The organism is Arthrobacter sp. NPDC058097, from assembly GCF_042884885.1.
Classification (GTDB): domain Bacteria; phylum Actinomycetota; class Actinomycetes; order Actinomycetales; family Micrococcaceae; genus Arthrobacter.
The window spans coordinates 113501-342136 of sequence record NZ_JBHVSZ010000002.1 but is presented as its reverse complement, the minus strand read 5'-3'; the positions used below and the strand labels follow the sequence as shown (position 1 = coordinate 342136).

204 protein-coding genes, 3 tRNA genes, 1 other RNA gene, 1 pseudogene and 1 riboswitch (2 of these 210 only partly in view) are annotated in these 228636 nt (G+C 67.1%); of the genes and pseudogenes, 75 read left to right on the top strand and 134 right to left on the bottom strand.

The genetic code is table 11. From position 1 onward, the window contains the following. Positions 1-910: the 5' portion of an MFS transporter gene (locus tag ACFVTE_RS05470; protein WP_387097930.1), read on the bottom strand. It extends 479 nt beyond the left edge of the window; the window shows 910 of its 1389 coding nt (coding positions 1-910); its start codon is at positions 908-910; its stop codon lies beyond the left edge, outside the window. A gap of 22 nt (positions 911-932) precedes the next feature. Here ACFVTE_RS05470 and ACFVTE_RS05465 point away from each other — a divergent pair, with 22 nt between their 5' ends. Continuing rightward, entirely contained in the window at positions 933-1295 is a 363-nt protein-coding gene (locus ACFVTE_RS05465) for a hypothetical protein (RefSeq protein WP_387098338.1), read from the top strand. A gap of 82 nt (positions 1296-1377) precedes the next feature. Beyond that, complete coding sequence (locus tag ACFVTE_RS05460; RefSeq protein ID WP_258006495.1) at positions 1378-1512, top strand: hypothetical protein; 135 nt, start codon at positions 1378-1380, stop codon at positions 1510-1512. A 60-nt stretch (positions 1513-1572) separates the two neighbouring features. On the opposite strand, the gene ACFVTE_RS05455 is transcribed toward ACFVTE_RS05460, so the two are convergent. From ACFVTE_RS05455 to galE, 15 genes are all read right to left on the bottom strand, one after another. Then, positions 1573-2556, bottom strand: coding sequence for a S1C family serine protease (locus tag ACFVTE_RS05455; protein ID WP_387097927.1), 984 nt, complete (start codon positions 2554-2556; stop codon positions 1573-1575). Positions 2557-2728: 172 nt separating this feature from the next. Then, positions 2729-3097: a transfer-messenger RNA gene (ssrA, locus tag ACFVTE_RS05450) on the bottom strand. A gap of 123 nt (positions 3098-3220) precedes the next feature. Then, positions 3221-3691, bottom strand: a complete 471-nt coding sequence (gene smpB, locus ACFVTE_RS05445; RefSeq protein WP_387097924.1) for an SsrA-binding protein SmpB — start codon at positions 3689-3691, stop codon at positions 3221-3223. A gap of 116 nt (positions 3692-3807) precedes the next feature. After that, positions 3808-5175 carry a peptidoglycan DD-metalloendopeptidase family protein gene (locus tag ACFVTE_RS05440; protein WP_387098336.1) on the bottom strand — a complete coding sequence of 456 codons (1368 nt, stop codon included), beginning with the start codon at positions 5173-5175 and terminating at the stop codon, positions 3808-3810. Positions 5176-5220: 45 nt separating this feature from the next. Then, on the bottom strand, positions 5221-6135 hold the full coding sequence (gene ftsX / locus ACFVTE_RS05435; protein ID WP_387097921.1) for a permease-like cell division protein FtsX: 915 nt from the start codon (positions 6133-6135) through the stop codon (positions 5221-5223). Continuing rightward, positions 6132-6911: a cell division ATP-binding protein FtsE gene (ftsE, locus tag ACFVTE_RS05430; RefSeq protein WP_387097918.1), complete on the bottom strand. Its 780-nt coding sequence runs from the start codon at positions 6909-6911 to the stop codon at positions 6132-6134. Before ftsE ends, ftsX begins: the two co-directional genes overlap by 4 nt. Positions 6912-7081: 170 nt before the next feature. After that, positions 7082-8197, bottom strand: coding sequence for a peptide chain release factor 2 (gene prfB, locus ACFVTE_RS05425; RefSeq protein ID WP_387097915.1), 1116 nt, complete (start codon positions 8195-8197; stop codon positions 7082-7084). Between the two features lie 80 nt (positions 8198-8277). Continuing rightward, on the bottom strand, positions 8278-8691 hold the full coding sequence (locus ACFVTE_RS05420; protein WP_387097912.1) for a pilus assembly protein TadG-related protein: 414 nt from the start codon (positions 8689-8691) through the stop codon (positions 8278-8280). Between the two features lie 65 nt (positions 8692-8756). Continuing rightward, positions 8757-9362 carry a hypothetical protein gene (locus tag ACFVTE_RS05415; RefSeq protein WP_387097909.1) on the bottom strand — a complete coding sequence of 202 codons (606 nt, stop codon included), beginning with the start codon at positions 9360-9362 and terminating at the stop codon, positions 8757-8759. Then, positions 9343-9738 carry a TadE family protein gene (locus ACFVTE_RS05410; protein WP_387097906.1) on the bottom strand — a complete coding sequence of 132 codons (396 nt, stop codon included), beginning with the start codon at positions 9736-9738 and terminating at the stop codon, positions 9343-9345. Before ACFVTE_RS05410 ends, ACFVTE_RS05415 begins: the two co-directional genes overlap by 20 nt. 3 nt (positions 9739-9741) lie before the next feature. Then, complete coding sequence (locus ACFVTE_RS05405; protein WP_387098334.1) at positions 9742-9948, bottom strand: hypothetical protein; 207 nt, start codon at positions 9946-9948, stop codon at positions 9742-9744. Between the two features lie 112 nt (positions 9949-10060). Further along, a complete protein-coding gene (locus ACFVTE_RS05400) occupies positions 10061-11002 on the bottom strand; it encodes a type II secretion system F family protein (RefSeq protein ID WP_387097903.1) in 942 nt (313 codons plus the stop codon). Beyond that, the gene (locus ACFVTE_RS05395) at positions 10999-11853 is read right to left on the bottom strand and encodes a type II secretion system F family protein (RefSeq protein WP_387097900.1); all 855 of its coding nucleotides are present in this window, start codon (positions 11851-11853) and stop codon (positions 10999-11001) included. The genes ACFVTE_RS05400 and ACFVTE_RS05395 overlap by 4 nt, the downstream gene beginning before the upstream one ends. After that, entirely contained in the window at positions 11853-13076 is a 1224-nt protein-coding gene (locus ACFVTE_RS05390) for a CpaF family protein (protein ID WP_387097897.1), read from the bottom strand. Before ACFVTE_RS05390 ends, ACFVTE_RS05395 begins: the two co-directional genes overlap by 1 nt. Before the next feature lie 337 nt (positions 13077-13413). Beyond that, positions 13414-14433, bottom strand: a complete 1020-nt coding sequence (gene galE, locus ACFVTE_RS05385) for a UDP-glucose 4-epimerase GalE (protein ID WP_387097895.1) — start codon at positions 14431-14433, stop codon at positions 13414-13416. A gap of 317 nt (positions 14434-14750) precedes the next feature. Here galE and ACFVTE_RS05380 point away from each other — a divergent pair, with 317 nt between their 5' ends. Next, the gene (locus ACFVTE_RS05380) at positions 14751-17996 is read left to right on the top strand and encodes a GH25 family lysozyme (RefSeq protein WP_387097892.1); all 3246 of its coding nucleotides are present in this window, start codon (positions 14751-14753) and stop codon (positions 17994-17996) included. A 91-nt stretch (positions 17997-18087) separates the two neighbouring features. Here the strand turns inward: ACFVTE_RS05380 and ACFVTE_RS05375 are convergent, their stop codons facing one another. The 7 genes from ACFVTE_RS05375 to ACFVTE_RS05345 all read right to left on the bottom strand — a co-directional run bounded on the left by ACFVTE_RS05375 (position 18088) and on the right by ACFVTE_RS05345 (position 24356). Next, positions 18088-19230, bottom strand: coding sequence for a glycosyltransferase (locus ACFVTE_RS05375; RefSeq protein WP_387097889.1), 1143 nt, complete (start codon positions 19228-19230; stop codon positions 18088-18090). Positions 19231-19320: 90 nt separating this feature from the next. Continuing rightward, the gene (locus ACFVTE_RS05370; RefSeq protein WP_387097886.1) at positions 19321-20418 is read right to left on the bottom strand and encodes an acyltransferase; all 1098 of its coding nucleotides are present in this window, start codon (positions 20416-20418) and stop codon (positions 19321-19323) included. Further along, complete coding sequence (locus tag ACFVTE_RS05365; RefSeq protein WP_387097883.1) at positions 20418-20828, bottom strand: DUF2304 domain-containing protein; 411 nt, start codon at positions 20826-20828, stop codon at positions 20418-20420. Before ACFVTE_RS05365 ends, ACFVTE_RS05370 begins: the two co-directional genes overlap by 1 nt. Before the next feature lie 4 nt (positions 20829-20832). Next, the gene (locus ACFVTE_RS05360; protein ID WP_387097880.1) at positions 20833-21471 is read right to left on the bottom strand and encodes a glycosyltransferase family 2 protein; all 639 of its coding nucleotides are present in this window, start codon (positions 21469-21471) and stop codon (positions 20833-20835) included. 85 nt (positions 21472-21556) lie between these two features. After that, positions 21557-22051 (bottom strand): hypothetical protein, encoded by a 495-nt coding sequence (locus ACFVTE_RS05355; protein WP_387097877.1) that lies wholly within the window; start codon positions 22049-22051, stop codon positions 21557-21559. Next, complete coding sequence (locus ACFVTE_RS05350) at positions 22048-23391, bottom strand: glycosyltransferase (protein WP_387097874.1); 1344 nt, start codon at positions 23389-23391, stop codon at positions 22048-22050. The genes ACFVTE_RS05355 and ACFVTE_RS05350 overlap by 4 nt, the downstream gene beginning before the upstream one ends. Further along, positions 23388-24356, bottom strand: a complete 969-nt coding sequence (locus ACFVTE_RS05345) for a hypothetical protein (RefSeq protein WP_387097871.1) — start codon at positions 24354-24356, stop codon at positions 23388-23390. The genes ACFVTE_RS05350 and ACFVTE_RS05345 overlap by 4 nt, the downstream gene beginning before the upstream one ends. A 144-nt stretch (positions 24357-24500) precedes the next feature. On the opposite strand from ACFVTE_RS05345, the gene ACFVTE_RS05340 reads away from it, so the two are divergent. Then, positions 24501-26309, top strand: a complete 1809-nt coding sequence (locus tag ACFVTE_RS05340; RefSeq protein WP_387097868.1) for an ABC transporter ATP-binding protein — start codon at positions 24501-24503, stop codon at positions 26307-26309. A gap of 15 nt (positions 26310-26324) precedes the next feature. Here ACFVTE_RS05340 and ACFVTE_RS05335 read toward each other — a convergent pair whose 3' ends face one another. The 3 genes from ACFVTE_RS05335 to ACFVTE_RS05325 are packed head-to-tail and all read right to left on the bottom strand — an operon-like array spanning position 26325 to position 29637. Further along, a complete protein-coding gene (locus tag ACFVTE_RS05335; RefSeq protein WP_387097866.1) occupies positions 26325-27329 on the bottom strand; it encodes a hypothetical protein in 1005 nt (334 codons plus the stop codon). Between the two features lie 36 nt (positions 27330-27365). Further along, a complete protein-coding gene (locus ACFVTE_RS05330) occupies positions 27366-28487 on the bottom strand; it encodes a glycosyltransferase (protein ID WP_387097863.1) in 1122 nt (373 codons plus the stop codon). 43 nt (positions 28488-28530) lie between these two features. Beyond that, on the bottom strand, positions 28531-29637 hold the full coding sequence (locus tag ACFVTE_RS05325) for a glycosyltransferase (protein WP_387097860.1): 1107 nt from the start codon (positions 29635-29637) through the stop codon (positions 28531-28533). Between the two features lie 54 nt (positions 29638-29691). Here ACFVTE_RS05325 and ACFVTE_RS05320 point away from each other — a divergent pair, with 54 nt between their 5' ends. Beyond that, entirely contained in the window at positions 29692-30831 is a 1140-nt protein-coding gene (locus ACFVTE_RS05320) for a hypothetical protein (RefSeq protein WP_387097857.1), read from the top strand. Positions 30832-30888: 57 nt separating this feature from the next. Then, the gene (wecB, locus tag ACFVTE_RS05315; protein WP_387097854.1) at positions 30889-31953 is read left to right on the top strand and encodes a non-hydrolyzing UDP-N-acetylglucosamine 2-epimerase; all 1065 of its coding nucleotides are present in this window, start codon (positions 30889-30891) and stop codon (positions 31951-31953) included. 82 nt (positions 31954-32035) lie between these two features. On the opposite strand, the gene ACFVTE_RS05310 is transcribed toward wecB, so the two are convergent. From ACFVTE_RS05310 to ACFVTE_RS05265, 10 genes are all read right to left on the bottom strand, one after another. Then, a complete protein-coding gene (locus ACFVTE_RS05310) occupies positions 32036-34030 on the bottom strand; it encodes a DUF6541 family protein (RefSeq protein ID WP_387097851.1) in 1995 nt (664 codons plus the stop codon). Positions 34031-34138: 108 nt separating this feature from the next. Next, entirely contained in the window at positions 34139-34867 is a 729-nt protein-coding gene (locus ACFVTE_RS05305) for an ABC transporter ATP-binding protein (protein WP_387097848.1), read from the bottom strand. Between the two features lie 3 nt (positions 34868-34870). Next, a complete protein-coding gene (locus ACFVTE_RS05300) occupies positions 34871-35776 on the bottom strand; it encodes an ABC transporter permease (protein ID WP_387097845.1) in 906 nt (301 codons plus the stop codon). Further along, on the bottom strand, positions 35773-37800 hold the full coding sequence (locus ACFVTE_RS05295; RefSeq protein WP_387097842.1) for a glycosyltransferase: 2028 nt from the start codon (positions 37798-37800) through the stop codon (positions 35773-35775). The genes ACFVTE_RS05300 and ACFVTE_RS05295 overlap by 4 nt, the downstream gene beginning before the upstream one ends. After that, complete coding sequence (gene glf / locus ACFVTE_RS05290) at positions 37797-38981, bottom strand: UDP-galactopyranose mutase (RefSeq protein WP_387097838.1); 1185 nt, start codon at positions 38979-38981, stop codon at positions 37797-37799. The genes ACFVTE_RS05295 and glf overlap by 4 nt, the downstream gene beginning before the upstream one ends. A gap of 111 nt (positions 38982-39092) precedes the next feature. Beyond that, a complete protein-coding gene (locus tag ACFVTE_RS05285) occupies positions 39093-40271 on the bottom strand; it encodes a glycosyltransferase family 4 protein (protein WP_387097835.1) in 1179 nt (392 codons plus the stop codon). After that, entirely contained in the window at positions 40268-41263 is a 996-nt protein-coding gene (locus ACFVTE_RS05280) for a Gfo/Idh/MocA family oxidoreductase (protein ID WP_387097832.1), read from the bottom strand. The genes ACFVTE_RS05285 and ACFVTE_RS05280 overlap by 4 nt, the downstream gene beginning before the upstream one ends. Next, positions 41263-42354: a DegT/DnrJ/EryC1/StrS family aminotransferase gene (locus ACFVTE_RS05275; RefSeq protein ID WP_331575918.1), complete on the bottom strand. Its 1092-nt coding sequence runs from the start codon at positions 42352-42354 to the stop codon at positions 41263-41265. Before ACFVTE_RS05275 ends, ACFVTE_RS05280 begins: the two co-directional genes overlap by 1 nt. Next, the gene (locus ACFVTE_RS05270; RefSeq protein WP_387097828.1) at positions 42351-42950 is read right to left on the bottom strand and encodes an acyltransferase; all 600 of its coding nucleotides are present in this window, start codon (positions 42948-42950) and stop codon (positions 42351-42353) included. Before ACFVTE_RS05270 ends, ACFVTE_RS05275 begins: the two co-directional genes overlap by 4 nt. 67 nt (positions 42951-43017) lie before the next feature. Continuing rightward, the gene (locus ACFVTE_RS05265) at positions 43018-44307 is read right to left on the bottom strand and encodes a nucleotide sugar dehydrogenase (protein WP_387097825.1); all 1290 of its coding nucleotides are present in this window, start codon (positions 44305-44307) and stop codon (positions 43018-43020) included. 238 nt (positions 44308-44545) lie between these two features. Here ACFVTE_RS05265 and ACFVTE_RS05260 point away from each other — a divergent pair, with 238 nt between their 5' ends. Further along, entirely contained in the window at positions 44546-48709 is a 4164-nt protein-coding gene (locus tag ACFVTE_RS05260) for an FtsK/SpoIIIE domain-containing protein (RefSeq protein WP_387097822.1), read from the top strand. Here the strand turns inward: ACFVTE_RS05260 and ACFVTE_RS05255 are convergent. Further along, positions 48706-49203, bottom strand: coding sequence for a hypothetical protein (locus ACFVTE_RS05255; protein ID WP_387097819.1), 498 nt, complete (start codon positions 49201-49203; stop codon positions 48706-48708). The two genes, ACFVTE_RS05260 and ACFVTE_RS05255, sit on opposite strands and share 4 nt — an antisense overlap. Positions 49204-49436: 233 nt before the next feature. Between ACFVTE_RS05255 and ACFVTE_RS05250 the strand changes: the two genes are divergently transcribed. After that, entirely contained in the window at positions 49437-49685 is a 249-nt protein-coding gene (locus tag ACFVTE_RS05250; protein WP_003804966.1) for a WhiB family transcriptional regulator, read from the top strand. Between the two features lie 85 nt (positions 49686-49770). Here the strand turns inward: ACFVTE_RS05250 and ACFVTE_RS05245 are convergent, their stop codons facing one another. The 4 genes from ACFVTE_RS05245 to ACFVTE_RS05230 are packed head-to-tail and all read right to left on the bottom strand — an operon-like array spanning position 49771 to position 58176. Continuing rightward, positions 49771-51240, bottom strand: coding sequence for a sensor histidine kinase (locus tag ACFVTE_RS05245; RefSeq protein WP_387097812.1), 1470 nt, complete (start codon positions 51238-51240; stop codon positions 49771-49773). A gap of 36 nt (positions 51241-51276) precedes the next feature. Continuing rightward, positions 51277-56130 carry an NAD-glutamate dehydrogenase gene (locus tag ACFVTE_RS05240; protein WP_387098332.1) on the bottom strand — a complete coding sequence of 1618 codons (4854 nt, stop codon included), beginning with the start codon at positions 56128-56130 and terminating at the stop codon, positions 51277-51279. Positions 56131-56188: 58 nt separating this feature from the next. Continuing rightward, positions 56189-57535, bottom strand: a complete 1347-nt coding sequence (locus ACFVTE_RS05235) for a CpaE family protein (RefSeq protein WP_387097809.1) — start codon at positions 57533-57535, stop codon at positions 56189-56191. Further along, positions 57532-58176, bottom strand: a complete 645-nt coding sequence (locus ACFVTE_RS05230) for an SAF domain-containing protein (RefSeq protein ID WP_387097806.1) — start codon at positions 58174-58176, stop codon at positions 57532-57534. Before ACFVTE_RS05230 ends, ACFVTE_RS05235 begins: the two co-directional genes overlap by 4 nt. A 152-nt stretch (positions 58177-58328) precedes the next feature. On the opposite strand from ACFVTE_RS05230, the gene ACFVTE_RS05225 reads away from it, so the two are divergent. Then, positions 58329-58544: a helix-turn-helix domain-containing protein gene (locus tag ACFVTE_RS05225; RefSeq protein ID WP_043419585.1), complete on the top strand. Its 216-nt coding sequence runs from the start codon at positions 58329-58331 to the stop codon at positions 58542-58544. Positions 58545-58558: 14 nt separating this feature from the next. On the opposite strand, the gene ACFVTE_RS05220 is transcribed toward ACFVTE_RS05225, so the two are convergent. After that, a complete protein-coding gene (locus ACFVTE_RS05220; protein ID WP_387097802.1) occupies positions 58559-59128 on the bottom strand; it encodes a hypothetical protein in 570 nt (189 codons plus the stop codon). A 156-nt stretch (positions 59129-59284) separates the two neighbouring features. Between ACFVTE_RS05220 and ACFVTE_RS05215 the strand changes: the two genes are divergently transcribed. Next, positions 59285-60082 (top strand): LysM peptidoglycan-binding domain-containing protein, encoded by a 798-nt coding sequence (locus ACFVTE_RS05215; protein WP_387097799.1) that lies wholly within the window; start codon positions 59285-59287, stop codon positions 60080-60082. Between the two features lie 104 nt (positions 60083-60186). Next, positions 60187-60714 carry an Rv3235 family protein gene (locus tag ACFVTE_RS05210; protein ID WP_387097796.1) on the top strand — a complete coding sequence of 176 codons (528 nt, stop codon included), beginning with the start codon at positions 60187-60189 and terminating at the stop codon, positions 60712-60714. A 60-nt stretch (positions 60715-60774) separates the two neighbouring features. On the opposite strand, the gene secA is transcribed toward ACFVTE_RS05210, so the two are convergent. The 7 genes from secA to mtrA all read right to left on the bottom strand — a co-directional run bounded on the left by secA (position 60775) and on the right by mtrA (position 71185). Further along, positions 60775-63504, bottom strand: coding sequence for a preprotein translocase subunit SecA (gene secA, locus ACFVTE_RS05205; RefSeq protein WP_387097793.1), 2730 nt, complete (start codon positions 63502-63504; stop codon positions 60775-60777). Positions 63505-63589: 85 nt separating this feature from the next. Beyond that, positions 63590-64804, bottom strand: a complete 1215-nt coding sequence (locus tag ACFVTE_RS05200) for a winged helix-turn-helix domain-containing protein (protein ID WP_387097790.1) — start codon at positions 64802-64804, stop codon at positions 63590-63592. A gap of 29 nt (positions 64805-64833) precedes the next feature. Next, complete coding sequence (hpf, locus tag ACFVTE_RS05195; protein WP_387097787.1) at positions 64834-65559, bottom strand: ribosome hibernation-promoting factor, HPF/YfiA family; 726 nt, start codon at positions 65557-65559, stop codon at positions 64834-64836. Between the two features lie 143 nt (positions 65560-65702). Continuing rightward, positions 65703-66641, bottom strand: a complete 939-nt coding sequence (locus ACFVTE_RS05190) for a ComF family protein (RefSeq protein ID WP_387097784.1) — start codon at positions 66639-66641, stop codon at positions 65703-65705. Between the two features lie 83 nt (positions 66642-66724). Beyond that, positions 66725-68434, bottom strand: a complete 1710-nt coding sequence (locus ACFVTE_RS05185) for an LpqB family beta-propeller domain-containing protein (RefSeq protein ID WP_387098330.1) — start codon at positions 68432-68434, stop codon at positions 66725-66727. A gap of 5 nt (positions 68435-68439) precedes the next feature. Beyond that, on the bottom strand, positions 68440-70539 hold the full coding sequence (gene mtrB, locus ACFVTE_RS05180) for an MtrAB system histidine kinase MtrB (protein ID WP_387097781.1): 2100 nt from the start codon (positions 70537-70539) through the stop codon (positions 68440-68442). Continuing rightward, positions 70511-71185 carry an MtrAB system response regulator MtrA gene (gene mtrA / locus ACFVTE_RS05175; RefSeq protein ID WP_387097776.1) on the bottom strand — a complete coding sequence of 225 codons (675 nt, stop codon included), beginning with the start codon at positions 71183-71185 and terminating at the stop codon, positions 70511-70513. The genes mtrB and mtrA overlap by 29 nt, the downstream gene beginning before the upstream one ends. Positions 71186-71381: 196 nt before the next feature. Between mtrA and ACFVTE_RS05170 the strand changes: the two genes are divergently transcribed. From ACFVTE_RS05170 to ACFVTE_RS05145, 6 genes are all read left to right on the top strand, one after another. Beyond that, positions 71382-72800: a hypothetical protein gene (locus ACFVTE_RS05170; protein WP_387097773.1), complete on the top strand. Its 1419-nt coding sequence runs from the start codon at positions 71382-71384 to the stop codon at positions 72798-72800. Further along, a complete protein-coding gene (locus ACFVTE_RS05165) occupies positions 72797-73504 on the top strand; it encodes a DUF4129 domain-containing protein (protein ID WP_387097770.1) in 708 nt (235 codons plus the stop codon). The genes ACFVTE_RS05170 and ACFVTE_RS05165 overlap by 4 nt, the downstream gene beginning before the upstream one ends. A 122-nt stretch (positions 73505-73626) precedes the next feature. Further along, entirely contained in the window at positions 73627-74730 is a 1104-nt protein-coding gene (locus ACFVTE_RS05160) for a DUF4350 domain-containing protein (RefSeq protein ID WP_387097767.1), read from the top strand. Positions 74731-74786: 56 nt separating this feature from the next. Then, positions 74787-75767, top strand: a complete 981-nt coding sequence (locus tag ACFVTE_RS05155) for an AAA family ATPase (RefSeq protein ID WP_387098328.1) — start codon at positions 74787-74789, stop codon at positions 75765-75767. Between the two features lie 4 nt (positions 75768-75771). Then, positions 75772-77064: a DUF58 domain-containing protein gene (locus ACFVTE_RS05150; protein WP_387097764.1), complete on the top strand. Its 1293-nt coding sequence runs from the start codon at positions 75772-75774 to the stop codon at positions 77062-77064. Beyond that, positions 77064-77798: a DUF4166 domain-containing protein gene (locus ACFVTE_RS05145; RefSeq protein WP_387097761.1), complete on the top strand. Its 735-nt coding sequence runs from the start codon at positions 77064-77066 to the stop codon at positions 77796-77798. Before ACFVTE_RS05150 ends, ACFVTE_RS05145 begins: the two co-directional genes overlap by 1 nt. Positions 77799-77807: 9 nt before the next feature. Here the strand turns inward: ACFVTE_RS05145 and ACFVTE_RS05140 are convergent, their stop codons facing one another. Continuing rightward, positions 77808-78848, bottom strand: coding sequence for a hypothetical protein (locus tag ACFVTE_RS05140; RefSeq protein ID WP_387097758.1), 1041 nt, complete (start codon positions 78846-78848; stop codon positions 77808-77810). 3 nt (positions 78849-78851) lie between these two features. Next, complete coding sequence (locus tag ACFVTE_RS05135) at positions 78852-79274, bottom strand: chorismate mutase (RefSeq protein ID WP_387097755.1); 423 nt, start codon at positions 79272-79274, stop codon at positions 78852-78854. Positions 79275-79370: 96 nt separating this feature from the next. Between ACFVTE_RS05135 and ACFVTE_RS05130 the strand changes: the two genes are divergently transcribed. Then, positions 79371-80027, top strand: a complete 657-nt coding sequence (locus tag ACFVTE_RS05130) for an NADPH-dependent F420 reductase (RefSeq protein ID WP_387097752.1) — start codon at positions 79371-79373, stop codon at positions 80025-80027. 75 nt (positions 80028-80102) lie between these two features. Here ACFVTE_RS05130 and ACFVTE_RS05125 read toward each other — a convergent pair whose 3' ends face one another. From ACFVTE_RS05125 to mnmA, 5 genes are all read right to left on the bottom strand, one after another. Beyond that, positions 80103-81818, bottom strand: a complete 1716-nt coding sequence (locus ACFVTE_RS05125; RefSeq protein WP_387097749.1) for an ABC transporter ATP-binding protein — start codon at positions 81816-81818, stop codon at positions 80103-80105. After that, complete coding sequence (locus tag ACFVTE_RS05120) at positions 81815-82837, bottom strand: ABC transporter permease (protein ID WP_387097746.1); 1023 nt, start codon at positions 82835-82837, stop codon at positions 81815-81817. Before ACFVTE_RS05120 ends, ACFVTE_RS05125 begins: the two co-directional genes overlap by 4 nt. Position 82838: 1 nt before the next feature. Then, positions 82839-83930 carry an ABC transporter permease gene (locus tag ACFVTE_RS05115; protein WP_387097743.1) on the bottom strand — a complete coding sequence of 364 codons (1092 nt, stop codon included), beginning with the start codon at positions 83928-83930 and terminating at the stop codon, positions 82839-82841. A 126-nt stretch (positions 83931-84056) separates the two neighbouring features. Then, positions 84057-85691, bottom strand: coding sequence for an ABC transporter substrate-binding protein (locus ACFVTE_RS05110; protein ID WP_387097740.1), 1635 nt, complete (start codon positions 85689-85691; stop codon positions 84057-84059). Positions 85692-85940: 249 nt separating this feature from the next. Next, complete coding sequence (mnmA, locus tag ACFVTE_RS05105; protein ID WP_387097737.1) at positions 85941-87080, bottom strand: tRNA 2-thiouridine(34) synthase MnmA; 1140 nt, start codon at positions 87078-87080, stop codon at positions 85941-85943. A 170-nt stretch (positions 87081-87250) separates the two neighbouring features. Between mnmA and ACFVTE_RS05100 the strand changes: the two genes are divergently transcribed. Then, entirely contained in the window at positions 87251-88504 is a 1254-nt protein-coding gene (locus ACFVTE_RS05100) for an NAD(P)/FAD-dependent oxidoreductase (protein ID WP_387097734.1), read from the top strand. Here ACFVTE_RS05100 and ACFVTE_RS05095 read toward each other — a convergent pair. Together ACFVTE_RS05095 and ACFVTE_RS05090 are read right to left on the bottom strand one after the other, a co-directional pair. Continuing rightward, entirely contained in the window at positions 88483-89712 is a 1230-nt protein-coding gene (locus tag ACFVTE_RS05095; protein ID WP_387097731.1) for a cysteine desulfurase family protein, read from the bottom strand. The genes ACFVTE_RS05100 and ACFVTE_RS05095 overlap by 22 nt on opposite strands. A gap of 47 nt (positions 89713-89759) precedes the next feature. Next, positions 89760-90449 carry a helix-turn-helix transcriptional regulator gene (locus ACFVTE_RS05090; RefSeq protein WP_387097728.1) on the bottom strand — a complete coding sequence of 230 codons (690 nt, stop codon included), beginning with the start codon at positions 90447-90449 and terminating at the stop codon, positions 89760-89762. 92 nt (positions 90450-90541) lie between these two features. On the opposite strand from ACFVTE_RS05090, the gene ACFVTE_RS05085 reads away from it, so the two are divergent. Beyond that, a complete protein-coding gene (locus ACFVTE_RS05085) occupies positions 90542-90988 on the top strand; it encodes a hypothetical protein (protein ID WP_387097725.1) in 447 nt (148 codons plus the stop codon). On the opposite strand, the gene ACFVTE_RS05080 is transcribed toward ACFVTE_RS05085, so the two are convergent. Beyond that, entirely contained in the window at positions 90958-91653 is a 696-nt protein-coding gene (locus ACFVTE_RS05080) for a hypothetical protein (protein ID WP_387097722.1), read from the bottom strand. The two genes, ACFVTE_RS05085 and ACFVTE_RS05080, sit on opposite strands and share 31 nt — an antisense overlap. 149 nt (positions 91654-91802) lie before the next feature. Here ACFVTE_RS05080 and ACFVTE_RS05075 point away from each other — a divergent pair, with 149 nt between their 5' ends. The 5 genes from ACFVTE_RS05075 (at position 91803) to ACFVTE_RS05055 (ending at position 95749) form a co-directional block, all read left to right on the top strand. Further along, complete coding sequence (locus ACFVTE_RS05075) at positions 91803-92747, top strand: J domain-containing protein (RefSeq protein WP_387097719.1); 945 nt, start codon at positions 91803-91805, stop codon at positions 92745-92747. Positions 92748-92779: 32 nt separating this feature from the next. Next, entirely contained in the window at positions 92780-93247 is a 468-nt protein-coding gene (locus ACFVTE_RS05070; RefSeq protein ID WP_387097716.1) for a tRNA (cytidine(34)-2'-O)-methyltransferase, read from the top strand. Between the two features lie 214 nt (positions 93248-93461). Further along, positions 93462-94067: a sigma-70 family RNA polymerase sigma factor gene (locus tag ACFVTE_RS05065; RefSeq protein ID WP_387097713.1), complete on the top strand. Its 606-nt coding sequence runs from the start codon at positions 93462-93464 to the stop codon at positions 94065-94067. Positions 94068-94069: 2 nt separating this feature from the next. Next, positions 94070-94921 carry an anti-sigma factor domain-containing protein gene (locus ACFVTE_RS05060; protein ID WP_387097710.1) on the top strand — a complete coding sequence of 284 codons (852 nt, stop codon included), beginning with the start codon at positions 94070-94072 and terminating at the stop codon, positions 94919-94921. A 54-nt stretch (positions 94922-94975) separates the two neighbouring features. Further along, positions 94976-95749 (top strand): MerR family transcriptional regulator, encoded by a 774-nt coding sequence (locus ACFVTE_RS05055; protein WP_387097707.1) that lies wholly within the window; start codon positions 94976-94978, stop codon positions 95747-95749. 15 nt (positions 95750-95764) lie between these two features. Here the strand turns inward: ACFVTE_RS05055 and ACFVTE_RS05050 are convergent, their stop codons facing one another. The 4 genes from ACFVTE_RS05050 to ACFVTE_RS05035 all read right to left on the bottom strand — a co-directional run bounded on the left by ACFVTE_RS05050 (position 95765) and on the right by ACFVTE_RS05035 (position 100215). After that, positions 95765-96541 (bottom strand): PIG-L deacetylase family protein, encoded by a 777-nt coding sequence (locus ACFVTE_RS05050; RefSeq protein ID WP_387097704.1) that lies wholly within the window; start codon positions 96539-96541, stop codon positions 95765-95767. Between the two features lie 4 nt (positions 96542-96545). Next, positions 96546-97499: an electron transfer flavoprotein subunit alpha/FixB family protein gene (locus ACFVTE_RS05045; protein ID WP_387097701.1), complete on the bottom strand. Its 954-nt coding sequence runs from the start codon at positions 97497-97499 to the stop codon at positions 96546-96548. Between the two features lie 14 nt (positions 97500-97513). Next, on the bottom strand, positions 97514-98314 hold the full coding sequence (locus ACFVTE_RS05040) for an electron transfer flavoprotein subunit beta/FixA family protein (RefSeq protein WP_387098326.1): 801 nt from the start codon (positions 98312-98314) through the stop codon (positions 97514-97516). Between the two features lie 233 nt (positions 98315-98547). Beyond that, positions 98548-100215 carry a trypsin-like peptidase domain-containing protein gene (locus ACFVTE_RS05035; RefSeq protein WP_387097698.1) on the bottom strand — a complete coding sequence of 556 codons (1668 nt, stop codon included), beginning with the start codon at positions 100213-100215 and terminating at the stop codon, positions 98548-98550. Positions 100216-100522: 307 nt separating this feature from the next. Between ACFVTE_RS05035 and ACFVTE_RS05030 the strand changes: the two genes are divergently transcribed. From ACFVTE_RS05030 to ACFVTE_RS05020, 3 genes are all read left to right on the top strand, one after another. Then, positions 100523-102595: a TPM domain-containing protein gene (locus ACFVTE_RS05030; RefSeq protein WP_387097695.1), complete on the top strand. Its 2073-nt coding sequence runs from the start codon at positions 100523-100525 to the stop codon at positions 102593-102595. A 109-nt stretch (positions 102596-102704) separates the two neighbouring features. Beyond that, positions 102705-103499 (top strand): PspA/IM30 family protein, encoded by a 795-nt coding sequence (locus ACFVTE_RS05025; protein WP_387097692.1) that lies wholly within the window; start codon positions 102705-102707, stop codon positions 103497-103499. Between the two features lie 99 nt (positions 103500-103598). Next, positions 103599-105023 (top strand): cryptochrome/photolyase family protein, encoded by a 1425-nt coding sequence (locus tag ACFVTE_RS05020; RefSeq protein ID WP_387097689.1) that lies wholly within the window; start codon positions 103599-103601, stop codon positions 105021-105023. A 4-nt stretch (positions 105024-105027) separates the two neighbouring features. Here ACFVTE_RS05020 and ACFVTE_RS05015 read toward each other — a convergent pair whose 3' ends face one another. The 5 genes from ACFVTE_RS05015 to ACFVTE_RS04995 all read right to left on the bottom strand — a co-directional run bounded on the left by ACFVTE_RS05015 (position 105028) and on the right by ACFVTE_RS04995 (position 110831). Beyond that, positions 105028-105963 (bottom strand): cytochrome b/b6 domain-containing protein, encoded by a 936-nt coding sequence (locus ACFVTE_RS05015; RefSeq protein WP_387097687.1) that lies wholly within the window; start codon positions 105961-105963, stop codon positions 105028-105030. A gap of 163 nt (positions 105964-106126) precedes the next feature. Next, positions 106127-106203: transfer RNA gene (locus ACFVTE_RS05010), tRNA-Met, on the bottom strand. Positions 106204-106329: 126 nt separating this feature from the next. Further along, positions 106330-106403, bottom strand: a tRNA-Met gene (locus tag ACFVTE_RS05005). Positions 106404-106550: 147 nt separating this feature from the next. Then, positions 106551-109541 (bottom strand): UPF0182 family protein, encoded by a 2991-nt coding sequence (locus tag ACFVTE_RS05000; protein WP_387097684.1) that lies wholly within the window; start codon positions 109539-109541, stop codon positions 106551-106553. A 129-nt stretch (positions 109542-109670) separates the two neighbouring features. Beyond that, positions 109671-110831: a PDZ domain-containing protein gene (locus tag ACFVTE_RS04995; protein ID WP_387097681.1), complete on the bottom strand. Its 1161-nt coding sequence runs from the start codon at positions 110829-110831 to the stop codon at positions 109671-109673. Positions 110832-111053: 222 nt separating this feature from the next. Here ACFVTE_RS04995 and ACFVTE_RS04990 point away from each other — a divergent pair, with 222 nt between their 5' ends. Beyond that, complete coding sequence (locus ACFVTE_RS04990; RefSeq protein WP_387097678.1) at positions 111054-112505, top strand: zinc-dependent metalloprotease; 1452 nt, start codon at positions 111054-111056, stop codon at positions 112503-112505. 10 nt (positions 112506-112515) lie between these two features. Here the strand turns inward: ACFVTE_RS04990 and ACFVTE_RS04985 are convergent, their stop codons facing one another. From ACFVTE_RS04985 to nudC, 3 genes are all read right to left on the bottom strand, one after another. Further along, positions 112516-113106: a M48 family metallopeptidase gene (locus tag ACFVTE_RS04985; protein WP_387097675.1), complete on the bottom strand. Its 591-nt coding sequence runs from the start codon at positions 113104-113106 to the stop codon at positions 112516-112518. Beyond that, complete coding sequence (locus tag ACFVTE_RS04980; RefSeq protein ID WP_387097672.1) at positions 113106-115238, bottom strand: ATP-dependent DNA helicase UvrD2; 2133 nt, start codon at positions 115236-115238, stop codon at positions 113106-113108. The genes ACFVTE_RS04985 and ACFVTE_RS04980 overlap by 1 nt, the downstream gene beginning before the upstream one ends. 88 nt (positions 115239-115326) lie before the next feature. Continuing rightward, a complete protein-coding gene (nudC, locus tag ACFVTE_RS04975; protein WP_387097669.1) occupies positions 115327-116379 on the bottom strand; it encodes an NAD(+) diphosphatase in 1053 nt (350 codons plus the stop codon). Positions 116380-116542: 163 nt separating this feature from the next. Between nudC and ACFVTE_RS04970 the strand changes: the two genes are divergently transcribed. After that, positions 116543-117877: a phosphotransferase gene (locus ACFVTE_RS04970; RefSeq protein WP_387097666.1), complete on the top strand. Its 1335-nt coding sequence runs from the start codon at positions 116543-116545 to the stop codon at positions 117875-117877. Here the strand turns inward: ACFVTE_RS04970 and ACFVTE_RS04965 are convergent. From ACFVTE_RS04965 to ACFVTE_RS04955, 3 genes are read right to left on the bottom strand one after another with little or no spacing between them, the layout of a single operon-like run. After that, entirely contained in the window at positions 117874-121380 is a 3507-nt protein-coding gene (locus ACFVTE_RS04965; protein ID WP_387097663.1) for an ATP-dependent helicase, read from the bottom strand. The genes ACFVTE_RS04970 and ACFVTE_RS04965 overlap by 4 nt on opposite strands. Beyond that, the gene (locus tag ACFVTE_RS04960) at positions 121377-124796 is read right to left on the bottom strand and encodes an ATP-dependent helicase (RefSeq protein ID WP_387097660.1); all 3420 of its coding nucleotides are present in this window, start codon (positions 124794-124796) and stop codon (positions 121377-121379) included. Before ACFVTE_RS04960 ends, ACFVTE_RS04965 begins: the two co-directional genes overlap by 4 nt. Then, positions 124793-125209, bottom strand: coding sequence for an MGMT family protein (locus ACFVTE_RS04955; RefSeq protein WP_387097657.1), 417 nt, complete (start codon positions 125207-125209; stop codon positions 124793-124795). Before ACFVTE_RS04955 ends, ACFVTE_RS04960 begins: the two co-directional genes overlap by 4 nt. A 144-nt stretch (positions 125210-125353) precedes the next feature. Between ACFVTE_RS04955 and ACFVTE_RS04950 the strand changes: the two genes are divergently transcribed. The 4 genes from ACFVTE_RS04950 (at position 125354) to ACFVTE_RS04935 (ending at position 128834) form a co-directional block, all read left to right on the top strand. Further along, positions 125354-126064, top strand: coding sequence for a 3'-5' exonuclease (locus tag ACFVTE_RS04950; protein ID WP_387097654.1), 711 nt, complete (start codon positions 125354-125356; stop codon positions 126062-126064). Positions 126065-126366: 302 nt separating this feature from the next. Further along, positions 126367-127317: an ABC transporter substrate-binding protein gene (locus ACFVTE_RS04945; protein ID WP_387097651.1), complete on the top strand. Its 951-nt coding sequence runs from the start codon at positions 126367-126369 to the stop codon at positions 127315-127317. Between the two features lie 18 nt (positions 127318-127335). Then, positions 127336-128100: an amino acid ABC transporter permease gene (locus ACFVTE_RS04940; protein WP_331575781.1), complete on the top strand. Its 765-nt coding sequence runs from the start codon at positions 127336-127338 to the stop codon at positions 128098-128100. Then, positions 128097-128834, top strand: coding sequence for an amino acid ABC transporter ATP-binding protein (locus ACFVTE_RS04935; protein ID WP_387097647.1), 738 nt, complete (start codon positions 128097-128099; stop codon positions 128832-128834). The genes ACFVTE_RS04940 and ACFVTE_RS04935 overlap by 4 nt, the downstream gene beginning before the upstream one ends. A 102-nt stretch (positions 128835-128936) precedes the next feature. Here the strand turns inward: ACFVTE_RS04935 and hemL are convergent, their stop codons facing one another. From hemL to ACFVTE_RS04895, 8 genes are all read right to left on the bottom strand, one after another. Continuing rightward, complete coding sequence (gene hemL / locus ACFVTE_RS04930; RefSeq protein ID WP_387097644.1) at positions 128937-130268, bottom strand: glutamate-1-semialdehyde 2,1-aminomutase; 1332 nt, start codon at positions 130266-130268, stop codon at positions 128937-128939. Between the two features lie 13 nt (positions 130269-130281). After that, the gene (locus ACFVTE_RS04925; protein WP_387097641.1) at positions 130282-131406 is read right to left on the bottom strand and encodes an LLM class flavin-dependent oxidoreductase; all 1125 of its coding nucleotides are present in this window, start codon (positions 131404-131406) and stop codon (positions 130282-130284) included. After that, positions 131406-132386, bottom strand: a complete 981-nt coding sequence (gene hemB, locus ACFVTE_RS04920) for a porphobilinogen synthase (RefSeq protein ID WP_387097638.1) — start codon at positions 132384-132386, stop codon at positions 131406-131408. Before hemB ends, ACFVTE_RS04925 begins: the two co-directional genes overlap by 1 nt. 42 nt (positions 132387-132428) lie before the next feature. Next, on the bottom strand, positions 132429-133286 hold the full coding sequence (locus ACFVTE_RS04915; protein ID WP_387097635.1) for a uroporphyrinogen-III synthase: 858 nt from the start codon (positions 133284-133286) through the stop codon (positions 132429-132431). Positions 133287-133300: 14 nt separating this feature from the next. Continuing rightward, a complete protein-coding gene (gene hemC, locus ACFVTE_RS04910; RefSeq protein ID WP_387097632.1) occupies positions 133301-134299 on the bottom strand; it encodes a hydroxymethylbilane synthase in 999 nt (332 codons plus the stop codon). After that, the gene (locus ACFVTE_RS04905) at positions 134296-135528 is read right to left on the bottom strand and encodes a ferrochelatase (RefSeq protein WP_387097630.1); all 1233 of its coding nucleotides are present in this window, start codon (positions 135526-135528) and stop codon (positions 134296-134298) included. The genes hemC and ACFVTE_RS04905 overlap by 4 nt, the downstream gene beginning before the upstream one ends. Further along, entirely contained in the window at positions 135525-136226 is a 702-nt protein-coding gene (hemQ, locus tag ACFVTE_RS04900; RefSeq protein ID WP_387097627.1) for a hydrogen peroxide-dependent heme synthase, read from the bottom strand. The genes ACFVTE_RS04905 and hemQ overlap by 4 nt, the downstream gene beginning before the upstream one ends. Positions 136227-136300: 74 nt before the next feature. Continuing rightward, positions 136301-136465 (bottom strand): hypothetical protein, encoded by a 165-nt coding sequence (locus tag ACFVTE_RS04895; protein WP_387097624.1) that lies wholly within the window; start codon positions 136463-136465, stop codon positions 136301-136303. A gap of 136 nt (positions 136466-136601) precedes the next feature. Here ACFVTE_RS04895 and ACFVTE_RS04890 point away from each other — a divergent pair, with 136 nt between their 5' ends. After that, the gene (locus tag ACFVTE_RS04890; protein WP_387097621.1) at positions 136602-137402 is read left to right on the top strand and encodes a hypothetical protein; all 801 of its coding nucleotides are present in this window, start codon (positions 136602-136604) and stop codon (positions 137400-137402) included. Positions 137403-137528: 126 nt separating this feature from the next. On the opposite strand, the gene hemG is transcribed toward ACFVTE_RS04890, so the two are convergent. After that, positions 137529-139028 (bottom strand): protoporphyrinogen oxidase, encoded by a 1500-nt coding sequence (hemG, locus tag ACFVTE_RS04885; RefSeq protein ID WP_387097618.1) that lies wholly within the window; start codon positions 139026-139028, stop codon positions 137529-137531. A gap of 6 nt (positions 139029-139034) precedes the next feature. Further along, positions 139035-140129, bottom strand: a complete 1095-nt coding sequence (gene hemE, locus ACFVTE_RS04880; protein ID WP_387097615.1) for a uroporphyrinogen decarboxylase — start codon at positions 140127-140129, stop codon at positions 139035-139037. A 158-nt stretch (positions 140130-140287) separates the two neighbouring features. Here hemE and ACFVTE_RS04875 point away from each other — a divergent pair, with 158 nt between their 5' ends. The 3 genes from ACFVTE_RS04875 to ACFVTE_RS04865 all read left to right on the top strand — a co-directional run bounded on the left by ACFVTE_RS04875 (position 140288) and on the right by ACFVTE_RS04865 (position 144768). Further along, complete coding sequence (locus tag ACFVTE_RS04875) at positions 140288-141640, top strand: glutamyl-tRNA reductase (RefSeq protein ID WP_387097612.1); 1353 nt, start codon at positions 140288-140290, stop codon at positions 141638-141640. A 96-nt stretch (positions 141641-141736) separates the two neighbouring features. After that, the gene (locus ACFVTE_RS04870) at positions 141737-142423 is read left to right on the top strand and encodes a hypothetical protein (protein WP_387097609.1); all 687 of its coding nucleotides are present in this window, start codon (positions 141737-141739) and stop codon (positions 142421-142423) included. Next, entirely contained in the window at positions 142420-144768 is a 2349-nt protein-coding gene (locus ACFVTE_RS04865; protein WP_387097606.1) for a multicopper oxidase domain-containing protein, read from the top strand. Before ACFVTE_RS04870 ends, ACFVTE_RS04865 begins: the two co-directional genes overlap by 4 nt. 17 nt (positions 144769-144785) lie before the next feature. Here the strand turns inward: ACFVTE_RS04865 and moeB are convergent, their stop codons facing one another. After that, a complete protein-coding gene (gene moeB, locus ACFVTE_RS04860; RefSeq protein WP_387097603.1) occupies positions 144786-145985 on the bottom strand; it encodes a molybdopterin-synthase adenylyltransferase MoeB in 1200 nt (399 codons plus the stop codon). An 84-nt stretch (positions 145986-146069) separates the two neighbouring features. Between moeB and ACFVTE_RS04855 the strand changes: the two genes are divergently transcribed. From ACFVTE_RS04855 to ACFVTE_RS04845, 3 genes are read left to right on the top strand one after another with little or no spacing between them, the layout of a single operon-like run. Next, positions 146070-146738, top strand: coding sequence for a TetR/AcrR family transcriptional regulator (locus ACFVTE_RS04855; RefSeq protein ID WP_387097600.1), 669 nt, complete (start codon positions 146070-146072; stop codon positions 146736-146738). Positions 146739-146794: 56 nt separating this feature from the next. Continuing rightward, the gene (locus ACFVTE_RS04850) at positions 146795-147019 is read left to right on the top strand and encodes a DUF3107 domain-containing protein (protein ID WP_003805104.1); all 225 of its coding nucleotides are present in this window, start codon (positions 146795-146797) and stop codon (positions 147017-147019) included. An 8-nt stretch (positions 147020-147027) separates the two neighbouring features. Then, the gene (locus ACFVTE_RS04845) at positions 147028-147330 is read left to right on the top strand and encodes a hypothetical protein (protein WP_387097596.1); all 303 of its coding nucleotides are present in this window, start codon (positions 147028-147030) and stop codon (positions 147328-147330) included. A gap of 21 nt (positions 147331-147351) precedes the next feature. Here ACFVTE_RS04845 and ACFVTE_RS04840 read toward each other — a convergent pair whose 3' ends face one another. The 4 genes from ACFVTE_RS04840 to thiO form a co-directional block, all read right to left on the bottom strand. Beyond that, positions 147352-148026 (bottom strand): 4a-hydroxytetrahydrobiopterin dehydratase, encoded by a 675-nt coding sequence (locus ACFVTE_RS04840; protein WP_387097593.1) that lies wholly within the window; start codon positions 148024-148026, stop codon positions 147352-147354. Positions 148027-148088: 62 nt separating this feature from the next. Beyond that, positions 148089-148883 carry a thiazole synthase gene (locus ACFVTE_RS04835; RefSeq protein ID WP_387097590.1) on the bottom strand — a complete coding sequence of 265 codons (795 nt, stop codon included), beginning with the start codon at positions 148881-148883 and terminating at the stop codon, positions 148089-148091. 5 nt (positions 148884-148888) lie between these two features. Beyond that, positions 148889-149125 (bottom strand): sulfur carrier protein ThiS, encoded by a 237-nt coding sequence (thiS, locus tag ACFVTE_RS04830; RefSeq protein WP_003805112.1) that lies wholly within the window; start codon positions 149123-149125, stop codon positions 148889-148891. 60 nt (positions 149126-149185) lie between these two features. After that, positions 149186-150475 carry a glycine oxidase ThiO gene (gene thiO, locus ACFVTE_RS04825; RefSeq protein WP_387097587.1) on the bottom strand — a complete coding sequence of 430 codons (1290 nt, stop codon included), beginning with the start codon at positions 150473-150475 and terminating at the stop codon, positions 149186-149188. Beyond that, a riboswitch (TPP riboswitch) is annotated at positions 150468-150588 on the bottom strand. It overlaps the preceding gene by 8 nt. Positions 150589-150615: 27 nt before the next feature. Here thiO and thiE point away from each other — a divergent pair. After that, positions 150616-151317, top strand: a complete 702-nt coding sequence (gene thiE, locus ACFVTE_RS04820) for a thiamine phosphate synthase (protein WP_387097584.1) — start codon at positions 150616-150618, stop codon at positions 151315-151317. Between the two features lie 11 nt (positions 151318-151328). On the opposite strand, the pseudogene ACFVTE_RS04815 reads toward thiE, so the two are convergent. Continuing rightward, a pseudogene (locus ACFVTE_RS04815) lies at positions 151329-152002 on the bottom strand (ferritin-like fold-containing protein). 41 nt (positions 152003-152043) lie between these two features. On the opposite strand from ACFVTE_RS04815, the gene ACFVTE_RS04810 reads away from it, so the two are divergent. The 3 genes from ACFVTE_RS04810 (at position 152044) to ACFVTE_RS04800 (ending at position 156430) form a co-directional block, all read left to right on the top strand. Further along, on the top strand, positions 152044-153555 hold the full coding sequence (locus ACFVTE_RS04810; RefSeq protein WP_387097581.1) for an RNB domain-containing ribonuclease: 1512 nt from the start codon (positions 152044-152046) through the stop codon (positions 153553-153555). Positions 153556-153857: 302 nt separating this feature from the next. Beyond that, on the top strand, positions 153858-155552 hold the full coding sequence (locus ACFVTE_RS04805; protein ID WP_387097578.1) for a DEAD/DEAH box helicase: 1695 nt from the start codon (positions 153858-153860) through the stop codon (positions 155550-155552). A 5-nt stretch (positions 155553-155557) separates the two neighbouring features. After that, positions 155558-156430 (top strand): DNA-methyltransferase, encoded by an 873-nt coding sequence (locus ACFVTE_RS04800; RefSeq protein WP_387097575.1) that lies wholly within the window; start codon positions 155558-155560, stop codon positions 156428-156430. A gap of 57 nt (positions 156431-156487) precedes the next feature. Here the strand turns inward: ACFVTE_RS04800 and ACFVTE_RS04795 are convergent, their stop codons facing one another. Then, the gene (locus ACFVTE_RS04795) at positions 156488-157333 is read right to left on the bottom strand and encodes a PHP domain-containing protein (RefSeq protein WP_387097572.1); all 846 of its coding nucleotides are present in this window, start codon (positions 157331-157333) and stop codon (positions 156488-156490) included. A gap of 94 nt (positions 157334-157427) precedes the next feature. Here ACFVTE_RS04795 and ACFVTE_RS04790 point away from each other — a divergent pair, with 94 nt between their 5' ends. Continuing rightward, entirely contained in the window at positions 157428-159017 is a 1590-nt protein-coding gene (locus tag ACFVTE_RS04790; protein ID WP_387097570.1) for an aminopeptidase P family protein, read from the top strand. An 84-nt stretch (positions 159018-159101) separates the two neighbouring features. Here the strand turns inward: ACFVTE_RS04790 and ACFVTE_RS04785 are convergent, their stop codons facing one another. Then, positions 159102-160124 carry a general stress protein gene (locus ACFVTE_RS04785; protein WP_387097567.1) on the bottom strand — a complete coding sequence of 341 codons (1023 nt, stop codon included), beginning with the start codon at positions 160122-160124 and terminating at the stop codon, positions 159102-159104. A 77-nt stretch (positions 160125-160201) separates the two neighbouring features. Between ACFVTE_RS04785 and ACFVTE_RS04780 the strand changes: the two genes are divergently transcribed. The 3 genes from ACFVTE_RS04780 to ACFVTE_RS04770 are packed head-to-tail and all read left to right on the top strand — an operon-like array spanning position 160202 to position 163326. Beyond that, positions 160202-161485 (top strand): magnesium transporter MgtE N-terminal domain-containing protein, encoded by a 1284-nt coding sequence (locus tag ACFVTE_RS04780; RefSeq protein ID WP_307104086.1) that lies wholly within the window; start codon positions 160202-160204, stop codon positions 161483-161485. Next, positions 161469-162188, top strand: a complete 720-nt coding sequence (locus ACFVTE_RS04775) for a DUF1003 domain-containing protein (protein ID WP_387097564.1) — start codon at positions 161469-161471, stop codon at positions 162186-162188. Before ACFVTE_RS04780 ends, ACFVTE_RS04775 begins: the two co-directional genes overlap by 17 nt. A 10-nt stretch (positions 162189-162198) precedes the next feature. After that, positions 162199-163326, top strand: a complete 1128-nt coding sequence (locus ACFVTE_RS04770; RefSeq protein ID WP_387097561.1) for an Mrp/NBP35 family ATP-binding protein — start codon at positions 162199-162201, stop codon at positions 163324-163326. 49 nt (positions 163327-163375) lie between these two features. Here ACFVTE_RS04770 and ACFVTE_RS04765 read toward each other — a convergent pair whose 3' ends face one another. The 3 genes from ACFVTE_RS04765 to sigE all read right to left on the bottom strand — a co-directional run bounded on the left by ACFVTE_RS04765 (position 163376) and on the right by sigE (position 165426). Continuing rightward, on the bottom strand, positions 163376-163771 hold the full coding sequence (locus ACFVTE_RS04765; protein ID WP_387097558.1) for a twin-arginine translocase TatA/TatE family subunit: 396 nt from the start codon (positions 163769-163771) through the stop codon (positions 163376-163378). A gap of 90 nt (positions 163772-163861) precedes the next feature. Beyond that, on the bottom strand, positions 163862-164800 hold the full coding sequence (locus ACFVTE_RS04760; protein ID WP_387097555.1) for an anti-sigma factor: 939 nt from the start codon (positions 164798-164800) through the stop codon (positions 163862-163864). An 8-nt stretch (positions 164801-164808) separates the two neighbouring features. Next, entirely contained in the window at positions 164809-165426 is a 618-nt protein-coding gene (sigE, locus tag ACFVTE_RS04755; protein WP_387097552.1) for an RNA polymerase sigma factor SigE, read from the bottom strand. Between the two features lie 319 nt (positions 165427-165745). Here sigE and ACFVTE_RS04750 point away from each other — a divergent pair, with 319 nt between their 5' ends. Then, entirely contained in the window at positions 165746-166378 is a 633-nt protein-coding gene (locus ACFVTE_RS04750; protein ID WP_387097549.1) for an O-methyltransferase, read from the top strand. A gap of 77 nt (positions 166379-166455) precedes the next feature. Here the strand turns inward: ACFVTE_RS04750 and ACFVTE_RS04745 are convergent, their stop codons facing one another. The 4 genes from ACFVTE_RS04745 to ACFVTE_RS04730 all read right to left on the bottom strand — a co-directional run bounded on the left by ACFVTE_RS04745 (position 166456) and on the right by ACFVTE_RS04730 (position 169479). After that, on the bottom strand, positions 166456-166623 hold the full coding sequence (locus ACFVTE_RS04745) for a DUF3117 domain-containing protein (protein WP_003805139.1): 168 nt from the start codon (positions 166621-166623) through the stop codon (positions 166456-166458). Between the two features lie 256 nt (positions 166624-166879). Then, positions 166880-168211, bottom strand: a complete 1332-nt coding sequence (locus ACFVTE_RS04740) for a hypothetical protein (protein WP_387097544.1) — start codon at positions 168209-168211, stop codon at positions 166880-166882. Then, positions 168208-168642, bottom strand: coding sequence for a DivIVA domain-containing protein (locus ACFVTE_RS04735; protein WP_387097541.1), 435 nt, complete (start codon positions 168640-168642; stop codon positions 168208-168210). Before ACFVTE_RS04735 ends, ACFVTE_RS04740 begins: the two co-directional genes overlap by 4 nt. A gap of 51 nt (positions 168643-168693) precedes the next feature. Then, the gene (locus ACFVTE_RS04730; protein WP_306924647.1) at positions 168694-169479 is read right to left on the bottom strand and encodes a TIGR00730 family Rossman fold protein; all 786 of its coding nucleotides are present in this window, start codon (positions 169477-169479) and stop codon (positions 168694-168696) included. Between the two features lie 106 nt (positions 169480-169585). Between ACFVTE_RS04730 and ACFVTE_RS04725 the strand changes: the two genes are divergently transcribed. The 4 genes from ACFVTE_RS04725 to ACFVTE_RS04710 all read left to right on the top strand — a co-directional run bounded on the left by ACFVTE_RS04725 (position 169586) and on the right by ACFVTE_RS04710 (position 172897). After that, the gene (locus tag ACFVTE_RS04725; RefSeq protein WP_387097537.1) at positions 169586-170341 is read left to right on the top strand and encodes an amino acid ABC transporter ATP-binding protein; all 756 of its coding nucleotides are present in this window, start codon (positions 169586-169588) and stop codon (positions 170339-170341) included. An 81-nt stretch (positions 170342-170422) separates the two neighbouring features. Then, the gene (locus ACFVTE_RS04720) at positions 170423-171310 is read left to right on the top strand and encodes a glutamate ABC transporter substrate-binding protein (RefSeq protein WP_387097534.1); all 888 of its coding nucleotides are present in this window, start codon (positions 170423-170425) and stop codon (positions 171308-171310) included. Between the two features lie 100 nt (positions 171311-171410). Continuing rightward, positions 171411-172061 carry an amino acid ABC transporter permease gene (locus tag ACFVTE_RS04715; protein WP_387097531.1) on the top strand — a complete coding sequence of 217 codons (651 nt, stop codon included), beginning with the start codon at positions 171411-171413 and terminating at the stop codon, positions 172059-172061. Then, a complete protein-coding gene (locus ACFVTE_RS04710; protein WP_387097528.1) occupies positions 172058-172897 on the top strand; it encodes an amino acid ABC transporter permease in 840 nt (279 codons plus the stop codon). The genes ACFVTE_RS04715 and ACFVTE_RS04710 overlap by 4 nt, the downstream gene beginning before the upstream one ends. Positions 172898-172986: 89 nt before the next feature. Here ACFVTE_RS04710 and dapE read toward each other — a convergent pair whose 3' ends face one another. Next, the gene (dapE, locus tag ACFVTE_RS04705; protein ID WP_387097525.1) at positions 172987-174108 is read right to left on the bottom strand and encodes a succinyl-diaminopimelate desuccinylase; all 1122 of its coding nucleotides are present in this window, start codon (positions 174106-174108) and stop codon (positions 172987-172989) included. A gap of 173 nt (positions 174109-174281) precedes the next feature. Between dapE and dapD the strand changes: the two genes are divergently transcribed. After that, complete coding sequence (gene dapD / locus ACFVTE_RS04700) at positions 174282-175310, top strand: 2,3,4,5-tetrahydropyridine-2,6-dicarboxylate N-succinyltransferase (RefSeq protein ID WP_387097523.1); 1029 nt, start codon at positions 174282-174284, stop codon at positions 175308-175310. Positions 175311-175403: 93 nt separating this feature from the next. Beyond that, positions 175404-176255, top strand: a complete 852-nt coding sequence (locus tag ACFVTE_RS04695; RefSeq protein WP_387097521.1) for a hypothetical protein — start codon at positions 175404-175406, stop codon at positions 176253-176255. A 51-nt stretch (positions 176256-176306) separates the two neighbouring features. Here ACFVTE_RS04695 and ACFVTE_RS04690 read toward each other — a convergent pair whose 3' ends face one another. The 5 genes from ACFVTE_RS04690 to fdxA all read right to left on the bottom strand — a co-directional run bounded on the left by ACFVTE_RS04690 (position 176307) and on the right by fdxA (position 180866). Next, on the bottom strand, positions 176307-176918 hold the full coding sequence (locus ACFVTE_RS04690) for a hypothetical protein (RefSeq protein WP_387097518.1): 612 nt from the start codon (positions 176916-176918) through the stop codon (positions 176307-176309). A gap of 67 nt (positions 176919-176985) precedes the next feature. Further along, positions 176986-177645, bottom strand: coding sequence for a TetR/AcrR family transcriptional regulator (locus ACFVTE_RS04685; protein WP_387097515.1), 660 nt, complete (start codon positions 177643-177645; stop codon positions 176986-176988). A gap of 114 nt (positions 177646-177759) precedes the next feature. Next, positions 177760-179061 (bottom strand): citrate synthase, encoded by a 1302-nt coding sequence (locus ACFVTE_RS04680; protein WP_377949634.1) that lies wholly within the window; start codon positions 179059-179061, stop codon positions 177760-177762. Positions 179062-179388: 327 nt separating this feature from the next. Continuing rightward, positions 179389-180528, bottom strand: coding sequence for a succinyldiaminopimelate transaminase (gene dapC, locus ACFVTE_RS04675; protein WP_387097512.1), 1140 nt, complete (start codon positions 180526-180528; stop codon positions 179389-179391). Between the two features lie 11 nt (positions 180529-180539). After that, positions 180540-180866 (bottom strand): ferredoxin, encoded by a 327-nt coding sequence (fdxA, locus tag ACFVTE_RS04670; RefSeq protein WP_026265673.1) that lies wholly within the window; start codon positions 180864-180866, stop codon positions 180540-180542. A gap of 154 nt (positions 180867-181020) precedes the next feature. On the opposite strand from fdxA, the gene ACFVTE_RS04665 reads away from it, so the two are divergent. After that, on the top strand, positions 181021-181263 hold the full coding sequence (locus ACFVTE_RS04665) for a hypothetical protein (protein WP_387097508.1): 243 nt from the start codon (positions 181021-181023) through the stop codon (positions 181261-181263). Here the strand turns inward: ACFVTE_RS04665 and ACFVTE_RS04660 are convergent. Next, complete coding sequence (locus tag ACFVTE_RS04660; RefSeq protein WP_387097505.1) at positions 181260-182642, bottom strand: MFS transporter; 1383 nt, start codon at positions 182640-182642, stop codon at positions 181260-181262. The genes ACFVTE_RS04665 and ACFVTE_RS04660 overlap by 4 nt on opposite strands. A 63-nt stretch (positions 182643-182705) precedes the next feature. Here ACFVTE_RS04660 and ACFVTE_RS04655 point away from each other — a divergent pair, with 63 nt between their 5' ends. After that, a complete protein-coding gene (locus ACFVTE_RS04655; protein ID WP_387097502.1) occupies positions 182706-183215 on the top strand; it encodes a helix-turn-helix domain-containing protein in 510 nt (169 codons plus the stop codon). Positions 183216-183234: 19 nt separating this feature from the next. Here the strand turns inward: ACFVTE_RS04655 and ACFVTE_RS04650 are convergent, their stop codons facing one another. Continuing rightward, complete coding sequence (locus ACFVTE_RS04650) at positions 183235-183603, bottom strand: hypothetical protein (RefSeq protein WP_387097499.1); 369 nt, start codon at positions 183601-183603, stop codon at positions 183235-183237. Between the two features lie 28 nt (positions 183604-183631). After that, complete coding sequence (gene typA, locus ACFVTE_RS04645) at positions 183632-185560, bottom strand: translational GTPase TypA (protein ID WP_003805173.1); 1929 nt, start codon at positions 185558-185560, stop codon at positions 183632-183634. Between the two features lie 271 nt (positions 185561-185831). On the opposite strand from typA, the gene ACFVTE_RS04640 reads away from it, so the two are divergent. After that, entirely contained in the window at positions 185832-186677 is an 846-nt protein-coding gene (locus ACFVTE_RS04640) for an SGNH/GDSL hydrolase family protein (protein WP_387097497.1), read from the top strand. A 97-nt stretch (positions 186678-186774) separates the two neighbouring features. Here the strand turns inward: ACFVTE_RS04640 and ACFVTE_RS04635 are convergent, their stop codons facing one another. Beyond that, entirely contained in the window at positions 186775-188649 is a 1875-nt protein-coding gene (locus tag ACFVTE_RS04635; RefSeq protein ID WP_387097495.1) for an ABC transporter ATP-binding protein, read from the bottom strand. Positions 188650-188728: 79 nt separating this feature from the next. Here ACFVTE_RS04635 and ACFVTE_RS04630 point away from each other — a divergent pair, with 79 nt between their 5' ends. After that, positions 188729-189358, top strand: a complete 630-nt coding sequence (locus ACFVTE_RS04630) for a PH domain-containing protein (RefSeq protein WP_387097493.1) — start codon at positions 188729-188731, stop codon at positions 189356-189358. Positions 189359-189401: 43 nt separating this feature from the next. Here the strand turns inward: ACFVTE_RS04630 and ACFVTE_RS04625 are convergent, their stop codons facing one another. The 4 genes from ACFVTE_RS04625 to ychF all read right to left on the bottom strand — a co-directional run bounded on the left by ACFVTE_RS04625 (position 189402) and on the right by ychF (position 195442). Beyond that, positions 189402-190535: an ABC transporter permease gene (locus ACFVTE_RS04625; protein ID WP_387097490.1), complete on the bottom strand. Its 1134-nt coding sequence runs from the start codon at positions 190533-190535 to the stop codon at positions 189402-189404. Next, the gene (locus tag ACFVTE_RS04620) at positions 190532-192073 is read right to left on the bottom strand and encodes an ABC transporter permease (protein WP_387097488.1); all 1542 of its coding nucleotides are present in this window, start codon (positions 192071-192073) and stop codon (positions 190532-190534) included. The genes ACFVTE_RS04625 and ACFVTE_RS04620 overlap by 4 nt, the downstream gene beginning before the upstream one ends. A 178-nt stretch (positions 192074-192251) precedes the next feature. Then, on the bottom strand, positions 192252-194030 hold the full coding sequence (locus ACFVTE_RS04615; RefSeq protein WP_387097485.1) for an ABC transporter family substrate-binding protein: 1779 nt from the start codon (positions 194028-194030) through the stop codon (positions 192252-192254). A 326-nt stretch (positions 194031-194356) separates the two neighbouring features. Further along, on the bottom strand, positions 194357-195442 hold the full coding sequence (ychF, locus tag ACFVTE_RS04610; RefSeq protein WP_387097482.1) for a redox-regulated ATPase YchF: 1086 nt from the start codon (positions 195440-195442) through the stop codon (positions 194357-194359). Between the two features lie 91 nt (positions 195443-195533). Here ychF and ACFVTE_RS04605 point away from each other — a divergent pair, with 91 nt between their 5' ends. Then, on the top strand, positions 195534-196769 hold the full coding sequence (locus tag ACFVTE_RS04605; RefSeq protein ID WP_387097479.1) for a DNA recombination protein RmuC: 1236 nt from the start codon (positions 195534-195536) through the stop codon (positions 196767-196769). A gap of 37 nt (positions 196770-196806) precedes the next feature. On the opposite strand, the gene ACFVTE_RS04600 is transcribed toward ACFVTE_RS04605, so the two are convergent. Together ACFVTE_RS04600 and ACFVTE_RS04595 are read right to left on the bottom strand one after the other, a co-directional pair. Beyond that, a complete protein-coding gene (locus ACFVTE_RS04600; RefSeq protein ID WP_387097476.1) occupies positions 196807-197883 on the bottom strand; it encodes a 4-hydroxy-3-methylbut-2-enyl diphosphate reductase in 1077 nt (358 codons plus the stop codon). Between the two features lie 58 nt (positions 197884-197941). Continuing rightward, positions 197942-198790 carry a hypothetical protein gene (locus ACFVTE_RS04595; protein ID WP_387097473.1) on the bottom strand — a complete coding sequence of 283 codons (849 nt, stop codon included), beginning with the start codon at positions 198788-198790 and terminating at the stop codon, positions 197942-197944. Between the two features lie 276 nt (positions 198791-199066). On the opposite strand from ACFVTE_RS04595, the gene xseA reads away from it, so the two are divergent. Both xseA and ACFVTE_RS04585 read left to right on the top strand, forming a co-directional pair. Next, complete coding sequence (gene xseA, locus ACFVTE_RS04590; RefSeq protein ID WP_387097470.1) at positions 199067-200362, top strand: exodeoxyribonuclease VII large subunit; 1296 nt, start codon at positions 199067-199069, stop codon at positions 200360-200362. A gap of 169 nt (positions 200363-200531) precedes the next feature. Further along, positions 200532-200720, top strand: a complete 189-nt coding sequence (locus ACFVTE_RS04585; RefSeq protein ID WP_076803786.1) for an exodeoxyribonuclease VII small subunit — start codon at positions 200532-200534, stop codon at positions 200718-200720. 48 nt (positions 200721-200768) lie between these two features. Here the strand turns inward: ACFVTE_RS04585 and ACFVTE_RS04580 are convergent, their stop codons facing one another. The 9 genes from ACFVTE_RS04580 to ACFVTE_RS04540 all read right to left on the bottom strand — a co-directional run bounded on the left by ACFVTE_RS04580 (position 200769) and on the right by ACFVTE_RS04540 (position 209931). Then, a complete protein-coding gene (locus ACFVTE_RS04580; protein ID WP_387097467.1) occupies positions 200769-201623 on the bottom strand; it encodes a PPK2 family polyphosphate kinase in 855 nt (284 codons plus the stop codon). Positions 201624-201658: 35 nt separating this feature from the next. Continuing rightward, positions 201659-202879, bottom strand: coding sequence for a pyridoxal phosphate-dependent aminotransferase (locus ACFVTE_RS04575; RefSeq protein WP_387097464.1), 1221 nt, complete (start codon positions 202877-202879; stop codon positions 201659-201661). A 263-nt stretch (positions 202880-203142) separates the two neighbouring features. Next, on the bottom strand, positions 203143-204102 hold the full coding sequence (locus tag ACFVTE_RS04570) for an ABC transporter substrate-binding protein (protein ID WP_387097461.1): 960 nt from the start codon (positions 204100-204102) through the stop codon (positions 203143-203145). Continuing rightward, complete coding sequence (locus ACFVTE_RS04565; protein WP_387097459.1) at positions 204099-204842, bottom strand: ABC transporter permease; 744 nt, start codon at positions 204840-204842, stop codon at positions 204099-204101. The genes ACFVTE_RS04570 and ACFVTE_RS04565 overlap by 4 nt, the downstream gene beginning before the upstream one ends. After that, positions 204839-205552, bottom strand: a complete 714-nt coding sequence (locus tag ACFVTE_RS04560; RefSeq protein ID WP_387097456.1) for an ABC transporter permease — start codon at positions 205550-205552, stop codon at positions 204839-204841. The genes ACFVTE_RS04565 and ACFVTE_RS04560 overlap by 4 nt, the downstream gene beginning before the upstream one ends. Further along, positions 205552-206676, bottom strand: a complete 1125-nt coding sequence (locus ACFVTE_RS04555; protein ID WP_387097453.1) for an ATP-binding cassette domain-containing protein — start codon at positions 206674-206676, stop codon at positions 205552-205554. The genes ACFVTE_RS04560 and ACFVTE_RS04555 overlap by 1 nt, the downstream gene beginning before the upstream one ends. A gap of 268 nt (positions 206677-206944) precedes the next feature. Further along, positions 206945-208018 (bottom strand): ribosome small subunit-dependent GTPase A, encoded by a 1074-nt coding sequence (gene rsgA / locus ACFVTE_RS04550; RefSeq protein WP_387097450.1) that lies wholly within the window; start codon positions 208016-208018, stop codon positions 206945-206947. A 327-nt stretch (positions 208019-208345) separates the two neighbouring features. Further along, the gene (locus ACFVTE_RS04545) at positions 208346-208810 is read right to left on the bottom strand and encodes an NUDIX hydrolase (protein WP_387097448.1); all 465 of its coding nucleotides are present in this window, start codon (positions 208808-208810) and stop codon (positions 208346-208348) included. A gap of 149 nt (positions 208811-208959) precedes the next feature. Then, a complete protein-coding gene (locus ACFVTE_RS04540; protein ID WP_387097445.1) occupies positions 208960-209931 on the bottom strand; it encodes an N-acetylglucosamine kinase in 972 nt (323 codons plus the stop codon). A 36-nt stretch (positions 209932-209967) separates the two neighbouring features. Here ACFVTE_RS04540 and ACFVTE_RS04535 point away from each other — a divergent pair, with 36 nt between their 5' ends. Next, positions 209968-210999: a nitronate monooxygenase gene (locus ACFVTE_RS04535; protein WP_387097442.1), complete on the top strand. Its 1032-nt coding sequence runs from the start codon at positions 209968-209970 to the stop codon at positions 210997-210999. A 51-nt stretch (positions 211000-211050) separates the two neighbouring features. Here ACFVTE_RS04535 and ACFVTE_RS04530 read toward each other — a convergent pair whose 3' ends face one another. Then, positions 211051-212037 (bottom strand): LysR substrate-binding domain-containing protein, encoded by a 987-nt coding sequence (locus ACFVTE_RS04530; protein WP_387097439.1) that lies wholly within the window; start codon positions 212035-212037, stop codon positions 211051-211053. 89 nt (positions 212038-212126) lie between these two features. Between ACFVTE_RS04530 and ACFVTE_RS04525 the strand changes: the two genes are divergently transcribed. Then, entirely contained in the window at positions 212127-213428 is a 1302-nt protein-coding gene (locus tag ACFVTE_RS04525) for an MFS transporter (RefSeq protein ID WP_387097436.1), read from the top strand. A gap of 118 nt (positions 213429-213546) precedes the next feature. Next, positions 213547-214056, top strand: coding sequence for an Lrp/AsnC family transcriptional regulator (locus ACFVTE_RS04520; RefSeq protein ID WP_387097433.1), 510 nt, complete (start codon positions 213547-213549; stop codon positions 214054-214056). Between the two features lie 60 nt (positions 214057-214116). Here the strand turns inward: ACFVTE_RS04520 and ACFVTE_RS04515 are convergent, their stop codons facing one another. The 3 genes from ACFVTE_RS04515 to ACFVTE_RS04505 all read right to left on the bottom strand — a co-directional run bounded on the left by ACFVTE_RS04515 (position 214117) and on the right by ACFVTE_RS04505 (position 216459). After that, positions 214117-214353, bottom strand: a complete 237-nt coding sequence (locus tag ACFVTE_RS04515; RefSeq protein ID WP_387097430.1) for a 2-nitropropane dioxygenase — start codon at positions 214351-214353, stop codon at positions 214117-214119. Further along, positions 214350-215063 (bottom strand): ArsR/SmtB family transcription factor, encoded by a 714-nt coding sequence (locus ACFVTE_RS04510; protein WP_387097427.1) that lies wholly within the window; start codon positions 215061-215063, stop codon positions 214350-214352. Before ACFVTE_RS04510 ends, ACFVTE_RS04515 begins: the two co-directional genes overlap by 4 nt. Positions 215064-215223: 160 nt before the next feature. Further along, positions 215224-216459 (bottom strand): MFS transporter, encoded by a 1236-nt coding sequence (locus ACFVTE_RS04505; RefSeq protein ID WP_387097424.1) that lies wholly within the window; start codon positions 216457-216459, stop codon positions 215224-215226. Positions 216460-216615: 156 nt separating this feature from the next. Here ACFVTE_RS04505 and ACFVTE_RS04500 point away from each other — a divergent pair, with 156 nt between their 5' ends. From ACFVTE_RS04500 to ACFVTE_RS04475, 6 genes are all read left to right on the top strand, one after another. Further along, positions 216616-217164 (top strand): Lrp/AsnC family transcriptional regulator, encoded by a 549-nt coding sequence (locus ACFVTE_RS04500; RefSeq protein WP_387097421.1) that lies wholly within the window; start codon positions 216616-216618, stop codon positions 217162-217164. Positions 217165-217173: 9 nt separating this feature from the next. Then, entirely contained in the window at positions 217174-217599 is a 426-nt protein-coding gene (locus tag ACFVTE_RS04495; protein WP_387097418.1) for a DUF1761 domain-containing protein, read from the top strand. 79 nt (positions 217600-217678) lie between these two features. Next, positions 217679-218674, top strand: a complete 996-nt coding sequence (corA, locus tag ACFVTE_RS04490; protein WP_387097415.1) for a magnesium/cobalt transporter CorA — start codon at positions 217679-217681, stop codon at positions 218672-218674. Further along, positions 218674-219177, top strand: a complete 504-nt coding sequence (zapE, locus tag ACFVTE_RS04485; protein WP_387097412.1) for an AFG1/ZapE family ATPase — start codon at positions 218674-218676, stop codon at positions 219175-219177. The genes corA and zapE overlap by 1 nt, the downstream gene beginning before the upstream one ends. A gap of 75 nt (positions 219178-219252) precedes the next feature. Beyond that, the gene (locus tag ACFVTE_RS04480) at positions 219253-219594 is read left to right on the top strand and encodes a hypothetical protein (RefSeq protein WP_387097410.1); all 342 of its coding nucleotides are present in this window, start codon (positions 219253-219255) and stop codon (positions 219592-219594) included. 484 nt (positions 219595-220078) lie between these two features. Further along, entirely contained in the window at positions 220079-220480 is a 402-nt protein-coding gene (locus ACFVTE_RS04475; protein WP_387097408.1) for an Hpt domain-containing protein, read from the top strand. A gap of 59 nt (positions 220481-220539) precedes the next feature. On the opposite strand, the gene ACFVTE_RS04470 is transcribed toward ACFVTE_RS04475, so the two are convergent. The 4 genes from ACFVTE_RS04470 to galU form a co-directional block, all read right to left on the bottom strand. Continuing rightward, a tRNA-Ala gene (locus ACFVTE_RS04470) sits at positions 220540-220612 on the bottom strand. A gap of 169 nt (positions 220613-220781) precedes the next feature. Further along, positions 220782-221759, bottom strand: coding sequence for a hypothetical protein (locus ACFVTE_RS04465; RefSeq protein WP_387097406.1), 978 nt, complete (start codon positions 221757-221759; stop codon positions 220782-220784). 126 nt (positions 221760-221885) lie between these two features. Then, positions 221886-222506, bottom strand: a complete 621-nt coding sequence (locus ACFVTE_RS04460) for a GNAT family N-acetyltransferase (protein ID WP_387097403.1) — start codon at positions 222504-222506, stop codon at positions 221886-221888. Between the two features lie 6 nt (positions 222507-222512). Beyond that, on the bottom strand, positions 222513-223418 hold the full coding sequence (gene galU / locus ACFVTE_RS04455) for a UTP--glucose-1-phosphate uridylyltransferase GalU (protein ID WP_387097401.1): 906 nt from the start codon (positions 223416-223418) through the stop codon (positions 222513-222515). 88 nt (positions 223419-223506) lie between these two features. On the opposite strand from galU, the gene ACFVTE_RS04450 reads away from it, so the two are divergent. From ACFVTE_RS04450 to cpaB, 3 genes are all read left to right on the top strand, one after another. Next, positions 223507-224118 (top strand): 5-formyltetrahydrofolate cyclo-ligase, encoded by a 612-nt coding sequence (locus tag ACFVTE_RS04450; RefSeq protein WP_387097399.1) that lies wholly within the window; start codon positions 223507-223509, stop codon positions 224116-224118. 147 nt (positions 224119-224265) lie between these two features. Then, positions 224266-224553 carry an FmdB family zinc ribbon protein gene (locus tag ACFVTE_RS04445; protein ID WP_387097396.1) on the top strand — a complete coding sequence of 96 codons (288 nt, stop codon included), beginning with the start codon at positions 224266-224268 and terminating at the stop codon, positions 224551-224553. Between the two features lie 285 nt (positions 224554-224838). Next, on the top strand, positions 224839-225585 hold the full coding sequence (cpaB, locus tag ACFVTE_RS04440) for a Flp pilus assembly protein CpaB (protein WP_387097393.1): 747 nt from the start codon (positions 224839-224841) through the stop codon (positions 225583-225585). A gap of 57 nt (positions 225586-225642) precedes the next feature. Here the strand turns inward: cpaB and ACFVTE_RS04435 are convergent, their stop codons facing one another. Beyond that, entirely contained in the window at positions 225643-225912 is a 270-nt protein-coding gene (locus ACFVTE_RS04435) for a hypothetical protein (RefSeq protein WP_387097390.1), read from the bottom strand. Further along, a protein-coding gene (locus tag ACFVTE_RS04430) for an AAA family ATPase (protein WP_387097388.1) crosses the window boundary here: on the bottom strand, positions 225909-228636 show its 3' portion. The gene runs 1448 nt beyond the window's last position; the window shows 2728 of its 4176 coding nt (coding positions 1449-4176); the start codon falls outside the window, past its right edge; the stop codon is at positions 225909-225911. Before ACFVTE_RS04430 ends, ACFVTE_RS04435 begins: the two co-directional genes overlap by 4 nt.

Genomic DNA, 228636 nt, shown 5'->3' with positions numbered 1-228636 from the left:
CCTTCATGCCGCCGACCTGCTGGATATAGATGCCCAGTGCAAAAAACCCGAGCGAAAATCCACCGTAGATCGCGGCGGTGGCGATGTTCCCCCAGCCGAAGTTCCGCACCGTGAACATGCCCAGGGGCAGGAGCGGCGCGGCTGTCCGCGATTCATGGATGAGGAAAAGCACCGTTGCCAGGATGCCGGCGGCCAGCGGCAGCCAGACCTGCGGGCTGCCCCAGCCTGCAGTCCCCTGTTCGATCAGCGCGTAGACCGGACCGCCCAGCGCGACGACGGCAAGGAGAGCCCCCGCGATGTCGATGCGGCCCGCAGCGCCAGCGTCGCCGTCGGACTTCCGCAGCCTGGCCAGCACGGGCCAGATGGCCGCCGCCGGCAGGACGTTGACGAAGAAGATGACCCGCCACGAGAGCAGGTCCACCGATACACCGCCGATCAAGGGGGCCACGATGGCGGCCGCGCTGGTCCACGCCGACCATTTGCCGATGGCCGCCCCTTGGCTGCCGCCGTCAAAGTGGCTGACAATCAGCGCCAGCGAGCTGGGCACCAGGAGCGCTCCGGCCACTCCCTGCAGCCCCCGGCTGACCACCAGTACTTCGGCCGTCCAGGCTGCCCCGCAGAGAACCGAGGTGAGGGCAAATCCCCCCAGCCCCCACTGCAGCACCCGCACCCGTCCGAAGTGGTCCGAAAGCGAGCCGGCCGCCAGGATGAGTGCGCCAAGCGTCAGAAGGTAGGCGTCCACCACCCATTGCTGGATGCGGAGGCCGCCGCCGAGTTCCCGGCCGATGGCGGGCAGCGCCAGGCTGACGACGAAGCTGTCCAGGATTGCCATGAAGGACGCCACGATCGCAACGGTCAATACCTGTCGCTGGAGTCGCGTGGGCGCAGTGGTCTGGCTGGCATCGCTCATGACTTACCGTATCGTGGACTGGATGATCAGCAGACGTGATGCGGCAATTGCCCTGGATGTACCACTGGAAATGGCCCAGCGCCACGGCATTCCGAAGCTTCTGACCGAAGCCGAGCTGGGCGAGCTGCTGGATAATCCCCCCGCCTGGCTCGTCCAGTCCCGCGCCAACCGGACAGGGAAAAGGCCGGTCTGGGTGCACCTCGTCTGCGCGGTCTGCGGTTACGAGGAGGCGGCACGGCCCAAGAAGTGGTGGCCCGAGTTCACGTACGTCGTGTGCGACCACCACCGCCCCTCGGAGGTTCCGCCGCCGGCACCCGGATCTGTAAGGAGCGAGTTCGACGGCGTGGGCACCAGGTTCGTGGGTATCGCCGACGTCGCGGGCTGACAGGGCAGTTACATCTGAACCGAAACAGGCGTAATTTACGTAGGGAGGGGCACCTCCTGCCCCTCGGACGAGGGAGCACGCCATGCCGGACAAGTCGCCACACCAGCAACAGCAGAAAAAAGCGGGCAAGACCATCAAGCAGAAACGCGCGGACAAGAAAGCCAAGGCACCGCACGAGGGAGCCGCGGATCCTGTGGCGCATCTGAAGAAACGCTGATTGTCTTGTAATACGCGATCGGGGTGGCCAGGGATTTCCCGGCCACCCCGTAGTTTGTGTCTATCCCCAGTCCGCCATCTCGCCGGGCACAGCCGCGATGTCGGCGACGTGTCCGTCGCGCAGGACGGCTATGTTCATCGGGACGCCGATGGCCTCGGCGAAGAGCAGTTTCTGCAGGCTCTCGGCATTGCTGACAGGGCGGGAGCCTGCCCGCAGCAGCACATCGCCGGTCCGGAGCCCGGCCTGCTCCGCCGGGGAACCGGACAGCACCTCCACCACGCGCAGCCCCTCCCGCTGGCCCGTGCGGACCACATCGCTGGCACCCAGGCGGATGGGTGTGCTGACCACGCCGAGGTAGGCGCGCCGCACCCGGCCGTCCGACAGGAGGGCGGAGATGATCCGGCGCGAGGTCCTGTTGATGGGCACGGCCAGGCCCAGTCCGGCACCGGCCACTGCGGTGTTGATGCCGACAATCCGGCTTCGTGAGTCGGCAAGTGCCCCGCCCGAACTGCCGGCGTTCAGGGCGGCATCGGTCTGGATGACGTCCTCAATGACCCGGCGGTTGCGTCCGGCCCAGACAGGAATGGCGCGGCCCAGCCCGCTGACCACACCTGCCGTCACCGAGCCCGAGAGTCCCAGCGGGTTCCCGACGGCGATCACCAGCTGCCCCACCTGCAGGGACTCGGCATCACCGAACTCCGCTGGCGCGACGTGCGGGGCACGCCCCCGGACCACAGCCAGATCGGACAACGGGTCCGCGCCGACCACCTCAAGATCGGTACCGGACCCGTCAGCGAAGACAGCGCGGCCCTTCTGGGTCCCGGCCACCACATGGGCATTGGTCAGAAGGTAGCCGTCCTCGGTGAACAGGACCGCGGATCCCGCGCCAACCCGGAACCTTCCGCTGCGCCGGTTGCCCGTCATCTCGATGGCGGCCACATGGGGCGTGACGGTTCTGGCCACCCTGATGACCGTCTCCGAATAGGAGTCAAGGGCCGCGCCGTCGTCGACGGGACCCGGTTCGTTTGCAGCCGCCGTGGACATGGCGCGCCTCCCTACCGCTGATTTCGAATCTCGGGATTCGTGATACCTCTCACAACCCCGCCGGCAGGGCGGGTAGTCCCGGGCGCGCTACGCCGTCGGTGAACAGCACGGAGCCGGCTTAAACAAGGAACGCCCGGACCGAAGTCCGGGCGTTCGTCGTCAAAATGACGGGATGTGGAGATGGGGGGAATTGAACCCCCGTCCGATGTCGTGTTGTCAGGGCTTCTCCGGGCGCAGTTTGCGTCGGATTTTCTCGGCCCCAGCCGTCCTGCAAACAGGCGGCTGATCCGGGCCCAGTCATCTAAAAGTCCCGTTTACTCCGATGACGGGAGCAAACAGCAGTGGCTATCTAAATGACGCCAGGATCCGGGGCGATAGCATCCCCGGGCTGACGGACTGAACTACTGCTTAGGCAGCGAGTTCGAAGTCAGTGCGCTTAGATTCGGCACTTATTGGTTTGCAGACAGCGTTTACGAGATAATTCTGCATCCTCGGCCCGCTTCACCTGTCGCGACTAACATCGTCGAAACCGATCATCCCCGTATTTTGTTACCAAACCGGCAAGGCCCAGGTTTCTGGACCAGATCCCTGCCGGACTACCAAGCATAACGCATCTGAGCGGCCAATCATTCCAGCCGCTGCGCCGCGCGTCGCCCTTTCGGTCCTAGCGCCGGTTGCGTTCCCGCATGACGCGCTGGGCCTCGCGCTTGTCCTGCTGCTCGCGAAGGGTCTGCCGCTTGTCGTAGTCCTTCTTACCGCGTGCGATGCCGATCTCCACCTTGGCGCGGCCCTCCACGAAGTACAGCTGCAGGGGCACAATGGTGAAGCCCGATTCGCGGATCTTGTGCGAGATCTTGATGAGCTCCTCGCGGTGCAGCAGGAGCTTCCGCCGCCGGCGCGCCGCATGGTTGGTCCAGCTACCCTGGTTGTACTCGGGGATGTGGATGCCTTCCATCCAGAGCTCGTCGTTGTAGAACGTGCAGAAGCCATCAACCATGGATGCGTGGCCCTCGCGGAGGGACTTCACTTCCGTCCCCATGAGTGCGATGCCCGCCTCGTAGGTGTCCAGGACGTGGTAGTCGTGCCGGGCCTTCCGGTTGGTGGCCACGACTTTACGGCCACTTTCTTTGGGCACGGTTCAACTCCTCAGTTCTCGGTACTGGCTGTTCCGGCGGCACCGGAACAAAGTCTTACTATTCTACGGCAGGTGCGCCGGCGGGCCTGCGTCGCCAGGCGGCCGGCACCCCTTTGTCAGAGCAGGCGCATCGGATCAACCGCTTCGCCGTTCAGCCAGGTCTCAAAGTGCGAGTGGCAGCCGGTGGAGTTGCCGGTGGTACCCGAGTAGGCGATGAGCTGGCCCTGGCTGACCTGCTGCCCCACCGAGACCACCACACTGGTGTTGTGGTAGTAGATCGTAGTCAGCGAGTTGCCCTGCACCACGCCGTGGGAGATCTTCACGTTGTTTCCGCCGCCGTCGTCCGCCCAGCCTGCCGAGAAGACCGTGCCGGCTGCGGCCGCGTACACCGGGGTGCCGCAGGCGGCACCGAAGTCAATGCCCGTGTGCATGTAGCCGCCGGTGCCGTAGAAGTCGATGGTGCCGGGCGGCGTCGCACGCCATCCAAAACCGGAGGTGATGGGAACGCTGTCGGGGAACGGGTGGCGGAGGCCAAAGGCCGACGGCGGCCCAGCCACGGGCGGCACGTACGGCGGGGGCTGCTCACCCTTGGCCTTCGCCGCCGCGGCGGCAGCGGCTGCGATCCGCCGCTGTTCGGCAAGCCACGCCTCACGCAGCTTGCGGTCACGCTCTTTGATTTCGGCGGCGACGGCGTCCTGGCGGGCTTTGACGCCAGCCAGCTTCTTCTGGATTCCGGGCCTGGCCGCCTCGAGTTCGTTGTTCAGGCGAGTGGTGTCAGCGATGAGCTTGTCCACCTTGGCCTTCTTTGCGGCGGCTTCGTCGCGTGCTGCCTTCTCTTTGACAAGCGCCGCGTCGGCCTTGGCCTTGAGGTCTTTGATCTCGGCTTCGACCGCCTGCAGCCGGGCCTCCGAGTTCACGTTCGTGGCGTTCTGCTGCGTGAGCTTGTCCATAGCGGAGTTCTGGCTGCGCAGCGCCTGGTCCGCCATGTCCATAGTGTCGGTGAGGCTGCCGGTGTTGTTGGAACCAAAGAAGAGGGTGAGATCTGAGGGAACGCCGCCGGACTTGTAGGCCTGGGTGGCGATCTGGCCAATCAGCTTCTTCGTGCTGGCGATCTTCTGCCTGTCCGCATCCAGCTGCTGGGTGATCTTGGCCTTGTTCTGCTGTGCGAGATCCACCCTGGCCGCGAGGGCTTCCACTTCCTTCACGGCACTCGCCACGCGGCCCTGGGCCTCGAGCAGTGCCTGCTGCGCGGCCGGAAGCTGTCCCCGGTAAATCACGAGGTCCCCGGCTGCCTTGGAAATTTTTGCATCGACGAATTCGAGCGACTGCTGGACCCTGGCGGCTTCGGCCTTCAGTGCAGCCTGCTGGTCCTCAAGGTCGCCTGCGTAGGCGGCAGGAGCGGACGCCCCCAGGCTCGCGGCCAGCACCAGCGCCACTGCGGCACTGAGAATCCTGCGCTGGCGCCCGCCCGCGCCGGTTCGCATGGGCCTGCCGGAACTCATCATGGGCATTCCTTCGGTGAGCATGGCCTACACCCTCAAGTATCGGCGGAGCGTGAGCAGAGATGAAGTGCCTGCCAGAACAACACCAAGCCCGACGAGGGCCGGGGCAAGGAGGAGGGTCTGCGCCGGCGAGATGAACGCTGTGTCCGGATACTGCTTGGACAGGTATTCGCCGAGGAAGAAGTGGGCCACGGCCCACAGCGTTCCGGACGCGAGGGCCGCCCCAATGACAGCGGCGATCACGCCCTCGAGGATGAAAGGCAGCTGGATCACTGTCTTGGACGCGCCCACGAGCCGCATGATGCCGGTTTCCCGACGCCGGCTGAACGCAGAGAGCCGGATGGTGGTTGCGATGAGCAGGATGGCGCACACCGTCATGACGCCGGCGATGATCACAGCGACGAGGGACGCCGCGTTCATGACGGAGAACAGCCGCTCCAGGACCTGCCGCTGGTCGATGACAGTTTCCACGCCCGGCTGGGAGGAAAAGGTCTCGCTGATGATCTGGTACTTCTCCGGATCCTTCATGTTGATCCGGAATGAAGCGGGAAGCTGGTCCGGCGTGACCGAATCGACGATGGGAGAGTTCGAGAACTGCTCCTTGAAGTGCTTGTAGGCGTCGTCCTTGGACTCGAACTGGAAGTCGTTGATGTACTGGGCCACCGCTGGCGACTTCAGCAGATTCCGCACGTTGTCCTGCTGCTCGGCCGTCACCGGTCCCGAAGCGCAGCCCGCCGCCGTCGACCCTTCACCGCACAGGAAGATGGCCACCTGGACCTTGTCGTACCAGTAACCCTTCATCTGGTTGATCTGCAGCTGGAGCATTCCGGCCGCGCCCACGAAGGTCAGGGACACGAACGTCACCAGGATGACGGAAACCACCATCGACAGGTTGCGCCGCAGGCCGCCGCCGATCTCGCCGAGGATGAACTGAAGCCTCACAGCCGGCCCTCCCCTGCCTGGTCGCCGGCGTCCGCAGCGTCATCGCGGCCGCTGGCGTCCTTGAGCCTTCGGGACTGGCCGACCACGGGCATCATCGATGTGTAGAGGGCCCGGGCTTCGTCGCGGATGACTTTGCCGTTCTTGAGCTCCACAACGCGCTTGCGCATCTCGTTGACGATGTCGTCGTCGTGCGTGGCCATGACCACGGTGGTGCCGTTCTGGTTGATCTTGTCCAGCACGCCCATGATGCCCATGGACGTGGTGGGGTCCAGGTTGCCGGTGGGCTCGTCAGCCAGCAGGATGCCGGGGCGGTTGACCACGGCGCGGGCGATGGCCACGCGCTGCTGCTCACCGCCGGAGAGCTCGTGGGGCATGCGCTTCTCTTTGCCCTCGAGGCCCACCGTCTTGAGCACCTCCGGCACGGTGTCGCGGATGACGCTGCGGCTCTTGCCGATGACCTGCATGGCGAAGGCGACGTTGGCGAAGACGTTTTTCTGCGGCAGCAGGCGGAAGTCCTGGAAGACCACGCCGATTCCGCGGCGCAGGCGGGGCACGCGCCAGCTGGAGATGTTGGCTACGTTCTGGCCGGCGACGTAGACAGTGCCGGACGTGGCGCGGTCTTCCTTGAGCACCAGGCGCAGGAACGTGGACTTGCCTGATCCTGACGCGCCGACGAGGAAGGCGAATTCACCACGGTCAATTTCAAGGCTGACAGAATCCAGGGCGGGCCTGGCTTTCTGGTCGTAGACCTTGGTGACATTTTCGAAACGGATCATGACCCTAAAACCCTGCAGGACACGGCTTTAAGGGCATGGTCTGCAACCGGTGCGGGGGCTTTCGCTAGGGGGAAGTAGAGCTCCGGCCTCTCGACTATACGCACGGGCTGCCATGCTCAGGCGGGAGTCAGAGGGGCGTGTCGCGGGATTGGGCCCGATGCCGCTGCCGGCTAGCGTTCGGCGTTGCGGTTGTCAGTGCGCCAGCGGATGCCGGCTTCGATGAAGTCGTCAATGGCGCCGTCCAGCACGGCGGTGGTGTTTCCCACCTCGTGCTCGGTCCGGAGGTCCTTGACCATCTGGTACGGGTTCAGGACGTAGGAGCGCATCTGGTCGCCCCAGGACGCCTTGACGTCGCCGGCCAGGGCCTTCTTCTCCGCGTCTTCCTGTTCCTTCTTGAGCAGCAGGAGCCTCGACTGGAGCACCCGCATCGCGGCGGCGCGGTTCTGCAGCTGCGACTTCTCGTTCTGCATGGACACCACTGTGCCGGTGGGGATGTGCGTCAGGCGGACGGCGGAGTCGGTGGTGTTGACCGACTGGCCGCCGGGGCCGGACGAGCGGAAGACGTCCACACGGATTTCGTTGTCCGGGATGTCAATGGAGTCGGTCTGCTCGATGAGCGGAATGACTTCCACGGCGGCGAAGGACGTCTGCCGGCGCCCCTGGTTGTCGAACGGGCTGATCCTGACCAGCCGGTGTGTTCCGGCTTCCACGCTGAGCGTGCCGAAAGCGTACGGCGCATTGACCTCGAAGGTGGCGGACTTGAGGCCCGCCTCCTCCGCGTAGGAGGTGTCCATGACGGTGGTGGGGTAACCATGGCGCTCCGCCCACCGCAGGTACATGCGCAGCAGCATCTCGGCGAAGTCCGCGGCATCGACGCCGCCGGCGCCGGAGCGGATGGTGACCACGGCCTCGCGCTCGTCGTACTCGCCGGAGAGCAGGGTGACGACCTCAAGGTCCTTCAGCGACTTGCGGATGGACTCCAGCTCGGTCTCCGCCTCCCCCATGGAGTCGGCGTCGTCCTCGTCCTGGCCCAGTTCCACCAGCACCTCAAGGTCATCGATGCGGGCAGCCAGGGTGTTCAGGCGCTCCAGCTCGGACTGGCGGTGCGACAGCCGCGAAGTGATGACCTGCGCAGCCGCAGGGTCATCCCAGAGGTTCGGCTCGCCGGCACGCTCGCTCAGTTCTGCGATCTCTTCCTTGAGCGCCTCGACATCGGTGACCTTTTCGATGGAGGTATAGGTGCCGCGCAGTGCGCGGATTTCTGCAGCAAAATCAATTTGAGCCATGGTTGTTTAAGCGTACGCTATCCGCCCTGAACGGCCGGACTGTGGCTGGGCGCCGGGTGTCGGCGGGACCGGCGTCCGGCTTAACGGGTCAGCCGCGAGCGTGCGGTGGACGAGGCTGCGATGGTGATGCCGTTCGGGATGAGGAAGTTGACCACCGGCGGGTGCACGGTGGCACTGAGAACGACGACAGCGGTGGAGCCGTCGGGAGTCCCCGTCCCGCCCGCGACAGCCAGCCCGTCGACCCGGCCAAAGGCGCCGTTGCGGCTGAGATAGTCGGCGGCGACGTTCCGGACCCTGTCACCGTTCAGCAGCGCCGATGGAGTGCCGCCGGCCGTTTCGACCTGGCCGAGGGTGTAGGAGTCGGCGGCGGCCACGGAGGCGCCGTCCGCGAGCGACAGGAGTTTCTTGTGCTCGATGTACACGCTGGACGCGGCCATGACCACGGTACTGACCAGGAGGGCCAGCATGACGAATCCGATGATGAGGACCGTCATTTGCCCGTCCTCATCACGGCCCGTCCGCTCGGATCCGGCGGGGGTGCGGCCTGCAGGAGGTGGGGTCAACGGAACCTGCCCACAACCTGGGTGGCCGAAGCGCTCAGCTGGCTGGCGTTGAGCCGAAGCGCTTCCCCGAAGGGCACGAAAGGCAGAGGCACGGTGAGCCGTACGGTGACGGTGACCGCGGAGCCCGCCGCCATGCAGTCGCCGGAGTCACAGCTGATTTCGACGCTGGCGTTCCCCGTGGGATGGCCATAATCGGCCAGGGCAACCATGGTGGCCTGCTCTGCTGCCGCCCGGCCCGACGATGCATCGGCCTGGGTTACGAAGACCTTGGCCGCCTGGTCCGCGGCTCCCACCACCGCGAAGGAGCCACCCTGGATCTGGCCAACCGTGATGATGAAGTAGACCACGGGGACCATGAGGAGCAGCCCAAGGAACGTGAACTCCACGACCGCACTCCCCCGCTGCCCGTCGCCGCTCCCTGTCTCAGGGGGGCAGGCTGTCTCAGGGACGCAGGCGCCGTGCGTGCCGCGGGCACCGAGGGGGCCGCGGGCACCGAGGGGGCCGCGGCTCCCCTCGCTGTCGAGGCACAGCGCCTCGCAGAGCCTGCCCGCAACGCTGCTGGTGAGGCACCGCGGATTGCGGTCAGCCGGTGATCGCGGCATGTCCGGTGACCTCCAGCCCTTCGCGCGGACCGATCAGACCGATGACCGGCAAGGGCGCCCTGACCGTCACTTCCAGCGTCCGCAGCCCTTGGAACGTGACTTCGCGCGTTTCGATGTCGCGGGCAAAGTCGGCGCTGAGCGCCGTGCCGATGAGTTCGCCGGTGCGGCGCCGGGCGTCGTCGGCACTGCGGTCAGCCAGGGTCCCGTACCGGGCGCCGGACGCCGCGGCGTCGATGAGTGTGTTCCTGACGTGCAGGATGAGGGCGAGCTGAATGATGGACACAAAAAAGATGGTCAGCAAAGCGCCCACGAGCACGAAGTCGACCACAGCAGCACCGCGCTCGCGCCCGGAGGTGTCCGCGCCGGTCCCGTCCACGGGCTACTTTCCGACCGTGTCCATAGCTTGGTTGAACATGGCTTCGAGGGCAGGACCGGCCAGGGCCAGCAGCGCGGCAACAAGCACCGCCGACATGAGGGTGATCATGACCCATCCGGGCACATCTCCGCGCTCAGGATCGTCCTCGAATGCCGCAGTCTTCCGGGGGCGCGGGACCGCAGCCAAGTAGTGGCCGATCAGCGCCGCCATTGCGGCGACAAGTGCAAGTCCGTGCCTGGCCATGAATGTCATGTGCTTCCCTTTTCTCCGAGTTGTTTATTTTGTTTGTTGGGGCCCTGCCGGCGGTGCCGGAACAGCGGCGTCAAAAATTGAGGCTAAGTGCCGCTATTCCGGGGAACACGGCGAACACCACTGTCAGGGGCAGCACGCCGAAGACAAGCGGCACCATCATTGCGATTTCCTTCTTGCCGGCGGACTCCATCAGCTCGCGCTTGGCCGTATCGCGGACGTCCTGGGCCTGGGCCCTCAGGACTTCGGCCAGCGGCGTTCCACGCTCCACCGCCACGATGATGCCATCGACAAAGCGGATGAGCGGTCCCAGATCCGTGCGGGCGGAAAACTCCTGCAGCGCCTCCACCAGGGGCTTTCCCGCCCGGGTTTCTGCCAGGACCCGGCTGAATTCCTTGGAGAGCTCGCCCCGGGCCGTCCTGCACACGCGGTCGAGGGCGCCGGTGGCGCTTTCTCCTGCGCCCACCGCGAGCGCAATCATTTCGGCCAGGCTCGGGAATTCGGCCAGCATCCGGTCCTCCCGCCGCCTGATCTGCACGCCCAGCCAGTAGTCACGGAAGAGGAAGCCTCCGATACCGCTGCCGACTGAGACCGCCACGGCCAGGACGGGACTGAACCTCCCGGTCAGGGCTGCGAGCACGATAACGCTGACGGCAGCGATGAACGCGCAGAGAGCCCAAAAGAGCTGCTGGGCCCGGAAGTCCAGAGGAGACTTATCGATGCGCGCCTGGGCGAGCCTGCGGCTGAGTGCTGTGGAGCCGAGGTTGAACCGGGCCAGGTTGGCAGTGGCCTCCCTGATCAGCGGACGGACTATGCGTTCGAGGGGACCAAACGGAGTGAGCACGCGTTCCTCCGCCCGCAGGAGCCTCGATTCGAGGTTTTGGGACCTCAGCTGCGGTTCGATGCGTTCCACGAAACTGACGGACCGCATGAACGGGAGCCTGACCAGGAGGAGCCAGAGACCGGCGCCGAGGAGTGTGCCGCAAACGATGGCGGCTGCTGGCACGGTGGTCACCGCAACACCCTCTCTTCCTCCGGGAGGGCTCCGATCTTCAGCATGACCGAGTAGCACACCAGCGACACCACCAGGCCTCCCAACAGCACGGCCGCCCCCATGGGGGTGTCATATGCAGCCACGGCCTCCGGACGGCTCACCAGCAGCAGCATGACAATCCACGGGGCCGCGACGGCGAGCCGCGCAGCGTTGACCGTCCACGACTGCCGCGCCTCAAGCTCGCTCCGGGTCCGGGCGCTTTCGCGCAGGAACTCGGCGAGCGTTCCGAGCAACTTGCCGAGATCGGAGCCGCCCACCTCCCGGGTAAGCCTGAGTGCCTCGATGATACGGTCGGCCACGGGGTCCGCCAGCCGTTCCTTGAGCCTGTTGAGGGCGGCGTCGAACTGGCCGCCTGAGCGGTAATCCGAGCCAAAGTCGCGGAACACGTGCCGCAGCTCCTCGGGACCCTTGTCACCCAGCTGGATCAGTGCCTCGGGCAGCGACAGCCCGGCGCGGATGGCCGATCGCAGGTGATCGACGACGTCAGGCCACACCCGGCGCAGGACGGCGGCGCGTCGCTTGGCCCGCCATTTCACCACTGCCACGGGAAGCCAGCCACCGAACAGGCCGAAGCAAATCGAAATGGGCCAGGACCTGCTCACGGCGAAGAAGGCCAATGTCGCAAAAGCACCAAGGCCCAGGCAGCTGCCGATGAGCCCGGCGGCGGTGACCTTTTCAATCCCGGCAGACAGCAGCAGGTCATGGAGACGGCTTGTCCGCGGTCCCCGCTTGGGGCGTGCGGGCTGGTCCCAGGCAGACCACCAGATGAGGAACAGCCCGGCACCCGTCAGAACCCCCAGCAGCGCGGCCATCAGCGCGGGTCCAAAAGCGCCGCGACCTCATAGCCGGCCCTCGAGAACTTTTCCTCCGCCGGCATGGTGTTGGCCGTCGGTTCCAGGAGGCCGCCGATCATCGAAAAGATCATGGAGGACTCGATGATTCCGTTCTCGACCCGTCTGCCCAGGGAGAGAATTTCCGTCACCTGCCTTCGCCCGTTCGCGAGGCGGCTGCAGTGCACCACCAAGTCGATGCACGACGCCACGGTGGGAACCACGAAGGCACTAGAGATGTTGTCACCGGCGAGCAGCGGGAGCGTACACATCTTGGTCACGGCGTCGTGCGCTGAATTCGCGTGGACGGTGCACATTCCGGGCAGCCCGCTATTAAGGGCGATCAGCATGTCGAGGCTCTCGGCTTCCCGGACCTCGCCCACCACCAGGCGGTCAGGCCGCATCCGGAGAGCCTCCTTAACCAGCCGGCGGAGCGGGATCTCTCCCTCGCCTTCCAGGTTGGGCTGCCGGCACTGCAGGCCGACAACGTCGCGCAGCGGAAACTGCAGTTCGAAGATCTCCTCAACCGTAACGACGCGCTCCCGGCTGCCTATGCTGGCTGCCAGGCAATTCAGCAGCGTGGTCTTTCCCGCCTGCGTGGCACCTGAGACCAGGATGTTGAGCCCGCTTGCGACGGCGGCACCCAGGAAGCGCCCGGACTGCGGTGTCAGGGTGCCCAGTTCCACGAGGTGGTCCAGCCGGGTCGCCTTCACAACGAACTTGCGGATATTGACGGCCCAGTGCCGCCGGGTGACATCCGGGATGACCACGTGCAGGCGGGACCCGTCGGGCAGGGCCGCATCCACGAAGGGAGATGAGATGTCCAGCCGCCGGCCGGAGCTCTTCAGCATACGCTCAACCAGGTCCCGGACCTGTTGGTCCGTCAGGCTCAGCGAGGTAAGTTCGGATTCGCCGTTCCGGGCAACGTAGATTTCCGTCGGTGCATTGATCCAGATCTCCTCGATCCCCGGATCATCCAGCAAAGGTTGGAGGGCACCGAACCCGGCCACGGCATCAAAGACATGCCGCCGTGCTGACTCCAGTGGCCCGAGCGGCGGAAGCGGACCCATGAGGGCGCGCTCGTCATAGTCGGTGACGGCCGCCTCCACGAGCCGCCTGACCTCGGCAGTCTGGTGCAACGGATCGAGTCCCCGCCGACGGATCAGCTCCCGGACTTCATCCTCGACAATGCGTACTGCATCCATGAATTCCCCCGAACGACTGCCGCCCCCAGCGGAAGCAGTACATCTGGGTTAAAGCTAAGGGATGGGCTGCGATGAATACAGAGAAAAAAGCGCAATTGTGGATAACTGAGTGCCTTTCGGACATCTCGCGCGATTCACGTTATTCGCAGCCGCAGGCCGTTTCGCTGAGGTTGGCCCACGCCGGAACAGCGCTCTGACGTGCGGAGTGCCGTGCCAGTGCCACTGCACAAGCGGATCCCCGGAACACAAAACCCCGGCGTGTCCCCTCAATGAGGCGACGCCGGGGCTACTGTGTTTGCCATACGCGCACTGCCGGGGCAGTCCCGCAGGAAAGAGTTCAGTCGTTGCCGGCGTAGCCGTAGGGGTTTGCGCTCTGCCAGCGCCAGTGGTCAGCGCACATCTGCGCCAGGTCACGGTGGGCGGACCAGCCCAGGTCCGCCAGGGCCGCCGAGGCATCGGCGTAGCTCACGGCCGCATCCCCCGGCCTCCGGGGTGCAAACTCATAAGGCACAGGATGCCCTGCAGCCGCACCGAAGGCGTCGATGACCTCCAGAACGGACGAACCACGGCCGGTCCCCAGGTTCCAGCGGAAGGAGCCCGTCTTCGTCTGCAGGTAGTTCAGCGCAGCCAGATGGCCGGCTGCAAGGTCCATGACGTGGATGTAGTCGCGGACCCCTGTGCCGTCAGGCGTGGGGTAGTCGTTGCCGAACACCATGACCTTCTCACGGCGGCCCACCGCGACCTGGGCAACGAAGGGCAGGAGGTTGTTGGGTATGCCGTGGGGGTCCTCTCCGATGCGGCCTGATTCGTGCGCGCCGACGGGGTTGAAGTAGCGCAGCAGCGCGATGCTCCACCGCGGGTCGGCCTCACTCAAGTCGGACAGGATGTCCTCGATCTGCTCTTTCGTCCGGCCATAGGGGTTCGTTGCATCCAGCGGGGACTTCTCGATCAGGGGAACATGCTCCGAGGCTCCGTAGACGGTGGCCGACGAGCTGAAGACCAGCCGCCGGACACCAGCCTTCTCCATGCTCTCAAGGAGGTTGAGCGTGCCCCCGACATTGTTCTTGTAGTACCAGAGAGGCTTCGCCACGGACTCGCCGACGGCCTTCAGGCCCGCGAAGTGGATAACGGCGTCGAATCCGCCCTCCGCGAAGACTTCGTCGACAGCCTCAGCGTCGAGCAGGTCGGCCTCGCGGAACTCCACCTTCTTGCCGGCGAGCTCTTCAACACGGCGGACTGCCTCGATGTTCGAGTTCATGAGGTTGTCCAGCACGACGACGTCGTGTCCGTCCTCGAGCAGGCAAAGGGCCGTGTGTGATCCGATGTAGCCGGCGCCGCCGGTAACCAAAACCTTCATGGGCCTTATTTTATGCGGGGTTCCGGCGGCGCCGTTAACTAAGACGCACGTCCCGGTCCGCGCCTGACGCACAGGACGCAGCAGCATCCCCTTTGGTTGCAGGGATCACAGAAGCATCATTAGTAACATCAGCACCTTCAGTGTTAGGATGGGCCGCCTACATCGCCGCCGGCGTGATGGGACTCAAGACGGCGAAGACGTCAGCCACAAGCCGGCTCTCTGCCCGGAATTTGAAGGCTACGGAGTATCACATGAATTGTTCCCCGAATAGCAAAATCTCCGCGGCTCTCGCCTTGAAGGCAAGGCGCGTTGCCCTCTTGAGCGGCACAGCCCTCCTCTCCACGTTGCTCTGCCTTGGCAGCGGGCTTCCCGTGCAGGCGGCCCCCGCCTCACCGACGCCTCCGCCCTCTCCCGAGGTGCCGGCTTCGACCGCGCCGGCCTCACCCTCAACTGCCGCCACGGAGCCCGAACCGCGCCAGATCGACATGGCTTCCCTGCGCGCCGAGATCGGAAAAGACGGCGCCTACCTCGGGCAGGGGGTCAAGCGCCGGGCCGCGACGTTCGCAAAGCAGTCCACCGCATCGTCCGTGAACGCGATCTCCACCGAGGCAGCAAACACCTGGATGGCACCTGGCGTGCAGGGCCTGGACGTCAGCAGCCATCAGGCCACCGTCAACTGGGCGGCGCAATACAGCATGGGTGCGCGCTTTGCATACGTCAAGGCTACGGAAGGGACGACGTACACGAACGAGTCCTTCGGTTCCCAGTACGGCGGAGCACTGGCGTCCGGAATGATCCGCGGCGCCTACCATTTCGCCCTGCCTGGTGTTTCAACGGCATCGGCACAGGCCGACTTCTTCGTCAATAACGGCGGTGGCTGGAGCGGTGATGGCAAGACCATGCCCCCGCTTCTCGATATCGAGTACAACCCCTACCCTTCGCTGGGAAACACCTGCTACAACATGAGCCAGGGCGCGATGGTCAACTGGATCGCCGCCTTCTCCAACAGGGTCCTTGCCCGGACCGGGCGGCTTCCCATGATCTACACGACCACCGACTGGTGGACCCAGTGCACCGGCAATTCTGGCGCCTTCAGCAACCAACCTCTCCATCTGGCTTCCTACTCGCGGTACGTGGGATCGATGCCCAATGGCTGGGGCACCTACAGCGTTTGGCAGTACAGTTCCACCGGGCCTTTCGCAGGCGACTCCAACGCCTGGAACGGGGATCTTGCCAGCCTCCGGAAGTTCGCTTCCACGGCAGATGGCACCGTCCCAACACCGTCCATCACCTCTCTGGGCGACGTGGTGGCGGCGGACTCCGCCGGTGTCCTGTGGGACTATCCGGCAACGGGAAGCGGGACATTTCGCGCCCGGAGGCAGATCGGCGTTGAATGGACCGGGCTGCGGTCCATCAACGCCATCGACTGGAACGCCGACGGTGTCCTGGACCTGGTGGCACAATGGAAAACGGGGCGGGTCAACGTTTATCTGGGGATCGCCAGCGGCGGGTTTGCGACGGGACCGGTCCTCGCTGCCTCCGGCTGGGGCAACTACCAGCTGACCATAGGCTATTGGTTCAACAGCAGCTATTATCCCCGGATCATCAGCCGAGACGATTCCGGTGTCCTGCGGCTGTGGAACAACACGTCCGGCGCTGGTGTCAGCGGAGGAACGGCAGTCAGCCAAGGCTGGGGCGGCATTAACCTGACCATGATCGATTTCGACGGCGACGGCAGCCAGGACATCCTGGCCCAGAACCCTGCCGGGGCGATGCTGCTGTACCGGACGAACGGCGCCGGCTCATTCATTTCCGAACCCCGCAAGACCATTGGCAGCGGCTGGAACGGCATGACGAGCGTCACTGTTACAACGAATTTCAAGGGGACCGGAACCAACGGCCTGATGGCCCGCAACACCGCCGGACAGCTTTACTACTACCCGGTGCCCGGCACCTCGACATGGGGCCCGGTCACGTCCATAGGTACTGGCTGGGCCGGCTACCTTATTGCCGGCGGCGAAGCGATCAACGCCGCTCCGGCCCCGGCTCCCCCCGCAGTAGCTACGCCTTCGATCACCTCGGCCTCCGACGTCGTCACCGTTGATGCCGCAGGCAACCTCTACCGGCGAAGCTCGGGAGCCGGAACGCTGGGAACCGCCAGCAAACTCGGCGCCGGTTTTACCGGGCTGACGTCCGTTCACGTCGTTGACTGGAACGGTGACGACATACAGGACCTGGCAACGTTGAACACAGCCGGGCAGCTGGGCGTACAGCTTGGACTGGCGGCCGGAGGATTTGCCGCAAGGACTGTCCTGGCGTCCGGACTTGGCGGAGCAGATCTCACGTTCGGGCCATGGCTCAAGGCCTCAAAGTATCCGGGCCTTGTCATCCGCACCGCCGACGGCACGCTCCAGTTCCGCGCGAACCCCTCGGGAGGCGCCCTCGCAGCTGCAACCACCCTGGGCTCAGGTTTCGCGCGAACGGACGTCTCCATGACAGACGCGGACGGTGATGGCAACCAGGACGTTGTGGCAATCGATTACCTGGGCCGGATGACGCTGTACCGTTCCGGCGGGACGGGCACATTCATCGCCGAAGCCCGCCAGCTCCTGGCGACGGGATGGAACACGAAAAACAGCATCAGCCCTATCAAGGGCTTTGCCTCCGCCGGTTCCAATGGCCTGCTTGCCCGTGACAGGACGGGTGAACTGGGCTACTACCCGCTGGCTGCGGGTACCCTGGGCGCCAAGTCAGTGCTGCCGTCCGGCTGGAACGGGCTCCTCATCGCGGGAAGCGGGCTCCTCACCCCCGAACTGGCGATCACCAGTCGCGCAGATGTACTGACAGTCGACGGCGCGGGCGGACTCTGGAACCGTCCGGCCCGCAATTCATCCTTCGGGAACGCTTACCAGGTTGGCGTTGGCTGGTCCGGCATGAAGTCGCTGAATGTCGTGGACTGGAACGGTGATGGAGTGACCGATGTCCTCGCGCAAAGGTCCAGCGGCGCACTGAGCCTTTTCCCGGGTTCAGCATCCGGTGGCTTCGGTGCCGCCGTCACGGTCGCACCGTCTGGCTTTGGCCAGACTACCTTGGTGGCCGGCAAATGGGTTTCCGGGTCCCGGTACCCGGGATTGGTCGGGTACGGCGCTGACGGGGCGCTGAATTACTGGGCGAACCCGGCGGGAGGAACCGTTGCCGCCCCTGTCCGTATCGGGGCCGGCTGGTCCGGCCTCAAGCTGGCCATGATCGACTTTGATTCGGACGGAAAGCAGGACCTGCTCGCCGTCAACTCCACCGGCGCCATGAAGCTCTACCGCTCAACAGGCGCCGCCAGGTTCATTACGGAGACCAGGCCGACTGTCGGAACGGGTTGGCAGGCGTTCCGACAGTTCTCGGCGGCCCAGGGATTTGCTGGTTCGGCCAGCAAGGGCATGATGGCGCTACAGTCCACCGGGCAGTTGCGCTACTACCCCGTGGCGGCCGGAAGCCGGTGGGGCGCCGCCTTCAATGCCGGATCTTTGGGGACCGCACCGACCGTCTCATACTCGTCGGCTGCAGGTTAGAATCCTCTGCGCCAAAGGACGGCGGCCTCTTCGGTGATCATCGGGGAGGCCGCCTTCCTTTGTTTTTCTCCTCGGCTGAGCCGCTCCCCGGTCAGGCTCTTGCGGTCTGGCTCGTCACGATGTCCTCCACGGCCTGCTGCCATGCCAAGACCTGGGTCTCGGCGGAGAGTGGACGGGCTGCTGCGTCCGCAGCCCGCTTCCACTGCGAAATCTTCTCGGGCGTCAGCCCGTGCAGGGCGGCCCGCAGCGATTCCGCCGAGAAATCAGTGGTCACCGCCCCCAAGCCATATTGCTCCACGAGGGACACCATCGCCGGCGACGGGCCCACGATGAGGCCGATGCGGGCTTGGACGGCTTCGAAGAACTTGTTCGGCAAGGCATTTTTGAGGTTGAAGTTCGTGGGCGGAAGGAAGACCAGGGAAACGTCGTACTCGCTAAGGGTGGAAACGAGCTGGCTGTAGGGCACCGGCTCACGGAACCGAATGGCGGGCACCGAGGCAGCCTTGTCCTTCAGCTCAGCCACATAGTCCGGTTCGTTGGGCATCACGATCATGTCCAGCGTCAGCCAATCCGGGGCGTCACGCATCGCGTCAATGAAGTTTTCGAGCTTGCGGTAGCGCTGGCCCGCAGCGCTATGGATGAGGCGGACCGGACTTCCCACGGCACGGACGTCGCGTTCGGAGTAGGGGGCCGCATTGGTTACCACGCCCGCCGCTACACCATAGTCCTTGGTGTACTCGTCCGCAATTCCCTGGGATACGGTGGTGACCGATTCGGCCAAGGGAAGGTATCGCCGGCATAGCCAGCGCATGAACGGTGCCACGAACAGCCGCCACTTGAGGTCATCCTCTTTTTCACGGGGGGCGAATTCATGCAGGTCGGCGTGTACGCCCAGCCGTGGCTGGAGCTCCAGTGCCAGCGGAAGCGTGTTCAGGTCGTTGGCGAGAATAACGTCAAATTCGCCGCGCGGAAGGATGCCCCGCGCAGCCGAGACCGCAGTCAGCCCGTTGTAGACGCGCGGGTAGCGGCGCGTGACCAGGCCCAGCTTGTCAGAAGGCCACCCGCGGGAATCGGCGGGCAGCGCGAAATGGTTGTCCACGCCGTCCGGGGCATCGCCGTAGCCGCACGTTGACACGCGGTACTTGCCCTTGAACAACTCAACCTGCTTGAGGACCCTGGGATCCGATCGAATGGGTGAAAAGGTCAGGATCAACAGCGAGGGCAGCTCAGTCATATGAGCCATTATCCCAGACACCTGTGGTGGAAAGTGGCCTGAGGGACATGCCCGTGCCACGGGCGGCACGGCAAGGAGCCCCCGACTGGCCTAGAAAATGCTCCGCAGCACGGGAACCTTGCGGGCACCGGCCGAGACGGCGAAGCTTCCCACGAGTGTGGCCGCGTAGGCGAGCCCCATAGCCTTGATAGACATCCCGGAGGCCACCGCCGGGAACTGCAGCCGGATGGCTTCGAAAATGACCAGATGTACGAGGAAGACGCCGAACGTTGCGTTCGAGAGTACCGTCAGCGGCGTTCCGGCCCGCTTTACCCTTAGGCGGGAAGCCAGCGACAGAGCCACGACAAATACGCCTAGCGCCGCCAGGGCGACGCCGATTCCGAGGTAGGAGACGGAAACGACGGCATCCAGAAGGCGGAATTCTCCCTTGTTGCCGTAGTGCCAGACCGTTCCGGCGATGATAACGGCAGTTCCGATGGCGGTCACTGTCAGCTTCGTCCCGGTGAGGCGGACGTTCCGCAGCGCGTATCCAGCCAGGAAGTAGCCCACGTAGGGCATCCAGTGCGTCAGGAAGTTGAGTCGGACGGGACTCGCGACGCCGAAAAGGCCAAGTACACCGGGAAACATGTAGAAGAGCAGCGACGCGGCGAGAAAAGCCGCGGCCGCCTTCACGGCCCGGGACTGGCCGCCTCCGCGCAGGAACCCGGCGAGCACCGGGGCCACCGCGTACAGCCCGGCGATAAGCCAGAGAAAGTACAGCTGCGTGAACACCGAGCCGTCGACCAGCAGTTGGAGTGTCCGCTGCGGGGTCAGGTCCTCGCCCCGCATCCACAACCGTACTCCGACGAGATAAATAAGATTCCAGGCGACGACGGCGGGAACCAGCCGCATTGCCCGGCGCCGGTAGAACAAGCCCGGCTGTTCCGCCGCCATCCTTGAGCCTAGGATGAGCGCCCCCGAGATCATGACGAAGACGGGAACAACCCAGATCCAGCTCACGTCCAGCACTACGGCGATCCACCATGGCCGGCTCTCGCGTGGTGCCCGGCCAAGCACGTAGCCGAAGACGTGGATCGCGACCACTCCGCAGATGCTCCCGATCCGGAGAATGTCCAGACCGTATTCGCGCGTGGGCGCGGTTTCCGGAGCCGGAGCTGCAGTCCGGGTCCCGCCGGACACAATGGGCATTACTGCCCTCCGTGCGCCGGCGGGGTCAGGCGCCGGTCCGGCTCCGCTTCCTTGGTCTCAAGGGGCTCGTCGCGCGTGGGCGGTGGTGTCTCATCCAGGGCGATTCTGCGGGAAAGTTTCGTCAGGGTGGATTCCATGTGGCGGAAACGCTGGTAGGTCGTGGCCATGAAGACCATGAAACTCACGATGAGGCCGTAGAGCACCAGGTCGGTTCCGCGGCCGATGCCGAGCAGCCGGGCCACACGGGTCAACAACTCCGGGAAGAAGATGGAGAGCGCCGCCACACAGGCAAAAAGAACCAGCATGATCCGGCGGATGGCAAGGTGCCTGGCATTGGAGCCGCCGCGCATCAGTGCCAACGACACGATGATGACGGCAACGACGAGGGCTACCTGGACAATGATCTGCACAATTTCACCTAAAGAAGAGGTCAGCGACGATATTGACCGAGTTCAACAACGACTGGCCTTTGGATTTTGAATAGTCCGTGTAAATGATCTCCACCGGGTGCTCGACCCAGCGCGGGTTCATCTCCGCTAGCTGATGGATAAGTTCGGAGGCGTGGGCCATCCGGTTCTGCTGCAGATGGATGTTCCGGGCGACGTTCGGGCTGAACGCGCGAAGGCCATTGTGGGCGTCCGTCAGGGCCATACCCGTGGACATCCGGGACTGCACCGCAGCCGTCCGCAGGACCAGCCGCTTCAGTGGCGAGAGCTTGGTGCGGTCATCGAGGAACCGGGAACCCAGGACAACGTCCGCCTCCCCGGAGCGGATGCGGTCGGCCATGGCCAGCGCGTCAACGACGCGGTGTTGGCCGTCGGCGTCGAAAGTAACGATGCAGTCCAGCTGCGGATCCTGCAGCGAATACTCGATTCCTGTCTGCAGCGCCGCCCCCTGGCCCAGGTTTACCGGGTGTTGGACAACTACGGCGCCGGCCTGGCGGGCGATGTCCTGCGAGCCGTCGGTGCTGCCGTCATCAACACAAACAACGTGCGGAAATTCCTTCCGCAGCCCCTCGATGACGGTACCGACGACGGACGCTTCGTTGTACATGGGTATGACTATCCAGGTTCGACTCACCCGTCAAGTATTCCACAGGCGACATGCCATGGACTCATCGGCGGGGCCTGATGGACGATCACTTCCGCAGTGTCTCCCGAAGCGCATGCAGCATGGCGATGGGACCGTGCACCAGCCCGGCACCTGTTTTGTTGCGCAACTGCCAGACGGAGCGGTCGGCGGTGAGGTCAGCCGCCACAACGACGTCGGAACGCCGGAACTTCTCCTGAAGGTCCGCGCGGCCGGCGAGGGTCCGTGCGAGGCTTCGGGATTCGAAGTTGTCCCGAAGAAGCCGTCCGGCAACACCAACGGGGCCCGGCTTGCCTGCGGCGGCTGACACCAGGGAGCCGAGCCTGCCGCCGCGGGGCTTGGCCAGCGGCACTACCGTCAGGCGGTCGTCCCCGGCCGTGACGGTCGCGTCACCGTTGTGTGCGTAGACGGCCGTCCCTGTCATCTGGCCGGCCTGCTGCCCCACCGCGCCGACGGCACGGCTCCACAGATCATCAATGACGGCCTGCGGGTGGCTGCTGCGCCCGACGACGATACTCACGTGCAGCGGCTTGGCGGAAGTCATGCCTGGCTCCTTTCTTCGGTGGCCGGCTGCGGAGTGGCCGCACCATGCCCTGCGATACCACGCAGCTCGGCGATAACCGGCTCCAGGATCGTACTGCGGAGGAACTGCTGGCCGTAGGCCCAGGCAGCGGCCCAGCGCTTTTCGTCCGGCTCCCGCAAGGCCTCGGCGCAATCACGCAGCGCATTGGCTATCCCCTCAGGGGTGAGTTCCTTCGCCGGGAACCACAGTGGGTAGTCCCGGAGGAGGTCCGTGGCTGCGTTCTCCATGTCGTGCACGGAAACGATCGGCAGTCCGGTGGCCAAGTACTCAGTGGTCTTGCCGCCAGTCACGTATTTGCCGCTGGACAGCAGGAGAATCAGGGCGTCCATGCTTCCGTAGAACCCGGCGACGTCACGTTTGGAGATCGGCCCGTCGTAGCGGAGGCCATTCTGCCGCCCGGCCCCAAAGATCTCGAGAATCTCAGCGCCTGCTGCTCCGGATGCGCTCAGCTTCCCGCGGAACACTGCCTCGGCCTCCGGGCTGTCCGGACCGAAGGCGGCGCTCCAGCCGTCCAAGAATTCCTGCAGCGGCATGTTCACGTACTGCAGCGTGCCGAGGTAACCAAAGCTGGGGCGTTGCGCGGGCTGCACAGCCGGCCTGGCGTGGCCGGGCTGGGGATCGAAGCCGTTGGCCACCACCCGCATCAGGTGGGCCGACTCCGGGTAGCGGCGGGCATATTCGTCCCTGATCTGGCTGTTCACAAACCAGACCTGGGCGGCATCGTTCAGGTACTCGGCTTCGCGCTTCCCCACGGCGCTGTCCGGGGTAAAGTCCTCGGCCCCGGAAATGGTGTTGAAAGCCCACGCGTCGCGGTAATCCATGACGTACGGGACGCCTTCAAGTGCCCGGGCAACCCCAAATGCCACGTACGGGCTGGCCGAGGCCATGACCAGGTCGACGGGCTTCTCCGCGTGGACGCTTCGGGCGGCCTCGCTGGCGGGCTTCAGCCACGCCCCGTGGAAGTCCTCGGGGAAATTCCGCCGGCTGCGGCGGCGCAGGGCATCCTTCCAGAGGTAGGGAGCCTCAATCCTGAACCGCGAGTACCGGCGCACGTCTCCCTTGGCCGGTTCCTCCGCGCCGCCGTCGTCCACTGCGACAACCCGGATGGCCGGGTGGACCGATTCCGCCAGCTTCTCATCCACGCCCGAAATCTGGGACCAGACCTGCGGGTCGACTGTGAGGACCGTGACATCCCATCCGTCCTCGGCGAACGCATTGGCCACCGCCGTGCAGCGGTAAACGGATGATGCGGTACTGGGGGGAAAGGCAAAAGCGATAAAGAGCAGGTGGGGCTTGTTCACTTTGTGGCTCCTAAGACCTTGGCGTAGCCTGCCTCCAACCTAGGGAGAAGTGTGGACGCACCGTGGAACTGCGACACGTATGAGGGACCACCCAGCTTTTGGGAGAGCGCCTCCGGGTCGTCCAGGCTGTCACGCACAGCCTGAGCAATCTCCGCGCGGGCAACACTGACCATTGCCTGATCATCCGGGTAACCGGGAAAAGGGTCGGCGAAAACCAGCGGAACTCCTATTCCCATGGCTTGCAGTTCGCTCACTCCCAGGATCCCCGTCGCCTGCCCGACGGCTACATGTGCAGTGGCGAGTTCCTGCAGGAAGAGGACTTTGGACATCCTGGGCATGAGATCGATGCCGAGTGCTGCAGCCTCCGGCGCGCGGTCCCCCCAGTCAAGCCCGACGACGTCCACGTCACCGGAGGCACCAACTGTGGATATCACGTCGGCGGCAGCCTGAAGCAGGGCATCGCCGCCTTTGGAGGCGTCCCATCGAGACGGGAAAAAGACCTTGGGTTTTGCCGCAGGAGCCCAGGCGGGAAGTTCTGCCATATCCAACGGGGCGGGAAGATACTCGGCATCCGGCCGAGCCCGCTCGGCCTTCTCACGCAGGTCCGGAGTCGTGTACCAGACCTGCCCGGCCCGATCGATGTCTTCTTTGATCACCGCGTGGTGTTGGTCCTGCCAGTAGTTCTCCCGGATGTCAGTGCCATGAAGAGTCAGGGCATAAGGGCGGGAAAAAGTCCCACGCGCCCACTTTGCCCGCCCACCCATGTTCACGTGCCATACCTCGGTCCGAGGGAAAGCCGCGGCCTGCTCCATGCGGAACCGGTAATAGGCTACTTTCGTCCCGCCGCGGGTCCAGGGACCTTGAATGATCCGCCAGGGTTTGTTCTGCCGCCGTGCCTCACCCACAAACGTCTTTCCAACGTCGGCACAGTCAAACAGCTGGGTCACACGGATTTGGTGGGTCATGACCTTATCCTCTCATTGAGATCAGGGGTGGCCGATTCCATCGGCCCCTGCCAAGACCCGCACCCCCGGCCGCTTCCGCGCCTCGCCCGAGGACTGACGCGTAGTATTGGAAGGGACTCTGCCCCTTCCGTTCTGGAGTATTTCTTGAGACAACTGCGCCGCACCATGCGCGAATTGCTGCCACTTCTGCCGATGAATGCGCGGAGATTCCTGCTGCTCTTCGGCGTCCTGTCAGCTGTTCTGGCTTTGCTCGACGCAGCCGCTCTCGGCGTTTTCGCACTCGTGCTTAACCAGATTCTCAAGGGTGGGGAAATGAGCCTGCCCTTGTTCGGATCCATGAGCCAGGAGTTTGGGCTGCTGTTGCTCGTCGGGTCCGCCATGGTGATGATCCTGAAGTCGGTCCTGAACATCTGGCTGCAATGGGTCTCCACCAGGAAGTTCGCCGACTACGAGCTCGAGATCGGCACGGTGCTGTTCCAGAGCTACATCCGGGCTCCGTGGACCGAACGTATGAAGCGTTCCACAGCCGAGCTGGTGCGGATGATCGACGTCGGTATTGCCAACACGGTATCGGGCGTGCTTCTCCCGGCTGTCACGTTGCCTGCAATGGCACTGACCTTTGTTTCGGTACTGGTCGTCCTGATTGGCGCGTCGTGGCAGACCGCAGTGGCCACGCTTGTCTACCTCGGCGCAATCGCTGCATTCCTCTACCTCTGGCTTTCCAAAAAGTCCTACGAGGCCGGCAAGGTGAACCGCGACGCTGCCATGCGCATGTCCACCTTGGTGTCTGAAATGCTTGCAGCGCTGAAGGAGATCACGCTCCGGGACAAGGCGGACGAGGTTGGCGGCATCGTCATGCAAAGCCGTGAAACGGCCGCACGGTCCCGTTCGAATATCCGATTCATGGGCGCGGTGCCGAAGTTCGTCATTGATATGGCGCTCATTGGCGGCTTCCTGCTGATCGGCACTGTCGGCTACCTGATCGGCGGCATCGAGACTGCGATGTCATCCGTGGCGATTTTCGGCCTGGCCGGCTTCAAGATGGTTCCTGCCCTTACCGCCATGCAGTCCCAGCTGACTGTGGTTCAGTCCACTCTTCCATACACAGAAACCGTGATGGGCGACATCAAGGATGCCGCCGAATTCCGCAAGCACGCGGAAAAACTGGGAAAGACCCCTATCCGGCACGAGCCAAAGATACTGGAACTCAAGGACGTCGAATTCACGTACCCGGGCGCCGGCCAGCCCGCCGTCCGGAACATAAACCTGCAGCTGCCCATGGGCTCTTCCATTGGCGTGGTGGGACAGTCGGGTGCTGGCAAGTCAACGCTGATCGATATCTTCCTCGGCCTGCTGACACCTTCCGCCGGAACCATGGCCCTCGACGGCGTTCCGCTCGAGGATGTACTGGCAGACTGGCGCAAACGCGTTGGCTATGTGCCACAGGAAGTCGCGATTTTCGACGGCACCGTGGCCCAGAACGTCGCCCTGACATGGGGCAGCGACATCGACGAGGACCGCGTCCGCACCGCATTGCAGCGCGCCCAGCTCCTGGAAACCATCGAGTCCCGCAAGGACGGCATCAACGGCCGGGTCGGCGAACGCGGCCTTGCCCTGTCGGGCGGCCAGCGCCAGCGCCTCGGCATAGCCCGCGCCCTGTACATGGATCCACTTGTTCTGGTGCTGGACGAGGCGACGAGCGCACTCGACACCGCCACCGAGGCGGCCGTAGCCCAGGCCATCAGTGAACTGCACGGCGAAATCACCGTCATCTCCGTGGCGCACCGGCTGTCGACTATCCGCAACAACGATCAGGTGTGCTTCATGAAGGAAGGCACCATCCTCGCCCAGGGCACGTTCGATGAGGTTGTCCGCGCGAACCCGGACTTTGCCCAGCAGGCGGCCCTTGCCGGGCTGCACTCGCCCGCCGGAGCAACCGCAGCCAACAGCTAGCGGTCGCGCCGGCCGTTAGCCGCGGCCGGCCGCGATCCTGGCATACAGCGTGGTCAGTCGCGGTACAAAGGCTGCCGCGTCGTAGCGGGGCAGCGCCCAGTCGCGGCCGCCCAGCCGTTTGGTAACAGCAACGGGGTCATCCAGGGCCGCCTCAATCTGCTCCACCACGTCCTCTTCGGTTCCCTCGAGCACGGGCGGTGTGGTCCCGTCGTCGGGCCGTGGAAGCCGGGAGCCCAGGGCGGCGAGCGGGGCACCCATGCAGAGGGCCTCGAACTCGCTGGTGGCGAAGTTGTTGGTGGCCTGGCCAATGGTCAGATGTGCCTGGGCCATGATCCGGTGGAAGTCATCCTGAGGCATCCGTTCCAGCAGGGTCACCCCGTTCCGGCGCGCGGCGTCGGCGCCGGGCCCCCAGTTCAGGCCGAGGATTTCTGCCCGGTTTCCGACGGCGGCGCTGAGCTTCCGCGCCAGCTCCAGCTGCCGCTCCACGCCCTTGTCGTCATCCCACCGCGAGACGAAAAGTATCGACGGCCGCCCGCCCGGGTGCCACGAGGGCAGTGCAGCGGCGTCCACGAGGGCAGGCAGGAACTCGGCATCGGGACGGGCACGGAGGGCGTTCTCCGCGGTGTCGTTATTCGCGAAGAAAACGTGGGCGGCCCCGTCGATCGCCTGCTGGATCTCGCCGTGGAACTGCGGATCCTTCCACTGCTTGCGGATATCCGTCCCGTGCAGCGTGAGCGCGTACGGCCGCTGCGGCATACCGCGCTCCCGGAGTAGCCGGGCGCTCGTTCCGTAGTGGACATGAACGACGTCGGCCGCGCGGAGCCGGAGCGCCCGGCGCGCAACGAAGGGCACGAACCGCGCACGGGCAAGGAACGGGTTCTTTGGAGCAGCGGTCATGGGCCGGACCTGCTCCGGCGGCAGGTAGGCCCACTCGATGCCGGCCCTCGCCGCTGCCCGGACCATGTTGCGGGCCACGAAGGCACAGTCGTTGAACTGAAGAACCCTTGGTTCGGACCTCAAGAATTTCCCTAACGTTTAGTTGTAGACAATGGGTTTTCAGGCACGTGCCAGCGCTGCCGTGTAGGCCCGGTCGAACAGCTCACCCACGGCTTCCGGTGAGAACCTCTCCCGGATGGGGCGCGCGATGTCCTCCGCGGGCACGTCCTTGAACGCGTCCCTGGCGTCCAGCACCGCCCGTCCCAGCGATTCCGGCGTCACGTCCTCCACCAGCCTGCTGTTGCCGGCATCGGCGTAGTCGCTGAAGCCTCCCACCCGGGTCGCCACCACGGCGCGGCCGGCAGCCAGGGACTCGGCCGCGGACGTGAAGAAGTTCTCCTGGGCCGTGGGAAGGAAGAAAAGGTCGGCTGCCGACAGATGTCTGGCCACCTCGGCAGGGCGGACCGACCCGGCCAGCGTGACGTGGTCTCCCAGGCCCAGTTCCGCAACACGGGACTCAACCGCCGCCCGCAGCGGCCCGTCCCCCACCCAGGTCAGATGGGCCCCGGCGCCGTGGTCCCTCAGCCAGGCGATTGTATCCACCGCTTCCAGCGGGCGCTTCCTGGCCACCAGTCCCCCGACGGCGGCCAGCCGGAGCGGATTCCCGAAAGACGCAGGGACGACGGCGCCCCGCCCCTTGACCACGCACGGCACCACCATTGCGGCGCCAGGCCGGGCAAAGCGCTGCATCTCCGCGGCCAGCTGTCCGGTCACGCCGGTGACCACATGGGGCAGCCGCAGAACCGCCCGGATTCCGGCCAGCTTTTCCCATAAGGGTGAAACACTCGCCGGGTTGACCACGCCGTTCCAGTGTTCCGTATGGACCCACGCCGGACCCCTGCCGGCAAGGGTCCGCGCCGCCCAGGGCAGCATCGTGACGAGGATGGAGGAGAACGCCATGGTGTGGACGGCGTCCGCCCAGGCCATTTCCCGCGCCAGCGTCCGTGCCGCCTGCACGAGCGTGAAGGGGCGTTTGGGGTCGGCAGCAATGCGCCGCACCGGAGTTCCCTCCCACAGGCCTGATGATTTCCCCGGCATGCCGAGCGCGGTTCCGAGCCGCACATGGACCACCCGCACGTCGTGGCCCCGGCCGCGGACCGCCTCCACGTGTTCGGCGTTGAAGGGTGCCTCGGTGGGGTTCTCGTCATGGGGATACCACGTGGCAACTACCAGGATCTTCATGTGTTCCTTTGGCGTGTCTGGAAATCTAAGCGGGCGGGCGGCCCTACACGAGGGCCGAGGCGCTCATGAAGCGGAAGGGGGCTTCCGGATGCAGCACCCTGGTGACGTCGCGGGGCACCCACGTCTGCGGGCTGACAAAGCGGCGCCGGGCCTGGGCCAGCGACTTCATCACTTCCACGTCCGATTCCTCGCGTGCAACGGCGTCGAGCAGTTTTCTGTCCGCCAGCGAGAGCGGACGGGCCGCTCGCGGAGCCGCGAACAGCAGCTTCCGCAGCTCCTGGGCCATCTCCCGCGCGTCGTCGCGGTCCCAGGTTCCGGCTTCCGCGCGCAGCAGGACATGCCCAAAGACATGCACACGGATGATCTTGGTAACGATCGCTTCCCTGGCGCGCTGCGGAAGCTCCGCAAACCAGTCAGACAGCACGAGGTCGGTGGCGAAGGCCAGGTCTTCCGTGATCGGCCGCGGAGTGTGGGTCACCCGGACGGCTGCGTCGGCATGCACCAGGTAGCGGGGCAGGCCTCGGCCGTAGCTGATTGTCGCACCGGAGAACCAGAGCCCCGCGGAAAAGGACTGGTCCTCCCCCGTGGCGTAGCGCGGCGGAAACGTGAGGCCGAGCCGCCGGACGAGTGAGAGCCGCATGAGCCCCAGCGGCGCGGTCCGGTAGGTCAGGCGGTCGGCGACCGGGTCCAGGTGGCCGCGCCGGGTACGCCGGACCACCGGGGTGCGGATCGGGCCACCCCCGGCATGCGCCATCGGGGCGATCAGGACGTCGGATCCGTCCCGTTCGGCAGCCTCCACCCACTGCGCCAGGGCGCCGGGTTCGATCGAATCATCGCTGCCCATGATGGCCACCCAGGTGCCGGTGGCTTCGGCAATGCCGTGGTTGAAAGGACCCGCCGGGCTCTTGATGCCGTCCACATAGTGCAAGAAGCGGACCAGTTCCCGGTGCTCGGGAGCCACGCGGTCCCGGATTGGTTCCACATCCGTGTTGTGGCAGACAACGTTGATCCGCAGGCGCCGCGGCGCTCCGGCCTCCGCTGCCAGGCCGCCCTCCAGCAGGGATGCAACAGCGCGCCCCACCGGCCGGTCCGGGGTGTGCACGGCAATCACCACGTCGAGCAGCACGGAGTCCTGTGTTTTGTTGTCCACCCAGTAAGGTTATCGCGGGTCCAATCAAACCTTGCCGAGGAGCACGCACACCCCATGAGCCAGAGCATCGAAGTGGTCATTCCCGTCCATGATGTAGAACGACCCTTCAAACGCGCTGTCAGCTCCGCCCTGGCGCAGGGCGCCGAGCTGTCCCGGCTGGGTGTTGAGCTCCGGGTCACAGTGGTGCTGCACAATCTCGGCGCCGCAGCCGCCGCGGTCAGCGGGGGCTCCGGAGCCGGCTCCGGGTTCGACGGCGTCACCTGGCTGACGTGCGACGACGGCGTCCCGTCCCCCGCCGGACCCCGCAACCGTGCGCTGGACGCAAGCACGGCAACGTTCCTGAGCTTCCTTGACTCGGATGACCATCTGGAAGCCGGGTCACTGGCCGCGTGGTGGAAGGCCGTCCAGCCTGCCGGCGCTTCGGTGGTCATCGCTCCGCTGCGCACGCCTGAGGGAACCATCCTGCCGGCACCCCGCATCCGGCCCTCGAAGCCGGCCGTCCTGGACCCCCTCAAGGACGGCCTCGCCTACCGGAGCGTGCCGTACGGGCTGCTCCGGCGTTCCGCCCTCACCGACGTCGGCTTCCGCTATGCGGAGGGGCTGCGGACCGGCGAGGACATCGAGGCAACCCTGAAGCTCTGGTTCCGCTCCGGCCCGGTCTGCTACCCCTACGGCGCCCCCGCCTATCACCAGACCGACGATTCCGGTGCCGGCCGTGTCACCAGCTCCCTCAGCCGCCTGGCGGACGAATTCAAATGGCTGGAACGGCTGCTCGCGTCGGAATGGCTGCGTCAAGCCCCCCTCGCTGAGCGGCGCGCCGTGGCGCTGAAGGTCCTGCGCGTCCACGGCATCGGCGCGCTGCTGCGCCGTGCCGGCGCCTCCGGCGTGCCAGACGATGCCCTGTGGAACGAGGCGGAGCGTGCGTACTGGGCCGATATCTCCTCCCGGCTGTATGCCTTTGCCGGCGGCAGCCTGCCGGAACTGAGCCGCCGGGATGCGGAACTGGCCCAGGCAGCCGCGGCGGCGGCCGACGTCCGGTCGCTGCGCACCGCCGTCGGACGCCACCGCAACGCGGGCCGCCTGGGGGACCTCGTCCCCGCGAGCCCGACGGCGATCCTGTCCCGGGACTCGGTGCTGCGGCACTACCTGACGGAACGGCTGCGTGCCCGGGCCGGCGTCTTTTCCCGGTCCTGACGGTGTGCAGGCCTCCCCGGGCGGAAATCTGCGCTGGCTGCAACTAAACTGGAGCCCATGCGAATTCTCAGCGTCGTTGGCGCACGTCCCCAGTTTGTGAAACTTGCGCCGATCGCGGCAGCCATGGAGGGCCAGGCAGAACACCTGATCGCCCACACGGGCCAGCACTATGACGAGCTCATGAGCGATGTGTTCTTCCGCGACCTCGGCATCCCCGCACCGGACTTCAACCTTGGTGTGGGCTCGGGCAAGCACGGAGCCCAGACCGGTGCCATGCTGCACGGGCTCGAAGAAATCCTGGAACAGTCGGCCCCTGACTGCGTCCTCGTTTACGGCGACACCAACTCCACCCTCGCCGCGGCCATCGCCGCCATCAAGATGCACATCCCCGTCGCGCACCTCGAGGCAGGCCTGCGGTCCTTCAACCGCCGGATGCCCGAAGAGCACAACCGCGTCCTGACCGACCACAGCGCCGACCTCCTGCTGGCCCCCACCGAGGTGGCCGTCAAGCACCTCGCCACCGAGGGCCTTGCGGAGCGGACCGTCCTGGTGGGCGACGTCATGACCGACGTCCTCTTCAAGGTCCGCGACATGCTCGACGGCGGCGACCAGCCCCTCCCGGTCGACGCGGCTCCGGGCGAATACTACGTCTGCACCATCCACCGGCCGGACAACACCGACTCCCCGGAACGCCTCTCCGCCATCGTCGGGTCCCTGGCCAGCCTGGAGAAGCCGGTCTTCCTGCTGGCCCACCCCCGGCTCGTTAACCTTGCGGCCAAGCACGGCATTGAGCTGGAGCAGGGAGCGGTGCGCGTTGCATCGCCTCTCGCCTACCCGCAGCTGGTCCACGCCGTACGGAACAGCGCCGGCGTCATCACGGACTCCGGCGGACTGCAGAAGGAAGCCTTCCTGCTCCGCACCCCGTGCACGACGATCCGCCCCGAAACCGAATGGGTGGAGACCGTGGAACTCGGCTGGAACGTGCTGGTGAGCAAGGACCTGAGCGTCCTGGCCGACACGGTGCAGCGTCCGGCCCCGGCGGCCACGGATGCCACCCCCTACGGCGACGGCCACGCCGCCGAACGCACGGTGGCAGCGTTGATTGAGGCCTTCGGAAGCTGACAACCAGCCTCAAGCAAAAGACCTCCGGAACGTGCACCCTGCGGGGTGCCTGTTCCGGAGGTCTTTTGCTTGGTGCCTGCCGCTAGCCGCAAGCCACCACTTTGAACAGCTTCGCGTTCCCTTGCTGGTCCACGAGCTTCACAGCGCCAGAGGACGCGAGGTTCTGCAGGCCAGGATACGTCCTGCTCTCCGGGTGGTTGAGGAGATACTGCGTCCCGAAGTCCAGGGCATAGGACACCCTGGTTTCCCGCACGGCGTCACAAACTGTGGGTGAAGTGTCCGCCTTCGCGAGCGACTCCGCCACGACCCGCATGCTCTTGGTCTCCCGCTGGCCCATGTGGAATTCCAGTACCTTGCGGTCCGAAAAAGCGTAGGCAAGTGCCCCGCCGTTCCACGGGTTCACCGCGATGACCGCATCCTCCGGAACTTCCGAACCGAGGCGGGCCAACAGGGCATACTCGTCGGAGGAGACAATCGAGTCCTTCGTATCCCGTTCGAAGAAGTACTGGCTGGAGGCGACGTATCCCCGGACCGGCCCTGCCTGCGTGGCCCAGCCAAGACCGAGGCAGACGGCCACGATCGCGGCGAAGCCCGCAATGCCGCGCAGACGCACCCCCGCCCGCGGCACTTTCAGCGCCAGGACACCGGCGGCTGCCTTGATGGTGTCGGCCGTGGCCAGCACGCCAAGTGCTGCCAACACCACCGCAAAGATCGGAAGGTAGGCCGCGAGCCGGTACGTGTCCTGGTACCACGTGCCCGTGAAGAACGCACGGGCCCAGCCGGCCGCGAATCCGGCGTCGACAACGTACAGGAACCCTGCGACCAGGTAGCAGCCGAGCAGCCAGAGCTGTGTGCGCCGGCGGACGATCCTGGCCACGCCGATCAGGGCCAGCACCGAGATGAGGAGCGTGGCGTCCGTCTTCATGGGCCCGTTGGCTATCACTTCGCCGATGGCACCGGGCACGGTTTGGTGCGGCGTCCAGCCGTTGTATGGCGCCGGACGGAGCTTCTGCCATGCGATCACAACGGCAACCGCGCCCGCCACCGAGGCCACCGCCACCAGGGCAAATTTCCGCGCCGAAGCCTTGGTACGGATCATCTCCCTGACGTAAAGGAAGAGCCGGGCCAGGACCACCGGAATGCTGAAGGCAAGAAGCGCGTTGACAGCGCTCATGTGGGACAGGGCCAGTCCGGGAACTGCCACCAGCAGGACAAGCCAGGCCCGCAGCGGAGGTTCACGCAGTGTCGGCGACAGCCTGCAGACGAAAATTACCGCGGCGACGCCGGCGGGCAGGGCGCTGACGGAGAGGAGGTTGGGGAACAGGGGGCCCCACACCAGCAGCAGGTAGGGGAAGGCGAGGAAGCCCGCCGACAGTACTCCTGCCGCCATCAGGCCGACCGGGCGCGGGCCGATGACAACGCGGGTCAGGAACACCACGGAAATCGGCCAGATCACTGCCGAGGCAACGAGGTTGATGACGTTGACTGACACCGGAACAGACGCACCGGTCAGCTGCGAAACGAGGGCGGCCAGCGAATGCCACACGGCAGGGTACACGGAGGACAGACCCCCGGTGCCGCCGGCCATGCTGCCGAGGTTCAGGGTGGACGCGTTACCTGTGTCAAGGATGAAGCGGACGGCGTTCAGGTGAAAGACGTTGTCGTAGCGCTGGGAGATGTTGTCCGGCTCGCCCACCAGCTGGATGACCCGGCGGGCGATTAGCAGGGCACCGACGGCAACGCCGATGGCACCGGCGGCCAGGGTCGGCCAGCCGTCGCCCTGCTGCACTGCCTGCCCCACGGCCGTCGGCGCCGGACGCTGCCACGGCCGCCGCGTCACGGCCCACGCGGCCGCGGACGCCAGGGCAGCGGTCACGAGCACGACGCCGATCCCCCACTCCACATGGACGAACGGCGCCAGCACGGCGCCGACCCCCGCAATGGACAGCGACAGCACAGGCGCCAGTCCGAGCAGGCTGGTGCGCCGGAAACCCAGGGACCAGGCAAGCGCGGCGCCGGGAAGGAGCACCACTGCCACGGCCACCAGCAGGGCCGGCAGCGAAGTCAGCCAGGACAAATTTCCTCCAAGGGTGATTACAGGTCGGGCCGCGTTCGGCAAGACCGTGGCAGCGGTGAAGCTTACGGCAGCAGTTGAAGCTTAGGGCAGTGCAGGTGTTGCGGGACTCTAGTGGCCGCGGAGCCGGCCGATCACATCGGCCACCGGGCCGTCCATGATGACCCGCCCGTGTTCCAGAAGCACTCCGCGGTCGCAGACATGGGCCACCAGATCGAGGTCGTGGCTCACCACCACCAGCGTCTTGCCGGCAGCGGCGAGTTCCTTGATCTTGGCGAGGCACTTCTTTTGGAACGGCTCGTCACCCACGGCGAGGATTTCATCGACCAGGAAGACGTCGGGGTCCGTGTGGACCGCCACCGAAAACGCCAGCCGGAGGTACATTCCCGAGGAATAGAACTTGACCTCGGTGTCGATGAACTCGCCGATCTCGGCAAACTCGACGATGGAGTCGAACTTTTCCTTGATCTGGGCCTCGGTCATCCCGAGGATCGCGCCGTTCAGGAAGACGTTGTCCCGCCCCGAAAGGTCAGGGTGGAACCCGGCGCCAACTTCAATCAGGCCGGCAACGCGGCCGCCGGTGCGTACCGTGCCGGAATCGGGGAGCATGACGCCGGAGATGTGCTTGAGCAGCGTTGACTTCCCGGAGCCGTTCAGTCCCAGCAGGGCCACCGTTTCGCCGTGTTCGACGTCGAGGGACAGGTCCCGGAGGGCATGGAACTTCTTCGACAGGTCACCTTTGCGGCCCCGCAGGAGCCACACGAGGGCTTCCTTGAGTGACCGGGTGTGCCGCAGGACGAACTGCTTGTTGATGTTGCGGATTTCAATTGCGGTGGTCAAGACTCACAGCTCCTGTGCGAAGCGGCCCTCGAGCCGCCGGAAAGTCCACTGGCCGAGGAAAAGGATGGCAAGCGAGACCAGCAGTCCCACGGGAACCCACACGGTGACCAGATTCGGCGGGCTTCCCTCTGCCCCTGCCGTCGTGGGCAGCCAGAAGGCATGGTGGAAACACTCCACCGCGATCGTGATCGGGTTGAGCTGGTAAACCGCGAACCACGTTTCGCCCGCCTTGTTCAGGACCATCCGCCAGGAGTACAGGACCGGGGCCACCCAGGTGGCAATCAGCAAAATCAGGTCGACCAGGTTCTCTGAATCGCGGAAGTACACGTTGACCGAGCCGAAGAAGAGGCCCAGACCGGTGGCAAGCAGCGCAATCATGACAAAGCCGGCGACAGCGGTGACCGCCTCCAGCGGGCCCGGACGCCAGCCGGTGAAGAGACAGGCCACCACCAGGACGAACAGCTGCGGAAAGAAATGGACCGCCGAGACCCACACCGAGGACACCGGGAACAGTTCCCTCGGCAGGTAGATCTTGTTGATCAGCCCGCTGTTGTTGACGATCGACCGTGTGGCCGTGCTCAGGGACTCCGTGAAGAAGTTGACCAGGATGATCCCGGAAAACAGGTAGACCGCGTAGTTGGGCAGTCCTCCCCTGTTGGTCGGGCTTTGCTCCAGTCCCAGGAAAACACCCAGGGCAATGTAGAAGGCAATGAACTGGACCCCGGGCTTAACGTAAGTCCACAGCAGTCCGAGGACCGAGCCCCGGTACCTGATCCTGAGCTCCTTGCGGACAAGGAGCTTCAGGAGGAACCGGGAACGGAACACGTCAACGAGCCCGTTCCCGGTCCCCGGCGCCACCAGTGCCCGGCCGGAGTCCTGTTGGGTAGGAGAGGTGCGTCCGTTTGTCACTGACCGGGCTTCTGCTGCTCAGCCTCGGAGCCGGAGTTGGCCGCGAAGGTCTTGCGCCAGGCATCCGGAGACGTGAAATTGGGCAGTTCCTTCTTGTAGGACGCGGAGAGCTCGTCCCACCGGGCCAGCACACGGGTGTGCAGGGCAAGGCTGCGCAGCAGCTCCTTGCGGAACCGGACATTGTCGCGGCGGTACCAGGACGCGCCCGTACCGTCGGAAGCCGACACCAGCGCTGAATCCAGGTGCGAAAGGCGCCACCAGCGGGCATCCGCCGCCGGTACCACTGCCTCGGGATGCTCTGCCGCGGCCGGGTCCACGGGGCGGAGCTGGCGGATCGCGCCGGACAGCGCACTGGACAGGGTCTGCGCGAAGTTCTTGGGGCGGGTGGGGACCATGCCGAACTTCGGCAGGTGCAGCCGCTTGACGGCGGGGAACTCGGTGATGTCCTTGCTGACCTGGGCATCCGGGAACTCCGAACGGACCTTGCGGATCTCGGGGAGCTTGCCGCCTATGGTCCGGTGCAGGTGCGAGGGCCCGTCCAGCAGGTCCTTGAGGGCCCGGTTCCTCAGTTCCACGGCCGAGTACTGGAGTGAAAGCAGGTGCCGGACGTCCTGGAGGAAGCTCTCGATGGGCAGACGGCCGCCCTTTTCGTACTGCGAGTACAGCATTGCCGCCACCCACCGGTTCCGCTGGTGGAAGTAGGCCTGCCAGTCGATGGTGTCGTCTTTTTCGGTCCAGGGCATGTGCCAGACAGCGGCGCCGGGCAGGCTCACCGTCGTGTAGCCGTTTGCCTTGGCACGGATGCCGTACTCGACGTCGTCCCACTTGATGAAGACGGGCAGGGCCAGCCCGATCTCCCGGATGATCGACGTCGGGATCAGGCACATCCACCAGCCGTTGTAGTCAACGTCGATCCGGCGGTGCATCCACGGGGTGGTGCGCAGGTTGCTGGAGGCAAAGTCGTGGGCGCTCTGCCCCTCGCCGATGGGCTGGTACTGGAACCGGTACTCGTTGATGCCTTCGCCGAAGTTGTGGATCACGGAGCGTTCAAAGAGGTTGAACATGTGGCCGCCGACGATGGTGGCGCTGCGGGTGAAGTCGGCGAAGTTGACCGCACGGAGGACGCCTTCGGTCTCCACGACGACGTCGTCGTCAAGGAGCATGACGTACTTGCTCTCGCCGCCCTCGACTGCCTCGTGCATGCCCCGGGCAAAGCCGCCGGATCCGCCGAGGTTGCCCTGCTCGACGAGCTTGAACTTGTCGCCGAGTACAGCCGCGGCTTCGTCGAACCCGGGCTCGTCGCGGACCTTCTGGTTGCCCTGGTCCGTGACGATGAGCCGGTCCATGACCGCCAGCAGATCCTCGGACTCGGCAAAGGTCCGCAGGTGCTTGACGCAGTAGTCCGGCCGGTTGAACGTGGTGACCGCAATGGACAGCGACCCGGGGGTGAAGCCCTCGGGCTGGGGAACAGACCAGTCGGCCTGCTTCAGCCTTACATCGGCGCCGTGGGCGACGAGGTCGAACCAGTACCAGCCGCCGTCGGCGAACGTGGTGAGTGAGAGGTCGCAGGTGGCCGTGGTGCCGCCCGTGACGTGGAGGCTCTGGACCCGGTTCGAGCTGCCGCGGGGGCTGGACTTGTAGACGATGACTGTCGCCTCGGCGTCCACCTCAATGCTCAGGCGGACCTGCTGCACGTCGGTGTGGGCACGCCAGTAGCTGGCCGGGAACGCGTTGAAGTACGTTCCGAAGGAAACGCGGCGGTGCGCGGGCAGCGACAGTTCGCGGCGCCCGAGGATGAAGTCCGAACGCATCTCACTGCGCTGGGACACCAGCGGAGAGGCTGCGCTGCGCTTGCTGCTGGTGTCCTGCGACTCCACCACACGGCGGGCGGCGTCGAAGTCGACATACAGCGGGAGTGTGTCGGTATCGCCGTCGACCGGGAAAACCACGCGGTGGACTGTCTTCCACACGGTCCCGTCAGTGCCCGGTTCGGTTCCCTGCCGGAACTCCGTCGCTACGCTCATGCGTCTACTCCTCCGCTTTCCAGCTTCGCACCGCCGCTGAAGTGCGGCTTGATCTTGTTGTCAAACATGCTCAGGGCCGATCCGATGGCCATGTGCATGTCGAGGTATTTGTAGGTTCCCAGCCGGCCGCCGAACAGCACGGAATCCTCGCCGCGGGCGAGGTCGCGGTAGGCCAGGAGCTTCTCGCGGTCGACGGCGGTGTTCACCGGGTAGTAAGGCTCGTCGCCCTTTTCGGCAAAGCGGGAGAACTCCCGCATGATGACCGTGGCGTCCTTCGTGTAGTCACGCTCGGGGTGGAAGTGCCGGAACTCGTGGATCCGGGTGTACGGGACTTCCTCGTCCGGGTAGTTCATGACCGAGCAGCCCTGGAAGTCCTCAATCGGAAGGACTTCTTCCTCGAGGTCGATCGTGCGCCAGGACAGGTCGCCCTCGGCGTAGTCGAAGTAGCGGTCGACGGGGCCGGTGTAGATGACCGGCACCTGGCCGCGCACGGCGTCCCGGCCGTATTCGCCGCCGTCGAAGAAGTCGGTGTTGAGGTGGACCTCGATGTTCGGGTGGTCGGCCATCCGCTCGATCCACGCGGTGTATCCGTCAACCGGCAGGCCTTCGTACGTGTCGTTGAAGTAGCGGTTGTCGTAGTTGTAGCGGACCGGAAGCCGGGAAATGATTTCCGCCGGCAGATCCTTGGGGTCGGTCTGCCACTGCTTGCCCGTGTAGTACTTGATGAACGCCTCGTACAGGGGCCGGCCGATCAGCTGGATGCCTTTGTCGTTGAGGTTCTGCGGATCGGTGCCGGCGAGTTCGCCGGCCTGCTCCTGGATGAGGGCGCGTGCCTCGCCGGGGCCCATGGAGGACCGGAAGAACTGGTTGATGGTGCCCAGGTTGATGGGCATGGAGTACACCTCGCCCTTGTGGCTGGTGTAGACCTTGTGCTGGTAGTTCGTGAACGCCGTGAAGCGGTTGACGTACTCCCAAACCCGCTCGTTGGAGGTGTGGAAGAGGTGGGCACCGTACCGGTGGACCTCGATGCCGGTCTTGGCCTCATTTTCGCTGTACGCGTTGCCGCCGATGTGGTGGCGGCGGTCCAGGACGGCGACCTTCAGCCCCAGCTCCGTGGCGGCGCGTTCCGCGATTGTCAGGCCAAAAAAACCCGAACCGACTACGACGAGATCAGCGTTCACAACTCTCCTGTGTGTTTTGGTGGCAGGGTTCAGCAGCCCTATCTGCCGGGTCTAGACTACCCGAAGTTAAAAAGCGTCCCCTATTCCGGGGCGGCCGGCGCATGCCGCAAACTATGCCTTCGACGGAACGGCGGCGAGCACTTCAGCGGCGGCATGCTGCCCTGACGTTGCCAGCGACGCATGCTGCAATACCCAGCCTGCCCTGGCGTCCCGGCCGTCCGCGTTGCCGCCGGTTTTTTCACCGGCCGCCACCCGGCACATCGCTGCTGCGACGCTGTCCACGTCGTAGTTGGCCGCTTCGCCGAGTCCGTTGCCGGACACGAGCGCCGCGCCCTCCCCCGTTCCGGCGAAGACCACGGGCGTCCCGCAGCCCGCGGCGGCATAAATCTTGGTGGGCTTGGCAAAGTCGTAGCCCTGGCCCGGTTTGATGCTGACCAGGGCCGCGGCGGCTCCCCGGATCCAGCGGGCCGCGTCGGCGGGCGGAATGACGCCGCCGAACGTCACGCGGCCGGGCGCTGTTACCTCTGCAAGCTCCCTGAGGTGGGGCTCGTCGGCGCCCTGGCCGAAGAACCTGATGCTGGCACCGGGGTGCTCGGCAAGCACGGCAGGGAGGGCGCGGATGAAGATGTCGGCACCCTGCCACTCGGACATGGTTCCGGTGTACACGAAGTACGGTCCGTCTGACCCGGCGGTCTCCCCCTCGGGCCCGAAGACCGAGGTGTCAATACCGTTGCCGACCACGGTGATGCGGTTCCGCGGAACGCCGAACTGCTCGACCTTCTGTGCCACGGCGTCCGAAATGGCGATGACCCTGGCCGCCCTGCGCAGCGCAAACCCCTCGGCGGCCCGCATGACCCGGATGACGACGGCGGGAACGTCCGTGGCGGACAACGCTTCGGTCCAGATGTCCGCGGCATAGTAGACAAACGGCCTGCACCGCAGCGCCGATGTCAGCGCCACCACCACGCCGGTGGTGGGCGGCGGCTCTGACACGACGACGTCCGCCGGCGAAAACAGCAGCCGAAAGAAGGCAGGCACATCAAAGCTCATGTACTGCACGTAGCCGCGCACGTTTCCCCCGGCGTCCCGCAGAACGGGCCACCGGGAGACCTTGTACCGGGGCTTGAACGCCGGCGATCCCTTGGGCGGCCTGGTGGTGACGACGCTAACGTCGGCACCCTTGGCCGCCAGACCGTCCACGAGGGCTTTCAGCCGGAACGAGGCCGCGCCCACTTCCGGCGTGAAGAGCCGTGTTGCTACGGTGACCCTGACAGGTCGGTTTTCACTCACGAAGCAGCAATCTTCACGATCTGCCGGTTGGTGGCGGACTCCAGCACGGCTTCGGCCACACGGAGGGTGTCCAGGCCTTCGCGCATGGTGACGACGTCGCTGCGCAGTCCGAGAACGGCATCGCGGAACGCTTCGTGTTCGGTGCGCAGCGGTTCCGGCTTGGGGATGGCGAGCCGGGTGACGTTGCCTTCGGAAACGCCCCGGAACGCGGCCATGGACTCCCATTCGGTGGCGACGGTGCCGTTCTCGAAGAACGTCAGGTCGGCCGTGATGGTGTCTGCCACGAAGGCGCCCTTTTCACCGGTGACGATGGTGAGGCGTTCCTTCATCGGCGAGAGCCAGTTGACCAGGTGGTTGGTGATGACACCGTTGCCGAGCTGTCCTGTCGCGGCGACCATGTCCTCGTGCGGGCGGCCGCTGCGGGTGGTGGTGCGGGCGAAGATCGACTCGAAACGGCTCTGTGCCAGCCATGCGGTCAGGTCGATATCGTGTGTTCCGAGGTCCTTGACCACGCCGACGTCGGCGATCCGGGCCGGGAAGGGGCCCTGGCGGCGGGTGGCGATCTGGTAGACGTCGCCGAGCTCGCCCGCTTCGATCCGCTTGCGCAGCGACTGCAGTGCCGGGTTGAACCGTTCGATGTGGCCGACGGCGCCGACGAGCCCCTTGGCTTCGAAGGCGTCGACGAGGCGCTGGCCGGCCTCCGCGCTGGAGGCGATCGGCTTCTCCACCAGGGTGTGGACGCCGGCGTCGGCCAGGGCGAGTCCGACTTCCTCGTGCAGTCCGGTGGGCACAGCCACCACTGCCATGTCGATCCCGGCGGCAATGAGCTCGTCCACGTTCGACAGGACGTCCAGCTGGCCGGCAACGCCGTGCGGGTCGCCGTAGGAGTCGGCGACGGCGACCAGGTCGACGCCGTCGAGTTCCCGCACCACGCGCGCGTGGTGGCGGCCCATCATGCCCAGGCCGATAAGGCCGACGCGCAGGTTAGCCATCAGGCACCTGCCTGGACGAGCTTGTTGACCGCAGTGACGATGCGGTCCAGGTCGTTCTGGCTCAGGGACGGGTGCACCGGCAGGGAGAGGACTTCCTTGGCAGCGGTTTCCGTGTTCGGCAGGTCCTCAGTGCGGTTGAACGAGGGCAGGCGGTGGTTCGGAACCGGGTAGTACACGCCGGTGCCGATGTTGTATTCCTCGCGGAGTGCCTTGGCCAGTCCGTCACGGTCCTCGGGCACACGGATCGTGTACTGGTGGTAGACGTGGGACGCGCCCTCGGCAACCTTCGGCGTGCCGACGCCCTGGAGGTTGGCGGTCAGGAAGGCGGCGTTCTGCTGGCGCTGCTCGGTCCAGCCGAGGACCTTCTTGAGCTGGACCCGGCCGATGGAGGCGTGCAGATCCGTCATCCGGGCGTTGAAGCCCACGAGTTCGTTTTCGTACTGCTTTTCCATGCCCTGGTTCCGCAGCAGGCGCAGGTTCCGCTCCACACCGGCGTCGGGGGTGGAGACCATGCCGCCCTCACCGGAGGTCATGTTCTTCGTGGGGTACAGGCTGAACATGGCGAACTTGCCGAACGTTCCGACCTTCTGGCCGTTGAAGCTGGCCCCGTGGGCCTGGGCGGCGTCCTCGTACAGGTCGATCCCGCGCTCTGCGGCGAGCTTTCCGAGACCCTCGACGTCGAACGGGTGGCCGTACAGGTGCACCGGCATGATGCCCTTGGTCTTGTCCGTGATCAGCGAGGCGACGTGGTCCACATCCAGGGTGTAGTGGTCCAGTTCGATGTCGGCAAACACCGGGGTGGCCCCGGCCAGCGCCACGGAGTTGCCGGTGGCGGCAAAGGTGAACGAGGGAACGATGACTTCGTCGCCTGCCTTCACGCCGGCGGCCAGGAGCCCCAGATGCAGGCCCGACGTGCCGGAGTTCACGGCCACGGAGGAGCGGCCGTCGAGTAGAACCTCGGAGAATTCCTTCTCGAATTCGGCGACCTGCTGGCCCTGGGCCAGCATTCCGGTGGCCAGAACGGCGTCGACGGCGGCCCGCTCGTCGTCGCCGATGATCGGCTTCGCAGCGGGGATAAAGTCGTAGCTCATGCGTTCTCCTCAGACTCTTTCAGGGAATTTCCGTCTTCAATGTATTTGGCGCCGGTGGCGGGGCAGACCCAGAAGCCGCCCTCCTGGCGCAGCGGCTCGCCGGCCTTGCCCACCCAGCCAAGCCGCTTGGCGGGGACACCGGCCACCAGGGCAAAGGCCGGCACATCCTTGGTGACGACGGCGCCAGCCGCAACCGTGGCCCAGCGCCCCACCGTCAGCGGGGCAACGCACACGGCGCGGGCACCGATGGATGCGCCGTCTTCGATGGTCACGCCCACCGGGGTCCAGTCGTGGGCGCTCTTGAGGGATCCGTCGGGGCTGACCGACCGCGGGTAGGTGTCGTTGGTCAGGACCACGGCCGGACCGATAAAGACACCCTTGCCGAGCTTGGCCGGCTCGTACACCAGGGCGTAGTTCTGGATCTTCGTGTTCTCGCCGATCTGCACGCCGGTGCCGACGTAGGCGCCGCGTCCCACGATGCAGTTTGCGCCGAGGTTCGCCTGTTCGCGCACCTGGGCCAGGTGCCAGATCTTCGTTCCCTCGCCGAGGATGGCCTGGTCCGAAACGTCGGCGCTTGGAGCAATGGTCGTCGTCATACTTAGGTTCCTCTCAGAAGTGCCGCTGCGGCCTGGCCGCAGCGGTAAAGGCTGCCGCGAAGCGCTCTCAGGCCTTGCCGATAACGCGGTAAACGACGCCGTCCCACTGGTCGGCGGAGCTCACCCGGCGGCCGTCGATGAAGGCCTTGATGCCGGGCAGGTCAGCCGGGGACAGCGTACGGTATTCGGCGTGGTCGGCCTGGACGACGGCTGCGTCAACGGGCTCGCCCACGTGGTACGCGGTGAAGCCGAGCTTCTCGAGTTCGGCGTCCGTGTAGAGCGGATCGTGGACGGTCACCACGGCGCCGCGCTTTTCGAGGCTGGTGACGGCGTCGAAAACGCCGGAGAACGCCGTCTCCTTCACACCGCCGCGGTAGGCGGCGCCCAGCACCACCACGCGGGCATCGGTGAGGTCGCCGTAGGCACCTTCGAGCAGGCCCACCGTGTAGTCCGGCATGTCCGCGTTGGCGGCACGGGCGGCCCGGACCACCGTCGCCTCGGGGTCGTTCCAGAGGTACAGGCGCGGGTACACCGGGATGCAGTGGCCGCCGACGGCGATGCCGGGCTGGTGGATGTGGCTGTAGGGCTGGGAGTTGGAGGCCTCGATGACCTGGTAGATGTCAATGCCCGCGGTTCCGGCGAACCGGGCGAACTGGTTGGCCAACCCGATGTTTACGTCGCGGTATGTGGTCTCAGCGAGCTTGGCCAGCTCGGATGCCTCGGCGGATCCCAGGTCCCACACGCCGTTCGGCCGGCGAAGGTCGGCACGCTCGTCGAAGTCCAGCACGGCTTCGTAGAACTCGACGGCCTTGGCCGCGCCGGCCTCGGACAGGCCGCCCACCAGCTTGGGGTACTTGCGCAGGTCCTCGAAGACCCGCCCGGTCAGTACGCGTTCCGGGGAGAAGACGAGGTGGAAGTCCTGGCCTTCAACCAGCCCGGAGCCTGCCTCGAGGGCGGGCTTCCAGCGCGTGCGCGTGGTTCCCACCGGCAGGGTCGTTTCATAGGACACCAGGGTGCCCGGGGTCAGGTGCTTGGCCAGCTCGGCGGTGGCGCCGTCCATCCAGCCGAAATCAGGCTTCGCGTCGGCGTCCACGAACAGCGGGACAACCAGTACGACGGCGTCGGCGCCGGGAACAGCCTCGGCATAGTCCGTGGTGGCGCGCAGCTTGCCCGCCGGCACCAGCTCGGAAAGTTTCTCCTGCAGGTGGGCCTCGCCCGGAAACGGCTCGGTCCCCGCGTTGATAAGCTCCACGACCTGCTGGTTCACGTCGACGCCGACGACGTCATGGCCCTTGGAAGCAAACTGGACAGCCAGCGGCAGTCCGATTTTTCCCAACGCAATTACAGCAATCTTCACGAGTCAGAAGCCTTTTCTCTCAGGACTGGCAGGCGGCAGCCACGCTGCCACACCCGGTTTTGCTTAACACTATCCGCTGACCGGACCTTACGCCGATTCCGCGAGCGCGCGGGCGTCGCACTCCCCGGCGCTCCGGAGAGCCCGCCCGGGTTATCCACATGGACGAATTCACGCATCCGTTCCGGCCGCGGCGTCACTAGCGTGGTGCCCAGGTTTTCCCGAAGTACGGAGGTCGCCGGTGCAGCTGCAGTGCACGCTGGTCCGCGCGCCCGGGGCCGTTTCGGCCGGGTCCGGTTCTCCTGCCGGTCCGGTCGAGCTGACGGTGGCGGCCCCGGACGGCTGCCCTGGGGCAGACCTGGAGGAAGAGCTTCGGCGCAGTTTCGGGACGCGCGGCCTGACTGTTGCCGGCCTGCCGCTCAGGGGGCTGACGCTCGGCAGGCCGCCCCTGGTCAACGGGGCTGTCCTGGTGGACGGCCACGCCGGCGGCGCCGGCTCCGGGCCCGGAGCTGCCGCCGGGCCGCCGGCGGCCGTGGTCCTCGCAGTGGACAGCGGCCCCGCGGCAGGGACTGTTCTTCCGCTGCGCCGGGGAACCTACCGGATCGGCCGGACCAACGTCGAGCTGACCATTCCCGATGCGGATCTCTCCCGCGAGCACGCCAGAATTGAGGTTTCGGACACGGCCCTGACCCTTGTGGACCTCGGCAGCATCAACGGAACCGAGGTGGACGGCAAACGGGTATCCAAAACGCCCGTCGCCATCGGTTCCCGCATCCGCTGCGGCAACTCCTCCATGTCGGTCGTGCTGGCTACGCCGGCAGAGGCAGGCGATGCTGACCTGGGATTTGCCGGGAGCCCCGTGGCGGAGCCGCTGACCGTGCGGCGCCCGGCCGCGCCGGCGGGCCGGTCCGTGCTGATTCTTGGGGCTATTCTCCCCGTGCTCATGGGGGTGGGGCTGGCGCTGGCGACGGGGTCGTGGATGTTTCTGGCCTTCACAGCGGTCTCGGCAGTGACACTCCTTGTCCCCGTGGCGTCGGGCTCCCGGCAGCGCCGTGAATTAAGCTCGGCAGTCGCGGCGGCAGCTGAGCAGGACCTGGATCGACGACGGCGGTCGGCACCGTCCGCTGCCGTCCTTGCGCTGGGCGCCGCATTTCCCGGGGGGAGCCCCGCCGGCACCGGCCGGAGCCCGTGGGTGTCCACGGAAATTCCCGGGCCGAGGCCTGGGCCCGGCGTCTGGCTCCGTCTCGGCCTGGCCGATCAACCGGCCAACATACGCCTCGAACCGGATCAGCCGGGCTTCAGACCCCCTCGGCTCGGGGCAGTGCCGCTGCTCCTTGACCCGGGCCACGCGGTCGTTTCCGTCCGGGGTCCGGAAGCGGAAGTTCTGGGCCTGGTCCACTCGTTCCTCATGCAGCTGACCGGGTATCCGCTGGCCAGGGGTACCCGGATCGCGGTCCACGGGCCGGCTTCCGCCCTGCCGCTCGCGGCGCGGTTCCTTCCCGGCGTTTCACTCCATTCACGGATTCCGGACACCATGGCGGCCCTGACGGACAGGTCCGGATGGAAGGAAGTGTCCCGTGTCCTGTTGCTGTTCGGCGGCACAGGATCCCACGAAACAGGATTCGCCGGAACAGCAGACGGCACACCCGAGGCCGGCATCATCGCAGCCGCGCGCCGGCTGGGCTGGCGGGTAATCCATCTGGCGGGCCGGCGACAGCAGCCGGCGGAAACCGACATTGAGCTCGGCGAGCGCGGCGCCGTGCTTCGGACCCACGATGCACCTCACCGCTTCGTGGCAGACCTGGTGCCGTCCGGTGTTTTCGACCGGTACTGCCGGGCGTACCGGCAGTCCCTCCCTGGCGTGCCGGCCGACTCGCAAACCGTGCCTGCCCGCTGCGGGCTCGGCGATCTCCTCGACCAGTCGGCAGTTGCAACGGCCAAACGCTGGGCGGCAGGCCGGCTGGAGCCGGGACTCACAGTTCCCCTGGGCCGCACGGCCAGGGGCGTGCGCGTCCTCGACCTTGAAGCAGACGGCCCCCACGTCCTCGTTGCGGGCACCACGGGTTCCGGGAAGTCCGAGCTGCTCCGCACCATGACCGCCGGGCTCGCGCTGTGCTATCCGCCGGACCGCGTCAATGTCCTCTTCTTCGACTTTAAGGGCGGTTCCGGACTCGGTCCGCTGACCGACCTCCCGCACTGCGTCGGCATGCTGACTGACCTTGCCGGCAGCCAGCTCGAGCGCACGATTGTGTCACTGCGGGCGGAGGTCCGCAGGCGTGAGCAACTGCTGGCCGCAGCACACGCCCCGGATCTGGCCGCCTATCGTGTCTTGCCCTCCGGCGGTCCGCCGCTCCCCCAACTGGTCCTCATCATCGACGAGTTCCGGATGCTCGTCGAGGAAGCCCCCGCGACCCTGACCGAGCTGATGAGGATTGCGGCCATAGGCCGGTCGCTGGGCATCCACCTGATCATGGCCACCCAGCGCCCGCAGGGGGCCCTCACGGCGGACATCCGCGCGAACGTCACAACGAGCATCGCCCTCCGGGTGCAGTCCGCGCACGAATCAACCGATGTGGTCGGCACCAATGCGGCCGCGGCGATACCCGTCAACCTGCCCGGCCGCGCCTACCTGGCCAGGGGCGGCGAAGCTGCCGAGGAGTTCCAGTCGGCATCAATTGGCCCCGCTACCGACGAGGACTCTGCGTCTTGCCGCGTCAGGGTGCTTGAGACCACGGCGGCCCTGGCGATGCAGCCTTCCGTCTACGGCACCCGTACTCCACCGGAAACCCCGTCGGACGCTGCCAGGCCAGTGGTGGAGCTGGCCACCTCCCTGTGGACCGGGATGGGCGGTTCCCCGGCCCGCCGTCCAGTGGCGCCGCCGCTGCCGGACATGCTGGCCGGCCCAGCGGACGTGGCCGCACTCACCGCAGATGGCCGTGCCCCGGAAGGCACCGTTCCGGCAGGCGCTGCCCCTGCCGACAGCATGTCGGGAGCGGACGGAGACTGGGCTGTAGGGCTGGGCCTCCTGGACCTGCCCGAGGAGCAACGGCTCGCCGCTCTCACGTGGCGGCCCGGCGCTGAGGGGCATCTGGCGGTGATCGGCGCCGGATCCCGTGACGCAGCCCACGCCATGTCGACGGCCATGCATCAGCTCCTGTCCCATCCCACGGAATGCCACTTCTATGTCCTCGATGCGGACGGGTCCCTGACGGGCCTGGCCGGCGCGCAACGCACCGGTTCCTTTGTGAACCTCCACGACGTCCGCCGCGGCGTGCGTCTCCTGGAACGCCTTGCGGCAGAAATGTCCCAGCGTCTCAACCGGCTCCCGGCGGCCTCCGGTCCACCACTGGTGCTGGTCATTTCAGGCTGGGGCTCCTGGCTGTCCGCCCTCCGCGCCGGCCCTCTCACCCGCGCCGAAGACCATCTCCAGGACATCGTCCGGGACGGCCGCCCTGCCGGAATCACCGTAGTGGTCTCCGGCGACCGCGAACTCGTGACGTCCCGGTTCTTTCCGGCCATCCCCAACCGCATCTACTGCCCGCGGGGCGCCAGCGCCGAAAGCAGGCTGGTATGGCCCACGATGCCCGCGGTTCCGGCGGTCCCGGGCCGCGCCGTCGCATGGGGTGCTCTGTCGGCCGGGCGCCAGGCGGTCTGCCAGCTCTATGCCCCGGGACGTGGACGTGCCGGATGCGGCAGGAGCACGATTCTCAGCAACCCGATGCAGGGTCCGGTGCGGGTCAAGCCCTTCCGGGTGGATCCCCTTCCGGCGCGGCTCTCTGTGGCGGATGTGCTGTCCCGGATGCGCGGAACCGAGGGGGCAGCCCAGCCGGTTCGTCCGGCCGTCCGGCGCCTGGTGGTCGGCGTGGGAGGGGACGAACCCGCCCCTGCCGACGTGCGCCTGCCGCAGGGCGCTGTCCTCGCCGTGCTGGGCAGCGCCGGTTCGGGCAAGTCATCCTTCCTGGCCTCCCTGCCGGCGCTGAACCCGTTGGTGTCCGGGTGGCTGCGCCCCGGTCCGGTGGCGAGTCCTGGAGACTTCTGGACCAATATCCACCGCGATGCCGTGGAAGGCCGTCTGCCGGGGGACGCCATCCTCCTGGTAGATGACGCCGACATGCTGCCGGCCTCCTCCCAACAGCACCTGGTGGAGCTGAACAGCCGGGGCTGGGCGGTAATTTTCTCAGCCGCGTTCAGCCAGTCGCTGATGCAGCGGGTCCCCCTCGCGCTGGCAGCCCGCAGTGGCGGCAGGGGCTTCCTCATTGCGCCCCGCAGTCCGCTTGACGGCGACATCTTCGGCCTGCGGATTGAGCCGGACTCCCATCCCCCGCCGGGACGCGCACTGCTCGTGGCCGACGGCGCTGCAATGCCCGTCCAGCTGGCAGCGGCCGATGATGTCAGGGGGCTCTAGAGTGCCGGCGGATCGGAAGCGGCGCGGGAGGCGAAGCGAATCACGCGTTTGTCGAACAGCAGAACGATGGCCGTGGCGGCGGGGATCAGCATCGCGGCGCCGGCCAGCGGGAGTCCGCCGGTCAGCGTGGGGAAGCCAATGGTCAGCACGAATAGCTGGGCCACCAGCGCCCCCGCCCTCGGCCAGCGGAAACCACGGAACAGAAACACGGCAACGGCATACAGCCAAGCCGCGAACGCCAGCAGCAGGCCGAGGGTGAAAACAGCACCCCAAAACGACATGACAGGCGCACCGCTGGCCAGTTGGAATCCGTACCAGCCTGCTGCGGCGAGCAGGGCCGTGGCTTCAGCTGCCACTATCCCGGAGATCACGGCGACGGCGCGGGGACGGTCGGGCCCGGAAGAAACTGCTCCTGCTATGTCCCGGTCCTCCGGAGTACCGGTGTTTCCAGCATCATCGGACGGGCCGGACGGGTCTTTTGGGGGTCTTGACACACTGGCACACTACCCGACATAGTCGACACACGGCGGGGTAGCCCGCTGATGTGATGCATCGCTCACGTTTCTAGGGTATTTCGTGGCCCCCTACCCCTTGTTTACACAGCGTTAACATGAAACGCTTGATCCAGATGACCAAGGGGGCCCTGCAGGGCCCCTTTCCTATGTAAGCCCTAGTGAATATTTTCACAAAGGCTATTGACTTACCAGGAATGGAGTGACTGATCAGCATGGATTGGCGTAATCGCGCGGCCTGCCTCGACAAGGACCCGGAGCTGTTTTTCCCCGTAGGCAACACTGGCCCCGCGCTCTTGCAGATCGAAGAAGCCAAGAGCGTCTGCCGCCGGTGCCCTGTCGTTGACACCTGCCTGCAGTGGGCGCTGGAGTCCGGACAGGATGCCGGCGTGTGGGGCGGCATGAGCGAGGACGAGCGCCGTGCACTGAAGCGCCGGGCCGCCAGGGCCCGCCGCGCTTCCTGATACGGCACAAAGCACCAGAGCAGTAAACGCAGAGCGAAAGGCGACGGCCGCGGACCCGAGGTCCGCGGCCGTCGCCTTTTTTGTTTTATCGGCTCGCCAGGCTCAGGACAATCTGCACCGCAGTGCCGCCGCCATCCCGGGGCTTCCACTGGATGGTGCCGCCGAGTTCGCTGGTGACCAGCGTCCGGACAATCTGAAGACCGAGGCCCTCCACGTGCGGCGTCTCCGGCAGGCCAACACCGTCGTCCGCTACGGTGACTGTGAGCAGCTCCTCGCCGTCGTCACCTTCCGAGCGGTCGGCAAGCAGCCACACGGTGCCGGTGCGTCCCTCCAGCCCGTGCTCGACGGCGTTGGTGACAAGCTCGTTGATGACCAGCGCCAGCGGCGTCGCGAAGTCGCTGGGAAGCTCGCCGAACAACCCGGACCGCTGCGTCCGCACCTGCTGGGACGGTGAGGCAACTTCCGCGGAAAGGCGGAACTGCCGTCCGATGAGCTCATCGAAGTCGACACTTTGGGTCAGCCCCTGCGAGAGCGTCTCATGTACGAGGGCAATCGTTGCCACGCGCCGCATGGCCTGTTCGAGGCCCTGCTTTGCCTCGTCGCTGACCATGCGGCGGGACTGCATGCGCAGCAGTGCGGCAACGGTCTGCAGGTTGTTCTTGACCCGGTGGTGGATTTCACGGATGGTGGCATCCTTCGTCACCAGCTCCATTTCGCGGCGGCGCAGTTCCGACACGTCACGGCAGAGCACGAGCGCACCGAAGCGCTGCTGCTCGTCGCGGAGCGGGATGGCACGCAGCGACAGGCTCACGCCGCGGGATTCAATCTCGCTGCGCCACGGCATTCGCCCGGTGACAACGAGCGGCAGCGTCTCGTCCACCATGCGGCGGTCCTTCAGCAGGCCCGCCGTGACCTCGGCCAGCGAGCGCCCCTCGAGTGATTCGCCGTCGCCGAGGCGCCGGAATGCGGAGACCCCGTTCGGGCTGGCGTACTGGACGATCCCCTCGGCGTCGAGACGGATCAGGCCGTCGCCCACGCGCGGGGCGCCGCGGCGGGAGCCGGTCGGCGAGGCGAAGTCGGGCCAGAGACCCAGTGTGCCCATGCGCAGCAGGTCATAGGCACACTGGCGGTAGGTCAGCTCCAGCCTGGACGGCATGCGCGAGCTCGAGAGGTCCATGTGGGAGGTGACCACCGCCAGCGTCCGGCCGTTCCTGACCATCGGCACCGCCTCGACCCGCAGCGCCATGTCGCTGCTCCAGTTCGTCTCGCTGGAACGCTCAATGGTGCGGCTCTCCCACGCCTTGTCCACCAGCGGCTGCAGGTCCGACCGGATGCCCTCCCCGACGAAGTCGGCGTGGAACACCGTATGCGTCGTGGAGGGCCGGACGTGTGCCAGGGCAACGTACCCGTGCTCCGGATGGGGGAACCACAGTGCCAGGTCGGCAAACGCGAGGTCGGCCACCATCTGCCAGTCGCCCACCAGGAGGTGCAGCCACTCGGCATCCCCCGGCCCGAAATCAGCGTGTTCCCTGATGGGGTCCGTAAAGATTGCCACTGCACCTCCAGTTTTTCGACGGCGGGACCGAATGTCCTAGCGTCGGACGATTGACCTCAGGAGCCTCAATGCTACCGAGAGCGAGGCCATGTCGTCCGCTTCGAGGGCATTGACCTCATCGAACATGCTCTTGGCGCGGCCCAAGTGTTCCGCGTTCAGCTGCTCCCAGGCCTTGAGCCTGTCCTCCGCCGGCGACCCTCCGTCGGTCGAGTCCAGGACCGCCGTCGTCATGTCGGAGACCGTCGAGTAAAGGTCATCGCGCAGCGCGGCACGGGCCAGGGCCTGCCAGCGGTCCGCCCGGGGCAACGAACTGATCCGCTCCAGCAGTGAGTCCACGTGGAACCGGTTGAACACCGTGTAGTAGACGTGGGCGATGTCCTCCACCGGCTCCTTGCGGCTGTGCGCGATTTTCGCGATGTCCAGCAGGACAAAGCTCTCAAACAGCTCGGCCCAGCGGTGGCCCAGATCCTCGGGCAGGCCCCAGGACCGGGCCTTTTCAAGCCAGGAAGCCACGCGCTCACGGTCGTCGCCGCGCAGGTAGTCCAGCAGCCGGGCCCGCATGGGTTCCATCGGCGGCTTGAACTCGGCGACAATGTCGGCGATGGGCCGTGACGCGCTGCCCTGGGCCAGGACCCACCGCACCGCGCGGTCCAGCAGCCGCCGGATATCGAGGTGGACAGTGCTCCAGTGCTCAGTGGGGAACGACGCCGGAAGCTCGTTGAGCTCGGACACCATGACGTCGAGTTCGTAGATTTCCCGCAGTGCCACGAACGCCTTGGCGACAGCCACCTCGCTCGCCGAGGTCTCCTCCATGGTCCGGAAGGCAAACGTGATGCCGCCCAGGTTGATCATGTCGTTGGCCACGACCGTTGCGATGATTTCCCGGCGCAAGGGATGGGTGTCCAGTTCGGCGTCGAATTTCTCCCGCAGCTGCACGGGGAAGTACTGCCGGAGCGTCGCACGGAACCACGGGTCGTCGGCCAGGTCGCTGTCGCGCAGGGCCGTGGCCAGTTCAATCTTGGCGTAGGCGGCCAGCACCGACAGCTCGGGGGACGTGAGGCCCTGCCCCTGTTCCAGGCGCTCGCGCAGAACAGCGGTGGAGGGCAGCGCCTCCAGGTCACGGTTCAGGTCCGCCGTCTTCTCCAGCCAGTCCATCAGCCGCTCGTAGCTCGGGCTCCATTCGGCAACCTTTTGCCGGTCGTTCAGGAGCAGGATGTTCTGGTCGATGTTGTCTTCCAGAACCAGGCGTCCCACCTCGTCGGTCATGGCCGCAAGGAAATCCGAGCGCTCGGCGGCGTCGAACTTGCCGGCGGCCACCATCCGGTCCACGAAGATCTTGATGTTGACCTCATGGTCGGAGCAGTCCACGCCGGCGGAGTTGTCGATGGCATCGGTGTTCAGGATGACGCCCTGCAGCGCCGCTTCGATGCGGCCGCGCTGCGTCATGCCGAGGTTTCCGCCCTCGCCCACGACCTTGACGCGAAGGTCGCGGCCGTCCACCCGGATGGCGTCGTTGGACTTGTCGCCCACCATGGCGTGCGTCTCCGAACTTGCCTTCACGTAGGTGCCGATGCCGCCGTTGTACAGCAGGTCGGCCGGGGCCAGCAGGATGGCGCGCAGGAGTTCGGGCGGGCTGAGCTGGGTCGTGTCCTCAGGCAGGCCAAGAGCGGACCGGACCTGCGGCGAGACCGGGATGGACTTCGCCTGACGGGGGTAGACGCCGCCGCCTTCGCTGATCAGGCTCTTGTCGTAGTCGTCCCAGGACGACCGGGGCAGCTCGAACAGGCGTTGCCGCTCCGCGTAGGAGCTTGCCTCGTCCGGGTTCGGGTCGAGGAAAATGTGCCGGTGGTCAAACGCCGCGAGCAGCCGGATGTGCTTGGACAGGAGCATTCCGTTGCCGAAGACGTCCCCGGACATGTCGCCGACGCCGACTACGGTGAAAGGCTCGGACTGCGTGTCCAGGTCCAGCTCGCTGAAGTGCCGCTTGACCGACTCCCAGGCACCCCGGGCGGTGATGCCCATGGCCTTGTGGTCGTACCCCACCGAACCGCCGGAGGCGAAGGCGTCGCCCAGCCAGAACCCGTAGTCGGCGGCCAGGCCGTTCGCAATATCAGAGAAGGATGCCGTGCCCTTGTCGGCAGCGACCACCAGGTAAGAGTCGTCGCCGTCGTGCCGTACAACGCCCGACGGCGGGACGAGCCGTTCGCCGTCGGCTCCCGTCACAAGGTTGTCCGTGACGTCCAGCAGTCCCCGTATAAACGTCTTGTAGCTTTCGATGCCCTCCGCCATCCAGGCCGACCGGTCCTTCGCGGGATCCGGCAGCCGCTTGGCGAAGAAGCCACCCTTGGCGCCCGTTGGAACGATCACGGCATTCTTGACTGTCTGTGCCTTGACCAGGCCCAGGATCTCCGTCCGGAAGTCTTCCCGCCGGTCCGACCAGCGGAGCCCGCCCCGGGCCACCTTGCCGAAGCGCAGGTGAACGCCCTCCACCCGGGGGGAGTAAACCCAGATTTCGAACATGGGCCGCGGGAAGGGCAGCCCTTCGATGGCTGAGGGGTTGAGCTTGAAGCTCAGGTGCGGCTTGTCCTGGTAGAAGTTGGTGCGCAGCGTTGATTCGATCAGGTTCGTGAACGTCCGTACCACGCGGTCGGCGTCCAGGGTAGCGACATTATCGATCGACGCCGCCAGCTCAGCACGGACCTTTTCCTGCCGTTCGGTCCGCTCCAGCTCGGTCAGCGCGGGATCGAAGCGTGCCTCAAACAGGGCACTGAGCCCGCGGGTGACCTCCGGATTGGCCAGCAGGGTGTCGGCCATGAACTCAAACGAGTTGGTGTTGCCCATTTGCCGCATGTACTTTGCGTACGCCCGCAGCACGATGACCTGCCGCCATGTCATGCCCTCGCGAAGCACCAGCCGGTCAAAGCTGTCGGATTCGACGGCACCGGAGACGGCCGCGCCGAAGGAATCCGCCAGCAGCCGGCCCGTGGACACCGGGTCCACGCCGGCGGGGTACTTCAGTCCGAGGTCGTAGAGGAAGAAGTCCCGGCGGTCGGCGGTCTCGATCTCGAACGGCCGCTCGTCCAGTACTTCCAGCCCCAGGTTGTGGAAGTAGGGCAGGATCTGGCTCAGGCTCTTCGGCTCCAGCATGTACAGCTTGACCCTGGCGTCCTCCTCGAGGGTGGCGCCTGCGCCTTCGGGAAGGTAGACATGGACTCCCGGCCGCTCCTGCCGGGCGCCGGCCACGCGTTCGGCTTCGGCCCCGTACTGTTCAAACCGGGCAATGTCCTCGAGGGCATCTTCAATTTCGTAGTCGACGCGGTAGCTGGCGGGGAAGGCCTCGGCCCAGATGGCTGCCAGTTCATTGGCACCGTCGTCGGCGCCGCGCTCGCGGAGTACCTCGGCGATCCCTTCACTCCACGACCGGGCGGCACGGACCAGCCGCTGTTCCAAGGCATCGGTGTTGACGTGGCTGACGTCCGCGCCCTTGGGCAGGCGGATCCGGAAGAACAGGCGGGCGAGGGCGGATTCGGTCATCCTCGCCTCATAGTCGATGGACTCGGCGCGGAAGGTCTCGCGGAGTTCCTGCTCGATCCTCAGCCGGACGTTGGTGGTGTACCGGTCGCGGGGGAGGTAGACGACCGCGGACATGAAGCGTCCGTAGATGTCCGGCCGGAGGAAGAGCCGGGTCCGGCGCCGTTCCTGCAGCCGCTGGATTCCCATTGCCGTCGCGGCAAGGTCGGGAACTTCAATTTGGAAGAGCTCGTCGCGGGGGTACGTTTCCAGGATGCCCAGCAGGTCCTTCCCGGAGTGCGAGTCCGGGGGGAAACCGGCGCCGCGCAGCACGGCCTCGACCTTTTCCCGGACAATCGGGATATTGCGCACGGAGTCGGTGTAGGCGCTGGTGGCAAACAGTCCGATGAAGCGCTGTTCGCCGTTGACATTGCCCGCGGCATCGAAGCTTTTCACGCCGATGTAGTCCAGGTAAGCGGGCCGGTGAACAGTTGAGCGGGAATTTGCCTTGGTGATGACGAGGGCACGCTTTTCGCGGGCCTTGCGCCGGCCCGCGTCGGTGAGGTGCTGCACCTGGTGGGTATCGTGGTGCGCCCGCAGCAGGCCCAGGCCACTGTCCTCGCGCAGTTCCAGGACATCCTCGCCTTCCTCGTTGACCAGGTCGTATTCCCGGTAGCCGAGGAAGGTGAAGTTGCCCTCGTCCAGCCAGCGCAGCAGGTCCTGGGCCTGGCGCAGCTCTGCGATCTGCGTGGGATGCGCCACCTTGTCCAGATCCTTGGCGATCTGCAGTGCCTTGTTGCGCATTTTCGGCCAGTCCTCGACGGCGGCCCGAACGTCTCCGAGGACCCGTTCCAGCCCTTCCTGCAGCTGCCCGGCGGCTTCGTCACTGGCGCGGCCGATCTCGACGGCAATCCAGGACTCCATGTGGGACGCGTTGTCGCCCTGGGCAATCAGGTGGGACAGGACGGGCAGTGCCGCGGTGTCACCGCTGGAGAAGCCGATGCTGGACGGGACCCTGTCCACCTTGACAAGCTCGTTGGTTTCGCGGTTGCGCGTGACCACGAACATCGGGTGCTGCACGAGGTGGATGGCCGAATTCTGGCGGACCAGCTCGGCGTTAACGGAATCCACCAGGAAAGGCATGTCGTCGGTGACGATGTAGACAACGCTGCGGTCGCCCTCGGGAACGATGGAGATGTTGGCAGTCCCCGGCCGGCGTTCAAAACCGACTGCGCGGTGGGTCTCGGCCCGGGCCTGCAGGAGCTCATGCGGATAAGCGCGCGCATCCTCCTCCGCCAGATGCTCGTAGTAGTCCGCAAAGAAGCCTTCCTCGGCTCCGATTGAACGGGACTGATCCTCCACGCTGGACCCAGACGACATCGACACACGCCTCCATCACACAGTTTGCGGCTGCTTCCTTGCAGCCCTCACCGTGAGCCTAGTCCGTCAGTCTCCGCCTTGCTGTGGAAGAGAACACAGAGGATCGGCGTTTTTGCTGGACAGGTGCACAAACGATTTCCGCGATGGCCGCCCGAAGCCGGGATTCCGGTGCCGATTCGAGCAGTAGCGAGCCGGACAGCAGCGCCGCGTCGGTTGCGTCGGGATCCCACGGCAGGAAGGCCTTAATGCCCGACGCCGGGCCGAACCGGTCCCATGCCTCGCGGAGCTGACGTTCCGGGGAACGGCCCACGGCCGAGGCCCGCACTTTGTTGAGCACCACCTCGGGACTGACCCCCGGCAGCGAGCCTTCGAGCTCCCCCAGCCCCCTGACAAGGCGGGGAACACCGATGGGGTCCGCTGACCCAACGGCGATCACCGAATCGGCCAGCTCAAGGCTCCTGAGCGTGGCGGCGTTGCGCCGCGGCGCCATGGTGTCGAAGCTCAGCTCCTCGTCGGCCTCAAGGCAAAACCCGGTGTCGACCACAATGACGTCGGCCATCTCACGCGCCCGGCCCAAAACAAGCGCGAGCGCGGCCGCGCGCAGCTCGGTCCAGCGGTCAGCCCGGGTTATTCCGGTCAGTACCCGGAAAGTCCCGCTCGTGGCTGTCACCGGAACGGCGATGCGAAGCAGCGCTTCCCGGTCCAGCAGTCCCTGGTCAGCCAGCCGGCAGGCCTGGGCCAGACCCGCCGCTTCGTCGAGTAGCCCGAGGACGCCGGCGACGCTGGCCCCATAGCTGTCGGCGTCAACCAGCAGAACTGACTTGCCTTGCGCAGCGAGTTCCCCTGCGATGTTGACGGCAACCAGTGTCCTGCCAGGCGCGCCGGCCGGCCCCCACACCGCCAGGACCCTGCCGGTTCCGGCCTGCGCGGGCTCCGGTTCGGCGTCGACAGCCTCCGGGCGAAGGGCCGCGCCGGCATCGGCGAAGCCCGTGCTGTAGGCGGGACCCGTGCTGTAAGCGGAGCCGGCGGCGGGATTCAGCCCTGCTGCCCCCGGACCGGCATGCCTGCTGACGGCGTCGGCGATACTCTCCGCCAGTGCCGTGGATGCAACGCTCGAAGGCGCCGCCGTGACTCCGATGCCGCGGAGCCTCAACCGTTCCTCGGGGCTGTCAGTCAGGGCAATGATGACCACGCCCACGGCGGCGAGCCTGTCCACCAGCGTGGCAGTCAGGTCCGGACTTCCCTCGGCAACAACGGCGGCCCGGGCCAGCCCGCTTTGGCAGGCGGCCAGCAGCTCCGCGAGCTCCGCGCAACGCCGGACCACAGTGACTGGACCGTGGAGCCGCTCGAGTCCGCCAACCAGATCCTCCTGCGACTCACCGACGGTGACTACGGGGATGCTCACTTGGTGGCCCCGCCGGGATTCCACACCACGGAGATTTTGGCCTCGTTAGCCTGCGCGCCGAGGAGCGAGGCCATCTGCCCGTCCCCCACCAGGACCATCAGGACGGTGGATTTCGAAGCCCCGAGAGCGGTGGATCCTTGTGAGACCTCTGCGATCTCCGCACCGGGTAGCAGCAGCTTTGGTTCGGCAAAGCCGTTCCGGGCGTCAGGCATGGAGACCCAGACGTCGACCCGGGTTCCTGCCACCGCCTGTTCCGGCAGGGCCTCCTGGACGGTGACAGCCACCGGCTTTCGGTCCAGTGCATCGACGCTGCCCAGGCTTTCCCGGGGAACCAACTGGTCCTTGGCGATCCGCTGGACGGCCACCTGGCCTTCGGGAATACCGGACTCCGCCGTGACATAATGCGCCTCGACGTCGCCCAGGCGCACCTTGACCCGGCTGATGTTTTCCGGCGTGAGTTTCTGGCCAACGGCGATTGGCTCACGGGCGGCAAATACCTCGGTGGTGCGGTCCGCATTGCCGACGAGGGCAACGACTCCGACGACGGAGGCGAGGACCAGGAGCACACCCACCACGAGCCTCGGATCCTTCCAGGAAGGCTTCTTCAGCCGGGCTCCGGTGGCCGCCGTGCTTGCACTCATGCGTACTGCTCCCCCTTGACGCCTTGGCGCTTCAGTCGCGCCGGTCAGGAACATTGTTACGGCATTCCTGCTCCATCGGAAAGGTATTCAGGCAAACAACATCAAACTGTGGATAACCGCATCATCCATACCAAGGGTGGCACAATTGGACTATGCCCCGATTCCTTACGCTTGCAGATGTAGCCGAACAGCTTCAGATCAATGCGCCGGCAGCGTATGCCCTCGTCCGGAGCGGCGAACTGAAGGCAATCCAGGTGGGTGGCCGCGGCCAGTGGCGTGTCGAGGAAAAGATGCTTGAGCAGTACATCGAAGAGCGCTACGCCGAGGCAAGCCGCATGATTCAAGAGGCAAAGTCCAAGTCCGTTTGAGCACGGGAGGGCCGTCAGAGTTCCCCGCCGCGCCGTGAGCGGAGCGCACTCAGCGACTGGAACGGCACAGTAGCCACGTCGGCAACGCGGCCGGCCCGGCGCGCTTCGCCGGGCAATGTCAGTGCGAGGTCAAAGAAATCCCGCCCCACCCTGTCGATTACGCCCGGCAGCTGCAGGTCCGGTGACCGGCCTGCCAGCAGGACGGTAAGTTCTGCCCTGTCCCTTGCGAGCCCCCGCAGCGCGCTGGCAAGGCCGAGTTTCCGGCGCACGATGGATACCTCGGCCACTGCAAACCGCCCGAGGCCGGTGTAGTGACCCACGGCGGCATAAGGTATCAGCACCTGGTGCGTCGGCTCTTCAATGACCAGGCTTTCGGACCCCGCATGGCTGAGCGTGCCGGCAAAGACAGGCCCCGAATTCAGGTGGACGCCGACGTGGCAGCCCACGGATCCCCGCAGCCTGTCATCGAGCGCAATGGCGGCCGTGTCAGCCCGGGAACGCTCGGCAATCTCGGACTCCATGCCCAGGACCCCGGCTTCGGCGAGCTGCTGCTCCAGATCCTGAAAAAGTGCATTCCATCGCATTGCGCCAGCGTAGGCCCGCGCCCGAAGGCGGTCAATTAATCCACAAACTTTCCTATCTCCATAGACAACCTCAATACAGCTGCTGCAAACTGTCTCCATCAGGGCAAAACACATCAAAGTGGATCAAACTGCATCAAACACTAATTGGGGGAAGTCATGGCGGAAGAGGTTCAGCGTCCGGTGAGGGCGGAGGCTGCCCTGGCGGTGGTCATTCTGGGGCTCGGAGTCTTTCTGGCTCTCACCGGGTCCGGGATCGTCAATCACTGGAGGCGGTCCGCGGATCGCCAGCAGGCGTTGGTCTTCGATGACCTGCTGGGACTGCTGGCCCTCGCCGCCGGGCTGACCGTCATCGCCTGGTGGCTGCTGTCCCTGGCCACCGCCTTCGCTTCGGCGCTCCTGGAACGGACGGGGCATCACGCTGCCGCCCGCGCCACGGGGCGGTTCAGCCCTGTTTTCATGCGCCGGCTGGCGTTGGCCACGGTGGGCGTCCAGCTCCTCGGGGCACCGCTTGCCCAGGCGGATGAATTGCCGGCCGCAGCCCTTTCCTCTAACAACGGATCGTCCCTCTCCGCAGCGTGGGGTCCCCTGGCGGAGCGGCGGCCGGACCTGCCCGCCGGCCATTCCGCGGGGTACGGGGTCGCCCAAAGATCAGTCCCGGACCCCGGCGAACTCCAGCCCCAGTGGAGGCCACGCGTCCCGGTTGTGCAGCCCGGCCTCGTCAGCTCATTGCCTACCAGGGCAACGGCGAAGCCAGCCAATGCCCGCCGTGAAGTGCCCGTACGTGCCGGCGAATCGCTGTGGACCATTGCCGCACGCGAACTGGGGCCCAGCGCCTCAGAGCTGGAGGTAGCAGCCCGCTGGCCGCTCTGGTATCAGGCCAACCTGAAGGTCATCGGCCCCGATCCCAATGTCCTTCTCCCGGGCCAGCTCCTCAGGCCGCCGCCTCCGCCGTAAGCGGCGCCGGCACCCGCTTCTTCCGCGCTACCTTCCCCGTCTACGCCCCAAGGACCGGCCCCTCCCGCGGCCGTCCCAAGCCAGCCCTACCAGAAGGACCGATCATGACTGCAGTAACTCCTACACGGCGTGCTGGAAACGCTGTTCTTCAACCCGTCCCGCCCGTGCCGGAACGAACAGCGCCGGCACCCTCGCCGGCAGGACAAACTGGCCCGGCGCAAGGCCATTCCAAGCAAACCCTAACGGCTGAAACGCGGCTTTCGGTTGTTCCCGGCCCCTGCGACGAGGCGCGTGAGATCTGCGCCATCACCCGGGCCACGGTCCAGGCTGCCATCGAAGTCCTGGCGGGAACGAGGCCCATCCACCAGCTGGCACGGCGGCTGGACCAGCGCTGCCTCACCGTGCTCCAGCACCGGGCGGCCCTCACCCGGCGGGTGGCTGGCCGGGCTCCCCGGAAAATGGGGCTGCTTCACCGCAATGCGTCGGTCCGCTCTGTCCGGGCGTGCGGGGTGACGCCTGACGTTTACGAAGCCAGTGCGGTGGTGATTGATGAACTGCGGGTCCGGGCAGTCGCCGTCCGGCTGGAACGCAGCAAAAACGTTTGGCGTGTCACAGCCCTGGAGATTGGCTGACGCGGAAACAGGAAAGGACCGGAGCACGAAGCTCCGGTCCCTTTCCGTCATATCCGCTGGCTAGCGCTTTTTCTTCTTGTCGCGCCGGTCCTGCGATGCGGCCTTGGCGGGGTTGCCCGAACGGCCCGCAGCCCTGCCCTCGATCCGGGTCTCGGCTCCGCCGTCCTCCCGGGGCGCGGTGTACTGGAGCTGGGCGGGCTTTTCCGGCGCTTCGAGGCCGGCGGCCCGGATCTGCGGCTCGTGGTGTTCGGTGTGGCCGCCGGCGGCATCGGCCACCACAACGTCCTCGGCCGGCGTGACTTCCACTTCGAGGTTGAAGAGGAAGCCGACGCTCTCCTCCCGGATGGCTTCCATCATGGACTGGAACATCGTAAAACCTTCACGCTGGTATTCCACCAGCGGGTCACGCTGGGCCATGGCGCGCAGGCCGATGCCTTCCTTCAGGTAGTCCATCTCGTACAGGTGCTCCTGCCACTTCCGCCCGATGACGGAGAGGACAACGCGCCGCTCGAGCTCACGCATGCTCTCGGAGCCGATCGCTTCCTCGCGTGCCTGATACACCAGCTTGGCGTCAGACATGATTTCTTCCTTCAGGAACTCCACGGTGATGCGCGACTTGCCGCCGGCCTCGTCGATGACGTCGTGCGGCGTCACAGTGACGGGGTACAGCGTCTTGAGGTTGGTCCAGAGCTGGTCGAAGTCCCAGTCGTCACCGTTGCCTTCGGCGGTTGCTTCGTCAATCAGTGCGTTGATGGTGTCTTCCAGGAAGTACTGCACCTTTTCGTGAAGGTCGTCGCCCTCCAGGATCCGGCGGCGGTCGCCATAGATGGCTTCGCGCTGGCGGTTGAGGACGTCGTCGTACTTCAGGACGTTCTTGCGCTGCTCGGCGTTGCGCCCTTCGACCTGCCCCTGGGCGGAGGCAATGGCACGCGAGACCAGCTTGGATTCCAGCGCCACGTCGTCGGGCACGGAGCTGTTCATCAGCCGCTCCGCTGCACCCGAGTTGAACAGGCGCATGAGGTCGTCGGTCAGCGAGAGGTAGAAGCGGGACTCGCCGGGGTCGCCCTGGCGGCCGGAGCGGCCGCGGAGCTGGTTGTCGATCCGGCGGGATTCGTGGCGCTCGGTTCCCAGCACGTACAGGCCGCCCAGGCCCAGGACTTCCTCGTGCTCGTCCTTGACGGCCTTCTTCGACGCCTCCAGCGCTCCCGGCCAGGCAGCCTCGTACTCGTCGGAGTTCTCCTCCGGGTCAAGCCCGCGCTGCGCCAACTCGGCGATGGCGGTGAACTCGGCGTTGCCGCCCAGCATGATGTCGGTACCGCGGCCGGCCATGTTGGTGGCGACGGTGACAGCGCCCTTGCGTCCGGCCTGGGCAACGATGGCTGCTTCACGGGCGTGGTTCTTGGCGTTCAGAACCTCGTGCCGGATGCCCTCCTTCGCCAGCAGGCGGGAGAGGTACTCGCTCTTTTCGACGCTCGTGGTACCCACCAGGACCGGCTGGCCCTTCTCGTGGCGTTCGGCGATGTCCCGGACCACGGCCTCGAACTTCACGACCTCGTTCTTGTACACGAGGTCGGACTGGTCGATCCGCTGCATGTCGCGGTTCGTGGGGATGGCCACCACGCCGAGCTTGTACGTGCTCATGAATTCGGCGGCTTCGGTCTCGGCCGTGCCTGTCATGCCGGAGAGCTTGTCGTACATGCGGAAGTAGTTCTGCAGCGTCACCGTGGCGAGCGTCTGGTTTTCAGCCTTGATCTCGACGCCCTCTTTGGCTTCGATCGCCTGGTGCATGCCCTCGTTGTAGCGGCGGCCAGCCAGAATACGGCCGGTGTGCTCGTCGACGATGAGGACCTCGCCGTCGAGGATGACGTAGTCCTTGTCCCGCTTGAACAGCTCCTTGGCCTTGATGGCGTTGTTGAGGAAGCCGATCAGCGGCGTGTTGGCGGATTCGTAGAGGTTCTGGATGCCGAGGTAGTCCTCAACCTTTTCGATTCCGCTTTCGAGAACCCCGACGGTGCGCTTCTTCTCATCAACTTCGTAGTCTTTCTCCGGCTGCAGCCGCAGGACCACCTTGGCGAACTCGCTGTACCAGCGGTTGGTGTCACCCTGGGCCGGGCCGGAGATGATCAGCGGTGTGCGGGCCTCGTCGATGAGGATCGAGTCGACTTCATCGACGATCGCAAAGTTGTGGCCGCGCTGCACCAGCTCGGACTTGTCCCAGGCCATGTTGTCGCGGAGGTAGTCGAAGCCGAATTCGTTGTTGGTGCCGTACGTGATGTCGGCGGCGTATTGCTCACGGCGCACAGACGGGTCCTGGTTGGCCAGGATGCAGCCGCTGGTGAGCCCCAGGAAGCGGTACACGCGGCCCATCAGCTCGGACTGGTATTCGGCCAGGTAGTCGTTCACGGTGACAACATGGACGCCTTTTCCGGTGAGGGCGTTGAGGTAGGCCGGAGCAGTGGCCACCAGAGTCTTGCCTTCACCGGTCTTCATTTCGGCGATGTTGCCCAGGTGCAGGGCCGCGCCACCCATGAGCTGCACATCGAAGTGCCGCATGCCGAGTGTGCGCGAGGACGCCTCGCGCACGGCCGCGAAGGCTTCCGGCAGGAGGTCATCAAGCTTCTCGCCGTCCTGGTGGCGCGCGCGGAGCCGGTCTGTTTCTTCACGCAGTTCCGCATCCGTGAAGGTTTGGAACGAGTCTTCAAGGGCATTAATGGAATCAGCATAGTTCCGCAGTTGCCTCAGGAGCTTTTTGTCACCTGTGCGGAGAATTTTTTCGATTAGTGATGCCACGTGAAGTTGCTCCCAGTCTCATGCTGCCGAATTCTGGCGTGATTTAGTCTACGGGAGAGACGCATGGCACGTTGCCCCTGTTCCCTCACAGCGGATAGCCGTTGCCGGCAGCCGCAACGGCGGGCGCAAGGTCCCCCACCGGCGAGACGGCTATGCCGTCCAGTCCCAGCCACTCTGCCATCAGCTGGAGTTCGGCGGCGAGTTCCACGGCGGTGTCCGCCGGGGCGTCCGGCTCACCGAAGCACGCCTTGGCAAGCAGCAGGCCCGCGGCCCGGTCTGCCTTCAGGTCTACCCTGGCCACGATGCGGTCCCGCAGAAGGAACGGAAGCACATAGTAACCAAAGCGGCGCTTGGCCACCGGGGTGTAAATCTCGATTCGGTAGTGGAATCCGAAGAGTTCTTCGAGCCTGCGCCGTTCAAACACGAGCGAATCGAACGGGCTGAGCAGCGCCCTGCCGGTTGCCTGGCGCGGCAGCCGTGCTTCGGCGTGCCGGTACACGTTCCGGTCCCAGCCTGCCACGGTCACTGGCTCGAGGCGTCCGGCGTCAACGAGTCGCTGCACCGAGGCCGCGGCTGCTTTGACCGGAGTCCTGAAGTAGTCGGCGAAACACCGAACGGTCCCGATCCCGTGGGCCTGTGCTGCCGCATCGATGAGCCTATCCATGGCGGCCGACGGATCCGGCACCGCGTCGAGGTCATGCCCGGGCAAGACCTGGCGGGTCAGTGCGTACTGCCTCTCGAACTGGTCAGTCCTTGAGGCCGACGAGACGACCCCTTCCTCGAACAGGTGCTCGAGGACGCGTTTGACGGCGTTCCAGTTCCAGCCCCAGTTGACGTGCTTGCGGTCTTCAACATGCCCCAGCCTGGCGGTGAGTTCGGCGGCGGTCATGGGCCTGCCGTCGGCGAGCGCATCAAGGACCCTGCCCGTCACACCGGAGCGCAGCCCGGGGTCCATTCCCGCTGCCCCGACCCACTTCCGGTTCTGCCACACCACCAGGTCCAGGAAATGTTCCGGGCGGATATAGCTGGCTTCGTGGGCCCAGTACTCCATCATGCGCCGCGGGTGCCGGCCGGCCATGTGCTGGAGGATGGAGCGGTCGTAGGCGCCGAGCCTCGAATAGAACGGGAGGAAGTGGCTGCGGGCCAGAACGTTGACCGAATCGATCTGGACGAGTTGGATCCGGGCAAAGGTCCGGCCCACCGCCCGTGAGGTCACGGGTCCGGCGGGCCGTCCTTTGTCCAGTCCCTGGGCTGCCAGTGCGATCCGCCGTGCCTGCGTGAGGCTCAGCGATGCACCCATGTCAGCCGTTTCGTTGTCTGGGCTCCATCTTATGCAGTTGCGGCTGCATCATCCGAGCGGTACGCAAGGATTTTCTCCTCGTGCGTGTTCTCGCCGGGTTCGCAGTAATGGTCGAGGGTGATAACCCCGTAGGTCCAGCCGCGGCGGCGGTACACAACCGATGGTGCACTCGTGGCCTTGTCCACGAAAAGGTAAAAGTCGTGACCGATAAGTTCCATATTGTCCACGGCGTCGTCAAGGGTGAGGGACGCGGCCGGGAATACTTTGCGCCGAATCAGTACCGGCGAGTCGCCGGCAGGGATGTCGTTGTCGACGTCGTACGGCGATTTGTCAGCCGGTTCCGGAGCGGCCTGGGTGCTATTGCCCGCTTCGACGTAGATCGGCTGGTTGGAGCTTGCGGGCTCCAGTGTTGCAGTTGCCTCGCGTACTGCCTTGGGCGTGTGCCGCCCGTGGTGGACCTTCTTGCGGTCCTTGGCCCTGCGCAGCCGCTCAAGCAGCTTGTTGTAGGCGAGGTCGAACGCGGCGAACTTATCTGCGGCGCTTGCTTCGGCACGGATCACGGGGCCGCGGCCCAGGACTGTCACTTCAACCGTGAGCTGGTCACCGGTCTGCCGCGCGTTTGTTTCCTTTGAAACCTTCGCGTCGACCCTCTGGACCTTGTCCCCAAGCGATTCGATCTTTGAGATCTTCTCGCCGGCGTATTCGCGGAAGCGGTCCGAGACCGTCAGATTCCGTCCGCTGATCATGAACTCCATGGTGCCCTCCAAATGACTTCGGTGACACGACGGCGGCACTTCCGGGGGACGAGCTGATTGACAGTCGAGCCCCTTTCCGAGCCGCTATCGAAAGGTACAACTGATCTTGGTACCCATATCCGACGTTAGTTCATAGCAACCAGTTATTCATCCTTTCGCAGTTTATTTTTTTCTATGTCCCAGCTATCCCCCAGCCCGTCCCCAGGGCGCCGCGACTGCGCCGGGGCGGCCGCCGCATCCGGTGCGCGGGTGGCGGCAAGGACCAAGGCGCCGCGGACGATTCCGCCGGCTTCGTGGATGGCCCGGGCCGCTTCCGCCAGGGTGGCGCCGGTGGTAAGGACGTCGTCGATGATGATGCACTGCCTCCCCCGCAGCGAGCGTCCACGGGCTCCCCGCGTGGTGCGCATGGAACCGCGGACCCGTCGGGACCTGTCTCCCCTGCCGAGTCCTTTTTGCCCTCCGGTCAGTCCTGCTCCGGCTCCGGGGCTGCGAACCTTGCGCAGGGCATCATTGCATTCCGTTCGGGGGTCGTTGCGGCCACGCCCGACGCCGGCCAGCAGCAGGTGAACGGGGCTGAAACCACGTTTCCGGTACGCGCTGCCGCTGGTGGGGACCGGAACGAGGACCATGCCGTCCGCTCCGGCATGTGCCGCCGAAAGCGTGTGGGCGAGGACCTTCGACAGCACCCGCCGCAGTTGACCCTGGCCGTGGCGTTTGAAGGCCAGAATGGACTGTGAGAGCTCCTCACGGTAGATGCCCGCCGCAACCACAGGAAGGATCACCGACCCGTCGGTATCCATCAGCGCAGGCGCCCCCGTCTCCGCCCGGAAGGGATGGCGGGTGAGCATCCGGAGCCTGCGTTCGCAGCCGGCACATAGCGCCAGGTCCTCCTTGCCGCAGCAGACGCATTCCACGGGCAGCGCGAGGGCCACGACGTCGGCAGCGGCCCCCGCCAGCAGGTCCCAGGCCTGCAGGAGAGGCTGCCGGTGCTCCCCGCGGTGGCGGGCATGCCATAGCGGCTGAACCAGCAGGTCAGGATCTGCCGAGGTCCTCTGCCCCTCTCCCGTCCGATGGCTCCCCACGCTTTAAGGGTGCAGCGATGGATTCGGCCCGCAAAAGAGCGAGCAGTGTCCATGTGGAAAAGTCGGCCAAAACCCAGTGCAGGTCAGCCGGGGAAGGACGGGTCCGTGGGTCCCCGGAGCTGTGCCGACCAGCCATTGCCGAGCCTCTGGAAGACGCCGTCCCTGGACTGCGCATAGATCTCCTCGGGGCCGTTGCCGGCGCTGAGGGCAACCAGCCCCGGCCACGGGGCAAGTTTCTGCGGCTGGGACGAGGAGAGGGACAGCAGTTCGGGAGTCACGTTCGCCGTGGCGTCACCCTTCATGACCACCGCCGTGGTGTCGTTCACCCACACTCCCTGGTCCGGGTTGCCGCTGGCCTGCAGAGTAGTGGGCGCCGTCAGTTCCTTGGGAGTGCCGTCAGCACCGCGGATGATCCCGGTCACCTGCACCCGTGTAGTGCCGTTCTGTTCGGAGATCACCAGAGCCCGTACACCTTCCCGGGACACCCGGAAGTCCTTGACCGTGCGGCCGGCCAGCCAGGACGGCGTCAGCGTCACGGAAGGAACCCGCGCCCCCTGGGCGATTCCCGTGGGACGGAAGGCGGTCACCTCCGTGATGCCCTGCGCCCCCGGCCCCGCGGTCCACAGCCAGTCGTGCAGGCTGAACGTCGGGTGCGTCAGCGTGCTGCGGGTGGTCAGGGCGCGCGCCGGCTGGCCGGGCACCATCGAATAGAGGGTGCTGCGGCTGCCGTTCAGGAAGGCCACCGTCTGCGAGACGGGCGACTCGGCAGGCGAGCGAGGTTTCAGCAAGGCCACCGGCTGCATGTCGGGCAGCGGTGACACCCTGTTGTTCTCGTACCGCACCAGCTCGTTGTTGCTGACGGCGATCTGGCGCGCGGGCACGTTCCTGTTCTGGACCGGCGGCAGCACCGAGCCGTTGTCCTCCACCCGGACGAGGTCCTGGTTGGCCCGCAGCTCCACGTTGATAACGTCCGGCTGGCTACGGAATGTAAGGGCCAGCTGCGTCTGCATCCGGAGCCGGTCCTCGGTGGACGCGTCGGTCAGCTCCTTCGCCGACAGATCGACCTGGGCTGCACCCGAGACGACGGGCACAGACTCCCTGGCAAGTTTCATTCCGGACGGGAACGCGCTGACGACGGCGCCCTTCAGGTACGGGGCGGGCCCGCCGAGCAGGGCGCTCGTCATGGATTTAACTGTCTTCTTTTTAATGAACCAGCGGACATCCGGGACGGCGTAAGTGAAGCTGGGGTCATAGAAGTAGATGGGGTAGGCGCCGTAGATGACCTTGAAGGTTTCCTCGGGGATGGCGGTGCCATCGGGGATCTTGGAAATGCGCCATTCGCCGTCAACCTGTACCAAAGTCACGGGGATGTTTTCCTTGGTTCCTTCCGGCATCTGGGTGGCCACGCCGTCGGAATCCACTGAGTATGCGACGTCCAGTTCGTAGTTGTAGACGCCTTCGACGCCGGTCTTCACCACGCGCTCGGAGCGGAACACCAGCGTCCGCTGGTCAGGCTTCCAGGCCACCGAGGACGCCTGCGTGAGGTACTGCCGTGCCACGGCGTAGTCATCCTCGTACCCGCTGCCTGCCAGGTAGAAGTCCTCAATGACCGCTTCGGGGCTGGACCCGGTGCGCGGGGCGACGGGAAAGAACACCGGCGCGTTGGGATTTCCTGCGCTTTCGTCGGTGCTCTTTCCAACGGGGCCGGAACGCGGAATCTGGGCGCACGATGCCAGGAACAGCAGAACGACGGCCAGCAGCCCAGCGGCCAGTCTGCGGGCCGCCGGGCGCACCCGGCTCACGGGCGCTCCCCCGTGCGCGCTGCCTCAGGTGTTCCCGGCCGGACGGCCGCGGCATTCTCGGCTTCCCCGGCCTGCGAAACGCCGCCACCGGAGTTCCCGGCGTCCGCCGGGCCCCCGGTAGCCGGGCTCGCGGTAGCAGGGCCCGCGGCGGCAGAATCATGGGGCACAAAATCTCCGGCCGCGAAGTCCCCGGGCGCAGCGGTGGCGCCCGGCCCCAGGACAAGGACACTGTGGTCCCCGGGCGTGCCGAGGCCCACGTCCGCAGGTTCGAGCGGCAGCGGCGACTTTGTGATGGTGCCGCCCTGTCTAAGAGGCAGCGTGAGCCGGAAGCTGGAACCGACGCCGGTATTTCCCCAGGCCTGCAGCCAGCCGTTGTGCAGTTTGGTGTCTTCAGTGGCAATGGACAGGCCCAGGCCGCTGCCGCCGGTGGTGCGGGCCCGGGCGGGGTCGGCGCGCCAGAAACGGTCGAACACCCGTGCCGCCTCGGCCGGACTCATGCCGATTCCGTGGTCCCGCACGGTGACGGCAACGGCGTCCGCGTTGGAGGCGACGGCGATATTGACGGGCCGGCCTTCGCCGTGTTCCAGGGCGTTCAGGATCAGGTTCCGCAGGATCCGGTCAATGCGCCGGGAATCCATTTCCACCACAACGCTGCCCTCCGGCGCATTCAGCATCATCTTCGAACCGTATTCTTCGGCGACGGGGGCCGCGCCCTCCATTACATGCGAAATGAGCTGGACGATGTCCGTCGCGTCGGCGTCGAGCATGGCGACGCCGGCGTCGAACCGGGAAATTTCGAGCAGGTCCGCCAGCAATGACTGGAACCTCTCCACCTGGTTGTAGAGCAGTTCGGCCGACCTCTTGTTAATGGGGTCGAAATCGTTGCGGGCGTCGTACAGCACCTCGGCGGCCATCCGCACAGTGGTCAGCGGCGTGCGGAGCTCATGGGAGACGTCGGACACGAAGCGCTGCTGCATCTGGGACAGCGTGGCCAGCTGGGTGATCTGCTCCTGCAGGCTCGCGGCCATGTGGTTGAACGACGCCCCGAGCCGGGCCACCTCGTCCTCGCCCTTGACCACCATGCGTTCCTGCAGCTGGCCTGCCGCCAGCTTTTCCGACACCACCGCGGCATGGCTGACGGGGCTCACCACGTTGCGGGTGACATACCAGGCGATCGCGCCAATCATGAGGATCAGCGCAGCGCCGCCGGCCCAGAGGACGTTTTGGATTTCGTTGAGGGTCTGCTGTGCGGTGTTGAGGTCGTAGATCAAATAGAGCTCATACACAGTGCCGTTGAACGTCACCTTGTTGCCGACGGCGATCCCAGGCCGGTCCTCGGTCCCTACGGGGAATTCGGTGGAAGCCCAGAACTGTTCCTTGCCGGAATCCTGGACGGCCTTCCGGAGGTCGGGCGGGATGACGCTGATGGTCAATTGGTCGGATGCCCGCGATTCCACCCACCGGTTACGGGGCTTGGTCTGCTCCGGCATCGCCTCAAACACGTAACGGCGCTGGATTACCGAGCCCTTGCCCTCCACCGCGTTCAGGGTGTCATAGACGAGGGTGATCACGCTGGACTGGTCGGTGACCTGGGCGCCGTCGAACGTGTCCTGCACCTGCTTGACGTTGTAGCGGGTCTCGGACTCCGCCTGCGTCAGCCGTTCCTGGAACAGGTTGTTGGCGATCTGGTTGGACAGATAAGCGCCGACGATCGCGAACGAGCTGATGGACAGCAGCAGGGTGGTCAGGACCGTGCGGAACTGCAGCGACCGGCGCCACCGCCGCTGCAGGGAATGCAGCAGATACCGGATGCCGGGAAAAATCCGGTCGACACCGGCACGCACCAGGCGCGCCACCCGCAGCACGACGATCAGGGCGCGGCGCCGCCAGATCCGGGCCTGCGAGGGCAGCCTCGCGAGCCCGGCGCCAAAGGCGTCGGTGTGCTCCGGGACCGGACGGGGACCGGGTTTGCGTGAAGTATCCCGGGCATGCTCCGCCACGGGAGCGCTGCCGTGGGTTTCGGGACCGGATCCCGCGGGCGCTTCAGGGGGATTCTGGCCCTGCGGTTCAGGACCCTGCTTTGTAGCCGACACCACGAACCGTCAATACAACTTCCGGAGCTTCCGGATCACGTTCAATCTTTGACCTCAGTCGCTGGACATGGACATTGACCAGCCGGGTGTCAGCCGCGTGGCGGTAACCCCAGACCTGCTCCAGGAGCAGCTCACGGGTGAAAACCTGCCAGGGCTTGCGCGCCAGGGCCACCAGGAGATCGAACTCGAGGGGGGTCAGCGAAATCCGCTCGTCGCCGCGGCTCACGAGGTGGCCGGCGACGTCGATGGTGATATCTGCGATGCGCAGCGTCTCGGGTGCCTTCTGGTCGCCTGGGCGCAGGCGCGCCCGCACCCGGGCAACGAGTTCCGCCGGCTTGAAGGGCTTGGGGACGTAGTCGTCGGCACCTGATTCCAGTCCCCTGACCACATCGGAGGTGTCCGACTTGGCCGTCAGCATGACGATGGGAACGTCTGATTCGGAGCGGATCTGCCGGCATACCTCGATGCCGTCCGTGCCCGGCAGCATCAGGTCCAGGAGCACGAGATCCGGCTTTGACGAGCGAAACACGTCCAGAGCCTGTCCGCCGTCCGCGCAAAAGACGGGCTCAAAGCCGTCGTTGCGCAGGACAATGCCGATCATTTCTGCGAGCGCCTCGTCATCATCAACCACCAGAATGCGTGCCTTCATAGTTATATATTCCCTTATTGCCCTTGCTTTGTCTTATTGACGGAGTTTTCGGCGGGGCGCGTGCCGGGGCAGCGCACACCGCAGCCGGCGGTCCGTCCCGGGCGCTAACGGGCCCGGAAGCTAGGATGCCCGACGGCGGAACTATAGTCTGGAGGTGCCCGGCCGTTGGCCGGTGCGCACCTTGGGGAGGAACAGGTTGTCAGAGCAGGATCCGCAGCACCCGCCGTCCGGACACCGGCTACCTGACCACCGGCCGCCTGAATACCGCCCGCCGGAACCCTCCTCCTCCGACATCACCTCCCGGCCCCACAACCCGTGGGCACCACCGCAGCAGCCCTGGGGCGCACCCCCGCAGTGGGGCAGCCCGCAGCCCGGGCCATACCCGTCAGGTGCACAACAGCCCTACGGGCCTCCGCACCGGTGGGGTGCCGGGCCGTACTCTGCCGTTCCCTACCCCATGTACGCGGCCCCGCCGAAACCGGGCGTGGTGCCGCTGCGGCCGCTGATGTACGGCGAAATCATGGACGGGGCCTTCCAGACGATCCGGCGGAATCCCAAAGCGATGCTTGGCGCAGGCCTGCTGGCCCAGGCGCTGGGTGCTGTGATCACCGCCGTTGTCCCGATAGTTACCCCGGCCTCCGATGCTTCCGCGGAGGCCTGGCTGGGCAACCTCAGCACATCCGAGATGACCGGCATCGTCGCAGGTGTGGCGGGCGCCTTCATCCTCGTCGGACTGGTGTCCGTGTTCATCTCCGTGGTGATGCAGGGGGCCATGGTGGTCCCCGTGGCCAGATCCATCCTCAACCGACACACCGGGTTCCGGCAGATGTGGCTGCTGGCACGCAGCCGCGCCTGGGCGCTGGTCCGCCTGGCCGGGATCGGGATGGCAGCGGCGCTGCTGGGTGTGGCCCTCATCGCCGTGGCCACCGCGCTGCTGGCCAATTCGATGGGCACAGGGTCGCTGGTCATCGTGCTTCCGCTGTTTCTGGCCTTTATTGCGGCCATGATCTGGGTGTCCGTCAAGCTGACGGTCGCGCCCGCGGTCATCGTCGTCGAGGATTTGGGAGCGCTGGACGGCATCCGGCGCTCCTGGGCGGTCACCCGGGGAAGCTGGTGGCGCGTCCTCGGCATTGTCCTCGTCGTGTCGCTCCTCGCGGGCATCATCGGCCAGATCATCCTCATCCCGGTCACCCTGCTCTCCGGGCTGCTGACCACCGTCGCCGGCCCCCAGGACCCGGCCAGCCAGACGGCCACCCTGCAGGCAGTGGCCGGTGTGGCCACGGCTGTCGTTTCCGCCGCCGTCGGGGCGGTGGCGTTCGCCTTCCAGACGTCGGTCATGGCCCTGCTTTACATGGATTTGCGGATGCGCAACGACGGCTTGGATATCGCGCTGCTCCGGCTGCTGGAAACCGGAAACGACGACGGCGGCATCCCCGGCCGGGGCGTGCCCGTCTACAGCGCTGGCCGGAACAGCGCGGGCCCCAGCCAGCCCTGGCCTTACCAGCACGGGCATCACCAACAGGGCCCCTACCAGCCCGGGCCGCAGCAACCGGGACCTTACGGAAATTCAGCAGGCTGGCCGCCGCCCCCGGGCCCGCCAACGATGCCGGGATGATCGCCGTCGGCCTCGTCCCGATCCTGCGGCACGCGACGGTGCTGCTGCAGCCAACCCTGGAACCGCCGGTACGGCCTGACCGGGAAGAGGCGCGCCGCTGGGCCGTGGAGGAGCTCTCCAAACGCGAGTACCGGGACGCGGCCCCCGGCTGGCTGGAAACCCTCTGGCAGCAGTTCCTCGACTGGCTGCAGTCGGTGACCGATGGACAGTCGCCGGCCGATGGACCTTCGGTGGCGCCCTTCATCGGCCTGGGCATCGCCATCCTGATAGGCGTGGCCATCATCCTGGCACGGCCCCGGCTGAATGCCCGCCGCCGCGCACCGAAGGAAATCTTCGACAGCGAGACCGCCGCCACGGCAGCGGACTACCGCGAGCGCGCGAAAACGGCAGCCGCCCGCGGCGACTGGGTGGCCGCCGTCGTCGAGCAGTTCCGCGCACTGGTGAGTTCTGCCGAGGACCGGGCCGTTTTGGACCCCCAGCCCGGCCGGACAGCCGACGAGGCTGCCGGGCAGCTCACGCGCGCGTTCCCGGCAGCCAGCGACAAACTCGACGCCGCCGCCCGCATGTTCGACGCCGTCCGCTACGGCAGTGGAAGCGCCGTGGCAGCCGACTACGCCGCGCTGGTTGAGCTGGACTCTGCCCTGGAAAGGCTCACGCCCTCCTATGCAGAGGCCGGCCCCGGCGGACTGGCGGTGCCCCGGTGATCCCTCTTCCCGGCACGGAACCGGCAGGCCCGGAAGCGGCTGGCGGTGTTCTTGTCGCGGCCCCCCGCCGGAGAGCTGGCTGGTTCCGCAGGCACCGGGCGGGGCTGCTCTTCGGCATAGCCATGGCTGTCGCCCTTGCGGTGATCCTCATTCTCCAGACGACGCAACGGGCCGACAGCCAGGAGCTGTCCATCCGCAACCCCGGTCCCGGGGGCGCCAGGGCAGCAGCCCAGATCCTGGCAGGACAAGGAGTCACTGTCGAACAGACGGCGTCGTTCGAGGAAACTGTGGCAGCAGCGCGTGCGGCCGGCAGCAGCGGGTCCGGCTCGACGGTGCTGGTCTACGACCAACGCGGGTTCCTCGCGCCCGAAAGGCTCCGGCGGCTGCTCGCAGAGACAGACCGGCTGGTGGTGGTATCGCCGCGCCTGGCCACGCTGGCCGGCCTCGGCAGCACCATCCGGCAGGCCGGGGTGGTCCCCGGCTCTGAGCAGACCCTGCAGCCCGGATGCGCCGTTGAGGATGCCCAGGCCGCCGGCGACATCAGCGCCGACGGCGGCTTCCTCTACACCGGCGGCACCGTCTGCTACGGCGCCGGTGCCGCCGGCCGGGGCCTTTATGCCACGGCAGAGAGCGGGAGGCTTGTGGTCATCGGCAGCACGGCGGTGATCAGCAACCAGTTCCTGGCCTCGAACGGCAACGCCGCCCTCACCCTCCGGACCCTGGGCAGCCAGGGACACCTCGTCTGGTACCTGCCGGGTCCCGGGGACCTCGGCGGCAACCCCGCACCGAAGACCCTTGCCGAACTTGCCCCGGCGTGGTCGGCGTTTGTGGCCCCGTGGCTCATCGTGGTGGCCCTGTTCGCCGTGCTGTGGCGCGGACGCCGCCTGGGCCCGCTGGTCTTCGAGCCCCTGCCGGTGGTGGTGAAGTCCGCTGAAACCGCCGAGGGCAGGGCCCGCCTGTACCACGAGGCCCACGACGTAGCCCGGGCGGCGGACACTCTCCGGGCAGGCACCATCGTCCGGCTTGCCTTAGCCCTCCGGGTGGGCACCGCAGCCGGGTTTGCGGACATCGCCGGCTCTGACGTGGCGGCTGCCGCTGCCCGGCATCTGGACCGCAACGCCGCAGAAATCCAGCAGATCCTGCAACACCGTCCCGCAACCGAGGCCCAGCTTGTCCGCTGGGCCCAGGACCTTGTCCGACTCGAGAAAGAGGTAAAGGCCAGATGAGCCAGCAGCCAAACGGGCACCAGCACGGCACCTACGGCGAGGCGCCGGTGGGCACCATGGCCGCTCCGCGCACGCCAGACCATTCCCCGGATCCTGTCCGGCAGGCCCTGCTTGATGTCCGGCGGGAGGTGGCCAAGGCTGTTGTGGGCCAGGATTCCACCGTCACCGGCATGCTGATCGCTCTCTTGTCGCGCGGGCATGTACTGCTGGAAGGTGTGCCGGGCGTGGCCAAGACGCTGCTGGTCCGCGCCCTGTCGGCTGCCTTGAGCCTGGACACCAAACGCGTGCAGTTCACCCCGGACCTCATGCCCGGCGACGTCACGGGGTCCCTCGTATACGACGCCGCCAATTCGGAGTTCAGCTTCCGCGAAGGCCCCGTTTTCACCAACATGCTCCTGGCGGACGAAATCAACAGGACGCCGCCGAAGACCCAGGCCTCGCTGCTGGAAGCCATGGAGGAACGCCAGGTGTCCGTGGACGGTGTGTCGCGCCGGCTGCCCGTGCCGTTCATCGTGGCGGCCACGCAGAACCCCGTGGAGTACGAGGGCACCTACCCGCTGCCCGAGGCCCAGCTGGACCGCTTCCTCCTCAAGCTAACCATGCCCCTGCCGGACCGGGCCGCCGAAATCGAGGTGGTCCGAAGGCACGCCGCCGGCTTCGATCCCCGCGACCTCGCCGCCGCGGGCATCCGCCCGGTGGCGGGCGCCGATGAACTGGAACGGGCACGGCGGGCCGTGGCCGCCGTCGAGGTCTCGCCCGAGGTGCTCGGTTACATTGTGGACGTGGTCCGGGCAACGCGCGCCGCCCCGTCCTTCCAGCTTGGTGTCTCGCCGCGCGGTGCCACCGCGCTGCTGAACACTTCTCGGGCCTGGGCCTGGCTGTCCGGCCGGAACTTTGTCACCCCGGATGACGTCAAAGCCCTGGCCCAGCCGTGCCTGCGGCACCGTGTGGCGCTCCGGCCCGAAGCCCTGATGGACGGCGTCCAGGTGGACGACGTACTGGGCAGCATCCTGGCCTCCGTGCCGGTCCCCCGCTGATCTCGTGGCGATTTCCGGACGACTGGTGCTCCTGGCGGCGGCCGGGCTGGTGCCGGTACTGCTGTTTCCCGGCTGGCTGACAGTGCTTTCCGTGCTGCTGGTCCTCGGCGCCCTGGTCCTGGTGGACGTGCTTCTGGCCGCGGCACTGCAGCAGGTCTCGGTGGAAAGGTCGGCGCCCGTCAACGTTACGCTCGGAGGCACGGCGCACTCTGTTCTGACGCTGCATAACCGCGGCACGCGCAGGCTCAGGGCCGTGGTGCGTGACGCCTGGCAGCCATCCGCCGGGGCGGAAGACCCGGTCCAGGCCGCAGAGATTCCCGCCGGTGAACGGCGCCGCCTCAGAGTCAGGCTCCGGCCCGTCCGGCGGGGTGACCTCAGGGCGCCCCACGTCACCGTCCGCTCCTTCGGGCCGCTCCGGCTGGCCGCCCGCCAGAAAACGGTGCGGGCACCCGGGTCGTTGCGGGTGCTGCCGCCCTTCAATTCCCGGCGGCACCTGCCGTCAAAACTGCGCCGCCTGCGGGAGCTCGACGGCAAGGCGGCTGTGCAGATCCGCGGCGCGGGAACAGAGTTCGACTCCCTGCGCGACTATGTCCGCGGTGATGACGTCCGCTCCATCGACTGGCGGGCGACGGCGAGACGGTCCGCCGTCGTCGTCCGCACCTGGCGGCCGGAGCGCGACCGCCGCGTGGTGATCATGCTGGACACATCCCGGACCGCCGCCGCGCGTGTGCACGACGAACCCCGGCTGGACACGGGCATGGAGGCCGCGCTGCTGCTGGGCGTCCTGGCCGAACGCGGCGGTGACCGCGTCGATTTCTTCGCCTTCGACCGCAGGATGCGCGCCCGGGCAGGCACGACGGCGGGCGGCAATCTGCTGGGCCAGCTGGTGCAGGCCATGGCTCCGCTGCAGGCCGAACTCATCGAGCTGGACTGGGCACAGGTGCCGGCCCAGGTCCGCACGGTTTCGGCGCACCGTTCCCTCGTGGTCCTGCTGACCTCGCTGGACAGCGGCGCGCCGGAGGAAGGGCTCATTCCGATGGCGGCACGGCTCGCCCGGCAGCACGTCGTGGTGGTGGCTTCGGTCCGCGACCCGCTGCTGGGCGAGATGCTCGAGGACAGGACGACGGCGGCCCAGGTGTTCCGTGCTGCAGCCGCGGAACGCGCCTTGCTCGAGCGGGAAGCCGTGAGTGTCCAGCTGCGCCAGCTCGGCGTGGAGGTGGTGGACGCGGAGCCGCATCAGCTGCCACCGGCACTGGCCGACGCCTATATCCGGCTCAAGGCGGCGGGGCGGCTGTGATGACTGATCCGATCTACCGCCAGGCCCTTGGCGCTGACTTCCGCAGACTGCAGCCGGAACTGCAGGAGTACTTTTCGCTGGCCCCGGGCTCCGGCACCTTTGGCGTCGGCGAGGGCGTATTCGAGGTGGTGGGCTGCAGGCAGCGGTGGCTGCGGCCGCTGATGCGGCTGACCGCAGGCGAGCAGGCCTTCTTCCCGGAGTACGGCGAGGGCGTCCCGTTCCGGATCGAAAACCATGCGCACCTGGACCCCCTCGGCCGCTCCAGCCTGACAGCCCGGCGGGAGATCTTCTTCCCCGGGACCACCAGGATTTTCCAGGACACCACGAGTGTGGAGGCCGGCGGCGCCGGCGCCCAGGTCCTGGGCAACCAGGCCCGCCTGGTGGACTATGTGGGCCGGTACCGCCGGCTGGTCACTGACCTCAACCTCGGTGTGACAGCCGGGGGCCGGCTGCGGGGAGTCTCCGAAGTATCCCGCCTGTTCCTTGGCCCGGTCCGGTTGCCCCTCCCCGCTGCCCTCGACGCGAAAGCGTACGCGGAGCAGTGGTGGGACCCGGCCGCCGGCGAATCCGGACGGCACAGGATCCAGGTGAAGGTGATCCAGCCGCAGCTCGGCCTCGTCCTGGTGTATGCGGGCCACTTCGACTACCGGCTGGAGCCCTATCCCTCCGGGGAATCTTCGGCGGGCTTCCTTCCGGCCTATGCCAGGCCGGACCGCTGGGAGCGACGAACCTAGTGAGCTGGCTCAGCCGAGCGCGAGCTGGTTCAGGCCGTCGGCAACCTGCGTGAGCCGGGTAAGGACTTCCGTTGCGGCGGCCGGTGACTGATTTTCGAGGCCGCCCGACGGCGTGACCCGCACCGTTCCGAGCCCCGCCAGCGGCAGTCCGAGCTGCTGCCACGGACGCCGGACGGATTCAACAACATCGGACGCCTTCGGCACGCCGCCCGGACCGTCGGCCTGCAGCGCTCCGGCCCAAAGCCGCTTGCCTGCTTCTACTGCCTCCGCGAGCTGTTCCCACTGCCGGGTGGTCAGCGCCCGGAGCGGAACGGCAATGCCGTCAGCGCCCGCAGACAGGATCCGCTCGAACGGGGCCTCGATTTCCGGCACCGCAATGGCGACCTCCACCGCGCCGGCCTCGCGGAGGGCGTCGATCACCACGTGCCAGAGCTCCTGCACCTCCTGGCCCGGGACGGAGCGCAGGGTGCGGTACCCGCTGGAGGTGGGAATGGTTCCGGCAAGGACCGGGGCGATGTCCGGTTCGTCGAGCTGCACCACGAGCCTGGCCCCGGGCACCGCAGCAGCCACCTTGGCCAGGTGCGCGCCAACCCCGGCGGCCAGGGAGGCAGCGATGTCGCGGCGGGCGCCATGGTCGATCAGGGCACGCTCACCGTTGTGAAGGTGCAGTCCCGCCGCAAGGCTGAGGGGGCCCCGCAGCTGGACCTTGAGCTCGCCGGCCGCGCTGTCCTCTTCGCCGGCGATATCGGCCAGAACGTTGATGTCGGTGGACAGCGCTGACCTCGCCCGGACCATGTCGCGTCCGGGCCGGTCAACGATGCGCCAGCCATGCGGCTGGACATCCACTGCCAGGTCCACCAGGAGTGACGCGGTCCGTCCAATGGCGTCGGCGCCGACGCCGCGGTCGGGCAGTTCGGCGAGGAAGGGCAAGTGCGGGCTGCCGAGCTCACCCCGGATGATGCGGGTGGCCTCCAAGGGGTCCTGGCCCGGCCAGGGTCCCAGGGCCGTGGCCGTTACCTGGGCCGGCAGCTGGATCTTTGCGTCCGGCACGGCTTAAGCGGTGAACGGTGCGGAGGGGCTGGCCGTCCCGTTGGCCGTTGCGCCGGCGGCGTTGTGGTCCTCGGCGATCGCCTCGTGGTGCCGGATCACCTCGCCGATGATGAAGTTCAGGAACTTCTCTGCAAACGCCGGGTCAAGCTGCGCGTCCTCGGCGAGCCGGCGCAGGCGGGCGATCTGGGCTGTTTCACGCCCGGGGTCCCCCGCCGGGAGGCGGTGGGCCGCCTTGAGGAAACCCACCTTCTGCGTCGCCTTGAACCGCTCCGCCAGGAGGTAAACGAGGGTTGCATCAATGTTATCGATGCTCGACCGGATCGACAGCAGCTCCGCCATCACCGCAGGATCCACATGCCCGGCCAGGGAGCTGGCGGCGGGATTGTAGGAGTCGGTGTCAGGCAGATCATGGTTAAGCTCGGTCATGGTTCCAGTCTATGGGCAGCGCCGGATACTCTGCCCGTGTTAAGGATGCTGGCAGAGAATGTAACTGTTCGCACATACCGATGGAGGAGAATGCACATGAGGATCGCTGTTCTTGGTACCGGTGTGGTGGGCAGGACTTTGGCGGGAAAACTCGTGGAGTCCGGGCACGACGTCGTTCTCGGGTCACGAACCGCAACCAACGAGGCCGCGGTGCGGTGGGCAACGGAGGCGGGGCCGCGGGCCAGGGCCGCGACCTTCTTCGATGCCGCTGCGGAGGCCGAGGTTGTTATCAACGCGACACCCGGCGCAGTATCGCTCGAGGTGCTGGCCGCGGCCAGCACGGCGAACCTCGCCGGCAAGGTGCTCATCGATGTGGCCAATCCGCTGGATCACTCCGCGGGATTTCCGCCGTCGCTCTCCATCTCGAACACCGACAGCCTGGCGGAGACGATCCAGCGGGCGTTTCCCACGGTCCGCGTGGTGAAGGCGCTGAACACTATGCGCGCCGACGTCATGGTGGCGCCGGACCGGCTGGCCGGCGGGGACCACGATGTTTTCATGGCCGGGGATGACGCGGAGGCCAAGGACGTGGTGGCCCGACTCCTGCGGGAATTCGGCTGGCGGACCGAACACATCAGGGATCTTGGCCCGCTCGACGCGGCACGCGGGCTTGAGATGTGGCTGCCAATGTGGCTGCGGATCTTCCTGAAGCAGGGAGACAGCGTGTTCAACATCAAGGTGGTCTCTGAGTAGCCATCCGAAAGGCACGCGTCCCCGTCCTCGGCGGAGGACGGGGACGCGTGGCTGCCGCGCGGTTTCCCTGGTGCGCTAGATACCCAGCAGGGCGCGGTGGTCCTCCCGGCGCTTGGCCTGCTCGGCGGGATCCGGGACAGGCAGCGATGCGATGAGGCGCTTCGTGTAGTCATGCTGGGGGGCACCCATGACCTGGTGGCCAATCCCTTGCTCCACGAGTTTTCCCTTGTACAGCACGCCCACCCAGTGCGACAGCATGTCCACCACTGCGAGGTCGTGGCTGATGAACAGCGCCGCGAAGCCGAACTCCTGCTGGATTTCCTTGAAGAGTTCCAGGACTTTCGCCTGCACCGAAACGTCCAGTGCCGACGTCGGCTCATCTGCGATGAGCAGTTTCGGGTTCAGGATCAGCGCCCGTGCCAGTGAGGCGCGCTGGCGCTGCCCGCCGCTGAGCTCATGCGGGAAACGGTCAGCGTACGACGCCGGCAGCTGGACTGACTCCAGCAGCTCACCGACGCGTTTGCGCGCCTGAGCCGGGGACGGGTTGGTGTGGATCACCAGTGGTTCGGCGACGCAGTCGCCGATGGTCAGCTGCGGGTTGAAGGACGCCGCCGGGTCCTGGAAGACGAACCCGATCTCCTTCCGGAGCGGCTTGAAGCTCCGTTCTCTGAAGTTCAGCATCTCGTAGCCGAGCACGTTCAGGCTTCCGCCGGTGGTCCGGTTGAGTCCTGCGATGGCCCGCCCGATGGTCGTCTTGCCCGATCCCGATTCGCCGACGAGCCCGAACACCTCACCCTCGGATACCGTGAAGCTGACGCCGTCCACGGCCTTGAAGGCGGGGCTGCCCAGCCGTCCGGGATATTCGATGGTGAGGCCCTTCGCCTCCACCAGGACCTTGCCGTCCTGGTGCGCCCGTTCAGTCATCCCTTCCGACGCCGAATGCCGGCCCAGGTGGGGCACGGCGGCCAGCAGCCTGCGGGTGTACTCCTGCCGCGGCTCGGCGAAGAGGGTCTTCGCCGGGGCCTCCTCGACGACGTCGCCCCGGTACATCACCACGACGCGGTCGGCAAGGTCGGCCACCACGCCCATGTTGTGCGTGATCAGCACGATGGACGTCCCATACTTGTCCCGCAGATCCCGCAGGAGCTCCAGGATCTCCGCCTGCACGGTGACGTCCAGGGCGGTCGTGGGCTCGTCCGCCACGATCAGCCCCGGGTTCAGGGCGAGCGCGGCGGCGATGACCACGCGCTGCTTCTGGCCGCCGGAGAACTGGTGGGGGTAGTAGTTGACGCGCGTTTCCGGGTCCGGGATGCCGACTTTGCGCAGGGCTTCAATGGCCCTGGCTTTCGCCTCCTTCGCGGTAACCCGCTTTCCGCCGTCGCGTCCCGCATGGGCGAGGATCCCTTCGGCGATCTGCCAGCCGACGGTGAACACCGGGTTCAGTGCCGTGGAAGGCTCCTGGAAGACCATGGCCACGTCCCGTCCCCGGATCTGGCGGAGCCTGCCCGGAGAGACGCTGATGACGTTGCTGCCGTTGATCACCACGGCACCGGAGCTGATGGCCGTTTCCGGCAGCAGGCCCAGGATGGTCTTGGCCGTAACGGTCTTGCCGGAGCCGGATTCGCCCACAATGGCGAGCACCTCACCGGCCTTCACCTCAAGGCTCACGTCCTTGACGGCGTGGACGTCCCCGGCGTCGGTGGCGAACGTGACCTTGAGATGGTCGATGTCCAGCACCGGCCCGGCGCCGGCCGCGTGCCGGTCAGAAACAGATCCGATATTGATGGTCATGAGCTTCTCACATCTGCTGAAATGGCTGCCTGGGCCGCCAGGGTCGAGTCCGGTCCGCCCTTGTTCCCGGCGCGCCTGCGGCCGCGGAGGCGGGGATCGTTGAGGTCGTTGATGCTCTCGCCCACCAGGGTGAGGCCAAGCACCGTCCACACAATGGCGAGACCCGGGAACACGCCGGTCCACCAGATGCCGGACGTGGTGTCTGCCAGGGCCTTGTTCAGGTCGAAGCCCCATTCGGCGGCGGATGACGGCTCGATGCCGAAGCCCAGGAAGCCCAGGCCCGCGAGGGTCAGGATCGCTTCGGAGGCATTCAGGGTGAAGATCAGCGGCAGCGTGCGGGTGGCGTTCCGGTAGATGTGCCGTCCCATGATGCGGATACTGGAGGCACCCACGACCTTCGCCGACTCGACGAAGGGTTCCGCCTTGAGCCTGATGGTCTCCGCCCTGATGACCCGGAAGTACTGCGGGATGAACACCACGGTGATGGAGATCGCCGCGGCGAACACCCCGCCAAGGAGGCTTGACTCGCCGCCGCTGATGACGATGGCCATGACGATGGCCACGAGCAGGGACGGGAACGCGTAAACGGCGTCCGCCACCACCACGAGCACGCGGTCGAGCCAGCCGCCGAGGTATCCGCTCACCAGGCCGAGCATGACGCCGGCGAAGATGGACAGCACCACGGCCACCACGATCACGAGGATGGCGGTCTGGGAGCCCCAGATGACCCGGGACAGGACATCGTAGCCGCCCACGGTGGTGCCCAGCAGATGCTTTCCGCCGGGCGGCTGCTGCGTGGGGAAGCTGCCGTCGGCGTCGGAGAGCTGGGAAAATCCGTAGGGTGCCAGCAGCGGCGCGAAGATGGCGGTCAGAAGGAACACGCCGGTCAGGACGAGTCCGACGACGAGCATGCCGCGCTGGAGTCCGACGCTCTTGTTGAAATGGGAGATCACGGGCAGCCGCTTAAGCAGCGGGGCCCTGCGGTCCACGGTGGTTTCCACCGGAGTGGCAGTGCTCATGTCAGTACCTCACGCGGGGATCGATCAGCGCGGCCACGATGTCCACGATGAAGTTGGTGACGGCGACGATGACGGCCAGGAGCACCACGATGCCCTGGACGGCCACGAAGTCACGGGCGGTCAGGTAGTTGGCCAGCTGGAAGCCCAGGCCCTTCCACTCGAAGGTGGTCTCGGTGAGCACAGCACCGCCCAGCAGCACGGCGATCTGCAGGCCCATCACGGTGATGATGGGGATCAGGGCCGGCTTGTAGGCGTGTTTGGTGACCAGCCGGAATTCGCTGACACCCCGTGAGCGTCCCGCTTCGATGTAGTCCCGGCCCAGGGTTCCAATGACGTTGGTGCGCACCAGCCGGAGGAAGATGCCGGCCGTCAGCAGGCCCAGCGCGACGGCGGGCAGGACCGCGTGCGCCATCACGTCTCCGAGGGCAGCCATGTTGCCGCTTCTGAGCGCATCCAGCCAATAGATTCCCGTAGGCGCCTGGAGCCCGGTGAGCGCCAGTTCGGTGGAGGTCTTCGCCCGGCCCGCCACGGGGAGCCAGCCAAGCCAGACGGAGAAGGTCAGCTTGAGCAGGAGCCCGGCAAAGAACACCGGGGTGGCATAGCAGAGGATGGCAAAGACCCGCAGCACGGCGTCGGGCAGGTGGTCCCGCCGGTGGGCTGCGATCATCCCGAAGGGAATGCCCACCAGCAGCGCGACGATCAGCGCATTGATGGTCAGTTCGAGCGTGGCTGAGCCGTACGTGACCAGCATCTCGGTGACCTTGCGGTTATCGGACAGCGTGGTTCCGAAGTTGCCGGTGATGAGCTGGCCCAGGTATTCGAAATACTGCACGGGAAGCGGGCGGTCATAGCCGGCCGCGTGGATCCGTTCCTGCAGCTGCTCCGGGGGCAGCCGGCCGCCCAGCGCGGCCGTGATGGGATCGCCCGTGATCCTCATGAGGAAGAACACCATGGTGACCAGAATGAAAATTGTCGGAAAGATCAGGAGGAACCTGATCAGGAGGTATTGGCCCAGTCCCCCGCCGGACTTCTTTTTCTTAGTCGGCAAAAGGCCGTCGGCGTCGCTTGGCGGCGCCTCAATGAGAGTTGTCATTACTGCCTGATTCTGTGTTTCCGGTTCCGCAACGGACCCGGAATCGGCTGTTCACTGGCCAGCAGGAAGGCGGGACGCCGGGAAGGCGACCCGCCTCCTTGGCTGGTCAGGACCTGGGGTGGAGCCCTACTTCGAGATCACTCCGAGGCGGGTCTTGAACGAGGCGTCGAGGGTCTGGTCCACGCCCTTGACGTCGGCCCCCGCAACCATGAGCTGCGCGCCCTGCAGCAGGGGCAGGGTGGAGAGGTCCTTGGCGACGGCGGTCTGGGCATCGCCCAGCACCTTCTCGCGTTCGGCCTTGTCCACCGTGGTGAGCTGCTTGGTGACCAGCTCGGTGACGGCGGGGTTCTCGTAGTGGTTCTTCAGGAAGTTGCCGGGGATGAAGAACGGCGTGAGGTAGTTGTCGGCGTCGGAGTAGTCCGGGAACCAGCCGAGCTGGTAGACGGGGTAGGCATCCGCCGTCCGGGCCTTCGAGTAGGTGACCCATTCGGTGGACTGGAGGTCAACCTTGAAGAGGCCCGACTTTTCCAGCTGTTCCTTGATCATGGCGTACTCGTCGCCCGAGGACTTGCCGTAGTGGTCCGGGTTGTACTGCAGCTTGATGTTGACGGTGCCGGTGATGCCGGCGTCGGAGAAGGCCTTCTTTGCCTTGTCCAGGCTGGGCTTGCCGTTGCCGTCGCCGTACATTTCCTTCAGCGGCTGGATGGCGCCGTTGAAGCCGTCGGGGACGACGGAGTAGGCGGGAAGGTAGGTGCCCTTGTAGACCTGGGTGGCGATGGCCTCGCGGTCCACGATGTCCGCCATCGCCTGGCGTACGGCGAGCGCCTTCTTGGCGTCGGCGTCGGCCGTCTTGGCACCGAACGGCATGGTGTCGAAGTTGAAGACGATGTAGCGGAGTTCACCGCCGGGGCCCTTGTGCACCTTGACCTTCGAGTCCTTCTCAAGGTCGGCGGCGTCGGTGGCCGTCAGGCTGCGGCCGGCGACGTCGATGTTGCCCTGCTGGACGTCCAGCTTCAGGTTGTTGGAGTCGGCGTAGTACTTGATGTTGGCGCCGTCATTGGCCGGCTTGCCCAGGAGCCCCTGGTAGTCCGGGTTGGCCTTGAGGCTGACGAGCTCGTTCTTCTTGTAGCTCTCGATGGTGTAGGGCCCGGCAAACGGCTTGCCCTTGACGATCTCGTCGTCGCTGAGGACCTTGTCCGCCGGGAAGACCTCCTCGTCGACGATCGGTCCGGAGTTGGCGGCCAGCACGCCGGGGAAGACCTGGTCGTTGCCGGCCTTGAGGGTGAAGACCACGGTTGAGTCGTCCTTGGCCGCCACGGACTTCAGGTTCGACAGCAGGGCGGCCGGGCCGTTGGGGTCGGCGATCTTGACCACGCGGTCGATCGAGAACTTCACGTCGGAGGAGGTCAGCGCGTGGCCGTTGGCGAACTTGAGTCCGGGCTTGAGCTTGACGGTGTACTCAGTGGGGCTGGTGAACGACGCCGATTCGGCGATGTCCGGAACAGCGTCGGCGCTGCCCGGCTTGGAGTTCATGAGGAAGGGATAAACCTGGTTCATCACCATAAAAGAGCCGGCGTCGTAGGAACCGGCGGGGTCCAGGGTGACAACCTTGTCCGTGGTCCCGTAGGTGATGGTGCCTCCGCCGGCGCCGCCGGTGGATGTGCCGCCGCCTCCGGACGGTCCGGTGCAGGCTGTGAGTGCGAAAGCGGAAACGCCTGCCAGCGCGATAGCGCTCCGCAAGGCCCTCTGATTCTTTGCCATCTGTGAACTTTCTGTTCGATGAGTACGCGCGGGGTGCCCGATCCGACTCGTGTGCGGGCAGCCCGCTGATGCCTCTGATTCAACCAGATGGTTGCCCGGTGAAACATTGCATCGTGTGAGTTGAGACACAAAATTTACCAGAAGGATTTCCATTCCGCTGACCGAACGGTCGGAAACCCGGAAATGGCCACAAAAAACGGCCGACGGAACAGTCCGCCGGCCGTCCTCACTCCGGAAGCCGGAGTACGGTCAAAGCTGGGCCCGTTGCAGGGATCGCGCAGCGTCGATGGTCGCCTGGCCGAGGACCCTGCTGCCCTGGTACAGGACCACGGTTTGGCCCGGCGAAACACCGCGCAGCGGATCCGTCAGGGTGACCACAAGGCTGTCCCGCTCGATTCCTGCCTCGTCGGCAACCCGCTCCATCCGCGCTATGGCAGGAACGGGGTCGCCGTGCGCGCGGACCTGGGCATGGCAGTCAAAGTCGGCGCCGGAGCCAACCTCGGTGATGGGCAGGCCGGCCCAGGAAACCTTGATGCCGCGGATCTCGTCGATGGCCAGCAGGGCCTCGGGCCCCACCACCACCTTGTTTTCCTTCGGCCGGATCTCCAGCACGAACCTCGGCTTGCCGTCCGGCGCCGGACGGCCGAGCTTCAGACCCCGGCGCTGACCGACGGTGAACGCGTTCGCCCCGGCATGTTCGCCCACCTTGACGCCCGTTTCATCCACGATGTCGCCGGTGGTCATGTCGATCTTTTCCGCGAGCCATCCGGCGGTGTCACCGTCGGGGATGAAGCAGATGTCGTGGCTGTCCGGCTTGTTGGCCACGGAGAGCCCGCGCCGTTCGGCCTCCGCGCGCACCTCCGCCTTGGATGGGGTGTCCGCAAGCGGGAACATGGAGTGCTTCAGCTGCTCATGGGTGAGCACGCCCAGGACGTAGCTCTGGTCCTTGGCCCAGTCGGCGGCGCGGTGCAGCTCGCGGTTTCCGTCGGCGTCCTCGATGACCTTGGCGTAGTGGCCCGTGCAGACGGCATCGAACCCGAGGGCGATCGCCTTTTCGAGCAGGGCGGCAAATTTGATGCGCTCGTTGCAGCGCATGCAGGGGTTGGGGGTGCGGCCGGCGGCGTACTCGTCGATGAAGTCCTGGACCACATCCTCCTTGAACCGCTCCGAGAAATCCCACACGTAGTAGGGAATTCCCAGGACGTCGCAGGCCCGCCAGGCGTCGCGGGAATCCTCAATGGTGCAGCAGCCCCTGCTGCCGGTGCGCAGGGTGCCCGGCATCCTCGACAGCGCGAGGTGAACGCCGACGACATCGTGGCCCGCCTCGACGGCGCGGGCGGCTGCGACGGCGGAGTCAACGCCGCCGCTCATGGCTGCTAGAACTCGCATTATGGCTTTCTGTTGGATTGGCCCCATGACGCACGGGTTGCCGGACTATTCTACTGCCCGTCGGAATCAGGACCTAAATTTCCTTGACGGCTCCGGCCCGCCCTTCTAAAGTCACGAGTAATGTTTTTAGAACGCAGGCCATTGGCCTGCCGTGCGAATCGAGTAGCGCCATGACCCCTGAAAGCATAGTCATCGCCGGCGCCGGGCTGGCCGGAGCAACGGCGGCCCGCACCCTCCGCGCCGAAGGCTACGCCGGGAACATCACCATCGCCGGGACCGAACCGCATCCTCCCTATCTGCGGCCGCCGCTGTCCAAGGAATACCTGCTCGGCAAGGCCGGGGAGGACGCCGTCGAGGTTGTGCCGGGGAGCTGGTACGCCGAGAACGACGTCGACCTCCGGCTGGGCAGCCCGGTGGCGTCGGTCGATCCGGCGGCACATACCGTCCGCCTGGCGGACGGAACAGTCCAGGGGTACGGGGCACTCCTGCTGGCGCCCGGCGCCACGCCCCGGACGCTCCCCCTGGGCGGCGCCGAATACGACGGCGTCACCACCTTCCGCACGATCGATGACAGCCGCCGCCTGCGGGAACGGCTGGCGCCCGGCGGGCGGAACGTCGTGCTCATCGGCTCCGGCTGGATCGGGATGGAACTGGCCGCGGCGGCAAGCACCTACGGCAACCAGGTCACCCTCCTCGGACTTGAGGACATTCCGCTCGCCGCGGCGATCGGCCCGGAGCTCGGCAGCTTCTTCCGGACCCGGCACGAGGACAACGGCGTCCGCTTCCGGCTTCCCGCCTCAGCCAGGGAGATCACCGGACACAACGGGAAGGTGACCGGCGTGGTGACCGACGCCGGAGAGCTCCTTCCGGCAGACATCGTGGTCATCGCTGTGGGGGTGGTTCCGGAAACGGCACTTGCCTCCGCGGCCGGGCTGGAGGTCCGCAACGGGATCCTCACCGACGCTTCACTGCGCACCAGCGCGCCGGACATTTTTGCCGCCGGCGACGCCGCCAATGCCCTGCATCCGTTCACAGGCGAGCACCACCGCAGCGAACACTGGTCCAACGCGCTCAACGGCGGCAAGGTGGCGGCCAAGGCCATGCTCGGCCAGGACGTTGCCCTGGACATGGTTCCCTACTTCTACACCGACCAGTTCGACGTCAGCATGGAGTATTCGGGCTTCCCGTCCCTCGCGGCAAAGGCGGCCCCGGTCATCCGCGGCTCGCTGGAACGCAAGGAGTTCGTGGCGTTCTGGCAGCAGGACGGCCGGGTCGTGGCCGGCATGAACGTCAACTGGCCAAGGTCCGTCAAGCCCAGCGCCCAGAAGACCATCAAGGCACTCATCACCGCCCGGGCCGAGGTGCCTGCCGAGCGGCTTACCGACGAGGACGTGGCGTTCGATCAGCTGATGCCGGAAACCTGACGGGCAACAGTGGCAGCCGTCTGGATGGAGGATTCGTGTCCGGCCATTCCGGCCTGCCGCGCCCGGGCATAGGCGCCGGGCAGGGCCGCGAGGAGTGCGTCCACGTCCGCTTCCGTCGACGGATGACCCAGCGTGAAGCGCTGAGCACCGCGCGCCGCCTCCTCGTCCATGCCCATGGCGAGCAGGACGTGCGACGGACGCGGAACGCCCGCCGTGCACGCTGAGCCCGTCGATGATTCGATGCCGGCCAGGTCCAGGAGGAACAGCAGGGAGTCACCTTCGCAGCCGGGGAACGTGAAATGGGCATTTCCCGGCAGGCGCCCCTCCCCCGCCGGTCCGCGCAGCACCGCCGCCGGAACTGCTTCGCGGACCCCCGCGATGAGCCGGTCGCGCAGCCCGGACATCCGTGCAGCCTCGGAGTCGAGGTTTCTTGCGGCCGTGTCAGCTGCGGCGGCGAAGGCCGCTATGGATGCGGTGTCGAGCGTTCCTGAGCGGACGCCGCGTTCCTGGCCGCCGCCGTGCTGCACCGGCGTGAGCTTCACCGACCGGCCCAGGATGAGCGCACCGACGCCCACCGGGCCGCCGATCTTGTGGCCGGAGATGGCCATGGCATCCAGCCCGGAGGCCCGGAAATCCACGGGGACGGAGCCAAACGCCTGCACCGCGTCCGAATGCACCGGAACCCCGGCGGCGTGCGCGAGCTCCACGACGCGGCCGACGGGCTGGATGCTCCCCACCTCATTGTTGGCCCACATGACCGTCACCAGCGCAATGGACTCGGGTTCACGCTGCAGTTCGGCCTGCAGCGCTTCGAGGTCCAGCACGCCGTCATGGTCGACGGGCAGCCACGAGACCTCGGCGCCTTCGTGGCGTTCCAGCCACTCAACGGTGTCCAGCACGGCGTGGTGCTCGACGGCGGAACACAGGATCCGCCGCCGGCGCGGGTCTTCAGCCAGCCGGGACCAATACAGGCCCTTGACAGCCAGGTTGTCCGCTTCGGTGCCGCCCGAGGTGAAGATGACCTCCGACGGATGGGCACCTGCCGCGGCGGCAAGGGTTTCCCGCGCGTCCTCCACGGAACGCCTCGCCCGGCGGCCGGAGCCGTGAAGGGACGAAGGGTTCCCGGTCCGGGACAGCTCGCGCGTCAGGGCCGCCAGGGCTTCCGGGGCAATGGGTGTGGTGGCGGCATGGTCCAGGTAAACAGGCACGCTTAAATTCTAGACGCCGCAAGATTCCGGGGGGCGGGCCCCGGCGGTCACGGCCTGATCCGGGCGCAGCAGCGCCCGGCCGTCCGGTCCTCCACCACCTTGTCCTCCGGGATCCCGCAGGCAGCTGCGGCACCACTCAACAATGCTCCGTTCATGGCACACACCACGTCCGCGTGTCCGTCGGCGAGCCGGTGGAAAGGACAGTTCATCAGGATGGTTCCGCCCTTGCCGTCCTGTTCCGGCATGTAGCCGATACTGCCGAGCACCTCATCCAGCGATGCCCCGCTGCCGCCCAGGGCACGGCCACGGGAGTAGGAGGCATCGGCCAATGCCTCGCGGACCCCTCCCCCGCCGGCCATGGAGGATTCAATGGCGGTGGCCATCAGTTCTCCGGCCAGGTCGTAGCTCCGTTCCGGAACTGACGCGCCCACCTCCTCCAGCGCCGGGCGGTAGAGCTTCGCCGGGCGACCCGACCCCGGTCCGGCCTTTCCGCCGAGCTTGCGGAACTCGACGGCGAGCAGCCCGTCCCGGACCAGCTTGTCCAGGTGGAATGACGCCGTGGACCGGGGCATGTCCAGTGCGGCAGCCGCGTCGTCCCGCCCTACAGCAGACGGCTGCCCGGCGACGTACTCAAAAAGACGCCGCCTGCTCGCATCACCCAGCGAGGCCAGGGCGGCCAATCGTCCGGTCCACGAAAGAGCGGTTCTTGGTTCACGGTCTTCAGGTTTGCGGCTCATAAAGCCAGCGTAACTCTAAAATCAAGATCTGTTGCTAAAGAACGACGGTCGGCTCTAAAATCAAGTTACCTACTTTTAGAAGGGAGTTCGTCATGAAAACAACCGCACTGAGGGAGTCTGCAGGCCCGACCACGCTCGCCGCGGATCCGGCCCGCCAGGCGTTCCTGCTCCTGCGTACCGTCTTCACCGTGGCGCCCATCCTGTTCGGCCTGGACAAGTTCACCAACCTCCTGACCGACTGGACCGGCTATCTCGCACCAATCGTTCCGGATACCCTGCACCTGCCCGCGCAGACAGTGATGTACGTCGTCGGCGGCGTCGAGATCATCGCCGGAATCCTGGTAGCCCTGCGGCCGCGGATCGGCTCGCTCGTGGTGGCTGCCTGGCTCTTGGGGATCATCCTGAACCTGATCATCCTCGGCGCCTTCTTCGACGTCGCCCTGCGCGACTTCGGCCTGTTCGTGGCCGCACTGGCCCTTAACCGGCTGGCCACCGCCGCAGCGGCCCGTCAGCCCGGCGGGACCACCGTCAGCCACTGAGCAATGTCTGCCCGGGCGGCGGCGAGCGCCGCCGCCGTCGGGCACGACGCCGACACGTACACCGAGGAGCCGGCCTCGCCAAAAACCCTGGCCAGTACGGCGGTGGCCGGGCTGGCTTTCCGGCCTGTCGGTTTCGCGGCACGTTCCAGGACGAGGACATCCACGGCCGGCGCGGGCTTGCCCCGTTCGCCTCCCCAGCGCAGCGATGCCGGCTTCAGATAGGCGGGCAGGATCGTAGGGTCAAGGTAGGCAAACAGCGCGGCTGTCGATGCCCTGTCGTCGGCCGCCACCAGGGGCCACTGGTTCTGGCGCACCCCGGCCGCAACCTGGCAGCCGTCGGATTTCTGATACTGGCTCGTGCCGCCGGCGTTACTGACCACCTGTTTCCAGTGCGGGGCTTCGGCAAGGTCTTCCGACAGCCCAACGGGAACGCCGTGCGCCAGCGTGGAACCTGCCGAGAAGGGCATGTCGCGGGCAGCCACGGCACCGGCGTCGTGCCCGGGGGTGATGCTCGGCGTGCCCGGCCCGCTGGTGACAGGCGGATTGCTTGGGGCCGCCGGATCCGGGACGCCGATGCTGCAGCCGCCCAGGAAGGCCGTGGCTGCAACGGCTGCCACCAGCACGCGTGAATGGCGGACTCCGCCGCGACCTGTCCGAACTCCCATTCCGAAAAGTCTAGACGTCCCGCGTTTCCACCGTCGGGAACCCGCAGCCATGCTGCGGTCGTTGATCCAGAAGACCGTCAGGACCGGCTTATATGCTTGGCACACCGGGCCGCGCAGGCACGCCGGCAACAACGACCTAAGGATCATGCTTGACCCAGGGCAGCAGCTCCCACTACGAAGTGCTCCGCGTGGCGGCGACCGCGACGGAGAGGGAGATCAAGGTGGCCTACCGCAAGGCTGCCCGCACGTCGCATCCCGACCACGGAGGCGACGCCGCCACGTTCCGGCAGGTGACCCTTGCGTATGAAACACTCATCGACCCCCAGCGCCGGGCCGCCTATGACCGTTCCTACGCGGCCGGCCCCCGCCGGAGCCGCGCAGACGGCGACGAGGCGCACTTCGACGCCCCCGCTGCCGGCAGCCACGCGTCCGCTACGATCCACAAGCCGGGAACGCCCCGGAACACCTCCGGCGATGCCCCCGTCTACGTGCCGCCGCTCGACACGCCAGGCACCGTTCCGCTTCTCCCGCCGGAGCTGGCCAGCCAGCAGGTCCACGGCATGCCCAGGAAACGCGGCATCTTCGGCGCTGAAGCCAGGATCCAGCGCGAGCTGCGCACGGTCCAGCTGATCAGCAGGCAGGTCCTGCCGGCGATCCCTGCGGCGCGCCTGATCAACGGCCTGCAGTCCCCGGCGGACAACAGCCACATCGACCACGCGCTGCTCTCGGGCTACCGGCTGGCGCTGATCGGCTCCATGCTGCTGCCCAAGGGGGCCTACGCCTGGGACGGAAACACGCTGAACCACGGCGGCAGGTCAATCGCCCCGCCGCAGCTGGCCCACGTGGTCCGGCGCATGCAGGACATCTTTCCGGAGCTCAACGTGACCGGATGGACAGTGGTCCACAGCCCGGACGGCAACCTCCACGAACCTGTCATCGACCGCCACCGCCGCTCCCACGGCGGCTCCGACCTTGTCCAGGTGGTCAATGCCGCTGGCCTGGCCCGCGGGCTGAAGGATTTCCTGTCCTCCGGTCCGGCGCCGAACACCGTCAACGTCCCCGTGCTCGCGCGGCTGCTGAGGGGCATGCACTGAGAGTCGGTTTTTGCCGCCGCTAGGATGGAAGCGTGTTCCGCATCCTCTTCCACACGCCCGAAATTCCCGGCAATACGGGCAACGCCATCCGTCTCGCCGCCATCACCGGCGCCGAACTCCACCTTGTGGAGCCCCTGGGCTTCGACTTCTCCGATGCCAAGCTCCGCCGCGCCGGCCTGGACTACCACGACCTGGCAGTGGTTACCGTCCACCCCAACGTCGAGGCCGCCTGGGAGGCCCTGCAGCCGGAGCGCGTCTTCGCCTTCACCTCCGACGGTGAGGTGTCGTACACAGATATTGCCTACCGGCCCGGCGATGTCCTGATGTTCGGCCCGGAGTCGGTGGGCCTGCCGGATGACCTGAAGCGCGATCCGCACGTCACGTCCCGGGTCCGCCTGCCCATGCTGCCGTCGCTGCGGTCACTGAACCTGGCGAACGCGGCATCCATCGCCGTCTACGAAGCCTGGCGCCAGCAGGGTTTCACCGGCGCCCAGCTCTGAGCGCAGCCCGTCTGGACTGCCACCCATCCAAAGCCCTCGCCGCACCGAATCCCTCCTGAGCACATCCAACGGGCATGCAACATCAGGGCGGAAGGAGCGGCAGGTGACAGCACGGCGGCCGGGCAGCACAGCATTCCGTTTTGGCCGCCACGATGCTGCCGGGGCGGGTTACGGTGTGCCACACCCTCCGGCAGGCAACCTATGCTTGAGAGTGATGGAAACTCCCAACGCGCCGAACTTTGACGCCACCGCGCCGCCCGGCACCGCCGTCGACCTTAACCAGCAGCTGGCACAGCTGCTGGAGCGGATTGCCCAGGGCGACCAGGCGTCCTTCGCCGAGTTCTACCGGCTGACGTCGCGGCGGGTGTTCGGCATGGCGCGCCGGGTGCTGATCGACCCGGAGCTCAGCGAGGACACCGTCCAGGAGGTCTTCCTGCAGGTCTGGCAAAACGCCGCGAAGTTCGATCCGGCCAGCGGAAGCCCCCTGGCCTGGCTCATGACCATCTCGCACCGCCGGGCAGTGGACCGGGTCCGGTCTTCGCAGTCCGCGAGCGAGCGTGAGGCCAGGTACGGCGCCAACAGCCAGGACATCGACCATGACTCAGTGTCGGACGAGGTGGACAGCCGGCTCGAGGCTGAAGCCGTGGTCCGCTGTCTGGAGACGCTGACCGAAACGCAGCAGGAATCCGTGCGGCTCGCCTACTACGGCGGCCTCACCTACCGCGAAGTGGCCGAGAAACTGAATGCGGCCGTTCCAACCATCAAGTCCCGCATCCGCGACGGACTGATCCGACTCAAGACCTGCCTGGGGGTGAGCTGACAATGACTGATTCGAATGATCCCCGCGGCCGCCAGCTGCCCCGGGCATTTGCCGCCGACATTCCCACCGACCTCACGGCGGGCCGGGCCGTTGAGCTTGCCGAGATTTACGCCCTCGACGCCATCACCGACGCGGAGCGCGAAGCAATCGATTCTTACGTCAGCGGCGCTCCCGAGGCGGAACGCGCATCCTTCAACGAACGCGTCCGCCAGGCGAGGGAGACCCTGGCCATGTCCTTTACCGCCGAGGAGGAGCCGCCCGCTGACCTGTTCGCCCGGATCGTCGCGCAGCTTCCCGCTGCCGCACCGGCAGCGGAGGCGGCCAGGGCCCACACGGAAGCGGACGTCCTGCCTGAGCCGGCCGCAGACGAACTTTCCGCTGCGCGCCAGCGCCGTGAAGCACGACGCCGGCCGGCCGGCCTGCGTAACTGGCTGATCGGCGTTGCGGCTGCTGCCGTGATCGCGCTCGGCGGGGTGGGGATAGGAGCCTACGTGGCCAACCAGAACGATCCCTTCAGGCAGGTCATCGAGGCGCAGGACGCTCGGCAGGCAACCGTCGACGTCACCGGCGGAGGCACAGCCACGGTTTCGATCTCGGCGTCGCGCGATGCCCTGGTGGTGCGGATGAAGGATGTCCCGCCGCCGCCCGCGGGCAAGGTGTACCAGATGTGGCTGATTCCGAAGGACGGCTCCAAACCTGTCTCCGAGGGTCTGATGGATGCGGAGGCATTGTCGAAACCGGCCCTCGTCAAGGGCATCCGCTCCGCGGCCGCGCTCGGCATCACTGTCGAGCCCGTCGGCGGATCGGCGACCCCCACGCTGCCCACCGTCGCTGCCGCTCCGCTGAACGCCTGACGCTCGGCGCCGGACGCTTGACGTTGACGCTGCGTCAACTTCTACGCTGGTGGCATGAAGCAGGAAAAACTCCGGAGCTGGTCCATCGCCGAGCTGGCGAAGCTGAGCAGGGTCTCGTCCAGGACCCTCCGGCACTACGACCAGGTGGGATTGCTGCCGCCTGCCTACACAGGGCACAACGGCTACCGCTACTACACGCAGCCTGAACTGCTGCGTCTCCAGCGCATCCTGCTTCTCCGCGAACTTGGCCTGGGCCTGGAAACCATCGGCCAGGTTCTGGATGGCCAGGCAGACCAGCTGGATGCGCTGAGCGTGCACCGGAAGTGGCTGCTGGCCGAGCGCGACCGCCTGGACCGGATGGCCAGGACCGTCGGGGCGACCATATCGGCACTGCAGCAAGGAGACGCCATGTCAGGCGAGGAAATTTTCAAGGACTTTGACACCAACCCGTACGAGGAGGAGGCCCGCCAGCGGTGGGGCGACCGGGCCGTCGAGGACAGCAAGGCCCGGCACGCAGCGCTTGGCCCTGCCGACAAGCAGGCCTTTCTGGCCGAGGCAGGCGCGATCAACGAAGAGCTGGCCCGCTGCCTGGACGCCGGTCTGCCGGCGGACGACGCCCGGGTGCAGGCCGCCGTCGAACGCCATTACCGCTGGATCTGCGTCAGCTGGACGCCGGATGCGGACAGCTACGTGGGACTGGGCCGGATGTACGTGGAGGACCCGCGGTTCACCGCCTTTTACGACCAGAGCCGCGCAGGCCTCGCCCCCTACCTGCTGGAGGGGATCAAGGTCTACGCGGCGTCACAGCTCCGCCCGTCCGAAGGCTGACGCCAGCCTGGCGGGCTAGAAGCCGGCGATCGTCCCGGGCCCGTTGACCATGACCACGTGGAACGCCTCGGCGCTGCGTCCGTCGGAAAGGCCGCCACGTTCCCCGTTCGCCCGCATGCCGCGCCGCACGGTGGCCTCCATGGCTTCGGCATCCGGATGCTGGCTGACGTGCACGTGGATCGCTTCGAGCTTGCTCTCCACATGCTCCGTAACGTCCACAAAGTGGTTCTCCCGCTCCTCCGGGCCGGCGTAGAGCCACAGCCACGGAAGCTTGAAGGCCTCCAGGCCGGACTCGGCGAGGTCCGGGTACGCGAAGGGGTTTTCGACTGCCGGGTAGACGGCGCGGGTCACCGCCTCCCCCACCGCCAGGTGGTCCGGATGGCTCTTCTGGATCCGCTTCCAGTTGCGCTCGGGGTGCATGGAAAGCACGACGTCGGGACGGACTTCGCGGATCAGCTTCACCACCCCGCGCATCACCTCGTGGTTGGGCTCAAGGTACCCGTCCCGCTGGTGCAGGTAGTGGATGTCCGTGACGCCGACGAGGGCCGCGGCACGTTCCTGCTCGGCCGCCCTGAGGGCAATGATTTCGGCGCGCTGCGCAGGGTCGAAGCCGCCGGCGTCGCCGTCGGTCATGATGCAGTAACTGACCTCCACGCCGGCCGCAGTCCACGCGGCGATGGTGCCGGCGGCGCCGAAATCGATGTCGTCGGGATGGGCGGAGAAACAGAGCACCCGCTCAATCCGGTGCTGTTCCGGATTGAACGGGCTCTGCGCTGCAGCGTTTTGGGTCAAGGATTCAGCCCTTGCGCTTCTTGATCTCTTCGGTTGCCTGCGGCAGCACCTGGAAGAGATCGCCGACGATGCCGAAGTCGGCGATCTCGAACACGGGCGATTCGGCGTCCTTGTTCACGGCCACGATCACCTTGGCGGTCTGCATGCCGGCCTTCTGCTGGATTGCGCCGGAGATGCCGGCGGAGATGTACAGCTGGGGTGAGACGGTCTTGCCGGTCTGGCCGACCTGTGCGTCGTGGCTGATCCAGCCGGCATCAGTTGCCGCGCGGGATGCGCCCACGGCCGCACCCAGTGCGTCCGCCAGTTCCTCCACGGGGCCGAAGTCGCCGTCGAGGCCGCGTCCGCCGGCCACCACGATGCGTGCATCCGTGAGGTCCGGGCGGCCGCTGGCGACCTTCTGTTCGCGGGAGGTGATGCGGGCAGCCGCTGCGGTGGCGTCGGCAGGGGCGTCGACGGTCACGGTTTCGGGTGTGCCGGGAGCCGCCGCGGGCTCCGGGTCCACGGAGTTTGCCTTCACGGACAGCACGGTCACCGGGGTGGTGGCCTTCGCCGCCGTGGTGTATGAACCGGCGAGCACCGACTTGTGGGCTGTGCCGTCGGCGTCCACCGCGACGACGTCGGTGATGACGCCGGCGCTCAGCCGGATGCCGAGCCGGGCAGCGATTTCCTTGCCTTCGGGTGAGTTCTCCAGCAGGACGGTGGTGGCGCCGGACTTGTCCGCCACCGCGGCCAGGAAGGCGGCCTTCGGGGCGACGAGGTAGTCGTCGAGGTCCGCTGCGGCGGGGCGGAAGATGCTGGCGGCGCCGTAGGCACCCAGGGTGCCGGCGGCGTCGTCGGACAGTTCGCCGTTGACCGCCACGGCGGTTTCCCCGAGGGAGCGGGCGATGGTGAGGAGTTCCAGGCTGCTCTTCTTGGGAGCCTGCCCGGGGTTGTCAATGAATACCAGTACGTTTGCCATGTTGTGGAGTCCTCTTAGAGCAGCTTCTGGGCGGCCAGGAAGTCAACCAGCTTGATGCCGGCGTCGCCTTCGTCCGTGATGATGGTGCCGGCGGTGCGCGGCGGGCGTTCCTCGGCCGCCGTCACGCGGGTCCAGGATCCGGCGTGACCAACCTGGGAGGAATCGACTCCGATGTCAGCCAGGGAAAGCGTGGTGATGCTCTTGCGCTTGGCCGCGATGATGCCCTTGAAGTTGGGGTAGCGCGGTTCGTTGATCTGGTCGGTCACGGAAACCACTGCGGGCAGGGATGCCTCGACCGTCTCCGAGTGGGTGTCCGCGTCGCGGCGCGCCGTGACCCGTCCGCCGTCGACGTCCAGGGAGGAGGCGAAGGTGACCTGCGGAAGCCCGAGGCGCTCGGCGAGCTGTGCGGGCACCAGGGAGGTTTCGCCGTCGGTGGAGGCCATGCCGGTCAGCACCAGGTCAACGGGGGCGTCCGCGCCGAGGTGGCGGACGGCGGCTGCGAGCGCCAGCGAGGTGGCGGCGGCATCCGAGCCGGCGAGCGCGGCATCGGTGAGGTGCACACCCTCGGTGGCACCGATCTGCAGGGACTTCTTGATGGCGTTCACGGCACCGGCCGGTCCCATGCTCAACGCGATCACTTTGTTGCCGGCCTTGGCACCGCCACGGGCTTCGGCAAGCTGCAGCGCGGCTTCCAGGGCGTACTCATCCAGTTCGGACAGGATGCTCTCGTCGCGGTCCGTGGTGTGGCCCTCGCCGCTGAGGTGCCGGTCGAACTGGGCGTCCGGCACATGCTTGACCAGGACGACGATCTTCAATGTCTCTTCCACTGTATTTACAGCAGCCTTCCGTGCTTGTGGATAGCCAGCCGGGTGGGGTCGTGGCCGTGGAACGCCCGGGATACGGGTAGCTCCTAGCTAACCATATTGGGCCCGTCATATGACGTCCCGTTAACGCCTGTGTCAAAAGGCCAGGGCCCATGGCAGGCACAACGACGGCGGGCCACACCCCAGGTGCGGCCCGCCGTCGCGCTTGGCCCAGTTACTGCGCTCTACTGTTCTGCCGCTGCGCCGAGCGTGACGTCCAGCTGCTGCTCGCGGCCGTTGCGCAGGACCGTGATCTTCACCGAGGACCCGGACGGCTGCTCGCGGACAGCTGCCGTCAGCTGGTTCGGGTCACTGATGGCCAGGTCGTTGAAGCGCGTCACCACGTCGCCCACCTTGATCCCTGCCTTGGCCGCCGCCGAGCCCTGCTCCACGGAGGCCACATCGGCTCCCGTGGAGAACCCGGAGGCCGATGCCGCCTTCTCTTTGACGCTGACGCCCAGCTGGCCGTGGGTGGCCTTGCCGTTGTTGATGATTTCCTGCGCCACGCGCTTGGCGTTGTTGATCGGGATGCTGAAGCCCACGCCGATGTTGCCTGTTCCGCCGGCTGCCGAACTGCCGCCAGCGGAGGCGATCGCGACGTTGACGCCGATCACTTCACCCTTGCTGTTCACCAGGGCACCACCGGAGTTGCCCGGGTTGATGGCAGCATCGGTCTGGATGACGTTGATGGAGATCGAACCCTTGCTTGCTGAGCTCTGGCCCTGCCCCTGGCCCGGAGGCGCGAACTCGAAGCCCTGGTCGCCGCCCTGGGAGTTGTCCGTCCCTTCCTTCGGGGCCGCCGAAGACGCGACGCTGATGGTCCTGTTCAGCGTCGAGACGATGCCGTCCGTCACCGTGCCGGTGAGGCCCAGCGGCGAACCGATGGCCACGGCCGTGTCCCCGACGTTCAGCTTGCTGGAATCACCCAGCGCTGCCGGTGTGAGGCCGGACGGGTTATCTACCTTGATGACGGCGAGGTCGGACAGCGGGTCCGTGCCAACCACCTTGGCGGTGAGGACGCGGCCGTCATTGGTGCGGATTTCAATGTCCGCGTTCGCGGTGGCGCCGTCAAGAGTCACCACGTGGGTGTTGGTGAGGATGTGGCCCTGGTCGTCGAGGATGATCCCCGACCCCGTGCCGCCGTCGCTTCCGCTGGTGGCCTTAATGGTCACTACGCTCGGTGATGCCTTGACGGCCGCGGCCGTGATCTCGTTGACCGAATCCTGGTTGTTGACGATCACCGTTCCTGGCTGGCTGCCGGAACTGACGGCCGGCGCGGTTCCGCCGGCGTCGAACAAGTTGCCGGAGCCGACAGTGGCAACGCCGCCGCCCACGAGCCCTGCGGCCAGGATGCTGGCCACCAGCGTGCCGACGCCGAACGTCGCCTTGCGCCTGGGCTGGTTGGTGCGGTTGTCCTGGAAAGCGGAATGGCTGTTGTGCTGTGAGTACTGGGAACCGGTGGGCTGCGCCGCCGGTGCCGACTGCTGCCCGTAGAAGGGAGCGTGCTGGGGGTAAACGGGATGCGGACCGCCGGGACGCTGCTGCTGCGCGTGCTCGCGGCTCCCGGCAGGGCTGCCATACGGCTGGCCTTCATCGGCCCGGGCTGCACGGGCGTGGCCTTCATTTAGCTGGCTTGCGTCCTGGGCGGGCCGGTACAACGGCCGGGTGGGGTTGCTGTCGGAGTCAAGGCGTACCGTAGGGTTCTCGGAACCGCCGGCGGTGCGGTGTGCGCTGTCCTGCGGTGCAGGAGGCTGGAGACCCTCGGCGGGCTCAGGCCGAGGGGTCGGATCAACAGGGCGCCCTGAAGGATCTCGGTTCTCAGGTGCTGCGCCCGGTTCTGGGTGCTCAGTCATTGGACTTCCTTTCATCCGCGTCTGTATTAACTATGGACGATCGGACTGAAACTAATTCGGACGTTTGCTGGGAGGTTCCTGAGTGCCCTCCGTAGGGGCAGTACTGCCAGTGTTCTGGACCGCCACCGATGTCTCCAGCGCTTTTCGCTGGTGGCATATTCCCCGCCGTGGACGGTCCCGCTGGTGCACCATAGAATCAAGAAGAATTGCCACAGCGACCTGCGGCTTTACACCCGGCGTGGGGGCGCTGCTGCATTCTATGACGGCTGTTCGTCCCGAACCAGCCGCGGCGTGCTGAAGGGTTGCCATGCGGTCAATGTTGAAACGTGTTCTCGCCGTGATCGGCCTGACGGCAGTGCTGGCGGCTCCGGCCGCGGCGGCCTGGGCGGAGGATCCGGTCACCATCCCTTCCGGCACCAACATCGTCGACGACGCCAATGTCCTCGGCAGCCGCAAGGGCGAAGTTCAGGACTCGATCCAAAAGCTCCTCAAGGATCACAAGTACAACCTGTACGTGGTCACCGTAAAGTCGTTCGAAAATCCTGCTGACCCTGCCGCTTGGGGCAAGACCGTCGCGGAGCGGAAGGGCATGGGCCCTGCCGATGTGCTCCTCGCGATCGCCACAGACCAAGGCAAGTACTACTTTGCCCCCAGTACCTCCAGCCCGATCTATCCCAAACGGACCACGATTACGCAGAACGCCATCGCGGCCAACCTTGGTGGCGGCAAGAGGGATTTTGCCCAGGCCGCCATTGACACCGCGGCTGCCATCGGCGACGCTGCGGGCGGAGGCAGCGGCAATGTCCCCTCTGGCGCGGGCGCAGGCACTGCCGTGCTCGTTGGTGCGGGGGTCGTGGCCGCCGGCGGCGCGGGCACGTATCTTTACCTGCGGAACAGGCGCAAGAAGGCCGGTCAGGCCTCCAGCGCAAGCTACGGCCCGCAGGGGGCCGAACTCGACCCCCTGGCCGGGATGAGCATCGAGGATCTCCGCCGGAAGAGCGGCTCCCTGCTGATTGAGGCAGACGACGCGATCAAGACCAGCGAGCAGGAACTGGGCTTCGCCGAGGCTCAATACGGGGAAGCGGCCGTGGGCAACTTCACCAAGGCGCTCCAGGAGGCGAAAGCGCACATGTCGGAATCGTTCAAGCTGCAGCAGCAGCTGGACGACCACATCCCGGACACCGAAGAGCAGCAGCGCAGCTGGCTTGGCGAAATCATCCGCAGATCGGAGGCCGCCCTGGCATCGCTGCAGGAACAGAAGGCGGACTTCGACTCGCTGCGCGAACTCGAGAAGAACGCGCCGCAGGCCCTCGCGGCAGTGGACGCCGGCGCCGCGGAGGCGGACGCCAAAATCGCACGGGCGGACCAGACCCTGGCCGAACTGCGCGGCAAGTATGCGGACAGCGCACTCGCCCAGATCTCCGACAACATCCTGCAGGCCAAGGAGCGCCTGGCCTTCGTGCAGAACGCCAGCGCAACGGCGCGTGAAAAGCTCGCTTCCGGAGAAAGCAGCCTCGCCGCCGTCGCCGTCCGCGCAGCGGAGGAGAGCCTGCACCAGACGAACGTGCTGCTGGACGCTATTTCCAAGGTGGCCGGCAACCTGGACTCGGCCCGCCAGGCACTGGAGTCGGCTGTCGTAGACACCTCCCAGGACCTGGCCCAGGCCAAGGCCATGATCCAGTCCGGTTCCCACCCGGAGCTCGAGGGTCCCGTGGCCGGGGTGGAGGCAGCCCTTGCCCGCGTGAAGAGCGAAATCCAGAGCGGCAAGATTGACCCCATCGCCACCCTGGAGCGGGTCGAATCCGCGCACCAGGCCCTCGATCAGGCCCTCGGCGGCATCCGGGACCAGCAGGAGCAGGCCCGCAGGGCGCAGGCGTCGCTGCAGCAGACCATCATGTCCGCCCAGGCGCAGATCAGTGCCACATCGGATTACATCACCGCCCGCCGCGGCGGCGTGGGCACCGAGGCCCGGACCCGGCTCGCGGAGGCACAGCGGAACCTCGACTACGCGCTGTCCATCTCGCGCAACGACCCCGTGACCGCGCTGACCTACGCCCAGCAGGCGCACGCCCTGGCTGCGCAGGCCGCCCAGCTGGCCCAGTCCGACGTCGACAGCTTCGGCTACGCCAACCAGGGATATGGCCAGGGCTACGGCCGCGGCGGCATGTTTGGTGGCGGCGGAGGCGGCGGCCTGGGCGGTGCCATCCTCGGCGGCATCCTCATCAACTCCATCCTCAACGGTGGCAGCGGCGGCGGCTGGGGCGGCGGCCACAGCGACGGCGGAGGCTGGGGTGACGGCGGGGGCTGGGGCGGCGACGGCGGCGGCGGAGGGGACTTCGGCGGCGGCGACTTCGGTGGCGGCGACTCGGGCAGTTTCTGACCGGCACAGGTTAAGCGCCGGCCCGCGCAGCCGGGCCGGCGGGTAAAAGCGGTATACAACTGTTCACTGAACTCAGTGGCACATACGGAGCAGGACGAAAGGTAACACCATGGTTAAGCAGTCCATTTTTGGCCGCATGGCGCAGCTGGCGAAAGCAAACATCAACGCCTTGCTGGACCAGGCCGAGGACCCGCAGAAGATGCTGGACCAGATGGTCCGCGACTACACCAACAACATTGCCGAAGCCGAGTCCGCGGTGGCCCAGACCATCGGAAACCTGCGCATGCTCCAGGACGACTACAACGAGGACATCAAAAACGCGCAGGACTGGGGCAACAAGGCCCTGGCCGCTTCCCGCAAGGCCGATGAATTCCGCGCTGCCGGCAATGCGGCCGACGCCCAGAAATTCGACAACCTGGCGAAGGTGGCCCTGCAGCGCCAGATGTCTTCCGAAAACGAGGCGCGCGCCGCAGAACCCAACATCGCTTCCCAGAGCGACGTGGTGGACCGTCTCAAGACCGGCCTGGACCAGATGAAGAACAAGCTGAACCAGCTGACCAGCAAGCGCAACGAACTGGTGGCCCGGTCCAAGACCGCGGCCGCGCAGTCCCAGGTCCACGACGCCCTCCGCAGCATCGACATCCTCGACCCCACCAGCGAGGTGGGCCGCTTCGAAGAAAAGATCCGGCGTGAAGAGGCGAAGGTCCGCGGCCAGCAGGAACTTGCCGCTTCCAGCCTCGACGCCCAGTTCAACCAGCTTGAGGACCTCGGCGAGCAGACCGAGATCGAGGCCCGTCTTGCCGCGCTGAAGTCCGGCAACGCCAAGCCCGCCATCGGAGCCGGCGGCAACGCAGCATCGGCGTCGTCGTCCACGGTGGACGAGGCCGACTTCGACAAGCTGTAAGCACGCACAGAACCGAAGGCGCCGTCAGCTTCACCGGCAGAGGCCGGGATCCACCGGGATCCCGGCCTCTGCCGTCTCAGGGCCGTGTAGCTTGAAACCATGGCTTCCACGATTGTCTGGCTCCGGGACGACCTCCGGCTCGACGACAACCCAGCCCTAGCCGCCGCAACTGCGTTGCCGGATCCGCTGACCGTCGTCTACATCCTCGACGAGGACTCCCCCGGCATCCGCCCGCTGGGCGCCGCAGCCAGGTGGTGGCTCCACCAGTCACTGTCCTCCCTCGCCACGAGCCTCGAAGCACACGGGTCGCGGCTGCTGCTGCGCCGGGGCGCATCCGCTCCGGTCATCGAGGAGCTGGCCGCTGAGACCGGTGCGGAGAGGTTGTTCTGGAACCGTCGGTACGGCCAGCCCGAGCGGACCATCGACGCCGGCATCAAGGAGTGGGCTGCCGGGCAGGGCATCGAGGCCACCAGCTTCCACGCGAACCTGCTGTTCGAGCCGTGGACCGTGCGAACAGGCTCGGGCGGCCCGTACAAGGTCTTCACCCCGTTCTGGCGTTCCTGCCTGGCCGGCACCGAACCGCGGCTCCCTTCCGATTCCCCGGAGCGGTTCCCGGAGCCGGCAGCCGGAAAGTCCGGGCGCCCGCCGGCCGGCGACCGGCTGGACAGCTGGCGGTTCCTCCCCCGTCGGCCGGACTGGAGCGGCGGCCTCGCCGAGACCTGGGCGCCCGGCGAGGACGGCGCCCACGAACGGCTGGAAGACTTCCTGGACGGTCCCGTGGAGGACTACGGCAGGGGCCGCGACCTGCCAGGTGTCGAGGGCACCAGCCGTCTCTCACCGCACCTGCGCTTCGGCGAGATCAGCCCCTTCCGGGTCTGGCATTCCCTTAGGGAACGCTTCCCGCGCCACGCACCGGCCGATGTCGGGATTTTCCGGAGCGAACTGGGTTGGCGGGAATTTTGCTGGCAGCTGTTGTTCGAAAATCCGGACCTGGCCACCCAAAACTACCGTCGGGAATTTGACCGCTTTGCCTGGCAAACGCCGTCGGACGCCGAACTGGAGGCCTGGCAGCAGGGGCGCACCGGCTATCCACTGGTGGATGCCGGCATGCGGCAGCTGTGGCAGACCGGCTGGATGCACAACAGGGTCCGCATGGCTGCGGCGTCGTTCCTGGTGAAAAACATGCTGGCCGACTGGCGCGTGGGCGAGGCCTGGTTCTGGGACACCCTGGTCGACGCCGACGCGGCGAACAACCCGGCCAACTGGCAGTGGGTGGCAGGCTCAGGCGCGGATGCCTCCCCCTATTTCAGGATCTTCAATCCCGTGACGCAGAGCAAGAAGTTCGACGCCGGCGGCAGTTACCTTCGCGGCTACATCCCGGAACTTGCGGACCTGGATGACCGGACGGTGCACGAGCCGTGGAAGAACCCGGCGGCGGCTCCGGGCTACCCCGGACCGCTGGTGGGCCTGCCGGAATCCCGGGAACGGGCGCTGGACACCTACCAGCGGCTCAAGGAGGGGTGAGCGGCTACCGGTTGGTGACCTTGCCCATGAGCGAGGCGATGGGGCGCAGGAACAGAGGCCTGGCCAGGAACCAGGCTGCAACCATGGCCGCGACCGACGCGACGAAGAACCAGAAGCCGACCCAGCTCACGTCGTCGCTGCCCCCGTACATGTGGTTCAGGTTCCGCAGCGCGCCGGTGGCCAGCACCAGGAACACGTGCACCACGATGAAGGCCACGAAATAAATCATCACCGGGAAGTGCACCGCACGGGCGGCCTCAATGGGGAAAGCCTTGTTCAGCCCGGCGGCCTTTTTGGGCCATGCGGCCGACATCCGCAGGCCTGTGATGAAGGCCAGCGGAGCTGCGATGAACACCGTGGCGAAGTAGGTCAGCAGCTGCAGGGCGTTGTAGTTGACCCAGCCGTCCTCCGTGGGCCAGTTCAGCGAGGCGTACTGCAGGGCGGCCGAGACGGCGTTGGGGAAAACATCCCAGGAGGTGGGAACGATCCGGGTCCACTGGCCCGTGGCGAAGAGCAGGATCACAAAGACCAGCCCGTTCAGGATCCACAGCGCATCCAGCGTGAGGTGGAACCAGAGATCCAGGCTGATCTTGGTCGGCGCCGTCCTGGTTTTGATGAAGCCCTTGTTGTTCCGGGTCCAGTAGCCCGCAGGGCGGGTGGTGGTGCGGACCTGCCAGCCCGAACGGATGATGAGCAGCAGGAAGAACGCGTTCAGGAAGTGCTGCCAAGCCAACCAGGCCGGGAAACCGACGGGGGCGCCGGCGGGAAGCTCGGAATGCCCCGGGTAGTCCGCAAGGAACGACCGAACGTCGGGCAGGCCAGTGATCCACTTTGCGAGGAGCACCACCAGCACCAGGCCCAAGAGCGTTGCAGGCACCGCCCAGTACAGCCTGGCCCGCTTGCCCCTGGCAGTGCCGGACTTGTTCTTCGTTGTGGACATCGAGCTACACGTTCCTCTCGAGAATGACTGACCAGTGTGGGCGCCCTGCGCCGGCCAGGAATTCCGGGCCCTGCGAATAGAGAATACTAGGAACCCTCAGCACATGAACAAATGCTCCGGTAATGCAGAAAGCCCCGACCACGTTGTGGTCAGGGCTTCCTTCTGGTTGCGGGGACAGGATTTGAACCTGTGACCTCTGGGTTATGAGCCCAGCGAGCTACCGAACTGCTCCACCCCGCGTCGCTTGGTTAACATTACCCTACTTTCCGGGGCACTTTGACCACGGCTGTTTTCGCCGGGCCGCAGGCTCCGGGGACAACAAAAAGACCCGGACCACCATACGGTGATCCGGGTCTTTTTCTTCAGTTGCGGGGACAGGATTTGAACCTGTGACCTCTGGGTTATGAGCCCAGCGAGCTACCGAACTGCTCCACCCCGCGTCGCAAGAACTACTCTACCGGGCGGTGAACAGGAGGCCAAATCCAAACGACGTGATCTCCGTCTCCAGCAGCCCAAAGCTACCTCCTATGGAAAAGGCCTGCCCTCCCCTTGTCGGGGAGGGCCGGCCCTTTACCTGATCAGCCGGGTCAGCTGCTGGGTGACGGCGTCGGCGTTGCGGACGGCGACGTCGGGCTGCTGGCCGTTCCGGTGCTGCCCAGCTTCGCTTCCGCGTCGAGCGCCTTCTGCAGCGCGGCGGAGAGCTTCTTCTGCTGCTCGCCGTACGCCGCGAAGTCACCCTTGGCCAGCGCAGCTTGGCCCGCCTTGATGGCCGCGTTAGCCTCATCCAGGGCTGCCTTCAGCGCTGCCTTGGCATCGGCCGAGCCCGTTGACGGCGGCGTCGTCCCGCCGCCCGGGGTCGTCGGTGTCTTGCCGTTGTTCGGTGAGTCCCCGGCCTGGGCCCCGGACCGGCCGCCGAACAGCTGGTTGAGGGCCTCGTCCAGGGTGGGCGCGAAGCCGATCTTGTCGCCGAAGGCCACGAGCACCCGCTGCAGGGTCGGGTAGGAGGTCTCACCTGTGGATTTGAGGTAGACAGGCTGGATGTAGAGCATGCCGCGGGCCGCGGGAAGTGTCAGCAGGTTGCCGTTGAGCACATCCGACGCGCCCTGCCGCAGCAGGTTCAGGGCCTGGGAGACGGCCGGGTCCGAGTTGAACTTGTTCTGCGCCTGGCCGGGGCCGGGCACCTGGGCTTCGGGCGGGACCTGCAGCAGCCGGAGCTGCCCGTAGCTCTCCGACTTCACGCCCTTCTTCGAGCCGGCGTCGGAATCGGCCGCGAGGAAGCCGTAGAGGACGTTGCGGGCGTTGTTGTTGACCACCTGCGGGATGTAGGACGAGGTCAGCTGGAACGCCGGTGTCTTCTGGTCCGGCATCTGCAGCGACATGTAGAACGGCGGCTGCTTGACCTCCTGCGACACGGTGGGATCGTTCGGAACGCTCCACGCGTCGTCGTTCTTGTAGAAGCTCACGGGATCCGTCACGTGGTAGCGGCCGAGCAGCTCACGCTGGACCTTGAACAGGTCCTCCGGGTAGCGGACGTGGCTCATGACGGCGGCGGACATCTCCGAGTAAGGCTTCAGGGTGGAAGGGAACACCTTCTGCCAGGCTTTCAGCAGCGGATCCTGGTCGTCCCAGGCATACAGGGTCACGGAACCGTCGTAGGCGTCCACGGTGGCCTTGACCGAGTTGCGGATGTAGTTGACGGAGCTGTTCGGCAGCGCCACGTTGCGTCCGGCCGTGGTCTGGGAATCCGTGATGGCGTCGGAGAGCTGCTCCTGCTGCGAGTACGGGTAGTACTGGCTGGTGGTGTAGCCGTCCACGATCCACTTGACCCGGCCGTCAACCACGGCGGGGTAGGCGTTGCCGTCCACCGTGAGGTAGGGAGCAACCTTCTGCACGCGTTCCCGCGGGTTGCGTTCGTACAGGATTTGCGAGGCTTCGTTCACGCCGTCGGACAGCAGCAGGTCCGAGGACTGGAACTTGATCGAGTAAAGAACCTTGTTGAAGAAGCTGCCGACGTTCGGCCCGCCCTTTCCGGTGAACGTGTACTGCGTTTCGCCGCCTTCCTTGGAGGCCGGGCGGTCCTGTTCGCGGTGCGGCGCGCCTTCCGGGGCACCCACGATCGAGTACTCCGGGGAATCCTCGCCGAAGTAGATGCGGGGCTCGTAGGTCTGGTCATTGCCGAGGACGCCGGTGGACGGGATGCCGGACTGCAGGAACTCCGGCTTTCCGTCTGCCGTGAACTTGTTGCCCTTCGCTGCCACAACACCGTAGCCGTGGGTGTACACGACGTGGCGGTTCAGCCAGGACTGCTGGTCGGCGGCGAGGCCGTCCGGGTTCAGCTCGCGCACGGCGATGACGGTGTCCTGCACCTTGCCGTCCACCATGTACCGGTCGACGTTGAGCGCCTTGGGGAACTGGTAGTACGGGCGGAACTGCTCAAGCTGCGAGAAGGCGTCCGAGATCAGGTTCGGGTCCAGGAGCCGGATGTTGGCCGTGGTCTGTGCATCGGGCGCCAGGGCGCCGGCGGTCGTGGTGGTGGTGGCGTTGTACCGCTCCACCTTCACCTGGTCCAGGCCGTAGGCCGCCCGGGTCATGCCGATGTTGCGCTCGATGTACTTCCGTTCCAGGGTCTGCTCGGACGGGCGGACCTGGAACTGCTGGATGACCCACGGGTAGACGCCGCCGGCCAAGATGGAGGTGATGATCAGCATGGCCGTGCCGATCACCGGAAGCCGCCACTTGCCGATGACGGCTGCGACGACGAAGAGGATGGCAACGAGGGCCGCCGCGACGGCCAGGATCGCCTTGGTGGGGATGACGGCGTTGACGTCGGTGTACAGCGCGCCCGCCCAGCGGCCGCCGCTGTTCTGCAGTGCGGAGTACCGGTCCAGCCAGAAGTTGATGCCCAGCAGGATCAGGAAGGAGGCGCCGGTGACCGCGAGGTGGATCTGCGCGGCTCGACTGGTGAAGATGCCGCGTTCCATGATCCTGATGCTGCCGTAAAGGTAGTGCGTGAGGATGCCCGCGATGCCGGCCACGATCGCCACGCTGATCAGGAACCCGGTGACGAAGCCCAGGAACGGCAGTGTCATCAGGTAGAAGCCGATGTCGAGCCCGAACTCCGGATCGTTCTGGCCGAAGGACTCCTGGTTGAAGAACAGCATGACCTTCTGCCACTGGCTGGAGGCCGCGCTGCCGGCGAACAGCCCAAACAGCACAGGCAGCCCGATCATGACCACGCGCCGTACGGGTTCCAGCTGCGCCTGGTAGCGGTTGAGGTTGTCCCGGATTTCGGAGTCCGGCGCGTAGACCGGACGGGCGTGGTACGCGATCCGGATCGCGTAAAACACGGCCGCGAACATGATGAGGAAGCCGGCGGCGAAAATGCCGATCCTCGCCAGGTTCTCAGTCAGGAACACCTCGAAGTAGCCAAGCTGCTGGTACCACAGGACGTCCGTCCATACATTGGCGAAGAAGATGAACCCGACAACAACCAGCGCAACGACGATGAGCGTGGGCGTCAATGCACCGCGCCTTGTCTGGAGTTTTCCGGGCGGGGTAGGGCTGGCAGGACGGGACAAACTCGTACCTCATAGCTTTGTCAGTTGCTGGTCTTAATTTTAAGTTTTCAGTGGAGGTCATGCACAGCGCCGCCCCCGGCTGTCAATTAGTGCCACGAGCGGACCGGAGCCTTAGTTCCTCGATTTAGTCTAGTTGTTGGTGCAGGCCGGAAGTCCCGACGTGTCGGCGCCCTTGGCAGCCAGTTCAACGGCGGACTGTGCCTCGTCCAGGTTTTCCACCTTGACCACCTGCAGCCCGTCCGGAACATGCCCCACAACCTCTGCGCAGTTCGCCGCCGGGGCCAGGAACATGGTGGCGCCGTCGGCCCGGGCACCGTGCATCTTCACCGCGATGCCCCCGATCGGCCCCACCACGCCGTCGGGGCTGATGGTGCCCGTCCCCGCGATGTGTTTTCCGCCGGTGAGGTCCCCGGGCGTCAGGGTGTCAATGATTCCCAGGGCGAACATCATCCCGGCGCTCGGGCCGCCCACCTTGTCCAGGGAAATCTTCACGTCGAACGGGAAGGTGAAACGGTACTGCAGCAGAACGCCCAGGATGTATCGTCCGGACGGGTTCTTTGCCGGCGTGACCGTTTCGGTCACCTGCTTGCCGTCCCGGCTTACGACGACGACGGCGGGCTTGCCCTTTCCGGCGGCCAGTTCTTCCTGGATCACCTCGAGCGACGTTACGGGCTTCGCGTTAATGGAGGTGAAAACGTCGCCCTTCTGCAGTTTGCCCTGCGCGGCAGACCCCTCGGACAGGTCCGCCACCTCAAGCTTCTGCGTGTAAGGGATGTCGAGTCCCTTCAGGGCCGCCGCCACGGCGTTCTCCTGCGATGTGGCCATGGCCACGGCACTCTCCTGCTGCGATTCCTCTTTGGTGACACCCGTCGGGAAGATCAGTTCTTCGGGGTACACCGCCTTGGAGCCGTCGAGCCACGCCGAGAACGCCTCAAAGACGCTTACGGGACCGTTGGGGCCGCCGTCGACATAAACAGTGGTGAGATCGAGGTTTCCCCTGGCCGGGAATGTCTCGCGGCCCGAAACGCTGATCACGGGCTTCGCGTTTTCCGTGCCCAGTGTGTTGAACGTGGGCCCTGGTGATTCCACCACGTAAGGGACGGGAAGGACCGCGGCCGTCACGCCGAGTCCGAGCGCCAGAAGCCCGGACAGTGTCATCGCGGAGATGCGCGGGTCCCGGCCCCTGGCACGCCGCCACCGGCCGGCGTCCCCGGTTCCATCGGGATTCCCGCCACCGGCGGCGGGCGCCGGGGACTCCTCTGCGGGCTGGCCGCCCTGGGTTATCGTCACTGAAGGACCTCTCCGCACCGCGTCATTCAGCGCTGCACCGCGGCCGCAGCCCGGCGGACAGCCGGGGCGCAGCCTACATACGTTCCGGCTTCTAACACTACGCGTCCCGGCCTGCCGTCAGCTCTTTGCCTACAGCGAACGTCCCGGCTTTCGGCAGACAGCCACTCCCGCACAGGGGTAGCGTGAAGTTGATTAATAGTCACACCGACGATCGGCGGGATCATGACCTCCAATCCACTCAATCCGTCCAACGGCGACGAAAATCCCAAGGATCCGCTGGCGGAGATGCTGCAGAACCTCATGGGCGGCAAGGGCCTGGGTGACATTGACCCCGCAGAACTGGCCAAAGCCGCCGGGCTGCCGAACGATCCCAACCTGCTGGCCCAGATGTTCTCCCAGGTCCAGGCCATGATGAGCGCGCCCTCGGAGGGCCCTGTCAACTGGAAGCTCGCCCATGACAACGCCCGCCGTGTTGCCGCTGGCAGCGCCGACCCCTCGGTCACGTCCGCACAGTCACGCGAAGTGGATGAGGCGCTGCGGCTCGCCGAACTGTGGCTGGACCAGGTCACGGACCTGCCCGCCACCGGCCTCATCGGCAAGGCGTGGTCCCGTGCCGAGTGGGTCGAGGAGACCCTCGGCACCTGGAAGCGGCTGACGGAGCCGGTGGCCAACAGCGTGGCCAACGCCCTCTCCACCGCCATGACGGAGCAGATGCCCGAGGAAATGAAGTCCATGATGGGCGGCGCCTCCTCCATGCTGCAGAACGTGGGCGGCGCCATCTTCGGGATGCAGCTGGGCCAGGCCATCGGAGCCCTGTCCACCGACGTGGTCAGCTCCACGGACATCGGTGTTCCGCTGGCCGACCTGGAAATGGCGCTGCTGCCCGGCAACGTGGCCAAGTTCGGCGAGGGCCTCAGCCTTCCCGAAAACGACATCCGGCTCTTCCTCGCAGTCCGCGAGGCCGCCCATGCCCGCCTCTTCGTGCAGGTTCCGTGGCTGCGCGGGCATCTGCTCGGTGCCATCGAGGCCTATGCCCGCGGCATCCACATCGACACGTCGCGGATCGAGGAGCTGGCCCGGGACCTTGACCCGAGCAACCCGGAGGGAATCCAGGAGGCCCTGTCGCAGGGCGTCTTCATGCCGCAGCGCACGCCCGAACAGGACCAGGCACTGCAGAAGCTGGAGACCGCGCTGGCCCTCGTCGAGGGGTGGGTGGACGAACTCACCGCGGCTGCCACCGAAAAGGTGCTCCCCTCCGCCGCAGCGCTCCGCGAAACGGTCCGCCGCCGCCGGGCCACCGGCGGTCCCGCGGAACATGCGTTCGCGTCCCTCGTGGGTCTGGAGCTGCGGCCCCGCCGCCTCCGCGAGGCCGCCACCCTGTGGGCATCGCTGAAGGCCGAGCGCGGCATCGACGGCCGCGACGCCATCTGGAAGCATCCCGACCTGCTCCCCACCGCAGAGGACCTTGACGATCCCAAGGGATTCAGCGAACGCCGCAAGCTCGCCGAGGCCAGCGACAGCGAAGTGGACGACGCCCTGCAGAAGCTGCTGAACGGCGGCTTCGACAGCCCCGCCGACACTGACGGCGGCGCCGACAATGACGCCGGAACGAAGGACGGCGGGGACGCCGGCGAAAAGGCCGACGGCGACGAGGGCGAGGCTCCGAAGGGCTGAGCCGGGGGCTTTAAAGGGCCAATTCCGCCTCGCCGGCGGGGAGGCCGCGCGACGTGGCAAACGACACGCCCTCCAGGAAGGCCTTGGCACGCTCCGTCTCCGGATACGCCTCCAGCAGCTTCCAGAACGCCGCGTTGTGTCCGGCCACCAGCAGGTGCGCCAGTTCATGCAGCAGCACGTAGTCGATGACCCACTGCGGCATGGGCCGGAGCTTGTCGGAAAGCCGGATGGACCCGTCGGCGGGGGTGGCTGAGCCCCAACGGGAGTTTTGGTTGCTGACCCACCGGACCGACGTCGGGACCGACCTGCCCCCGAGGTACGTCGCCGAGAGCTGCGCAGCGTGCGCGGCCAGCGCCGCGTCCGAGGAAGGCCGCCGTCCCGCCCCGCTGGAACGCTTCTCGCCCTGGGTCCGCAGCTTCTCCAGCATCCGGTGAACCCAGTCGGCTTCCTGCGCCCTGCTGAAATGGGCGGGGATGGCGACGACTGCGGTGCCATTCTCCCAGAATGCCGCGACTGTACGGCGCCGGCGGGCGGAGCGGCGCACCTCCACGGGAGCCCCATCGTGCGTGGTCAGTGGCGGGGCCTGTAGTTTTCCGGGCATTACAGCGTGCTGCTTTCCGTCAGGACCGCGAGGACTGCCTCGCCGTACCGCTCCAGTTTGGACGGGCCAACGCCGGCGAGCCCGGCCAGTTCCTCCAAGGAGGACGGCCGTGCTTCGGCGATGGCGGTGAGGGTGGCATCGGTGAAAACCACGAAGGCGGGGACGTCGGCGGAATGCGCGACCTCCTTGCGCCATTCGCGCAGGGCGTTGAACGTCTGCTCTTCGTAGCTGGGCGGGCACTGGCTGCACCGGCCAACCTTGCGTTCGGCTCCGCTGGTCAGCATGCTCCCGCAGACCCGGCAGGAGGCGGGGGCGGCCGCCTTGCGGCGCGGCGCTGTTCCCCTCCCCCGGGCCGCCGAGCTGGCCACAGAGTCGGGTCGCAGTCCGTCGAGGAAGCGGGACGGCTTCCGGTTGGCGCGCCCGCCCGGGGTCCGGGCAGTGGACCAGGAGAGGGACAGGTGCTCACGGGCACGCGTGATGCCGACGTACAGCAGCCGGCGCTCCTCGTCCACCGCGGCAGGATCGTCTGCAAAGGAGATGGGCATGAGCCCCTCGCTCAGCCCCACGAGGAAGACCGCGTCCCATTCCAGGCCCTTCGCAGCGTGCAGGGACGCCAGCGTGACCCCCTGGACGGTGGGGGCGTGCTGGGCGACGGAGCGCTCCTGAAGCTCATTGACAAAGTCAGCCAGGCCGAACTGCGGCCCGCGGTTCTGCGCCAGCTCGTCCGCCAGGGCCACCAGCGCGGCCAGGGATTCCCACCGTTCGCGCAGGGCACCGCCGCTGTGCGGGGCCGTGTCGGTATAGCCCAGTGACGCGACGATGTCGCGCACCAGCTGGCCCAGCGGCTGGGGGTCGGACTCGGCCACGGCACGCGTGGCTGCCCGAAGCTGGAGGATCGCGTCCCGGACCTCCTTCCGCGCGAAGAACCGCTCGCCGCCGCGCAGCTGGTAGCCGATCCCGGCCGATGCCAGAGCCTGTTCGTAGGCCTCCGACTGGCCGTTGGTGCGGAACAGGACGGCAATTTCACTCGCTTGCACGCCGTCGTCGAGGAGTGTGCGGATCTTGCCGGCGACCGTTGCGGCCTCGGCTTCGTCGTCGGTGCATTCCGTGAATTGGGGCTGGGGTCCCGGGTTGCGCTGGGCGACGAGCTTCAGGGGCGCGGCCCAGGCCGCGTCGGCTGCCGGTCCCCCGCTCCGGCGCGAGGCCAGCAGGTCGTTGGCGAGCTTGACCACCTGCGGCGTGGACCGGTAGTCCCGGACCAGCTTGACCACGTTTGCGTCCGGGTACTGGGCCTTGAACCCGAGGAGGTGCTTCGGGGACGCTCCGGTGAATGAATAAATGGTCTGGCTGGCGTCACCCACGACGCACAGTTCATTGCGGCCGCCCAGCCAGAGCTCCAGGAGTCGCTGCTGCAGCGGGGAAACGTCCTGGTATTCGTCCACCACGAAGTGCCGGTACTGTTCCCGGACCGTCGCCGCCACCTTGGGGTCTTCCTGCAGGATGCCCACGGTAATCAGGAGGACGTCCTCGAAGTCGATGACGTTGCGGTCGGTCTTGACGTCCTCGTAGGCCTGGAACACCCGGGCCACTGCCGTGAGGTCAAAGCCGCCCGGAGCACCCCTGTCCTGTGCGTTTTCCAGGTAGTTGGCAGGGGTGAGCATGGACACCTTGGCCCACTCGATTTCCGACGCGAGGTCCCGGATGGAGGCGCGGTCGGTGCTCAGCCGGAGCCGGCGGGCTGCCTCGGCGATCATCTGTGCCTTGTGGTCCAGCAGGTTGGGCAGCGCCCCGCCCACCGCCTGCGGCCAGAAAAACTGCAGCTGCCGCAGCGCGGCCGCGTGGAACGTCCTGGCCTGGACGTTTCCAACCCCGAGGTCGCGCAGCCGGCTGCGCATTTCCGCTGCCGCCCGTGCCGTGAACGTGACTGCCAGCAGCCGCTGCGGGCTGTACACGCCCGAGTGCACACCATAGGCAATCCTGTGGGTGATGGCCCGGGTCTTGCCGGTGCCTGCTCCGGCAAGCACGCAGAGCGGGCCGGTCAGGGTGGTGGCCACTTCCCGCTGCTCCGCGTCGAGGCCGCCAAGGATCCGGTCTTCCAGGGAGGCGTTGCCATCAGGATTTTCTGTCGTCACTTCTTGCTGCTTGCTATATGGGGATGGATGGGCTGCTCCGCCTTGGAGGCGTTGGAGAAGATGTGCTGTGCCGGCCGGTCGTACAGGGTCAGTCGTCGGCCGGGCGGTCCTGGATCACGCCGCCGTACCAGTGCTCGATGAGGGACCTGGCGATGGAAAGCCTGGTGGAGATGACGATTTCACCGCTGAGCACGGCCTCCTGGACTTCCTCCCGGCTGAACCAGCGCGCCCTGGTGACCTCGACGCCGTCGGGCTTTGCTTCTGTGTCGTCGGTGACGGCTGTAAAGCCGAGCATGAGGGAGGCCGGGAACGGCCATGACTGGGAGCCGAGGTACTGGCATGCCTTGACCCGCACGCCCACCTCTTCCTGGATTTCCCGCACCACGGCCTGTTCCAGGGATTCCCCGGGCTCGACGAATCCGGCCAATGTGGAGTAGTTCTTGGCGTCCAGCGGACCGCCGCCGCCCAGCAGGACGCGGCCGTCCGGGCCAACCACCGTGACAATAATCGCGGGGTCCGTGCGCGGGTAGTGTTCGGAGTTGTCGGCCGGGCACCGCCGGACCCATCCCCCGGCTTCCACGTTGGTGACGGTGCCGCACCGGGGACAGTGGGTGTGGGTGGCGTGCCAGTTGGCAATGGCACTGGCCTCAACGAACAGTGCGGTGTGCGTCGGATCCAGTTGCGCTGCTACGTCCCGGAAGCCTTCCCAGGTGGCTCCGGCGGGCAGGCCGGCCGGACCGGGCTCCACCGGCTCCGGCAGGATGAAGAGCAGGACGCCGGTTCCTGCGGGAAGGTCCGCGGAGCCGAGGGCCGCGCCGAGATAGATGATGTGCTCCGGGCCAGTGGCCGACCTCTCGAGCCGGTCGAGCAGAGGCCGGGCCTCTGCCAGGACGAGCGCGTCCCCGTGGACCAGCGCCTGCCGGCCGGAGAGGAGCATGGCCCTGGCGGTTCCCGTCGCCAGCAGGTCCGGAATGAGGCCGGGCCTCATCCGCTCAACCGATCCCCTGTTGACCATTGCGGGCCGGACCGGCAGCACGGTGTCAAAGAGATGGTTGGCCGGCAGTTCGCCGGCCGGGAGCTGATTTTCCGGGCTGGTGCCCGCCGCTTGACCGACCGGCACAGCGGCCTCCGCATGACTCATGTATCCACCGTACTGACTCGCAGTGACAATTTACATTTCGGGAGGGCACCGGCAGGCCCGGAATGAGAGTCTTCACTTGGCCCGCGCAACCATATTTAGGCGGATCTCGAGACTCGCCGCGACACATCATTGTGTTGGACGCCGCTCAATCTACCGTGGAACCGTGAGAAGAGAACCAATCGAACTGGCAGCTGTGGCCACCGCGGCAGTCCCCGGACTGAGCCCGACCGCCGTGAGCTCTGCCCCGGATGACCCGGCAGACTTTGATTCGGCTCTCCTTCTGGACGCCGAGGGCAAACGCTGGCGCGTCCGCTCACCCCGGCACGCGGAAGCCAGCACCAGGCTGGAGACCGAATTCCTGGTACTGCGCGCGTTCGCACCCGGCATCCGGGCCGAACTGCCGTTCCTCATGCCCACCGTGGCCGGCACCGTCCGGCAGCAGAGCCTGACCACCTTCGTGTACTCCCATCTGCATGGCGCCACGCGCACCGTTGAGGAGCTTACGGCCGGGCCGCAGGAGCTGGCGAAGGAGATCGGCACGGCGCTGGCCGCCATCCACGATCTGCCCCGCGCTCTGGTCAGCAACGCCGACCTGCCCAGCTACACGCCCAACGAGTTTCGCCAGCGCAGGCTCAACGAACTGGACATGGCCGCGACCACAGGCAAGATCCCGGCCCTCCTGCTCCGCCGCTGGGAGCACGCCATGGAAGACGTCTCACTGTGGCGGTTCAACCCTTGCGTGGTCCACGGCGACCTGCACGAGGACAACCTGCTGGTTGAGGACAACCGTGTCACGGCCGTCACCGGCTGGACGGATTTGCGCATCGGCGACCCCGCCGACGACCTCGCCTGGCTCGTGGCATCCAATGAGCACGAATTCGTCGACGCCGTGGTCAAGCACTACACCGCGAAGCGCCGCGACGCTCCGGACACCCACCTGCTGCGCCGCGCCGCACTCTCGGCGGAATTTGCCCTGGCCCAGTACCTCGTCAAGGGCATCGCAGCAGCCGACGCGGGCATGATCGCCGAAGCAGAAGCAATGCTTTCCACGCTGGCCGACGATATTGCCGAATACGGCGGCCAGCCCATCAGCGTGGAGCCGCTGCCCCCGGCCAAGCCCGACGCCCCGCCAACCGGCCAGGAGCCGGCCGCGCCCGGCCTCCTCGACGCCCCGGCCGCCACCGACATTTCCGAGGCCATGCCCGCCGTCCACGTCACGCCCATCCCGGTTGACGCCAAGCCGCTCCCGGTCGAAGTGACGCCCATCCCGGTCGAAGTGACGCCCATCCCGGCTGACGGGGCGGACGGCCCGGCTGACGGGGCGGCGGGGGACGCTGGCGCACGGAAGGATGAGGCGTCACAGGATGCCGGCGGATCTGCAGATGCTGAAGCTGCCGGGGTTCAGGGCGAGGCACAGGACGGTGGCCCGGCTCCGAAGCCTTCGGGCGCCGACACTTCCACTGTCGCCCTCACGGTGGTTGAGGCCAAGACGAACTAACCGGCGAGGGCCGTGGCAACGATCCGTTCGAGCTCGGCGCCCGACGCCAGGTCGTGCGGGCGCACCACATGGTTGTCCGCGACGTAGAAGAAGGCAGCCCGGACCTCCTCCAGCGGCACGCCCTTGAGCCGGGCCCAGGCCAGCCGGTAGACGGCCAGCTGGACGCTCTTGGTCTTCAGCTGCCCTGCTGACGGCCGGCGGCCGGTCTTCCAGTCCACGAGGTCCCAGCCCCCGTCGGCGTCCCGGAACACCGCGTCGATGCGGCCTCGCACAACGACGTCGCCGATCCGGGTCTCCACCGGAACCTCAACGTAGGCCGGCGATCTGTGTGCCCACCGGGAGTCCTTGAAGGTGGCAACCATGTCGTCGAGACCATAGGCCTCGTCGATGTGGTTGTCGGAGCCGGGTGCTTCGCCGAGATCCAGCATTCCGGCCGTTCCGAAGTACTCTTCCACCCAGGCATGGAAGGCGGTGCCCTTGCGCGCGGACATGCCGGGTTCCCGCGGGACGGGCCTCCTGAGCCGCTGCACCACGGCCTCGGGGTCCTCCCCCAGGTCCACCAGGGTGGATGCCGAGATATGGCCGGGCAGATGCACGTCGCGGCTCCGGGCCCGCCTGGCGCGGCGTTCCAGAAGGATGGCAGCCTCGCGTTCCCAGCCCGCTGCCTGGGGGCGGAGCCCCTGGCCTGCCGGGAGCCCCGGCACACCGGCTTCGACGGCGGCGATCTCGCTGAGCAGCCGTTCCGCGGCACGGTCCATGGCTGCCCGCCGTCCCGGCACAAGCCGGAGCCGGTTGCCGCTGCGGGGGTCCACAGGACCTTCCAGCGGATCATACGGCCAGGCCGCCACCTCCAGTTCCCGGGCCAGGGGACTTTCCTGCGGCAGGGATTCCTCATCGACAGAAGCAGGATGGATTTCCGCAGCTTCCTGTTCGGCCAGGGGTGCCAGCTCGGCTAGGAATGGCGACATCTCCGCCATCCCGCCGCGCCCGCCCACCCACGCTCCGCTGGAAACCCAGAGCACATGCTTGGCGCGGGTGTAGGCGACGTAGGCCAGCCTCCGTTCCTCAGCCTCGCCGTGGGCCTGGACGTCTCCCTTGAAGACCTTCTCGGCGTCGAGCCACCCCTTTTGGTCCGGCTGGTCCAGGTCCCACTGCGGAAGATCGGCACGGTCGCCGCGGAGGGGCCAGGGCAGGGCAGCGGCACCGCTGCTCCACCTTGAGTCGCGGCTGCTGGGGAACGCGCCCGAGTTTAGGCCCGGCACGAACACGACGTCCCATTCGAGACCCTTCGAGGCGTGCACCGTCAGCAACTGCACGGCCTCGTGGTTGACGTCCGCGGGCGGCACGTCCAGGCCGCCCTCCTCGGATGCTGCCGCTTCCAGCCATGAAAGGAAGGCCAGGACGTCCACCCGGTGGGAGGTCTGCAGGAACCCGGCCGCGGCGTCCTGGAACGCGTCCAGGTTCCGCCGCGCCTGGTGGATGCTGAGGCCGGGCCTCGCGGCAACCTCGATGTCCAGCAGCATGGCCCGTTCCACCTCGCCCAGCAGGGTGGTCAGGTCCTCCCCCATCAGCGTCCGGAGCTGCCGCAGCTCCGTGCCCAGGCGTTGCAGCCGCTCCCGGGCAGCCGGGCTCAGGCTGCGGCCTTGGGCGGACGTCCACCCCTCGTTGGGGAGCCAGTCCAGGGCCTCGACGAGGCTGGCGGCGTCGGTGATGTCACCCTCGATGACGACGTCGGCGCCTTGCGGATCCCCGTCGGCCGACGGACCGTTCGTTTCCGGATTGCCGTTCGCGCCCGGCCCGCGGCCGTTTTCGACCATGCCGCGGCGACGGGCCAGAAACGCGGACCAGTCCCGGAACGCCATGAGGTCGGCGGTGCCGATCCTCCACCGGGCACCGGCCAGGAGCCGCATCAGCGAATCCGACCGGCCCGGATCAGCCAGGACCCGCAGTGTGGACACCAGATCCACGATTTCGGGAGTGTCCAGCAGGCCTCCGAGGCCCACAATCTCGTACGGGATTCCTGTGGCTTCGAACTCCTTGCGGAGGCATTCCATCTGCGCACGCCTGCGGCACAAGACGGCCATGGCAGGCTGGACGCGGGGTTCCGCGGGGGAACCGTCGAAGTCAGTGGCCCGGAACCTCAGGAGATCCTTGGCGATCGCCGCTGCTTCGTCTTCATCGGTGGCAAAACGGCCAATCACCACCCGGCCCTGTACCGCGGCCGGACTCGGCTGCAGTGCAGGCACCTCCACGGCCGCACCGGAGGTCCGCTGCCCCGCGGGTCCGGCCTGTGCCGCGGCGGCGCTGAGTGGAGCGGAGATGAGGTTGGCGGCGGCCAGGATATTGCGGCCGTTCCGCCAGGCTGTGGTCAGGTACGAAACGGGGGCTGGACGCCGGGACGCCGTTCCTGACTGGCTGTCCTCGGCACAGACCGGAAACTCGTTGACAAAGTGGAACAGCTGGCCGGCGGACGCGCCCCGGAAGCCGTAGATGGACTGGTTCGGATCCCCGACGGCGGTGACGGCGTGCCCGTCCCCGAAGAGCCTGGAGAACAGCACCAGCTGGGCATGTGAGGTGTCCTGGAATTCGTCCAGCAGCACCACCTTGTAGCGCTGGCGCTCCATCTCCGCAGCCAGGGGCACCTCCCGGGCAACGCGTGCTGCGAGCGCCACGAGGTCACCGAAGTCCAGGGCACCGCGTGCCCTTTTGGCTTCCGCATACCGCCCCACGAGCTCGGCCACGCTTGCCCGCGTGCGGAGCATGGCGCCGAGTTCGCCGGCGGCCTGGGTGGGGTTTTTCTTGGCGCCGGCCACGTACGGCAGAGCCTCGAACTCGGCGAGCCGCTGCATCAGCCAGCCCTGCACACCGTCCGGGTCCTGGAGGTGCTCCGCGCACTCCCCCGCGAGCTGGATGACGGCTTTGACGAGGGTGGACTTGGCCACCCTGAAATGCGAGTATTCGCCGTCGAACGCCTCGACCACCTCACTGGCCAGCTGCCAGGCCTGTGCCCCGCCCAGCAGCACCACGTCCCGCTCGATCCCGAGCCGCAGGCCGTAGTCGGAGACGATGCCGCTGGCAAACGAGTGGTAGGTGGAAACCTTGGGTTCCAGGGCGTCGGCGCTGAGCAGCGCGCCTGCCCCAGCACCTCCAGGGTTGGCAGCAGCACCAGGGTCGCCACTGCCGCCGGCGCCACCCGTGGCCGTCCGCTGCAGCGCGCTGAGCTTGGCGCGGATGCGGCTGGCCAGTTCACCGGCGGCCTTTCTGGTGAACGTGACGCCCAGGACCTCCTCCGGCTTGACCCAGCCGTTCGCGACGAGCCAGACAACTCGGTCGGCCATGGTGGCCGTCTTGCCCGAGCCCGCGCCGGCGATGACCAGCCGGGGCGCAAGCGGTGAAGAGATGATGGCCGACTGTTCCGCCGTCGGCAGGTTTTTCTCGCCCAGCAGGGCGGACAACTCTTCCGGACTGAATCTGGGCTCGGGCAGCTCTGCCGTCCGGCTCATTCGGTAACCTGCTTTCCCCGCGAACACAGCGGACATACCTCCGGCAGCCGGCAGCCGGGGCCGCCGTAACCGGCCTTGGCGGGATCGTGCCTTGCCTCGAACTCGTGGCCGGACATCACGGCCGCTGCGTCGTTCACCATCTCGATCGCCCAGTTGTCCCCCGGGTCCAGCGGCTCCTGGTGCTGGATGCCGGGAGTCTTGGTGGTTGTGCCCAGCTGGGCAAGCACCGCCCCGCCGGGCTGCGCCCCGGCCTCGGAAGCCTCTGCGTCGCCAAAACCGCCGGCCAGGACCGCCGCTTGGTAGGCGCCCAGCTGCGGGTGCCTGCCCAGTTCGGCCTTGCCCGGCTGCCGTTTGCCCGTCTTGAGGTCAACGATTACCAGCCGCCCTTCGGCGTCGATCTCCAGCCGGTCCACCTGTCCGCGCAGGACGGCTGACCGGGGACCCTCATCGGACGGAACATCGGCGCGGGTGACGGCGGCCGGCTCGGGCAGGGTCACCTCGAAGTCCTGTTCGACGCCCGCCAGTCGCCGCCCTTCGCTGCGCATGACCAGGACGTACTGCGCCAGTTTCCGGACCATGGCTTCGGCCCTGCGGAAGTCCAGTTTGCCCTCCCAGTTGTCCTTCATGCCCAGGGCCGGCCAGCGCCGGACAAGTTCGGCGAGGTATTCTGCGCCGCTGGCATCGGGAAGGTCCTGGGCGATGGCGTGCACCAAGGTGCCGAGGCTGCGGGCGAAATCCGTTGCCGCTTCACCTCCGGCGGCCTGGATGAACCAGTCCAGCGGTGATTTCTGCACCGACTCCACCTTGGATGGCGAAACGAAGACGGTCCCGCCCGGAGGCACAACCCGGTCCACGGAGGTCAGCGGCGCCAGCCCCCACCAGGAGTCCGGATGGGCGCCGGGAACAGGCGGATCGGCCGTGGCAAGGCGGGCCAGCACACGCACGGCCTCATCCGCCTCGGCGGCAAGCCTGCCGTCCAGCTGGGCGTACTGGCGGAGTTCCGCAACGAGCGCACGCAGCGTCAGCGGCCGTTCAACCGGCGTATAGCCGCGTCCCTCCTGGTCAGGCCGCAGCGGCGCGACGTAGTCCAGGAAGGAGGACGGCTGTTCATCCTCGGAAGACACGGCGGTGCACAGCAGCACGTCCTTGGCCCGGGACACCGCCGTGGAAAAGCTGCGGAGTTCGTCGTAGCGGATCTCCCGCAGCCGGCTGAGCGGGCCAAGCTGGAGCGCGTACTCCACGCCGTGTTCGACGGCGTCCGCGAACAGTGTGCTGCCCAGCAGTTCCCCGCGGAGGCGGGTGTTGGGCCAGACGCCTTCCTGCAGGCCCGCGACGATGACGAACGGCCATTCCCGGCCAGCGGCGCTGGCAGGAGTCATGAGTTCCACGGCATCGTCAACCTGGGCCCGGGCCGCGAGGGTGTCCATGGGCAGTTCCTGGTTCAGCAGGTACTCCAGGAACTGTTCTGGGCCGGAACCGGGCATCTGGTCCACGTAGCGCTCGGCCGTGTGGAACAGCGCCATCATGGCGTCCAGGTCCCGGTCGGCCCGTGCCCCGACGAGTCCGCCGGCAAGGGCAGCAGCCGTCCACGCCGCCGCGAGGCCGGTGGAGTGCCAGAGGGCCCACAGCACTGTCTCGGCGTTGGATCCGGGTTCGCCAACGGCCTTCCGCCCGGCCTGGATCATCCGTGCCACCCTGCGCGCCGACCGGGCCTCGATACCCAGGGAGCCCAGCGCGCCGGGCTCCAAAAGCGCCTCCACGAGCAGCGAATCACTGGAGCGCCCGCCGCCGCCCAGCAGCTCCTCCCGCCGCAGTGACTGGCGGAGCCTGCGCAGTTCGAGGGACGTCGCCCCGCCGATCCGGGACGTCAGCAGCGACACGGCCGATTCGGGCGTGAGGACCGCCGGATCCAGGGCCACCGCGTAGGCGTCGAGCAGCGGACGGACGGCCACCTCATCGCGTACGGCGGACTCAGCCACCGGAATCCGCACCGGAATCCCCTGGCCGGAGAGGTAGCGCTGCAGCTGGCCCAGCTGGCCGCCGTTCCGGACAATGACAGCGATGTCCTCGAGCGGACGCCCGTCCCTGAGATGTGCCTCGAGGATCCTTTGCGCGACGTACCGCAACTCATGGACGGCCGAGGGCAGCAGGTGCGCCTCCACCGCGCCGCCTGCCGGCCGGGCGGCATCAGCTGAAGCGGTATTGCCCAAAGCAGTAGTACCGGGTTCCCCGGCAATGTCGGCAGCGCCGGCGCCAACCGGGTCCAGGCGGCGGGCGAGCTGGCCCCCGGACCGGAGGGAGATCCGGTCCGCGACCCCGAGCCAGGCCCGGGCCACGGCAGGCTGATGGCGGTGGGCGTGGGTCAGCGGCTTCTCAAGGACCGTCCGCTCCTCGCCGCCCAAAAGACCAGGGAGCTCTGCCACGAGATCCGGCCGCGCTCCACGGAACCCCTGCACCACCGTGTCCGGCGCGGACGTCACGTAGACATCCTTGCCGGCGGCCACATCAGCCAGGAGTTCGAAGACGGCCGGGTTGGCCTCCTGGATGTCGTCCACAAGAACCAGCTGGAGCCGGTCGCGTTCCGCCGCGAGGAAGTCCGGGAAATCCTGGAAGAGCTGGCGGGCCGCGGTGATGATGCCCGCGGGATCGAAGGCCTCGGGCATGCGCAAATCCAGGACGTCGCGGTACTCGGCATACAGCGCTGCAGCGGCAATCCAGTCCGGCCGTCCGCAGGAGCGGCCCAGGCCGGCGAGGTCCTCGGACGTGCGGCCCGTCTCTGTAATCCGGTCGAAAAGCTGGCGCACCTCGTGCCGGAACCCCCGCGTGGGCAGGGCCGCCGTGAGGTCATCGGGCCAGGGCAGCCCAAGGCCTGGCAGGGAGTGGCCCTCCAGCAGTTCCTTGATGATGAGGTCCTGCTCGGGGCCGGAGAGGAGCCGCGGTGCCTTGGACAGCGGCAGGAGCCCCTCTGCCTTGGCACGGCGGATGAGGTTGAAGGCATACGCTGCCCAGGTGCGGGCCGGCGTGGTGCTCAGGCTGCGGTTCAGCCTGGCGGTGAACCGGTCACGGAGGGTGTCGGCCGCAAGCCGTCCGGGGGCGAGTATGATGATCCGCTCGGGGTCCACCCCGTCCGCCTCCACCCGGCGGATGGCTGCCTCGATGAGCACGGTGGATTTTCCGGTGCCGGGCGCTCCGGGAACCAGCACCGGGCCGGATCCCTGGGGCACTTCGACGGCGGCCAACTGGTCCGGCGTCAGGACCGGAACGCGGGAGTGCACCTGGCGCGGGGGCAGCAAACGAAGACCGGTGAGCGGGAATGGTGAGGCGGAGAAAGAGTCGCCGCGGTCCCGTTCCGAAGTAAGGGCGGATGCCGGGTGGACTGAAGCCGGGTCGGCGGTCTGATCGAGTGTTGCGGTCACACGGACATTCCATCATCCGGCACTGACATTGTTCGCAGCGAAGCTTCCAGCCGCTCGGCAATCACGTCCAGGGCATCGAAATCGGCGTCGGACGGGGCCCACCGCGCAGCGGCCAGATCCACCCGCCACCGGCCCTCGCCCGTCCGCGCATACCCGCGATAGTCGCCGCGCAGGGGCGTGCCCTCCTGCAGGTAGTGTCCGAGGGCTTCGGACTCATGCCCGTCGGGGGCCAGTCCGCTGGCCCGCAGCACCCGCCACCACGGAACGCCGCTGCCGTAATGGCTCAGCACGGACCCCACCTGCCGCGGCCCTCCGGCCCCCAGGAGTTCAGCGACGTCCCCGTAAGCCACCGCCGAGCCGGCCGGGATGAGGTCAACCACCGCCAAAACCGCCTCCACGTACTCCGCCCGCATATCCTCAGACTATCGGCCAGGATGCAGCATCAGCGGTCAGGGCGGGCGCCGTGTGTGTCTTCCCACACCGCCTCTTCCCACACCATGCCGGACACGCGCAGGGCAAGTACCATTACTGTCGGTGCCCCCGGGTAATTTGGAGCCATGAGCACTTGGAACACTCTCCCCCGCGCCGCGTTCGACCTCGAAACCACGGGCCGCAACTCCCGTGCCGCCAGGATCGTGACGGCTTCCATCACCCTGGTGGACAGCTCCGGGAACGTGGTTCAGGAGCATGAGTGGCTGGCTGATCCGGGAGTTGAGATTCCGGCGGAGGCAAGCGATGTGCACGGGATCACCACCGAACACGCCCGCAGCCATGGCCGGCCTGCGGCCGAGGTCACCAGGGAAGTCGCTGCCGTGCTCCAGGGGCTCTTCGACGACGGTGTTCCCGTTATCGCGTTCAACGCCAGCTACGACTTCACCGTCCTTGCCGCCGAATCGGCCCGCTACGGCGTGCCGCAGCTGAGCCGGTTCCCGGTCCTGGACCCTTACATCATGAACAAGCAGGTGGACCGGTACCGCAAGGGCAAGAGGACGTTGACCGCCCTGTGCGAGGAGTACGGCGTAGAACTGGAAAACGCCCACACGTCGGCGGCGGACGCACTCGCAACACTTCGTGTGCTTGACGCCATGGCCGGCAAATTCCCTAAACTGAGCATGCCGGCCAGCCAGCTGCACCAGCTTCAGGTGGACTGGGCGGTCAGCCAGGCTGCCGACTTCCAGCAGTACCTCCGCAAGACCAAGCCCGCCGCCGTCATCGAGGGTGACTGGCCTGTGCTGCCGCCTGAGGACGCCAGCCGCGGCGGCTTCTGACCTGCGCCGCTTCTGGCTGGTGCGACGCATTTCACAAAAGCTGGTCCGCCCCGCCAGTGGCCAGGCAGCGCCTTGCTGATTCTGTAGCAGCAACTTCTCTCATTGCTATTGGCCTACCAAATGCGGTAATGCCGTATTATATTCGGCAAAGTCGGCTTAGTCTCGTTCATTACGCCACCTAACGGCCACGTTAAGGGCAGGTGAGACAATTAAGTTTTGCGGGCGCGCCTCTGCACCGCCGGATCCCGGCCAAAGACGGCTTGACTGCCCGCCCCCGTTTATCCCAATGAAAGTGATGCGTGATGAAAATCAAAGCCTTGAAGTGGCTGTCCACGGTTCCCGTGGCCGTAGTCATGGCCGTATCCCTGGCAGCCTGCGGTGGAGGCACCGCTGCTCCCAGCGGCTCGCCGACGGATGCCCTCGCCGGCAGCGACCAGCAGACGCTGGACAAGTACACCACCAAGGACGTCACCCCCCTGGAGAAGATCGACAAGTCCAAGCTGGGCCTGATCACTCCGGGCGTCCTCAAGGTCGGCACCCTGTCCGACGCCCCGCCCAACATCTTCATCGACAAGGATGGAAACTTCACGGGCTATGACAACGAACTCCTGAAGGCCATGGCGGCCAAGCTCGGCCTCAAGGTGGAGTTCGCGTCCACCAAGTTCCAGAGCCTCCTGGCCCAGGTGAAGAACAAGCAGTTCGACGTCGGGTCCTCCTCCATCTCCACCACGGACGCCCGCCGTGAGACCGTGGCCTTCACCAACGGCTACGACTTCGGCTACATGGCGATCGTCACCAAGGATGACGCGAAGGTGAAGACCTTCGACGACCTGAAGCAGGGCGTGCGCATCGGCGTCGTCCAGGGCACCGTCCAGGACGACTTCGTGACCAACACGCTGAAGCTCGAGCCGGTCCGCTTCCCGGACTACAACACCGTCTACGCCAACGTGAAGAGCGGCCAGATCGACGCATGGGTTGCCCCTTCCCAGCAGGCCGAGGGCCAGGTCAAGTCGGGCGACGGCACGAAGATCGCTGAGAAGAAGGTCAACACCCAGAACTTCACGGCCTACGCAGTGGCCAAGGACAACCAGCCCCTTACCGATGCGCTCAACTCGGCGCTCGACGCCGTGATCGCCGACGGCACCTGGACCAAGCTCACCACCAAGTGGTACACGGACCGCCCGACCATCAAGGAGCAGACTCCTGAGGGCTGGAAGCCGGGCAGCAAGGCCGTCCAGGTCCCCACGAAGTAACCAACTGACAGGCGCCACATGGATTATCTGAACAGGCTCGCCGAGACCTTCCTCGACTGGAAGGCCATCGCCGAGGTACTCCCGGCCATGTTTTCGGTCGGTCTGCCCAACACCCTCGTCCTCGCAATCGTCTCGGGCATCATTGGCTGCGTGGCCGGCATGGTGCTGGCCCTGATGGGCATCTCGCGTAATCCTGTGGCGCGGTGGGCCGCCCGGGTGTACACGGACGTGTTCCGTGGACTCCCGGCGGTTCTCACCATCCTCGTCATCGGCCTCGGCTTCGGCCCGATCTTCCGCGAGCTGACCGGGGTCACCAGCCCGTACCCCATGGGCATCGCCGCGCTCTCACTCATGTCCAGCGCATACATCGGAGAGATTTTCCGCTCCGGCATCCAGAGCGTGGACAAGGGCCAGCTCGAGGCCGCCCGTGCATTGGGCTTCGGCTACGGCCCCTCGCTCCGGATGGTCGTGGTGCCGCAGGGCATCCGCCGGGTGCTCCCGGCGCTGGTGAACCAGTTCATCGCCCTTATCAAGGAGTCCTCCCTGGTCTTCACCCTGGGACTCCTGGCCTCCGAGCGGGAGCTGTTCCAGATCGGCCAGGACGCCGCCGCCCGAAGCGGCAACCTGTCCGGCTACGTCGCAGCCGCCGTGTTCTACCTCGCGATGACCGTCCCGCTGACACACCTCGTCAACTGGATCGACGCGCGCCTGCGCACCGGCCGGCCGCAGAAGATGGAACCGGACGAGGCTGCCGCCGTCGTCGGGAAGGGAGCCCACGCATGAGCAAGTTCACGTCAGGCTCTCTCGAAGCGAAAAACGTCCATCTTGCCTTCGGGCACAACAAGGTTCTGCGCGGCATCGACCTGACCGTCCCGGCCGGCACCACCGCCTCGGTGATCGGCCCGTCCGGTTCCGGCAAGTCCACCCTTCTGCGGGTCATGAACCGGCTGATCGAACCGGATGCCGGGGATATCCTCCTGGACGGCAAGTCGGTCCTGAAGGAGAACCCCGATGAGCTCCGGCGCAGGATCGGCATGGTGTTCCAGCAGTTCAACCTCTTCCCGCACAAGAGTGTGGGCGAGAACGTGGCATTCGCCCTGCGCAAGCTGCGGAAACTGCCCAAGGAGCAGGCGCGCGAGGAGGCCTTGAGCCAGCTCGATCTCGTCGGGCTGAAGCACAAGGCCGACGTCCGCCCGGCCACCCTTTCCGGCGGCCAGCAGCAGCGCGTTGCCATTGCACGCGCCCTGGCCATGAAGCCGGAAGTCATGTTCTTCGACGAGGCCACCTCTGCCCTGGACCCCGAGCTCGTCAAGGGCGTCCTGGCACTCATGGCGGACCTCGCCAAGGGCGGCATGACCATGGTGGTGGTGACCCACGAAATGGGCTTCTCCCGCAACGTCTCCGACACCGTCACCTTCATGGACGGCGGCGTGGTGGTGGAGTCGGGCCCGCCCGGCCAGGTGTTTGAAAACCCGCAGACCGAGCGGCTGCAGGGCTTCCTCTCGGACGTCCTCTAAAGGCCACCCGGAACACCGAAAGAAAAAACTCTGGCACCCGCCGCGGCGGGTGCCAGAGTTTTTTGTTGCCTTAGTAAGGACGGAAGGAAAGCCCGACGGCGATCAGGCCTTCGCTGCGGCGGCCGCCTCCGCGGCGGCTGGCAGTGCGTCGAAGATCCGGTTCATGGCGGCGTCGTCGTGCGCCGCGGACAGGAACCAGGCCTCGAAGACGGACGGCGGCAGGTAGACACCCGAATCCAGCATGGAGTGGAAGAAGGGCGCGTAGCGGAACGACTCCTGCTTCAGTGCGTCGCTGTAGTTGTGCACACCGTGCTCGGACGTGCCGAATGCCACCGAGAACAGGTTGCCGGCGCGCTGGATGGAGTGGTCCACGCCGGCCGCATGCAGGGCGGCGGACAGGGCACCGGACAGTTCCAGCGACCGCGCGTCGACAAACGAATACACGTCCCGGGTGGCGTGCGTCAGGGTGGCGACGCCGGCAGCCATGGCTACCGGGTTACCGGACAGGGTGCCGGCCTGGTAGACGGGACCGAGCGGCGCGAGATAATCCATGACGTCGGCACGGCCGCCCAGGGCCGCCGTCGGCATGCCCCCGCCGATCACCTTGCCGAACGTCAGCAGGTCCGGGGTCCACTTTTCCGTGGCGTCCGCGGCGCCGCCGGTCAGTCCCCAGTAGCCCGAGTACCCGGTGCGGAAGCCGGTCAGGACCTCGTCGACGATCAGCAGGGCGCCGTGGGCGGCCGTGATCCGGGAGAGGCCCGCGTTGAAGCCCTCGCCGGGCGTGACAACGCCCATGTTGGCGGGGGCGGCCTCGGTGATGACGGCAGCGATGTTGGGTCCGTGTTCGGCGAAGGCGGCCTCGACGGCGCGGAGGTCGTTGTAGGGAAGCACCAGGGTCTCGGCAGCGGTGGCGGCCGTGACGCCGGCCGAACCGGGCAGGGCCAGAGTGGCCACGCCGGAGCCGGCCGAGGCGAGCAGTCCGTCAAGGTGCCCGTGGTAGCAGCCGGCGAACTTAATGACCAGGTTGCGGCCGGTGAAGCCCCGGGCCAGCCGGATCGCGGTCATGGTGGCTTCGGTTCCGGTGGACACCATGCGCAGCCGTTCGACGGCGGAAACGCGTTCCTTGACGATGGCCGCGAGGTTGGCCTCATCGGGGGTGGAGGCGCCGAAGGAGAGGCCGCGGTCCACGGCGGCGTGCACGGCCTCGAGGACGGCGGGGTGGGCGTGCCCCAGCAGGGCCGGGCCCCAGGAGCAGACCAGGTCCACGTAGTCCTTGCCGTCGGCGTCGGTCAGGTACGGGCCCTTGGCCGCCACCATGAAGCGGGGGGTGCCGCCGACGGAACCGAAGGCGCGGACCGGGGAGTTCACGCCGCCGGGCATCAGCTGGCGGGCGCGGTCGAAAAGTTCCTCGTTGCGAGGGGTGCTGGAAGTCATGGTTCCCATTCTTTCAGTCGGCGGCAGTGTCGCCGGACAGGAGCTCGGCCACCCGCGGTGCCACCACGGTGCCAAAGAGTTCGATGCAGCGCATCATGGATTCGTGCGGCAGCGTGCCGTTCCCGTATTTCAGGTCGAAGCGGTCCACTCCGAGATTCTGCTTGAGCAGCACAATCTTCTGCGCCACCGTCTCGGTCGAGCCGACGTACAGCGCACCCTCGGGTCCGCACATGGCGTCGAATTCCCGCCGGTTTCCCGGGCCCCACCCCCGCTCGGCGCCGATCCTGTTCCGCTGGGCAAGCCAGTGCGGAAAAAGCTCCTCGCGGGCCGCCTCGTCGGTCTCGGCGATGTGGCCGGGGGAATGCGTGGCGACTTGCTGCATGGGCCGGCCGTACTTGGCCATCGCCTCGCGGTACAGGTCCACCAGCGGAGCGAACGAGCGGGGCTGGCCGCCGATGATGGCAAAGATGATCGGGTAGCCGTATTCCGCGCAGCGCAGGACCGACTCCGGGGTGCCGCCCACGCCGATCCAGGCCGGCAAGAGGTGGTGCTCCAGCGGCGGATACACGCTTAGCCCGGCCAGCGCAGGCCGGGTCCGCCCTTCCCAGTGGACCGGCTTCTGCGCCCGCACCCTGTCGAAGAGCTCGAGCTTCTCCTCGAACAGCACCTCGTAATCCGCGAGGTCGAGGCCGAACAGCGGAAACGACTCTATGAACGAACCGCGGCCCAGCATCACCTCGGCGCGGCCGCCGGACAGCGCATCCACGGTGGAGAAGCGCTGGAACACGCGGATGGGGTCATCCGAACTCAGGACGGTCACGGCCGAACCGAGCCGGATCCTGCTGGTCCTCGCTGCGGCGGCCGCCAGGAACACCTCCGGGGCGGAAACCGCAAAGTCGCGGCGGTGATGCTCGCCCACGCCGAAGGCGTGAAGGCCGACGGCGTCAGCCAGGACCGCCTGGTCCAGCAGCTCCCGCAGCACCTGGGCATGCGGTTTCGGCTCGCCCGAGCCGTCCACCCCGACGTCGCCGAAGGTGTTCAGGCCCAGCAGGATCTGTCCTGGGCCCACCGGGTCGGTGGGCCCGGCAGACTGGCGGGCGGGCTGTCCCGCGGGAAGGCCACTGGCCGGCGCCGGCATCAGGATTCCCTGAGCCAGCCGGCGATTTCGCTGGCCCAGTACGTGAGGACCAGGTTGGCCCCGGCGCGGCGGATACCGAGGACCGATTCGGTGATGGCAGCCCTCCGGTCGATCCACCCGTTGGCGGCGGCGGCTTCGATCATGGCGTACTCGCCGGAGATCTGGTAGGCGGCGACCGGAACGGGGCTCATGTCGGCGACGTCGGCCAGGATGTCCAGGTAGCTCATGGCCGGCTTGACCATCACCATGTCGGCGCCCTCGGCAAGGTCCAGTTCCACCTCCTGGATGGCCTCGCGGCGGTTGGCGGCGTCCATCTGGTAGGTCCTGCGGTCGCCCTTCAGCTGCGAGTCCACCGCTTCGCGGAACGGGCCGTAGAACGCCGACGCGTACTTCGCCGCGTAGGCCACCACGGCGGTGTTCACATGGCCGGCCTCCTCCAGTGCCTGCCGGATCACGCCGATCTGTCCGTCCATCATGCCGGACGGGCCCAGCACGTGGGCGCCGGCGTCGGCCTGGGCCACCGCCATCTTGGCGTAGATTTCCAGCGTGGCGTCATTGTCCACATAACCCTCGCTGTCGAGGACGCCGCAGTGGCCGTGGTCGGTAAATTCGTCCAGGCAGACGTCGCTCATCACCACGAGGCTGTCCCCCACTTCCGCGCGGACGTCGCGGATGGCCTTGTTGAGCACACCGTCCGGGTCCAGGGACGCGCTGCCCTCAGCGTCCCGGGTCTCGGGAATGCCGAACAGCATGATGCCGCCGACGCCCAGTTCCACAGCTTCGGCCGCAGCCCGCTTGAGGGTGTCGGTGGTGTGCTGCACGACGCCCGGCATGGAGGCGATCGGGTTGGGCTCCGACAGTCCCTCGCGGATGAATGCGGGAAGGATCAGGTCTGCCGGGGCAACCCGGTGTTCGGCCGTGAGCCTGCGCATGGCGGGGGTGGTGCGGAGGCGCCGGGGGCGGTGGTGCGGAAAGCTCATGTCCTGTCCTTCACTGTGGGCCTGCTGTTGATGAGTGGATGTTTAGGGGGCAAGCGCCCGGACGACGGCGGCGACGAGCCCTGCCGGCGTGGCCTCCCGGGCGGTGGCAGCCACCTCGAGGCCGCGGGCTTCCGCCTCGGCCGCCGTGGCCGGGCCGATGGCCACGAACCGGCAGGCGCCGAGGGGCGCAAGGGTGGCACTGATGCGCCGCACGGCGCTGGGTGAGGCGGCGACGACGGCGGCCAGGGCGCCGTCGTCGACCTCGGCTTTCGCTTCGGCGGAGGTGAGCAGCGGCAGCGGGGCGCTGCCTTCACTAATAGGCCGGCCGAGGCGCCGCGCCGGCTCAGCCGGGAAGTCCACCGTGGCATAGGCCACCACGGTGCGGACCCGGGCGCCTTTCGCTTCCAGGCCGCGGGCCAGCGCAGGGGCGGCGATGTCGGCCTGCGGCAGCAGCACGTCGGCGGGACCGCCGGGCCATCCGTTGACGATCCCGGCCGCCGAGTGGTCGTGCTGCGGCTCGAAGTGCACCGCGATCCCTGCTGCCTCGAGGGCCTTCCGGCTGGCGGGGCCCACCGCGGCAACGCGGGTGCGCGCCGGGAGCCAGTCGCCCAGTTCAACGGCCCGTTCCCCGGCCTTTTCCTGCAGCGCGAGGACGGTGGTGGCGCTGCTGACCACGAGCCACTCGAAGCGGCCCGCGCCCAGCGCGTCAAAAGCGTCATCCAGCGCAGCCTGGTCCGGGGCGCGTTCGGCGGCCGTCAATGGCAGCAGGAGGGGAACGGCACCGGCCAGCCGCAGAGCCTCCGCCAGGGGCCCGGACCGGTCGGGGCTTCGCGTCACCAGGACGCGGCACCCTTCCAGCGGGCGTCCGCCCGCCGGGTACTCCCCGTTCGTTGTTCCCATGCGGCCGGCTGCGGTCAGGACGCCGTCAGGTCCGCGATGTCCGCAGCCCCTGCCGCCAGCAGGACCTCGGCCAGTTCGATTCCGAGCAGGGTGGCGCCCACCTCGGTGAGTCCGTCCGTGGCCCGCTTGTCCCGCACCGAGGCGGTGCCGTCCACGGCACAGACCACGGCTTCGAGGTGCAGCATGCTGCCCTTGCGGTACGCGTAGGCGCCCACGGGGGCGGCGCAGCCCGCCTCGAGGCGGGCCAGCAGTGCGCGCTCAGCCGTGACCGCAAGCCTGGTGTCGGTGTCGTCGAGGGCGGCCAGCGCCTGGGCGAGCACGCCCTGTGATCCCTCGGTGGACCCGGCCCGGCGGGGTGCCTCGGCCGTGCGGCATTCGATGGCGAGCGATCCCTGCCCGGCGGCCGGGAGCATGATGTCCGTCTCCAGGTATTCGGTGACGGTGTCCAGGCGGCCGATCCGTTCGAGTCCGGCGGCGGCGAGGATGACGGCGTCGAGGTCGCACGACTTCCCGTCAACCACGGCGTCGGTCGCGTTGCCCGGCAGGCCGGGCACCCGGCCCAGGCGCGTATCCACGTTGCCGCGGATGTCCACGATGTCCAGGTCGGGGCGGACGGCGCGCAGCTGCGCCGCCCGGCGGGGAGAGCCGGTGCCCACGCGGGCGCCCTTGGGCAGGTCGGCCAGCTTGAGGCCGTCGCGGGCGCAGAGGACATCGCGGACGTCCACCCGGGGCGGGGTTGCCGCCAGCGACAGGCCCGGGGCGGATCCCGTGGGCAGGTCCTTCAGGGAGTGGACGGCGACGTCACACTCGTTCCGCAGCAGCGCGTCGCGCAGCGCGGCGACGAAGACGCCGGTGCCGCCCATCTGGGACAGCGAGCCGGTGAGGACGTCGCCGTCGGTCCTGACGTGGACGAGTTCGACGTCGAAACCTCCGACGGCGGCCAGCCGGTCTGCGGTCTGCTGCGTCTGGGTCAGGGCGAGCTTGCTCGCCCTGGTGCCGATCCGTACCGTCACTTCGCGTCCTGTCCGGCCGGGTAGGGATCGTGCCCCTGGCCGACGCTGGTGTCGGCGCCGGCAATGGTGGGCTTTTCGCCGCGGAAGTTTTCGCAGCAGCCCGGACGGCATACGTCGTACCAGGGACCGAGGCCGGTGACGGCCTGGCGGTCCGCGACGTTGTTGGCCACGGTGCGTTCGCAGATCAGCTCCACGAGGCCCTCGACGAAACGGCGGTGCGTTCCCGGCGTGGGCACGCGCGTGGCGGCGAGCCCGAGCTCCTGGCAGGTTTGCAGCGCCTCGGTGTCCAGGTCCCAGACGACCTCCATGTGGTCGCTGACGAAACCCAGGGGCACGATCACGATGCCTGCGACGCCCTGCTTTGCGAGCTCCTCGATGGCGTCGTTGATGTCCGGCTCGAGCCACGGGATGTGCGGGGCGCCGGACCGGGACTGGTAGACGAGGGACCACGGGGCGGCCAGGCCGGAATCGGCTTCCACGCGGCGCATGATCTCCGCGCCGTTGGCGAGGTGCTGTGCCACGTAGGCGGAATCCTCCGCGAACTCGCGGGGTTCATCCTCGGAACGGCCGGCCGCCACGGCATCCCGGGTGGGGATGGAGTGGGTGGCGAAGAGGACGTGGATGGGGGCGTCGGGCTTGCCGGCGGCGGCCAGCTGCGCGCGCACCTCGGCGACTCCCTCGGCGGTGCCCGCAATGAAGGGCTCCACGAAGCCGGGGTGGTCGAAGTACTGGCGGACCTTGTCCACTTCCAGCCTGCCGTCGAGCCCGGTTTCGGTCAGCGCCATGCCGATGTCCTCACGGTACTGGCGGCAGCTGGAGTAACAGGAGTACGCGCTGGTGGTGAGCATCAGCAGCCGGCGGTGGCCGGCGTCGTACGCGTCCTGGAGCGTCTGCGGGATGTAGGGGTCCCAGTTGCGGTTGCCCCACAGCACGGGCAGCTCGATGCCCCGCGCCGCCAGCTCGGCTTCCAGGGCAGCCTTCAGCTCGCGGTTCTGCTGGTTGATGGGGCTGATGCCACCGTTGGCGCGGTAGTGGTGGGACACCTCTTCGAGGCGCTCGTCGGGGATCCCCCGGCCGCGGGTGACGTTGCGGAGGAACGGGATCACGTCGTCCTGTCCCTCGGGCCCGCCGAAGGAGGCGAGGAGGATGCCGTCGTATTCCTTGGGGGCCATCCTGCCGGTCTCGGTGACCGGATTCACGACGCCGCCCTGGGGATCCAGCGGGCTCATGCGAGGACCTCAGCGATCTCGCCGGACGTGATCCGGCGGCCGGTGTAGAACGGAATTTCCTCGCGGACGTGGTTGCGCGCTTCGGTGGAACGCAGGTGGCGCATCAGGTCCACGAGGTCCACGAGCTCCGGGGCCTCCAGGCCGAGGATCCATTCCCAGTCACCGAGGGCAAACGAGGAAACGGTGTTGGAAATGACCTGAGGGAAATCGCGGCCCAGCAGGCCGTGGTCGCGCAGCATCTGGCCGCGCTCGTTGTCCGGCAGCAGGTACCACTCGTAGGAGCGGACGAACGGGTACACGCACAGCCATTCGGCCGGCTCGACACCGCGCGAGAACGCCGGGGTGTGGTTCTTCGCGAACTCCGCCTCGCGGTGGACGCCCATGGCGGACCAAACGAGCTCGGTCCCGGCGAACAGCTTGCTGCGGCGGATGTCACGGATGGCCTGCTGCAGCGCCTCGGGCTTGGGGCCGTGGAGCCAGACCATGACGTCGGCGTCGGCACGCATGGCGGAGACATCGTAGCTTCCGCGGTGGGTCACCCCTGCTTCGGCCAGACGCGCCACCAGGGCGTCGAAGTCCTCGGCAGCATCGGCGCTGCGGAGGACCTCGGCGGAGCGCTTGAAAACGGTCCAGAGGGTGAAGAACTGCTCGGCTGATTCTTCGGTTTTAGTGACAGATTCGGCAGGAGTGTGGCTCATGGTTACTATCCTGCCCCTTCAATGCGGCCTAAGTCGAAAAACTCAACTTCTACAACGCGTAGAAGTGGTTTATCTCACAGCGACCGCCGGATGCGGACTGCCGCCACACCTGCAGCCCCGGCAAGTGCCAGCAGTCCTGCTCCCCACCACACCTGCGGCTCAATGGTGCCGCTCCGTGACAAGCCCATGACTGCGTTCTCGGCCGGTCCGCGGGTGTAGGGCGAGCTGATGGTGGCCATGTTGTTGGGTCCCGCGAGCTGCGCCGAACCCCAGACTCCGCCGGCAACGCCCGAGGCCGAACGGCCCCGCAGGCCGGCTCCGCCCGACAGGCCCGCAATCTCCGCGAACGGGCTCGCATCCGCGGATGGGGTTTCGGTGTTTGCTGCGCTGTCTGCCGAGCTGCCGGCGGCCGGCGCCTGGGACCCGGCAGTTCCGGCCCCGGTGCTTCCGGGAGCGGTGCCCGGGGCCGTGCCGGCAGGTGTGCTGCCGGTGCCGGTTGAGGATCCCGACCAGCCTCCGGTTCCTGCTGCCGTTCCCGACGGCGATGCCGTTCCGTGCGAGGACGGGGCTCCCGGCGAGGACGGCGCGGCCGGGCTCGCCGACCGTGTCGGGGCAGGCGCCGAACTTCCGGACGAGCTTGGCGCCGGGGCGGGGGATGACGGGGCGGGAGTGGTCGGTAGCGGCACCGACGGGACCGGAACTGAGGGGACCGGAACTGAGGGGACCGGCGAAGTCGGAGCCGGAACGGACGGGACCGGAACAGAAGGCGAAGGCACGGGAACGGCAGGCGCCGGACCAGCTGAAATGGTCACCGAGGGATTCGGCGTCGGAATCGGTACCACCGGCGCCAGCGACGGCGGCACCGATGGTGAGGGCTGTTCCGAGGGCCGGGGTTCCCTTGACTTTCGATCACCCGAGGTGTGGTCGTTGGACAGGGCGGCAGCCGCCCAGGCCTCGAGGCCGGCAGCGTCGACGGTGGCGGTGAGCCCCGTGCCGGCAGTGCCGGACTGCTCCGAATCCCCCAGCAGGTCGGACACCGGAAGTTCGGACGCAGCAGCGTTGGATGCAGGCACACCTGCGGACAAGACCAGTACCGCTCCGAACGCAGCTGCTGCGGTGCCGCGCCGAAGACCCCCATGGAAACCAGTCAGCGAACGAAAACCATCGGACTTCTGATTGACCATAGTCATCGACCCTAAACACATTTTCGCGCCGGGGAAAACTTGCGGGCAGGCCGGCCAGCAGGTATCGCGGGCGGCAGGGAACCTGTCTCCGGGCGACCCGCGGCCGGGCGAGTCAGCCCTACGCCAGGAAGGCCGCGAGCTGCTTCTTCGTGTCGGCCACCACAGCCGCCAGCCCGTTGCCGGCCAGCCAGCCGCCGACCACCAGCAGACCGTCAATGCCGGCGCAGACCTGTCGCACTTGGGCAACCCGCTGCCGGTGACCCACGGCGGCGAACGGCAGCGCTCCGGCCCAGCTGACCACGTCCCAGTCCACCAGCGACTCCCGTGTGACCGGCACGGTCAGCAGGGCTGACGCATCCTGCAAAGCCATGTCAAGCAGTTCCTCGTCAGACGCCGATTCCGGCCCCGGCGCGGCGCTGGCAGTTGCGGCTGATCCGCCCTCGCTGCGCCCATAGGAGAGCCGCAGCACGTGCCTGCCGCGTCCGGCCGCCTCCGCCACCCAGTCCCATTTGCCGGTGGCGTGGGTGAGCGCCTTTGCCCGGATTCCCTCCGTTTGCGGCGCCACCAGGATTCCGGTGCCGCGCGGCCGCCTGTCCAGCGCCGGGAGATCAACAACCAGTGTCACAAGCTTGACCACGGGCCCGGGTCCGGGCTGGTGCCGGGCCAGCGCGGGGACCGCTTCCCCGAGGAGCCATACCGCGGACGGCCCGTCCAGGGCGACCACCAGGACGTCGGCCCGAAAGCTCCCCTCCCCCGCCGCCACCTCCCAGCCGTGCGCGGTGCGCGCGACGGCGGTGGCCGCCGTACCGGCCAGCAGCTGCACGCCACGCGCCCGGAGGTCCGCCACGAGCTCCGTGATGAGGGTGTGCATGCCGCCCCTCAGGCCGGCGACGGCGGAGCCCGCCTTCGCCGGTTTTCCTTGGGTTTGCGCGCCCTGCGTTTGGTTACTCTGCGCTTGCGTGGCCTGGGTTCCGGCCCCCTTGCGCTGTGCGGCCACAGCGGCCGCCAGCGAGCCGTGCCGGGCGATTCCCGCGCGCAGCCCCGGGGCGACCATGTCGACGTCGAGCAGGCCGGGATCAGCCGAATGCACGCCGCCCACCACAGGTTCCACCAGCCGTTCCAGGACGCGCCGTCCCATCCGGGCCCGCACCAGCGCGGAGACGCTGGAAACCTCGGCGGTGGTTCCCACGGAGGCGGGCAGCAGCTTGTCCAGCGAGGCGCGCAGCGAGCCGCCCAGGCCCAGCGAGCGGCGTACCTCCGGATCCCACGGATTGGCCGGGATGCCCAGCACGCCGGTCTTCGGAAGTTCGCGGGGCCCGCCCGGCAGCTGCACCCAGGCGCCGCCGGGCCGCGGGGCGACGATATGTCCGCCCAGCCCCAGTTCGGCGGCCAGGTCGGCCACCGCGGTGGAACGGGTGGCGAAGGACTCGGCGCCGCTGTCCAGGGTCAGCCCGGCGACGTCGTGCCGGCCCACGCAGCCGCCCCACGCCTCAGCGGCTTCCAGCACCGTGGTGTTGAGGCCCGCCCGGGCCAGTTCCCGGGCGGCCAGGAGCCCGGAGATGCCGCCGCCGACCACCAGGGCCGTGCGTCCTGCGGCCGGAGGACTGCCCGCAGCCACGGCCCTTTACTCCGGAGCGATGGAGTGGATGAGTTCAACGACGCGCGTCAGGACGTCCGGGTCCGTTTCCGGCGGCACGCCGTGGCCAAGGTTCAGCACGTGGCCGGGGGCTGCCGCGCCTGAAGCGATAACCTCGCGGACGTGCGCCTCAAGGACTTCCCACGGGGCAGACAGCAGCGCCGGATCGATGTTGCCCTGCAGCGGGACGGTGCCGCCCAGCCGGCGGTTGGCCTCCTCCAGCGGCAGCCGGTAGTCCACACCTACGACGTCAACGCCGACGTCGCGCATGGCCACGAGAAGTTCGGAGGTGCCGGTGCCGAAGTGGACCAGCGGCGCGCCAAGGTCACGGACGTGGTCCAGGGCGCGGGACGAGGCCGCAGCGACGAAGCGGGTGTAGTCGGCCAGGCCGAGTGAACCCGCCCAGGAGTCAAACAGCTGGCCGGCCGAGGCACCGGCCTCCAGCTGCGCGCGCAGGAACAGGCCCGAGGCATCCGCGGCCCAGTTGGCCAGCGCCGTCCAAGTGTCGGGGTCGGCGTGCATCATGGTGCGCGGACCAAGGTGGTCACGGGAGGGCCGGCCCTCAACCATGTAGGCGGCCAGCGTGAAGGGCGCACCGGCGAAGCCGATCAGCGGGGTCTTGCCGAGCTGGTCCACGGTCAGCCGGACCGCTTCCCGGATGGGTTCCAGGGACTCCTCGGTGAGGCGGGGCAGTGCCGCGACGTCGGCGGCGGTCCGCACGGGCTTGTCCAGGACCGGTCCCACACCGGGCACAATGTCGACGCCGACGCCGGCCAGCTTCAGCGGAATGACGATGTCGGAGAAGAAGATGCCCGCATCAACGTCGTGCCGGCGCACCGGCTGCAGCGTGATTTCAGAGGCAAGCTCGGGCCGCAGGCAGGAGTCCAGCATGGCGACACCCTCGCGCACCTTCAGGTATTCAGGCAGGGAACGCCCCGCCTGGCGCATGAACCACACCGGGCGGCGGCTGGGCTTGCCGCCGCGGTACGCCGTGATGAGCGGAGAGTCTGCAGTGCGTCCGTCGCGAAGCGGGTGGCCTGCGTCGAGTCCGGTACCGGCGGGGGTTACAGCGCTAGAAGTCATGCCTTTGATTGTGCCCAAATTCGCAACCAAAAGATAACGACAGCTTGTCAGCCCGCGGCCGCCCGTCGGGCGGGTGGCAAGAATCACAGGCACCGAAAGCCCCTATCCGTTTGAAGGGTTGTTCTACGCCGGTGCGAAAAAGCTATGATTGTCCTGCTGTGGTTCTTTTCTCATTGGTGGCTACACACGCCGACATCGACCTCGAAACCGTTGCTCAGCTGAGCAACGGTTCTTCTGGCATTGCCACGTCCGCCCTCGCCGGTTCCCCGGCGGTCAAGGGCGCCGTTGTCCTTGCCACCTGCAACCGCTACGAAATCTACGGCGAGGCGCCGCATGCCGACGACGTGGAGGCCGCACGCGCTGCCCTGGTGGGACAGATCAGCGAATCGAGCGGACTCAGCGAGCAACTGGTGTCCCGTTCGTTCAGCACAAACACCGGCCCCGAGGTCACCAAGCACCTGTTCGCCGTAAGCTCCGGGCTCGACTCCGCGGTGGTTGGCGAACGCGAAATCGCCGGGCAGGTACGCCGGGCCCTGATCACCGCCCAGCATGAAGGCACGGCCAGCGCCGGGCTGGTCCGCCTGTTCCAGGCCGCCTCCAAGACCGCCAAGGACGTCGGCGCGCAGACAGCCCTCGGCTCCCGCGGCCTGTCCATCGTTTCCGTGGCGCTCGACCTGGCCACCGACCTATCCGAAGAGACCGACTGGTCGAAGAAGAAGGTCGTGGTGTTCGGCACCGGCGCCTATGCCGGCGCCACTATGTCGCTCCTTCGCGAACGCGGCTGCCGCGACATCTCGGTGTTCTCGTCGTCGGGACGGGCTGCCACCTTCGTGGCAACGCGGGGCGGGACCGCCCTCGACGGCGACTCCCTGCACGCCGCCGTCGCCGCCGCCGACGTCATGATCGGCTGCAGCGGCTCGGACACACGGGTGGAAGCCGACGAACTCGCCCAGGTCCGCGCCGGGTCCACCCAGCCGCTGATCGCCATCGACCTGGCGCTCACCCACGATTTTGATCCCGCCGTCGGAGAGCTCGACGGCGTGGAGCTGCTGACGCTGGAGTCCGTGCGGCTCGCAGCGCCCCAGGAGCAGGCGGAATCCCTCGCCCAGGCCAGCACCATGGTTTCCGGTGCCGCCCAGGCGTTTGAGCAGGAACGCGAGGCGCGGTCCGTGGACTCGGCCATTGTGGCCCTCCGCCGCCACACCATGAATGTGCTCGACGCGGAAATGGAAAAGGTGCGGGCCCGCCACGGCTGCACCGCCGCTGCCGAAGAGGTGGAGTTTGCGCTGCGCCGCATGGTGAAGCAGCTGCTCCACGTCCCCACGGTGCGCGCCCGCGAGCTGGCATCCAACGGCCAGCAGGACGACTACGTCGCTGCCCTGGAAACCCTGTACGGCATCACGGTGGAACAGCCGGGCACCGCGTCCAAGGCCGAATGCCCCGTGGACCACAGCACCCTCACAGCCGGCAATCCCCCTCAGGAAAACGAGACCCGCAGGAACTCCGCCTAACCTGCCTATGTTCTGACAAACAGATCCCCACAAGCTTTCCATAGGCTCCCCGCGCAGCATTGAGGTTGCCCGTGAAAACAATATTGGGGAGCAGCCATGAATTTTCCTTCACCGGCCCCTGCCATCGCACCTCTGAGCCGGCGGCAATTCGGACTTCTGCTGGGAGGCGGAGCACTTCTGCTGGTGGGCGGCGGGACCTACGGCCTAGTTTCCCGCAGCAGACCCGGCGGCGGAGCCGGGCTTTCCACGGCCTTCGGGACACTGTCCCTCGTGGACGCAGGACGACTGGCAAGGCTTGACGCGGAGGGGCGGCCCGCTGCCACGCCGCTCGCGTCGGCCATATCGCAGGTCACGGACGGAACCCGGCGGGCCGCCGCGGCCGGCCAGCCCGGAGTCCAGCGCGTTTCCAGCCGGCAGGGTGCCACAGCGGATGACCACCACAGCGACCCCCTCCTGGACTCCGACTGGCCGCAGCCCGGCAACTTCACCTGGGGTGACGTCGTGGTGCTCGAAGTGGCACTCACCAATGTCCGGTCCGAGCCGGTCCTGTTCAGCCCCGGACAGCTGCGGCTCAAGCTGCTTCCCTCCGGCATCACAGTGGCCCCACAGGACGCCGACCGCGGTCCCGGCACGATTGCCGCCGGCGCCACCGAGCAGGTCTGGATCAGCTATCTCGCTCCCCACGACTCCGTCGCCATGGAGATCGAGTACACGGGAGTGGAGGACGACGCCGCCCAGGCCCTCGCCCTGCCGCTGCTCACTGTCGCCAAGGTGGCCTCGTGAGCGCCCTGGACCTTCACATCAACGATGGCTACCTTCCGATGGTGGACGGCACGCTGGTCTACCACCGCGGATTCGGCGACCGCAGGACGGCGGTCAAGGATCCGAAGCCCAGCCTCTTCGTGAGTCCCCGGGTGTTCCTGCGCAACGGCTCCGTCGTGGCCAGCCGCACCTATCCGCTCAAAGCCGCGGTGCCTCCTCTGGGGCGGCCCACACCGGCAGCCAAGGATCCCCTCAACCCCGGGGAGTTCCTGGTCCGCCGCGCGCACTGGGCCAGCTTCTTCCCGGACCGGACGCTCATCGCGGAAACCGGCAGTACCATCAGCATCCGCGTGACCAACAACCTCACCCAGGTGCATGCGCTGCAGTTCCTCAACGCGGGCCCAACGAAGGGCCACGTAGGAACCGGGGCCATCAGGCCGGGCCAAAGCAAGACGCTGTCCTTCAAGGCGCCCACGGAAGGCGCCTACCTGTACTGCGACCCCGGCGGCGATCCGGCAGACCCCGACGTGGATCCGGTGCAGCGGGTCCTGGGTCTGTTCGGCACGCTGCTGGTGGTGAACCCGGACTCGCCGTGGCTGGCAGGCGCCGACGGACCGGAATTCGAGCGCCAGTGGCTGTGGATCCTCCACAACGTGGATCCGGTCTGGGCCGGCATCGCGTCCCGGCAGGGCACCGTGGACCCGGACAAGACGCCCGTGGTGCCGCGCTATTTCACGCTCAACGGGCGCAGTGGCTTCCAGTCCCTGGCCGCCTCCACGGATGAGGCGCTGAACCGGATCCGGGAGGAGGACACCCTGATGTCCGGGTCGGCGCGCCAGGTCGACGTCCGGAACTTCAGCCTGAGCCCTGCAGCGGGCACCGTCCGCGCCGGCCAGCTCATGCGCTTTGTCAATGCGGGCGTGGTCCACCACCAGCTGCATTTCCACGGAAACCATCTCTGGACCGTCCAGCGCAACGGTGAGCCATTTCCCCGCACCGGGGGGAGGGTGGACGCCGACGGGCACGTGGTGCTCCAGCAGTGGGAAGACGTCGTCGAAATGCATCCGCTGGACCGCAAGGAGTCGATGCTTCCGATGCGGCGCCCGCCGGAGGCCGTCGACCAGGTGTGGAACGCCCGGAAGACAGACTGGAACTACCCCATGCACTGCCACGCGGAGCCGTCGCAGGTGGCGCGCGGCGGCATGTACCCGGGCGGCCTGGTGGGCCACTGGACCATCGCCGCCCCCGGGCCTGTCAACGCCACTCCGCCGCACGAACTGTTCCGCAGCCAGGTGGACTTCAGTTCGCACCAGATGCACGAGGGGAGCCCGGCGACCGAGTTTCCCCTGAAGCCCGACATCGCCCACGAGTTCAAGTTCTTCAACCGGAAGATGAAGTTCGACGACGGCGGCGAGTTCGAGATGTGGACCTTCGAGACCGAGAACTCGGGCCGGATCTTCCCCGCTCCCCTGGTGCGGCTGACGGAGGGCCAGCTGTTCCACGGCACCATCCACCCGAGCAAGCGGGTCCACACGGTCCACTGGCACGGCATGGAACCCGATCCCCGGAACGACGGCGTGGGCCACACCTCCTTTGAGGTCTCCGGTTCCTACACCTACCAGTGGCGCCCCGAACGCGGCATACCCGGCAACCCGAACGTCGGCGCATCCGGAACGTACTTCTACCACTGCCACGTGAACACCACGCTGCACGTGCAGATGGGCATGTTCGGCCCGCTGATCATTGACCCGCCGGTACACAAGGACTACCCGGTGACCAAGGGAGCGCGGCGGGCATTCGTCGACGGTCCGGAGTACGACATCGACACCGAGACCATCCTGGTCCCGTATTCGGTGGACCCGCGCTGGCACGAGCTCAACCACGCCGCGGGCCTCTCCGGGGACGACGCCGGCCTGGATAAGTTCAACCCGCAGCACCTCTACCTGCTGGGCGGCGAACTTGCCCCTGTGCCCACCGCTGAGGGTCCGATCCAGCTGACGCGCATCCGTGCCAGGGTATCCAACGGGGGCACGGTCAAGCCCACCCTGCTGCGTCTGCTGAACGCCAACTATTTCCCCGTGAACGCCTATTTCACCGACGCCGCGGGAAAACGTGTGGCCATGGCGGAGCTGATCTCGCACGACGGGCGCCCGTTCCGGGACACCTCAAACCCAAATGCGCCGGCCCGGCCCATCTCGGAAACCAGCCCCATGCGCGCCAGCCTCATCAACTTCGGCGCGGCGGAGCGCTACGACATGCTCCTGAAGCCGCCGGCGGCCGGCGACTACAAGCTCACGGTGGACCTGCTGCACTGGATCACCCGCGAGGTCCTGCACAGCCGGCAGATCCCCGTTATCGCGCGGTGAGCGGGACAGAGCCGGGATCAGTAGACGGGCTTCTGCGGCTCCACGTCCCTAACCCAGGCGAGGATGCCGCCATCGAGGTGGCTGACGCGCTGGTAGCCGGCTTTCCGGGCGGCGGCCAGCACGGCTGCGGACCGTGTCCCGGCCTTGCAGTGGAACACGATGTCCTTGTCCTGGGGCAGCTCGCCCCAGGCCTCGCCGGAGAGGATGCGACCCTGCGGGATCAGCACGGAGCCGTCGATCCGGACAATGTCGTGCTCCCCCGATTCCCGCACGTCCACGAGGTCGAAGTCCTTCAGCCCCGCCTTCCGCGAGGCCAGCATGGTTGCCAGCTGCGTCGCCGTCACGGTGTGTTCCGTGTCGCTTGTTGCCTCCGGGGCGATGCCGCAGAAGGACTCATAGTCGGTGAGCTCGGTGATCCGCGGCGCGTCGGGGTCCTTGGACACCCTGATCTCGCGCCAGCTGCCGCCCAGGGCGTCGTACAGCGCCACCCGGCCCAGCAGGGAACGCCCGACGCCGGTAATCAGTTTGACGGCCTCCGTCACCATCAGCGATCCGACCGCCGCGCACAGCATGCCAAACACGCCGCCCTCCCCGCACGACGGCACGGAACCGGCCGGCGGCGCCTCCGGATAGAGGTCACGGTAGGTAGGCCCCTGCTGCTCCCAGAAGACGCTGACCTGCCCGTCGAAACGGAAGATCGAGCCCCACACGTAGGGCTTGCCCAGGATGGCGGCGGCGTCGTTGACCAGGTAGCGCGTGGCGAAGTTGTCCGCGCCGTCGAGGATGAGGTCGTAGCCGGCGAAGAGCTCCAGGGCGTTGGAGGCGTCGAGCCTGGCGTTGTGCAGCCGGACGTCAACAAGCGGGTTCAGCTCCGCGATGGCGTCCCGGGCGGATTCGATCTTGGGCCGGCCGACGTCGTGGACTCCGTGGATCACCTGCCGCTGCAGGTTGCTAAGGTCCACGGCGTCATCGTCGATGATCCCGATGGTTCCCACGCCGGCGGCGGCGAGGTAGAGCAGCGCCGGAGCGCCCAGACCGCCGGCGCCGATGACCAGCACGCGCGCGTTCTTCAGCCGCCTTTGGCCGAGGGCGCCGATCTCGGGAATGATGAGGTGCCGGGAATACCGCTCCACCTCTTCGGTGGACAGCCCGGGCGCGGGTTCGACGAGGGGGCCCGGGTACGTGCGGACTGTATTTGCGGTGGACGGAGAAGCCATACTTCAATGTATGCCTGAAGATACCGCGCGGTCATATTACCCCCGGGTAAAGTGAAGTTAACTGCAAAGGAAAGAAGGCCAACAGTGGTTCATCATGCACCGGTTGATCGAACTCAGGCCGCGCAATCCAATGCCGGCCAGGCCCGCCCCGCCGGCCAGCGCTCCGTCAGGCTGCCGCGCGACGAGCGCCGTGCCCAGCTGCTGGCCGCGGCGCAGGAGGTTTTTGTCGCCAACGGCTACCACGGCGCAGCCATGGACGAGATCGCGGAAACGGCCCACGTCAGCAAGCCGGTGCTCTACCAGCACTTCCCGTCAAAGCGGGAACTCTACCTCGCCCTGCTGGACAGCCATCTCGGGTCCCTGACCGAGCTCATGATGGGGGCGATGAACTCCACCACGGACAACAAAGAGCGCGTGAAGGCAGTGATGCGTGCCTATTTCCGCTTCATTGACAGCGATGACCAGGCGCACCGGCTGGTGTTCGAGTCGGACCTGATCAACGACGCCGATGTCAGCTCGCGCCTGGAGACCTTCAACAAGACCTTCGCCGAGGCCATTGCGCGGGTCATCGCCGAGGACACCAAGCTGCCGCTGGTGGAGGCCCAGCTGCTGGGACGCGGGCTGGCGGGCATGGCCCACGTCAGCGCGCGCTACTGGCTCGAAACGGACGGGACCCTGGACATGGATGTGGCCAGCGACCTGATTTACCGTTTAGCTTGGCGCGGAATCTCTCGCTTCCCCAAAGAGACCTAGACTACAACTGAAACTACCTTTGAAAATTCAACCTTGACTGGCTGGGAGGCCCCGCTGTGGAAGTAAAGATCGGCATTCAGAATGTCGGCCGTGAAATTGTGCTGGAATCGGCTCAGGATGCTGACGCTGTGGCCAAGGTAGTGGCCGAGGCCATCGCCAAGGGCAGCGAGCTCCGGCTGAACGACGAGAAGGGCCGCCAGATCATCATCCCGGCCAACGTCCTGGGCTACGTCGAAATCGGCGCAGAGGAAGTGCGCCGGGTCGGCTTCGGCGCCCTGTAGGCCGCGCCGTGCTGTCCCTCGTGATTGTGCTCCTGGTGACTGTCGCTGCCGGCTTCATCGTCTGGGCCAACGACCGGCGCCACACCAAGTACGGCATCCTCCTGCCGGCCGGCACCGCTGCGGCGGTGGGGATGCTGGCGTGGATCATCTGCATGTGGGCGGGACTGGGCTACCAGCCGGGCCTGACGTGGCTGCCGTGGGTCGTTCCCATGGCAGCCGGGACGGCTGCGGCCCTGGCGGTGGCGGTCTACCTGGGCCGCTCGCGGGCCAAACAGGACACGCACCGCCTGACGGCAGCGCTGAAGATCTAGGCGCCCGCCAGTCCGGCAATGTCAGGACCCGCTGACGTCAGGCTCGTGGCCTTCCTCGGTGCACAAGCAGAGCCGGTTCCCCTGGGCATCAGTGACCACCACCCAATTGGGTGCGTGGTCACTGTTCATTAAGGCCCCGGTTGCAGCAGTCTTTTCCAGGACGGGTGCCGACTCGGCCTTCGAACGGTGGACGTCCAGGTGCAGGCGGTTGTCGCTGGGCGTCGCGGTCTCCTGGAACCACACCCCGGGACCGCGGCCGTAGGGGTCCACGAGATCGCCGAAACGGCCCTTCCGGTAGCCGAGCGCGACGCGCCAGACCTCGGAAATCTCCGCGGCGTCGGCAGTGTCGATGCCGATGTCCACCGACCGGTACAGGCCGGGCTGGGCCTCAGCGCCCGCCGCCGCCGCGGCCGCGCTGACCGAGGCCGCGGCTCCGGTGTCCCGCGTGGTCACCTCGCCCCCGACGTCGTGGGAACTGAACCGGATGAACACCCGGTTGTAGCGCCAGTCCAGATCCGGATGGTGGTCCATGTCCTCGGCCACACGCCCGACGGCGGCGATCAGCTCCAGCGCAGCGGCCGCCGTCGGCGTCTTGTAGACGGTGACCAGGCCGCCCAGCCGGTAACGCCAGTCGGGAAGGCCTGCGAGCGCTTCGTCGATCTGGGGTCGGGTGAGGATGTCTTCCCTGGCGGCCACGGTGCACTCCTAGGCAGGACCTGTTGAGCCTGCCGCCGCCGGGCCGCCAGGGATGGGCGGGCTTAAAGGAACTCCGCCCGGCCCTCCATGGCCGACGAGGCCAGGGCATGCTCACGGCGCGGGATCCGCCCGGCCGCACGCGCCAGCCTACCCGCGGCGACAGCATGTTTGAAGGCCTCTGCCATGAGCGCGGGGTTCTGCGCGCGGGTGACCGCGGTTGCCAGCAGCACGGCGTCACAGCCCAGCTCCATCGCCAAAGCCGCGTCCGAGGCCGTGCCGATCCCTGCATCAAGCACCACGGGAACGGAGGCCCGAGACACGATCAGCTCGATGTTGTGCGGATTCAGGATGCCCAGGCCCGTTCCGATCGGTGCTCCCAGCGGCATCACGGCCGAGGCTCCCAGGTTTTCGAGTCGGAGTGCCAGGACGGGGTCGTCGTTGGTGTAGGCGAAGACCTTGAAGCCGCGGTTAACCAGCTGCTCGGTGGCGTCCACGAGCTCCACGGCGTCCGGCAGCAGCGTGTGCTCGTCCGCGATGACCTCGAGCTTGACCCAGTCCGTCTCCAGCGCCTCGCGGGCCAGCTCGGCCGTCATGACGGCGTCCCGGGCGGTGAAGCAGCCGGCGGTGTTGGGGAGCACGCGGATGTTGTGGTCCACCAGCAGCTGGAAGAGCGAACCCGTTTCGGCAGGCGAGTAGCGCCGCATCGCAACCGTGGTCAGCTGGGTGCCGGACGCGACCAGCGCTGAGCCGAGGCCGTCCAGGCTCGGGGCGCCCCCGGTGCCCATGATGAGCCGTGAGGTCAGCTCCACCCCGTCAATGACCAGGCTGTCTGCTGTCTCAACCAATGTTTCTGCCATCGCGCTCATCCTCCTTGGACTGCCGTGACTAGTTCTATCTCGTCGCCCTCGGCGAGGGCGGTGCTGTGCCACTGGCTGCGCGGCACGACGGCTGCATTGCGCGCCACCGCCACACCCAGTCGCTGGCCGTCGGCGGCCTGTCCGTTGGCGGACAGGCGGCGTCCCGTGACCTGGCTGACGAGCGAGGTCACTGAGGCGCCCTCGCCTACTTCCTGTTCGATACCGTTCAGAGTGATGTTCATGCTGGTTCCTTGTTCGGGTCAAATGTGACGCGTGTCATGCGGTGATGGGCTGCGCGGTGATCAGCCGGGGGCAGGGCTGAGTGCAATGTCGGGTTGCAGCGGCGCGGATTCAGCCGGGGCGGATTCAGCCGGTTCATGGAGTCCCGGGGAAAACCGGCCCGGCCGGAAGGCGGCCCAGCGCGGATCCCGAATGCCGTCCATGAGCTGGCGGCAGATCACTGCGGCCGCCGGGGTCAGCAGGACGCCGTGGCGGAAGAACCCGGTGGCGATGATGAGGCCGGCCACGTCCGTGCCGGGTTCCTGCCCGCCGGCCGGCACCCGGCCGAGCAGCGGCGCGTTGTCCGGTGTGCCCGGCCGCGCCCGCGCAGTGGCTTCGAGGAGCTCGAGCTCGGCGACCGCCGGCAGCAGGACCTGGGCGTCGCGCAGCAGCTGGTAGACACCGCCGGCGCTGGTGCCCGGCACGCCGTCCTCGCGCTGGGTGGCGCCGATCACCACCGTGCCGTCCTGGCGGGGCACGATGTAGACCGGAACGCCCCGCACCATGCCGCGGACTGTTGCGGTGAGCAGGGGCTGCAGGTGCGCGGGGACCCGCAGCCTGAGGATGTCGCCGTGGACCGGGCGCAGCGGCAGCTGCAGGCTTTCCGGCAGGTCCTGCAGCTGCGCCGCGGCCAGGCCGTTGGCCACCACCGTCTCGGCCGCCCGAACCGACCCGCCGCCGGCAAGCCGGACCCCGCTGACCCGTCCGCCGTCCCGGAGCAGGCCGGCCGCGTTGTCCCGCACCGCGTAGCCCTCCGCTGCCGCGATCTCCTGGCGATGGCCGGCCAGCCCGGCAGCAATCGCCCGGACCAGCCGGCGCGGATCCACCTGGTGGTCCGCCGGGATGTCCAGGGCACAGGAGATCGCGGGGCTGAGCAGCGGCTCCCGGGAACGTGCCTCGCGGATGGTCAGCGGCTCAACCTTCAGGCCGTGGCTCCGCTGCACGTCCCGCAGGTCCATCAGGGCGCGGCGGTCGGCCGGGTCGGCACCCACCGCAAGGGTCGGCGTCGTCAGGTATCCGGCGTCCTCGCCGGCAGTGAGTGTGGCGGCAAACTCAGGCCATCTGGCGGAGGACTCCAGCATCAGCTCCAGGAGCCCTTCCTCCTGGTAGTGCAGTTCGCTGACCGGAGCCAGCATGCCGGCCGCGGCCCAGCTTGCACCGCTGCCCGGGGCCTCATCGATGAGCACCACCGAACGGCCGGAGCGCCGTGCTTCCCAGGCGATTCCGTGGCCCACCACGCCGCCGCCGATGACGGCCACATCCGCCTCAAGACAGGTGGCGGCACAGTCCGCGCCGCTGGTTTCAGGGTTCATGAAAATCCTTCCCTACGCCGGTACTAACCGGATCAGGTCAAGCGGTCGGCTCTGACGCCCTCTCAGCCCTGCGCCTTTTATGACAGCAGTAACGGGCTCCCGCGGTACCTGCCCAGTTTAGAGGAACTAAGGTGGTTGCCATGACCCAGCACTCTGCCCACAACGCCGCCCGCCTCTACCTCTGCACCGACGCCCGCAAGGACCGCGGGGACTTTGCGGACTTCGTGGACGCGGCGTTCGCCGGCGGCGTGGACATCATCCAGTTGCGGGACAAGAGCATCGAGGCGGCCGAGGAACTCGAGCTCCTGGAAGTCGTCCATGCCGCCGCCCGCCGGCACGGCCGGCTGTGGGCGGTGAACGACCGTGCCGATATCGCGTCCATCGCCGGTGCGCCGGTGTTCCACATTGGCCAGAAGGACCTGCCGCTCCGCGCCGCCCGGAAGCTGCTGCACGATGCCACGGTCATCGGGCTGTCCACCCACAGCACGGAGCAGGTGGACGCCGCCGTCGCCGCCGCGCAGGGGCGCAGCGGCCTGGACTATTTCTGCGTGGGTCCGCTGTGGGCCACGCCCACCAAGCCCGGGCGCGCGGCCGTCGGGCTCGACCTGGTGCGCTACGCGGCGGAGGCCGTCCGCAGCGCGAACGAGGAACGGGTGGGCGGCCTGCTGCTGCCCTGGTTCGCGATCGGCGGGATCGACCGCACGAACGTGGAGCAGGTCCTGGCGGCGGGCGCCAGCCGGATCGTCGTCGTGCGCGCCATCACCGAGGCGGCTGACCCCTCGGCCGCTGCAGCAGAACTGCTCGACGCTCTGGACGCAACGGCGCCGGCAGCCGTCTCCTAAGGAAAGAGCGCCTAGCCGCTGAGGCCCAGCTGGACCATCCGCCGGGAATGGTTTTCCGCGACTTCGGCCGTGATGCCGCGCACCAGCTCGCGTGCGGTGGTGTCCGTGGCGCCCGGTTCCGCCTCGACGAACAGCTCGCTCAGAAAGGCGTTTTCGTGGCCCACGCGCTGGGCCTGCGTGATCGCTTCGCCCAGGAGCCGGCGGCCCCACAGCGCGAGCCGGGACGCCAGCCGGGGGTCGTCGGCCAGTGCTCCCTTGAGCCGTTCCCGGAGTACGGCCGTGGCCTCTTCGGATGGCTGGATCCGCTGGATGACGTATCCACGAAGCGGGCCACGGCCCGGTAGAAATCGGCGGACACTGTGTCCACCACATAGGCCTTCATCAGGGACTCGTACCAGTCCGCCGGGCGGGTCCGTTCATGGAAATGGTCCACGGCCAGCTGGAACGGCAGCATCGCGTGTTCGACGTCGACACCCATCTCCGCCAGCTTGGCGCTCACCAGCTCGTAGTGCTGGAATTCAATGACGGCGATCCTGCCGAGCACGGCGCGGTCGTGCAGCGTGGGCGAGTACCGGGCGTCCGAGGACAGCCGCTCGAACGCGGACAGCTCGCCGTATGCCATGACTCCGAACAGGTCTGCGACAAAGCGGTCGTAGCGAGCGGTGTCAGCCGAGGATGTGCCCATAATCCAAGACTAACGGCGCAATTCGGGCTAACCTGATTTTCGTGTCACATCATCGGCTCTCGCCCAGCGTCCACGAGCAGACCAACGCGCTCGCGGACGCCCTGAGCGCGCTGCGGACGGAACTGGAGCTTCCCGGGGAATTCCCCGAGGACGTGCTCAAGGAAGCCGAAGGGGCTGTTGCCGGCCGGGAATTCCCGGCCCTGGACCTGACCGGGGTGGAGTTCCTGACCATCGATCCGCCGTCGTCCACCGACCTTGACCAGGCGCTCTTCATCGAACGCCGCGGCGAGGGTTACCGGATCCTCTACGCCATCGCCGACGTCCCGTCCTTCGTGCAGCCGGGCGGCGCGCTCGACGCCGAAACCCGCCGCCGCGGCCAAACCTTCTACGCCCCGGACGGACGGATTCCGCTGCACCCGGAGGTCATCAGCGAGAACGCCGGCAGCCTGCTGGCCGGGCAGCTGTGTTCCGCCTTCGTGTGGGAGTTCGAGCTCGACGCCGCCGCCGAGGTGGTGTCCGTGGTGGTGCGCCGGGCAACCGTGCGCAGCCGGGCCAAGCTCAACTACAAGGGCGTCCAGGCGGACCTGGATGCCGGCACGGCCCCGCCCATGCTGCAGCTCCTGCGCGAGGTGGGGCGCAAGCGCGTGGACCTGGAGCGGGCCCGCGGCGGCGCCAGCCTGAACATGCCCGAGCAGGAGATCGTCCAGCTTCCCGACGGCGGCTACCGGATCGTGGCAGTGCCCCAGCTTCCGGTGGAGGACTGGAACGCCCAGATTTCGCTGATGACCGGGATGGCCGCCGCCTCCCTGATGCTCAACGGCAAGGTGGGGATCCTGCGCACCATGCCCGCCCCGGATGAACGCTCGCTCAGCCACTTCAAGCGGCAGACAGCCGCGCTGGGCAAACCGTGGGACGGGCAGGAAACCTACGGCGAGTACCTGCGCACCCTCGATCCCACCGACCACCGACAACTGGCCATCCTGCATTCGGCCGGCATGCTCTTCCGCGGAGCCGCGTACACGCACTTCGATGGAACCGTCCCGCAGGACGCCGTCCAGTCGGCCATCGGCACCGCGTACGCGCACACCACAGCGCCGCTGCGCCGGCTCGTGGACCGGTTCGTCCTGGTCATCTGCGAGGCCCTGAGCAATGACCGGCCGGTGCCGGCCTGGGCCCGGCAGGCGCTTCCCTCGCTGCCCGAAATCATGGCGTACTCCGACCAGCTGGCGGCAAGGATGGAACGCCTGGCCCTGGACACCGTGGAAGCCGCGCTGCTGATCAACCACATCGGGCAGGAGTTCGATGCCGTGGTGCTCACCGGGTCAAAACCGGCCAAGAACGGGAACGGCAACGGGAACGGGAACAGCAATGGCGGCAAGGGCATGAACGGCAAGGGGAGCAACGGGTCCGGCCCCTCCGGCGTGGTCCAGATCGCCGAACCGGCCGTGACAGCCAGGTGCGAGGGCGAAATGGAGCCCGGCACCAGGGTCCGCGTCCGGCTCGTCTCCTCGGACATCAGCACCCGCGAGATCCACCTGGAGCTCGTCGACTGATCCGCTCCCGCGCCCGCCACAGGCCCCTGCGGCGGCCTGAGTCAAGGAAAACACGGGTTTGCCAGTAGACTGGGTGGGTAGTAATGGATGCCCGGTCGTTGATTTCCTCGATTTGAATTCAACAAGCCCGCCCCTACGCGATCTTGAGTCACACCCGCCGGTCCCCAGTGCCGGCAATTAGATAGCCCGCGATCGGCTTCCACTGGAATTGCTTGTGCGCCTGAGCGTGCTCCGGAACGGCCCCTGCGCCCGCCCCGTTGAGCAGGCGGTGCCAATGCCTAAATGAATAAGGAAACTCCCCTGTGAGTGAATTGCATACCCACCAGCTTCTCTCCGACGACACCGGCACCGAGACCATCGAGCCGGAAGAGACCATCATCTCGGACGAGAAGCCGCACGAAATAGCCGAAAAGTCGTTCGCCGACTTCGACGTCCGCGCCGACATCGTCGAATCCCTGGCCGACGCCGGCATCACGCACCCCTTCCCCATCCAGGCCATGACCCTGCCCGTCGCCCTGTCCGGCCACGACATCATCGGCCAGGCCAAGACCGGCACCGGCAAGACCCTCGGCTTCGGCATCCCCGTGCTGCAGCGCGTGGTGGGCCGGGACGACGCCGGCTTCGACAAGCTCCCCTCCCCCGGCGCGCCGCAAGCCATGGTGATCGTTCCCACCCGCGAACTTGCCGTCCAGGTGGCCAACGACCTGCAGACCGCATCCCGCAAGCGGAATGTCCGCATCGCCACGATCTACGGCGGCCGCGCCTACGAGCCGCAGATCGACGCGCTCCAGAAGGGCGTCGAAGTGGTCGTCGGCACGCCGGGCCGCCTCATCGACCTCTTCAAGCAGCGCCACCTGGTGCTCAAGAACGTCAAGATCGTCGTGCTGGATGAGGCCGACGAAATGCTGGACCTCGGCTTCCTGCCCGACGTCGAGACCCTCATCGCCGGCACCCCCGCCGTCCGCCAGACGCTCTTGTTCTCGGCCACCATGCCCGGCCCGGTCATCGCGATGGCCCGCCGGTACATGACCCAGCCCACCCACATCCGCGCCGCCGATCCGGACGACGAAGGCCTGACCAAGCGCGACATCCGCCAGCTCATCTACCGCGCCCACAGCATGGACAAGACCGAAGTGGTCTCCAGGATCCTGCAGGCGCGGGAGCGCGGGCGCACCATCATCTTCACCAAGACCAAGCGGACCGCCGCAAAGGTGGCCGAGGAACTGGTGGACCGCGGCTTTGCCGCAGCCGCCATCCACGGTGACCTCGGACAGGGCGCCCGCGAGCAGGCGCTGCGGGCCTTCCGCAACAACAAGGTGGACGTCCTGGTGGCCACCGACGTCGCCGCGCGCGGCATCGACGTCGAGGACGTTACGCACGTCATCAACTACCAGTGCGTCGAGGACGAGAAGATCTATCTGCACCGCGTGGGCCGCACCGGCCGCGCCGGCAACAAGGGCACGGCGGTGACGTTCGTTGACTGGGACGACATGCCGCGCTGGGGCCTGGTGAACAAGGCGCTCGGGCTGAACGTGCCCGAACCGGTCGAAACGTATTCCTCCTCGCCGCACCTGTACACCGACCTGGACATCCCGGAGGGCACCAAGGGCCGGCTGCCCCGCAACAAGCGCACCCTTGCCGGCGTCGACGCCGAGGTCCTGGAGGACCTCGGCGAGACCGGCAAGAAGAACAGCCGCTCGGGCGGCCGCGATTCCGGCCGCTCCGGCGGCAGGGATGTCGGCAGCAGGGAAGGCAGCCGCCGCGGCGCTGACGCGGGCAAGCGTTCGGGCGAGCGCCGCCGTCGTGCTTCCGACAGCCGACCCTCAGAGTCCGGTGCGGAAGCCGGCACCGGTACCGCTGCCACCGCGACCGTTGAAGGCGGGCAGCCGGCGCGCCCGCGACGCAACCGCACCCGCACGCGCCGGCGCAACGGCGAAGTGGTTTCCGGCAGCGAATCCGCTGCAAGCGGCGCGCAGCCCGGCACCGAGGCCCCATAGCCTCAATGACTGAAACTGTCTGGGCGCCGGACGGCAGCAACCTGGTGGTGCACGCGGATAACGCGGACTTCCTCCCCACGCTGCCGGACGGCGCCTTCACGCTGATCTATGTGGACCCGCCCTTCAACACCGGCCGGGCCCAGCAGCGCCAGGAAACACGGATGGTGCTGAACGCCGACGGCGACGGCGACCGGGTGGGCTTCAAGGGCCGCTCCTACGACACGATCAAGGGCGCCCTGCACCGGTACGACGACGCCTTCAGCGACTACTGGTCCTTCCTCGAGCCGCGCCTGGTGGAGGCCTGGCGGCTCCTGGCCGACGACGGCACCCTGTACCTGCACCTCGACTACCGCGAGGTGCACTACGCCAAGGTGATGCTGGACGCCATCTTCGGCCGCGAGTGCTTCCTCAACGAGATCATCTGGGCCTACGACTACGGTGCGCGCGCCAAAAACCGCTGGCCCACCAAGCACGACAACATCCTCGTGTACGTCAAAAACCCCGCCAAGTACCACTTCAACAGCGCCGAGGTGGACCGGGAGCCCTACATGGCGCCCGGGCTCGTGACTCCGGCCAAGCGCGAGCTGGGCAAGCTGCCTACTGACGTCTGGTGGCACACCATCGTCTCCCCCACGGGCAAGGAAAAAACCGGCTACCCCACGCAGAAGCCAGAGGGCCTGGTCCGCCGGGTGGTGGCCGCGTCCAGCCGCCCGGGCGACTGGTGCCTCGACTTCTTCGCCGGCTCCGGCACGCTCGGTGCGGTGGCGGCCAAGATGGGCCGCAGGTTCGTCTGCGTGGACCAGAACCAGCCGGCCATCGACGTCATGGCCAAGCGGCTCGGGGCGCACGCCGAGATCGCGTCCTACCCGCCCAACTGACTCGCAGTTGTTGTCGTTTTGAGGCCCCAAAACGACAACAACTGCCAGTCAGTTGGGTTAACGCACGACGGCGGTGCCCGTGCCCAGCTCCTCGATCCGTTCGAACACGTCGGGCGCGGTCAGGTTCTCACCGAGCCGGTTGGGCTTGCCCAGGCCGTGGTAGTCCGAGGACCCGGTCACCAGGAGCCCGTGCTGGGCGGCCAGCTTCCGCAGGAATTCCCGGCCCTCCTCCGGGTTGTCCCGGTGGTTGACCTCCAGCCCGGCCAGGCCGGCGTCGATCATGCTGTGGTACGTGCTTTCACCCACGATGCGGCCCCGCGCGGAGGCGACGGGGTGGGCAAAGACGGGTACGCCGCCGGCGGCGCGGACCAGTTCCACGGCGAGGGCCGGCTCCGGCGCGTAGTGCTGCACGAAATAGCGCGAGTGGGAGGTGAGGATCGAGGTGAAGGCCTCGGAACGGTCCGCCACCACACCGGCAGCCACCAGGGCGTCGGCGATGTGCGGCCGTCCCAGCGTGGCCCCGGGTGCCACGTGGTGGATCACGTCGTCCCAGCTCAGCGGGTAATCCTCGGCAAGCAGCGTGACCATGCGTTCGGCGCGCGTCAGGCGGGCTTCCCTGGCCTTTGTGATCTCTTCGAGCAGGCCCGGGTGTGTGGGGTCGTGCAGGTAGCTCAGGAGATGGACGCTGATCCCGTGCTCCGTCCGGCAGGAGATCTCCATGCCGGGCACCAGTGCCACGCCGTTGTCGGCAGCGGCCCGGGACGCTTCCTCCCAGCCGTCCGTGGAGTCATGGTCCGTCAGCGCAATGACGTTCAGCCCTGCCGCCGCCGCGGCTGCCATGACCTCAGCAGGTGTTTCCGTGCCGTCGGAAACATTCGAGTGGGCGTGCAGATCTATCCTCACCAGCCCAGCCTAGTAGATGGCGCGCCTCTCTGGCCGGGATGGCGTGATTCTGCCTCGGCTGGTGAGTCCTTGGGACTGGTGAGACTATTGGACGGTGAACGATGCAGACAACACCCACAACGGTGAAAACACAGCTTCCCAGCCTCTGGAAGAGCGCGTCAACAACCGCTCCCAGCGGCCCAGTTCCGCGGCCTTCAAGGCCTTCATGGCCAGCAATTGGGCGCCCGCGCCGCAGGTGACCCCTGAACGGGACGCCGTGGCCAGCCACGCCGCGAGGAGGCGGCGCGCCATCTCCGACCAGTTCAAGGGCGAACGCCTGGTGTTTCCGGCCGGCCCCCTGAAGGTCCGGTCCAACGACTGCGACTATCGCTTCCGGCCGCACTCCGGCTTCGCCCACCTCACCGGCCTCGGGCTGGACCATGAGCCCGACGCCGTGCTCATCTTCGAACCTGTCGAGGAGGGAAAGGGCGACGACGGCGGCAACCATCGCGCCACGCTCTACTTCCGGCCGCTGGCCGGGCGGGACACCGAACAGTTCTACGCCGACGCGCGGTCGGGAGAATTCTGGATCGGCGCGCGGCCCACGCTGGCCGAGTTTGAGGCCCGGCTCGGAATCCCCACGGCCCACATCGACGAACTCGAGGTGGCTGTCACCAAGAACGTCGGCGCCCCCGAAATCGGCGGCATCTCCATCCGCCTGGTGCGCAAGGTGGATGAGAACATCGATGCCCTCGTGGACACTGCCCGCTACAACACCGCGAAGGATCCGGACAACCTGGACCTGGGCGTGCTGGACGCCCTCGACGAGAAGCTCTCGGAAGCACTCTCCGAGCTGCGCCTGACCAAGGACGAGTGGGAAATCGAGCAGATGCAGACTGCCGTGGCCGCCACGGTGGAGGGTTTCACCGAGGTGGTCAAGGCCCTGCCCCGCGCGCTGACGCACGACCGCGGCGAACGCGTGGTGGAAGGCGCCTTCTTCGCCCGCGCCCGGGAGGAGGGCAACGAACTCGGCTACGACACCATCGCCGCCTCCGGCAACAACGCCACCGTGCTCCACTGGACCCGCAACACCGGCAAAGTCAACGCCGGTGAGCTGCTCCTGCTGGACGCGGGCGTTGAAGCCGATTCGCTCTACACCGCGGACATCACGCGCACGCTTCCGGCCAACGGCACGTTCTCGGACGTGCAGCGCAAGATCTACGAGGCCGTCCTGGACGCGGCCGATGCCGGCTTCGCGGCCGCGCAGATCGGCGTGAAGTTCCGCGACGTGCACACCGCCGCAACCACTGTCCTCGCGGAGCGGCTCGCCGAATGGGGCCTGCTTCCGGTCTCCGTCGAGGAGGCCCTCGGCGAGGACGGCCAGCAGCACCGGCGCTGGATGCCGCACGGCACCAGCCACCACCTTGGCCTCGACGTCCACGACTGCGCCCAGGCCAGACGGGAACTCTACCTGGACGGTGTGCTGCGCGAGGGCATGGTCTTCACCATCGAACCGGGCCTGTACTTCAAGCAGGAGGACCTCGCCATTCCCGAGGAGTACCGCGGCATTGGCGTGCGCATCGAGGATGACATCCTGATGACCGCCGAGGGCCCCGTGAACCTCAGCGCGGCGCTGCCCCGCACGGCGGACGACGTCGAGGCCTGGATGGCCGGCATTTACCAGGAGAACGACGCCCAGGGTTAGTCGTACCAAACACAAGAAGGGACGGCCACCGGATGATCCGGTGGCCGTCCCTTCTTGCTGTCCTGGCCTAAATGTCGGCCCCTGCTACTGCTGCTGTCCGTCCCGGTCCTGGTCGGCCTGGTTCGGATCCACCCGTACGCCGTACTGCGGCCGGCCGTCCGGCAGGTCCGGGTAGCGGACGGAAGACGCCGGGCGCTGGCCCGCTGCGGGTGTGCCCTCTGCTGCCTGCCCCTGCTGGTTGGCGCCAGCCTGCTGGTTGGCAACGTACGGCTGCTCGGCGTCGTGCTGCTGGCCCTGCTGTCCTGCGCCGTATTGCTGGTTTGAGCCGTACTGCTGGTTTGCGCCGTACTGCTGGTGGGGATCCTGCGGCTGTCCGCCCTGCACGTGCTGGCCCGCTCCGTACTGTTCACTGGCGTCCTGGCTGCGCTGGCCGTAGGGGTCGTTCCAGCCCGCCGGCCGCTGCGGCGCCTGGCCCTGGGACGGACCCTGCGGCGGTCCCTGGTGCCGGCCCGGCTGCTGGTAGGGCTGGTTCTGGTAGTCGTGCTGGTTCTGGTAATCGTGCTGGGTGTGCGCCGCGGGGCCTCCGCCCGGGGTGGCGTCGGACGGCGTCATCGGCAGCTGCTGGAGCAGCCGGCGTGCCTCGTGGGCCGCCTCGAAGGCCACGACGACGTCGTAGTTTGTGGCAACTACCTGGCTGGTGGACGTGAAGTCGCGCTTGCCGCGCTGCATGGCGTAGGTGACGATCCCGAACAGCATGAAGAACGCCGCACCCATCAGCACCGAGCTGATGATGGAGAACGTCCCGCCGGCGGGCGTGAAGAAGGACAGCATGACGCCGACGAAGAGGCCGAACCACATGCCGCTCAGGGCACCGGAGAGCGCTACCCGCGGGTAGCTGAGGCGCCCCGTCACGCGCTCCACCATCTTGAGGTCGTTCCCCACGATGGACACCAGGTGCACCGGGAACTGCTGGTCGGCGAGGTAGTCCACGGCCTTCTGGGCGTCCAGGTAGGAGGTATACGAGCCGACGGTATCCCCGGTGGGGACCGTCTTCGATTCGTCCGAGCCGTTGGGTCCAGCCTTGGGAGCACCAAAAATATTCGCCATGTCTTCATTCTTGCCTATAAGCATGGGTGCGAGCTGAAAATTCAGCTAAAAGAGAGCAGACTCGGTAGCCTGTAGAGGTGAGCACGAATCCTACCCGCGTCTTTGTTGCGCGCCTCCTCGGACTGGACGTCTTCGACCCTCTGGGCGACCGTCTGGGTCGGTTGCGTGACGTCGTCGTGCTCTCCCGCGGCACCCGGGGTGCCCCGCACGTGGTGGGCATCGTCGTCGAAGTTCCCGGCAAGAAGCGCGTCTTCGTCCCCATGACCCGGATCACCTCCATCGACCAGACGCAGATCATCTGCACCGGCCTGGTCAACCTCCGGCGCTTCGAACAGCGCGGCGCGGAGACGCTGGTGGTGGCCGAAATGTTCGACCGCCGGGTCACCCTCACCGACGGCAGCGGCGACGCCACCATCGAGGACATCGCCATGGACCAGCACCGATCGGGCGACTGGTTCGTGAGCAAGCTGTTCGTCCGCCGCGGGCATTCCCTCGCGCCCCTGAGCAGGCTGCGCCGCAACGAGACCATGATCATCGACTGGGCCGACGCGCACCAGGGCGCCAAGACGGAACCGCAGGCCGCCACCCAGTTCGTGGCCAACCACGAGGACCTCAAGCCTGCGGACTTCGCCGAGGCGCTCCAGGAAATGAGCGACAAGCGGCGCTTCGAAGTGGCCAGCGAACTGCAGGACGAGCGGCTCGCGGACGTTCTGCAGGAGCTGCCCGAAGACGACCAGGTGGAAATCCTCTCCGCCCTCGACGTCCAGCGCGCCGCTGACGTCCTCGAGGAGATGGATCCTGACGACGCCGCCGACCTCCTCGGCGAGCTGCCGTCCGCCCAGGCGGAGGAACTCCTGCAGCTGATGGAGCCCGAGGGCGCCGAGGACGTCCGGCGCCTCCTCGAATACGACGAGGACACCGCCGGCGGCCTCATGACGCCCGTTCCGGTCATCCTGCCGCCCGAAGCCACGGTGGCCGAGGCCCTGGCCCACGTCCGGCGCGAGGAACTCTCCCCTGCCCTCGCCTCGTCCATCTTCATCGCCCGTCCTCCGCTGGAAACCCCCACCGGCCGGTTCCTCGGTGTGGTGCACATCCAGCAGCTGCTGCGCTTCCCGCCGTTCGAATCGCTGGGCAACCTCGTGGACAAGAACCTGGAACCGCTCTCGGATCTGGCTCACATCAGTGAAGTGGCCCGCACGCTCGCCACGTACAACCTGAACTCGCTGCCGGTGGTCAACCAGGCCGGCCGGCTGGTGGGTGCGGTGACGGTGGACGACGTCCTGGACCATTTGCTGCCCGATGACTGGCGGGCGAACGACGGCGAGGCCCCGGTCAGGAAGCTTGGTGGCCGCATTGGCTGAGAACACGGCAAAGGGAACCCGTCCGGGCGGAAAGCCGGCAGCCCAGGGCAGCCTTGACACGCCGATGAGCGGCCGCCAGCGCATCCTCCCCAAGTTCTCGCCGAACCCTGACGCGTTCGGCCACGCGACGGAGGGCTTCGCCCGCTTCATGGGCACGCCGCAGTTCCTGCTCTACATGACCGTGTTCTGTGTCTTTTGGCTGGCCTGGAACACCTTCGCCCCCACGGAGTGGCAGTTCGACAAGGTCGAACTCGGGTTTACGCTCCTGACGCTGATGCTGTCCCTGCAGGCCTCTTATGCGGCTCCGCTGCTGCTGCTCGCGCAGAACCGCCAGGACGACCGCGACCGCGTGTCCCTGCAGCAGGACCGCCAGCGGGCCGAACGCAACCTCTCGGACACCGAATACCTCACCCGGGAGCTGGCCTCACTCCGGATCGCGCTGCGTGAAGTGGCCACCCGCGACTATGTCCGGGCGGAACTGCGGAGCCTCTTGGAGGACCTGCTGGAAGCCCAGGAGGAGCTCCGCACGCACGAGCCGACCGGGCCCGGCAGCCATGAATCGCCACGCGAACTGGTCCGGGAAAAGCTGAAGGAGAAGCGGGAAAAGCAACGCAACCCCCGCACGCAGCAGATCCCCAAGGTCAAGTCTGAAAAAACGCGCCAGAGCCGGGCGGCCCACCGACCCACCACTCCCGAAAGCTGAGCACCACGGCATGAGCACCCCCCTCCTTCAGGCAGTCAATGCTGCCCTGGCAACCGTCATCGACCCCGAACTCCGGCGCCCCATCACCGAACTGGGCATGGTGGACTCCGTGGAGGTCTCCGACGACGGGACCGTCCGCCTGGCGGTGCTGCTCACCATTGCCGGCTGTCCCCTGCGTGACACCATCACCAGGGATTCCGAGGCGGCGCTGCTGGACGTACCCGGCGTGACCGCCGTCGAGGTGGACCTGAAGGTCATGACCCAGGCTCAGCGCGACGCTCTCAAGGAGCAGCTCCGCGGTCCCGGGGGCGAGCGGGGCATCCCGTTCAACCAGCCCGGATCCCTCACCAAGGTCTTCGCGGTGGCCAGCGGCAAGGGCGGAGTGGGAAAGTCCTCCGTGACCGTCAACCTTGCCTGTTCCCTCGCGGCACAGGGGCTGCGCGTGGGTATCGTGGACGCGGACGTTTACGGCTTCTCGGTGCCGGCCCTGATGGGAATCACGCAGGCCCCCACCCGGGTGGACGACATGATCCTCCCGCCGGTGGCCTACGGCGTGAAGGTCATTTCCATCGGCATGTTCGTCACCGGCAACCAGCCCGTGGCCTGGCGCGGACCCATGCTGCACCGGGCCCTGGAGCAGTTCCTCACCGACGTCTACTTCGGCGACCTGGATGCCCTGTTCCTGGACCTCCCGCCGGGCACCGGGGACATCGCCATCTCGGTGGCACAGCTGCTGCCCAAGGCCGAGATCCTGGTGGTCACCACTCCGCAGGCCGCCGCGGCGGACGTCGCCGAGCGTGCCGGCGCCATCGCCACCCAGACCGGGCAGACGGTGGCCGGGGTCATCGAGAACATGTCGTTCCTGGAAATGCCCGACGGCGGGCGGATGGACCTGTTCGGCACCGGCGGCGGGGAGGTGCTCGCCGAGAGGCTCAGCGCCTCGACCGGCACGGACGTGCCGCTGCTGGGGCAGATTCCGCTGGACATCCTCCTGCGGGAAGGCGGCGACTCAGGCAAACCCATCGTGCTGGGCGGCCCGGACACGCCGGCCGCTGGGGCGCTGTCCGGCATCGCCGGGAAGCTCGCCGCCAGGCCGCGGGGACTGGCGGGGATGAAGCTGGACGTCCAGCCCCGGTGAGTGTTTCGGTCCGCCGGTTGAGCCTGCGAAGGCCGGGAGCCGGTGGGGACTACGTGGCCTCGGTATCGAAGGGTGCGCGCTCGCCCACGCCGAGGCTTTCGATGACGCGCGCCGGCCGCTCCTCGGCGGACGAGGCGGCTGATGCCGCAGCGGCCACGGCCGCTGGGCCGCCGGCACTGACCGGTTTGGTGTCGTCTTCGAGGAGCGCTTCCTTGATGATGCGCCGCGGATCGTACTGGCGGGGGTCGTATTTCTTCCAGTCGACGTCATCGATGTCGATGCCGACTTCTTCCTTGATCTGTTCCCGCGCGCCGGAGGCCATCCGCCGCACTTCACGGACCAGGTTTGCCAGTTTCTGGGTGTATTCGGGCAGCCTCTGGGGGCCGATCACCAGAATGCCGATGAGCAGCAGAAGGATAAACTCCGGGCCGTTGATTCCAAACACTTTAGGAAGATTACCCTCTCCGGGGAGGCAGTGACGATTTCGACCCAGTCAGCGCCCTGTGGAGCCATTCTGCGGGGACGGGGAAGCGTCTCAAAGCCCCAACTGGCGGGCTATTTTGCGGAGGCCGCGTTCCACCCGGTCGACGACAGTCTCCTGCGCCGGTCCCTGGGCTGCGGCACTGCCGCTGGCCGCGTCGGCGGCAAGGCCCGGGCTGGCCGCACTTCCGGCCCCGGCGAGCATCGCCACGGCGTCATCGGCCGCAGTGCCGGGCAGGTCTGACACGTAGGTGAAGGTACTCCGCGACGTCTGGTAGATCGCACTCCACGGCGATCCGGCCTTGACCCAGACCTGGCCGTCCGCCGTCGTTCCCGGCAGGTCGGAGGCGACGTACCCGTCGCTTCCCGCCGGGTGCCCGGTCAGCGGGTTGACCGGCCAGGGCGCTGCCGGCGATCCCAGATGCTGTTCCAGGATCCGCGCCGTGTGCTGTCCGTCCGTGAGCCGCAGTTCAACTGTGGGCTGGCCGGCCAGCACCGTTGTGCTGGCCGAGACGAGGTGGAAGCCCATGGCGCGCAGTTCGGGGCAGGTCCAGCCGGAGGACCGGAGCGCGGCGAGGCGGCTGTCCGCTCCCGGGGTATGGCCTGACTGGCCATACAGGGAGGCCATGCCCGCGGGGTACTGCCGGGGCTCGCCGGCCGCCGTGTAGGCTCCGGCGGCGACGGCCCCTGCCGCCACCACGGCCACCCCGCCGGCCAGCCCCGCCAGCCTCATTCGGCTGGGCCGGTAAACGGGGGCCGGTGCCATGGCCAACTGCTGGGTCCGAAGCAGCAACCGCGCGGTCAGTTCGTCACTGGCAGCCGGGACGGCGGCGGTACGGAGCCGCTCGATGTACTGGCGCTGCCGGTGCAGCGCGCTGGCGCATTCGGCGCATGCCCGGACATGGTCCGGTGTCTGCGGGTGCCGGCCGCCGGCAAGCGGCGAAAACCGTGTCTTCTTCCTGAGCCCCTCCAGCAAGCGATGTAGCTGACGCATGGCGCCGATCAGAGAACGCCGGCGATGCGGGGCATCTTCAACCGCGGCTTGCGCGCCTGCTGCGGGCGGGGATCGCGGTGGGCAAGCTTTTCGCGCAGCATGGTCCGGCCGCGGTGAATGCGTGAGCGCACCGTGCCCAGCTTCACGCCCAGGGCCTCGGCGACTTCGTCGTACGACAGCCCTTCAAGGTCGCACAGGACGACGGCGGCACGGAAGTCCGGCGGGAGTTCCTCGAGGGCGGCCTGGACATCGAGGTCCAGGTTGTTGAGTTCGAAGCTTTGCTCGGGACCAGGTTCCCGGCCGGGCAGCCGCGATTCGGCGTCCTCGGCCAGCGCGTCGAAGCGGATGCGGCTCTTGCGCCGCGCCTGGTCCAGGAAGAGGTTGGTGGTGATCCGGTGCAGCCAGCCGTCCAGGGTTCCCGGCTTGAAGTTCTCCAGGGAACGGAAGACACGGACGAACACTTCCTGGGTGAGGTCCTCGGCGTCGTACTTGTTACCGGTGAGCCGGTAGGCGAGCCGGTATACCTTGGCAGAGTGGTTGGTGACCACTTCCTCCCATGTGGGCATGGCCCACTCGGCAGCTTGCTCTTCAGTTGTAGGGACAGGTGCCGCAACGGATGCTGACATCGTCCACTCCCCTCGTGGATGTAATAACGCCTGACGTGCTTTACATCATTGGTTCGGCGCCGATCACCACTTGGATGAGCGGATTATTATCATGTCAAAGTTGGCTGGGAATTTCCTGACTGCGGAGGCCCGCTTTGCTAAAAGCGCAACTTATTCACCCCGATTTCAGGCCAGGTTCCGGAGCGGTGTCCTCGCGATTCACCGCACAGCGGGACAGTATGCGCCATCACAGGCCTCCCCGCTGTCACGTGCCCGTCGGGCGCCGTCCAACCAAGTACGCTGTAAGAACATGCCCCCTGCCGCCCAGAAAGCGAAATCCATGAGCGCCGATAAGTCCACGAGCTGGTCCTATGCAGAAGATCTGCCTGCCGAGGATGAGGTCCTGCTTCGCGCCCGGGAGCGTTCGTTCGAGCTTGGCGTGACACCGATCGGCCGTGGCGTGGGCGCCGTGCTGACTGTGCTGGCCGCGGCATCCAAGGCCCAGACCGCCGTCGAGATCGGCACCGGCGCCGGGGTGTCCGGCGTCTGCCTGCTCCGCGGCCTCGGCCCCCAGGCTGTGCTCACCACCATCGACGTGGATGTGGAGCACCTGAAGGCCGCCCGCGAGGCGTTCCAGGAAGCCGGCAGTCCGGCCAACCGGACGCGCACCATCTCCGGCCGCGCCGGCGATGTCCTGCCGAGGCTGACCGACGCCGCCTATGACCTCGTTTTCATCGACGGGGACAAGCCCAACTTTCCCCGTTACGTAGAGCAGGCCGTTCGCTTGCTCAAGACCGGCGGCCTGCTGATCGTCAATGACGCCCTGGACAAGGACCGGGTGTCCAACCCTGCGGCCCGCGATGCAACCACCGTTGTGCTGCGCCAGGTGGGCAGGGCCGTGCGCGACGACGACCGGCTGGCTTCTGCCATGCTTCCCACCGGCGACGGGCTGCTGGTAGCGGTCAAGAGGTAGGCCGTCCGGCCCTGGCCGGCAGGGCTTACGAAAAAGGCAGGGCCCGGAGCCTTCCGGCTGCGGGCCCTGCCTTTCTGCTATTCGGTGACGCCGACGAGGCAGTCCTTGAGGTTGGCCGCCTCTGTGGCATTGAGTTCAACCACGAGCCGGCCCCCGCCTTCGAGCGGCACACGCATGATCAGGCTGCGGCCCTCCTTGGTTACTTCCATAGGGCCGTCGCCGGTGCGTGGTTTCATAGCCGCCATGAGGAATATCCCCTCCAGTAGTCCCAGGACCGAGCAGCCCGGCCGGGCTGAGTCCGCGTGGTCAAAACAAAGCCGCTCTGGCGGTCCTTTCGGCAGCCGCCATGGCTGAACAATCCGAATGCTTTTTGTCCTTGCTTAATACCTATTATCCTGTAATTACCCGTCTGTAGCTAATCGATGGACAATCGTTCATGTGCGGATTCCTGTGCCCTTCCGCGGCCTGATCCCGGGAAAGCTCTCCGGGAAGCCCGGCCCGTCAGGGCGGATAGTCCCCTCCGCCCGGCAGTTGCGCCCACGCCCACAGCCACACCACCCAGACGACCTGCAGCAGGACGAACATGGTGATCACGGCGCCGCGGTAGGCGCGCGAGCGGGAAACGAGAGCGGCGGCCAGGGCTAGCGGAAACAGCGGCAGCAGCATGCGGAAGGTGCTGGTCTGCGGGTGCAGGAACACCACGAGGTAACCCATGTAGCACACGCACCACAGCCGAAGTTCCGTCCCTAGCCGGCGCACCGGCGGGGAGGCCATGAAGAGCCCGAATGCCGCCACGAAAACAAACGGCGCCACGAGCCCCAGCACGGGACCGAACAGCAGGACGCCGGTGTCGAACCAGGGTTTGAAGGGCACGAGGTCGTCTCCGCGCCACACGGTTTCGGTCTTGGTGTACGCGGCGATGTCGCCGGTGGCCGCCCATGCGATGGCGGGCCAGGCGAGGGCGGCGGCACCGCTGACGGCGGTGAGCCCGGCGAGGGACCACAGCTCATTCCGGCTGTGGACCCGGCTGCCGGTCTGGCGCCCCCTGGCGGCCAGCCCGTGGTTCCGTGCCTCGAGCCAGGCCTCGCCGGCGCGGTACAGGAACAGGATTCCGACCGTGGCAGCAAACGGCACTCCCGTGGGCCGGGAAAGGCACATGGCCAGAACCACGGGAATGGCCCACAGGTAGTGCCGCTTGACCACCAGCAGCAGCGCTGCGGCCAGCAGCAGGAGGTTCAGGGATTCCGCATACGGCACCTGGAGCACAGGCGAAACAGGGAAGGTGGCGAAGAATGCGGTGCCCCACACGGCAGGCCAGTGGGCTGTCCGGGTGCGGAACAGCACGTAGACCACCAGCGAGGCCGCCAGTCCGGCGAGCATCGCAATCACGATGAGGGCGGCGGCGGGAGTCATTCCCGTGGCAGCGGAGAGCATCCGCCCCAGCGTCGGGAACAGCGGATAGAAGGCCCAGGTGTTTTCCTGCACGTTGCCGGCCGCATCCACCGGCAGCTCGGACGGGTAGCCGCCGGTCATGACCGATTCGTACCACCGCGCGTCCCAGATATTGATGAAGTTCCAGTAGTCGGGCTTGGCCGGGAACCAGGGGTTGAATCCCTGGTGCAGGGCGGCCGACATGAAGATGCAGGCGCTGACCAGCCGGGCGGCCACGTAGACCGCGGCCACCTGGGCCCACCACGGCCAGCGGGCCAGGCGGCCGCCGAGGCGTGCCGCGGCCGTCCGGAACGCCGCATCAAGGCGTGTCCCGGAATTGGACGCCGGAGGCTCGGCCGTTGCGGGCGGCACGGGGCCCGGAGGCGGCACCGGGGAGCTCACGCCCGGTCCTCGGCGGCCGGCCGTTCGGCGGCTGTCCGGTCCTCGGCCGCCGGCTGTTCGGCGGCTGTCATTGGTTCGGCGGCAGTCGATCCGGCAGAGGCGCGCAGCTGCTGGCGGAGCCCTTCTATTTCGGCGTTCCTGGCGGCCAGCTGGTCCCGCAGGTCGTCCAGCACCTGGTCCACCTGGTCCATCCGGTAACCCCGCAGCCCCAGCGCAAACCGGACGTGGTCGACGTCGGCCGGCGTGGCGTCGTCGGGAAGCAGCACCGGGGGCAGGGACGCCACGGGGTCATTGAACCCGTCGCTGAACCCGTCTCCGGCGAAAGGCGCGCGGGCGCGTTTCCTCCGCAGCATGCCCGGCCCGAGGTCGGTCCCGATGAGGGCGGTGGCTCCAATCAGGACGATGGCGAGGAAAACGAGGAAGAAACTCACACCACCAATCGTGCCAGACGCAGCCCCGGCTGCCGCTTACCCGGGCTGCTGCTATTCGGGCCGCTGGTCGCCGTTGGTGGAGGGCGCCCGGACGTGGCCGTGCAGGACCAGGTTCACGGCTTCCTCCGGGGTGTCCACCACCTGGATGAGGTCCAGGTCCTTTTCCGAGACCATTCCCTCGGCCACCAGGGTTCCCCTGATCCAGTCGATCATCGGCCCCCAGAACGCCGCGCCCAGCAGGACGATCGGGAACGAGGTCACCTTCTGCGTCTGGACCAGGACCATGGCCTCGAACAGCTCATCCAGGGTGCCCAGGCCGCCGGGAAGAACGATGAAACCCTGGGCGTACTTGACGAACATGGTCTTCCGGGCGAAGAAGTAGCGGAAGTTGATGCCGAGATCCACCCACTGGTTCAGGCCCTGTTCGAACGGCAGCTCGATGCCGAGGCCAACCGAGACGCCGTTGCCTTCCACCGCTCCCCTGTTGGCCGCTTCCATCGAGCCCGGTCCGCCACCGGTGATGACGGCAACGCCGGCCTCTGCAAGTTTGCGGCCCACCTCGACGCCCATGTCGTAGAACGCGGTGCCGGGCTTGGTGCGGGCCGAGCCGAAAACGCTGACCGCCTGGCCCAGGTCCGAGAGGGCACCGAAGCCTTCCACGAACTCGCTCTGGATCCGCATGACGCGCCACGGGTCGGTGTGGATGAAGTGGCCGGGGCCCTTGGTGTCGAGCAGCCGCTGATCCGACATCTCCACCGCGGCCTGCTTGCGGCGCAGTTCTAAGGGCCCTTTCCGGCGGGGCTGTACTGATTTTGACGGATCTGCATTGATGCTCATCCCCCAAGGCTAACCTGCTGACCTGCAGGTATCTCTTGAATTACGATCAGCGGGAAGTTGGAGTGATTCCAGTCATAACCGGCCAATGTTCGCTAGATTCTTTCTTATGACTACTCAACTGCCCGGCGATGCACTCGTCTCTCTGAATGCCGTCAACAAGCATTACGGTCAGCTGCACGTTTTGAAAGACATCAACCTCCAGGTCCGCAAGGGCGAGGTGGTTGTGGTCATCGGCCCGTCAGGTTCGGGGAAGTCCACTCTGTGCCGGGCGATCAACCGGCTGGAAACCATCGACGACGGTGACATCGCCATCGACGGCAAGCGCCTGCCCGAGGAGGGCAAGGAGCTTGCCGGGCTGCGCGCCGACGTCGGCATGGTGTTTCAGTCGTTCAACCTGTTCGCGCACAAGACCATCCTTGAAAACGTGACGCTTGGCCCCATCAAGGTCAAGGGCGTCGCCAAGGCGGAGGCGGAGAAGGAGGCTATGGCCTTGCTTGAGCGCGTGGGCGTGGGCCACCAGGCGCCCAAGCTCCCGGCGCAGCTCTCTGGCGGCCAGCAGCAGCGAGTGGCCATCGCCCGCGCCCTGGCCATGAAGCCCAAGGTCATGCTGTTCGACGAGCCCACCTCGGCGCTCGACCCGGAAATGATCAACGAGGTCCTGGACGTCATGATCCAGCTGGCCAAGGAGGGCATGACCATGATCGTGGTCACCCACGAGATGGGCTTCGCCCGCAAGGCCGCCGACCGCGTGGTGTTCATGGCCGACGGACAGATCGTGGAGGACGCCACTCCCGAGGAGTTCTTCACCAATCCGCAGAGCAGCCGCGCCAAGGACTTCCTGTCCAAGCTGCTCACGCACTGACACCCCCTTCAGAAGCACCAGCTTTAAGACCCGATTTCGCACCCAGGCCGTCAGCGGCGGCCGCCCAATGAAAGGAATGTCATGAAGGCATTTTTGACCCGAAGGAAATCCCTTCTGGCAGCAGCAACCGCGGCCATCGCTCTTACGCTGAGCGCTTGCGGCGGCGGCGGTACCGGCACCGGCTCCAACCCCAAACCGGTCGAGAAGCCCAGCTTCGCTGCAGGCACCACCATGGAAAAGCTCGCGTCCGCAGGCAAGATCACCATTGGCACCAAGTTCGACCAGCCTCTGTTCGGCCAGAAGGGCCTGGACGGCAAGCCGGTCGGTTTCGACGTGGAAATCGGCAAGCTGCTCGCCGCCAAGCTGGGCATTCCGGCGGACAAGATCGAATGGGTGGAAACCGTCTCCGCCAACCGTGAGCAGTTCATCAAGCAGGGCAAGGTGGATATCATCGTGGCCACCTACACCATCAATGACAAGCGCAAGAAGGAAGTCGACTTCGCGGGCCCGTACTACGAAGCCGGCCAGGCGCTCATGGTGAACAAGGACAACAACTCGATCACCAAGCCCGAGGACGTCAAGGGCAAGAACGTCTGCTCTGTGACGGGTTCCACCCCTGCCTCCACCATCGTGGAGAAGTACGGCGCGGTCCTGGTCCCGGCAGCCACCTACTCCGCCTGCCTCGAGCCGCTGCGCAACAAGCAGGTTGAGGCTGTGACCACTGACAACGCCATCCTCGCCGGCTTCGTCAACAAGGAGCCGGACGCGTTCAAGCTGGCGTCCGAGGAGACCTTCACCAAGGAGCCGTACGGCATCGGCCTGAAGAAGGGCGACACCGAGTTCCGCAACTGGATCAACGACCAGCTGGAAGCCATCGCCAAGGACGGCTCCTACAAGAAGGCCTGGGAGGACACGGCAGGCGCGGTCATCAAGAAGGCACCGGAACTCCCGGCCATCGACCGCTACTAAAAACGAGCGTGGCGGTTACCGGCGGCTGTGCATGCCCCAGCCTGCCGGTAACCGCCGCTTTCGTTTCCGCACATTCCCCTGAACGCAGCTAAAGGACTTTATGGACGTCATCATTGAAAGCCTCCCCCAATACTGGGACGGCTTTCTCAGAACCCTGTTCCTGGCCGCCGTTTCCGGCATCATCGCGTTGGTTGTCGGCACCCTGCTGGCCGCAGCGCGCGTCTCCCCCGTGGCAGCCCTCCGCGGCTTCAGCATGTTCTACGTGGAGGTGGTCCGTAACACCCCGCTGACCATCGCCTTCTTTTTCGCGGCCGTGGTCCTGCCCCGGCTGGGCGTGACCTTCCAGCAGTTCGAAGTGGCAGCCATCATCGCTCTGAGCGCCTACACTGCCGCGTTCATTGCCGAGGCGGTGCGCTCGGGCGTCAACAGCGTTCCGGTCGGCCAGGCCGAGGCGGCCCGCAGCATCGGCATGAAATTCGGCCAGGTGCTCCGGCTCATCATCCTTCCGCAGGCACTGCGGACCGTGATCCCGCCCATGATCAACATCCTCATCGCGCTGGTCAAGAACTCGTCTGTGGCCGGTGCCTTCTACGTGCTGGAGCTGTTCGGCTACGGCAAGCAGCTGGCCAACGACCATGGCGACGCCGTCATGTGGGTGCTGATCGGCGTTGCCTTCTTCTATCTCCTGATCACCGTGCCGCTGGGCTACCTCGCCCACCAGGTCGAACGAAAGGTGGCGATCGCACGATGAGTTCGGTTCTCTACGACGTCCCCGGCCCCAAGGCCCGCCGCATCTCGCTGATCGGGTCCGTGATCGGCGTCGTGCTGATCGCAGCCCTGCTGGCCTGGGCCATCATGACCCTCGCCCAGCAGGGAATCTTCCAGGCCCAGCGCTGGGTGATCTTCGGCCAGGCGGATGTCTGGGCGCTGATCTTCAATGGCATCGGCGCGACACTGAGCGCGGCGGCCATCGCAGCGGTCATTGCCTTTCCGCTGGGACTCCTGCTGTGCCTGATGCGCATTTCCGACGTCGCCTGGATCAGGATTCCGACCAGGATCGTGCTCGAGTTCCTCCGCGGCATGCCCGTGGTCCTGATGATGCTGTTCGTGCTGCTGGTCTTCGCCACCAGCTCGTTCATCGCCGTGGTGGCCGGCCTGGTCCTCTATAACGCGGCGATCTTCGCGGAGATCATCCGCGCAGGCATCCAGTCCCTCCCCCGCGGCCAGCGCGAGGCGGGGTTGGCGATCGGCCTGACCAGCTTCCAGTCCCGGCTGACCATCGAACTGCCGCAGGCGGTCCGCCGCATGCTGCCGTCCCTCGTGGCGCAGCTGGTGGTCCTGCTGAAGGACACATCACTCGGGTACATCGTGGCCTACGGCGAACTGCTGCGCGCGGTGCAGGTGATGGCGGACTTCCTGGGCCCGCAGTTCCTGTTCCCGGTGTTCTTCGTGGCCGCCGCAATCTACATCGCCATCAACCTGGCAGTGTCCCGCCTTGCCATCTGGATTGAGCGGCACGGGTCCAAGAAGGCTGCCGGCGGTGTGGCGAAGGCCCCCACGGCCGGGGTGTCCACGGTCGTGAAATAGGAACCAGTGGTGAAATAGACGGCAGTCATTTCACAGCGAAGGGTCCGCAGCCATCCGGCTGCGGACCCTTCGTGTTTACCTGCGGTGGCTCAGGAGAGCCACGTCTGCAGTGCCCGCAGGCAAGTGCGGACGGCTTCGGCTTCCACGTGCTCGTTGTCCTTGTGCGCCAGGAGCGCATCCCCGGGGCCGAAGTTCACGGCCGGGATGCCCAGTTCGCTGAAGCGGGCGACGTCGGTCCAGCCGTACTTGGGTTTGGGCTCGCCGCCCACGGCGGCCACGAAGGACGCGGCGGCAGGGTGGTTCAGTCCCGGCCGCGCGCCGGCGGCGCTGTCCGTGCGGACCACGTCGAATCCGTCCAGCAACTCACGCACATGCGCTTCGGCCTGGTCGGGGGTCTTGTCCGGGGCGAAGCGGTAGTTGATCTCCACGACGCAACGGTCCGGGATGACGTTGCCGGCGGTGCCGCCGTGGATCTTCACCGCGTTCAGGCTTTCGCGGTAGTCCAGGCCGTCCACGGTCACGGTCTGCGGGCTGTATGCCGCGAGCCGTTCCAGGATCGGCGCGGCCGCGTGGATCGCGTTGCGTCCCATCCAGGCCCGGGCGGAGTGTGCGGCCTCGCCGGAGGTGGTGGCGTGGAACCGCATGGTGCCGTTGCAGCCGCCCTCCACGGTGCCGTCGGTCGGCTCGAGGAGGATGGCAAAGTCGCCGCCGAGGAGTCCGCCGTGGTTGCGCACCAGCCGGCCCAGGCCGCTCTTGACCGCCTCCACCTCCTCATGGTCGTAAAACACGAAGGTGACGTCCTTGCTCGGCTCCGCCCCGCCGTCGAACATTAACGCCGCCAGCGCAAGCTGGACGGCCACGCCGCCCTTCATGTCCGTGGCGCCGCGGCCGTACAGGACGCCGTCGCCGGGAGTGCCGGACGGCCAGGTGGACGGCACCGTTCCCAGCGAGCCTTCGGTGACGGGCAGCGGCACGGTGTCCAGGTGGCCTGCCAGAATGACCCGCTCGCTGCGGCCGAGGTTGGTCCGGGCGATGATGGAGTCGCCGTCCCGCACCAGTTCGAGGCCGGGCAGCTCGCTGAGTGCTGACTCGACGGCGTCGGCCAGCCGGCGCTCGTTGCCGGAGACGCTGTTGATGTCGATCAGCGCGGAGGTCAGCAGTGCCACGTCCTGGCGCAGGTCAAGGGTTACGGGGGCTGTTTCGGCAATCACCCTCCCACTGTATCCCGCACCTGCCCGTGCCAACCGGGCGGCAGCCCAAGGCGTTCGGGTGGCAGCCCACGGCGTTCCCGGCGCGATCCAGGGGCCGGCAATGCCCTGAAATGCGACTCGGACATGCACGGACCGGTTTCGGTGCGTGCAGCTCGTCTCGATAGACTTGGCGCATGACTGAAACCGCTTCTTCCGCCGTGCCCGCTGCCCAGACACTGTCCGGCGAATCCCGTTCGGCCTATGGCTTCGGCGTAGCCACCATCGCCAAGCGGAACGGCGAAGCCACCGTGCTGGATGCCTGGTTCCCCGCCCCCGCCCTCGGTGTGGCCGCGGAAAGCCTCCGCGCCGTGGAGAACGCCGACGAAACCCTTACGGAAATCGCAGCCGCCGGCACCGACGCCGACCGCGGCACCGAACAGAAGGTGGTGTTCGTCCAGATCGACCTGGACGAGGCCCCGGCCGACACCGCCGACGCCTACCTGCGCCTGCACCTGCTCTCGCACCGCCTGGTCCGGCCCAACAGCATCAACCTGGACGGCATCTTCGGCAAGCTCCCGAACGTCGTCTGGACCAACTTCGGCCCGTGCGCCGTGGACGGGTTCGAGCTGACCCGCGCCAAGCTGCGCAAGCGCGGCGCTGTCACCGTCTACGGCGTGGACAAGTTCCCGCGCATGGTGGACTACGTCGTTCCCGCGGGCGTCCGCATTGCCGACGCCGACCGCGTGCGCCTGGGTGCCCACCTCGCCGAAGGCACCACGGTCATGCACGAGGGCTTTGTGAACTTCAATGCCGGTACCCTGGGGACCTCCATGGTCGAGGGCCGGATTTCCGCTGGTGTGGTGGCCGGTGACGGCACCGACGTCGGCGGCGGCGCCTCGATCATGGGCACCCTCTCCGGCGGCGGCAAGGAAAAGGTATCCCTGGGCCAGCGCGTCCTGCTGGGTGCCAACTCCGGCGTCGGCATCAGCATCGGGGACGACTCCGTGGTGGAGGCCGGGCTGTACGTCACGGCGGGCACCCGCGTCCGCGTTGCCGGCCCCAAGGACGCCGACGGCGAGGACACCAGCAAGATCGTTAAGGCCATTGAGCTGTCCGGTGTGCCGAACCTGCTCTTCCGCCGCAACTCCACCACCGGTGAAGTTGAAGTCCTGCCCCGCCAGGGCCAGACCGTGGAACTGAACGACGCCCTGCACGCCAACTGATTGCCCGCCAACTGACCGCACGACCACCAACCGTGAGGACAAAGCCGGCACGCCACCCCTTCGGGCGTGCCGGCGGATTGCTGGAGTAACCACGTGACACGCAGACGCAGGCTGCGCAGGGCTGTCATCGCCGGCCTCTCCCTCGCCCTGGTGGCCGGCGGCATCTATACAGCGGTCTCCTTGCTGCAGCGCTCCGAGCAGCTGATCACCGAGGAATGCACCGCCGCCGCCGGCCCGCACCGGGCCAACCTGGCCACGGACCAGGCTGCAAACGCGGCCCTGATCACGGCCGTCTCGGTGCGCCGCGGGCTGCCGCCGCGGGCAGCCAGCATTGCCCTGGCCACCGCGATGCAGGAATCCAAGCTCCGGAACATCGGCCACGGCGACCTCGCCGGCCCGGATTCCAGGGGCCTCTTCCAGCAGCGCCCCTCCCAGGGCTGGGGCACCCAGGAACAGGTCATGGACCCGATCTACGCCACGAATGCCTTCTACGATGCCCTCGTGAAGGTGCCCGGCTACGCAACCCTGGAAATCACCGACGCCGCCCAGCGGGTCCAGCGCTCGGCCTACCCCACTGCGTACGCCGAGCACGAGGCGATGGGACGGTCCTTCGCCTCGGCACTGACAGGCGAAACGCCCGCCGCGCTCAACTGCACGCTTCGTTCACCGGACGCCGCCGGCACCACCGACGCCCTGCTGACGCAGCTGGAAGCCGCCTACGGGAGCATCCCCACAACCGCCAACGGCCAGACGGTGGAGGCCGATGTCACCGGCAGCTATGCCTGGTCCGTGGCCCACTGGGCGGTGGCCAACGCCAAGGACCTTTCCGTGGAACGCGTTGACGTGGACGGAAAGCGGTGGGACCGGGAAGCCCGCAACGGGTGGCAGGATGCGCCGGGCACCGGCGGCCGGGTGGCCATCACGCTGGCAGCCGAAGGGTCCTGAATGCGGTCCGGAATTGCCGTGAATCCTGGGCCCGGGCCCGCATTCTGAAGGTTAGACGAGAATCTCCACAACCGGCTGCACGTAGCTGCGGAACACCTCGGGCTGGGACAGCAGCTCGTGGCTCATGATGATCTTGTCCGGCTCCAGGTACCACGCCCGCTGCTCGTCCAGCGGCAGCTCGATGATCGTCAGCGCAAAGTCCCGCGAGTCCCGGCCTACCTCCAGGAGCCGGTCCTCGACGATGTCCTCGATCAGATGCCCGGAGCCCCCGGCCACACGCTCGGCTTCCAGTTCGGCGTACTCCGCGCGCCGCTCCCTGGCCCAGGTCAGGGCGGCCCCGAAGTGCGCCTGCAGGACCTTGCGCAGGGCCGGCGAATTGGCGAAGGACCGGAATCCCGGGGGCGACAGCTCAGGTGACATCTGCGGGTGGGCCTTGAGGAGCTGCTCCCACCAGGCTTCCCACTCCGTTTTCAGCGCGCTGATGCCGCCCACTTCAGCCGTGAGGTGGGAATGGTCAACGTGGCGGACCTTCGGTGCGGCGTGCGACAGTGGGGGGAAGCCGGCGCCGTCGAGCCCGGCAACATCACGTATGTAAAGGGCAATGAGCATGGGCCCCGACGTGTCCATAGTGATTCGCCAGCCTGGACCGCCTGTGTGCTGCATGCGTATGCCTCCTTGGCATCTCGTCTTCCACCCCGTTTTGCCGGCAACCCGCTCTCCGGCTTTCAGTCTATTCCCCCAGCCCGGGGAGGTTAATGGCTGGCACCGGCCTCCTCCGAAGCCCCTCAAGGTGGGATTCGAGCACGTCACGGCACATTTCCGGCGACATCCAGCCCGGCTGGAGCAGTGCATGCATCGTCAGCCCGTCCAGCGTCGCCAGCAGGTGTTCGGCAGCCGTCACCAGCTGCGGCCCGGCACCGGCCACCGCATCGTCATCGCCGTGCAGGAGCCGGGTGATCACCTGGCCAACAACGGCAGCCACGGCGCGGTGGCTCCTGTCCGCCTCGGCGGCCAGAAAGGGCCGGATCCGCGCCGCGTTCCTGAACGCCAGCCAGGCACACGCGTCCAGGGCGCGTTCCTCGTCCAGGGGCAGGAACTCACCCAGCAGTGTTAAAACCGCCGCGCTATTGTCCGCGTCATCGGCTGCCGGCCCCAGCCCGGCCAGCTCTGCGTGCAGACGCGTCAGCAGACGGTCGGAAACGGCCGCGAAGGAGTAGGCCAGCAGGTCATCGCTGCTGTCGAAGTAGTGCCGCACGGAGCCCACCGCCAGGCCGGCCTCGTCCGCCACCTCCCGCAGGGACGCACGTTCCAGGCCGTCCGTAGCGATGATCCTGCACACGGCCCCAACGATCTCCTGCCGGCGCTGCGCGGCGTCCACGATTTTCGGCACCCTTGTTTTTAGCACGCGTGTGCGCCAAAACCGCGGCGACTCTCCCCGCCAGGGTTCGTGGTTAAAGCCCGACGGCGGCCGCCCACCTGAGGTGGACAGCCGCCGTCGTGGATTTCAGCGGGCGGGGTACTGCCGCTCGGGCTCTCCTGTGTAGAGCTGCCGCGGGCGGCCGATCTTGGTGTTGGGATCGTTGATCATTTCGCGCCACTGCGCAATCCAGCCCGGCAGGCGGCCGATGGCGAACAGCACGGTGAACATCTTCTCCGGGAAGCCCATGGCCTTGTAGATCAGGCCGGTGTAGAAGTCCACGTTCGGGTACAGCTTGCGCTGGATGAAGTAGTCGTCGCCGAGTGCCTTTTCCTCCAGCCGCATGGCGATGTCCAGGAGCTCGTCGTGGCCGCCGAGCTTGCTGAGGACCTCGTGCGCGGTGGCCTTGATGATCTTGGCACGCGGGTCGTAGTTCTTGTAGACCCGGTGGCCGAAGCCCATGAGGCGGACGCCGTCTTCCTTGTTCTTGACCTTCTCCATGTAGTCCTCGGGCTTGACGCCGTCGGCCTGGATCTGGCGGAGCATCTTCAGCACGGCCTCGTTGGCGCCGCCGTGGGCGGGGCCGAACAGGGCGTTGATGCCTGCGGATACGGACGCGAAGAGGTTGGCGTTGGAGGAGCCCACCAGGCGCACCGTGGAGGTGGAGCAGTTCTGCTCGTGGTCGGCGTGCAGGATGAGGAGCAGGTCCAGGGCCTTGACCACTACCGGGTCCAGTTCGTACTGCTCGGCCGGCAGGCCGAAGCTGAGGCGGAGGAAGTTCTCCACGAGGTTCATGGAGTTGTCCGGGTACAGCATCGGCTGCCCGATCGACTTCTTGTGCGCGTAGGCCGCAATGACCGGCAGCTTCGCCATGAGGCGGATGGTGGAAACCTCCACCTGCTCGTCATTGAACGGGTCCAGCGAGTCCTGGTAGAACGTGGACAGCGCGGACACCGCAGAGGACAGCACGGGCATCGGGTGCGCGTCGCGGGGGAAGCCGCCGAAGAAGCCCTTGAGCTCCTCGTGCAGCAGGGTGTGGCGGCGGATCTTCTGGTCGAAGTCGTCCAGCTCGGCCGGCGTCGGGAGGTTGCCGTAGATCAGCAGGTACGAGACTTCCAGGAAGCTGGAGTGCTGGGCCAGCTGCTCGATCGGGTAGCCGCGGTACCGCAGGATGCCTGCGTCGCCGTCGATGTAGGTGATGGCCGACGTCGTGGCGGCCGTGTTCATGAAGCCGGGGTCAAAGGCAACGGCGCCCGTCTGCTTCAGTAGCTTGGAAACGTCGTAGCCTTCGTTTCCCTCAACAACCTTGATGCGCGGGAGCTCGAGCTCCCCGCCTGCGTGGCGCAAGATCGCACTGGTGGTCTCAGTTGCGCTGGTGGTCTCAGTCATGGAGTCCCCTTCATGAGGCCTCTTGGCCTCTCTAGAAAGCTTGATCCAACATCAGGTGAGCCGCGCGGGATCCCGCACGGCGGGACGTCCAACGGCCGTGCTGCCTTCTTGTAGAAAGCCACCATTGATAGTCAGTTAAAAACTACCGCCACTTGCGGGCTCCCACTAATCCGGGAGCGCCGAATCATCCCAAAAACAGGCCACTTGTGGCGCGAGTCACACCATTGTTACGGCGCCCGGAGCGTCAAAAGTCGCCCGTTCCCGGGCCCCCGTACCCGCGGCCGGTGGCGGCCAAGGCGGGCCGCGGCATGACGCCGGGAAAACCGCCTAGGCCAGGCGGGCCACCGCGGCGTCGATCCGTTCGTCGGTTCCGGTCAGGGCCACCCGGACATAGCCGTGGCCGGCCTCGCCGTAAAACACGCCGGGACCCACCACGATCCCCCGCTCCGCGAGGCGTGCCACGGTGTCCCAAGTCGCTTCGCCCGCAGTGCACCAGAGGTAAAGGCCTGCGGCGGACTCGTGCAGCGTCAGCCCGAAGGACTCCAGCGCGGGCAGGAGCCGCTCCCGCCGTCCGCGGTACAGGTCCTTCTGCGCCAGGACGTGCGCGTCGTCGCCGAGGGCCACGCGCATGGCTTCCTGCACCGGGTACGGCACGATCATGCCGGCGTGCTTGCGGCTGTTGACGAGGTTGGCCATCAGGGCAGCATCCCCGGCGACGAACGCCGCCCGGTAGCCGGCCAGGTTGGACTGCTTGCTCAGCGAGTACACGGCGAGGAGCCCGTCGTGGGAGGCTCCGGCGACGCGCGGATCGAGGATGCTCGGAACAGCCTGTCCGCCGCGCTGCAGGTCCCATTCCCCCCAGCCCAGTTCGGCGTAGCATTCATCGGAGGCCACAAGCGCGCCGATTTCGCGGGCCTGGTCCACGATCTTCTTCAGGGACGCGGCGTCGCGGACGCTGCCCGTGGGGTTGCCCGGGGAGTTGACCCACACCAGGCGGACCTTGGCCCGGGTGGCCGGGTCCAGTTCATCGAGGTCGTCGGCCGCCACCGCGGTGGCCCCGGCGAACGTGGCCCCGATGTCGTAGGTGGGGTAGGCCACCGTGGGACGGACGACGACGTCGCCCGGCTTGAGGCCCAGCAGGAACGGCAGCCACGCCACGAGTTCCTTGGAACCCACGGTGGGCATGACGGCGAGGGGATCGAGGCCTTCCACGCCGCGGCGGCGGGCGAACCAGCCGGCAATGGCCTCCCGGAGTGCGGGTGTGCCGTGGACGGTGGGGTACCCGGGCGCATCCGCGGCCGCCTTCAGCGCGTCCTGGATGACCGGCGGCGTGGGATCCACGGGGGTGCCGATGGAAAGGTTGACCACGCCACCCGGGTGTTCAGCCGCCTTGGCGAGGTACGGCGCCATCGCTTCCCACGGATAGTCGGGCAGGCTTAGGCCGAAACTGCGCACAGCTGTAGTCACGAACGGTCCGCCTAGTGGTCCTGGTTCTGCGGCGGGAGCGCTGCAATCATCGGGTGGTCCTTGCCGGTGTTGCCCACCTTGGCGGCGCCGCCCGGGGAGCCGAGGTCGTCAAAGAACTCGACGTTCGCCTTGTAGTAGTCGGCCCATTCCTCCGGGGTGTCATCCTCGTAGTAGATGGCTTCCACCGGGCACACGGGCTCGCAGGCGCCGCAGTCGACGCACTCATCGGGATGGATATAGAGGGAGCGTTCGCCTTCGTAGATGCAATCGACGGGGCACTCCTCAATGCATGCCTTGTCCTTAACATCCACACACGGCTGCGCGATTACGTACGTCACGTCCCTTGCCTCTCCACGTTGATTCCCGGCGCCTGGCCGGTTGCTGCATCCGGCCTGCATGCCGGGCTGTCCACTTCAGAGCCTATTATCTCCCACGCCCGCCCCGCGAACGAAGCGGGCGCGTCACACTCCGGACGCGTCATACGATGGACGGGTGAGCCCGACACCACCAACACCCCGGCAGTTCCTGGCCGCAGCCCCGGCCGGAACACGCGTGGTGGTGCGCTACAGGATCGACGGCGGATTTACGGACGCGCTGGGAGACCTCCTGGAGTGCGGCGAAAGTGAGTGCACCGTGCGGACCCGGAGTTCCGACGTCGGCATTCCGCTGGACCTGGTGGTTGCCGCCAAACAGGTGCCGCCGGCGCCTCCGCGGCGCGGTTCACGCCTGGCCTAGGCCCTGTCCCTTCCCTCCAGCGCACCCCCATCCATTGCACTGCCATCCACCGCACTGCCATCCACCGCACTGTGATCCGGCGCCCCGTCATCCTGGCCCCCGTCGGCCTGCACCTCGTCCGGAAGCGTCCGCATTTTTCGGAGCGGGGAGAACAGGACCGGGGCGGTGGCCAGGAGGCTGCCTGCTGCCCCTACCAGCATGGTGGGCACGAGGCCAAGGTGTTCGCCCAGGTAGCCGGAGGCCAGGGCAGCCAGCGGCATCACGCCCCACACCGCAAACCGGATGGAGGCGTTCATGCGGCCGAGCAGCCTCGGAGGGCAGACCCGCTGGCGCAGGGTGAGCTGCATGATGTTGTACACCAGGACGCTGAACCCGAACCCGAGCTCCGAGATCAGCAGCAGGGCCAGTGAGACTCCCGGTTCGGAAACGACGGCCGCCAACGGTATCAGCAGCAGAAAGACCGAACTGACCATGCCACACACGGGAATCACGGTGCCCTCGCCGATCCGGGCGGCGAGACGCGGCGCGGCGACGGCACCCAGCAGGCCGCCGGCAGCGCCCACGGTCATGATGAGGCCCATGCCCTGCGGTCCCAGTCCCAGGGTGCGCAACACCAGCAGCGGCATCAGCGTGTAGATCAGCATGCCCGAAAAGTTCATTCCGCCGGTGCAGGCCGCAATGCGGCTGATGAGCGGATGCCGGACAACAAAGGTGACGCCTTCCCGTATCTCGGCCGCAAGGGGGCGCCGTGCGGCCACAGGCACACGTGCCTCGGAGTCGCGGGTCCGTGCAAGAAACAGCGCGGAGAGCAGGTAGCCGGCGGCTTCGCCCAGGAACAGCACGGGAGCCGACACAACCGCGAGCAGCGCACCGCCGGCGGCGGGTCCGCCGATGCGCGCCAGCTGGGCGGTGGTCTCAAGCTTTGAGTTGGCCTCCCGCACCTGCGGGGACGCCACCAGGACCGGCACGTAACTCTGGTAGGCGACGTCGAAGAACACCGTGGCCGTCCCCACGGTCCCCGCGACCAGGTAGAGGTGCCAGATTTCCAGGCCGCCGCTCCACCACAGGACCGGCACCGCAGCCATGGCGGCCATCCGCAGCACGTCGGCAGCGATCATGGTCCTGCGCTTCAGCCAGCGGTCAACCCACGCCCCGGCCGGCAGACCGACTGCCAGGAAAGCGGCCAGGCCAGCGGCGTTCAGCACGCCCACTTCGAATTCCGAGGCGGACAGCAACGTAACGGCGAGCACCGGGAGCGCCAGCTGGCCCAGCTGCGCGCCGAACTGCCCCAGGGCCTGCCCGGCCCAGAAAGTGGCGAAATTCCGGTCCCGCCACAGCGGCACTGCTGGAGGCTCCGCGGCAGTGGGTTCGGCAGTCACGGCTTCAGTCTCGGCGGGCGATTGGCATATGTCAATCACTTATCGCTCGTTACACTTGCGTCTATGAACCACCCGCCGGAGAGCGACGACGCAGACCTGGTGGCCAAGGGCCGCGCGCTGAGTTCCCCGCTGCGGCTGAGGATCCTTCGGCTGTGCCTGCACCAGTCACGGACCAACAAGGAAATCGCGGAGCTGCTCGGCCTCAATCCCGCCTCCAGCCTCCACCACGTCCGGACCCTTGTGCGGACCGGGTTCCTGCTGCCGGAGGAACGCCGCAAGGGCCGGCGCGGCGCCACCGAGGTGCCCTACATCGCCAGCCGGAAGTCGTGGACCACGCCGGTGGACAACGTCTCGCGGATCCTCATCGAGACGTTCCTTCAGGAGACCCGGGACCTTCCCCCTGAGGACATCGAGGTGTGGCGGCTCGGCGTGAAGTTCAACGCCGCGCGGCGTGAGGAAATGCTGGGCAAGCTTCGCGCCGTCGTCGAGGAATACATGGCCCTTCCCGCAGACGACGACGGCGAGGCCACCTCGCTGATGATCGCCCACCACCGGGACCCGGCGGCTGACTAGCGCAGGCTACTCAGCCTGGCTACCGGCGGTACCGCCGGCACCAGGCGAGCATGGCGACGGTGACCACCACGATCCCGTAGACCCAGATGCTGCCGGCCAGGTCCCCCGCGATCAGCCGCTTGCCGGACTCCATACCGGACCACCAGCCGGCCAGGGCGTAGCAGAGCGCTCCGCACACCGCCGTCGGAACCAATGCCCGGAACGCCGCCCCGAGGAACAGCTGGAGCGATGCCAGGAGGAGCAGCGCCGCAACGGCACCCAGAGGCAGCGCGGCACCGATGGCCGCGAACTCCTGGCGGTGCAGCGCGGTCCCGGCGAGGGCAGCAAAAAGAGCTGCCGGCACGGCGGCGGCCAGGCCGCCTGCCATGCCGGCAGCTCTTCTGTTCACGATGTCAGTTCCCTGCGGGAGGGAGCCGTTATGCCTTGGCGCGGGCGCGGTTGGCCTTGGCACGCTCGTTGGAATCGAGGATGACCTTGCGGATGCGGATGTCCTCCGGCGTGACCTCCACGCACTCGTCTTCGCGGGCGAATTCGAGGGACTCTTCGAGGGTGAGCTCGCGCGGCGGGGTGAGGTTCTCGAAGCTGTCCGAGGAAGCCGCACGCATGTTGGTGAGCTTCTTTTCCTTGGTGATGTTCACGTCCATGTCGTCGGCACGGGAGTTTTCGCCCACGATCATGCCTTCGTAGACCTCGGAGGTCGGCTTGACGAAGAAGGAACCGCGTTCCTGCAGGTTGATCATGGCGAACGGGGTCACCACGCCTGCGCGGTCGGCCACCATGGAACCGTTGGTGCGGTATTCGATGGGGCCGGCCCAGGGCTCGTAGCCCTCGGCGATGGAGGCGGCGATGCCGGCGCCGCGGGTGTCTGTGAGGAACTTGGTGCGGAAACCGATCAGGCCGCGGGCCGGAACGATGAATTCCATCCGGCACCAGCCGGTGCCGTGGTTGGCCATGTTGGTCATGCGGCCCTTGCGGGCGGCCATGAGCTGGGTGACGGCACCGAGGTACTCTTCGGGCACGTCGATGGTCATGTGCTCCATGGGCTCGTGGACCTTGCCGTCGATGGTCTTGGTGACCACCTGGGGCTTGCCGACGGTGAGCTCGAACCCTTCACGGCGCATCTGCTCCACGAGGATGGCCAGCGCGAGCTCGCCACGGCCCTGGACTTCCCAGGCGTCCGGACGCTCGGTGGGAAGAACCTTGATGGAGACGTTACCGATCAGTTCCTTGTCCAGGCGGTCCTTCACCTGTCGGGCCGTGACCTTCGCGCCTTTGACCTTGCCGGCCAGGGGGGAGGTGTTGATACCGATGGTCATCGAGATCGCGGGATCGTCAACGGTGATCAGCGGCAGCGGTTGGGGGTTCTCGACGTCGGTCAGGGTCTCGCCGATGGTGATCTCCTCGATGCCGGCGACGGCAACGATCTCTCCCGGGCCGGCGGACTCGGCAGGAACGCGCTCGAGGGCCTTGGTGGCGAGGAGTTCGGTGATCTTAACGGTCTTGAGCTCACCGTTGGCGCGGGCCCAGGCAACCTGCTGGCCCTTGCGGAGGGTGCCGTTGTAGATGCGCAGCAGGGCGAGGCGGCCCAGGAACGGGGAGGCGTCCAGGTTGGTGACGTGCGCCTGCAGGACACCCTCCGGGTTGTAGGTCGGGGCCGGGATGTGCTCGATGATGGCGCTGAAGAGCGGCTCGAGGTCCTCGTTCTCCGGGGCGGTGCCGTCGGCCGGCTGCTCGAGGGAGGCGCGGCCTACCTTCGCGGCGGCGTAAACCACCGGGACGTTGAGGATCTTGTCCAGGTCAAGGTCGGGAACCTCGTCGGCGAGGTCGGAGGCCAGGCCCAGGAGCAGGTCCATGGACTCGTGGACGACCTCTTCGATGCGGGCGTCGGGGCGGTCGGTCTTGTTGACCAGGAGGATCACCGGCAGGTGCGCGGCGAGGGCCTTGCGGAGGACGAAGCGGGTCTGGGGCAGCGGGCCCTCAGAGGCATCCACGAGGAGAACGACGCCGTCCACCATGGACAGACCGCGCTCCACTTCGCCGCCGAAGTCGGCGTGGCCGGGGGTGTCGATGACGTTGATGGTGATGGTTTCGCCGTTGGAGGACGGTCCGTTGTAGGCCACCGTGGTGTTCTTGGCCAGGATGGTGATGCCCTTTTCGCGCTCCAGGTCACCGGAGTCCATGACGCGGTCTTCGAGATGGTTGTGCTCGGCAAAGGAGTTGGTCTGCTTGAGCATGGCGTCCACAAGGGTGGTCTTGCCGTGGTCAACGTGGGCCACAATCGCGACGTTGCGCAGGTCACTGCGAACTGCAGTTGCTACCGCGGTGTTGGTGGTGGTTTCAGACATGCGTTATTGCTCGATTCAGTGGTGAAGTCAGCTGTTGTATCGCGACATTTCCAACCGGAACGCACGACGGATCAGACCCTTAACACAGGGCACCTACTGCCAGTCTAAACGGTCAGCCATTTATTGGCCTAAAACGGGCACCTCCCCCAGCCCCGGGCCCGTTACCAAATCGTGAATCCCGCGGGGCGTCATGTGAGCAAAATCACTGGCTTTTCCGAAAGTGATCCACCACTATTGGCTAGACCAGTTTTCGAAAGCCAGGAGTCCACGGATGTTACAAGCCTCGACGCGGGCCCTCCTGATTGGCCCGGTCATCGCCGCCAGCGTATTTTTGGCGGGCTGCGGCGCCGCAGCGGAGCCGGCGTCCGGAACCGGAACGACGGCGGCCCCGCGCGCCGCCGCCCCGGTGGCCGCCCCCGGTGAGGCCGTGGCCGCCGGCTCGACGGTCGTGAGCGACCTGGGGGCCGCCGTCGACCCCGCCAGCCTTCCGGCCGGAGCGCTGTACCGCAATCCGGCCAACGGCCGGGACGAGGTCATTGTGGGCAACATCGCCCACACCGCGCTGCTGATCGGTGACTCGCAGTCCGAGCCGCAGGCCAGCTGGCCGCGGCGGGCCCTCGCAGGGCTCGGCTACGACGTCTTCTTCTGCGGCAAGGGCGGCACCGGCTTCGTCGCCTCCAACGGCACCATTGGCAACTACGTCGATGCCCTGCAGCGCGGCGACTGGCACCTGCCCTATGGCTTCCCCCCGCTGGTGCTCATCGAGGGTGGCGGGAACGATGCGAAGCAAGGGGCGACCGACGAGCAGATCTCGGGCAACGCAGACCGGCTCATCACGACGATCAAGCAACGGTACCCGGGCGCGAAGCTGGCCATGGTGGGAACCCTGGGCAAGGGAGCGGACCACGGCGGCGCCCGGCGCGCCGAGGTTGACGCCCTGCTGGGGAGCGTCGCCGCGGACCACGGCATTCCGTTCGTCAGTGTCGGGGACTGGCTCACCCGCTACGGGCTGGAGTCGCAGCTCAAGGACAGCGTCCACATGAACGGTGAAGGTCACCGCGCTCTGGGCATGCTGCTGGGTGACAGGCTCGCAGAACTGGGTCTCGCCCTGTCCTAGCTTCTGTTGGGGGCGGGGGCTCTTGGCCTCAATGCAAAGGGAGCCGGCGGCCGCCCGAAGGCGGACACCGGCTCCCTTGCTATTGCTTCAGTCCCGGCTACTCCGTCCCGGTGGCCGCCAGCTGCGCCCGGAGCTCCCGCCGCTCGCGCTGCTTTTCCGGATCCGGCAGCGGCACGGCGGCAAGCAGCCGCTGGGTGTAGGCCTCCTGCGGGTTGCGCAGGATCTGGTCGCGGGTGCCCTGCTCCACGATCCGGCCACGCTGCATGACGCAGATGCGGTCTGCCAGCACGTCCACGACGGCGAGATCGTGGGTGACGAAAAGGCAGGCGAACCCGAGCTCGCGCTGGAGGTTCTGGAACAGCTCCAGGACCTTGGCCTGCACCGACACGTCCAAGGCAGACGTCGGCTCGTCCGCCACCATCAGCTTCGGCTTGAGCGACAGTGCACGGGCGATGCCGACGCGCTGCTTTTGCCCGCCGGACAGCTCGTGCGGGTACCTGTTCCGGTAGTTCCGCGGCAGCTCCACCTGGTCCAGCAGCGCCTCGATGCGCTTCTGCAGGTCGGCGCCCTTCGCCACGCCGGCAAGGTACATCGGCTCGCCGATGCTTTCGCCGATGGGCAGTCGCGGGTTCAGGGACGAGGACGGGTCCTGGAACACCATGCCGATGTGGCGCCGGACCTGGTGCAGCTGCTTGCCGTTCTTCTTCGCGGCGGAGATGTCCTCCCCCACCACGCGCATCGTTCCGGCGGCCACCGGCAGCAGTCCGACGGCGGCGCGCCCGATGGTGGTCTTGCCCGATCCGGACTCCCCGACCAGGCCAACCACCTGCCCGGGATGGATGGTCAGGTTGGCGCCTTCGACGGCGCGGAACGCCGGGACACGGCCCTGCTTCGGGTACTCGATGGCGACGTCGGTCAGCTCCAGGACCGGTTCACCCTGGGGGCCTTTGGATTCGGCGGCGACCAGGGCTGCCGCGTTCTCCCGCTCGCGGCGGACCAGCTCCTCGTGGTCCACGGACTCAAGCTCGGCGTGGGTGGCCGCTGCCAGCGCTGCTGTCACGTCCACGTCCGGGGCGGCGTCCGTTCCGCCCTGCCCGAGGTGCGGCACGGCCGCCAGCAGGGCCTGCGTGTACGGGTGCTGGGGGTTGTGGAAGATCTGCCCGGCGGTGCCGGTCTCCACGATCAGGCCCTTGCGCATGACGGCGATCCGGTCCGCCAGGTCCGCCACGACGCCCATGTCGTGGGTGATCAGGACGATGGCGCTGTCCAGCTTGTTGCGCAGGTTCCTCATCAGGTCGAGGATTTCCGCCTGCACCGTGACGTCGAGGGCCGTGGTGGGCTCGTCCGCGATCAGCAGCTTGGGGTCGCAGGACAGCGACTGGGCGATCATGGCACGCTGGCGCTGGCCGCCGGAGAGCTGGTGCGGATAGGACTTGAATGCCTTCACCGGATCCGGCAGCTCCACGAGCTCCAGCATCCGCAGTGCACGCTCCTTGGCCTGGTCCGGTGAGACCTCGTTGTGAAGCCGCACAGTCTCGACGATCTGCGCACCCACCGTGTACACCGGGTTGAGCGCCGTCATGGGCTCCTGGAAGATGACGGCAACATCCTTGCCGCGGACGCTGCGGATGTTGCCCGCGTCCTCGCCCAGCAGCTCCTTGCCGGACAGCCTGACGCTCCCGGACACCCTGCTGTTGCTGGGCAGCAGGCCGAGCAGCGCCATGGAACTGGCGCTTTTTCCGGAGCCGGACTCACCCACGATGGCCAGCACCTCGCCCGCGCGGACCTCATAATTAAGTCCGACGGCGGCCGGCACCCACTTCTTTTCGACGCCGAAGTCGACGCTGAGGTCGCGCACTTCCAGGACGACGGAACCCTTCCCGTCTGCCCTCCGCCGCCCGGCGCCGGGCTCAATGGAGTCCGGCCCCAGCGGGTCCGACGTTGGGCGGTCAGGGCTGATGTAGTCAGACATGTAGGGGTTTTCCTTCCACCCGTGCCAGCGGAGCAGCTGAGATTAGTGCTGCGGCCGGGAATACTGAATTATTGGGGGCATGAGCACTGTGCCGCATGCCGGAAACGCCGCAATCTTCAAAGCGCGCACCAACAAATGGTTTGCCGGATTCTCGTGGTTCGTGGCGGCTGCCGGGCTGGCCGGCCTGGCCGTGGCGGGCGGTATCCCCGCGCTGGCAGGTGCCGGGCCGCTGCTTCTCATCGCCTACCTGGGCTGGCTGCTGTTTTGGCGTCCGGCGGTGGTTGTCCGCGACGCCGGCGTGACCATCGACAATCCGTTCCGCGCCATCACGGTGCCGTGGGCGGCGCTGGTGCAGGTGGACACCCGCTACGCACTGACCCTCGTCACGCCCGGCCGGAGCTACGGGGCCTGGGCGGCTCCCGCCCCCGGTATCTGGGGCGGCCGGAACGCCCGCCCGGAGGACCTCCGGGGACTGCCGGACAGCACGTACGGGCCAGGGAACTCCGTCCGCCCGGGCGACCTGAAGAGCACCGACTCGGGGCAGGCCGCCCAGCTGGTCCGCGGACGCTGGCAGCAGCTGGTCGAATCCGGATTGCTGGACGCCGGGGCAGCCGAAAGCACTCCGGTCACCGTGAGGTTCCGCTGGCGCGAGGCAGCGGTCACCCTGGTCCTTCTCGGCCTCAGCTACTGGAGCGTGGCCGTCCTGTAGCCAGGCAGCGCACTGCCCCGGCCGGCGCCGTCGCAGCAGCACGTCAGGCTCCCTTGTCCCCGCCGGCGGTCCGTCCGTCGTCGCCCCGGCTGTCCAGAGCCGTCACCGGCGTCGCCTCCGGAACTGTTGCACCGGCGTCCTTGGCCTTCTTGGCGTTGAACTTCTTTTGCCGCGGATCGAAGGCGTCGCGCAGGCCGTCGCCAATGAAGTTGATGCTGAGGCAGATGAGGACGATGAACAGGCCGGGGAACCAGAACAGCCAGGGGCGGGTGGCGAAGGCCTCCTGGTTCTGGGAGATCAGCAGACCCAGCGAGGTGTCCGGGGACTTGACGCCGACGCCCAGGTAACTGAGGGCGGTTTCCGTGAGGATCGCCGCCGACATGGTGAGGGTGACGTTGACGATCAGCACGCCCACCGCGTTGGGCAGGATGTGCTTGAAAATGATCCGGGCGTTGCTGGCTCCGGAAATCCGAGCCGCGTCGACGAACTCGCGCTCCCGCAGGGTGAGGAACTCGCCGCGCATGAGCCTGGCCAGGCCCACCCAGCTGATCAGCCCGAGGAAGATGCCGAGCGCGAGGACACCGTTGCTGCTGGCGAAGGCCGCAAACCAGCTGCCCTCATCCCGGCGTCCTGCCAGCTGCGCCATGACCGCGGCGAGGAGCAGCGCCGGGACGATGATGATGACGTCGGTGAGCCGCATCAGGATGGCTTCCATCCAGCCCCGGAAGTAGCCGGACAGCGCGCCGACGACCACACCGATCAGGCCGGCGATGAGGCCGATGACCACCATGATCGTGATGGACTGCTGGGCACCGCGCATGGTCATGGCGAACAGGTCGCGCCCGATCCGGTCCTGGCCGAAGGGATGCTCCCCCCAAGCCAGCGGCCACAGTGACGCCGTGGGGGTGCCGTCGTTGACCAGCGGCGAGACGGCTTCGTGCGTGTATTTCCACCAGCCGGGGATTCCGGCGTATCCGACGGACGTGAAGGCCATCACGAAGATGATGGCAAAGACGGCCAGGCCGACGATGGCGCCGGAGTGGCCAAGGAAGCGCTTGCGGACAATCTGGCCCTGACTCAGGCCCCTGGCTTCGGAGACAGGCTCGATGCCGGCGGCTTCCTGCCGCAGGCCGGCCTCCTCCGCCATGATTTCATCCTGCTGGCTGGGCTGGCTCATGCTTTCACCCTTACTCGTGGATCCAGTGCGGAGTAGGCGAGGTCCGCGATGAGGTTGAACGCCATGGCCGTGATGGCGACGCAGACGAACACGCCCATGACGGGGTTCGGGTCAACGTGCTGGATGCCGTCCAGGAACAGGAACCCCATCCCCCGGACGGAGAAGACCGTCTCGGTGATGACCGCGCCGCCGATCAGGCCGCCGATGTCGAACGCGACGATGGTGGCCACCGGGATGAGGGCGTTCCGGAACGCGTGGCGCATGACCACGGTCCGCTCGGACAGGCCCTTGGCCCTCGCCGTCCGGATGTAGTCCATGTTCATGATCTCGAGCATGGAAGCCCGGGTGAACCGCGTGTAGCCGGCGAGCGAAATAAGGATGAGCGCGGTGGTGGGAAGGATGAGGTGCGTGAAGGAATCGAGCCCGAGGATCCAGAAGTCACCCTCAATGTTCGGCGTGCCGGCGCCGATGGTGGCGATCGGCCGCCCCCGGACCCGGCTGTTGTTGAAGTACGTGGGCCAGGCCTGCATGAAGCGGTCCAGCATGATGAGGAAGCCCACCAGGAAGGACGTGATGGCAGCAGCGCGCATGGACTGCCCGCGGTCGTAGCCGCCCATCAGGTAGCCGATGGCCATGCCGATCAGGACTTCGGCGACCGCCAGCAGCACGATCATCAGGAACGTTGCCTGGTTCAGTAACGGCTGGACCACAAAGTAGAGGACCACTCCAACGCCTGCGGCAATCAGGGCGGACTGCAGTGCTTTGCGATTCCGCAGGCCCGCGGTCAGCAGGGTCACGGCAAACGCGATGCCCACGCCGGCGATGGCGATGACAACGGGGCCCAGGCCCGGAGTCTTGAACCACTGGGTCACCGAGAAGTAGATGAGGACGGCAGTGACAGCGGCGAAGACGACGCCGCCCGTCAGTACCCTGCGCCTGGCGTCACCGCCGGCCACGATCAAACCCACGGCGCCGAGGACGGCGCCGACGCCGATTGAGACCGGCAGGGGTATCTCCGGGTTGCGGAGGAAATTGTTGAAGCCGATGGCGCCGAATTCCTTGAGCAGGACGGCCACCCAGAAGATCGGCAGGGAGAAGAACAGGAACGCCATGAAAGTCACGCCATAGTCCAGGGTGCTGTACTGGCGCAGGGCGGTGATGATGCCCAGCGTGATGCCCACGAGGATGGCCAGGACGGCGGCACCGGTTACCAGCGTCAGTGTCTGAATGAGTGCGTGGCCGAGGGCGTCCGTGATGGGCTGGCCGGCAATGTTTTTACCCAGGTTGCAGGAGCCGGTGAAGGGCACCAGGCACTGGGCTGCGCCACCGAGCCATTTGAAGTACCGCACCGGAGCGGGCGTGTCGAGATCCAGCAGAGCGGATCTCGAGTCCATGAGCTGCTGCTTGTTCGGCGCGCTGCTGGCGCGGAACTCGGCGAGCGGATCGCCTGACGCTGCGGTCAGCAGATACACCAGGAACGATGCGCCCAAAAGGATGAGTGCGGCGGTGACGAGCCGCCGGACTATGTAGGTCACCATTGTGATTGAACCTCAGGATTCGGGCCCGGGGATTGCCCGGACCGGTCGCAGGTTTGGCGGCGCCTAGCTGCTCGTGCTGCCAACACAGGCACTGCCGGGGGATGACGCTGCAAGGCGCCGGGACCGTGGTGCGTGGTCCCGGCGCCTCACCTAGCTAGTTGCACTTCGTGGCATGGGCTTACTTTTCGGCCCACTCCCAGAAGTTCCACCAGACGCCCGTCTGGTTCGGCATGAACTTCACGCCGGTGATGCGGTCGCTGTAGGCGTCAACACCAACGGACTGGAACAGCGGGAGGCCGTATGCCGAATCCCAGATCTTCTTGTCGATCTGCTTGATCAGCTCATCCTGCTTGCTGCGGTCGGTGGTCACAATGAGTTCGTCCATGAGCTTGTCGGCTTCAGGATCGCTGAACTTGTTGAAGTTGGAACCGTTGCCGGAGCGGAAGATCTGCGGCACGCCGGAGACGCCCACGCCCGGGTTGATCCAGCCGAAGATCGTGGCGTCGTAGCCGCCCTTGCCGAGGGCCTTGCCCCAGTCAGAGGCACCAAGGCCGCCATCGACGATCTTGAAGCCGGCCTTGGTGGCGGACTCACGGATGAGCGAGAACGCGTCCACACGGTTCGGGTTGTCCTTGTTGTACATGATGCGGACCTCGGGGGTCGCACCGTTCAGGAGTTTCTTGGCGCCATCGACATCCGGCTCCGCGTAGGCCGAGGAGCCGTTGCCCTGAACGGAGGCGTCGTAGGCCGGCTGCGCGGGAACGAACAGCTGCGAGTCCAGGGGCTTTGCTTCGGGGTCGAGCTTCTTGACGATCTTGTCGACGATGTCCTTGCGCGGAACCGTCTTCATGAAGGCCTCACGGACGTTCTTGTCGGCGAAGGGTCCCGAGTAGTTCAGGTCGATGTGGTCGTAGGAGAGCTGGTTGCCCTGCTCCACCGTGACGCCCTGGCTCTCGAGTGCCTTGAGCTGTTCGAGAGTGTCAGCCGAGGCCTGTGGGGCGATGATGTCTGCTTCGCCGTTCTTCAGCGCCTGGACCTGTGCCGGGGAGGAACCGATGTAGCGGACGGTGATCTCGTCCAGCTTGGCCTCGGGTCCCCAGTTGTAGTCCTTGTTCCGGACCATGGTCAGGGACTGGTCCTGGTTGATGCTCTGGACAACGAACGGGCCGTTGGAGAGGAACAGGCTCGGATCGCTCGGCAGGGTCTTGGAATCGAAGCCGGTGTTCCACATGTCGGACATGGCCTTGAGCTTGGCGTCCGCGGGCTTTGGCGACTTGGCGTCGCCGCGGGGCAGGCTCTTGAGGTGGTCGATGAAGGCTTGGCTGTCGGCCAGGCCGGCCTTCTTGGCCAGGACGTGGGCCGGGATGTCAATGCCAGGTCCGCCCAGCGCGATCTCCCAGTCAGCGAACGGCTTGGAGTACTTGATGGTCATGGAGCGGTTATTGTCGCCGATTTCGGGGAAGTCGGTGAGCTTCAAGCCCGTGGGATCGCCGGCGTAGGAGAAGTAGGACGTTCCCGCCTTGCCTTCTTCGTCGGCGTCGTTGTAGTACCCGGAGAAGGCTGCCCACTGCAGGAGCAGGTCCGCTGCCGTGACGGGGGTGCCGTCCGACCACTTAACGCCTTCGTTGATGGTGTACTTGACGGTCAGCGGATCGTCAGACGTCTTTTCCATCTTGCCGAACTTGTCGTTGTGGACGATGTTCAGCTGGTTGTCGATGTAATAGAACCCGGAGTGTGTGGCGTAGCTGACCTTCGAGTTGATGTCAGTGTTGCCGTCGGCCGTGTTGGGGTTGAAGGTATTGAACGCATTGACCTCAACTACAGTGGCTGTTCCCCCCTGCTTGCCGGCCGCATTACTGGACGGGGTTGTCCCGCCATTGGTGCTCGCGCAGGCGCTGAGCGCCAGTGCAGCCGCGGCTGCAACGCCTACTGCTTTGGAAATACGACTGAATCGCATTCCGCCTCCTATGTTTCTGTGAGTGTGGAAAAGACCTTCGCTGTGGGCGCCGGCCAGACCCGCTACATCCCCCCAGTGAGATGTGGCGAGTCTCACATGACAAGTAGCCTAGACCCGAACGCGCCGCGCGCGGACCGAAAGTTGTCCCTCAGTAAAGGTTGTTACCGAGATGCAACCAAGCTGTTGCCGTACGAAAAGTTCGCCCTCTTTTTCCTTGACGCCCTGTTGCCCTGTGGGTAGGGGCGCCAATCACAGAAAAAGCCCCGATCCAAGGGATCGGGGCTTTTTGCCGTTAATTCTCAATCACTGAGTAGTCCGGCGGAAACTCACACGTTGAAGCGGAACTCGACCACGTCGCCGTCGGCCATCACGTATTCCTTGCCTTCGATGCGGACCTTGCCGCGCGATTTCGCCTCCGCCATGGAACCGGCGTTGATGAGGTCCTCGAAGGAGACAACCTCGGCCTTGATGAAGCCGCGCTGGAAGTCCGAGTGGATGACGCCGGCGGCCTGCGGGGCGGTGTCGCCCTGGTGGATGGTCCACGCGCGCGCCTCCTTGGGCCCGGCCGTGAGGTAGGTCTGCAGCCCGAGGGTGTGGAATCCGACGCGGGCCAGCTGGTCCAGTCCGGACTCATCCTGCCCGTTCATTTCGAGCATTTCGCGCGCTTCGGCCTCGTCGAGCTCCACCAGGTCGGACTCGAGCTTGGCGTCAAGGAAAATGCAGTCGGCCGGAGCAACCATGGCGCGCAGCTCGGCCTGCTTCTCCTCGCTGCCGAGGATTCCTTCGTCCGCGTTGAAGACGTAGATGAAGGGCTTGGCCGTCAGGAGGCTGAGTTCCTTGAGGTGCTCCATCTCCAGCTTGTCGCTCGTGACGGAGGAGTAGATGGTATCGCCGCGCTCCAGCACGGCCTGAGCGGCCTTGATGGCGGCGAGCTCGGCCGCCTCCCGCTTCTTGATTTTGACCTCTTTTTCGATCCGGGGAATGGCCTTCTCGATGGTCTGCAGGTCGGCGAGGATCAGCTCGGTGTTGATGGTTTCCATGTCCGAGCGGGGATCGACCTTGCCGTCGACGTGGATGACGTCGGGGTCGTCGAACACGCGCACCACCTCGGCGATGGCTTCCGCCTCGCGGATGTTGGCGAGGAACTGGTTGCCCAGGCCTTCACCTTCGGAGGCGCCCTTGACGATGCCGGCGATGTCCACGAAGGAAACAGCCGCGGGCAGAACGCGCTGCGAGCCGAAGATCCCGGCCAGCTGCTGGAGCCTGGGGTCGGGCAGGTTCACGACGCCGACATTGGGTTCGATGGTGGCGAACGGATAGTTCGCGGCCAGAACCTGGTTGCGGGTCAGTGCGTTGAAAAGTGTTGATTTGCCGACGTTGGGCAGTCCGACGATGCCAATAGTAAGAGCCACGGACATTGATTCTACCTGTTCGGCCCCCGCTGACCGTGCCGCAGGTGTTGCCTACCCAATAAATGTCACAGCCCCATGCCACAGTGAAGGCATGGAACCTTTTGCAGTCATTCTGGCCCTTTTAATGCTGTTGCTGGGCGCCGTCTCCGGCGCGGGCGCGGTGTACGTGGTGTTGCGCCGCCGGAGCACCGCCCTGGAGGCGGATTTCGACGGCGTTTCGGCGCGGCTCTCGGAGGTCAGCGCCCAGTTTGCGGCCGCCGATGCGGAGCGGAAGCTCCTGTCCGCCCAGAACCGGGACCTGGGCATGTCCCGCGATCAGGATTCCAGCGTCCTGCGCGCACTGGCGCCGGTGGCTGAGAAACTAACGGCAGTCCAGCAGCAGGTCTCCCTGCTGGAACGGGACCGGCTTGAACAGTACGGCCAGCTGGCCCAGCAGCTGCAGGAAGCCCGCCTCACGGACGAGCAGCTGATGCGGTCCACGCATGCGCTTGAGTCGGCGCTCCGGTCAAACAGCGCGCGCGGCCAGTGGGGCGAAGTACAGCTGCGCCGTGTTGTGGAGGCGGCCGGCATGATGCGGCACGTCGACTTCCATGAGCAGCACCACGGCACGTCGGGCGCCGAGGCCGCCGTCCGCCCGGACCTTGTGGTCCAGCTGCCGGGCGACAAGCAGCTCGTTGTCGACGCCAAGGTCCCCCTGTCCGCCTACCTTGAGGCGCAGGAGCTGGGACAGTCGGCCGGCGACAGGCCGGGGCTCAGCCAGGCAGCGCGGCAAAACCTCCTGGCGGCGCACGCCAAGGCGCTGAAGGCCCACGTGGACGCCCTCAGCACCAAGAAGTACTGGGACATTTCCGGAAATTCGCCGGAACTGGTGATCTGTTTTGTCCCGGCAGAGTCCATCCTCGCCGCCGCGCTCTCCGCCGACCCGGCACTCCTGGATCACGCGCTGTCCAAGAATGTGGTGCTGGCCTCCCCCGGCACGCTGCTCGCGGTGCTCAAGTCCGTGGCGTTCACGTGGCGCCAGGACGTTCTCACAGACAGTGCACGCGAGCTCTTCGAACTTGCCCGGCAGCTGTACGAGCGGATGGGCACGCTCGGGGACAACGTGGGCAAGCTAGGGTCCTCACTGAAGAGCTCGGTGGACCGCTACAACGCGATGGTCGGCACGCTGGAGGCACGCGTGCTTCCCACAGCGCGGAAACTGAATGCCCTGGACACCAGCGGACTGGCCACGCCTCCGGCCGTTCAGGTCACCCCGCGGTCCCTCGCAGCCCCGGAACTGGAAACGAACGGGATGCTGGCACCAGTGGACGAAGAGGACGCCGCCTAAGCCATCCGCCGGAAGGACGCCGGCTCGCCTGGTGCTGCTAGCGCGAGCGGCGTCCGCCAAGGGCACGGGACACGTCCCCGGCTTCCTTGAGCGTGGCACGGAGCTCCTTGGGCAGGGAGAAGAGCAGGTCCTCCTCCGCCGTCACAATCTCCTCGACGGCGTCGTATCCGTAGTCGGCCAGGAGGCGGAGCACGTCCTTGACCAGGACCTCCGGAACGGACGCGCCCGAGGTCACGCCAACTGTGGCAACACCCTCAAACCAGGACTCGTCCACCTCGTTGGCGAAGTCGACACGGTACGACGCCTTGGCGCCGTACTCGAGCGCCACCTCCACGAGGCGGACCGAGTTGGAGGAGTTGGCCGAACCCACCACGATCACGAGGTCTGCCTGGGGCGCGATCTTCTTGATGGCCACCTGCCGGTTGGTCGTGGCGTAGCAGATGTCGTCGCTGGGCGGATCCTGCAGCGTGGGGAAGCGTTCCTTGAGCAGCCGGACGGTTTCCATGGTTTCGTCCACGCTGAGCGTGGTCTGGGAAAGCCAGATGACCTTTTCGGGGTCCCGGACCGTCACCTTGTCCACCTCGTGGGGGCCGTTGATGATCTGGATGTGGTCGGGGGCCTCGCCGGCCGTTCCCTCAACCTCCTCGTGGCCGTCGTGGCCGATCAGGAGGATGTCGAAGTCGTCCTTGGCGAAGCGGACGGCTTCCTTGTGGACCTTGGTCACGAGGGGGCAGGTCGCATCGATGGTGCGCAGCCCGCGGTCCTCGGCGGACTGGACCACGGCCGGTGACACGCCGTGGGCCGAGAAGATGACCAGGGCGCCTTCGGGCACTTCGTCCGTTTCGTCCACGAAGATGGCGCCCTGCTCCTCAAGGGAGCTGACGACGTGCACGTTGTGGACGATCTGCTTCCGGACATAGACGGGCGGTCCGTAATGCTGCAGGGCTTTTTCGACGGCGATGACCGCGCGGTCCACGCCTGCACAGTATCCGCGGGGGGCTGCCAGCAGGACCCTCTTGGGGCCCGGGACCGGTGCCGCCGCGAGCACTTCCTCCGGCGAACGCCGCCGGCGCGGGACAGTTGGCATCGAAAGGGGAACTGCAGAGGAGGTCATTGCTCCATGCTACCGGCTGGGCGGCAGGCCTTAGGCTGGCGCATCGGCTGCCTGCGGCTCAACGCCTGCGGGCAGGACCGCCGACCACCCTGAGCAGCGAGCCGGCCGCGATCAGGACCGCGCCGGCGATCGCCGCCGCCAGCGTCCAGGACGCATACCCGGCAGCGGAAGCGGCCACGAACTCCCGTTTGAACAGGTCTGCCATTTCATTTCCGCTCGCGGTGCCCACGACGGCGTCGGCGGCCCATCGGGATGCCAGCGTCCACAGTCCGGAAAGCGCCAGCGCACCCACGCCGATGCCGGCCAGGACTTTCCACCGCCGGCGGGCGGTCACGAGCGCCAGGAGGAACGCCACCCCGGCACCGACGGCCAGGCTGTATCCCAGCGGAGCGTAGGCGGAAACCCGTTCGACCAGTTGGCGCTGGCTTGTCTGGCCGATATTCACCAGGGTTTGGCCCGGAGCCTCAAGCTGAACACCCAACTGGCTGGAAATCTGCTTGGCGGCGAGGCCGACGAGCGGGGCCACATCCAGGGTCAGCGAGGTGCCCGAGTCCGCTTCGGCCGGCAAGGACGCCGGATCGGCGAAGTTCAGGCGGTGGCTCTTCCGCAGCGTCTCTTCCCAGGCGGCCGGGTACTCGGGCAGGCCGGTGAGGGAGGTCGCCGCCTTTTCCAGCACCGGCCGGACCAACGCGGCCACCTGCGCCGGGACGGTGCCGCCGGTGTCAATGCTGTTGACGGCGGCGGTCGCCAAGCGCTTTTGGAACTCCGGATTCTTGCCCAGTGGCGCCGCCAGGGCAACGAAGCCGTCCTCCTGCACGATGTTGCGGTCCACCCAGATGGCCGGAACGGCGGCGGCGGAGAGGAGAAGACCAAGGATGACGGCCAAGGCCGCAAGAAATGAGCGCAAGGGATTCCTAGCTGGTCGGGTTTCTCGGCTTGTCGGGTACCTGGCTGGCCAGGTGCCCGGCTGGTCGGGAAGACACTGCCATCCTAGGCGCGCTGTCCTACGATCAAAAATGTTGGGTCATCGACAAAGGCCGGATCACCGGCAATGCCGGGTTGGCAACAATGTCTGAGCCCGGTGATACAGCTATGGATAGAGTTGAATAACCCACCGGCACCACCATCCACAGGCAAAGGACCGTGACCATGCAACTGGCATTCGCCGCCACCGGGGCTGCACATGGCTGAAAACGCCACTGTCCCTGTCCCCGGCACGGCCCCTGCAGCCAGCCCCAGCACGGTGCCGGCCACCGCCGCCGAGACCAGCCCGGACAACCCCTGGCCGCTGCAGTTGCTGTCGCAGAAGCTCAAGGCCCACATCGAGCGGGCACCGGCCGCCTGGGTTGAAGGCCAGGTCATCGAACTGAACAGGCGCGGCGGCAGTGCGTTCCTCACGCTCCGGGACGTTGACGCCGAGATCTCCCTGCCGGCCTCCATCTGGTCCAAGTTGCTCGACCGGCAGGAGACGCCGCTTGAGCGCGGCAGCCGGGTGGTTGCCCTGCTCAAGGCCGAGTTCTGGCTGAAGACCGGGCGCCTCAACATGTCCGTGAAAGACATCCGCCCGGTTGGATTGGGCGATCTCCTCGCCCGGATTGAACGGCTGCGCCATGCCCTCGCCGGGGAAGGCCTGTTTGCCGAGTCGCGGAAAAAGCGCCTGCCGCTGCTCCCCCACCGGATCGGGCTCATCACCGGGCGTGATTCCGATGCCAAGAAGGACGTCCTGCGCAACGCGGCCCTGCGCTGGCCTGCCGTCGAGTTCGAAATCCGCGAGGTCGCGGTGCAGGGCAACACCGCCGTGCCGCAGATGGTCAGGGCGCTGCGCGAACTCGATGCCATTCCCGAGGTCGATGTCATCGTCATTGCACGTGGCGGCGGCGCGCTGGAGGACCTGCTGCCCTTCAGCAGCGAGGAACTCATCCGCGCCGTGGCGGCCGCGGTGACTCCGGTGGTCAGCGCGATCGGGCACGAGGCGGACCGTCCCATCCTGGACGACGTCGCCGATCTCCGGGCCTCCACGCCCACGGACGCAGCCAAGCGGATCGTGCCGGAAGTTTCCGAGGAACTTGCCCGGGTCCGGCAGGCTGAAGCCCAGCTGCGCCGTTCCGTGACGATGCTTGTGGCCCGCGAAACGGACCGTCTGGCGGCAATCAGGTCCCGTCCGATCCTCGCGGCTCCGGAGAGCATGATCACGGCGCGCGCGGACGATGTGGAACGGCTCGCCCGCCGGTCCACGGCGGCCATCAGCGCCGCAGTCACGAGGGCTTCGGACCAGCTGGTCCACCTCCAGGCGCAGGTGCGGGCCCTGTCACCGCAGCAGACGCTTGACCGCGGTTATGCCGTGGTGCAGCTTTCGGGGTCCGGCGGTGCAGTTGTCCGCCAGCCGTCCCAGGCCCCCGCGGGAACGCCGCTCTCAGTGCGGGTAGCCGGCGGACGGTTCGGGGCGGAATCCACGGCCGCACCACAACCCGGCTCCTAAAGCACGCCGGCGCCGCCGAAGCGCCAGCACCCAAAGACAACACCACCGACACGACAGGCCAGGAAACATGACAGACCCGAGCAGCAACACAAACCCAGCCGACTCAGATCAGGCAGGCAACGCAGGGCCAAGCAACGCAGCCCAGCCCGGCCCCGCGCTTCCTCCGGACATCGATGCCCTCAGCTATGAGGAAGCACGGGAACAGCTGGTGGCCGTGGTCTCCAAGCTCGAGGCCGGCGGCACCAGCCTCGAGGATTCGCTGGCCCTGTGGGAACGCGGCGAAGCCTTGGCCCGGCGCTGCGAAGAGTGGCTGGAGGGCGCGCGGAAGCGGCTTGCGGCCGCCCGCAAGGACGGCTGAGCGCCGGACAGCCCGCCGGCGGAGGCATGGCGGGAGATTAGGGCAGGTTCAGGACCGGTCGACGAGGCGCCGCTCGGCCTCCACGTCGAACTCGGCCTTGGGCCACTCCAGGTCGAGTTCGCCGAGCCCCTCCAGCAACAGCTGCTGCACCGCGATGCGCGCGTACCATTTCTTGCTGGCAGGCACGACGTACCAGGGCGCGTGGTCGGTGTTGGTTTCGTCGAAGGCGGCCTGGTAGGCGGCCATGTAGTCGTCCCAAAACGCGCGCTGTTTCAGGTCCTCGGTGTTGTACTTCCAATGCTTTGCGGGATTGTCCAGCCGGGCCAGCAGCCGTTTCTTCTGCTCGTCATTGCTGATGTGCAGCATGACCTTGACCACCTTGGTGCCCACCGCCGCCTGCCGGGCCTCGAACTCGTTGATCGACCGGTAGCGGCGTTCCAGCTCCTTGGGGTCAGCCCAGCGGTGAACCCGGTGGATCAGGACGTCCTCGTAGTGGGACCTGTCGAAGACCCCCAGCATGCCGGCGGCCGGGACTTCCCGTTCGATGCGCCACAGAAAGTCGTAGGCCTTTTCCTCCGGCGTGGGGGCCTTGAAGGACTTGAACTTGACGCCCTGCGGATCCATGGCGCCCAGCACGTGCTTCACGATGCCGCCCTTGCCGGCGGTGTCCATGCCCTGCAGGATCAGGAGGATGCGCTTGGTGCCGCCAAACTTGGACTCGGCAAACAGCTGCTCCTGAAGCTGCGCGAGCTTTGCGTCCAATTCCTCAAGGAGCAGCTCGCCGTCGGCCTTGTTTCCCGGGTAGCCCACCGTGGCGTCAGGGTCAACGTCGGCCAGTTGGAATCCCTTCCCGACTTTCAAAGTTTCGGAAGGGAGCTTCGTGAATTCCACAATGCCGGCCATCGGGTCCTCTTTCCACGGTTGTCTGTGGGTAAAGGCTAGTTCCCCTGATACCTGCTGAGGAAGTCTCCCATCCGGCCAATTGCTTCCTCAATGTCCTTGACGTTGGGCAAGGTCACCATCCGGAAGTGGTCGGGCCGGACCCAGTTGAACGCCCGGCCGTGGGAGACCAGGATCTTCTGTTCCTTGAGCAGGTCCAGGACAAACTTTTCGTCGTCCCGGATGTTGTAGACCTCAGGGTCCAGCCTGGGGAACAGGTAGAGGGCCCCCCGCGCCTGCTGGGTGCTGACACCGGGGATGGCGTTGAGCATGTCATACGCCTTGTTGCGCTGCTCCAGCAGGCGGCCGCCCGGCAGGATGAGGTCGTTGATGCTCTGGTATCCGCCCAGGGCAGTCTGGATGGCGTGCTGGGCCGGGACGTTGGCGCAGAGCCGCATGTTGGCCAGCAGGTTGATGCCTTCGAGGTAGTCCGCGGCCTCCTTCTTGGGCCCGGAGATGGCCATCCATCCCGCCCGATAGCCGCAGACCCGGTAGGCCTTGGACAGGCCGCTGAAGGTCAGGCACAGCACGTCGTCGCCGGTAAGCCCCGCCATGTTCACGTGCACGGCGTCCTCGTAGAGGATCTTCTCGTAGATCTCGTCGGCGAAGATCACCAGCCCGTGCTTCTCTGCCAGGGCAACGATCTTGCGCAGCGTGCTTTCCGGGTACACGGCGCCGGTGGGGTTGTTCGGGTTGATGACCACGATCCCCTTGGTGCGGGGAGTGATCTTGGCTTCGAGGTCCTCCAGGTCGGGCTGCCAGCCGGACTCCTCGTCGCAGAGGTAGTGCACCGGGCGTCCGCCCGCCAGCGCCACCGAGGCGGTCCACAGCGGGTAGTCGGGGGTGGGGATGAGGATCTCGTCGCCCTCTTCGAGCAGGGCCATCAGCGACATCGTGATGAGCTCGCTGACGCCGTTGCCCAGGTAGATGTCGTCCACGTGGATGCTTTGGATGCCACGGGTCTGGTAATACTGCGAGACGGCGGTGCGGGCCGAGAAGATGCCGCGGGAATCGCTGTATCCCTGGGCGTTGGGCAGGTGGCGGATCATGTCCACCAAGATCGCGTCCGGCGCTTCAAAACCGAAAGGTGCGGGGTTGCCGATGTTCAGTTTGAGGATGCGGTGACCCTCTGCCTCCATCTGCTGGGCGGCCTGAAGAATCGGTCCACGGATGTCGTATAGGACATTATGAAGCTTGGTGGACTGCTTGAATTCTGCCATTCATCAAATATGCCACAAGCGGGATGTACTTCCGGGGAGACGTGCCTCACACGGCGTTCCTCCGGGGTCTGCCGGGCCAGGGCGGGCGGCACCACCCAAGTAGCTCGCAGTTGTTGTCGTTTTGAGGGCCCAAAACGACAACAACTGCGAGTCAGTTGGGGCCGTTACCCGCTTAACGACGACGGCGGCTGCCGGTCCGCGCGGAACCGGCAGCCGCCGTCGTACTCACCCAAATGTCGTACTCACCTAATCAGGCAAGGGGCCTACTTGACGATGCCCTTGTCCTTGAGCCACGCGGCGGCCGCGTCCTTGGCGTTCTGCTTCTGGCTTCCGCTTACCGCACGGTTGAGGTTGATGAGGTCGTCCGTGGTGAGGGTCTTGGAGACGTTGTTGAGCGCTTCCTTGGCCTTGTCCGTCACCTTGGCCGTGTTGTAGAGCGGGAGCACCTGCTGGGCCTTGAAGTTGTTCTTCGGGTCCTCCAGCACAACCAGGTCGTTGTCCGCGATGGACGGCGTGGTGGTGAAGATGTCGGCCACCTGGACCTCGTCGCTCAGGAGCGCCTGCAGCGTGAGGTTGCCGCCGCCGTCGCTGAAGGGCTTGAGCGCCTTGAGTTCGCAGTTGTAGTTCTTCTTGAGCCCCGGGAACCCGTAGGAGCGGGTTTCAAACGTGGCAGGGGCGGCCATGGTCAGGTCCTTGCAGACCTTGGCCAGGTCCTCGATGGACTTGAGCTGGTACTTTTCCGCGGTGGCCTTGGTGACCACCATGGCGTCCTTGTCCTCGGCCTTGGACGGGTCCAGCACGGCGAGACCCTGCGGCAGCTTGCCCGGCAGTGCCTTGACGATGTCCTCCGGCGTGACCTCGGCAGCCTGCGGGTCAACGTGGGACAGGAGGTTGCCGGAGTAGTCGGGAACGACGTCCACCGAACCGTCCTGCACGGCCTTGAAATAGATCTCGCGGGAGCCGATATTCGGCTTGGTGGTGGCGGTGACACCGGCAGCGTTCAGGGCGCCGGCGTAGATCTCGGCGATGATCTGGCTTTCCGGGAAATCCGCAGAGCCGACCACGAGGGAACCGCCGGAGGTGGCACCGCCGGCTGCACTCGTGGAGGGGGACGACAGCGGACTACCGCTGCTGCAGGCGGACAGGACAAGGGCGACGCCGACACCGGCGGCGAGGCCGCCCAGGCCACGGCGGGTAAGAGTCGTGCGGACGGGGTACTTCATGCGGTGCCTCCTTGAACAGCGGCCGCCGCGGGTGCGGCAGCCGAGAGATCGGTGGCGGCCTTGCGGCCGCCCTTGGAACGTGCGGAAAGTCCCGGTGAAACGACCAGCCGCTGCACGGCCGCCAGGACGAGGTCGACGACGATCGCCAGCGCCGCGATGAGCAGCGAACCCGCCAGCATCCGCGGGAAGTCCTGAAGCACCAGCCCGTCGAACAGGTAGCGCCCCAGGCCGCCGAGCGGAAGGTAGGCCACCACCGACACGGTGGCGATCACCTGCAGCACGGCGGTGCGGATACCGCCGAACATCACCAGGAGCCCGTTGGGAACCTCCACGCCGAACAGGACCTGCAGCTCTTTCATGCCCATGGCCCGGGCTGCGTCCACCACGTTGGAGTCCACGCTGGAAATGCCGGCATACGTGCCTGCCAGCAGGGGCGGCACCGTGAGGATGACCAGCGCCCACACCGGCGGCATGAGCCCGCTTCCGGCGACGAGGGCGAACAGCACCAGCAGCCCGAGCGTGGGCAGCGCGCGGAGGGCGCCGGCCACAGCCACAGCCACCACGCGGCCCCTGCCCGTGTGGCCGATGTAGAGACCCACCGGCACCGCGATGGCGGCGGCGATGACCAGGACCAGGAAGCTGTACTGCAGATGTTCGAACAACCGGGCGGGTATCCCCCCCGGGCCGGACCAGTGCGCTGGATCGGCGAGCCACGCGAAGGTTTCGGTGAAAATGTTCACGGGCCCGCCCCCGCATGCACCTTGGCGTCGGCAATGAACTCGGCACCGGACCTGGCGTGCGCATCGGTCTTCACGGAGCCGGCCCTGGTCCACGGCGTGAGGACCCGTTCCAGGATCACCAGCAGCGCGTCCATCACCAACGCCAGCAGCAGGATGGCGGCAATCCCCACCACCACCTCGGTGACGAAGTTCCGCTGCAGTCCGTCCGTGAACAGCATCCCCAGGTTGCCGACTCCCAGCAGGGCGGCGACACTCACCAGCGAAATGTTGCTCACCGATACCACGCGGAGGCCGGCGAACATCACGGGCAGCGACAGCGGCAGGTCGATCTGCAGGAAGCGTGCGGCCGGCTTGTAGCCCATGGCCACGGCCGCCTGGCGGAGGTCGTCATCCACGGAATCGAAGGCGTCCATGGCCGCCCGCACCAGCAGCGCCACGGCGTAGATGGTCAGCGCGACGATGACGTTCAGCGGGTCGAGGATCCGGGTTCCCAGCAGCGGCGGCAGGATGATGAAGAGCGCCAGCGACGGGATGGTGTAGAGCAGGGAGCTCACGGTGGCCACGAGCTGCCGGAGTGCGCTGTGCCGCCGCGACAACTGCGCCAAGGGGATGGAGATCAGCAAACCCAGGACCATCGGAACCAGGGCCAGGACCAGGTGCTGGCCGGCCCGCTCGAAGACCATGGGGCTGTTCGCCAAGAACCACTCCATCAGAGCGCGCCCTGCCGGGTCTGGCGCGCGGACTCGATGACGGAGAGCACCTCCGCGCCCTTGACGACGCCGGCAACCTTGCCGTCGCCGTCGACCGCCACACCAAGTCCCGAGGGCGAGGACAGCGCGGCGTCCAGGGCACGCCGGAGGGTGTCGCCCGGCCGGAACAGCGAGCCGCCGGGAATGAGCTGGGAGTCCATGCCGGGGCCTTCCCAGCCCAGCGGGCGCTGCTGGTCATCCACCACGAGGCGCCAGTCCTCGGCGCCGGCGCTTTCCGCCCCGTACGCTCTGGTGGCCGCGTTCGCCCTGGCGTCCCCGCCCCGGGTGACCGTGTCAACAGGATGGACCGCGACGCCGTCGGCCGTGGTGAACGCAAGGTGCCGGAAACCGCGGTCCCGGCCCACAAACGAGGCCACGAATTCGTTGGCCGGTGCCCGGAGAATCTCCTCCGGCGTGGCATACTGCGCCAGCTTGCCGCCGACGGCGAAGACCGCCACCTTGTCCCCCAGCACAGTGGCCTCGTCGATGTCGTGGGTGACGAAGACAATGGTCTTGGCCAGGTCGCGCTGCAGGCGCAGGAGTTCCTGCTGCAGTTCGTCGCGGACGACGGGATCAACGGCGCTGAACGGCTCGTCCATCAGCAGCACCGGCGGATCGGCGGCGAGCGCCCGGGCGACGCCGACGCGCTGCTGCTGGCCGCCCGAGAGCTGCGACGGATACCGTTTGCCGAGCGACGGAGCCAGCCCTACGACGTCGAGCAGTTCTTCCGCGCGCTTGCGGGCGTCGGCCTTCGGCACGCCGTTCAGCCGGGGCACGGTGGCGATGTTGTCTACCACGGAGCGGTGCGGCATCAGCCCGGACGACTGCATCACGTAACCCATGGAACGGCGGAGCTCGGCCGCCGGCACGGAGGTGACGTCCCGTCCGCCCACGGTGATGGTGCCGGACGTGGGCTCCACCATCCGGTTGATCATGCGCAGGGAGGTGGTCTTGCCGCAGCCTGATGGTCCCACGAACACCGTGATGGAGCCGCGGTCAATGGACATGCTCAGCTGGTCCACCGCCGGTTGCCCGCTCTGGTACTGCTTGGTGACGCTCTGGAACTCAATCATGGCTTCGGCCATACCCGGCTTACCTAACTGTTGGGCGGCAACATCGGACGGTAAAGCGAATTGATCATAAGCACGCTGTTTTTTGGCTGTAAAGCGCGTCTTGACACAGCGTAACCAGCGCCCGAAGTAAAACCGCGGCAGGCGCGGATACCGTAATCATTCGGAGACAAACACCCTTGATTCGGTGCCCTCCCCTGCCCGGATGGGTGGAAGAGTTTTTGTCCAGATAATGGCCGCTGCGGGGGGTTTTGGAGCCATTATCTGGACAAAAATTCCAGCCTCAGGAATGGCGGTAGCGCTCGGCGGCCCGCTGGCTCCGGCCGGCCACCACCACCTTCTGGTGCCATTCCCGCTGGTACGCCCTTCGTGCCGCCGCGTCATGCCGCCGTTCCAGGGCGGCGAGCTCGCGCTGCAGCTTGAGGTAGCTGGCCCACCGCCGCTCCTCGAGGGACCCGTCGTCGAGCGCCTCACGGACCGCGCACCCGGGCTCCCTGTCATGGGCACAGTCGGAGAAGCGGCACTGCCCGAAGAGCACCTGCAGGTCGCCGAACATCTCCTCCATGCCGTCCTCGGCGTCGAACAGGCCGAAGCCGCGGACACCGGGGGTGTCCATCAGCACGGCGCCGTTGGGCAGCGGCACCAGTTCCCGGGACGTCGTGGTGTGCCGGCCCCTGCCGTCGGCGGCCCGCACGTCACCCGTCGACTGGACGTGGTGGCCCGCGAGCGCATTGATGAGCGTGGACTTGCCGGCGCCGGAGGGCCCGAGCAGGGCCAGCGTCCGGCCCGGCCGCACCCTGGAGAGCAGTTCGTCGATGCCGTCCCCGTGCTCGGCAGAGGTGGTCACCACGTCCACGCCGGCCGCCTGCAGGATGACCTTCCCGACGACGTCATCGGCGATGTCCGCCAGGTCCGCCTTCGTGATGATCACCAGGGGTGTGGCACCCGAATCCCAGACGGCCACGAGCGTCCGTTCAAGCCGGTTGTGGCTTAGGGGACGGTCCACGGGAACCACCACGCCCACCATGTCGATGTTCGCGGCCAGGACCTGGGCCTCCGTGGACGGGTCGAAGGCGCGCTTGCGGCTCAGCTCGGAGGTGCGCGGAAGAACGCCGACGACGGCCGGTTCCGCTGCCCGGTTGCGGCCGAGCCAGATCCAGTCTCCGGTGGCGGGCACTGCCCCGGCCGGGTAGGGCAGGTGCACCAGGCCGTCGGCCGTGGCTGCCACAATCCGGTTGCGGTCCACCCGGACCACGCGGGCGGCGGCCTCGCCGCCGTCGGCCGGATGGGCGGCGAAGTGCTGCGCCGCTGCCTCCGTGAAGCCGTAGGGGACCGGGCCCTGGATTGGGCCCGGCATTGGGTCAATTTTGATTGAAGGGCTGTGAAGATGGTTGGCACGAGTGCCGGAAGGGTTTTTCACTGTGGACCTCGGGTTGGCCCCGAAACGCCGCCGGCCGTCCAGGCAGTGCGCTGTGCACTGAGGGTGCTGGACGGGCTACGAGTGGGCAGCAGCAGGGGCAGGAGTAATGAAAGTGTTTTCGGAAGGGCGCGGAGCGCGCACAAATTCTGCAATCATCAGGTCCACCTCCCCTGCACCAAGTTCACATGCCAGACCGGCCGCCGCCGGACAGAATGTCCACGGACTCCTCAGAATAGCCAGCCGGGCGGCGGCTGGCTAGGGAGTTCAGTCAGGAATTGAGTCCAGCTTGCCGTTGACCGGCCGTTCCCGGAACAGCCGCAGCGCGGCGTCCACCAGGGAGACCCTGTTGAGGGAACCGATGTCAGTCAGCGGTATCCATGCGGCGTGCGTGGTGGTGCCGTTCTCTTCGTGGGTGAGCTCCCCGCCCGTCACCCGCGCCTCGTAGACCAGGCGGAGCGCCTGGAAGTCGCGGTCCGCCCCGTCCAGCCGGGTACCGGCAGGCCAGTGCCCGACGTCGATGCCCAGCATCGGTCCGATTTCGGCGTGGTAGCCGGTCTCCTCGAAGACTTCACGGATGCAGCCGTCCACAGGGTGCTCGGCCAGGTCCAGCCCGCCGCCGGGAAGCGTCCAGCCTTCCTTGCCGTCCTGCTTCCAGTACGCCAGGAGGATGGCGCTGTCGCGGATGATCACCGCGTAGGCGGCGGGGCGGGTGTCGAAGAGAACGGTCATCGCTCCAGCGTAGCCCCGTGCTATCGGCGTGCAGGCGGCCGTCCTTTTAAGTGGGACTGTGACGAATTGGCGCTTCTCGCGCAGGAGGAAACCTGCCCGCCCGCCGACCTTGGCACAGGGACGCACGGCGGGCCCGGTCCTAGCGCCCCTCAGGCCTGCTCGCGGACCAGAAGCGGAACACCGAAGACGGGGTCCTGCTCCAGGATCCGCACGTCGTTGACCCCCGCCGCGGCCAGGTGTTTGCGGAACGATTCCTGGAGCCGGATAACGTTCATGCCGAGGCCGCTGCCCAGAATGACCGGCCCGTCCAGCTCCAGCTGCCGGAGGACCTGGGCGGCCATCTCGGCCAGGTCCTTTCCCGCTTGGTCGATCAGGTCCCGGCTTACGCTGTGGCCGGCGTCGGCCGCCTCCACTACCAGCCGGGCCTGCTGCGCCCAGAAGCGGCGCCCCGTGTCCGGGGAGTGGAAGAGCGCGATCAGCTTGTTGGGGTCATCGGTGCTGCAGGAATGCAGCAGCGCCCGGGTCAGCTCGTCCGGTTCCTGCCCCTGGTTCATGCGCCGCAGGCTGTGCCGCACTGCCTCCCTGCCCAGCCAGTAGCCGCTGCCTTCGTCGCCCAGGAGGTAGCCCCAGCCGCCGGCCCGCGCCTCGCTGCCGCGGCCGTTCGTGCCCCAGGCCGCGGAGCCGGTGCCCGCGATGACTGCGACGCCGGTGCTGGCGCCGCCCGCCGCGAGGAGGAGCCGGGAGTCGTGGACCACGGTAATCCGGGCGCCCGGGGCGTGCGGCTCGATGAGGGCGGCCAGGGCGGCGGCGTCCTCCTCGGTGTCGATGCCGCCGGCGCCTGCGTAAACCTGTGCCACCGGCCCGCTGCCGATCTTGGCGAAAAGCTCCGCGAGGTGCGCGGCGGCTTCGGCGCGGCTGACGTTCTGGACGTTGGCGCTTCCCACGCTTTCGTCGGCCACCGGCTCCCCGTGCTCGAACCGGACGCCCCGCGTCTTGGTGCCTCCGATGTCGAGGCCGATCACGACGCCGTCGGGCTGGGTGGCGCGGGACGGGAGAGCATTGGACGAAACAGCGTTGGACGCAGCAGGGGCCGCACCGGATAGGTTGTCAGAGTTAGTCACCTGAACAGATTACTGATTAGCCCCAAGGAGCCGGCCATGCCCCACGCCGAGATCGATACCCGCATCATTGCAGCGCCGATGGCAGGAGGGACGTCCACACCGGGCTTCGTCGCGGCCGTCCACCGTGCCGGAGGACTCGGCTTTCTCGCCGCAGGCTACAAGAGTGCGGACGCGGTCAGCGCGGAGATCCGCGCCTGCCGGGACGCCGGCGTCCGGTTCGGCGTCAACGTCTTCGTGCCCGACCAGGCACAGCTGAACCCCACCCCCGAGGCCGTCGCCAGGCTGGAGGAGTACCGGAGCAGCCTCGGCCAGGACGCCGCGCGCTACGGCGTGACCGTGCCGCCCCTGGTGCTTGACGACGACGATGCCTGGCAGGCCAAGATCGACCTCCTGCTGGAGCACCCCGTCGAACTCGTCAGCTTCGCCTTCGGGCTGCCCGATTCCGCTGTTGTCGAGGCGCTCCGGAAGGCGGGGTCGACCGTCCTCGCCACGGTCACCAGCCGCGCCGAGGCCGAGCTGGCAGCCGGCCGCGGCTTCGATGGGCTCGTCGTCCAGCACAGCAGCGCCGGAGCCCACTCCGGGGCCTTCCTGCCCACGGCGCAACCGGGCGGCATGCCGCCGTCGACCGCTGAGCTGATCCGGGAGGTGACGGCCGCCGTCGGTCTTCCCCTGATCGCGGCCGGCGCGGTGTCCGACGCCGCCGCCGTCAGGTCGGTGATTGCGGCCGGGGCGGTCGCCGCCCAGGTGGGGACGGCGCTGCTGCGGACCGAGGAAAGCGGCGCACGGCAGCTGCACAAAGACGCCCTCGGCGACGAGCACTTCACCGAAACAACACCCACCCGGGCCTTCACCGGGCGCTACGCACGGGCACTCGTCAATGACTTCGTCCGCGACCATGGGGACGCCCCCGAGGGCTACCCTGCCATCCACCACCTGACAGCCCCCATCCGCGCGGCGGCGGCGGCCGCCGGTGACCGGGAGCGGCTGAACCTGTGGGCGGGCAAGGGCTGGCGCTCGGCAAAGACCGGACCCGTGGCGGACGCGGTGGGCGCGCTCCTGGACGGCTAGAGCCCGCGTGCCCGGAGGTCCCGTAACAAGGGGGCCGGTGGAAGGGGCCGGTCAGGCGCCCGACCGGGCCCGGACCAGCCCCGCCAGCAGACCCGGCCCTTCCTCCAGCACCAGCTCCCGGAAGAGCCGCACGGCGTCCGGTTCACCCTCCCGCACTCCGCGGCGCTCACGCCAGGCCATCCCGATCTCGCGGTACGCCAGCTCCGATTCCAGCGGAATTTCCACCCAGCCCAGGTCGCCGGTGGCCGCCGTGACACCACGTCCCGGGCCGCTGCCGCCCTCCGGCGGAAGGATGCTGACACCCAGCCCGGCGGACACCAGGCCACGGGCGGTGTGGGAATCCTGGCTTTCAAAGGCGATCCGCGGCCTGAAGCCGGCCGCCCGGAACAGCGCATCGGCCAGGGAACGCAGCCCGTAGCCGGAACCCAGCGCAACGAATGGGTCTTTCCGGATCTCGGCCATGCCCACCGACTTCCGGTCCGCCAGCGGGTGCCGGTGGTGCACCACGAGCCGCAGCGGCTCCCGGTACAGCGCGGCGGAGCCGATGGCCCGGCTGGCGGGTGCCACGGGTGCGGTCAGGGCCAGATCGGCCGCCCCCGAGGAGAGTTCCGCCAGGCAGCTGTCGCGCGAACCCTGGCTGAGATCGAACTCCGTCTGCGGATGGCGGCTCCGGAACGCACTGATGAGCAGCGGAAGCGTCGCCTCGCCAAACGTGTGCTGGAAGGTCACGGCGATCCGTCCGCGCACCACCTCGGACTCGTGCCGGACAACGTCCAGGCCGGCGCGGAACTCGGCAAGCGCCGACTCCACGTAGGGCAGCAGCGTCATGGCGGCAGGAGTCAGCCGGACTCCCCTGCCGTCCCGGACCAGCAGCTCGGTCCCCACCACAGCGCTGGCGCGGGCCAGCGCACGGCTGACCGTCGACTGCGGAACGCCCAGCAGCTCTGCTGTTTCGGTGATGTGCTGCGTGCGTCCAAGCTCCGCCAGCAGCGGCAGAACCGGAAGCAGCTGCACCAGCTGCCTGTGCTCGATATCCACGGCTTCCTCCGTCAATCAATCCGCCCCTGCATGAATTATCAATAAATCATGCATTGGATGCTAAGTCAGCATAGATCTACGCTGAAGGCATGCCAACGTCCCACAAGCACGCCCCCGAAATCCCGCCGAGCCAGTCCCGGCCGCCGGCGGGCACCGGGTGGAACGGGCACCCGAAGGGATCACAGGCCTACGGCAGGATCCTGGCCGGCCTGGCGTTCGCCGGCGTGGCCACTTTCGCGCAGCTCTATTCCACCCAGGCAGTGCTCCCCGTCTTGGCGGCCGAGCTTCGCGTGAGCGCAGCGGAAGCCGCGCTGACCATTTCGCTGGCCACCGTGGGCCTCGCCGTCACCGTCATCCCCTGGTCGTTCCTCGCGGACCGGATCGGGAGGGTAAAGGCGATGACCTGGGGAATCTGCCTGGCCACCGCCCTGGGGCTGCTGGTGCCGCTGGCCACGTCCTTCCCCGTCCTGCTGGGTCTCCGGATGCTGGAGGGCATGGCCCTGGGCGGCATTCCGGCCATCGCGATCGCCTACCTCAACGAGGAGATCGACCGCGCGCACGCCGCCGTGGCCGCGGGCAGTTACGTCGCGGGCACCACGCTGGGCGGGCTGGCCGGCCGGCTCGTGGCCGGACCCGCCGGGGAACTGTGGGGATGGCGCGCCGCCGCGCTCGCGGTCTCCGCCCTGGCCACCGCGGCCGCCGTACTCTTCCTGGTCCTCATCCCCAAGGCCCGCGGCTTCAGCCCGGCCCGCGGGAGTGGGCTCCGCGGTGCTGCCAGGACCCTGACCGGCCATCTGGCCAACCCGAGGCTGCTGGCACTCTACGTGCAGGCCTTCCTGCTGATGGGCGGCTTCGTGGCCGTCTACAACTACCTCGGGTTCCGGCTCTCCGGCGAACCGTTCAGCCTTCCGGCCACGCTCATCAGCCTCATCTTCCTGGCCTACCTGTCAGGCACCGCGACCTCGCGCTGGGCCGGCGCCCTGACGCAGCGCTTCGGCCGCCGCACGGTGCTGCTGGCCGGCACCGCGGTGATGGCGGCAGGCCTGGCCCTCACCCTCACCCAGGTGCTGGTGCTGATACTGGCCGGCCTGATCATTTTCACCGGCGGCTTCTTCGCGGCCCACAGCATCGGCGCAGGCTGGACCGGAGCCATCGCCCAGACCGGCCGGGCCCAGGCAGCGTCGCTGTACAACCTCGCGTACTACCTCGGTTCCAGCATCCTGGGCTGGGCCGGCGGACTCGTGTTCCAGTCCCTCGGCTGGCCGGCGCTGGCTGGCGCCGTCATCATCCTGGGATGCACGACGGCGGTGATCACCGCCGTCGCGCACCCCGCCTCCGGACGCCAACGGCGGCAGCGCCCGCAGGACAGCTCAAGCCTGCAGCAGCCCTGAATAATTCGCCGCAGAAGGGGGAGGCAAACCCGCAGATGTTCGGAAGTGCCGCCCGGTTGTGAATGTCTTGGCCACTTTGACGCCGCTAAGATGAACGGAGAACACTTCAGGAGGATCCGTGAGCAGCAACCCGAAGAATATTCGGCCGGCGGCGGGGCACGAGCCGCTCGACGCCATCGATGAGCGGCTGCTGGCGGCCCTGGTGGACGACGCCCGGATTTCCAACAAGCAGCTCGCGGAACTGGTGGGCATCGCCCCCTCCACCGCCCTCATGCGCACCCGCGCACTCTCGGACCGCGGCATCATCCAGGGGTTTGAGGCCAAACTGAGCCTCTCGGCCATCGGCCGGTCAGTTCAGGCCCTGATCGCCGTCCGGCTCCGCGCCCACGACCGCGAGCAGATCGACCGGTTCACCTCCCGGGTCCCCAAGCTGCCGGCAGTGCTGTCGACCTTCCACACGTCGGGCTCGGTCGACTATCTGCTGCACATCGCTGTCGCCACCACCGAGGACCTGCGGGACTGGGTTCTGGACAACCTCGCCACCGACCCCGTGGTGGGACACACCGAAACCACCCTGGTGTTCGACCACATGCAGGGCAACCACGGGCCGCTGCCGGAGCAGGACTGACCCGGCACCAGGGCTGACCACCACCAGGGCTGACCGGCCCGCCCGAGCAGGCCTTCGCCGTCAGCGGCGGGGAAGCAGCAGGCCTGAGTGCGCTGCGCCGAGAATGTCGCCGCGGAGGAGGGCCAGTTCGTCGCGGCGCCGCGCGGCGTACCGCTGCTGCCGGACGGCTTCCTCCGGCACAACCCGGCGCCGCTCCGCCCATTCCACCAGGCCGGCGCCGACGCGGACGGCCAGGGCTTCCAGGACGGAGGCGCGGCGGTAGCCGGAGACGGACTGGCTGACCGATAGAGCACTCATGGCTCTTTCCTTTCAGGACTCATTGACGGTGCTGGGCTGATGGATGCCGCTTGGGCGGGACTCTTGCGCTGGCCGCGGGTGCCTGCGGATGCGGGGACGCCGAGGATGGGGAAGGCGTTGAAGTGGATCTGTACCGGCCTGGCGCCTTCCTGGTCCCCCTCGGCGCGGACCTCCTCCAGCAGCCGGTAGGAGTAGGCTTCCATGGCCCGCGTATACGCGCCCAACTGCTCCTCGTTCATGCGCACGTTGGCGGTGCTAACGGTGGCGGCTTCCAGCCAGTCGCGGTCGAGGGTGTCCGCCCCGTGCGCCATGAAATCGGCCAGCACGGCCTGGCGGCGGAGCTCGAACTCCCTGTTCACCAGCCGCGACGCTTCCTGCGTGGCAGGGGAACTGGCAAGCTCAGGTGAGGACACCTCAATGGCGCCGCGGGGCCGCTCCCACCACCGCTCGCGCGCCGTGCCTTTTCCCTCGACTTCCCGGACGAAGTCATGCTTGGCCAGCTGGCGCAGGTGATAGCTCGTGGAACCGCTGGACTCCCCCAGCAGCTCACCGAGGCTGCACGCCGTCTGCGCGCCGTACCGGGACAGCATTTCCAGGATCTGGACGCGCAGCGGATGGGCGAGGGCCTTGAGGGAGGCCGGGTCCATCTTCCGGACGGGGTACGGCAGTTTCTGCACGCCGGGGGCTTCGGGGTTGGGCTTGGTGGCCATACGGCAAGGCTACTCTTGCAAAGATTTCTTTGCAACGATTATTTTGCAACGAGTTCTTTGCAACCGTTTCTTTGCAAGAAACGCTTTTACGACGACGGCAGCGGCCACCCGCCGCCGACCAGGTTCCCGCGCCGCTACCGCCGACCTGATCCCCGGGCTGCTACCGCCGGAGGCTGCGGCGCCAGGTGACCACTGCCAGCAGGCCCGCCGCGCAGGCGCAGGCAGAGACGAATCCGGCGACGGCCGCATCGATGCCATAGGCCGCCGTCGCAATCCCCAGCCCGATCACGGGGACGGCGCTTCCGAGATAGGTGATCACGTAGACAGTGCTGATGATCTGTGCGTGCCGGGACGCCTCCACTTTGCCGGCCACGTCGTTGAAGACTGTCCGGAACGCGACGCCCTGGCCGATACCGGCGGCCACGCTCGCCACGACCAGAAGCCACGGGTTGCCGGCGGCCGCCGCGGCAGCGATGAGCGCCACCGCGCCGCCCAGGACGGCAAGCCCTGCCGGGACGGCAAACCTGCTCCGGACGGCGATCAGCTGGCTCAGCGCAGAGGCGCCGAGGGTGAGCCCCGCCAGCAGGCCGATCAGTGGGCGGGAGTCGGTGCCAATGATCTTCGCGAAGTAGCCCGGCGCGAGGGACAGGCAGAAGCCGAAGACGGCAAAGCTGAGAAAGCCGACGGCCGCCGCCAGCCAGAATGCACCGCGGGCCTCGCTGGACACGGTCGGCCGGCGCGGCGCCAGGGCCTTGAGCGGGCGGGAGCCGGCGGCGGGCTTGATGGCGGGCCGGGCGCGCAGCAGGTAGAGCGGGACCAGCAGGGCTGCCAGGACGAGCGAATGGATGAGGTACGGCGTGGTGGTGGAGCCAGGCAGGAGGGAGAGGATCCCGCCGATCGCTGGCCCCGCCGCCACTCCCCCGGCCGAGGCCAGCAGGGTGAAGCGGGAGGCCCACTCCGGGCGTTCCGGCAGCAGCTCACGCAGCGCCGCCGAGCTGGCCCCCGTGGCCAGGGCGACGGCAACGCCCTGGAGGGCCCGGCCGCCGCATAGCACGGCAAGGCTGTCCGCGTTGGCAAAGACCAGACCGCCCGCGAGCCCCGTCAGCACTGCAAGGAGGAGGGCCGCGCGGCGGCCGATGTGGTCGGACCAGTGCCCGGCGAGCATAAGCGTGGCCACGAGCGCCAGGACGTAGGCGGCGAACGCGACGGTGATACCCAGGGAACTGATGCCCAGCCGCATCTGCAGCAGCGGATAGAGCGGGGTCGCCAGGTTAGCGCCCACCAGGAGCGTGAAGATGACGACGCCGGCCATGGCCAGCCGCGAAGTGGTGGACGCATCCCAGCCCCAGCGGGTGGCCGCCGCCGGACGCATTCGAAGTTCGCTAAAGACGGTCATGCCCGTGCCCTTGCCTGTGTGTCCGGCGAAGCGGCCCCTTGTGGGGGCAGCCCGCTCGGATGGAATTCTGATACGTAAAGAATGCGGCAGGAGTGCGTACCTGGTGCGTCATTCTGTGGGAATATTGAGCAAAACCATCAATCTTTGGCCGGATTCATGAACCGGAGTGACGCTTTGAACACCTTGGACCCCACGGATCTGAAGATCCTGCTCGAGCTGATCCGCGACCCCCGCGTCCAGATCGGCGAACTGAGCGAAAAACTCGGCATTGCGCGGAACACGGCGCAGTCGCGCGTGCGCCGGATGCTGCGCTCCGGCATCCTGCACGACGGCGGCCGTGAGATCGATCTCGAGGCGGTGGGGTACGACGTCGTGGCCTTCGTGACGATTGAGGTGACCCACCGGGAACTCGACGGCGTGATCGCCGCTTTGCGGCTGATCCCCCAGGTTCTCGAAGTGCACGAGATCTCCGGCAGGGGCGACGTCTGGTGCCGGGTGGTGGCCACGGACACGCAGAACCTCCAGGCCGCGCTGCGTTCGATCCTGCGCATCAAGGGCGTGATCCGCACCGAAACCGTGCTTGCCCTCCACACGCACATCCCGTACCGGACCGAGCCGCTGATCAGCCGCCTGGTTCAGTCGGCAGGAGTTCAATCCGCAGGGGCCCAGTCGGCTCCGGCGTCTGCGCCGTCCCGGGCGGAATAGGATTCGAGGATGGATTGGCTCTCTTACTTCTTTCAGGTCAACTGGCTTGCGGTGCTTCTTGCCTTCGTTGCGAGCATGGTGATCGGCTTCGTCTGGTACCTGCCCGCCGCGCTGGGCAAGCGGTGGATGGAGGCCGTGCGCAAGACGGAAGATGATCTCAGGAACTCTGAGGGCGGCGCCGGAATCTGGGTTCCCATGATGGCTGCCGCGGCACTGACAGCCGTCCTCCTCGCGGTGCTGATCAGCAAGCTCGGGCTCGACAGCGCACTGGCCGGCGGATGGTTCGCTTTTGTGCTGGCAGTGGTGTTCCGCGTTGGCGGCCACGTCATCCACAACGGCTTCGCCGGACGCCCCGCCGCGGTGACGCTGATCGACTCCGGCCATGATGTCCTTGCTGTGACAGCTGCCGGTGCCATCATCGGCGCCATGACCTGACCCATGTCAATGTCCTGAACCGCCGCATGTCCTCACCGAACCCGATGCCCTGCCCCTGACAGACGGAGACCTGCACACTGTGACCATCATCGACAACGCCGTCTACGTCGACGGGGTCCGCACCGCGGAGCCCGAAAGCCTGGAACAGACGTTTGAAACGCTTGGCAGCCACGGCGGAATGGCCTGGATCGGCTTGTACCGGCCCTCAAAAGCCGAGATGGCCGCCGTCGCCGAGGAGTTTGGCCTGCACGACCTGGCTGTGGAGGACGCCATCTCGGCCCATCAGCGGCCAAAGCTGGAGCGCTACGGGGACAGCCTTTTCACTGTGCTGAGGCCGGCCCGGTACCGCGATGACACCGAAACCGTGGAGTTCGGGGAACTCCACATATTTGTTGGCAGGAACTTCGTGGTGACCGTCCGGCATGCCGAGATGTCCGGCGTCGGACAGGTACGCCGCCGCCTGGAGTCGAGGCCGGACCTCCTCCGCCACGGACCGCCGGCGGTACTTTACGCACTCCTGGACCAGGTGGTGGACGATTACGCCCCGGTTGTGGCCGGGCTGGAAAACGACATCGACGAAATCGAGGACCAGCTGTTTTCCGGGGACTCCGCGGTGTCCCGCCGCATCTATCAGCTCGCCCGCGAGGTCATCCAGTTCCAGCGGGCCATCCATCCGCTGCCGGCCATGATGCAACAGCTCAACCGGGGATTCGACGATTTCGCTGCCGACGACGAGCTCCAGCACAACCTTCGGGACGTCGAGGACCACGTGGAGCGGGTGATTTCACGGGCAGATTCATTCCGCGACCTCCTGCAGAACGCGCTGACCCTGGACGGCACGCTGACGGCCAACCGGCAGAACGAGGCCAGCGCGCAGCAGAACGAGCAGGTAAAGAAGATCTCGTCCTGGGCAGCCATCTTCTTCGCCCCGTCCTTCGTGGCCGGCGTGTACGGCATGAACTTTGACCACATGCCGGAGCTGCACTGGGCCTACGGCTATCCCATGGCGATCCTGCTGATGGTTGCCACAGCCGCCCTGATGTATCTCATCTTCAAGCGGAAGGGCTGGCTCTAGTGGGCTTTGACCGGGGCCTGGTCATCACGCCGGGAACGGAACGCCAGCTGGGCGCCTGCGGGCTCTTTCGGCCCTCCCCTTCCCAGCGGGATGAACTGGCCCTGCCCGCCGGCGCGCTGTCAGTCAAGGGAGCCGACCCGGACATGCTGTGGGTGAGCTTTGCCGAGCTGTGCAGCGCGGACAGGACGGCAGCGGACTATCTTCTGCTGGCGGAGCGGTTCCCCGCCTGGGTGGTGGACGGCATACCCTCGCCTTCTGCAGAGTCCGGGGCAAGCGCGGCTGACTGGCAGCGGTTCCTGGCGTTGCTGGACGTCCTCCACGGGCAGGACATCACCCCGTTCCTCATTGCACCGGGGCCGCTTGGCAGGCCCCTTGAAGTGCAGCAGGCCAGCGATCCCGGTGAACTTGCCGCCGTCCTGTCGCTTATCGGAGGGCGGCTCGCGATGCTTCGGAGGATCGAGTCGGACGAGCAGCTGGCGGATGAGCAGTCCGCCGGCTGCTAGCAGCGGCCGTAACCCGGCGGTCCCGAGCCGTTGGCGTCTGCTTACAATCGATTGACATCAACTACTGAGGGAAACATGAAGAAACTCACTACTGCCCTGCTTGCCGCCGGGTTCATCCTCTCCGCTTCCGCCTGCGCTGCACCGCAGCTCACCACCGCGCAGACCTGCGACCGGATCCGGACGGTTGTCTCGAACCCCACGAACTCCGTGGGCAAGACCGGCATGACCCGCCTGGCCAACCAGATCCGCCCCATCGAGGCAGTGTCCTCGGACGAGCTGCAGCCCGCGCTGCAGGCCATCCTGGCGTACACGGACGAGTCCGCCAAGGAAACCCCCGACGAGGCGAAGCTCACCGAGCTGAAGGCCGGCTACGAGCAGGCCGGCAGCACCTACAGCAAGTTCTGCGGCGGCCAGTAGCCCGCACCTCTTACACGCCGGGCGGCCACGGTCAGGGCACTCCTCCTGCCCCGTGGCCGCCTTTCGCGTTGGCCAAACAAGACAGCCGGCCCCAAGCTTGGGAAAACCTTGGGCTTCTGGCCTCACACCCCTCACCCAGGGGGTCAAAGCGAAGCCCGACTCTCAGGTAGCTCCGGCGTTTCATAGTGTGCAGGCCGCAGACTGTTCCTGTCCCTGAAGCAGAAGATAGCCGCGAACCGAAGCTTCAGACTGCCGGGTCCGGAACGCATTCCCCCCATGTACTCCGGACCCGGCGGACAATCACCTGCCCCGGCCAGGAACGATTGCAACCCGCTGCCGGTGACGCCCAGCTGCCGCGACCCGGATGGATGCCGACCAACTCTTGATCCGAACCTGCGACGACAGTGTCGGGTTCTTGAGCTGCGTCCCGGACCATTTTGTTGAGAATCGCAGGACAGCGTGGACAACTGGATGAGGTGGCTGCATGGCGGAGGACCCGGACTCGGGCCAGGACCTTCCGGTCCTGGATGACGGTGCGCTGCAGGTCCTCACGGACGAAGCCGGGGAGGACGCAGCGCAGAAGTTCATGGAGGAGTATCTGGTGATGCTTCCCGTGCGGGCGGCCAAGATCTTCAAGGGCCTCACCCGCGGCGATACAGAGACAACCCTGGAGGCCATCATCAGCCTGAGGGTCAGCTCCGGAATGGCCGGCGCGCAGCGCCTGGAGGCCTATTGCGGCAGCCTTGAGAGCGCGCTGAAGCACGGGCACCACCCGGACATGACAGCAGTGAAGGCAGTGCTGTTCGCGAACATCCGGCAGGTTGTCCGTGAAGCTTCCCGGCGCGGCCATCTGCCGCCCAAGTCACACGGCTCCTCGGACTCATGAGCCGCGGCCGAGCATTCTGCAACAAAAAACACCCCGGTCCGCGGACCGGGGTGTAACCGTGGAGTTAAGGGGATTTGAACCCCTGACCTCTTCGATGCGAACGAAGCGCTCTACCAACTGAGCTATAACCCCGGGGCGCCGTTTTCCGGAGGAAATCCGACGCCGGTTTCCCTAGGCTACAAATTTTCGTGCCGGTTTGCCAACCAGGCCTCAAAAGTCGTGTCTCCGTAACGCTGTCCGGGGGCCGGGTTCTTCCCTTCGCGCAGCAATCTGCCCGTCGACCCCGGCCCCGCTACGGTAGTTACGCGCGGCGGCGCTGCAGGACGTCGTCAAGGTTGCTCAGCGCGCTCTGGGCCTTGGTCAGCGGCTTGGCGGGGGCGGCGTTCGGGGAGGCCACCGGAGGTGCTGCGGCCGGCCCCTGCTTGAGTGAGGGCTTGCCCACGGACTTGGGGGCCTCCGGCAGCGCCAGCGGTTCGGGTGCCGGACGTTCGGCTTTGGCCGCTTCAACGTAGGTCGGTTTGGGAACTTCCACCGGATCCCAGCTGGAATCCGGCGAGGCCGCCGGGCCCTGGACCGGAGCCGCGGCGCTTTCGTCGCCGGCCGCAAGGGCAACTGCCAATGCCGCTTCGCGGAGTTCGACTGCCGTCAGGGGCTTGGGCTTCGATGCTTCTGCCTCGGCATCGAAAAGTGCATTTTCCCGGGGCTGAGCAGGCTCCGCAGCGGGCACCGATTCCGCGGGGCGCTCGGCGGCGGACTCCCGGCTTGCGGGTGAGCCCATGGCAGCCCTGAAGGCGGCGCTGACTTTCCTGCGCCGGTCGCGGACGGCCAGACGCCGCAGAACCACGACGGCGGCAGCGCCGGTCAGGAAGGCCACGGCCGGAACCCAGGGGTTGCCGAGCCCAAAGAGCCGCAGGACTCCGGCCACGATGGCCGTCAGGAAGGACAGCAGCCCAACGAACGCGATGGCCGTCCGTCCATAGCGGATCCGAAAGGCACCGGTCCCCTTGGCGGCAGGCCTGCTGCCGGACGGAGCCGGGGCGAGGCCTGTTGCTGGTTCGCTGCTCTTCCTGGTGTCCATGCGTTTCTCCTGCTGGGCGGCCATATACACAACCGTCCCGGCTTGCGGGTTTGCAGTTTCGGCGTCGACGCTCTCCAGCGTCAGGTCACCGGCAGCCTGGAACTGATGCCGGCCGTTGCGGAGCACGTAAGGGGCAACCCAAACGATCCAGAGCGCAACTGCAGCCACAAGGATGACTGAGCTGCTAAGGGGGAAGTCCACACACAAAACCGTATGAGGAATGTCGGGGCTCTTGTGGCATTCGTCTCGGTGTGTCGCGGCCCAGCTTCAAATCACTGGACTTATGCGTGCAACCCGGCCCTGACCAGCAGCTCCGTCCGTCAGCAGTCAGGCAGGCCGGACCCGCAGCCAGCGGCTGAGGAGCCCTTCGGGAATTTCCTCCGACGTCAGCGCAAAGGAGCGGTGGTCTGCCCATTCCCCGTTGATGTGCAGGAAGCGCGGGCGGTAGCCCTCATCCCTGAAACCGAGCTTTTCCACGACGCGCAGGCTTGGGCCGTTTTCGGGACGGATATTGATTTCCATCCGGTGCAGGCCAAGGGTCCGGAAACAGTGATCGGTCGCCATCGCCACCGCCGTGGGGGCGATCCCGTGGCCGGCGCGGTCCTGGTCCACCCAGTAGCCGAGCGTCGCCATCATGGCGGATCCCCACACAATGGAGGAGACCGTCAACTGTCCCACGATGACGGGATCACGGTGTCCGGGTGTCCACTCCGCGATCACAAAGGGCAGCGCCGTGGCCTGGGCCGCCTGGGTGTTCAGGGACCTGACCATCTGCCGGTAATCGGGCAGCGCCCCGCCCGGGATCGGGTTGGACGCCTCCCAGGGCGCCAGCCAGTCGCTGTTGCGGGAACGGACCTCAGTCCATTCCTTCCGGTCCCGGTACCTGATGGGCCGCAGGACAAGGTCCCCGCATTCCAGCGTGACCGGCCAGATGTGGCTGACCCTCATGAAGGGTTATTCGGACAAACGGGCGGCAACCTGCGGAAGCCACTCACGCAGGCCGGGTCCGAGGTCGTCGCTGTCAATCGCGAGCTCCACGCAGGCCTTGAGGTAGCTGAGCTTGTCCCCGGTGTCGTATCGGCGGCCGCGGAAGACCACACCGTACACGCCGCCGCCTTCACCGTCCCTGCTGGCCAGCTCCTGCAGGGCGTCCGTCAGCTGGATTTCCCCGCCGCGGCCAGGCTCGGTCTTTTCCAGCACATCGAAAACATCGGGGTGGAGCACATAGCGGCCAATGACAGCCAGGTTGGACGGCGCCTCGTCGACGTCCGGCTTCTCCACCAGCTTGTTGATCTTGACGAAGCCTTCGCCGGCAATTTCGGAGATGTCAGCGCAGCCGTAGGCACTGATCTGGGACGGCTCCACCTCAATGAGGGCCACCACGGAACCGCCTGTTTTGGCCTGCACGTCGATCATGACGCTGAGGAGTTCGTCGCGGGCATCGATGAGGTCGTCACCGAGGAGAACGGCGAAGGGCTCATAGCCGACGTGCTGGCGCGCACGCAGCACCGCGTGGCCCAGGCCCTTGGGGTCCCCCTGGCGGACGTAGTGGATGTCGCCCAGGTTGCTCGCGGCCTGGATCGATTCCAGCTTGGCGGTGTCGCCCTTGGCCTCCAGCGTCGCTTCGAGCGTCGGGACGCGGTCGAAGTGGTCCTCGAGGGCGCGCTTGTTGCGTCCGGTGATCATCAGGACGTCGCTCAGGCCTACATTCACGGCCTCCTCGACGACGTACTGGATGGCCGGCTTGTCAACCACCGGCAGCATCTCCTTGGGCATGGCCTTGGTGGCAGGCAGGAACCTGGTGCCGAGCCCGGCAGCGGGGATAACGGCCTTGCGGACTGAACAATTAGTGGTAGTCACTGGTCTAATCTATCCGAGGGAACATTCATACGGTAAATGCTTCAGGCAGCGGCCCGCCCGCCTGCCGCCGCGACAAAGGATGACATCCATGCCAACAGGGACCATGCCGTCGAAGGACGGGATCCGTTCTCAGCACCGGCAGATCCGGGCCACGATGACAGCAACGGACCTCGCAGTCGCCGGCGTCGGCATCGCCACCCATGGCCTGCCCTGGGCCGAGGCCATCGCTGCGGGCAAGCCGGCCACGTTCACCGCCTACCTCGGCGTCGATTTCGAACCGCCCACCCTTCCCCTGCTGCACGCACTGCATGAGGCGGGCCACAGCATCCTGCTCCCGGTCTGCGAACCGGACCGGGAACTCAGCTGGGTTTTCTGGACCCCGGACAGCGAGTTCGTCCGCAGCAGGTATGCGCCCATCCAGGAACCGGCCGGTGAGCGCCACGGCCTGGACACGGTGCGGACTGCCGCCGGAATGTTCATGCCGGCGACGGCGGTGGACCGCAGCGGCAACAGGATCGGACAGGGCGGCGGCTATTACGACAAGTTCCTGGCCGCAGCCAACGCCGGCGGGCTGCACCTTCCGAAGGCAGCCATCATCTACGACTCCGAACTCCTGCCCGCCCAGACCATCCCGGCCGAAGACTTCGACCGCCCCGTCGAGGCAGTGCTCATGCCCTCCGGCCTGGTAGCCTTCGCGTGACCTCGCCCGGACGGGATGATAGAATTGGCACTCAGGCCCTGCGACTGCTAATGGAGTCATTTCCGCCGCGGTGATCCGTCAAGGAGAAACCGGGAAATGAAGCCAGGCAGCACGGGACCTGTCGTTTGTCCAAGAGGAGGATCTACAGTGCCCACGTATGCCTATGCCTGCAAGGATTGCAGCCATGCCTTCGACATCGTGCAGTCTTTCACCGACAGCACTCTGACGTCTTGCCCCGAGTGCCAGGGCACGCTGCGCAAGAAGTTCAACAGCGTCGGCGTCGTCTTCAAGGGCTCGGGCTTCTACCGGACTGATTCGCGTGATTCCAAGGGAAGCACCGTTTCGCCTTCCCCCGCTGCGTCAGCACCGGCCGCCCCGGCTGCCTCGTCGTCCACTGCTACGTCGGCTGCCCCGGCAGCTGCAGCCGCGAGCTAAGCGCGTTCCCGCGGCACCTGCCGCCTTTGAACTCTGAGAGTCCGGCCGGGGATTACCCGGCCGGACTCTTTCGCATCAGGCGGCCGCTCCTGGAGCCCAGGTGTCACTTCGCGCCCTGGGCTGGGACGTACGACGGCGGCGGCAGGTTTGGGGGCTTAGTTCCGTTCGCGCTGGGGCAGTCTTCCGGTGGGCTGTGCGGCCTGTACAGCCTGTGCAAGGGCGGCTTTTCCACATACGGCTGCCCGCACCTGTCCTGAGCCAACGGACGGCCCGTAGCGTGGCGGCATGCCAGCTACCGGAATCTTCCCTGCAAGGGCATCCCGCCCGGCCGTTCGCCCCGGGCGCCGCAACGCACTGCCCGGCTCCGCCGCCCGTCCCCGGCCGCGCGGAAGGCGCTTCGCGGGTTGGCTGAACCGCAACCGCCGCTTTGCCGTGGCACTCCTGCTCTGCGCGGCAGCGGGGATCGCCGTCCACCAGCTCACTCCTGCCCCGGCCCGGACCGTGACCGTCCTGGCCGCCGCCCGGGACCTTCCGGCCGGAGCGAGCCTGAACGGCTCGGATGTCCGGACGGTCAGTGTCCCGCCGGCCATGGTCCCGGAAGGGACCTTTGCGGACGGCACCGGATTGGCGGGCAAACAGCTGGCGGCACCGCTTCGCCAGGGCCAGCTCCTCACCGATGCGCAGCTGGTGGGGCCGGGCCTGCTGACGGGAGCGCCGCCCGGGTCCGCCGCAGTGCCGCTCCGGATGGCAGATCCGTCCTCCATCCAGCTGGTCTCCCCAGGCCAGCTCGTGAACGTGGTCCTGACAAGCGGCAACGGCTATGAGCAGGCATCAGCTTCGAAAGTACTCGCCCAAGCAGTGCCGGTTCTATGGACCTCTGGCCAGGAAGCGAAGGGCGGCCAGTGGCTTGCTGCCGGGGATTCGGACGGGCTGCTGGTGGTGGCGGCCACCCCTGCGCAGGCCAGCGCGCTGGCAGGCGCGTCAACCCAGGGAAAGCTGTTTTTCGTGCTGGTGGGATCCGGCGTCCGGTGAGCCGGCCCGTGCGAGTTCTGTGCCCCGTGTGGGTCTGCAGCGTGTTAGCCCTGTTGCTCAGCCCCAGTGCGGGGGCTTCTGCTCCTTCAGCCAGGCGTCGTGGTCGTTGCCGGACTCAGCGTCGCCCCAACTGCGGGGGTCGTCCTCGGCTGCCCTGGTGGGGACCACGCCCGTCCGCTGCTGCCCCCCGCCCGCGGCGCGGCGGCCCTTTGCGGGTTTCGCCGGCACGGCTGACAGCCCGTATTTGGGACCGGCACCGTTTTCGCGTTGCGCACCGTCTTCCCGCTCGGTCTCGTCTTTGCGTTCGGTCCCGCCGTCGGATGTCACAGCGGGCCCTCCTTCCGTTCCGTGGCCAGCCCGTCCCGGCTGGCCTCCGAACGGAAGCCTACTCCGGCGCCGGCCGCGTCAAAATCAGCGGGGCCGCGGTGCGCTGGGGCAACCTTTGCCTGATCAGTCTCTGCCTGATCAACGTCCTGCTGGTCAGCGTCTGTCTCATCCGAACCGGGCAAGACCACACCCTCCGAGTCCGCATGCTCCGAAGCCGCATCCGTTGCGTTCCGGCCGGGTGCATCCCAGCCACTCTGGTCGGCATTGCTACCGTTCGGGTCGTCGCCGAAAGGATCGTCCAGGTTCTCGTACCCGGTCTCCTCCCCCGCCTCAGACTCGAAACCACCGACCGCCAGGGTGCTGACGTCGTCATCCAGGAAGAAACCCGCCGCACCCACAGAGCGCACCGGCGGAGCAGGCTTCTCAAGCCCGAGATACCCGCCGATCCTGTCGGCGCAGGCCGAGGGATCGGTGAAGACCTCGATGGTCCACAGCGGCATGTACCGCCAGCCGAGCCGCTCCAGCAGCTGGGGGCGCAGCCGGCTGCGTTCCCGGACCGTCATCTGGCGGTACTGTTCGGTGCCGTCCGATTCGATGGCCACCGGCCGCGGAATGTCGGCCTCGTCCTGGCCCATGGTGCTCAGCGGGTCGGCAGCGGCCACCACGTCGATGACACCGTCGTACTGGTGCCAGACGCGGGCACCGCGGGCCCGCAGCCGGTCGCCGAGATCGGCCACCAGCGGGTCGGCCCCCAGCGCCTGTTCACTTGCCGCTGCCCGCGACGCAGGGGTCCCCAGATCGGTGTTGCCGGAGATCTCGCGGTCGAGGAGTTCGAACAGGTCGACGGCGCCGTGGGCCAGCCGCGTCCGGTCAAGGTCTTCAGGTTTGAAGCACGTCAGGACGTGCAGCGACTGCCGTGCCCGGGTCATGGCCAGGGCGAACTTGGCCCGGCCACCCTCGGCGGACAGCGGCCCGAAGCTGTGCAGGGCCCGGCCGTGCGGCGTCCGTCCGTAGCCCGGCGAGAAGATGACTCGGTCGCGGACCAGCCCCTGGGCCCGTTCCAGGTCCACCACCCGGAAGGATTCGTCGCCTGCCGTGAAGAATCCGGACAGCGAGGGATGGTTGGGCAGCTGCAGCCGGATGGACTCGCCGATGCGTGCCGCGTGCCTGAGGCTGGCAGTCACCACCGCCAGCGAAGTCCGGGGCCGGAGCCGCGCGTGCTCGAACACGAGTTCAACCACCCGGTTCACCTCGGCCACCACCGATTCAACGCCATCATGGTCGGCGCTGGGCAGACCGGTGCCGTCGGGCAGGTACTCCACCGTCAGCGCACGGTCCAGCCCCGTGGCCGACTGCCCCTCGGGGAGGCGGCGGAGGCCGCCGCCGTAAAAGTTCTTGCTCAGCTGCAGCACCAGGTCCTCGTCCACCGCACGGTAGACGGAGCGCAGCGGCGCCGTCGGCAGCACTGCAGAAAGTGCCGTGAACGCGCTTTCGACGCTCTGGTGCGACTGCTCGCCGGCAGCGAGCCGCTCCACCGCAACGGTGAAGGTGCGAGGGCTGGCGATCTTCTCGTCGCCAAAGGCAATCACCTGGCGGGCCCGGGCTACGGCGGGGAGGACCGCCTGCAGCGACGTCGCCTCTGCGTCGAGGATCACCACGGCATCGAACTTTTGCTCGGCGGGCAGGAGCCCGGTCATGAGGTAGGGACTGACCGACCAGACAGGCACCAGCATGGGAACCAGCCCGGGTGCCTGTGCCGTCAGCGCAGCAAGCGTGACCCGCCCGTCCTTGAGCAGGCTGCGGAGCAGGTCCGCCTGGCGGGCATGCTCCTCGATGCCGGCACGCCAGCGCTCGGCCAGCTTCCACCGCAACCGCCCTGCGCCGCTGGCGATGTGGGCATTGTCGGCGAGCCGGTACTCCGCCTCAAGCTGGCGCAGCGCGTCACCGTCGGACATAGCCAGGTAGTCGTCGCCGCTGATCATCGCTTCGAGCGCCGACTGCCACCAGGCCAGGTCAAGTTCGGCAGCGACCGACCCGGCACCGACCTCGCGCTCCGAGAGGTCCGCCAGCAGCTCGCCCAGACCATGCTCGCGCATGTTCTCGATGAGCAGCGTTCGCTCGGGCAGGGTCTGCAGCGTCTGGGTGTCCGCCACAAGCCTTTCCAGGCGCTCCATGAGCTCCGGGTACGGGAGGTTTTCGAGCGAGCCGCCGGCAGCCGTATGCCGCAGGGCCTCGCCCAGCATCTTCATCTCGCGGGTCAGTCCGCGGTGCATGATGCTGATCTCCGCCAGGCCGGAGGGGACCGCCGGGTGCCGCTGCGTGGTGGCGTACCCTGCCCACTGGGCACGCTGTTCCTGCACCAGCACCAGCGAACTGTGAAGATCGGCAATGTGGACACCCGGGCGGACGTACTCCTTGGCCACCCGGCGCAGGCGGGAGCGCTGCATGGAGGCCATCTCGATGCCGCGCTCCCGGCGCCAGGACGAGGACGCCGTCGCGGAAATCAGGTCGGTCACGGGCCGGTCGAAAATGTCCGGGGTGAACTTGTCCAGGCTTTCGCGGACGGCCACCAGGAGCTTGAGCTGGGAGCCCCATTCGGCGAAGGTGGTGCCCAGCCGGATTTCGGCGTGGCCGGCCACGTCCGTCATCCGTTCCTGGAGCAGCGGCAGCTTCTTCGCCACCGCACGCGCCAGCTCCTGCGCTTCCTCGGTTTCCTTCCGCGTC

What these genes read in the sequence shown, in the direction of transcription:
- ACFVTE_RS04745 (WP_003805139.1), bottom strand. Translation starts at nt 166,623, where the DNA reads ATGGCGGCTATGAAACCACGCACCGGCGACGGCCCTATGGAAGTAACC.
- ACFVTE_RS05465 (WP_387098338.1), top strand. Translation starts at nt 933, where the DNA reads ATGATCAGCAGACGTGATGCGGCAATTGCCCTGGATGTACCACTGGAA.
- ACFVTE_RS04715 (WP_387097531.1), top strand. Translation starts at nt 171,411, where the DNA reads ATGGACGTCATCATTGAAAGCCTCCCCCAATACTGGGACGGCTTTCTC.
- ACFVTE_RS04750 (WP_387097549.1), top strand. Translation starts at nt 165,746, where the DNA reads ATGAGCGCCGATAAGTCCACGAGCTGGTCCTATGCAGAAGATCTGCCT.
- ACFVTE_RS04630 (WP_387097493.1), top strand. Translation starts at nt 188,729, where the DNA reads ATGAGCACTGTGCCGCATGCCGGAAACGCCGCAATCTTCAAAGCGCGC.
- ACFVTE_RS04555 (WP_387097453.1), bottom strand. Translation starts at nt 206,676, where the DNA reads ATGGCCGAAGCCATGATTGAGTTCCAGAGCGTCACCAAGCAGTACCAG.
- mnmA (WP_387097737.1), bottom strand. Translation starts at nt 87,080, where the DNA reads ATGCGAGTTCTAGCAGCCATGAGCGGCGGCGTTGACTCCGCCGTCGCA.
- ACFVTE_RS04450 (WP_387097399.1), top strand. Translation starts at nt 223,507, where the DNA reads ATGCCAACAGGGACCATGCCGTCGAAGGACGGGATCCGTTCTCAGCAC.
- nudC (WP_387097669.1), bottom strand. Translation starts at nt 116,379, where the DNA reads ATGAGTCATGCGGAGGCCGCTGTGCCGGTCGGTCAAGCGGCGGGCACC.
- ACFVTE_RS04655 (WP_387097502.1), top strand. Translation starts at nt 182,706, where the DNA reads ATGAACCACCCGCCGGAGAGCGACGACGCAGACCTGGTGGCCAAGGGC.
- ACFVTE_RS05225 (WP_043419585.1), top strand. Translation starts at nt 58,329, where the DNA reads ATGCCCCGATTCCTTACGCTTGCAGATGTAGCCGAACAGCTTCAGATC.
- ACFVTE_RS04965 (WP_387097663.1), bottom strand. Translation starts at nt 121,380, where the DNA reads ATGAGCCGGACGGCAGAGCTGCCCGAGCCCAGATTCAGTCCGGAAGAG.
- ACFVTE_RS05080 (WP_387097722.1), bottom strand. Translation starts at nt 91,653, where the DNA reads ATGGGAGTTCGGACAGGTCGCGGCGGAGTCCGCCATTCACGCGTGCTG.
- ACFVTE_RS05220 (WP_387097802.1), bottom strand. Translation starts at nt 59,128, where the DNA reads ATGCGATGGAATGCACTTTTTCAGGATCTGGAGCAGCAGCTCGCCGAA.
- ACFVTE_RS05395 (WP_387097900.1), bottom strand. Translation starts at nt 11,853, where the DNA reads ATGGCCGCGCTGCTGGGGGTTCTGACGGGTGCCGGGCTGTTCCTCATC.
- hemQ (WP_387097627.1), bottom strand. Translation starts at nt 136,226, where the DNA reads ATGAGCCACACTCCTGCCGAATCTGTCACTAAAACCGAAGAATCAGCC.
- ftsE (WP_387097918.1), bottom strand. Translation starts at nt 6,911, where the DNA reads ATGATCCGTTTCGAAAATGTCACCAAGGTCTACGACCAGAAAGCCAGG.
- hemL (WP_387097644.1), bottom strand. Translation starts at nt 130,268, where the DNA reads ATGACTTCCAGCACCCCTCGCAACGAGGAACTTTTCGACCGCGCCCGC.
- ACFVTE_RS05130 (WP_387097752.1), top strand. Translation starts at nt 79,371, where the DNA reads ATGAGGATCGCTGTTCTTGGTACCGGTGTGGTGGGCAGGACTTTGGCG.
- wecB (WP_387097854.1), top strand. Translation starts at nt 30,889, where the DNA reads ATGCGAATTCTCAGCGTCGTTGGCGCACGTCCCCAGTTTGTGAAACTT.
- ACFVTE_RS05230 (WP_387097806.1), bottom strand. Translation starts at nt 58,176, where the DNA reads ATGAGTGCAAGCACGGCGGCCACCGGAGCCCGGCTGAAGAAGCCTTCC.
- ACFVTE_RS04905 (WP_387097630.1), bottom strand. Translation starts at nt 135,528, where the DNA reads ATGAGCCCGCTGGATCCCCAGGGCGGCGTCGTGAATCCGGTCACCGAG.
- ACFVTE_RS04730 (WP_306924647.1), bottom strand. Translation starts at nt 169,479, where the DNA reads ATGAGCATCAATGCAGATCCGTCAAAATCAGTACAGCCCCGCCGGAAA.
- ACFVTE_RS04785 (WP_387097567.1), bottom strand. Translation starts at nt 160,124, where the DNA reads ATGGCGAATATTTTTGGTGCTCCCAAGGCTGGACCCAACGGCTCGGAC.
- ACFVTE_RS04725 (WP_387097537.1), top strand. Translation starts at nt 169,586, where the DNA reads ATGACTACTCAACTGCCCGGCGATGCACTCGTCTCTCTGAATGCCGTC.
- ACFVTE_RS05020 (WP_387097689.1), top strand. Translation starts at nt 103,599, where the DNA reads ATGGCTTCCACGATTGTCTGGCTCCGGGACGACCTCCGGCTCGACGAC.
- ACFVTE_RS05120 (WP_387097746.1), bottom strand. Translation starts at nt 82,837, where the DNA reads ATGAGCACTGCCACTCCGGTGGAAACCACCGTGGACCGCAGGGCCCCG.
- ACFVTE_RS05405 (WP_387098334.1), bottom strand. Translation starts at nt 9,948, where the DNA reads ATGGCGGCGCTGATCGGCCACTACTTGGCTGCGGTCCCGCGCCCCCGG.
- ACFVTE_RS04690 (WP_387097518.1), bottom strand. Translation starts at nt 176,918, where the DNA reads ATGCAGCACACAGGCGGTCCAGGCTGGCGAATCACTATGGACACGTCG.
- ACFVTE_RS04925 (WP_387097641.1), bottom strand. Translation starts at nt 131,406, where the DNA reads ATGCCGGCGCCGGCCAGTGGCCTTCCCGCGGGACAGCCCGCCCGCCAG.
- ACFVTE_RS05455 (WP_387097927.1), bottom strand. Translation starts at nt 2,556, where the DNA reads ATGTCCACGGCGGCTGCAAACGAACCGGGTCCCGTCGACGACGGCGCG.
- ACFVTE_RS04985 (WP_387097675.1), bottom strand. Translation starts at nt 113,106, where the DNA reads ATGCCCGGAAAACTACAGGCCCCGCCACTGACCACGCACGATGGGGCT.
- ACFVTE_RS04625 (WP_387097490.1), bottom strand. Translation starts at nt 190,535, where the DNA reads ATGAGCCAGCCCAGCCAGCAGGATGAAATCATGGCGGAGGAGGCCGGC.
- ACFVTE_RS05025 (WP_387097692.1), top strand. Translation starts at nt 102,705, where the DNA reads ATGGTTAAGCAGTCCATTTTTGGCCGCATGGCGCAGCTGGCGAAAGCA.
- ACFVTE_RS04915 (WP_387097635.1), bottom strand. Translation starts at nt 133,286, where the DNA reads ATGGGAACAACGAACGGGGAGTACCCGGCGGGCGGACGCCCGCTGGAA.
- ACFVTE_RS05145 (WP_387097761.1), top strand. Translation starts at nt 77,064, where the DNA reads ATGACTGATCCGATCTACCGCCAGGCCCTTGGCGCTGACTTCCGCAGA.
- ACFVTE_RS04895 (WP_387097624.1), bottom strand. Translation starts at nt 136,465, where the DNA reads ATGGCCACCATCAGCTCGCCCTACACCCGCGGACCGGCCGAGAACGCA.
- ACFVTE_RS04545 (WP_387097448.1), bottom strand. Translation starts at nt 208,810, where the DNA reads ATGACCGTTCTCTTCGACACCCGCCCCGCCGCCTACGCGGTGATCATC.
- ACFVTE_RS04580 (WP_387097467.1), bottom strand. Translation starts at nt 201,623, where the DNA reads ATGGCCGGCATTGTGGAATTCACGAAGCTCCCTTCCGAAACTTTGAAA.
- ACFVTE_RS05320 (WP_387097857.1), top strand. Translation starts at nt 29,692, where the DNA reads ATGAGCCAGAGCATCGAAGTGGTCATTCCCGTCCATGATGTAGAACGA.
- ACFVTE_RS04615 (WP_387097485.1), bottom strand. Translation starts at nt 194,030, where the DNA reads ATGCGATTCAGTCGTATTTCCAAAGCAGTAGGCGTTGCAGCCGCGGCT.
- ACFVTE_RS04710 (WP_387097528.1), top strand. Translation starts at nt 172,058, where the DNA reads ATGAGTTCGGTTCTCTACGACGTCCCCGGCCCCAAGGCCCGCCGCATC.
- ACFVTE_RS05415 (WP_387097909.1), bottom strand. Translation starts at nt 9,362, where the DNA reads ATGCCGCGATCACCGGCTGACCGCAATCCGCGGTGCCTCACCAGCAGC.
- ACFVTE_RS04950 (WP_387097654.1), top strand. Translation starts at nt 125,354, where the DNA reads ATGAGCACTTGGAACACTCTCCCCCGCGCCGCGTTCGACCTCGAAACC.
- rsgA (WP_387097450.1), bottom strand. Translation starts at nt 208,018, where the DNA reads ATGCCGGGCCCAATCCAGGGCCCGGTCCCCTACGGCTTCACGGAGGCA.
- xseA (WP_387097470.1), top strand. Translation starts at nt 199,067, where the DNA reads ATGGCTGAAAACGCCACTGTCCCTGTCCCCGGCACGGCCCCTGCAGCC.
- ACFVTE_RS04510 (WP_387097427.1), bottom strand. Translation starts at nt 215,063, where the DNA reads ATGGCCACCAAGCCCAACCCCGAAGCCCCCGGCGTGCAGAAACTGCCG.
- cpaB (WP_387097393.1), top strand. Translation starts at nt 224,839, where the DNA reads ATGCCAGCTACCGGAATCTTCCCTGCAAGGGCATCCCGCCCGGCCGTT.
- ACFVTE_RS04635 (WP_387097495.1), bottom strand. Translation starts at nt 188,649, where the DNA reads ATGTCTGACTACATCAGCCCTGACCGCCCAACGTCGGACCCGCTGGGG.
- ACFVTE_RS04605 (WP_387097479.1), top strand. Translation starts at nt 195,534, where the DNA reads ATGGAACCTTTTGCAGTCATTCTGGCCCTTTTAATGCTGTTGCTGGGC.
- ACFVTE_RS05375 (WP_387097889.1), bottom strand. Translation starts at nt 19,230, where the DNA reads ATGACTGAGCTGCCCTCGCTGTTGATCCTGACCTTTTCACCCATTCGA.
- prfB (WP_387097915.1), bottom strand. Translation starts at nt 8,197, where the DNA reads ATGGCTCAAATTGATTTTGCTGCAGAAATCCGCGCACTGCGCGGCACC.
- ACFVTE_RS04525 (WP_387097436.1), top strand. Translation starts at nt 212,127, where the DNA reads ATGCCAACGTCCCACAAGCACGCCCCCGAAATCCCGCCGAGCCAGTCC.
- ACFVTE_RS04770 (WP_387097561.1), top strand. Translation starts at nt 162,199, where the DNA reads ATGAGCACCCCCCTCCTTCAGGCAGTCAATGCTGCCCTGGCAACCGTC.
- ACFVTE_RS05330 (WP_387097863.1), bottom strand. Translation starts at nt 28,487, where the DNA reads ATGAAGATCCTGGTAGTTGCCACGTGGTATCCCCATGACGAGAACCCC.
- ACFVTE_RS04560 (WP_387097456.1), bottom strand. Translation starts at nt 205,552, where the DNA reads ATGGAGTGGTTCTTGGCGAACAGCCCCATGGTCTTCGAGCGGGCCGGC.
- ACFVTE_RS05015 (WP_387097687.1), bottom strand. Translation starts at nt 105,963, where the DNA reads ATGTCCACAACGAAGAACAAGTCCGGCACTGCCAGGGGCAAGCGGGCC.
- ACFVTE_RS04495 (WP_387097418.1), top strand. Translation starts at nt 217,174, where the DNA reads ATGGATTGGCTCTCTTACTTCTTTCAGGTCAACTGGCTTGCGGTGCTT.
- ACFVTE_RS04480 (WP_387097410.1), top strand. Translation starts at nt 219,253, where the DNA reads ATGAAGAAACTCACTACTGCCCTGCTTGCCGCCGGGTTCATCCTCTCC.
- hpf (WP_387097787.1), bottom strand. Translation starts at nt 65,559, where the DNA reads ATGGAGTTCATGATCAGCGGACGGAATCTGACGGTCTCGGACCGCTTC.
- galE (WP_387097895.1), bottom strand. Translation starts at nt 14,433, where the DNA reads ATGAAGGTTTTGGTTACCGGCGGCGCCGGCTACATCGGATCACACACG.
- ACFVTE_RS04500 (WP_387097421.1), top strand. Translation starts at nt 216,616, where the DNA reads ATGAACCGGAGTGACGCTTTGAACACCTTGGACCCCACGGATCTGAAG.
- ACFVTE_RS04760 (WP_387097555.1), bottom strand. Translation starts at nt 164,800, where the DNA reads ATGCGTCAGCTACATCGCTTGCTGGAGGGGCTCAGGAAGAAGACACGG.
- hemB (WP_387097638.1), bottom strand. Translation starts at nt 132,386, where the DNA reads ATGAGCTTTCCGCACCACCGCCCCCGGCGCCTCCGCACCACCCCCGCC.
- ACFVTE_RS04935 (WP_387097647.1), top strand. Translation starts at nt 128,097, where the DNA reads ATGAGCAAGTTCACGTCAGGCTCTCTCGAAGCGAAAAACGTCCATCTT.
- ACFVTE_RS04955 (WP_387097657.1), bottom strand. Translation starts at nt 125,209, where the DNA reads ATGCGGGCGGAGTACGTGGAGGCGGTTTTGGCGGTGGTTGACCTCATC.
- ACFVTE_RS05280 (WP_387097832.1), bottom strand. Translation starts at nt 41,263, where the DNA reads ATGGCTAACCTGCGCGTCGGCCTTATCGGCCTGGGCATGATGGGCCGC.
- ACFVTE_RS04570 (WP_387097461.1), bottom strand. Translation starts at nt 204,102, where the DNA reads ATGAAGTACCCCGTCCGCACGACTCTTACCCGCCGTGGCCTGGGCGGC.
- sigE (WP_387097552.1), bottom strand. Translation starts at nt 165,426, where the DNA reads ATGTCAGCATCCGTTGCGGCACCTGTCCCTACAACTGAAGAGCAAGCT.
- ACFVTE_RS04680 (WP_377949634.1), bottom strand. Translation starts at nt 179,061, where the DNA reads ATGACTGAGACCACCAGCGCAACTGAGACCACCAGTGCGATCTTGCGC.
- ACFVTE_RS05135 (WP_387097755.1), bottom strand. Translation starts at nt 79,274, where the DNA reads ATGACCGAGCTTAACCATGATCTGCCTGACACCGACTCCTACAATCCC.
- ACFVTE_RS05155 (WP_387098328.1), top strand. Translation starts at nt 74,787, where the DNA reads ATGGCCGCTCCGCGCACGCCAGACCATTCCCCGGATCCTGTCCGGCAG.
- ACFVTE_RS05210 (WP_387097796.1), top strand. Translation starts at nt 60,187, where the DNA reads ATGACTGCAGTAACTCCTACACGGCGTGCTGGAAACGCTGTTCTTCAA.
- ACFVTE_RS04720 (WP_387097534.1), top strand. Translation starts at nt 170,423, where the DNA reads ATGAAGGCATTTTTGACCCGAAGGAAATCCCTTCTGGCAGCAGCAACC.
- moeB (WP_387097603.1), bottom strand. Translation starts at nt 145,985, where the DNA reads ATGGCTTCTCCGTCCACCGCAAATACAGTCCGCACGTACCCGGGCCCC.
- ACFVTE_RS05345 (WP_387097871.1), bottom strand. Translation starts at nt 24,356, where the DNA reads ATGACCCACCAAATCCGTGTGACCCAGCTGTTTGACTGTGCCGACGTT.
- ACFVTE_RS04515 (WP_387097430.1), bottom strand. Translation starts at nt 214,353, where the DNA reads ATGAGTGCTCTATCGGTCAGCCAGTCCGTCTCCGGCTACCGCCGCGCC.
- ACFVTE_RS05440 (WP_387098336.1), bottom strand. Translation starts at nt 5,175, where the DNA reads ATGCGAACCGGCGCGGGCGGGCGCCAGCGCAGGATTCTCAGTGCCGCA.
- ACFVTE_RS05060 (WP_387097710.1), top strand. Translation starts at nt 94,070, where the DNA reads ATGACTGATTCGAATGATCCCCGCGGCCGCCAGCTGCCCCGGGCATTT.
- ACFVTE_RS04940 (WP_331575781.1), top strand. Translation starts at nt 127,336, where the DNA reads ATGGATTATCTGAACAGGCTCGCCGAGACCTTCCTCGACTGGAAGGCC.
- ACFVTE_RS05250 (WP_003804966.1), top strand. Translation starts at nt 49,437, where the DNA reads ATGGATTGGCGTAATCGCGCGGCCTGCCTCGACAAGGACCCGGAGCTG.
- thiS (WP_003805112.1), bottom strand. Translation starts at nt 149,125, where the DNA reads ATGAACATCACTCTGAACGGTATCGAACAGGAAGTAGGCGAGGGCGCC.
- ACFVTE_RS05360 (WP_387097880.1), bottom strand. Translation starts at nt 21,471, where the DNA reads ATGTACAACGAAGCGTCCGTCGTCGGTACCGTCATCGAGGGGCTGCGG.
- ACFVTE_RS04620 (WP_387097488.1), bottom strand. Translation starts at nt 192,073, where the DNA reads ATGGTGACCTACATAGTCCGGCGGCTCGTCACCGCCGCACTCATCCTT.
- ACFVTE_RS04870 (WP_387097609.1), top strand. Translation starts at nt 141,737, where the DNA reads ATGAATTTTCCTTCACCGGCCCCTGCCATCGCACCTCTGAGCCGGCGG.
- typA (WP_003805173.1), bottom strand. Translation starts at nt 185,560, where the DNA reads ATGTCTGAAACCACCACCAACACCGCGGTAGCAACTGCAGTTCGCAGT.
- hemE (WP_387097615.1), bottom strand. Translation starts at nt 140,129, where the DNA reads ATGACTTCTAGCGCTGTAACCCCCGCCGGTACCGGACTCGACGCAGGC.
- ACFVTE_RS04800 (WP_387097575.1), top strand. Translation starts at nt 155,558, where the DNA reads ATGACTGAAACTGTCTGGGCGCCGGACGGCAGCAACCTGGTGGTGCAC.
- thiO (WP_387097587.1), bottom strand. Translation starts at nt 150,475, where the DNA reads ATGAACCCTGAAACCAGCGGCGCGGACTGTGCCGCCACCTGTCTTGAG.
- ACFVTE_RS04835 (WP_387097590.1), bottom strand. Translation starts at nt 148,883, where the DNA reads ATGGCAGAAACATTGGTTGAGACAGCAGACAGCCTGGTCATTGACGGG.
- ACFVTE_RS05200 (WP_387097790.1), bottom strand. Translation starts at nt 64,804, where the DNA reads ATGGGTGCATCGCTGAGCCTCACGCAGGCACGGCGGATCGCACTGGCA.
- ACFVTE_RS05370 (WP_387097886.1), bottom strand. Translation starts at nt 20,418, where the DNA reads ATGCCCATTGTGTCCGGCGGGACCCGGACTGCAGCTCCGGCTCCGGAA.
- ACFVTE_RS05460 (WP_258006495.1), top strand. Translation starts at nt 1,378, where the DNA reads ATGCCGGACAAGTCGCCACACCAGCAACAGCAGAAAAAAGCGGGCAAG.
- ACFVTE_RS04505 (WP_387097424.1), bottom strand. Translation starts at nt 216,459, where the DNA reads ATGACCGTCTTTAGCGAACTTCGAATGCGTCCGGCGGCGGCCACCCGC.
- ACFVTE_RS05100 (WP_387097734.1), top strand. Translation starts at nt 87,251, where the DNA reads ATGACCCCTGAAAGCATAGTCATCGCCGGCGCCGGGCTGGCCGGAGCA.
- ACFVTE_RS04945 (WP_387097651.1), top strand. Translation starts at nt 126,367, where the DNA reads ATGAAAATCAAAGCCTTGAAGTGGCTGTCCACGGTTCCCGTGGCCGTA.
- ACFVTE_RS05420 (WP_387097912.1), bottom strand. Translation starts at nt 8,691, where the DNA reads ATGACGGTCCTCATCATCGGATTCGTCATGCTGGCCCTCCTGGTCAGT.
- ACFVTE_RS05355 (WP_387097877.1), bottom strand. Translation starts at nt 22,051, where the DNA reads ATGACTTCCGCCAAGCCGCTGCACGTGAGTATCGTCGTCGGGCGCAGC.
- ACFVTE_RS05215 (WP_387097799.1), top strand. Translation starts at nt 59,285, where the DNA reads ATGGCGGAAGAGGTTCAGCGTCCGGTGAGGGCGGAGGCTGCCCTGGCG.
- ACFVTE_RS05090 (WP_387097728.1), bottom strand. Translation starts at nt 90,449, where the DNA reads ATGAGCCGCAAACCTGAAGACCGTGAACCAAGAACCGCTCTTTCGTGG.
- ACFVTE_RS05125 (WP_387097749.1), bottom strand. Translation starts at nt 81,818, where the DNA reads ATGACCATCAATATCGGATCTGTTTCTGACCGGCACGCGGCCGGCGCC.
- mtrA (WP_387097776.1), bottom strand. Translation starts at nt 71,185, where the DNA reads ATGAAGGCACGCATTCTGGTGGTTGATGATGACGAGGCGCTCGCAGAA.
- ACFVTE_RS04475 (WP_387097408.1), top strand. Translation starts at nt 220,079, where the DNA reads ATGGCGGAGGACCCGGACTCGGGCCAGGACCTTCCGGTCCTGGATGAC.
- ACFVTE_RS05110 (WP_387097740.1), bottom strand. Translation starts at nt 85,691, where the DNA reads ATGGCAAAGAATCAGAGGGCCTTGCGGAGCGCTATCGCGCTGGCAGGC.
- ACFVTE_RS05270 (WP_387097828.1), bottom strand. Translation starts at nt 42,950, where the DNA reads ATGACGACGACCATTGCTCCAAGCGCCGACGTTTCGGACCAGGCCATC.
- ACFVTE_RS05160 (WP_387097767.1), top strand. Translation starts at nt 73,627, where the DNA reads ATGGCTGTCGCCCTTGCGGTGATCCTCATTCTCCAGACGACGCAACGG.
- ACFVTE_RS05115 (WP_387097743.1), bottom strand. Translation starts at nt 83,930, where the DNA reads ATGACAACTCTCATTGAGGCGCCGCCAAGCGACGCCGACGGCCTTTTG.
- ACFVTE_RS04640 (WP_387097497.1), top strand. Translation starts at nt 185,832, where the DNA reads ATGTTACAAGCCTCGACGCGGGCCCTCCTGATTGGCCCGGTCATCGCC.
- ACFVTE_RS05035 (WP_387097698.1), bottom strand. Translation starts at nt 100,215, where the DNA reads ATGACTGAGCACCCAGAACCGGGCGCAGCACCTGAGAACCGAGATCCT.
- ACFVTE_RS05030 (WP_387097695.1), top strand. Translation starts at nt 100,523, where the DNA reads ATGCGGTCAATGTTGAAACGTGTTCTCGCCGTGATCGGCCTGACGGCA.
- ACFVTE_RS05295 (WP_387097842.1), bottom strand. Translation starts at nt 37,800, where the DNA reads ATGAGCGTAGCGACGGAGTTCCGGCAGGGAACCGAACCGGGCACTGAC.
- ACFVTE_RS05240 (WP_387098332.1), bottom strand. Translation starts at nt 56,130, where the DNA reads ATGTCGTCTGGGTCCAGCGTGGAGGATCAGTCCCGTTCAATCGGAGCC.
- ACFVTE_RS05055 (WP_387097707.1), top strand. Translation starts at nt 94,976, where the DNA reads ATGAAGCAGGAAAAACTCCGGAGCTGGTCCATCGCCGAGCTGGCGAAG.
- ACFVTE_RS05085 (WP_387097725.1), top strand. Translation starts at nt 90,542, where the DNA reads ATGAAAACAACCGCACTGAGGGAGTCTGCAGGCCCGACCACGCTCGCC.
- ACFVTE_RS05390 (WP_387097897.1), bottom strand. Translation starts at nt 13,076, where the DNA reads ATGGATGCAGTACGCATTGTCGAGGATGAAGTCCGGGAGCTGATCCGT.
- ACFVTE_RS05065 (WP_387097713.1), top strand. Translation starts at nt 93,462, where the DNA reads ATGGAAACTCCCAACGCGCCGAACTTTGACGCCACCGCGCCGCCCGGC.
- ACFVTE_RS04575 (WP_387097464.1), bottom strand. Translation starts at nt 202,879, where the DNA reads ATGGCAGAATTCAAGCAGTCCACCAAGCTTCATAATGTCCTATACGAC.
- ACFVTE_RS05275 (WP_331575918.1), bottom strand. Translation starts at nt 42,354, where the DNA reads ATGAGCTACGACTTTATCCCCGCTGCGAAGCCGATCATCGGCGACGAC.
- ACFVTE_RS04990 (WP_387097678.1), top strand. Translation starts at nt 111,054, where the DNA reads ATGACCTCCAATCCACTCAATCCGTCCAACGGCGACGAAAATCCCAAG.
- ACFVTE_RS05165 (WP_387097770.1), top strand. Translation starts at nt 72,797, where the DNA reads ATGATCGCCGTCGGCCTCGTCCCGATCCTGCGGCACGCGACGGTGCTG.
- ACFVTE_RS04535 (WP_387097442.1), top strand. Translation starts at nt 209,968, where the DNA reads ATGCCCCACGCCGAGATCGATACCCGCATCATTGCAGCGCCGATGGCA.
- ACFVTE_RS04600 (WP_387097476.1), bottom strand. Translation starts at nt 197,883, where the DNA reads ATGACCTCCTCTGCAGTTCCCCTTTCGATGCCAACTGTCCCGCGCCGG.
- ACFVTE_RS04460 (WP_387097403.1), bottom strand. Translation starts at nt 222,506, where the DNA reads ATGAGGGTCAGCCACATCTGGCCGGTCACGCTGGAATGCGGGGACCTT.
- ACFVTE_RS05045 (WP_387097701.1), bottom strand. Translation starts at nt 97,499, where the DNA reads ATGGCAAACGTACTGGTATTCATTGACAACCCCGGGCAGGCTCCCAAG.
- thiE (WP_387097584.1), top strand. Translation starts at nt 150,616, where the DNA reads ATGACCCAGCACTCTGCCCACAACGCCGCCCGCCTCTACCTCTGCACC.
- dapD (WP_387097523.1), top strand. Translation starts at nt 174,282, where the DNA reads ATGACTGAAACCGCTTCTTCCGCCGTGCCCGCTGCCCAGACACTGTCC.